This window comes from Actinoplanes sp. NPDC048796 (assembly GCF_040650035.1).
Taxonomy (GTDB): domain Bacteria; phylum Actinomycetota; class Actinomycetes; order Mycobacteriales; family Micromonosporaceae; genus Actinoplanes.
Genome location: NZ_JBEZGO010000004.1, coordinates 277,980 through 501,413 on the forward strand (window position 1 = coordinate 277,980; position 223,434 = coordinate 501,413).

Consider the following 223,434-nt stretch of genomic DNA (forward strand, 5'->3'; position numbering starts at 1 on the left):
TGATCTGCCAGCAGGCGATCACCCGCGACATGGAGCGGTCGTCGGTCTCGGTCATCCGGTAGGTGGCGACCGACGGGTTGGACACCCCGGAACCGAACAGCGCGAAAACCTCGAGAGCGATCATCAGTACGAGTCCCGGCACGCCCGCCGGGATGAGGGCCAGCGGGGCCAGCCACAGGGCACGGAACAGGCCTGACCAGACCAGTACGCGGTGGGCGCCGAAACGGTCGGTCAGCGGGCGCATCGCCAGCGCGCCCAGGATGCCGCCGACGCAGGACGCGCCCCAGCCGATCCCGTACTGCCAGGGCGGGAAGCCGAGGTCGCGCAGCATCAGGACGGCCAGCAGCGGCGAGGCGGCCATCATGGCGCCGGCGAAGATCTGCTGGTTCAGGAAGACGGCGCGCAGGCCGCGGTGCCCGGCGATGTAGCGCCAGCCCTCGGCGATCTCCCGCCACCGGCCGGTGCCGGCCACCCGCTCGGGCGGGTCGGGCTCGGCGCTGCGCAGGGCCCGTACGCCCAACGCCGAGAGCAGGAAGCTCACCGCGTCCACCGCGATGGTGACGGCGGCGCCCAGCCACGAGGTGAGCGCGCCGCCCAGGGCCGGGCCGGCGCTGTACGCCGTCCAGAAGGTGGCCTCGAAGCGGCCGTTGGCGGTGGCCCGCCCGGCCGGGCCGACCAGCGCCTTGAGGTGGGCGCCGCTGGCCGAGGCGAACGCGATCGCGGCCACCGACTGGACGATCGCCACCAGGCAGAGCTGTGCGTACGTGAGCGTGCCGGCGGCGATGGCGAGCGGGACGGTGATCAGCGCGGCGAACCGGGCCAGGTCGGCCCCGATCATCACGGGCCGCTTGCGGTGGAACTCGATCCACGGGCCGGCCGGCAGGGCCAGGGCCGCGGCGGCCACCCCGGCCAGTGCGGCCAGCAGCGACACCTGCCACTCGCTGACCTTCAGGATCAGCACCGCCACCAGGGGAATCGCGCCGAAGCCGAGGCCCGTGCCGAACTCGCTGATCCCGTACGCCGTCCAGAGCCTGCGAAAGTCCGAGCCGAGCGCCACCGGGGCACCCTAGCGGGCCGGCGGCGTCAGGCGGGGGCGGCGCGGTCGACGATGGCGGTGGTGTCGGCGCCGCGGGGGAGGGTGCCGAAGGTGTGCCCCCAGTCGCCGCCGAGGCGGGTGGCGCAGAAGGCGTCGGCGACCTCGGCCGGGGCGTGCCGCACGAGCAGGGACCCTTGCAGTACGAGGGCCAGGCGCTCCACCATCCGGCGGGCGTCCGCCTCGTCGGGCCGCTCGTTTTTCAGGGCGGTGATCGCGGCGTCGAGCCGCCGGTCGGCGCCCGCGGCGGCCTCGGCCTCGGCCAGGAAGGCGGCCAGCGCGTCGGGCTCGCGGCTCAGCGTGCGCAGCACGTCGAGGGCCTGGACGTTGCCGGAGCCCTCCCAGATCGAGTTGAGCGGGGCGTCGCGGTAGAGCCGGGGCATTCCGGAGTCCTCCACGTAGCCGTTACCGCCCAGGCATTCGAGGGCCTCGCCGACCAGGACGGGCTGGCGCTTGCACACCCAGAATTTGCCGACGGCGACGGCCAGCCGCTGGAAGGCGTGCTCGCCGCGGTCGACGGCGCCGGCCAGGCGCAGGGCGAGCAGGGTGGCGGCCTCGGATTCGACGGCCATGTCGGCCAGGACGGCGCGCATGACGGGCTTGTCGGCGAGCACGCCGCCGAACGCGCTGCGGTGCCGGGTGTGGTGGATCGCCTGGGTGAGGGCGGCCCGCATGCCCGAGGCGGAGCCGGTCACGCAGTCGAGCCGGGTCATGGCGACCATCTCGATGATCGTGCGGACGCCCTGGCCCTCGGGGCCGACCAGCCAGGCCGTGGTGACGTCGAACTCCGGCTCGGAGGAGGCGTTGCTGCGGTTGCCCAGCTTGTCCTTGAGCCGTTGAATGCGGAAGACGTTCCGCGTGCCGTCCGGGAGCACCCGCGGGACCATGAAACAGGACAAACCGGCCGGGGTTTGGGCGAGCACCAAGAACAGGTCGGACATGGGCGCGCTCGTGAACCATTTGTGGCCGGTCAAACGGTAAGTGCCGTCGGCCGATCTCGTGGCCTTTGTCGTATTCGCGCGGACGTCCGATCCGCCCTGCTTCTCCGTCATGCCCATGCCGGCGATCAGCCCGCGCTTGGTGGTGGGTGTCCGCAGGCCGAAGTCGTAGACGCGGGACGCGAGGAGCGGTTCGTAGACTCCGGACAGATCGGGATTGTGGCGCAGGGCGGGGACCACGGCGTACGTCATCGAGACCGGGCAGATGTGCCCGGCCTCGACCTGCGACCAGACGAAGACCCCGGCGGCGCGGGCGACGTGAGCACCGGGGCGAGGGTCGGCCCACGGCGAGCCGGCGAGGCCCTCGCCGACCGCGACCTCCATGAGCCGGTGCCACGACGGGTGGAACTCGGCCTCGTCGACCCGGTGCCCGTAGCGGTCGTGGGTGACCAGCCGCGGCTCGTACCGGTTGGCCTCGTCGGCCCAGCGCTGCGGCTCGGCCGTGCCGGCCAGCTTGCCCAGCCGGTGCAGGTCGCCCACCGCCCACGGCGCGCCCTCGCGGGCGACGGCGGCCAGCAGCGCCGCGTCGGCCGACACGTCGTAGTCCACGAGCGGGGGCGCCTGGTTGAAGACCTCGTGCGTCACCCCGGCAATGTAACTCGCAGGTAACTTGCGCCGCTATCGACCGGTGGTCCCGTCGATCAGCTCGCGGAGGATGTCGGCGTGACCCGCGTGCCGGGCCGTCTCGCTCGTCATGTGGGCCAGCACCCACCGCAGGCTGAGGAACCGGCCGTCGATCGGGTGGTGCACCGGCGCGGCGGTGTCGGCGGCGGCCCGGATGATCGCGTTGCTGTGCTCGATCGCGGCCCGGTAGGCGGCGACGACCTCGGCCGTGCTCACCTCGGCCGCCACCGCCATGTCGAAGTCGGGCTCGCCGGTCGTCTCGCCCGCCATCGTGTACGCGAACCAGTAGCGCTCACCGGCGGTGAGGTGCGCGATCAGCCCGAGCAGATTGGTGCCGGTGGGCACCAGCACGGAACGCAGCTGCTCGTCGCTCAGCCCTTCGGCCTTCTTCAGCACGGACTCCCGCGCGAAGTCCAGGAAGGCGATCGCGGTGTCGATCTCCCCGTCGTCGTTACGCGGTACCGGCTTGCGCTGGGTCTCGGCCATGAGCGCACACGATAGTGGCTCCGCACGCGCCGCGCGGGGTGCCGTTCCGGCCGCGCGTGCGGAGGGACCTGGGGGCGGTACGGCGCACAACATCGCACATCGGGATGTCCGCTCGCCTGTCGGAAATCCGTCCGAGAGGAGGGCTCGACCGAGGGCCACCACTGTGTAGGGTCGTGCGGTCGGTCGCTGTGAGTGAGGCGGAGGAGTGCCGTTGACCGTGCTCGGCGAGCTGGCCGGCGCGCGGGCGCTCGCGGCCGGCAGCGGGGAAGCCGACCTGGTCGACCGGATCGACCGGGCCACCGCACAACTGCGCGCGGCCGACGTCACCGTGGCCGTGGTCGGCGAGTTCAAACAGGGCAAGAGCACCCTGGTCAACGCCCTTCTGCGCACCGACGTGTGCCCGGTCGGCGCCGACATCGTCACCGCGGCGCCGATGACTCTGCGCTTCGGGCAGCCACCCGCGGCGTCCGCGAACGGCGCGCCGATCGACCTCACCGCCATCCCGGACCACCTCGACCAGCCCATCGAGGTGCGGCTCGACCGGCGGCTGCTCGCCGCGGGCCTGGCCCTCGTCGACACCCCGGGCGTCGGCGGTCTCGACTCGGCCCAGGGCAACGTCACGCTGGCGCTGCTGCCCTCGGCCGGCGCGGCCCTGTTCGTCACCGACGCCGCCCAGGAACTGACGGCTCCCGAGGTCGACTTCCTGCGGCGTACGGCCGAACGCTGCCCCCGCACCTACTGCGTGCTCACAAAGACCGACCTGCACGCGGAATGGCGGCGGATCGCCCGGATCAACGAGGGGCACCTGAAACGGGCCGGGCTCGACGTGCCGGTCGTGCCGGTGTCGTCGTTCCTGCGGGCCCGGGCCCAGGCCCGCGACGACCAGGCGCTCAACCAGGAGTCCGGCTACCCGCGCCTGGTCGACCTGCTGCGCCGCGACGTGCTCGAGGCGGCGATGGCCGACCGGGTCGCGGCGGCCCGGGCCGAACTGTCGTTCGTGGTCGAGCGGCTGCGCGAGCGCGTCGACGCCGAAGGGGCCGCGCTGCGCGGTGTTCCCCAGGCGGTCCAGCGGTACGAGGAACGGGCGCGCCGCAGCGCGACCCTGGCCCACGGCTCGTGGCAGACCCTGCTCGGCGACGGCATCCAGGACCTGGCGGCCGACGTCGACCACGACCTGCGCGAACGGCTCCGGCGGATCATCCGCGACGGCGCCGAGGTCCTTGACGCCTCCGACCCCCGCGACACCTGGCAGGACTTCCAGGCGTGGGCGGCCCGGGAGGCCGCGGCGGCCGCCGCCGACAACCTGATGCTGCTGGTCGCCCGGACCGAACAGCTGGCGGCCGAGGTGGCCCGGCGTTTCGGCCTCGAGTGCGACCAGCTGGAGATCGACCTGCCGGCGCCCGAACTGGCCCTGTCCAAGGCGGCCGAGCTCGACGTCAGCTTCCACCAGACCCGCACGCAGCAGTTCCTGGGGGCGTTCACGGCGGCCCGGGTCTCGTACGGCGGGTTCTACCTGCTGGGCGCGGTGGGCGCCCTGTTCAGCGTGGCCTGGGCGGCGCCGCTCGGCCTGATCGCCGGCCTGACGCTGGGCCGGCGGCTGATGAAGATGGAGAAGGAGCGCCAGGTGCGCCAGCGCCGCCAGCTGGCGCTGTCGGAGCTGCGCAAATACATCGACGACGTGGGCTTTCATCTGGGCCGCGACTGCCGCGAGGCGGTACGCCGCACCCAGCGCCTGTTGCGCGACGAGTTCGCCGACCGGGCCCGTTCCGTCGAACGCGCGGCCACGGCATCCCGGGCCGCCGCCCACCGCGCCGCGGAGATGCCGGACAGCGCCAAGAAGGCCCGCCTGGAGGCCCTGGCCGACCAGCGCCGCCAGCTCGACGGGCTCGCCGCGTGAGGGCGGCCCTGCTCGACCAGGTGCGGGGGCTGCTCGATCGGGCGCTGGCCGAAACCGGCAATCCGCGGCTGGTGGCGGCGCGGGCGCGGGTGGACGAGCCGCTGCGGGTGGCCATCGCCGGGCGGGTCAAGGCCGGCAAGTCGACGCTGCTGAACGCGCTCGTCGGCGAGGAACTGGCGCCGACCGACGCCGGGGAGTGCACGACGATCGTCACCTGGTACGCCGACGGGCCCCGGTACGCCGTGACCGCGTACGGCAGTGACGGATCTGTCGAATCCCTGCCCTTCACCCGGCGCGGCGGGTCCGTCGAGATCTCCCTGGGGCGCCCGGCCGAGCAGATCGAGAGGCTTGAGGTACGGCTGCCGAGCGGCCGCCTCCGTCAGCACACCCTGGTCGACACGCCCGGCATCGCGTCGCTGTCGGCCGACGTGTCGCTGCGGACCATGGCGTTCCTCGACGCCGAGGGCGAACGGGCCGCGCAGACCGACGCCGTGCTCTACCTGCTGCGCCACATGCACGGCAGCGACGTGCGGTTCCTCGAGTCGTTCCACGCCGACGGGGTCAGCGAGGGCACGCCCGTCAACGCGGTCGGTGTGCTGTCGCGGGCCGACGAGATCGGCGGCTGCCGGCTCGACGCGATGACGGCGGCGAACCAGATCGCCGGCCGGTACGCGGCCGACGAACGCCTGCGCCGGCTGTGCCCGGTGATCGTGCCGGTGGCCGGGCTGCTCGGCGTGGCCGGGGCGACGCTGCGCGAGGACGAGTTCCGCGAGCTGGCCGGTGTCGCCGCGCGGCCCATGGACGACGTCATCGAGCTGCTGCTCACGGCCGACCGGTTCGCCGACTCCGGCGAAGCGCGGCGGCGGCTCCTGGGCCGGTTGGGGCTCTTCGGGGTACGGGTGTCGGTGCGCCTGATCAAGGACGGGTCGGTCGGGGACGCGCCCGGGCTGGCCGCGGCCCTGACCGAACAGAGCGGCCTGGGCCGGCTGCGCGAGGTGCTGACCGCGCAGTTCGCGGGCCGGGCCGACGTGCTCAAGGCCCGCTCGGCGCTGGCCGTGCTCGGCGAATGTGTCACGCCGGGCTCGGCGGCCGCGGTCGAGGCGGAGCGGATCCGGGCCGGGGCGCACGAGCTGACGGAGCTGCGGCTGCTGCGCCTGGTGCGGGCGGGCCGCGTACCGGGAAAGGACGATCAGCTGGCCGAGCTGGACCGGCTGATCGGCGGGAACGGCATCGACCCGTACAGCCGCCTGGGCCTGGCCCCGGAGTCGAGCGACGAGGAAGTGGCCGACCGGGCGCGCGCGGCGCGGGCGAAGTGGCAGCGGATCGCCGAACATCCACTCTCCGCCCGCGACCTGAAAACGGCGGCGCGGGCGGCGACCCGTACCTGCGAAGGCCTGTTGGTCCTCAGAACCAGCAGGGATGAGCCTCGCGCTGACCCGGCTTGGTGACGACCGCCTCGCCGGTGCCGTCGGGCTTGAGCAGCACGATCCGCGGCTGCTCGTAGGGACCGCGGGCGAAGGCGAACCACGTGCCGTCCGGTGACCAGCTCGGATCCTGCTCCCGGGTCGGATCGTCGGTCAGCTGCCGCGGATTCGCGCCGTCGCGGTCGACGATCCAGATGTCGGAGTCGTCATCCTCGCCCTCCCGGGTGAACAGCAGCCGGGAACCGTCCGGCGACAGCGCGGGATCGTTGGCCTGCCCCATCGCGGCGGTGGTGATCGGCCGGCCGGGCTCCTTCGGAGCGGCCACGTCGAGCTCGTAGACCTGCTTGACGCCGCCGCGCTGAACCCAGTACACGATGGTCTTGCCGTCGGCCGCCCAGAACGGATCGTCCTTGGGATCCCGCGAGAAGGTGAGCTGCCGGTGCGGCCCACCGTCGACCGGCATGGTGAAGAGCTGGCCGACCCCGTCGACCTTCTTGACGAACGCGAGCTTGCTGTCATCGGCGGACCAGGCGACCCGCCCCGGCGCGTCCTCGATGACCCGGCGGCGCCCGGAGCCGTCGGCGTTCATCACGTAGATCTCGACGGCCTGACCGGCGGCATGCGAGAGAGCGATCCGCTGCCGGTCGTGCGACCACTTGGGCAGAGCGTCGCCGGGCTCGGTGCCCTTCAGCGGAGTACGCGGGGTGTCCGCCCCCGGCTGGAACGCGTAAATCTTGGACACCCGCTCCGGCCCGGTCCCGGCCCCGGTGTCGACCCGGACAAGAAGCTTCTTGTCGGTGGGATAGGCCACGGTGCTCTTCGGAAACGCGTCGTCGTTCCTCTCCGGCTGGTCGTCCCGGTTCAGGACGACGTACGTGCCGACCCCGGCCGCGACCAGCACCGCGACGAAGGCGCCGGTGACCGCGAGCAGCCGCTTACGCCCCCGGCCCGCAGGCCCGCCCGCCGCTCCCGCAACCGCCGCGGGCGCACCGGCCGCCCCCGCAACCGCCGCAGGCGCGCCGGCCGCCCACGTGCCGTCCCCGGGCGCGTGCTGGTTCGGCGGCGCGCCCATGGCCCATGTGCCGTCCCCAGGCGCGTGCTGATTTGGGGGCGCGCCCATGGCCCACCTGCCGTCGCTGGGCGCGTGCTGATTTGGAGGCGCGCCCATGGCCCATGTGCTGTCCCCGGGCGCGTGCTGATTCGGCGGCGCGCTCACGGCCCATGCGCCGTCCCCGGGCGCCTGCGAGCTCGGGGACGTGCCGAAGGGCCGTGTTCCGTCCGCGGGCGGGCTTGGCTGCGCGGCGAGAATTCGTGTGTGCGCTGTCGTCGCGGGCGGCGAGCCGAAAACTTGTGTGTCAGCCGTGTCAGCCGTGGCCGCGGGGGCGACAGCTGGCATCACCGGAGCATTCGGCACCCCGGCAGGCGACTTTCCCGACATTTCCGAAGTGTCCGGCAGCGAAGCGGTGACCGGTGTGGAGGCGGTGACCGGTGTGGAGGCGGCGCCGGGCACGGAGGCGGCGCCGGGCACGGAGGCGGTGCCCGGTACGGAGGCGGCTCCCCGCTTGTATTGCACACCCGCCGCGGACGATTGCCGAGGTGCTGAGGTCGGCGGTGCCGCGGAAGGGGGCCGTGCCGAGCTCTGCGCCGCGGCGAGCGAGGCCGACGCGTGCCCGTCAGCCGTCGCGAGCGGCGGTACCGGAGTGGGCGGCGGCGCTGAGACCACGCCTGCCGCCGCGGTGGACAGGGCGGCGCCGAGGGCGACGCTGTGTTCCGGGTGGGGGTCGGCGGCTACCGGGCGGGACAGGGCGCCGGTCAGGGTCTGGGCGACCAGGGGGATCCGGGAGGAGCCGCCGGCCAGCAGGATCGCTGTGAGCTGGTCGGGGGTGACGCCGGCGCCGCGCAGGGCTCGGCGGGTCGCGTCGATCGTGTCGGACAGGGCCGGGGCGATCATCGCCTCGAACTCGGAGCGGTTCAGGCGGATCCGGCGGTGCAGGCCGGGCAGCGCCACCGGGATCGACGTCTCGGTGTCGAAGGACAGGGACTCCTTCGCCTCCACGCAGTCGCGGCGCAGCCGGGCCAGGGCCGTCACCACCTCGGGGTCGTCGCCGTCGAGGTCGGTCGCCGCGTCGCCCAGCACGTCCAGGACGTGGGCGAACACCGCCTCGTCGAAGTCGGCGCCGCCGAGCTGTTCGATGCCCTCGGCCTCGCCCAGCAGCACGAAACCGGGGCCCTCGCGGCGCAGCACCGCCACGTCGAACGTGCCGCCGCCCAGGTCGTAGACCGCCACCGTCTCGCCCGGGCCGACCTGGCGGGCGGTCGCGTGCCGCAGGGCGGCCGCTTCCGGTTCCGTACGGAAGGAAACCGTTCCGGCGTCGGCCAGCCGCACCGCCTGGTCGAACTGCTCCCTCTTGTACGGTCCCCAGTTCGCCGGATGGGTGATGGTGATCGTGGCCGGCGGGCCGCCGCGCTCGCGGGCCACCGTGTCCAGCACGTGCCGCAGCAGTTTTCCGGTCAGCGCGTGGGCCGAGAACGGCACCCCGCCGGCCAGGATCGGCACCGGGTCGCCGAGGCGCCGCTTGAACTCGCGGGCCAGCCGGTCCGGTTCGGCCTGGCCCCGCCGCTCGGCCGCCTCACCGATCAGCAGCCCGCCCTCGGGTGTCACGAACACCAGGGACGGGATCTCGGCCCGGCGCGTGCCGAGACGGACGACGTCGACCCGCCCGTCGCTCTCGCGTACCGCCGCCGCGGTCTGCGTCGTGCCCAGGTCGACGCCGAGGGAGTAATTCACGCCCCGATGCTTCCAGAACCGTGCCATCGGCACCGCTGCCCGATCGGGTATCAGCCGGATTCGGCCAGCCGGATTTACGACAGAATGATCACGAGGCCGACAAGGCGCCTTGATCAACTTCTCGGGCGGAGTTCACCTGACGGAAACCTCCACCGAACCTCCAGATAGGTAGAGTCCCGCCATTCTTGACAACGTCGACCCTTTCATCGGCACCGCGGCGACCGACCTGGCGCCGCCTCTCGGCCTGGCCGCCACCTGGTGGTGGCCCAAACCCCAGGTGGGCAACACCCATCCGGGAGCGACCTCGCCGCTGGGCATGGTCTCCGCGTGCGCCTACTCCGGCGCGTACCCGACCGGGTACGGCCTCTACAGCAAGAACACCGAGGGGGTGCCGGAGGAGATGTTCGACCGCTTGCAGGCCTCCGGGTTCACCCACTTTCAGCAGTCCGGCACCGGCGCCATCCGCAAGTACTACAACTACGTCCGGGTCACCCCGATGGTGCAGCCGCTCGACGAGCTCGGGCAGTCGTGGGCGCTGACCGACGAGGAGGCCTCGCCCGGCTACTACGCGGCCACGCTGGACACCGGCATCCGCTGCGAGATCACCGTCGGGGCCAAGGTGGCCGTGCACCGGTACACGTTCCCGGAGAGCAGCAGCGGCCGCGTGGTCATCGACATGTCGATGGGCGGGCTCGCTGTCGAGCTCGGCCGCACGGTTCCGCTCCGGGCCCAGGTCGAGAGCATGGGGATGGGCCGGGCCCAGGGCACCGTGGTCATGGAGGGCGTTCCGCTCAGTGTCTACGCCGAGGTGGACTCGCCCGGCTGGCGGCAGATGCTCTGGTACGACCGGCGGCTCATCGACGGCGGCACCCGGCTCGACTTCGACAGCATCCGGCACACCAACCTGCGCCCGTTCGGCATGCTGTTCCGCGGCAACGCCCGCGCCGGTCAGACGGTCGAGGTCCGGCTCGGTTTCTCGCTGCGCGGCTGCGACCAGGCCCGCGACAACCTGCGCCGCGAGTGCGGCGAGGACGGCCCGTCGTTCGGCCGGGTCCGTTCGGCGACCAGGTCCCGCTGGCGCGAGCACCTGGACAAAGTTCGCGTCGACGGTGGTACGCCGTCGCGGCGCACCGTGTTCTCCACGGCGCTCTACCACTCGCTGATCAAGCCGTGTTTCGCCGACGACGAGAGCCCGTTCTGGCCCAATTCCGGTCCGTACGCCTTCGACGTCTGCACCATGTGGGACATCTACAAGACCCAGCTGCCGCTGCTGGCCGCGATCGCCCCCGAGCGCTCGGCCGACCTGCTGGAATCGCTCATCCGGGTCTGTGAGGAGGAGGGCAACTTCCCGATCGGCTACCGGATGGCCCGCGGCGCCGACCGGTTCTTCCGGCAGGCCAGCGCGCTCGCGCACACCGCCATCGCCGACGCCCAGGCGCTGGGCCGGGCCGAGATCGACTGGGCCTGGGCCCTGGTCCACATGGTCGACGACCTGCGGCGGATGTACGGCGAGGACTTCTTCGAGCACGGTGTCGTCCACCCGATCACGCACACCCTCGACCTGGCCTACGCCTATCAGTGCACGGCCCGCGTGGCCCGCGCGCTCGGCGACCGCCGGCTGGCCCGGGACCTCGAGGAGAAGGCCAAGGGCTGGGTGAACGCGTTCGACCCGGCCACCGGGCTGCTGCGCGACTCGGAGTTCTACGAGGGCGGCAAGTGGAACTACTCCTTCCGCCTGGTCCACGACATGGCCGCGCGCATCGCGCTGGCCGGCGGCGACGGCGCCTTCCTGGCCAAACTCGACCGGTTCTTCGGGTACGGCGCCGGCCCGGTCACCCAGCCCGGCCGGCGTCCCCAGCCGGGCGAGATGGCCGCGGGCTACGCGCTCAACCGCTTCGAGGGCCTGAACAACGAGCCCGACATGGAAGCGCCGTGGGCCTACCACTGGGCGGGGCGCCCCGACCGTACCGCCGAAGTCGTGCAGTCGGCCTTGACCTGGCAGTTCGGCACCGGGCCGGGTGGCCTGCCCGGCAACGACGACTCGGGCGGGCTGAGTTCCTGGTACGTGTGGGCGTCGCTCGGCCTGTTCCCGGTCGCCGGTCAACGGCTGTTCCTCGTCAACGCGCCGGCTTTCGAGCGCGCGGCGATCCAGATGCCGGGTGGCGAGTTCGTCGTCGAGACCAGCGGCCTGCGGGACAACCCGATCGGCAGCGACGGACTCGACCGCGAGCTTCCGGCCCAGTACGTCCAATCGGCCACCCTGAACGGCAAGCCGTTGCACGCCACGCATCTGAGCGCCGCCACCGTGCACCGCGGCGGCCGGTTGCACCTGCGGCTGGGCCCGGAGCCGACGAGCTGGGGAAGCGGGAACCGCCCGCCCTCCCTGTCCGACCCGTCACCACCGGAGGAACGTTGACCCACCCCGATCGCCGACTCGTCATCGTGGTCCGTGCCGACCCGGTGATCTGCGGCCATTCCGGCGAGGCCCGCAACCTGGCCGAGGTGGCGCTGACCCGGGGCTTCACCGACGTACGACTGCTGACCTGGCCCATCGGCGTGCTCCAGTCGGCCGGGCTGCCGCTCAAGCCACTGGACCGCCTCCTGCCGTACACCGAGGGCATCACCGTCGAACGCCCGGAGGCCGTCGGCGACTACCGGGTGCCGGACGGACGTCATCTGGCCGGGCTGACCGGGCGCCTGGTCGAGTTGCTGGCCGACCCGGTCCCGACCGTCTGCCTGTCGATGTACCTGGTGCCGCACACGCAGGTCGTGGTGGACGCCGTGACCTCGGCCCGGGCCGCCGGCTTCGACCCGGACGTGCGCACGGTGGCCAAGGCGGTCGGCTCGGACGTGACTAACGTGATCCGTTCCTGCCTGCGCGAGGGCCGCTTCGGCGCGGCGACCGTCCTGTTCACCACGTTCCTGGCCAACGACGAGGTGGTGGCGGTCTCCGAGTACACCCGCGACGAGATCATCGCCTCGGCGCGGGAAGTGGACGAGGCGTGCGGCACGTCGTTCGCCGACCAGTGCCGCGCTCGCGTCACCGTCAGCTATCCGCCGATCGACTCGTCCGCGTACCTCGACCTGGACGAGGACGCGGTGGACGCGGCCCTGGCCAAGCGGGGCCTGGAACGGGGTGGCTATGTGCTCTTCCTGTCCCGGGTGGCCCGAGCCAAGGGCATCTACGACCTGATCATCGCGTACGGGCAGATGCGCTCCCGCGACAAGGTGAAGCTGGTCGTGGCGGGCACCGGCCCGGCGCTGGAGCACGTGCGGGCGATGGCCAAGGAGGACGACCAGATCATCTTCCTGACCGACGTCGACGACGAGGAGAAGCCGCTGCTCATGCGCGGCTGCGCCGCGTACGCCCTGCCGACCAAGCCGGAACCGGACTTCGTCGAGACGTTCGGCATCGCCCTGGCCGAGAAGGCCCTGGCCGGCGGCGGCCCGATCATCACGACGCTGACCGGCGGCACGGGCGAGGCGGTCGGCGACACGGCGATCATCGTGGAGGCGGGCGACATCAACGCCCTGGCCGAGGCGATCGACACGGCCGTGCTCGACATGTCCGACTCCGACAAGGAGGACCTGGCCAAGCGCGCCCGCGAGCACGCGATGACGTTCGACCGGGGCGCCGTCTTCGACGACCTGTTCCCGCCCTCGCCGTGATCGATTTCGGGGATCCGGGGTTCATCCGCGATCCGTACCCGGCGCTGGCCCGGCTCCGCGCGGCCGGGCCGGTGCTGTGGCACGAGCCGACCGGGCGGTGGCTGGCCGCGAGCCACGCCACCGCCGGGGCGGTCCTGCGCGACCGCCGGCTGGGCCGCTTCTGGACGGACCGGGAGCCGGCTTCGACGTACGAGCCGTTCAATCTCCTGCACCGCAACCAGATGATGGAGAACGAGCCGCCCGTACACACCAGGCTCCGTTCGTCGGTCGCCGCGGCCTTCAACCGTGGTCACGTCGCCCGGCTGCAACCGGCGATCGCGGCCTCGGCGGCCTCTCTGCTCGCGGCCGCCGGACCGTCCTTCGACCTGCTGGCCGACGTGGCCGAGCCGCTGGCGGTCGAGGTGATCGCGGAACTGCTCGGCGTTCCCGTCGCCGATCGCCGCTGGTTGCGGCCGTGGTCCGCCGCCATCGTGCGGATGTACGAGGTCACGCGCACCCCGGCCGACGAGGCGGCGGCCCTGGACGCCTGCCGGGAGTTCGCGGACTACCTGCGCGCGCTGGCCGCCCGCCGCGCCGCCGACCCGCGCGACGACATGATCAGCCACCTGGCCGCCGGCGACCTCACGCCGGACGAGGTGGTGGCCTCGGCGATCCTGCTGCTCAACGCCGGCCACGAGGCCTCGGTGAACGCCCTCGGCGGGGGCGTGGTGGCCCTGCTGCGCCACCCGGCCGAACTGGCCCGGCTGCGCGCCGACCGCACGCTGATCGACAGCGCGGCCGAGGAGATGATCCGCTACGACTCCCCGCTGCACATGTTCATCCGTACGGCCGCCGCCGACGTCCACCTGGGCGCCGTCACGATCCCGGCCGGCGCCGAGGTGGCGGCCCTGCTCGGCGCGGCCAACCGCGACCCCGCGGTCTTCGCCGGCCCGGACCGGTTCGACATCGCCCGTACCCCCAATCCGCACCTGGGTTTCGGCGCGGGCCCGCACTTCTGCCTGGGCGCCCCGCTGGCCCGCCTGGAACTGCGGGCGGCCCTGACCGCCCTGCTCGACCACGCCCCGGAGCTGGCACTGGCCGCGGAGCCGGTCCAGCGCCCGACCTTCGTGCTGCGCGGGTATGAGGCCGTCTACGTGACCGCGGCGAGCCCGACGAGATTGCCCTCGGGGTCCCTGAAGTGAGCGACGGTCAGGGCTCCGTCCCGCACGCGCTCCGGCTCCGACACCCGGCTTCCGCCCAGCCGTTCAGCCTCCCGGAGCGCGGCCTCGACGTCGGGAACGCCTACATAGAACAAGGCCCGTGGCTCGTACCCGGCCCCACCGCCCACGCCGCCGGGAAGGCCGCCGTCGACGAAGCCGTATTCGCCCGTCGCGGACACCGACGCCGCGACGGGCCCGCTGGTGTCGAACGTCCACCCGAACAGGCGGCCGTAGTAGCCGCGCAGCTGCCGCGGATCCGATCCGATGATCTCGAAGTGCACCACTGGCTGTCCCATGCCGTTTGACGCTAGCCATCGTGGTTGTTAAAAACAACCACATGCCGACGAGTCGCAGCTACGGGGACGCGTGCGCCATCGCCCGCGCGCTCGACGTGGTGGGGGAGCGGTGGGCGCTGCTCGTCGTCCGCGAGTTGCTCCTGGGCCCGCAACGCTTCTCCGACCTGCGCCGGGCCCTGCCGGGGGCCAGCTCCAACATGCTCACCGACCGGCTGCGCGAGCTCCAAGCCCGCGGGGTCCTGGTGAAACGGCAGCTCTACGAGCTGACCGAGTCCGGCCGGGAACTCGAGCCGATCATCCTGGCCCTGGGAGGCTGGGGCCTGCGCTACGCGCCGCCCGAGCCGGCTCACTTGAGCGCGGCCTCCGTGCTGTTGTTCCTGCGGGGTTCGCGGACCCCGCAGGCGCCGGGCGTCTACCGCGTCGAACTCGGCGACCGGGCCTGGACCGTGACCGCGGCCGACGGCCGGCTGCACATCGAACCCGGCGAGCCGGCCGACCCCGCGGCGACCCTTCGCACCGACCCCGCCACCCTGAACGCCCTGCTCGGCGGGGAGACCTCGCTCGCCGCCGCCCGTGCGAGCGGCGCGGCGTCGGTCAGCGGCGACGAGGGCGCGCTGGATCGGCTTCTGTCCGGCTGACGCCGCGGGTGTGGCGCTCGTAGGAGCGCGTCGCGACGGCCAGGGCGACGATCCACACGGTGAAATGCAGGATGCCGTAGACGCCGGTCCACGGGCTGAAGATCGCCTCGGGCGCGTCCCATTGCACGAACGCCAGCACAGTCGCGAACGCCAGGTACGCGGAGAGGGCCACGACCAGCCCGTATCCCGGAACCAGGAGCAGCCCACGTGGCACCCGCCGGCCCGCGAGGCCCGGCACCCAGCCCGGAAAGACCAGCCCCCAGGGCCGGATCAGCGCGAGGGCCAGCACGGCCGGCAGCAGCGCGAGAGCGTTCAGCGTCCACAGGTACACGGCGCCACCGTCGGCGTGCCACTCGTCGAACCGTTCCTCGACCGCGAACAGCGGAACCCCCGCGGCCCACACGACGTGCAGCGGCATGAACCCGACCGTCGCCGCCAGTGCCGCGACCCATCCGGCCCGTACCGCCGGCCCTCGGTCCCTCTCCCGGACGCCTCCGTGCTCAGTCATCGACCCAGTCTGATCGCTCACGCCCCGACGCGCGGCCCCGCTTCCGCCGCGTCGCTCAGTCAACGCCTCCGAGGCTTCGCTCGGCGCGGTTCGGGCGGCGGCGCTCAGCCGGCGGCTCCGGAGGCCAGCAGGGCGGCTGTGGGCAGGGCGAGCCTTCCGTCATCGTCGAGGAAGGCGGCGGTGTGTTCGTCGTACGACTGGCGGATGTGGGCGAGGGTGGCCGTGTCCTGGCGCCGCATCACCTGGCCGGGGGCGCTCAGGCCGTTGGCCGGGCCGCTCCACCACGACTCGGGGTCGGTGCGGTGGGTCCAGGTGATGGTCTCGCTGGTGACGCCGGCGAGGCCGGAGCGGCGGAGCAAGGTGGCCAGGCCGTCCTCTGTACGCGGGAAGTCCTTGTCCGGGGCGAGGCGGGGCAGGCCGGCCGGGCGGTCGACGCCGGCCGCGTCGAAGACGGTCGACCAGAGTCGCTGTGCCGGCGGTGCGGGGTACGGCCAGATCGTCACGGCGACGCGGCCGCCGGGGCGGACGACGCGGCGGAGCTCGCGGATCGCGGCCGTGGGGTCGCCGACGTGGTTGACGACGAAGTTGGCCACGGCCGCGTCGAAGGAGCCGTCCGGGAACGGCAGCTCCGGCAGGACCGCCCGGTGGACCTCGGCCGCCGGGACGCGGCGGCTGGTCAGCTCCAGCATGCTCGGCTCGGCGTCGACGGCCACCACGTGTGCGCCGCGCGCCCAGGCCAGTGCCGCGACGGTGCCCGTGCCGGTGCCCGCGTCGAGCACGCGGACGCCGGCCTCGACGCCCGCGGCGTCCAGCAGCGCCCCGGCCGGATGGGCGCACAGGGCGGCGAAACTGCCCTGGTACGCGGTGGCCCGGCCGGCCCACTGCGCTCGTTCATGGAGATCGAAATCGGTCGTGGTCGTTGCTTCATGCGCTGCCATGATGATCGACAACCTAGCCCATGCCGGGTGCCCGCACCGCCGTACATCCGACCTCGCGATGACCTCGGGAGTTAGCCGGGTGTTGGCGTGGTGGTCGATTGCGGTGAGCAGGGTGGTCGTCGCTTCAAGATCATCGAGGGGGAAGTGGCATGGCGACCGATCAGACGCTGCCGGAGTGGGCCGATCCAGAAGTGCCCGAGTCGAAGCTGGACGCGCAAGCCGTGTCGCGGCGCGGGATTCTCAAGAGCGCGGGGCTCTTCGGGGTGGGGTTCGCGGCGGCCGGTGCCCTCGCTCCGTCACCGGCGTCCGCTCACGGATCGCACTCACACGCGGAAGACGGTGACTTCGCGTATCTGGCGGGCGACCACCACGTGCACACGGTGTACAGCCACGACGCCAAGTACACGTTCAGCCAGCAGGCCATGCGGGCGGCCCAGTTCGGGCTCGACTGGATGGTCATGACCGAGCACAGCAACATCGGGCACGCCAACGCCGGCGGCGCGCTGGCCGAGCACGCCGAAGTGGTCGCGGCCCGTGCCGAGAACCCCCGCATGCTGCTGTTCCAGGGTCTCGAGTGGTACATCCCGGGCGCCGAGCACGCGACGGTGTTCACCGCACCCGGAGCCAACGAGGCGACGATTCTGCGGGACTTCGAACTCGCGTACGACGGAAAGCTCCTCAATCGCACCACCTCCACGCCGGAGAACGAGGCCCTGGCGGTCGAGGCGATCAAGTGGCTGGCCGCCCGCAAGCGCGCCGGGGACGTGCCGGACGTGCTCGTGCTGGCCAACCACCCCTCGCGGCTGGGCATCGACTCGCCGTCCGAGCTGCGCGGATGGCGCGACGCCGACCCCCGCATCATGATCGGCATGGAGGGCGCGCCGGGCGCTCAGGGCGCGGCCCTGCCCGGCTGGCGCGGCGCCACCAGCGTCCGCGGCGAATACGAGAACAAGCCGTCGGCCCAGTCCTGGCCCGGCTACCCCGCCGAGGCGTACGTGACCTATGGCGGTTTCGACTGGATGACGGCGACCGTCGGTGGCATGTGGGACGCGCTGCTCGCGGAGGGCAAGCTCTTCTCCATCACGTCGAACTCGGACAACCACCGGACCGTTTACGACACGTGGCGCAACGGCGACTGGCCGGCCGGGCAGAACTTCGACAACACCGGCAAACTCCCCGACCCCGTGCCGACGACCACTCCCCAGGCCGGCAGCGACTTCTGGCCAGGGCAATTCAGCCGTACGCACGTGGGCGTGACCCGCTACGGCTACCGCGAGGTGATGGACGGGCTCCGGGCCGGCCGCGTCTGGGCCGACCACGGCCAGCTGCTGGACGCGATCGACGTCCGGCTGGTCGGCTCCGGATCGAAATCGGCCACGCTGGGCGGCCGGCTCCGCGCGCGCCGGGGCGAGAAGCTGACGCTGCTCGTCACGGTCACCACCGCCTCGAGGCCGAACCTGCACAACGTGGTGCCGTCCCTGGCCCACGTCGACATCATCCAGGGCGCCGTACGCGGACCCGCCGCCGACCGGAGCACGTGGCGCGCCCCGGCGACGCGGGTGACCCGCAGCATCGGGGTCACCGGCCGCAAGGGCACCTACACGCTGCGGATCCCGATCGACCCCGTATGCGAACCCGGCTACCTGCGCCTGCGCGGCAGCGACGGCCGCCGCAACGGCCCCGGCCTGCTCGGCAAGGCGATCGACCCGCGCGGCCCGGTCGCGCACACCCCCGGCGACGGCGACCCGTGGCTCGACACCTGGTTCTACACCAACCCGATCTTCATCGACCTGTGATGGAGGGCGGCCCGGGAAGACCCCCACACCGGGCCGCCGGCGAGCCTCGATGACCACCGGTCATCGAGGCTCGTCCCTTTTCGGTACGGTGTCGCGATGTTCGCCATCAAGCCCCTGCACCTGTTGGTCTGCCTGGTCGTCGTGATCGGCCTGGTCGTCGCCCTGATCCTGGCGTCGCGCCGCCGCTGACCGCCGCCCGTACTCCGCCGCGCCGCTCACCGCCGCCCGTACTCCGCCGCGCCGCTCACCGCCGCCCGTACTCCGCCGGGCCGCCGTTGACCGCTGGTGCTGATCCGTCTGCTCCGGCGCGGACCGTCCACGCTGACCGCCCGCGCTCACCCGTCGGCCCCGTCGTCGGCCGCCGGCGTTGGTCCGCCTCCTCGGTGCTGACCGCCGGCGTTGGTCCGCCTCCTCGGTGCTGACCGCCGGCGTTGGTCCGCCTCCTCGGTGCTGACCGCCGGCGTTGGTTCGCCCCCTCGGTGCTGATCGCCCGGGCTGACCCGCCGCCCGCGTCGTCGACCGTCCAAAAGTGTCATACCCCCGGTCTAGGGTCGCCTCATGACGCAGACCGGCATCGCGTCCCGTCCCGCGCGCCCGCCGCGGGCCGGGTCACTGCCGCGCCCACCACGGCGCGGTTCCCTTTCGTCCTCCTTCGGGGCGGGGCCGGCCTCGGCGTGTGCTTCCCGGCGGGAGGGCGGCCGATGACCTGGTCCGGCGGCGTTCTCGGTACGGCGGTCGACCACACCGAGGCGAAACGCCTTCTGGTCACCGCGGGGTGGACGCCGTGCGGCGCCGGCGACTGGGCGATCGCGCTGCGGTCACCCGACGGCGCCATGGCGGCCCGGATCAGCCCCTTCGACCCGGCCGGACCGTACACGGCGGCGCTCTACCGGGAAGCCGCCCACACCCGGCAGGTGCCGGTGCTCGTCGAGCATCGGCGGCTGACCGGTGGCGGCGACCTCCAGGTCATGGAGTGGCTCCAGCCGGTGCCGGCGGACGAGGCCGACGCGTTTCACCGGGCGATCGCGGCCGGGGCGCCGGAGGTCGCCGAGCTGGTCCGCGTCGTCCGTCGAGTCCACGAGCGGGCGCGGCGCGAGCTGCCGTGGTGCGGCCCGCTCGACACGAATCCGTCAAACGTCATGCGCGCCGCCGACGGACGTCCGGTGGTGGCCGACCTCTTCTACGCGGACGGTCCGGCCCTCTACGAGACCGCCGCCACGCGGCCCGACGTGCTGGTCGCCCGCATTCCCGAGCCGGAGCGCCGTTTCCTGACCGAGATCCCGTTGACCAGCTCCGGCCCCTGGAAACCCGGCGAGCAGGCGGCCCTGCGCGCCGCGATCGCCGCCGCCGACGCCCGCCGGGAGGTGACCACCACCTGATGCGGTCCGCACAGCACGACGACTTGTCCGCCCGCCAGCGCCACATCCTTTCCTTCCTCGCCGACTGGACCGGCCGTCGCGGCTACCCGCCCACGATCCGCGAGATCGGCGACGCGGTCGGCCTGACCTCGTCCTCGAGCGTCGCCTACCAGCTGACCCAGCTCGAACGCAAAGGCCACCTGCGCCGCCGCGCCGGCCGAGCCCTTCTCACCGACCGCCCACATCCGCCCAGCGAACCATCCCCCGCCCGGCATCCCGCCGAACGGCCGTCCCACGGTGGCCAGGCCGAGCGGCCGTCCGACGGTGACCAGCCGGAGCGGCCGTCCCATGGTGGCCGGGCCGGGCGGCCGTCCGACGGTGGCTGGGCGGAGCGGCCGTTCCATGGTGGCCTGGCTGGGCGGCCGTCCCATGGTGGCCAGGCGGAGCGGCCGTCCGACGGTGGCTGGGCGGAGCGGCCGTCCCATGGTGGCCTGGCTGGGCGGCCGTCCGACGGTGGCCCGGCCGAGCGGCCCGCCTCGGCCATCCGATCGGCACAGCCGGGTTCCGGCGGGACAGACGCGGCTCGACCGCCCGCCGGCCGGACGATTGCGGGCGGCAGCGAAGGGGGAGGAGCGCGCGCCGACCGGTCCAACGGGGGCGGCGGGAGTTCGGGGGAGGAACGCTTCGGCCGGTCCGACATGGGCGGCGGGGGTTCGGGTGGAGAGGGCTTCGGCCGGTCCGGCGGGAGTTCGCGAGAAAAGGGCTTCAGCCGGTCCGGCGAGGGCGGCGGGAGTTCGGGGGAGAAGGGCTTCAGCCGGTCCGGCGGGGGCGGCGCGCGCGTCGGCGAGTCGAGTGCGGGCGACAGCGGCGTGCGGGAAGCGACCGCTGGAAGATCCGGTGCGGGCGAGAGCAGCACCGGTGGAGCGGGCGCCGGCCGGGCGAGCGCGGGCGACGGCGTTGTCAAAAGGCGGGCGAGCGCGGGCGACGGCGTTGCCGGAAGGCGCGCGGGCCGGGCTGGCGGGGGTGCTGAAAGGCGGGCGAGCGCGGGCGACGGCGTTGCCGGAAGGCGCGCGGGCCGGGCTGGCGGGAGTGCGGAAAGGCGGACGGGCCGCGACCGCGGGGGTGCTGAAAGGCGCGCCGGCGGGGGTGGTGTGAGCGAGGCCGGGAACGCCGCGCGTCAGGGGAACGCGTGGGCCGGGGGAGCGGGAGCCGCCGGGCTTCTTGGCCAGGTTCCCGCGGTGGGGGTGATCGGGGCGGCGGCTCGGGATGGGCGGCTGGCCCTGCCGCGGGCCGTCGTCGGGGACGGGGAGCATTTCATGCTGCGGGTCCGCGACGATGTCATGGCCGGCGCGGAGATTCGGGCCGGTGACCTGGTGGTCGTGCGGCGGCAGGCCGGGGCCGAGGCCGGTGAGATCGTTGCCGCTCTCGTTGACGGTGAGGCTACGGTGCGCGTTGTCGATCAGGTCGCCGGCAGGGGGGACGTGGTTGTGCTGGGCCGTGTCGTCGCGGTTCTGAGGCAGCTGTGAGCGGGCTTCCGGGGGACTCCCACGTCCACAGCGAATGGTCGTGGGACGCGTCCGGCGGGGACATGGAGGCGACCTGTGCCCGGGCCGTCGAGGTCGGGCTGCCGGCCGTGGCCTTCACCGAGCATCTGGATCACACCGTGTGGCGGATCGAGGTTGAGGGACCGTACGCGCTGGACGTTCTGACCTCGCGGGCGGGGGCGGACCGGATGCTGACGCCGCCGCGGTTCGACGCCGTGGGGTATCTGGCGGCGGTCGAGCGGTGCCGGGAGCGGTTCCCGCGACTGCGGATCCTCAGTGGGCTGGAGATGGGGGAGCCGCACTGGCACGCCGAGGCCTGCCGGCGGGTTCTCGCGGCGGGGCCGTTCGATCGGCTGCTCGGGTCGCTGCACGCGCTCCCCGACGACGGGGTCTACGCCGAGCCGTGGGGGATCTATCCGCATCGGGATCCGGCCGAGGTGATGCGGGAGTACCTGGCGGCGGTCGCGGTCATGGTCGGCAGTGACTCGCCGTTCGCCGTGCTGGCGCACATCGACTATCCGGTTCGGTCGTGGCCGGGGCGTTTCGAGCCGGCCGACTTCGAGGAGGAGTTCCGGTACGCCCTGTGGGCCACCGCCGAGTCGGGGCGGGCGTTGGAGATCAATACCCGGATTCCGCTGCACGCCACGATTCTGCGCTGGTGGCACGACGTGGGCGGGGACGCGGTCAGCTTCGGCAGCGACGCCCACCTGCCCGAGCTTGTCGGGCACGGGTTCGCCGAGGCGGCCCGGATGGCCGAGGCCTACGGGTTCCGGCCGGGCCGGAGACCCTACGACCTGTGGGGCAGGGCCTAGCTAGCCCTGGTACGGCGGCGCCACGCCCCAGCCCCAGTGCGGGACCGGGGCCCGGCCGGGTGGGGTCGCGCCGGGCTGGGAGTTGGCCACGGCCAGGCGGGTGCCCCACTCGATGTAGGCCGTGAACGCCGACCGGAACTCGGGATCGCCGGGCAGGCCGACCTCGTCGGCGGCGTCCGCCAGCAGGCTCACCCAGCGGCGGCGCTGCGGCTCGGTGATGGCCTTGCCGACGTGGTGGGCCAGCATGTGGGGGTAGCCGCCGCGGTCGGCGGTGTAGCGGGCGGGGCCGCCGAAAACCTCGGACAGCCACATCGCCACGTACCGCGGATGGTCGGCGTCCATGTGGGCGAACAGCGGGCCGATCAGGTCGTCCTCGGCCACCAACTGGTAGAAGCGGATGGTCAGGCGCTCGAGCGCCCCGGTGCCGCCGGCCCAGTCGTACAGACTCGGGACGGCGCCGCCGGAACCGCGGACCGCCGTCGGCTCGTAGTGGCGCATCTCGTCGATGGCCTCGATGTACGGGCGGATCTCGGCCAGGAACCCGGGGAACAGGTCGCCGCCCCGGAAACCCTCGAGATGGTCGGTGGGCGACGTCCACGTGATCCGCAGAATGTAGACGGCGGGCTCGTCGGTGCAGCGGCTCAACTCGTAGTCGAGGCACTGCGGCGCGCTTGCCAGGAAGCGCGCCGCACGGGCGTACGCCTGCTCGAACTCGTCAGGGTCGCCGGGAACGCGGTACCGGATGTACTCGACGGTCATGCGTCCACCGTAGACTGGTGTTGCAAGGTAATTATGTAATCAGGCGGCGGTCCAGCCGATCGCCGGGGCGATGTGCTTGGTGATCGTCTCCAGGATGCGGGCGTTGTAGGCGACGCCCAGCTGGTTCGGCACCGTGAACAGGATCGTGTCGGCCGACTGCACGGCGGCGTCCGCGGCGAGCTCCTGGGCGATGCGGTCGGGCTCACCGGCGTACGTACGGCCGAAGCGCGACCGCACCCCCTCGAGAAGCCCCACCTGGTCGTCCTGGCCCTGGTTGCCGAAGTAGATCCGGTCGATCTCCTCGGTGATCGGCAGGACGCTGCGGGAGATCGACACGCGCGGGGTCCGGGAGTGGCCGGCTTGCTTCCACGCGTCGCGGTAAAGGGCGATCTGCTCCGCCTGCAGCTCGTCGAAGGGCACGCCGGTGTCCTCGGACAGCAGCGTCGAGCTCTGCAGGTTCACGCCGAGCTCGGCCGCCCACTGGGCCGTCGCCCTCGTGCCGGCGCCCCACCAGACGCGGTCGCGCAGGCCGGGGGCCTGGGGCTGGATGGCCAGGCCGGCGCTGACGCCGCCGGTGCGGGCCGGGTCCGTGCGGGCCACCGCCTCGCCCGAGATGGCGGACAGGAAGATCTCGGTCTTCGAGCGGGCCAGGTCGGCCGCGGTCGTGCCCTCGGGCGGGATGTAGCCGAACTGGTGGGCGCCGTTCAGCGCGGTCTCGGGGGATCCGCGCGAGACGCCCAGCTGCAGGCGCCCGCCGCTGATCAGGTCGGCCGCCGCCGCCTCCTCGGCCATGTAGAGCGGGTTCTCGTAGCGCATGTCGATGACGCCGGTGCCGATCTCGATGCGCTTCGTGCGGGCGCCGATCGCGGCCAGCAGCGGGAACGGCGAGGCGAGCTGACGCTCGAAGTGGTGCACCCGGACGAACGCGCCGTCGACGCCCAGTTCCTCGGCCGCCTCGGCCAGCTCGATGGTCTGCAGCAGGGCGTCGGCTCCGGTGCGGGTCTGCGACCCGGCGGCGTCACGCCAGTGCCCGAAGGACAGGAAACCGATCTTCTTCTTCACGTCGCTGACCAACCCGCGGCGGCGGCCCGCTATTTCCGGGCGAGCTATTTGCGGGCGAGCTGGAACTGGTCCACGATCTCCTGCAGCTCGCGGGACATCAGCTCGAGGTTCTCGGCCGTCTCCTGGGCCTCGGCCACGCCGTCTTTGGTCACCTGGGCCGAGGTGGCCACCCCGGAAACGCCCTCGGCGATCTCGCCCGAGCCGGTCGCGGCCTCGGTGATGTTGCGGCCCATCTCGGCGGTCGTCGCCGTCTGCTGCTCGACCGCGGCCGCGATCGTCGTCGAATGCTCGTTGACCTGGGCGATGATGCCGGTGATGCGGTCGATGGCGCCGATCGCGGCGGTGGTGTCGTGCTGGATGGCCGTCACCCGGGCCGCGATCGACTCGGTGGCCTTCGCGGTCTCCTGGGCCAGGTCCTTGACCTCGGAGGCGACCACGGCGAATCCCTTGCCGGACTCGCCGGCCCGGGCCGCCTCGATCGTCGCGTTGAGCGCGAGCAGGTTGGTCTGCTCGGCGATCGAGGTGATCAGCTTGACCACCTCGCCGATCTCGGCGCTGGAGCGGCCGAGCTGCCCGATGGTCTCGCCGGCCTCGCGGGCGCTGTCGACGCCGCTGGCCGCCACCCCAGCGGCCTGGCTGGCGCTGCCGGAGATCTCGCGGATGGCCGCGTTCATCTGCTCGGTGCCGGCGGCCACGGTCTGCACGCTCGTCGAGACCTCCTCGGCGGCCGTGGCGACCCGGCCCGACTGCTCGGACGCGCCGGCGGCGGCGTCGGCGATCCGGCCCGAGGCCGCGGTGAGCTCGTGCGAGGCGCCGGCCAGGGTACGGCTGTGGTCGCTGATCCGGTGGAACGCGGCCGCCAGCACCTCGAGGGTGCTGTTCACCGCCCGGCCCATGGTGGCCAGCTCGTCGCGGCCGCTCTCCGGCGCCCGTACCGTCAGGTCCTTGCCGGCGACCGAGCGCAGCGTGTCGACGGTGGCGCTGAGCGGGCGGGTGATGCTGCGGGTGACCAGCGCGGCGAGCAGCGCGGCCAGGGCCAGGGCCAGGATCCCGGCCACGATCATGAAGGTACGGGCGGTGGCGGCGGCGTCGCCGGCCTCGGTCTTCGCGGCCTCGGACCGGGCGGTGGTCGACGCGGTGACCTGGTCGATGGCGGCGATGATCGTGTCCATCAGTTCGAGCGCGGAACCGGCCACGAGGGCGTTGGCCTGTCTGGTCGCGGTCGCCGTCCCGGTCCGGTAGAGCGCGACGACCCGGTCGTCCACGGCGATGAACTCGGTGAACGCCTTGTCGGCGGCGGACACCGCCGACGCCTCGGCGGGCGGCAGGTCGTCCGCTCGCAATTTCTCCAGGTCCTGCTGGAAGGCCGCGGTCGAGGCCAGGAAGTTCTTGCGCTGACCGGCCGAGTCGGAGGTGGCGTTCGCGACCCCGCGCAGCGCGTCGAAGGCGTACCCGGTCTGCCAGCCGTTGAAGTCGGCGGTCCGGAACTTCGCGGTGAGCGCGTCCGCGCGCATGCCGGCCGCGGTGGCCAGCCTCTCGGTCGCGTTCTCGGCGGTGTTCTGGCCCCACAGGCCGATCCCGAGAGCGATGATCATGCAGACGCAGACGCCGGTGAACGCGCCGCCCAGCCGCATCCCGATCTTGATGTTGCCGAGCATGCGTATCGACTACCTCTCAGACGCGGAAGCGGGCGACCGCCGACCGGAGCTCGTCGGAGACCCGGGACAGCTCGTTCACCGAGGCGTCGGCCTCGGTCAGGGCGCTGGTCTGGGCCTGCACGGCCTCGGCGACCACATTGATGTTGCCGGCGATGTTCGAGCTGCCGCTCGCCGCGTCGCCGATGCTGCGGCTCATCTCGTTGGTGGTGGCCGTCTGCTCCTCGACGGCCGAGGCGATGGTCACCTGGTAGTCGTTGATCTCGGAGATGATCCGGGAGATCTCACCGATCGCGTCGACCGCGCGGGAGGTGTCGTCCTGGATGGCCTCGACCCGGCGCGAGATGTCCTCGGTGGCCTTCGCGGTCTCCTGGGCCAGATCCTTGACCTCGGTCGCCACCACCGCGAAGCCCTTGCCGGACTCGCCCGCGCGGGCCGCCTCGATCGTCGCGTTGAGGGCGAGCAGGTTGGTCTGCTCGGCGATCTGGGTGATCACCTTGACCACGTTGCCGATCTCCTCGGACGAGGTGCCGAGTTTGGCCACGGTGTCGTTCGTGCTCTGGGCGACGCCGACCGCCCGCGAGGCGACCTGGGCCGCGTTGTTGGCGTTCTCGGCGATCTCGCGGATCGAGACACCCATCTCGTCGCTGCCGGCGGCCACCGACTGCACGCTGGTGGACACGTCGCCGGCGCCGTTGGCCACGACGTTCGCCTGCTCGGCGGCCTCGCGCGCGCCCTCGGCGAGGCGGGTGCTGATGCTCGCGAGCCGCTGGGTGCCCTCACCCAGGGTGGTCGCGCCGTGGTTGAGGGCGTCGACGGTCTGGCGCAGGCCGTCGCGGGCGCGGTTCACCGCGTACGCCATGGCGCCGAGCTCGTCGCGCGAGCGCACCTCGGCCGGGACCGTCAGGTCACCCTCGGCCACCGCGTCCAGGGCCTTGGAGACCGTGGCCAGCTGCGGCCGGATCAGCCGGATGACGCCGACGCAGACCAGCAGGGCGAGCACCAGTCCGATGCCCAGGCCGGTCAGGGTCACCCCGCGCGCCTTCTTGTACGCGGCCTCACCGGCCGCGGCCATGGCGTCGGCCTCGGTGTCCTCGACCTCCTGGAGCTTCTTGATGTCCGCGGTCATCGTCTTCTCGGTGTCCGAGAACGCGGAGAGGATGTCGGCGGGGGCCGGAGTCTCGTACTTCGACGGGATCGCCTCGCCGAAGAAGGCGTAGTCACGCAGCGCCCGGTAGTTCCCGAGCGCGTCGGTGAACTCGGTCAGCACCTTCGTGCGGGTGGCCGAGCCGCTGGTGATCGACGTGTAGGCGGTCAGGGCGTCGTCGGTGTTGGCGTCCCCGGACCTGATCGTCTCCCGGCCCGCGGCCTTCGCGGCGTCGGTCTTGGCGCTGGAGACCTGGATCATGCCGCGGAACATCTCGGCCAGGCCGCCGCGCACGTTCGCGACCTGCTGGAGGCTGTCGACGTGCTGGGATTTCATCACCTTCAGGTCGTCACCGAGGGTGGCCATCCGGTTAATCGAGATGACGGTGACCGCGATCGCCACGACCGCCATGCAGACGGCGGCGGCGATGGTCTTGGCCAGCATGCTGCGGTCGGCGAAATACGCCGTGAGCGGCTTGCGGTCAATCGTGGTCGCGAATCCACCGCGATCGGGCATCGCACTTCCCCCTCGGAGCAGGACCGACGGAACAACCGTAGATCCACACTCACTAAGTGGGGCGAAATTCGCCAAAACCCCAGCAACCGGCACGTCGCCGCGATACGCACCGTTATTTCCGTGCTGTTAACGCGGACGGTGTTGATCCTCTCACCGTCGGGATGCACTCAAGGTGAGCACCGCTCGGTAGCATCGCCCGTCGTTCCCCTTCATGTTCCAAGGAGCGATTGCATGCCGTTCAAGGCTGAGTACATCTGGATCGACGGCACCGAGCCGACCGCCAAGCTCCGGTCGAAGACGAAGATCGTCGAGGACGGCGCCGAGCTGCCGATCTGGGGCTTCGACGGCTCCAGCACCAACCAGGCGCCCGGCGACAAGTCGGACTGCGTGCTCAAGCCGGTCTTCGTGTGTCCCGACCCGATCCGCGGCGGCGACAACAAGCTGGTCCTGTGCGAGGTCCTGCTGATCGACGGCAAGCCGCACCCGACGAACACCCGCGCCGAGTGCGCCGAGATCGCCGAGAAGTACGCCGGCCAGGAGCCGATCTTCGGTATCGAGCAGGAGTACACCTTCTTCCAGGACGGCCGCCCGCTCGGCTTCCCCCTCGGCGGCGGCTTCCCCGCCCCGCAGGGCGGCTACTACTGCGGCGTCGGCGCCGACGAGGTCTTCGGCCGCGACATCGTCGAGAAGCACATGGACCTGTGCCTGGAGGCCGGCCTGCACCTGTCCGGCATCAACGCCGAGGTCATGCCCGGGCAGTGGGAGTTCCAGATCGGCCCGGTGGCCGCGCCGCAGGTCGCCGACGAGCTGTGGGTGGCCCGCTGGCTGCTCTACCGCATCGCCGAGGACTTCAACGTCAGCGCCACCCTCGACCCGAAGCCGGTCAAGGGCGACTGGAACGGCGCCGGCGCGCACACCAACTTCTCGACCAAGGCCATGCGCGAGAACTACGACGCGATCATCACCGCGGCCGAGTCCCTGGGCAAGGACGGCAAGGTCGCCGAGCACATCGCCGGCTACGGCGCCGACATCCAGCACCGGCTGACCGGCATGCACGAGACCGCCCCGTGGAGCGAGTACAGCTACGGCGTCTCGGACCGGGCCGCCTCGGTGCGCATCCCGTGGCAGGTCGAGAAGGACGGCAAGGGCTACATCGAGGACCGCCGCCCGAACGCCAACTGCGACCCGTACGTCGTCACCCGCCTGCTGATCAACACGATCTGCTCGGCCCTGGCCTGACGTAGCGTTACGCCCGGGAGGTGGTCACGCCTTCCGGGCGTACGGGGGAGGCCGCCGGTGATCTTCGACATCCGGCCCGGTGATCCGGCCTCGCCGGTGATCCTGCACGTGCCGCACGCGTCGCGGGAGCTGACGGCGGAGGCCCGGGCCTCGATCATGCTCGGCGACGAGGAACTGGCCGAGGAGCTGGACAACCTCACCGACGCGCACACCGCGGAGATCGCGGCCCGGGTGCCGGGGGTGTGGGAGTTCCGGAACCGCTGGTCGCGGCTGGTGGTGGATCCGGAGCGGTTCCCCGACGAGCGCGAGGAGATGCTCGCGGCCGGGATGGGGGCGGTCTATACGCACGGGTACGCGGGACGGCGGCTCCGGAGCAGTGATCCGGATCGGGATCGCCGGCTCATCGAGGAGCATTTCCGGCCGTACGCCCGGGGAATGACCGATCTCGTCGGGGAGCGCCTGGCGGCGGCCGGCCGGGCGATCGTCGTCGACGTGCATTCCTATCCGCGGGAAGCACTCCCGTATGAGCTTCACGGCGACGGCCCGCGTCCGCCGATCTGCCTCGGCACCGACGACTTCCACACGCCGACCGCGATCGTCGCCGCCGCGCAGGCGGTGTTTCCGGGAATGCTGCTCAACACGCCTTTCGCGGGCTGTTACGTGCCGCTCGAGTACTACCGCCGGAACAACATGGTGCAAGCTGTCATGATCGAAATCCGGCGGGACTGTGATCCGGCGGTGGTGGGGGAGCAGCTGACCGCCTTCGTCAAGGCGATCAGCTGACGGTCACCGGGCCGACCCGCAGGATCCCGTCGTCCAAGGGCTCGCAGCGGATGCCGCCCTTGCCGCGCAGCGCCTTCCACGCGCCCGGCCCGACGGTCACGTCCATCCACGCGCACGGATGCGCCCTCCGGTTGACCTTCAGCCGCACCGGCCCGTCACCCGAGTCGAGCGTCAGCACCTGCCCGATCAAGTCGTCGACGATCAGGCCCGCGATGAGCACGTTACGCCGTACCTCAAGCAAGCCTTTGCCCGTCGGCAACCACTCCTGACTCATCACCGTGATGCTCGCGTCGCGGTGGGCCGGCTTGGCGTAGTACCGGTCGCCGACGATGCCCAGACCCTTGCGGACCTCGACGAACGGAACCAGCTCGCCCGGGGGTGCCGGCGCCGGACCGTCGCCCGGCCGCCCCTCGAAGCGGTGAACGGGCGACGCGAGCAGTTCGGCGATCTCCGGCACCCCGGAATCTTAGGCCTGGCAGGCGGACAGGCCCTTCAGCACTCCGGACCGGTAGGCGGCGATCCGGTCGAACGCCGTCGGCCCGCTGCCGTCCGAGGCCCGGCCGAACGCCAGCAGCGCCGACACCGCCTCGTCCAGGTCGCCCGGCGACAGCCGCAGCGAGTCCTGGTCCTGGCGGGTGAGCAGGTCGTTCGTCCACGAACCGGCCAGGCAGTCGACCGCCAGCTGGCCGGCCCGGTCGCGGGTCTCGGCGCCGCGCCGGTCCTGCGCGGCCCGCGCGAACAGGTCGCCCAGCAGCATGCCGACCGCGTAGTCACCGATCCGCTCGTGCAGCTGCGGCCCGAGCTCGGTCGTGTCGAACGCCGCGAAGTCGCCGTCCGGGCAGTAGAAAGCCGCCCCGCCGGCCGACGCGTCCGGCTTGTCGCAGGCCGGCGGCGAGCCCGCCTCGAACGCCCGCACCGGCAGCTGCGGCCACTGATTCCCGGCGAGCTGCGGATACGTACGCTGCCAATAGCCCTGGGCGTCGGCCGCCAGCGCCTGGACCGCGTCGTCGTACGGCAGATCGCCGCCGGTCGCCGCCTCCTGGCGGGTGCTGAACGGCACCTCGGTCACCGGCAGATTGTTCGCCCGGTACTTGGCGCATTGACCGGCGCCATCCTCCACGCCCTCCTGAAGGGCCCGGATCCGGTCGAACGCGTTCCCGTGCGCCCCCTCGGCCGCAGCCGGCGTGCCCGGCTGGTCGCGCAGCAGCAGAAGCCCGGCCACCGTCGTGTCCAACTGCTCCGGCGTCAATTTCTTGAACGCCTCCGAACGCCCGGCGAGCACATCGGCCAGCCACGCGCCGGCATAGCAGTCGGCCTGCTGCTCCAGCACGACCGTCGGCTGATCATCAGGCCCGATCCGCTGCTGAATGGCGTGCCCGTATTCGTGCGCCATCACCACACCGACCAGGGCCGGCCCGTAGTCCGCCTCCAGCGACGGAATCAGCGTCTGCGCGTCCCAGGCGATGAAATCCTGGTCCGGGCAGTAGAAGGCGTTCGGCGAATACCCGGCCTGCTGACCGCCGCAGGCCGGCGGCGGATCGCTCTCGGTGTACGGGAAATAGCCGCCCTGAATGGGCTGGAACTCCCGCCCGCCGGTCAGTTTCGGGAACTGCTCACCCCAGAATCGCTCGACATCCTTCAAGGCCCGCGTCACCGATTCGGACGCCTTCCGCGGGGACGGCTCGTCCTCCAGCGAAGGGAACGAACACGCCGCCACCATCACCACGACCACGACCGCGAACAGCCGCCACGCCTTCACCGACATCAATCCTCCCGGCACCCTTATACCCCGCTTCAGGCCACTTCAGAGGTACGGGATTGAGGCAAGCACCCGCCGTAGCGCCGGCCTGGGTGCACCGCGAGGCCGTACGCGAGCATCCGGCCATGTGGGGGGTCACCCGGCGAGCCGCGCCAGCAGCGGCCGCGGCGCCCCGGCCCGGGCCGCCGGCCACCCCCGCAACCCTCCAACGTGGGCAGGCTGTCCACGAGGGCGCGGGCCCGTCCGCGACGCGCGTCATGATCAGCGCGAACCCTCCGCCGGCCTCGGCGTCATCCCGCCGTGCCCATCGCGGCTGCTCACCACTCGTGCGCCCGTGATCGACGCCACCGTCCGCCGGAGCGACACGGGCGCTTCCGCCCAAGCCGGACGCTGCGTGAACACCGTCGTACTGTGCCACTAGATTGGTCGACATGGTGGTGAGCGAAACTCTCGGCGTCGTCGCCCACCCCGGCGGCCTGCTGGTCGATCGTCCCGAGTTGAGCGTCGGCGTGTCCCTGATCGTCTCCCGGCCGACCGGCCTGGAGGTCCGGCTGGCCGCCCGCCACCCGGCCGAACCCGGCGACGTGCCGCCCGGGCTGGACGAGTGGGGCGAGTTGCGGCCGGGGCCGGCCGGGGTCGAACCGGCGGCGCGGGTGCTGCTGCCCGAGTACGACGAAGGTATGCACCTGCGGGTGGGCAGCCTCGACCAGGCGGGCCGGGCCCACTGGGTCTACGGGTCGACCTCGGTCTACTCCGGGCGCTACGTCGAGGTGCGGACCACCGTCGTGCTGCCGCCCGTGTTCGACCACGTCGACCTGGTGCTGGCCTGGCCCGAGATCGGCTTCCCGGAAGCGGTGATCGGCCTGTCCCTGCCGGGCCGGGCCACCGTGCAGCGCGGCACGTTCTCGGTGTGGGAGGCGCCGCCGGTGGCCACGCTGGCCGCGGGCACGACCCCGCCCGGCGACACGTCGATGCTGCCCGAGCCGCCGCTGCTGGGCGATCCCGGCTCGCCGCGCATCGAGGCCGGCCGGCTCGTCGCCGACCCGTGCGTGCTGGTCCGCGACCGCGACGCGGTGATCGTGCTGTCCCGGGTGACCCGCTCCGGCCCGATCCTGGCCCTCGAGGTGGAGAGCCTGGCCCGCGGCGAGGCGGCCAGCCGCCTCGAACAGGTCGAACTGCCGCACCGCGACGACTTCGTGCGGGTCCGCCCCACGGTGGCCCTGCTGCACGGCGCCACGGCGTTCCCGCTGCGCGCCTACGAGGGCGGCTACAGCGGCGGCGCGGGCACGTTCCACGCCACCGAGGAGTTCGCGGTGGCCAGCGCCGAGGCGCTGCACCTGCTGGTGGCGTGGCCGGCCGCGGGCATCCCGGCCCACCGGGCGGTCGTCCCGCTGAACCGGCTCGACCCGTGATCGAGGTGGCCCCGGGCCGGGTGGTGCTCGCCGACCGGCGCACCCAGCGCCAGTGGCAGGTCGATCTGGGGCCGTTCGCGATCGCGGCGCTGCCGGTCACCGAGGGGGAGTACGGCTCGGTCCCCGACTCGCGGCTGCCGGCGGCGGAGGTGTCGTGGTTCGACGCGGCGCGTCACTGCAACGGCCGTTCCGAGCTCGAGGGGCTGGCCCCGGCGTACGACATCAGGGGTGACCAGGTGGAATGGGACCGGTCGGCCGACGGCTACCGGTTGCCGACCGAGGCGGAGTGGGAGTTCGCGTGCCGCGCCGGCACGGAGGGCCCGCGATACGGTGAACTCGACGACATCGCCTGGTACCGGGACAATTCGGGCGGGCGGCCGCGCGAGGTGGGCACGCGCGCCCCGAACGCCTGGGGCCTGCACGACATGATCGGAAATGTCTGGAACTGGTGCTGGGACCTGTACGACCCCTCGGTGTACGGCATCTACCGAGTGCTCCGCGGCGGCGGCTGGTTCGACGAACACTGGAGCTGCCGCGCCTCGGTACGCCGCCGCAGCCACCCCACCTTCCGCGTCGACGACGTGGGCTTCCGCCTGGCCCGCACGATCCCGGCCTGACCGCCTCTCCTTCGCGTCACCTCGCTTGACCACCTCATCCTCCTGGCATCCGCCCCCTCGCTCCCGCCTCTTCCGCGCGCCTCCCTCCTCGAGCCCGCTTCTTCCTCGGCGTCCTTGACTCTGAGAACCCCCGGCTTGACCGGCCGGGGTTCTCAAGTGGCCGGGACCTGGCGCCGACAGGGAGTGTCCGACCGGGGGAGGGCACATGGCAGCAGGGCGGGATCAGGTGCGTACGCCGGGCGCGCTCACGCGGGGCCCACGCCCGGCGTGGCAGCGAGCCGGACTGGCGGTGGCCGCGGTGGCCCTCGGCGTGTCCGGCGCCGGGGTGTTCCTGGCCGACACGTACGCCACTCAGTCGACCTGCGACGAGATCAGCGGAATCGGCCTGGCCGGCGAGGGCTACGACAGCGTCAAGGCGAACTTCGCCCGCCACGCGAGCCTGCTCCTGCTGCACAGCGACCTGCGCCACGCGGTCCGTGGACTCGCCGCCGACGAACGCCGCCGCCAGACCCTGGCCGCCCGGGAGGTCACGGCCGAGACCGTCCAGGCCGGCCTCACCGTCGACGACAACATCGAGAGCCGGGCGCGGACAGCGCAAGCGTCCTGCAACCTGCCCGTGGTCGGCGTGCTCTTCCCCGGCGAGGAGGCGTCCCTGGCCGCCTCGATCACGCCCATCGTCGCCATCCCGTCCGCCTCTGCCCCGGCCGGTGCGGCTCCGGCCACCCCGCCTCCAGCCGGTTCTTCCTCGACCGGCTCCTCTTCCACTGGCACCAATCCGGGCGGCCGCTCCGCAGCAGACTCCGCGGGCGGCTCCCTCTCGACCGGCTCTTCCCCGGGCAGCACACGGAACAACGCTCCGTCCTCGAATCCCGGCGCTGGACGCGCCACCAGTCCGTCCTCGAAGCCCGGCGCTGGGCACTCCACTGCGCCGACCGCGACTCCCTCCGCCGGGCGTTCCCCCGGGCCGTCCCCGGCTCCGGCCGACGGGCGAACCGGTGCTCCGTCCGCGGCCCAGACCCCCTACAAGGCCACCCCCACGGAGATCGCCCAGTCCCAGGCGCGGGTCGCCGAAGCCGCCGCTGTCTACCGGCGGCTGGTGGTCTCCCCGACGGCCACCCTCGCCCAGCGCGACGTCGCCCTCTACGAGCTGGCCGCCGCGCAGACCCACCTCGCCGACCTCAAGGCCGGCAACCCGAACGCCCGGCACCCGAAGCTCGAGCTCTGGGGCGCCGACGCCTACCTGTCGGCCGCCATCGCCGGCTACCGCGCCCTGCTGGCCGACCCGGCCGCGACCGTCGCCGACAAGACCCGGGCGGTGGCCGTCGTCGACTACTGGCAGGACCGTTTCGACACCCTCAAGGGCGCCCTGACCAGCTGAATCTAACACCGTTAGAGTGAGAGTCGAACGGTGTTAGAGAGGAGCTTGAGGGTTGGCGCTGGACAGGGAGAAGGTCATCGCCGCCGCGGTGGAACTGCTGGACGAGGGCGGCCTCGACGGCCTGACGCTGCGCCGGCTGGCCGACCGGCTGGGCGTACGCGCCCCCACCCTCTACTGGCATGTGAAGGACAAGGCGGCACTGATCACCGCGCTGGCCGAGGCGATCCTGAGCGACCTCCGCGACCTGCGCCGGCCGGCCGCGGGGGAGCAGTGGGACGACTGGCTGATCGGCGTGGCCGAGCGGCTGCGGACCGCGATGATCGCCCACCCGGACGGCGCCCGGGTCGTCTCGGCGGCGCCGCTGTCCGAGACGCTGGCGGGTGTGTCCGAGCTCGCCATCAGGTCGCTTTTCACGCATGGCCTGCCGCTGCGTCAAGCCCGCCTGACGGTGCTGGTGATGGTGCGGTTCACGATCGGCCACGTCCTGGACGAGCAGTCACCGCGCCCGGCCGACCCGTTCGACGTGGACGCCTTCACCGAACGCCATCCCACGCTGGTCGCCGCGATCGGCGACTACCTGCTCGACGGCCGTACGGCAGACGATCTGTTCCGCGACGCCGTCCGGGTGATCGTCAGCCGATGACCTTGCCGCCGGCGACCTCGAGGTGGCGGGTGGTGCTGACCGCCTCCAGCATCCGCCGGTCGTGGGTGACGAGAAGGAGCGTTCCCGTGTACGAGCCGAGCGCCGACTCCAGCTGCTCGATGGCGGCCAGGTCGAGGTGGTTGGTCGGCTCGTCCAGCACGAGCAGGTTGACCCCGCGCGCCTGGAGCAGCGCCAGGGCGGCCCGGGTGCGCTCACCCGGCGACAGCGTGGCCGCGGGCCGCAGCACGTGCGCGGCCTTGAGCCCGAATTTCGCCAGCAGCGTCCGCACGTCGGCGTCGGAGAGCTCGGGCACCGCCTCGCCGAACGCCCGGGCCAGGGCCTCGTCGCCCAGGAACAGCCCCCGCGCCTGATCGATCTCGCCGACCACCACGCCCGGCCCGAGCGCCGCGCTGCCCTCGTCGAGCGGAAGCCGCCCCAGCATCGCCGCGAGCAGCGTGGACTTGCCCGACCCGTTCGCTCCGGTGATCGCCACCCGGTCGGCCCAGTCGATCTGGAGCGTCACCGGCCCCAGCGTGAACCCGCCCCGCCGCACCACGGCGTCGCGCAGGGTCGCCACGACCGCGCCGGCCCGCGGCGCCACGGCGATCTCCATCCGCAGGTCCCACTCCTTGCGGGGCTCCTCGACCACCTCGAGCCGCTCGATGAGCTTCTCGGTCTGCCGCGCCTTGGCCGCCTGCTTCTCGCTCGACTCGGCCCGGTACTTCTTCCCGATCTTGTCGTTGTCGGGCGCCTTGCGGTGCGCGTTCTTGACGCCCTTCTCCATCCAGGCCCGCTGCATGCGCGCCCGCTCGAGCAGGTCGTCCTTCTTGTCGGCGTACTCCTCGTACTGCTCCCGGGCATGCGCCCGCGCCCGCTCCCGCTCCTCGAGGTAGGCGGTGTACCCACCCCCGAACAGGTTGACCTTCTGCTGGGCCAGGTCGAGTTCCAAGACCTTGGTCACCGTACGGGCCAGGAACTCCCGATCGTGACTGACGAGCAGCGTCCCGGCCCGAAGCCCGGTCACGAACTCCTCGAGCCGCCGCAGCCCGTCCAGGTCGAGGTCGTTGGTCGGCTCGTCCAGCAGGAAGATGTCGTACCGGCTCAAGAGCAGTGAAGCCATGCCCGCGCGAGCCGCCTGCCCACCGGAGAGCGCCGTCATGGGATGGTCGAGCGCCACGTCAAGCCCCAGATCGGCCGCCACCTGCACCGCCCGCTCGTCCAGGTCGGCACCCCCAAGATCGAGCCACCGCTCCAACGCCACCGAGTAGGCGTCGTCGGCACCGGCCCGCCCCTCGGTGAGCGCCTCGGTCGCCTCATCCAGGGCCACCTGGGCCGGCCCGACCCCCGTACGCCGGGCCAGAAAGTCCCGAACGTTCTCCCCGGAGCGCCGCTCCCTTTCCTGCGGCAGGTAACCGACGTTGGCGCTCGGCGGGCTCAGGGACACCGTTCCGCTTTCCACCGGCAGAATCCCCGCCAGCGTCCGCAGCAGCGTCGTCTTCCCCGCCCCGTTGACCCCCACCAGCCCGATCACATCGCCGGGCGCGACCACAAGGTCAAGCCCACTGAACAGGTTCCGGTCACCGTGCCCCGCGGCAAGCTCGCGGGCAATCATCGTGGCACTCATCTCGCCCCAGATCCTATGGCTCCCCACAACCGCTTATCCGCACCACCGCCCTTCCACCCTTCCCGCCACCGCACGCCCGCCCGCTTCCGCAGCCCGCACCCTGCGACCGCCCCCACCGTCCTCCGCCCGCGCTCACGCCGCGCCGCTCCGCTGCCCCGCGCTGACGCCGCGCCGCTCCGCTGCCCCGCGCTCGGACCGCTCCTCGCCGCGCCGCTCCGCCGCTCACGCTCGGACCGCTCCCCGCCGCGCCGCTCCGCCGCCCACGCTCCGACCGCTCCTCGCCGCGCCCGTTTCGCGTCCTCACAACAACGCCCGGCAGGGCAATCCCGACCATTCCCCGCGAAGTACCCGGGGGTCATCGGTGTGGGCACGGTCCTTCTACGGCTCAACCGTCTGACAGCTCGTCGACCGCGCCGCGCCCGCTTCGCCGCCGTGCTCGCTTCGCGCCCGCACTTGTTTGCGCTCACGCTCGGTTTGGCGCTCGCGCCCGCTTCCCGCTTGCGCCGTTTCACCGCCTCGCCGTTTGACGGCTTGTTGACCGCGCCGAGCCCGCTTCGCCGCCGTGCTCGTTTTGGGCCTGCGCCCGCTTCCCGCTTGCGGCGTTTCACCGCCTCGCCGTTTGACGGCTCGTTGACCGCGCCGAGCCCGCTTTCCGCTCGCGCCGTTCCCGTCCACGCCGTTCCGGCGCTCGACGAGGCGGCACGCACCCGCCCCGACGGCCTGCGCCGCTGGTGTGTGACCGCCCGTGGGGCCCCGTGCCCGGTATTGGCCCCCTGATGTCCGGCCGCCTAACCCAAGGCCGGGTTTCGGGCACGGCGTCGACGAGGGCCGCCGCGTCGGTACGAACCCCGGCCACTGGCTCGGGATCCGGCGCATGAGAAGTAGGCGCCGGGATCCCCGAGTCCCTCGGGTCCGCCCGGGTTGACAGCAAGCGAGGGAGCGCGGCCATCCATCCGCCGAGTGCGCGAACGCTGTGGGTCAGAAGCTGTCCGCCGTCGTCGGTGGGCGGGGCCGGGCCGTGCCGGCAGCACAGGGCGGCCGGGTGGTGGGGTCAGGGGGTCAGGGGGACTGCTGTTCCGCGGACGCGGACTCCGGGCTCGCCCGCGTGCAGTTCGACGGTGAGGCGGCTGGGGCGGCCCATGTCGTCGCCCTGGCTCAGGGCGATGGTGGCGCCGTCGTGGGCCAGGCCCTGGGCTCGCAGGTAGCCGCCCAAGGCTGCCGCGGCGGCGCCTGTGGCCGGGTCCTCGTAGACGCCGCCGATCGGGAACGGGTTGCGGACGTCGAAGGCGCCGGGGGCGGTGCGGTGGATCAGCTGGATGGTGGTCCAGCCCTTGGACTCCATCAGGGCCTTGAGGGTGGGCACGTCGTAGTCGAGCTCGGCCAGGCGGCGGCGGGTCGCGGCGGCCACGATCGGGTGATAGGCGCCGGCGTAGGCGAGCTTCGGCGGGAGCAGGGTGTCCAGCTCGTCGATCGACCAGCCCAGGGCGGCCAGCAGCGCCTCGACGTCCTCCGGCTCCAGCGGGGTCACCGACGTGGCCACGCTGGTCAGGGTGGCCACGCCGTCGGTGACCGTGACGGGGACCTCGCCGGCGTTGGTCACGAAGATGTGCTCGCCGGGGCCCAGGGCCACCGCTGTCGCGACCGTCGCGTGGCCGCAGAACGGGACCTCGGCCAAGGGGCTGAAGTAGCGCACGCGTTTTCGGCCGGCGCCCAGGTCGGACGTCACGAACGCCGTCTCCGAATAGCCGATCTCGGCCGCGATGCTCAGCATCGCGGCGTCGTCCAGGGCCGCGGCGTCGAGCACCACTCCCGCGGGGTTGCCGCCTTTCGGGTCGTCGCTGAAGGCCACCCACCGTTCGATTTCCGTCATGGGGGCAAGCTTCCCGGTGGGCCTGCGGGGGGCGCCAGAGCCAAAAGTATGGGTCCGGCTTTTTGGCCTGACCCACCGCCCCACGCGAGAGTCGCGCTATGGCCGTGACCCACCCGGCGGTCGCGCCCGGGCCGCGGGTGGGCCCGGATTCGGCGGTGCGGGGAGCCGGCGTACCTGATGACTGGATCTTCGTCACATGAACTTGTCACACCGTGGGAGTAGCGTCTTTCCGGTGACAGATGCACCAGTTGCGATCACGCCCGAGATTCCCTCCGACCTTCCGCGCACCCTGGGTGAGCTTCGGGCCATCGGCCATGCCTACCGCGGTGTGAAGCAGGAGCTGCGCGACAACCTGCTCGAGCGGCTGCGCACCGGCGCGCCGCGATTCCCGGGCATCGTGGGTTATGACGACACGGTGCTGCCCGAGGTCGAGCGTGCCCTGCTCGCCGGGCACGACATGGTGCTGCTCGGCGAGCGTGGCCAGGGCAAGACCCGGCTCATCCGTGGGCTGATCGGCCTGCTCGACGAGTGGACGCCGTTCATCGCCGGCTCCGAGCTGCACGAACATCCCTACCATCCACTGACCCCGGCCTCGCGGCGGCTGGCGGCCGAGACCGGCGACCTGCTGCCGATCTCCTGGCTGCATCGCTCCGAGCGGTACGGCGAGAAGCTCGCCACCCCGGACACCAGCGTCGGTGACCTGATCGGCGACGTCGACCCGATCAAGGTGGCCGAGGGGCGTGCCCTGGGCGACCCCGAGACCATTCACTTCGGCCTCGTGCCGCGCACCAACCGGGGCATCTTCGCGGTCAACGAGCTGCCCGACCTGGCCGAGCGGATCCAGGTGTCGCTGCTCAACGTGCTCGAGGAGCGTGACATCCAGGTTCGTGGCTACCAGCTGCGGCTGCCGCTCGACCTGCTGCTCGTGGCCTCGGCCAACCCGGAGGACTACACCAACCGGGGCCGGATCATCACGCCGCTCAAGGACCGGTTCGGCGCCGAGATCCGCACCCACTACCCGGTCGAGCTGTCGCTCGAGACCGCGCTGATCCGGCAGGAGGCCGACCTGGTCGCCGCCGTGCCCGATCACCTGATCGACGTGCTCGCGCGCTACACGCGGGCCGTGCGTGAGTCGCCGGCCGTGGACGCCCGCTCGGGCATCTCGGCCCGGTTCGCGATCGCGGCGGCCGAGACGGTGGCGGCGTCCGCGCTGCGCCGGTCCGGGCTGCGCAACGAGAAGGAGGCCGTCGCCCGCATCGGTGACACGCCGTCGGTGACGTCCACGCTGCGCGGCAAGGTCGAGTTCGAGAGCGGCGAGGAGGGGCGCGAGACCGAGGTCCTGGCCCACCTGCTGCGGGTGGCCACGGCCGAGACGTTCCGCGACCGGCTGGGCGGGCTCGACCTGTCCGGTTTCACGTCGCTGGTCGCCGAGGGCGCCATCATCGAGACCGGTGACCTGGTCAGCGCCGAGGAACTGCTCGGGCAGATCGGGCCGGTGCCGGGGCTGGCCAAGGTGCTCGACCGGCTCGGGCTGGGCGACGCCCCCTCGCCGGGGCAGGCCGCCTCGGGCATCGAGTTCGTGCTCGAGGGCCTTCATCTGACCCGGCGGCTGGCGAAAGAGCTCACCGACGACGGCCGCACCCTCTACGGGAGCTGACGATGGCGGGAAACAGGTTCCGGTACGGGGCGTGGCGCGACGGGCCCGATCCGCTCGCGCCGCCCTACGACGTGCGGGCCGCGGTCGACGAGGTGGGGGAGCGGGTGCTCGCCGGCGACAGCCTGCGCGACGTGCTCCGCGATCTCGTGCGGCGGGGGCCGCGGTCGGGGCGCGGGCTGGACGAGTTGCGTGACCGGGCTCGTCGCATGCGCCGTGACGCGCTCAGGCGGGGCAACCTCGACGGGGCGGTCACCCGGGCGCAGCAGCTGCTTGACCAAGCCGTGGCGACGGAGCGCGACGCGTTGCGGGCGCGGGATGACGTCGAGGCCCGCTTCGACGAGGCTGTTCTGGACAATCTGCCCAGGTCGACATCGCGGGCCGTCGAGGAATTGTCCGAATACAACTGGACATCATCGGAAGCCCGGGACTTGTACCAGCAGATCCTCGACGGGCTCCGGCGGGAGGTCGTCGAGCAGCGCTTCGCGGGCATGAAGCAAGCGCTGGAGAACGGCGACTTCGCCGGCGTCGAGGAGATGGTCGCCGACCTCAACCAGCTGCTCGAGAAACACGCACGGGGCGAGGACACGTCCGACGCGTTCCAGCAGTTCATGGACAAGCACGGCCAGTTCTTCCCGGAGAACCCGAAGGACATCGACGAGCTGATCGACTCGCTGGCCCGGCGGGCCGCGGCGGCCGAGCGGCTCATGCGGTCGCTCTCGCCGCAGCAGCAGGAGGAGCTGTCGCGCCTGATGGACCAGGCGCTCGGCGACGGCCCGCTGCGGGGCCGGATGGCCGAGCTGACCGACAACCTGCGGGCGCTGCGCCCCCAGCTCAACTGGGGTCGCGGCGAGCGGATGCGCGGGCCGAACGACCTGGGCTACGGCGACGCGGCGGCCGCCCTGGGCGAGATCGGTGAGCTGGACGAACTGCTCGACCAGCTCGGCCAGGAACATCCGGGTGCCACCCTCGACGACGTCGACGTGGAGATGGTGGAGCGCCAGCTCGGCCGCTCGGCCGCCGACGACGTGCGGCGGCTGCGCGAGCTGGAACGGGAGCTGAGCCGTCAGGGCTGGGTGACCCGCGACGCCGAGGGCCTGACGCTCTCACCGAAGGCGCTGCGCCGGCTCGGCCGTACGGCGCTGGCCACGGTCTTCGACGATCTGTCCGGCCGCAAGCAGGGTCAGCACGACCTGCGCGACGCGGGCGCGGCGGGCGACCTCATCGGCTCGTCGCGGCGCTGGGAGTTCGGCGACGAGCAGCCGCTCGACGTCGTCCGCACGATCGGCAACGCGGTGCGCCGGCAGGCCGCCTCGGGTGGCGTCGGCGTCCTGCCGGTGCGCCTGGAACCGGACGACTTCGAGGTGGCCGAGACCGAACGCCGGGCCTCGGCCGCGGTGGCCCTGCTGGTCGACCTGTCCTACTCGATGTACGCGGACGGCCGCTGGGGCCCGATGAAACAGACGGCGCTGGCGCTGTCCCACCTGGTCGCGACCCAGTTCCCGCAGGACTCCCTGCAGATCATCGGCTTCGGCCTGCACGCGGCGGCGCTGTCGCAGGGCGAGCTGGCGGCCATCGACCCGAGCATGGAGAAGGGCACGAACCTCCAGCACGCCCTCAAGCTCGCGGCCCGCCACCTGCGCCGCCATCCGGGCTCGGAGCCGGTCGTGCTGGTGGTCACCGACGGCGAGCCCACGGCCCACCTGGAGCCCGACGGCGAGGCCATGTTCTGGTGGCCGCCGCTGCCGGAAACGGTGCGGGCGACGATCCACGAGGTCGACCACCTGACCCGCTTCGGCGCCACGCTGAATTTCTTCATGCTCGGCGAGGACCCCGGCCTCCAGCGCTTCGTGGCGGCGGTCGCGGAACGCAACGGCGGCCGCGTCTTCAGCCCCGACGCCGAGGAGCTGGGCCGCTACGTAGTCGACGATTACGTGAGGGCCAGGCGGGGGCGCTAAACCTTTGCCGAGGTACGCGTGGTCGGCCGACCACGCGGAACATCCCGGAACCCACCACTCGGGCGCGACCCGAGCGGTGGGTTCCGCGCGTGCGGCGCGTTTCGCGCCTCTGCGTACTCGCGCTCAGAGCCCCCACTCACCGGGCATGCTGTCGATTGCGCTCAGGCCGCTGCCCGCTCCCGGTGCTCGCGCTCAAGGCCGCTGCCCGCTCCCCGCCGGCTCGCGGTGCGCGCGCTCAATGCCCGGCGCGCTCGTTGTCCGGCTGTTCGTGTTCGCGTTGAGCACCTATGCCGCGCTAGCCCCCCGCTGGCCGCCCTTTCCTCCCCGCTGGCCGCCCTTTCGTGCCCGGCGGTCGCGCTCGCGCTCGGCGCCTCGATGGCCTTGCCGGGCGCCCACTGTCGGAACCTCGCCGCCTCGCCGCCTCCTTGCCGCACCGGCTCCTAGAGTTCCAGCGCATTTGCGGGACTTACCTCGCCGCGCCCATTCCAGAGCCGCCGCTTCTCGACACCCGCTGAGGCTGCTTTCGGCGCGTCCGTCCGTCCGTCCGTCCGTCCGCCTGCCCGTCCGCCTGCCCGTCCGCCTGCCCGTCCGCCTGCCCGCCTGCCCGCCTGCCCGCCTGCCCGCCTGCCCGCCTGCCCGCCTGCCCGCCTGCCCGCCTGCCCGCCTGCCCGTTCCCTCCGCCCGTCCGCAGTCCCTTCGCGGGACCTCAGCCGAGCCGGATGTCGGCGTCTTTGACCCCGCTGAGAGGGAAGGAAAACTAGGTTCCTAGGATGGCGGACACGCTGTGCGACGCGCGACGGGTCCGTGAGCGGGGACGTGCGGCTGGTTATAGTTGCTCGGCGAGTGGCCGGGCAGGGGGTCCGGGCGTTCGCGGGACACAGCCACCCGGCTGGGTGCATGGTCGGCTCACTGGTGGGCTGGGCGTGGAGTGTGGCCGGGGGACCGGCCGTGCCCGCGCCGTAGGGGGAGAGGAAACCGCGATGTCGCAGCAGCCTGCGCCGTCCATCGCTGCCTCCGATCGGATCTGGACGATCCCCAACGTGATCAGCTTCATCCGGCTGCTCGGGGTGCCGCTCTTCCTGTATCTGCTGCTGGGGCCGCACCACGACGTCGCCGCGGTGATCGTGATCGCGGTCGGCGGGACGACCGACTGGGTCGACGGTTACGTGGCCCGGCGGATGAACTCGGTGAGCCGGCTGGGCACGCTGCTCGACCCGTTCGCCGACCGGCTCTACATCCTGGCGACGTTGATCGGCTTCACGATCCGCGGCGTCGTCCCGTACTGGCTGACCGGCGCCCTCCTGCTGCGCGAAGTCGTGCTGGGCATCGCCCTGCTCGTGCTGCGCCGGCACGGCTACGGTCCGCCGCCCGTGCACTACGTCGGCAAGACCGGCACGTTCGTGCTGCTCGCCGCGTTCCCGATCATCCTGCTGGGCAAGGCCGTGCCGTCCTGGGACGGCTGGGCCGGCGCCGTGGGCTGGGGCCTCGCCTGGTGGGCGCTCGCCCTGTACTGGGCGGCCGGCGCCCTCTACCTGATTCAGACCGTCCGCCTGCTGAGGGCCGACCGGCTGGCGCCCGGAGCGCGGACGGCATGACCGCGCCGCACTCCCCGGATCGCCGCCAACCCGACGACCCGCCCAACACCGTGCCCGCACCCGACAAATCTGAAATGTCGGACATGGCGGCGCCGGAGAGCGCTCAACAGCGGCACGCCCGGGAAGCGGGTGCGTCGTATACGAGCCACGACCACATCGCCGAACCGCAAACGGGCGCCGAGCTGACGGACGCACCCGCAAGTGGTGATCAGGTCAGCGCCAGGCAGGCGGGGGCCGCGCAGTGGAACGTGGGGCAGGCGGGCGCCGCGCACGTAAGCGGCAACCAGGTCAGCGACGTGCCGGACGCCGTGCACGCGAGCGGTGACCATGTCAGCGACAGGCGGGCGGGCGCCGCGCAGTGGCAGGCTGAGCAGACTGACGCAGTACACGCGAGCGGCGGCCAGGTCCGCGAGGCGCAGGTAGCCGGCGACCACAAGGACGCGGTAGACGCGGGCGGTGAGCATGCCGGCGCGGCGGGCACGGGCGCCTGGCAAACGGGCGGCGGACAAGCGAGTGCCCTGCCTGCGGGCGAGCAGTGGGCCGGTGGCGAGTGGTTCGGCGAGCAGCCTGCCGGCGAGCGACAGAGCGGCGAGCACGTCGACCGAGTCGAAGCGGGCCGCGGGCGTCGGGACGCTGAGCAAGCGGACGCTGACCAGGTCGGTGGAGCGGAAGCGGGCGCCGAACAGCTAGCTGGCGCGCCAGCGGCTGGGGTGCACGTGGACGCCGTCGGCGAGGCTCACGCGAGCACCGGCAAATTCAGTGGGCGGCATGCGGGCGCGGCAGCCAATAGCGGCGCAGCGGACGCCGAGCACGCGGGCGCGGCAGCCAGTAACGATGTGGCGGACGCCGAGTATGCGGGTGCGGCGGCCAGTAACAACGTGGCAGACGCTCATCTTGCGGGTGCGGGGGCCGGCGGCGACGCAGCGGGCGGCGAGCAGGCGGGTGAAGCGGGATCGGGTGCGGCGCCTAAGCGGGTGTACGCGCCTGACTTCCTCACCGAGCTCTTCCGGAACCCGCTTGATCCCGGCTATGCGGACGCGGCCGCACGTAAGGCTCGGGACGGTGAGCCCACCGGCGTGCGGAAGGCCTTCTCCAGTGGGCTTCTCGTGGTCACCCTGGTCGCGCTCGGTTTTCTGCTTGTGGTGGCCTACCAGCAGACCGTGGCCGATGAGCCCGCCCGGACCACCGCGCGGGCCGAGCTGGTCGAGCAGGTGCAGAAGCGGCGGGAAGAGACCTCTCATCTGCAGGACCGGGCCGAGGCGCTCAGCGACGAAGTCGCCGGGCTTCGGGAGCGGGAGCTGAGCAGCACCACCGTGCAGCGGCTGCGGAATCTTGAGGCGGCGACCGGGCTGGCCCAGGTCACCGGGTCGGGGGCGCGGATCACCGTGGCCGACGGGCCGACGCCGATCAACCCGGTGACGGGGGAGCGGAACACTGTCGCGCGGGTCAAGGACAGTGATCTGCAGCTGGCCACCAACGCGCTCTGGTCGCTCGGGGCCGAGGCCATCGCCATCAACGGGCAGCGGCTCACCGCGACGTCGACGATTCGGCAGGCAGGTGAGGCGATTCTGGTCGACTTTCGGCCGGTGACCAGCCCGTACGAGGTTGTGGCGATCGGGCCTGACGATCTTGCCAAGGATTTTCGGGAAGGGTATGCCGGCAAGTTCTTCGAGCAGCTGGGTGCCAAGTACGGGATGTCCTTCCAGTCCAAGGAGGTGGACGACGTGACGTTGCCGGCCGCTACCGAGCTCAAGCTGCGGGTGGCCCAGCCTTCGACGCCGCCGCCCGCGCCCTCCGGTTCTCTCCCACCCCTGCCCTCGTCCGCCACGCCGGACGTGAGCTCCTCGTCGGAAGGCGGGCGATGATCGCCGTACTCGCTCTGGTCGCCGGTGCCGTCCTGGGCATCGTGTTCCAACCCGCGGTTCCGATCGCGTTGCAGCCGTACCTGCCGATCGCGGTGGTCGCCGCGCTCGACGCCGTGTTCGGCGGGGTGCGGGCGAAACTGGACGGGATCTTCGACGACAAACAGTTCGTGATCTCGTTCATCGCGAACGTGCTCGTGGCCGCGCTCATCGTCTATCTGGGCGACCAGCTGGGCGTGGGCGGTCAGCTCTCCACCGGTGTGGTGGTCGTCCTCGGCGTACGGCTGTTCGGGAACGTCGCCGCCATCCGCCGCCACCTGTTCCGGGCGTGACGGGGATGAGTGGTGTGGGGGACGAGAAGCCGGCGCACACCGGCGATGAGGGCCCGACCGTGGAGACGGCACGGCCGGAACCGCCACCCGATCCCGACGGGCCGACCCGGCCGCTGAGCCGTTCCGAGGTCACCCCCGCGTCACCCGATCCGGTGACGGCCACCTCCGGATCGGTGCTCCGCCGGAAGATGTCCGGAGCCGGAGCACTGATCGCCGTACTCCTCGCGCTCTTCGGTTTCACGCTGGTCGTGCAGTTGCGCAGCAACAACGACGACGAGGGGCTGGCCACCGCGCGGCAGGAGGACTTGGTGCGGATCCTGTCGGACCTGGAGGCCCGCGACAGCCGCCTTCAGTCCGAGATCAACGCTCTGGAGACCAGCCAGCGGCAGCTCACCTCCGGTGTGGCGGGCCGGCAGGCCGCCCTGGACGAGGCGGACCGGCGTACCGACGAACTGGGTCTGCTCGCCGGAACCCTGCCGGGCCGGGGCACGGGCCTGGTCATCACCGTCGACAAGGTGAAGGCGTCGGCGATCCTCAACGCCGTGCAGGAGTTGCGCGGCGCCGGCGGTGAGGTGATGCAGATCGCCGGGTCCGGTGGCGGGGCCGTGAGAATCGTCGCGTCCAGCTATTTCGTGGACGCCGAGGGCGGCGGGATCATCGCCGACGGGCAGCGTCTCACCGGCCCCTACGTGCTCACCGTGATCGGTGTGCCGCAGACGATGCAAACCGCGTTGCAAATCCCCGGCGGGGTGGTCGCGTCGGTGAACAGCGGCGGCGGTAGCGTGACGTTGGAACAACGCACCTTGGTCGACGTGACCGCGGTGCGCGACGCCACCACATTGCGATACGCGCGGCCGGCTTCTTAGCCTCCGCGCTACTGACGGATATATGTGCACGGGAGAGATGGCGTGATTCCTGAGGACCTGCGGTACACGGCTGAACATGAGTGGGTGGCCGGAGACGGCAGCGGGCCCGTGCGGGTGGGCATCACCCACTTCGCGCAGGATGCGCTGGGCGACATCGTCTTCGTCGACCTGCCCGAGGAGGGCACGGAGCTGGCGGCCGGTGACTCGCTCGGTGAGATCGAGTCGACCAAGAGCGTGTCGGAGATCTACGCGCCCATCGCGGGCACCGTGGTCGCCAAGAACGCGTCTCTGACCGATGAGCCCGAGCTCATCAACGCCGAGCCGTACGCGGCGGGCTGGCTCGTCGAGATCGCGCCGTCCGACCCGAAGGAACTCGAGGGTCTGCTCGACGCGAGCGCTTATCAGGCGATCACCGAGAGCTGAGTCTCTCGTCTATGTAGTCCGGCTTTTCCGGTGCGTGAACGTTACGTCCGCGCGTCCGGTTGCCCCGCGATATTCGCCTTCACTAGGCTCGCGGGGCACAACAAATGTTATGCCTTTGAAACCGATAGTCGTGTGTCCGGGCCATATGGCCGCGGCGGGAGTGAATCCTTGCCGCATGGCGGCGACCAACTGATCCGTGAGGTGGTCCGATGACGCGCCCAGACGACGAGTTCCCCCCACTCGACGTCACGTCCACACTCAACCTCGGTGCGCTCGACGAGCTGCTCGAGGCGCCGGAGAACGACGTGGTGCCGAGCCGTATGTCCGGCTCGCTCCCGCCCGGAATGGCGCTGCTCGTGGTGCGCCGGGGCCCCAACGCGGGCGCGCGGTTCCTGCTCGATCACGACGTGACGACCAGTGGCCGGCACCCCGACAGTGACATCTTCCTCGACGATGTGACGGTGTCCCGCCGGCACGCCGAGTTCCACCGCGACGGCGGCACTTTCACGGTGCGCGACGTCGGCTCGCTCAACGGCACCTACGTGAACCGGGAGCGGGTCGAGGCGGCGACGCTGAGCAACGGCGACGAGGTCCAGATCGGCAAGTTCCGCCTGGTGTTCATCGCCGGCCCGCGGCCGGAGGGCGAGGGTAGCGGGGCGTGAACTCGTCGGGGGCGGCCGCGCGCGACCCGGGGGCCTCGCGTCCCCAGGGTGGGCGCGAGCCTGCGCTGATGAGCATCGGGGAGGTGCTGGCCCATCTGCGCACCGAATTCCCCGACACCACGATCTCCAAGTTGCGCTTCCTGGAGGCGGAGGGGCTGGTCGATCCCCAGCGCACCGCCTCCGGGTACCGCAAGTACTCGTGGAACGACGTGGCGCGGCTGCGGTTCGTGCTCACGGCGCAGCGCGATCAGTACCTGCCGTTGCGGGTGATCCGGGAGCAGCTGGACCGGATGGAGGCCGAGCCGGCGCCGCCGGCGCGGCCGAACCTGGTCGCGGTGGGCGCCGAGAAGGCGGCCGATCCGTCCGACACCCGGGTCCCCCGGGAGGATGTGATCGAACGCACGGGCGCTCCGGCCGAGCTGCTCGACGAGCTCGAGCGCATGGGCCTGGTCACGGCGCGGCCACCGGGGTGGTACGACGGCGACGCCGTGGTCATCGTGGAGGCCGTGGTCGGGTTGACGAAATACGGCCTGGAGGTTCGCCATCTGCGCGGGTTCCGGGCCGCCTCCGACCGTGAGGTCGGGCTGTTCACCCAGCTCCTGGCGCCCCTGGTGCGCCAGAGCGACCCGGCGGCGCGTGCCCGTGCGCAGGAGACGGCGCGGGACCTGCAGGCGCTCTCGCAGCGTCTGCACGCGGCTCTGGTGCGCGCGGGGCTGCGGGGAGAACTGGGTCGCTGACGCCGGTTCGGCGGCGGCGAGGTGGGTATGCCGCACTCGTGGGATCCGGACGGGGTGCGTGTACCGTGCAGGATAGGGGCGGCCGTTGCGGGGGCGGCGCAGTAACAAGACGACACGGAGGCGGGCGGTGCGCGAGCTGAGCGTGGTCGGAGTTCGAGTGGAGCTCCCCAGCAACCAGCCGATCGTCCTGCTGCGGGAGGTCGACGGCGATCGGTACCTGCCGATCTGGATCGGTGCCGTCGAGGCCACCGCGATCGCGTACGAGCAACAGGGTGTCAAGCCCGCTCGCCCGCTGACCCACGATCTCCTGCGGGACATCCTGGCCGCCGTCGAGGCGCCGTTGACCGCGGTCGAGATCACCGAGCTGAAAGACAACGTCTTCTACGCCGATCTGCTGATCGGTGACGGCCTGCGGGTGTCGGCCCGGCCGAGTGACTCGATCGCGCTGGCGCTGCGGGTGGGCGCGCCGATCCGCTGCGCCGACGAGGTGCTGACCGAGGCCGGCATCGTCATCCCGGACGAGCAGGAGGACGAGGTCGAGAAGTTCCGCGAGTTCCTCGACCAGGTGCGCCCCGAAGATTTTGCCGGATAAAACGCACTCGAAGCGGTTGAAGATCGATACTTACCTCGCTCGGACGCGGCGTGTCGTGGCGTTACCTACCTGTTTCCGCGACGCCTGAGATATACGCTCGTGAAGTCCAGGTGAAGCGGCGGCACCGCGCAGCGGGGAGGTGGTCGCGTGCACGAGCAGCCTCTTGAACATCAGGAGGGCCCCCTCGTCGGCGAGGACGGCTCAGTCGGGTATCGCGGGGTGACGGCGTGCCAGGCGGTCGGCATCAGTTACCGCCAGTTGGATTACTGGGCGCGGACGACGCTCGTGGTCCCGAGCATCCGCGACGCTGAGGGCTCCGGCACCCAGCGCCTCTACTCGTTCCGCGACCTGGTCGTTCTCAAGGTGGTGAAGCGCCTGCTTGACGCGGGCGTCTCGCTGCAGAACATTCGCCGGGCGATCGAGACGCTGCGCTCGCGCGGCGTGGCGGATCTGGCCGGCATCACGCTGATCTCCGACGGCACGACGGTGTACGAGTGCCGGTCGCCGGAGGAGGTCGTCGACCTGCTCCAGGGCGGGCAGGGCGTGTTCGGCATCGCGATCGGCGGTGCCTTCAAAGAGATCCAGGGCTCGCTGCTCAACCTGCCGGCCGAGCCGGCCGTGCCGTCGCCCGTCGGTCCCGCTCCGGAGCCGGCCGCCGGTGACGAGCTGGCCGCCCGCCGGGCCCGCCGCCGAGCCGGCTGAGGTTTGCCGTTCCGGCAAGGAACATTGCCGTCAGCGACGCGGCGCCGCACGCTCGTCCCATGAGCATCGAAGCTGAATGGGACGCCCGATACGCCGAGAGTGACCGCGTCTGGAGCGGCAACCCCAACGTGGTCCTCGTCCGCGAGGTCAGTGACCTGCCGCCCGGCCGCGCCCTCGATCTGGGGTGCGGCGAGGGCGCCGACGCGATCTGGCTGGCCCGCCGGGGCTGGCAGGTGACCGCGGTCGACGTCTCCGGTGTCGCCCTGGAACGGGCGAGGTCGCACGCGGGCGATCTGAGCATCGACTGGCAGCGCCGCGACCTGGTCCAGGACTTCCCACCCGGCGAGTACGACCTGGTCAGCTGCCAGTTCCTGTACCACTGGGGCGAGTTCGACCGGGCCGCCGTGCTGCGCCGCGCGACCGCCGCCGTCGCACCGGGCGGCATCCTCCTGATCGAGGGCCACATGGACGACCCGTCGAACCGGCACACCGGCCTGGTCCTGGAGACGCCCGCCGAGATCGTCGCGCTGCTCCGGTTGGGCGAGGGCTGGGAGACGCTGCGGGCCGAGGAGCATCCTCGTGAGCACAACGGCCTGATCCGTACGGACAGCACGGTCAAGCTCCGCCGCGGCGCTTGACCCTGACACAGTGTCAGGCGCTTCGATGGGCGCATGACCGAGAAAGAGGCCGTCGCCGAGATCACCCGCTTCCTTCAGGACCACTACATCCACGAGGCCTGGGCCGACGCGTACGGAGTGGACGTCGGCCCGGATCCGGACTCGATTCACGTACGCCGTCCCGGTGACCTCCTGGCCCTGGCGAGGCCGGGGGAGAAGGTGGCGACCATGTGCCAGGGATACTCCGAGATGCTGGCCCTGAGGCTGCGTGAGCGCGGCATCCCGGCCCAGGCCCGGTGCGGTTATGCCACGTACTTCCAGAAGGGCTGGTACGAGAGCCACTGGGTCGTCGAGTACGGGGACGGCCGGTGGGCCGACGCGCAGATCGACGACCTCCAGAGGGGCGCGCTCGGCATCGACTTCGACACCCTCGACCTGCCGCCGGGCGCGTTCCTCACCGCGCCCGAGGCCTGGCAACTCGTCCGCCGGGGCGACGCCGACCCGGACACCTTCGGTCACGACGCCGAGTGGAAAGGCGACTGGTTCATCGCCGGGGACGTCCCCAAGGATCTTGTGACCCGTCAGGGGGTGGCGACGTTGCCCTGGGACGAGTGGGATCCGATGCCGGGGCGAGACGAGGAGATCGACGTTGCCCTGTTCGACGCCCTTGCGGCCGGGACGCGCGTGGCCGCCGTGCCCACGAAGGTCTTCAACCAGCGGCGTGGCCGTTTCGAAGATCTGTAGCGGGTCGGCCGCGTACCGTCAGGTCATGATCCCGCAGCACTATCCGCTCTACCTTCGGGAGACCGGCGCGACCCCGGCCGACGACAAGATCTGGCTGGTGGTGGGCTGGCTGCCGGACAAGGTGTCGAACCTTCCCCGGCAGCCGGTGGCCCTGCTCTGCGACAACGACGTGGAGGAGCCACGGGTGCTGGAGCTGACGGGAACCTTCCGGGTGATCGGGACGAACCGGCACTGAGAGGTGCACGTGATGTGCCCGTGACATGACCTCGAGTGTCTTCTATGCTTCGTCTTGGCTTGGCATTCACTGCCGGTAGGGGGAGGCGTGGTGGAAAAGACACCCTTGGACGAGATCCGCCGGACGCCGATCGACCGCATCGACCATAAGCAGGCCGCCTCCGTGGTGCGCCGCATCCTGCGCCGCTCGGGCTTCTGACCTCCGGCGTGCTCAACGAACGCCCGGCCCCGGTCGCGGGTGATCTCGGCGCGCTGCCGGCCGACGTCTTCGACCGGGTGGCCGCCGGTTACGGCGACGCCGCGGCCGTGGGCCTGCTGGCCGACGCCGAGCTGGCCGTCAACCGGGCTCTGGTCAGCGAGATCCTGGGCGAGACGGCGGCCGGCGGCGAGCTGCTGGCCGAGCTCGAACGGGCCGCGCCGGCCGCCTTCGACGCCGTCCTGAGCCATCCGTTCGTCCGCTCGTGGGCGGTGGCCTGCCTGGAGGGCAAGGACGCCGAACCCGACCGGGCGGCGGCCATCGCGGCGGCCGTCGCCGTCCGGGCCGGCGCCGACGCCGACGTGCAGGTGCACGCCCACGACGGCCTGATCCACCTGCCCACGGTCGGGGTCTTCGCGGCGCCGGCCGAGCAGGTCCGGGTCACGGCGGGCCGGTCGTCGGTGGTCCTGCGCTGGCCGGGCGGCCGGGCCGAGCTGCCGGCTGGCGACCGGCAGATTCCGGGCTGGCACGCTTGCCGGTGGGTCTCGCTTGACGGGGTACGGGTTCTGCTCGACGACGCCGACCCGTACCGCGACCGCCTCGAGTTCGCCGACCCGGCCTGGCTGGACGCCGACGGCGAACGCGCCTGGGCGGCCCGGCTGGCGGCGACCTGGGAACGGCTCGCCGCCGACGCCCCGGCCCAGCTCGACGGCCTGCGCGGCGGGCTCCGCGCGATCGTCCCGCTGGCCGCGGCCCCCGACGGCACCCCGCGCGGCGCCACCTCCCGCCACGCGTTCGGCGCGGTCGGGCTCTCGCCCACGGCCGACCCCGGCGAGGCCGCGCTGCTGCTCGTCCGCGAGTTCCAGCTGACCAAGATCGGTGCCGTCCTCGACCTGATCGACCTGGTGCCCGAGGACGCCGTGTCCGAACGCCTGGCGGTGGGCTGGCACGACGACCCGCGCCCGGTCGAGGCGGCCCTGCGCGGCGCCTACGCCCACCTGGCCGTGGCCGACGTGTGGCGGCACCGGGCACTGTCCACCGGCGACCCGGCGAGCCGCGGCGTCTACCGCCGCTACCGCGACTGGACCGCGGAGGCCATCGACACCCTGCTCACCGGCGACCGGCTCACCGAGGCGGGCACCCGTTTCACCCGCCGCATGGCCGCCACCCTCGACGAGTGGTCCCATCAGGCTCGGGCCTCGTGATCGACGACTTCGCGAAGGACTGTCTGCACGAGGAGCTCAACGACTCCCGGGCGGCGCTCGTCTGGAAGCTCGACGGGCTTTGCGAGTACGACATCAGGCGGCCCCTGACCGTGACCGGCACCAACCTTCTCGGGCTGGTCAAACACCGGGCCACGGGGGAGGCGCGCTACCTCGGGGAGGTCTTCGGCCGGCCGTTCCCGGAGCCGCTGCCGCGGTGGCAGGACGCGGACGGCAGTGACCACTGGGTGACCGCCGCCGAGACCCGCGAGCAGATCGTCGACTTCTACCGGCGGGCCTGCGCACACGCCGACGCGACCATCAGGGAGCTGCCGCTCGACGCTCCCGGCCACGTGCCGTGGTGGCCGCGCCCGCACGTCAAGCTCTTCGGCGTCCTGGTGCACGTGCTGCAGGACACCACGCGGCACGCCGGGCACGCCGACATTCTGCGCGAGGGGCTTGACGGCCGGACCGGTGTGCTGGCCGAGCAGGAGCGGCCGGCCGACACCGCGGCGCGTGCGGCGCACCGGGCCGTGGTCGAGCGGGCGGCGCTAGCCGCGATCGGGGCCGTGCCAGAACGCCGGTGACGCCGCCATGATCAGACGGACGCCCCGGGCCACGTCCAGCGGGTCGGTGGGCAGCCAGGCCTCGACCGCTCCGGCGGTGCCGGACGCCGCGTAGGCGGCCAGGACCCGGATGTCGCCGGGGGCGCCGGTGCCGGGCGGCAGGATCTCCGGGTACGCGTGGGCGTGGGCCTCCAGCGACTGGCGTACGACGATCTCCAGGTTTTCGCGCAGGGGCGGCAGCAGGTGAGGGCGGGCCGCGTGGCGGTAGACCTCGGCGTGCTCGGCCACGTGGGCGCAGAGAGCGTGGACGCCGGCCCGCATGCCCGAGTCGGTGTGCGGGCCGCCGGCCAGGTCGGGGTGGCTCGCGGCGATCGTCTCCAGCTCTTCCCGCAGTACGGCGGCCAGCAGCTCCACCGGGGACGCCGCGTGCCGGTAGAAGGTGTCGCGGGTGACGCCGGCCTCGTGGCACAGCTCGGTGACGGTGACCTCGGTGATGGGCCGCCGGCCGGCCAGCCGGTAGACGGCGGCGCGCAGGGCCTCCCGCGAGCGTCGAAAGCGCGGGTCCATTCGCGGAACTATAGCGGCCGAGCCCTATCTGACACTTGTCAGATAGCGACGTATGCTCGAAGGGCGCCGGCCGCCGGGCCGGCAAGGGGAGGTACACCATGGCCAGGTTCGACGGAAGGACCGTCATCGTCACCGGCGGAGCCCGCGGGATGGGCGCCACGCACTCGCGCGGATTCGTGGCCGAGGGTGCGCGCGTCGTCATCGCCGACGTGCTCGACGCCGAAGGCGAGACGCTCGCGAAGGAGCTCGGCGACGCGGCGATCTACCGGCACCTCGACGTCACGCATGAGCGGGAGTGGGCGCGGCTGATCGAGGAGACCAACGCGGTCTTCGGCGCGCCGACCGTGCTCATCAACAACGCCGGGATCGGCGGCAAGGGCGCCCTCGTCGAGGACGAGACGCTCGAGGACTGGCGGCGCCTGCTCGCGGTCAACCTCGACGGCGTGTTCCTCGGCACCCGCGCTGTCATCCCCGGCATGAAGGCGGCCGGCGGTGGGGCCATCGTCAACATCTCGTCGTTCGCCGGGCTCATCGGCACGCCCCACGCGGCCGACTACACGACGAGCAAATTCGCGGTACGCGGCTTCACCAAGGCGGTGGCCATGGAGGTCGCGGCCCACGGCATCCGGGTCAACTCGGTGCACCCCGGCTACATCCGTACGCCGATCCTCGGCCCTCTCGGCGACGAGGTCGTGCACGGCAAGGTCGCCCTGGACCGCATGGCCGCGCCCGAGGAGGTCACCCGGATGGTGTTGTTCGTGGCGTCCGACGAGGCCGGATACTCGACCGGATCCGAGTTCGTCGTCGACGGCGGCTGGTCGGCCGGCTCGCCGGTCGGCATCGGGCAGGCCAACGCGGCGTTCTCCGAGGCACCCTAAGATCTCTGACCATGCTCCTCGGCCAGGCGGTCGTCCTGTTCGCCGTCACCAACATCGACGACATCCTGATCCTGGCGCTGTTCTTCGCCCAGGGCGCCGGCCGCCGGCACCTCACGCGGACCATCGCTATCGGGCAGTACCTCGGCTTCGCCGGGATCCTCGCGGTCGCGGTGGCCGCCGGGTTCGGCGCCACGTTCCTGCCCGAGCCGGTCCTGCCCTACCTCGGGCTGCTCCCGATCGCGCTCGGCGTCAAAGCCGGCGTGCAGGCGTGGCGCCACCGCGGCGACGGCGAGGAGTCCGGCGGCTCGCCTGGTGGCGGCCCGCAGAGCCTCGAGGTGGCCGCGGTGACGTTCGCCAACGGCGGCGACAACATCGGGGTGTACGTCCCGGTGTTCGCCACCGCCGGCGCGGCCGGCATGACCGTCTACGTGCTGGTGTTTCTCGTGCTGGTCGCCGTCTGGGTGGCGGCCGGCCGCTTCTTCGCCACCCGCCCGGTGATCGCCCGCGCGCTCAGCCGGTGGGGCCACGTCGTCCTGCCCCTGGTGTTGATCGGCCTGGGCCTGTGGATTCTCATCTCAGGCCGGTCAGGCGGCTGAGTGCGGCGAATCCGTCGTCGCTGCCCGGCCAGTGCCGCCGCACCGCGTCCAGCCCGGCCCGGCGGACGGCCGACCGCAGCACCAGGGTCACGATGATCGCGTCGTCGGCGTACCCCAGCACCGGGATGAAGTCGGGAACGACATCGAACGGCACCGCCAGATAGGCCAGCAGCAGCCCCAGCCGAATCCGCACCCCGCGCGGCAGCGTCCGGTCCCCAGCGAGCCGCTTGAGCAGCCGCAACAGATCGGGCAGCAGCCGCAGCGCCTCCTTGAGCTGCGCCGTGCCGGGTTTCGCCACCATCAGCGCGACGAGCAGCGCGGCCCAGATCACCAGCAGCCCCACGGCGAGTCCGATCAGCGCTTGCCACCACCAGGCCATGGCCACAGCCTAGGGTCACCGATTCGCGCGAGACGCGCCTGACGGCCCGGACCACCGCGCGGGCCGCGTCGAGCTTCCCGGTCGGTGGGGAGAAAGCGTACGTCTTCCTCTTGAACCTTCTATGTCACCCAGAGTGAGTAAGCCGAGGTTCTTCTCGCTTTTGAACCGTCGGGCCGCCACGCTGCGTATCACCGGGCAGCTATCTGCACTGGCAGTGCTTTTTGGCGGAAGGGGCAGCAGGATGCGCGGAAGCGGAAACAAGGCGAAGATCGCCACGATCGGGGCGGGCGCGGCGCTGGTCGCGGCCGGGCTCGTCGTCGCGCCACAGGCGTTCGGCGGGACGACGACGGCCGCGGCGAATTGCGCGGCCGTGCACATCATCGCGACGCGGGCGTCGACCGAGCGGCCCGGGGCGGGAATCATCGGATCGCTGGTCAGCAGCGTGCAGCGGGCGAGCCGGCAGACGGTGAGCACCGAGGCGACCGACTATCCGGCGGTGCTCAACCCGTACGGGCCGAGCGTGTCGGCCGGGGTGCGGGCGCTGACCGGGCAGATCACGGCCAAGGCGGCGGCCTGCCCGGACACCAAGCTCGTGCTGATGGGCTACTCGCAGGGCGCGCATGTGATCGGTGACGTGCTGGCCGGCAGTGGGCGCCAGGCGGTGTCGACGCCGAATCAGGCCCTCGACGCGCGGCTGGCGGCCAAGGTCACGGCGGTGATCCTGATGGGTGATCCGCGCTACGTGGCCGGCAAGTCGTTCAACGCGGGCACGAGCCGCACCAACGGGCTGTTCGCGCGGGGCAACGACGCGGCGCTGGACGGGTTCGCGGCGAAGATCCAGTCCTACTGCGACACGGGCGACAACTTCTGCGCGCGCGGGGCGAGCCTGGCCACGCACCTGGGTTACACGCGCAAGTACAACACCGTGGCCCAGCGGTTCGTGCTGCAGCGGATAGGCGGATAACCTACCCCGGTGGCGAGCGTCGACGACTTCTACCGTGATGTCGCGCGGATAGCGCTCGCGGTCGCCACCAAGCACGGCTTCGTTCTCGGGGGCGGTGTCGCCTGGCTGGTCAACGGCCTGGTGGCCCGCCCCACCGAGGACGTCGACCTGTTCACCGACGCCCCCGGCGGCGTGGCCGCGGCCGCCGGTGAGGTCACCGCCGCGCTGCGGAAGTCCGGCTTCCGGGTGGTGGCCGAGGAGGGCGACGAGCTCTTCGAGGGCATGTCCGCCGACATCCAGGAATTCCTGGTCGCGGACGCGCACAAGGCGCTTCGGCTGACGCTGTGCCGACTGGATCGGCAGAAGGCCCCCGTCGTGATGGACCTCGGCCCGGTCATGCATCTGGACGATCTCGTCGCCACGAAGGTCGCCGCCCTGGTCAACCGGCGCGAGGTCAGGGACTACATCGACGTGGCGGCGGCGCTCGAGCGCTATTCGCTGGCCGAGGTCATGGAGCTGGCCCGCAACGCCGACCCGGCCCTCGATCCCGATGACATCGCGGACGCGGGACGCTATCTGGACCGGCTGGACGACGCGCGGTTCGCCCTCTACGGGCTGGGCGCGGCGGAGATCGCGGCGCTGCGGCGGCGGCTGGCGTCCTGGCCCCGGCGCTGAGCCCCGCTCACTGAGGGCCGGCCGGCGGGCTGTCGCCGAGGGCCCGGCCGACCTCGGCGAAGACGACGCCGACCGCCTCGCCGAGTCCCGGGCTCCGGCCGGCCCGCCACTGCCGGAACGCCAGCCGGATGACCACCAGGATCAGCGCCGCGTCCGCCCGGGCGGCGAGGTCGGGCTCGTCGAGACCGCGGCGCCGGGCCAGATGCTGCGCCAGGTGTGTCTCCCAGTCGCGCTGCACGGCCAAGGTGTACGGCAGCAGCGCCGGGTTCGCGGCGACGATCTCGTCCCGCGCGGCCATGGCCTTGGCCTGCGCGGCCAGATGGGCGGCGAAGGCGGTGAGCACTTCGAGCAGTTGAGCGGGCCGGGCCTGAGTGACGTCCATGCGCTCGGCGGCCTCGCGGATCCCGTCCAGCAGGTACGGCTGATAGGCGAACAGGACCTCTCTCTTGCTCCCGAAGTACCGGTAGAAAGTGGCCGGTCCGATGCCGGCCGCGGCGCTGATGTCCTCGACGGTGACGGCGTCGTAGCCGCGGCTGCGAAACAGCGCGAGGGCGGTCCGCTCGACGCTGACCCGTGACCGCTCGCGCCGGCTGGCACTGTCGCTCGTGGCCGGTCGGCCGTCAGCGGTCCTGCCCATCGGTGGCTCGTCCTCTCTCCAGCCGAGGGTCCGTTCGGCGCGCCGCATCATGACACGGGGCGGAAGCGATTCACAAAACGGATTCATCGCCGGAGGGGGTAGCCTGCCGGGCGGTATTGATAGACACTATCAGTCGTTCGCGAGCGTCCTGCCAGGACAAACGCGGCGGCAAAGGTCAGATCGATAGGCCGGACACGGCACCGGGTAACGGCGCCGACGGAAAGACCCGCACACGCAGGGGGCGCGTAGACGTGGGTGCAGTCACCACCCGCCCGGCCGATCGGCCGGGCGGCCGCCTGATCGGCCGGGAGGCCGAATGCGCGGCGCTCGACGGCCTGCTCGCGGAGGTGACCGCGGGACGGTCCCAGGTGCTGGTTCTGCGGGGAGAGCCCGGCGTGGGCAAGAGCGCGCTGCTCGCCCACCTGGCGGACCGGGCCGCCGACTGGCAGGTGCTGTCCGCCGCCGGGACGGAGAGCGAGCGGGACATGGCCTACAGCGGACTCCACCAGCTGTACAAGCCGCTGCTGGCGCATCTGAGCCGGCTCCCGGCGCCGCAGGCCGACGCGCTCGGCACCGTCTTCGGCCTGCGGCGCGGGCCCGCGCCCGACCGGTTCCTGGTCGGCCTGGCCAGCCTGAGCCTGATCGCACGGGCGGCCGACGAAGGCCCGGTGCTCTGCCTCGTCGACGACCTCCAATGGCTGGACCCGGCGTCGGCGCAGATCCTCGCTTTTGTCGCCCGCCGGTGGTCCACCGAACGGGTGGCCCTGGTCGGCGCGGTGCGCGAGACCTCCGGCGAGCACCCCCTCGAAGGCCTGCCCGAGCAGACGGTTCCCGGGCTCACCGACCAGCACGCCCGCACGCTGCTGCTGGCCCAGATCCACGAGCCGTTCGACGAGGCGGTGGCCGGGCGCATCGTGGCCGAGAGCCGCGGCAACCCGCTCACGCTCGCGGAGTTGCCGCGCGGATGGCGCCCGGGAGCGCTCGCCGGCGGTTTCGGTCTGCCCGCCGCCTGGCCCTCGACCGGCCAGGCGGAGCCCACCCTCCTCCGCCGGCTGCGTTGCCTGCCGGCCGGCACCCGCCTGCTCGTGCTGGCCGCCGCGGCCGAGCCGACCGGTGACTCCGCCCTGCTGGAGAGGGCGGTCGAGCGGCTCGGCATCGGCATGCCGGCCATCGTCGCGGCGGTGGACGCGGGGGTCCTGAGACTGAACGGACGAGTGGAGTTCGCGCATCCCGCCGTTCGGTCGGCCGTCTACCGCGCGGCCAGGTCCGCCGACCGCGGTCGCGTCCATCGCGCGCTGGCCGAGTCCATCGAGGCCGGCCCGGACGGCGACCGCCGCGCCTGGCACCGCGCTCAGGCGGCGATCGGCCCGGACGAGGACGTGGCGGCGGAGCTCGAACGATCGGCCGGCCGGGCGCGGGCCCGCGGCGGGCTCGGCGCCGGCGCCGCGTTCCTCACCCGCGCCGCCGAGCTCACGGCCGATCCGTCGGCACGGGTCCGGCGCGCCCTGGCCGCCGCGGCCGCCGGCGTCGAGGCGGCCGCCTTCGGGGCCGCCCGCGCCATGCTCGCCGTCGCCGCCGACGGAGCGCCCGGCGAACCGGAGCGCGCCCGGATCGACCTGATCGCGGCCCAGCTCGCCTTCGCGTCGAGCCGGAGCAACCAGGCGCCCGCGATGCTGCTGGCGGCCGCGCGGCGCCTGCAGCCGTTCGATGAGATCCTGGCCCGCCGGGCGTACCTCGACGCGTTGTCGGCCGCCCACTTCGCGGCGCGGCTGCCCGCCGAGACCGGCGTCGTGCAGGTGACGCGAGCCGCCCGGGCCGCGCCGGCGCCGGAGGCGGACCGGGGGACGGCCGGAGACCACCTCCTCGGCGCGTTCACGGCCCGCACCGACGACTACTCCGCGGCCGTCCGGCTGGGCCGCCGGGCGCTGGCGGAGCTGCGCCGGGAACCGGAGCCGTCCGGCGACCGGCTGCGCTGGCTCTGGCAGGGTGCGGTGCTCGCCCTGGACCTGTGGGACGACGAGAGCGCGTATCTGCTGTCCGGGGAGCACCTGCGGGTGGCCCGCGAGACCGGCTCGCTGACCGAGCTGGCGCTCGGCCTGGACTGCCGTACCTGGATCCTGGTCCTGCGCGGGGACTGCGCCGGCGCCTCGGCCCGGGCCGAGGAGGCCGCGTCGGTGCACGCCGCCGCCGGGATCGACGCCGCTCCCGCCGGCGCCCTGGTCCTGGCCGCCTGGCGCGGCGACGCCCGGCCGGCCCGCGCCCTGGCCGAGGAGGCCCGGCGCGCGGCCCTCGCCCGGGGTGAGGGCCTTGGCGTCGCCGTCAGCGACTACTGCGAGTCGGTGCTGGGCAACAGCCTGGGCCGGTACGACCAGGCTCTGCCGGCCGCCCGCCGCGCCTGCCTCGACGACCGGGAGATGGTGGTGTGCCACCAGGCCCTGCCGGAGCTGATCGAGGCGGCGGTACGGTGCGGGCGTTCCGATCTGGCCGAGGAGGCCCTGCCCCGGCTGACGGCCCGGGCGACAGCGAGCGGCACGCCGTGGGCGCTCGGGATCGAAGCCCGGTGCCGGGCGTTGTCGAGCTCCGGTGAGACGGCCGAACACTGGTACCGCCAAGCCGTCAACCGGCTCAGTGCCGCCGGGGTGCGGGCCGAGCTGGCCCGGGCCCATCTGCTGTACGGCGAGTGGTTGCGGCGGACCAAACACGAACGCGCCGCCCAGCGGGAGCTGCGAGCGGCGTACGACATCTTCACCACCGCCGGGATGGCCGGTTTCGCGGCGCGGGCCGAACACGAGCTGGTCGCCGCCGGCGGCGCCGACCGCCGGGCCGCCGAGTCGCACCATGCCCTGACCGTCCAGGAAGCCCACATCGCCGGCCTGGTCCGCAAGGGCCTGTCCAACCCGGAGATCGGCGCGCAGCTGTTCCTCAGCGCCCGGACCGTGGAATGGCACCTGCGGAAGGTCTTCACGAAGCTGGGCGTGACCTCCCGGCGGGAGCTGCGTGACCTGCCCGACTCCTCCCCGCTGTTCGCGACGCCGTGATGGCCGCCCCGCCGCTGGTAGGGCGCCGGCGCGAATGCGCCCGGCTCGATGAGCTGCTGGCCGCCGCGCGGGCGGGCCACAGCCGGGTCCTGGTGGTGCGCGGCGGGCCCGGCACGGGCAAGACCGCGCTGCTGCGGTTCCTGACCGACCGGGCCGGGGCGTGCCGGATCGTGCGGGCCGGCGGTGCCCGGTCGGAGCGCAACCTCGGCTACGCCGCCCTGCACCAGCTCTGTCTTCCCCACCTCGAACGGCTGGCCGGGCTGCCGGCCCGGCAGCGGGAGACCCTCGAGGTGGCGTTCGGGTTGTCGGCCGGCCAGCCGCCGGATCCGTGGCTCGCCGGGCGAGCCGTGCAGACGCTGATGACCGAGGTGGCCCGGGAAGGCCCGCTGCTGCTGGTGGTGGACGACGCCCAGTGGCTCGACGACGCCTCGGCCGCGGCGCTCCGGAGCATGGCCCACCGGCTGGCCGCCGGGCCGGTGGGCCTGGTCGTGGCCGTCCGGGACCCCGCCGGGGCGTGGCCGCGGGGTCTGCCCGAACTGGCCGTTTCCCGGCTGGACAGTCACGACGCGGCGGTCCTGCTGGACCGGACGCTGGCCGGTGTGCCCGATCCCCGCGTCCTGGCCCGTCTGCTGGCCGAGAGCGACGGCAACCCGCTGGCGCTGCTGGCGGCGGCCCGCGCGGTCCCCATGCCGGAGCTGGCGTCCATGGGCGCCGGGCCACCGACCGGGCGGCTGGAGCGGGAATTCGAGCGGCGGGTCGGCGCGCTGCCCGGCCCGGCCCGGCGGTTGCTGCTGCTGGCGGCGGCGGAACCGGCCGGCGACGTGGCGGTGCTGCGCCGGGCGGCCCAGCGGATCGGCTCGGCCTGGCCGCCGGCGGTGGCGGCCGAGTGCGGCGGGCTGCTCAGCGTGGCCGGCCCGCGGGTGCTGTTCCAGCATCCGCTGGTGCGCTCGGCCGTCTACCGCTCGGCCGCGCCGGCCGAGCGCCGCGCCGCGCACCGGGCCCTCGCCGAAGTGACGGACCCGCACCGCGAGCCGGACCGGCGGGCCTGGCACCACGCCCGTGCCGCCGTGCGGCCGGACGAGGCGGTCGCGGCCGATCTCGAGCGGTCAGCGGGACGGGCACTCGCCCACGGCGGCCTCGGCGCCGCCGCGACCTTCCTGGAACGGGCCGCCGCGTTGACGCCCGAGCCGGCCCGGCGAGCCCGGCGCTGCCTCGCCGCCGCCCGGACCAAGCTGCGGGCCGGGGCGCTCGTCCAGGCCGCTCAGCTGGCGGCGTCGGCGCGCGCCGGTCCGCTCGACGAAACCGGGCGGCTGCTGATCGAACGGCTGGAGGCGGAGGTCGCGGTGGCCACCGGCCGCGACGGCGATGCGGTGGCCCGCCTGCTGGCCGTCGCCCGGCGGTGGGAGACGGTTGACGCGCGGACGGCCCGCGACATGTACCTGGAGGCCCTGGCCGCGGTGCTGCTCACCGGGCGCGCGGGGTCGGGCGCGCCGGCGTGCGACGTCGTCCGGGCGGCCCGCGCCGCACCGCCGGCCGGGACCCCCGCGGGTCACGCGCTGCTCGAGACCCTGGGCGCGCTGCTCACCGAGGGACCTCGGCACGCCGCGCTCCGGTGGCGCGAAGCGGTGGGAACGCTGGCCCGCCCCGAGCAAGACCTCGAGAGCGCGCTGCGCTGCACGGGCCTGGCCGCCGCGGCGGCGGCCGGCCTGTGGGACGACGCCGGCTGGGACCTGCTGAGCCGGCGCCACCTCGAGACGGCGCGCCGCGCGGGGGCGCTCGGCGTGCTCCCGCGCGCCCTGCACGCCCGCGCGGTGATGCGGGTCTTCGCCGGTGAGACGGCGCAGGCGGCCACGCTGATCCACGAGGCGGACCGGCTCGGCCCGGAATCCGGCGGGCTCGTGCCCTGCGGCGCGATGATCCTGGAAAGTGTGCGGGGTTCCGCCCACGGGCGCTCGTCGCCGGACACCGGCACCGACGCTCCGATGCGGGACCTCGCCCAAGCCCTGCTGTCCAACGCGCACGGCCGGTACCCCGAGGCGCTGCGAGCGGCCCGGCGGGCGGCCGAGGATCGCTCACCGGTGGGCCCGCCGCAGTGGGCCCTGGCCGAGGTCGTCGAGGCCGGCGCCCGGATCGGCGCCACGCGGGCCGCGCGCGAGGCGCTGGATCAGCTGTCCGACATGGCGCACGCCGCCGGCACCGACTGGGCGCTCGGGATCCTGGCCGGCCGGCGGGCACTGATCGCCGGAGACGCGGACGCCGAGGACGACTACCGGGAGGCGGTGGAGCGGCTGGGCCGGACCCGGCTGCGGCTCGACCTCGCCCGCGAGCAGTTGCGCTACGGCGAGTGGCTCCGGCGGCAGGCTCGGCGGCGGCACGCCCTCGATCAGCTCCGTACGGCGCACGCGGCGTTCGCCGCGATGGGCGCCGGCCCGTTCGCCGAACGCGCCCGGCACGAGCTCCTGGCGGCCGGCGGAGGCCCGCGCCGGGACGCCGGCCCGGCCTCGGCCGTGCTCACCGCCCAGGAGACCCACATCGCGCGGCTCGCCGCCCAGGGACTCACCAACGGCGAGATCGGCGCCGCCCTGTCGATCAGCGCGCGGACCGTGGAGTGGCATCTCGGGACGATCTACATCAAGCTCCGCGTTCCCGCCCGCGGCCGGCTGCGGCTGGCCCTGGCCGAGATGGACGCCGGCGAGCGCTAGGCCCCGGCGGCGGGCCCGGGGTCACCGGTGGGCGCCCCCGCCGACCCGGTATCCGGCCCGGGAGTTTCCCGGGGTGGTGATCCCCGCGGCCGGGCCACAGTGAGGGCACCGGCAGTGATCCGCGGACGAGGAGTTCACCATGGACCAGAAGCTCGAGGTCATCGTCATTCCCGTGTCCGACGTCGACCGTGCGAAGGACTTCTACAAGAGACTGGGATGGCGCGAGGACGCCGATTTCGTCACCGGGCCCGACTTCCGGGTCATCCAGGTGACGCCGCCCGGCTCGCCCTGCTCGGTCATCTTCGGCACCGGCGTCACGTCGGCCCGGCCCGGCTCCGCGCAGGACCTGGTGCTGGCGGTCGACGACATCGAAGCGGCGCAGTCCGGCCTGCTCGGGCTCGGTGTCGACATCAGCGACGTCTATCACGACGCCGGCGGGATCTTTTATCACGCGGGCACGGCCGCGCGGGTCCCCGGGCCGGACCCCGAGCGGCGGACGTACGCGTCGTACGCCGCCTTCGCCGACCCGGACGGCAACGGCTGGGTCCTGCAGGAGGTGACCACCCGGCTGCCCGGCCGGCTCTGGTCGGACTTCGGCACCGACGTCGCCGTTCTCGCCGACCTCCTGGGCGAGGCCGAGCAACGCCACGGCCGCCCCGACGAGGCCGGCAAATGGAACTGGTACGCGCCCTACATCGCCGCCCGCCGCCTGGGGCGCAGCCCGGAAGAGGCCGCCCGGGAGGCCTCGGCGGCCACACCCGCCTGACAAGCCGAGGAGCCACACGATGTCAGCCCACCCCGAACCGGACCCGTCCGACGCCCGGCCGCGCCTGTCACGGCGTGCGTTCACCGGCGGCGCGGCCGCCGCCACCGCCCTGTCGCTGACCGGCGCCTGGCCGTCACCGGCCGGCGCCCACACCGCCCTGGGCCCCCATTTGCCGGCCGAATTCGGCCGGACCTTCCGCAGCCGCCTCGTCCGGGCCGGCGGAATCCGCCAGCACGTCGTCATCGGCGGCGAGGGGCCGGCGCTGCTGCTGGTGCACGGCTGGCCGCAGAACTGGTACGCGTGGCGGCGGCTGATGCCGGCGCTGGCCCGCGACCACACCGTCATCGCGGTCGATCAAAGGGGCATCGGGCTCACGGACAAGCCGGCGGGCGGTTACGACAGCGCGACCCTCGCCGACGACCTGGCCGCGCTGATGACCGAGCTCGGCCACGACCGGTTCGCGGTCGCCGGCCACGACACCGGCTACATCATCGCGTACGCCCTCGCCGCCGATCACCGCGACCGCGTCGAGCGCCTGATCGTGGCCGAGATCCCCGGGCCTCCCGGCGTGGTCGAGGCGCCGTCGCTGTTCCCGGCTGACGTCGTCAACAACCGGGTCTGGCACATCCCCTTCAACCGGGTCGACGACGAGCTCATCGTCGACATGGTGCGCGGCAACGAGGCCGCGTTCTACGGGTACGAGTTCAAAATCCAAAGCGGTGGCGTACCCCTGCCCGGCTACGCCGTCGACTACTACACCCGGCTCTACGGACGCAGCCGGGACTCGCTGCGGGCCAGTTTCGGCCTCTACCGGGCGTGGTTCACCACGCTGACGCAGAACGTGGAGCGCAAGAAGAACCTCTTGACCATTCCGGTCCTGGGAATCGGCGGAGCGAACAGCTGGGCGCAGCGGCCCGGCGACGCGATGCGCGACGCCGCGACCGACGTCCGGACCGTCGTCCTCCCCGGCGCCGGCCACTGGGTGGCCGAGCAGGCGCCCCAGCCGATGCTGGCGGCGATGACGCAGTTCCTGGCCCCCTACCGGGCCGCCCGATCCTGACCGCAGCCGACCGAAGGAGCCCTGATGACCAGCAACGACAACGGCGAACCGACCGTACCGACGCGCTTCGAGGTGACCGCCCTGCCGGTGACCGACGTCGACCGCGCCAAGGCGTTCTACCAACAGCTGGGGTGGCGGCTCGACATCGACTTCGAGCCCAGCCCCGGCGTCCGCGGTGTCCAGTTCACCCCGCCCGGCTCGGCCGCCTCGATCCAGTTCGGCTCGGGAGCGGCGAAGCCCGCGCCCGGTCCACTGCGCGGCCTGCTGCTGATCGTGGACGACATCGAAGCCGCCCGCGCGGACCTGATCGGCCGCGGAGTCGACGTGGGGGAGATCTTCCACATGGAGCCGGGCCGGGGCCCGGCGCCGGGTCTCGACCCGAAGCGGCGCTCGTACGCCAGCCGGGCCGCCTTCGAGGACCCCGACGGCAACCAGTGGCAACTGCAGGAGATAACCGAACGGCTTCCCGGCCGGGTCTGAACGGCGCCGGAGAGGAGCCCGCTGTGCGTGCCGACATCATCCGGGGCGCGAAGTTCCCCGACTACCAGCTCACCGACCACACGAAGAAGCGCCGCCGGCTCAGCGACCTGCAGGGCGACGACCCGATGATCCTGGTGCTGGCCCGGGGCCACTACTGCCCGAAGGACCAGCAACAGCACCGGCAGCTGGCCGCGTTCCAGCCGGAGATCGGTGTCGGCTACACGCGCCTCGTGACGATCTCCACCGACAACATCGCCGTGACCCGCGAGTTCCGGGCCTCCGTGGGCGCGCACTGGACCTTCCTGTCCGACGCCGGACGCAAGATCCAGAAAGATCTCGACCTCCGGGAGTACACGGATCCGTACCACGATCCGATGATCCCGCACACCCTGGTGCTCAAGCCCGGCCTGATCATCCATCGGATCTACAACGGCTACTGGTACTGGGGACGGCCCTCGGTGGAGGACCTCCGTCACGACCTGCGCGAGGTCACCGAACAGATCCGCCCGGACTGGGACCTGGCCGCGCCCGGGTTGCGCGAGGACTGGGAGGCGGGCGACCACTCACGGTTCTTCCACGACGTGGACCTCGAGCCGGGCCTGCGGACCGCCGAGGAGGACCAGGCCCATGCCGACTGACCTGTGCGTTCCGCCGTTCACCAGAGGAGCGGGCCGATGACCGGCGAGAGCTACCCGGCCGATCTGCGCTACCACCGGCAGCACAACTGGGCCCGGATCGAGGATGACACCGCCACCTTCGGCATCACCTGGTTCGCTCAGGACAACCTGCAGGAGATCGTCTACTTCGACGCCCGGGCCGTCGGCGACGCGGTGGCCCGGGACGAGCCGTACGGCGAGATCGAATCGGTCAAGGCGGTCTCCGACGTCGACGCGCCGCTGTCCGGGGTGATCCTGGAGGTCAACACCGCCCTCGCCGACGGTGCCGCCGCCCTCAACCAGGACCCCTACGGCCGGGGCTGGACGGTCAAGGTGAGGCTGTCCGACCCGGACGAGGCCGGCCTGCTGCTCACCGCCGACGAGTACCAGACCACGATCAGCCGCTGAGGCCGCCGGAACGGCACGTGGTCCAGCCGCACCCCGATCTCGGCCGGGCCGGGCCGGCTGGTGGCGGTGGCGCGAGGGCCACGACGATGAACCTCCCCGGCTGGGTAACCACGAGCGGGCAGAACAGGCGCGGTCAGGGCCATCATATGATTGTCAGATCATGACATTGACCGATCGTCTTCCCGGCACCAGCGAGCCCGACGCCGTGTTCGACGCCTTCCAGAAGTGGGCGACCGAGCAGGGGCTGGCGCTCTACACCCACCAGGAAGAGGCGCTCATCGAGGTCGCCACGGGGGCGAACGTCATTCTGAACACCCCCACCGGCTCCGGTAAGAGCCTCGTCGCCACCGGCGCGCACTTCGTGGCGCTCGCCGACGGGCGCACCACCTTCTACACCGCGCCGATCAAGGCCCTGGTCAGCGAGAAGTTCTTCGCCCTGTGCGCGATCTTCGGGGCGCACAACGTCGGCATGCTCACCGGCGACGCCAGCGTCAACGCGGACGCCCCGATCATCTGCTGCACGGCCGAGGTGCTGGCCAATCTCGCGCTGCGCGAGGGCGCGGACGCCGACGTCGGCCAGGTCGTGATGGACGAGTTCCACTTCTACAGCGAGCCCGACCGGGGCTGGGCCTGGCAGGTGCCGCTGATCGAGCTGCCGCAGGCGCAGTTCATTCTCATGTCGGCCACGCTGGGCGACACCACCCGCTTCGTCGACGACCTGTCTCAGCGCACCGGGCGGCCCACCGCCGTGGTGAGCAGCGTCGAACGGCCGGTTCCCCTGCTTTTCTCGTACGCCATGACGCCGCTGCACGAGACGATCGAGGAGCTCCTGCAGACCAGGCAGGCGCCGGTCTACATCGTGCATTTCACCCAGGCGGCCGCCCTGGAGCGGGCGCAGTCGCTGATGAGCATCAACATGGCCACCCGCGAGGAGAAGGACAAGATCGCCGCCGCGATCGGGAACTTCCGGTTCGCCGCGGGCTTCGGCCGTACGCTCTCCCGGCTGGTCCGGCACGGCATCGGCGTGCACCACGCCGGCATGCTGCCCAAATATCGCCGTCTGGTGGAGACCCTGGCCCAGGCCGGTCTGCTCAAGGTGATCTGCGGGACGGACACGCTCGGCGTCGGCATCAACGTGCCGATCCGCACCGTGCTGTTCACCGGGCTGTCGAAATACGACGGGGTCAAGACCCGGCTGCTCAAGGCACGCGAGTTCCACCAGATCGCCGGGCGGGCCGGCCGGGCCGGGTTCGACACTCTGGGTACGGTCATCGTGCAGGCCCCCGAGCACGTCATCGACAACGAGCGCGCCCTCGCCAAGGCCGGCGACGACCCGAAGAAACGGCGCAAGGTCGTCCGCAAGAAACCGCCCGAGGGCACCATCGGCTGGGGCCAGCCCACGTTCGACCGCCTGGTCGCGGCCGAGCCGGAGCCGCTGAACAGCTCCTTCCAGGTGTCGCACGCGATGCTGCTCAACGTCATCTCGCGTGGTGGCGACCCGTTCGCGGCCATGCGGCACCTGCTGACCGAGAACCACGAGGAGCCGGCCGCCCAGCGCAAGCACATCCGGCGGGCCATCGCGATCGCCCGGGCGCTGCTGGCCGGCGGGGTCATCGAGCGGACGCCCGAGGGCACGTACCGGCTGACCGAGGATCTTCAACTGGACTTCGCGCTCAACCAGGCCCTGTCACCTTTCGCGCTGGCCAGCCTGGAACTGCTCGACCCGGAGGACCCGTCGTACGCGCTCGACGTCGTCTCGGTGATCGAGTCGACCCTCGAGGACCCGCGGCAGGTGTTGTCGGCGCAGCGGCAGAAGGCCCGCGGCGAGGCCGTCAACGCGATGAAGGCCGAGGGCATCGAGTACGAGGAACGGATGGCGCTCCTGGAGGACGTCACCCACCCGCGGCCGCTGCTGGAGCTGCTGGAGGCCGCGTACGAGACGTACCGCCGTGGCCACCCGTGGGTGGCCGACTACGAGCTCAAGCCCAAGAGCGTGGTGCGGGACATGTACGAGCGGGCGATGACCTTCACCGAGTACGTGTCGTTCTACGGCCTGTCGCGCTCCGAGGGGATCGTGCTGCGCTACCTGGCCGACGCGTTCCGGGCGCTGCGGCAGACCGTGCCCGAGGACCGGCGTACCGAAGAACTCACCGACCTCATCGAGTGGCTCGGCGAGCTCGTCCGGCAGGTCGACTCGAGCCTGCTCGACGAATGGGAACGCTTGCGCAACCCCAACTTCGACATCGAGGAGGTACGCCTCGACGACAAGCCGCCCGCGGTCACGCGCAACACCCGCGCGTTCCGGGTGCTGGTCCGCAACGCGATGTTCCGCCGGGTCGAGCTGGCCGCCCTGCGCCGCTGGGACCTGCTGGGCGAGATGGACGGCGAGCACGGCTGGACCGCGCAGCGCTGGCAGGACGCCATCGAGGACTACTTCGACGAGTACGACGAGATCGGCACCGGGCCGGCCGCGCGCGGCCCGGCGTTCCTGCACATCGACATCACCCCGACGGCGTGGAACGTCCGCCAGGTCTTCGAGGACCCGGAGGGCGACCACGACTGGGGCATCGACGCCACCATCGACCTGGCCGCCTCGGACGAGGCGGGCGCGGCGGCGATCGTGGTCACGGCCGTCGGCCCGCATTGATGCTGTCGCGGCCCCGGCGGATCGGGGGGTTCGCCGCCGCCGCGGCCGGGGTGCCACTGCTCACCCTCGTCTCGTACGGGATCGATCTCGCCCTGCCGGACGTGGTGCTGATCCTGGTCGCCGCGGTCGTGGCCGTGGCCCTGCTCGGCGGCCTGTGGCCGGCGCTGCTGGCCGCGGTCGGCGGTTTCCTGCTGCTGAACTTCTACTTCACCGCCCCGCTGTACTCGCTCGAGGTCAACACCGGTGAGGGCCTGCTGGCGCTGGTCGTCTTCTTCGGCGTCGCCTTCAGCGTCTCGTGGGTGGTCGACCTGGCCGCGCGCCGCACCCGGCAGGCCGACCGGGCCGCCGCCGACGCCCGCACCCTGGCCGCGGTGGCCGGCGGCGTGCTGACCGGCCCCGACCCGCTGAACGGGCTCCTCGGCCAGCTCCGCGACAGTTTCGGGCTGTCGTCGGTGACCCTGCTCGAGGACGGCGTGCCGGTGGCCGCCGCCGGTGAGGCCGCGATCCACGGGGACGCGACCGTCGCCGTGGACGGCTCGCTCTCCCTGGTCCTGCGCGGGCACGCACCGTCGCCGGACCAGTGGCAGGTGGTGCAGGCCTTCGCCGCCCAGGCCGCGGTCGCCCTGCGCCAGCAGCGACTGGCCATCGCGGCCGAGGGCGACCGGGTCCGCACCGCCCTGCTGGCCGCCGTCGGCCACGACCTGCGGACCCCGCTCGCGTCGGCCAAGGCGGCCGTGGCCGGCCTGCTCAGCGAGGAGGTCGAGTTCGACGCGGCCGACCGGCACGAGCTGCTGGAGACCGCCGACGAATCCCTCGACCGGCTGGCCGCCCTGGTCTCGAACCTGCTCGACATGAGCCGCCTGCAGGCGGGCACGCTCGGCATGGTCCCGGCCGACGTCGGTCTCGAGGACGTGGTGCCGCGCGCGCTGGACGAGCTCGGCCCGCCCGGGCGCCGGGTCGCCGTCCAGCTGCCCGACGACCTGGCCGCGGTCCGGGCCGACCCCGGCCTGCTGGACCGCGTGCTGGTGAACATCGTCGGCAACGCGTTGCGGTACTCGCCGGCCGAGCGGCCGCCCACGATCACCGGGCGGGTCGCGGACGGGCGGGTCGAGCTGCGCGTGGTCGACCACGGCCCGGGCATCCCGGCCGCCGACCGCGACCGGGTGTTCCTGCCGTTCCAGCGGCTCGGCGACCGTGACAACCACACCGGGGTCGGGCTCGGCCTGGCCCTGTCCCGCGGCCTGACCGAGGCGATGGGCGGGACCCTGACCCTCGAGGACACACCCGGAGGCGGCCTCACCATGGTCCTCAGCTTGCCGATGAGTGCGACGTGACGCGCATCCTGGTCGTCGACGACGACCCGCAGATCGTCCGGGCCCTGCGGATCAACCTCCGGGCCCGGCAGTACGACGTCGACGTCGCCCCCGACGGCGCCGGCGCGCTCAAGGCGGCCGCCGCCCACCCGCCCGACCTGGTCGTGCTCGACCTGGGCCTGCCCGACATGGACGGGGCCGAGGTGATCCGCGGGCTGCGCGGCTGGACCACCGTGCCGATCATCGTGCTGTCCGGCCGGGCCGAGGGCACCGACAAGGTGGCCGCCCTCGACGCCGGCGCCGACGACTACGTGACCAAGCCGTTCGGGGTGGACGAGCTGCTGGCTCGCATTCGTGCGGTGACCCGCCGCGCCCACACGGCGGAGGGCAGTGGACCGGCCACGGTCACCCTGGGCCAGTACACGATCGACCTGTCCGGCCACACGATCACCCCCGAGCAGCGGCTCACCCCGACCGAGTGGCAGCTGCTGGAACGCCTGCTGCGCAACCCGGGCAAGCTGATCACCCAGCGCAGCCTGCTGCACGACGTGTGGGGCCCGCAGTACGGCACGGAGACGAACTACCTGCGCCAGTACATGGCCCGCCTGCGCCGCAAACTCGAGGACGATCCGACCCGCCCCCGCCACCTCATCACCGAGCCCGGCATGGGCTACCGCTACCAGCCCTAGCTGCGGCCGAGCATGTCGGCGGTCAGGACGGTGCCGCCCAGACCCCAGCCGCCTTCGGTGACCTCCTCGACCAGGACGAGGGTGGTGGCGCGGGCCCGTTCGCCGTACACGTCGGCGTAGGCGTCGGTGACGGCGTCGATCAGCTTCTTCTTCGACTCCGGGGTCAGGGTGTCGGCGGGAACCTTCAGGTTGGCGAACGGCATGACAGGTCTTCCTTGTCCACTGCGTTAGTGGCGATATCTTTGATCCGTATCGCCGATACGACGAATGTAGCACGGCGCGCTCGGTCACCCCGCGTGGAAGAGCCGGTCGACCTGGTGGTCGATCAGGTCCACGGCGTACTGCGGTGTGTGTTGCCCCAGCAGGACGGGCGGCTGCAGTCCCTGTGCGCCGGCCACGAGGAAGGCCGCTTCGGCCCGCGGGTCCAGGTCCGGGCGCACGTGGCCCAACTCCTGGCCCTGGCGCAGCAGCGACGCGATGAGGTCTTCGAGTCCGTGCGGGCTGTCCCGCACGGAACGGGCCAGGGTGGCATCGGTCAAGAACCGCGTGAAGTACGCGGCGTGCACCACCTGCGTGCGGCGCCTCTCCTCGTCCAGGGGGAGCAGTTCCAGCAGGATCGCCCGGACCACGGCTCGCGGTGACGGGTCGGGACCGAGGTCGCTCATCCGCTCGGCCGCACGCCGTTCGGCGTCGGCGTTCAGGATCTCCAAGGCGCCCAGCAGCAGGTGCTCGCGGGTGCCGAAGTAGTACTGCAACTGCCGCGCCGGCACGCCCGCTTCGGCGGCGACGTGGCGCAACGTGACGTCCTCGAGGCCGCCGCGGGCGGCGAGCCGCCACACGGCCTCGGCGAGCCGATGCCGGCGTTCCTCGTGATCGACGTGTCGGGGCATGCGGCTGGTCCTCGGCGGCTCGCGGGTGGTGGTCCGATCGTACCAAAATCTGTTATGGTCCGATCGAACCATAACGCGAGCGACGAAGGAGGAGAGATCGCGATGAGGCGTGTCTTCGTGCTGGTCGTGGGCATGGTCCTGTTGGTGGTGGGAGCTCAGGGCGGTATCCGCCTGCTGGCCGACCACGACAACGCCGGCGTCCTGCGCTGGCTGCCGGGCGGATTCGCCGCTCAGCTGGCCGGCTTCGCCGCGATGACCCTGGTCGGCGCCGTCCTGGCCTCGGCGGGCGCGGCGAAGGCCCGCCGATCCGGCTCGGCCGACGGCGGGCAGCGATCGTGACGCGATGGGGGAGCAGCGATGTGCTCACCGCCGGCTGGCCCCGGATGGTCTGAAGGCCCTGGGGACCGGTCTCCCAGTCGACGACCAGGCGCAGCCGCGACGACACCGGATCCCACACGAACCAGCCGGCTGTCCGATGCCCTGTCGGCCCCCTGTCGGCCCCCTGCGGCCGGTTGCCCTCGCGCCGCGCGCGATCACCACTCGCCGTCGAGCGGAAGGAGACGAACGTGAGGCGGCGCCGGTCGAGACCGCGGCCCGAGCCTGACTCGGCCAGCGTCAGCTCAGGCGGTGAGTGAGCCGCTGCGACCGTTCGGGGTTGCGGCGGCCGAGGGCAGTGATGTCGGTTCACGCGCGGCAACCCGCTCGCGCTCGCGGAGTTGCCGCCGGAGAGCGCTCGCCGGCGGTTTCGGTCTGCCGGCCGCCTGGCCCTCGACCGGCCAGGTGGAGCCCACCCTCGTACGCGCGGCCTGTTCCGAGGTGCGGTGGCCGGAGTGCAGCGGCGTCGGTTCCGGCGCTGGCCGCGACCGTTCGGCGGTGCGGCGGCCGAGGTATCCCGTCGGTTCAGGCGGTGAGGGCGCCCGCGGCGAGCTGGTCGTCCGCGCGGCGGGCGGCGGTCGAGGTGCCGCGACGTCGGTTCAGGCGGTGAGGGCGCCGGCGGCGAGCTGGTCGGCGGCGCGGCGGGCGGCGGTCGAGGTGCCGCGACGTCGGTTCAGGCGGTGACGGCGCCCGCGGCGAGCTGGTCGGCGGCGCGGCGGGCGGCGGCCAGCCGCAGGCGGGGGTGCCGGGTCTCCCAGGCCGCGCGGACGGCGCGGGGGAGGTTCAGGTCGGGCCAGACGCGGACCAGGGTCGGGCCGTCGAGGTAGGCGCGGAGCTCGGTGACGCGGATGGCCTCGCGCAGGACGTTCTCGTACATCCAGGCAAGCATGGTCGGCTCGGCCAGGTCGAACGCCCGCTGGGGGCCCCACCACAGCCGCAGCGGCAACTCGACCAGGCCGGCGGTGGGCCCGCGCAACTCGCCGAGGGTGCCGGCCACGAGGACCGGCCGGTGGGGCCGGGCCAGATGGACGGGGGCAAGGGTGGCGCTCATGCGATCAGCGTAAACCGACCCCGCCTCCGAAACGTAATTCCTAGATTCCTAGGATGCTTTAGCGGCAGTGCGGCAAGCCGCACCTCGAACAAATACGACGGCTTCGCCGGCCACCGAACTCAAACGGTCGCGAGGCGTGCGTTCACCACGAGCTCGTGCAATGCGGAAACCGCCGAAGCCGGCGGGGTGGCCGGCAATGCGGAACTGTCCCGGGCCGCTTCCAGGGCGTCCCGCAGGGCGGCGGCGTCCTTCAGCAATCGCGACGTCAAAGCCGTGGGGAATGGTCCGTGCTCCGCGTCGCGCTTGAGGGCGATCAGATCCCGTACGTAATCCAGGCCGTTCCCGAGCACATTCAGGTCGGTTTCGAGTGTGCCCGTGCGCATCAGATGCTGTCCGGTGAGCAGGACCCGCAGCAGATACAGCGCCGGTTTCAGGTCGCCGGTCTTGGCGAAAAGCCGTTCCTGGGTGGCGGCGAAACCCAGATAGTGGTGGGCGTGGTTGCTTGTGACGAAGCTCGGGGCCAGTTCCGTCAGGGCCGCGTGCAACGGCGTCGTCGTGACGATCAGCGGGGAGAGCAGCTGTTCGAGGACGTAGCCGTTGCGGCTGTTGAGCAGGCGGGCGAACTTGAGCAGGTCGTGGCTGACCACGTCGAGTTCGACGCCGTCGCGGTAGCCGCCGCTCTGCAGGGTTTCGGGGCCGGTGCGCAGGCCCACCACCTCGGCCGCGGGGAGCAGGTGGGCGGCGCGCAGGTCGAGGTCGGAGTCGACGGAGGCGAAGCCGTAAAGGTGGGCGCCGCTGACCGTCGCGAAGATCACCTGGTGGGGGAGGGTGGCGACGATCTCGGCCGACCAGTCCGGTACCTCGATGGTCATCGGAGGCCTCTTTCCCGTACGCGGACGAGCAACTGGTCGATGGTGGTGCGATCCGGCTCGGAGGGCAACGTGGTTTCCGAGGCCGCGGCGGCGAGATCCTGCTGGAGTTCGGCGGCCCAGCCGGTCACCGACGGCCACGCGACGTCGCCCCGTTTGATCGCGAGCAGTTGATCGCGGAAGGGGCTGACGTCGAGCAGGATGTCGCCGGTGCGCAGGACGTGGGCGCCCGCCATGAGCAGGCGGATCATGTGCATGGCCTGTTTGTGGTTGGTCTGGCCGGTGCGGTCGCGGCGGGCGGCGACGCGGGTGAGCTGGTCGCGGGCGTACGACCCGTACGTGTCGGCGACCCGGCGTGACAGGAACGCCTGCCGTACCGACAGCAGGTCCTCGCCGTCGGGGGTGACGGTTTCGATCAGGGGTGACCAGAGCACTTCGAGCACCGTCGGGTTGGCCTGCAGGGCGAGCGTGCAGAAGCGCTCGATCTCCCAGGAGAACTCTTCCTCGCGGGGGCCGTCGCGGTGGGTGGGTGGCTTGTCGAGGTGCCAGAACAGGCGGGTGGGTGCGGCGTAGACGCCGCGGCGGTCGTGGTCGGACCGCGGGCCGGCGAGGCCGTACGCGCGGGAGCCGACCACGACTCCGAGGATGGTGGTCATTACAGGTCGAGGACCGTGCCGTCGATCTCGCCGATCTCCTCGTCGCTGAGCGGGAGGTTGGTGATGGCGGCGACGTTGTTCTCGAGCTGCTGGACGCTGCTGGCGCCGATGATGAGGCTGGTCATGCGCTCATCGCGCAGGGCCCAGGCCAGGGCCATCTGGGCCAGGGACTGGCCGCGCCGGCGGGCGATGTCGTTGAGGGCGTGGATGCGGGCGAGGGTGTCCTTGTCCAGGTCGCTCTCGTTGAGGAAGTTGCTGGTGCGCACGCGGCTGTCGTCGGGGATGCCGCCGAGGTAGCGGTCGGTGAGCAGGCCCTGCTGCAGGGGGCTGTAGGCGATGGCGCCGGCGCCGGCCGTCTCGAGGGTGTCGAGCAGGTTGTCCTTCTCGATCCAGCGGTTGAGGATCGAGTACGACGGCTGGTGGATCAGCAGCGGGGTGCCGAGTTCGCGCAGGATGCGGGCGGCTTCGGCGGTCTCGGCGGACTTGTAGTTGGAGAGGCCGACGTACTGGGCCTTGCCGGCGCGGACGATGGCGTCGAGGGCGCCCATCGTCTCCTCGAGCGGGGTGTCCGGGTCGGGCCGGTGGTGGTAGAAGATGTCGACGTAGTCGAGGCCGAGGCGCTGCAGGGACTGGTCGAGGCTGCTGACCAGGTATTTGCGGCTTCCCCACTCGCCGTAGGGGCCGGGCCACATGTAGTAGCCGGCTTTGGTGGAGACGACGATCTCGTCCCGGTGCGCCTTGAGGTCGGTGCCGAGGATGCGGCCGAAGTTCGATTCGGCGCTGCCGGCCGGCGGGCCGTAGTTGTTGGCCAGGTCGAAGTGGGTGACGCCGAGGTCGAAGGCGCGGCGGACGATGTCGCGCTGACGCTGCCAGGGGCGCTCGTCGCCGAAGTTGTGCCAGAGGCCGAGCGAGATCACGGGGAGCTTGAGTCCGCTGCGGCCCGTACGCCGGTAGGTCATGGTGTCGTAGCGGTCTTCCGCGGGGGTGTAGGTCACAGTCCTACCCTTCCGGTTTCCTGGCTGTGCTTTATCCACTGGTAGTTTGGTACCTAGCCATGCGGGAGAGATCACCAGGGTTAGTCGGTGGCGCCGAAGGGGCAAATCCTCCCCGGAACCTCTCAGGCAAAAGGACCGCATGGGCAGGCGACTCTGAAGCGTGCTGGTGGACGTGACAGAGGGGGAGGCCGCCTTGTCGACCTCTCTGTAGGAGCCGTCATGACGTTCGCATCCCGGCACATCGGCCCGGACCAGGACGAGCAGACCCATATGCTCAAGAACATCGGGTACGCGTCGTTGGACGCCCTGATGGACGCCGCGATCCCCGAGGTGATCCGCTGGCACGGCACGCTCGATCTGCCGGCCGCCGCCTCCGAGGAGGAGACGATCGCCGAGTTGCGGGCGATCGCGTCGCGGAACACGGTGACGACCTCGATGATCGGGTTGGGGTACTACGGCACGCACACCCCGGCGGTGATCAAGCGGAACGTGCTGGAGAACCCGGCCTGGTACACGGCGTACACGCCGTATCAACCGGAGATCAGTCAGGGCCGGCTCGAGGCTCTGCTGAACTTTCAGACGATGGTCACCGATCTGACCGGGCTGACCACCGCGAACGCGTCGATGCTGGACGAGGGCACCGCCGTGGCCGAGGCGATGACGTTGGCCCGGCGGGCTTCGAAGTCCAAGTCTCCGGTGTACGTCGTCGACGCCGACACCCTGCCGCAGACGCTGTCCGTTCTGCGGACCCGGGCGGAGCCGCTCGGCATCGTCATCGAGCTCGTTGATCTTGACGGTGGCGCGTCGTTGCCGGACGGGTATTTCGGGCTTCACCTGCAATACCCGGGTGCTTCGGGTGCGGTGCGGGATCACGCCGCCCTGATCGAGCAGGCGCACGCCGCGGGCGCGCTGGTCACGGTGGCGGCCGACCTTCTCGCGCTGACGCTGCTGCGGGCGCCGGGGGAGATCGGCGCCGACATCGCGGCCGGCACCACGCAGCGGTTCGGTGTTCCGCTGGGCTTCGGTGGCCCGCACGCCGGCTACCTCGCGGTGCGGGCCGGGCTCGAGCGGTCGCTGCCGGGCCGGCTGGTCGGTGTGTCGAAGGACGCGGACGGCGCCCCGGCTTACCGGCTGGCGTTGCAGACCCGTGAGCAGCACATCCGCCGGGAGAAGGCGACCAGCAACATTTGCACCGCGCAGGTGCTGCTGGCGGTCATGGCGAGCATGTACGCGGTGTACCACGGCCCGGCCGGTCTGAAGGCCATCGCCAAGCGGGTGCATGATCACGCGCTGACCGTGGCCGGCAGCCTGACCGCGGCCGGCATCTCGGTGACCAGCGACGCGTTCTTCGACACGGTGACCGCCGTGGTGCCGGGCCGGGCCGCCGCGATCGTCGAGGCCGCCGCGGCCGAGGGTGTCGACCTGCGGCTGGTCGACGCCGACCACGTGTCGGTGGCCTGCGACGAGACGACCACGGCGGCGCACGTCGCCACGGTGTTGACCGCCTTCGGCGTGCCGGCCTCCGCGCCGGCGTCGTGCGGCGCGAAGCCGCTCGGGCGTACCACCGAATTCCTGACCCACCCGGTCTTCGGATCGCACCACTCCGAGACGAGCATGCTGCGGTACCTGCGCAAGCTGTCGGACCGGGACTACGCGCTGGACCGGGGCATGATCCCGCTGGGGTCGTGCACGATGAAGCTCAACGCCACCACCGAGATGGAGCCGGTGACCTGGCCCGAGTTCGCCAACATCCACCCGTACGCCCCGGCGTCGCGGACGGCCGGCTACGAGCACCTGGTGTCGTCGCTGGAGGGCTGGCTGGCCGAGATCACCGGGTACGACGCGGTGAGCGTGCAGCCGAACGCGGGTTCGCAGGGTGAGCTGGCCGGTCTGCTGGCGATCCGCGGCTACCACCGTTCGCGGGGCGAGGAGCACCGCACCGTGTGCCTGATCCCGTCGAGCGCGCACGGCACGAACGCGGCCAGCGCGGTCATGGCCGGCATGAAGGTCGTGGTCGTCGCCTGCGACGAGAACGGCAACGTGGACATGTCCGACCTGCACGCCAAGATCGCGGCGCACGCCGCGAACCTGGCCGCGATCATGGTCACCTACCCCTCGACCCATGGTGTGTACGAGACGTCGATCGCCGACCTGTGCGCGGCGGTGCACGACGCCGGCGGTCAGGTGTACGTGGACGGGGCGAACCTGAACGCGCTGGTCGGCTACGCCCGGCCGGGCCGCTTCGGCGCCGACGTGTCGCATTTGAACCTGCACAAGACGTTCTGCATCCCGCACGGTGGCGGCGGCCCGGGCGTGGGCCCGGTGGCCGTGCGCGCCCACCTGTCGGAGTTCCTGCCGGGCGACCCGCTCGCCACCGGCGATCACCACGCCGTCTCCGCGGCCGCCCACGGCTCGGCCGGCATTCTGCCGATCTCGTGGGCGTACCTGCGGATGATGGGCCCCGACGGCCTGGTCGCGGCGACCGGCGCCGCCGTGCTGGCCGCCAACTACGTGGCCGCGCGGCTCAGCGAGCACTACCCGGTGCTCTACGCCGGCAACAACGGCCTGGTCGCGCACGAGTGCATCCTCGACCTGCGGCCGATCACGAAGGCGACCGGTGTGTCGGTCGACGACGTGGCCAAGCGGCTCATCGACTACGGCTTCCACGCGCCGACGATGTCGTTCCCGGTGGCCGGCACCCTGATGGTGGAGCCGACCGAGAGCGAGGACCTGGCCGAGCTGGACCGGTTCTGCGACGCGATGATCGCGATCAAGGGGGAGATCGACCGGGTGGCGGCGGGCGAGTGGCCGGCCGGCGACAACCCCCTCGCCAACGCGCCGCACACGGCGGCCGCGGTGACGGCGGACGTCTGGGAGCACCCGTACCCGCGCTCGGTGGCGGGTTTCCCGCCCGGCGTCGACAAGACGGCGAAGTACTGGCCGCCGGTGCGCCGGATCGACGGCGCCTACGGCGACCGCAACCTGGTGTGCTCCTGCCCGGACCCGTCGGCGTTCGAGGACTGATCCGGGATTGACCTGTCGCCCTTCGGTTACGCTCAGTAGCCGAAGGGCGGCTTGTTTCCGCTACGCCGCGAGGGCGTGCCGGGCGGGGCCCCGGTGCGGTTCGATCATGGTGCCGTCGGGGAGGATCTCACCGGTGTCCTCGAAGACGATGACGCCGTTGCAGAGCAGGCTCCAGCCTTGCTCGCGGAAGGTGGCGACAGTCCGGGCGGCCTCGCGGTCGACGGCCTCAGCGTTGGGACATTGGTTCGTGTGCTGGCACAACATTGCGATTCTCCGGTCGGGGGTTGTGTGAAGACTCACAACGACGGTGACGGACGTTACCTGAATCCGAACGACCTTGGATCGGGCGGGTGACGGCGTCCCATTGAAAGAATCCTCGGTTCCGATGGTCCACGGAACTCCTCCGATCGACCACTTCCCCCACCCTCTTTCGGTGCCGCCGCCGGGTGCTCCGGGGTCCTGCCAGGGCCGTCACCGTGCGTCAACAGTGTTCCAGTGGTACCGGTGTGACGGTGGTGACCCTGCCGAGCTTGTCGCCAGGTACTTGGAAGCCAACGGACTGCCGGTGCGAAACATTGGCCGAACGGCCACCCAGATTCGCCCGACTGGCGCTGGCTCGGTGTGCGGGGCCGCACTGTACGTGTCGGCGGATGCCGGTTGCGTGATGGCCGGCGGCGTGCCGGGCGCGCCCACCCCGGTACCGGGGATTCCCGACGTCTACGCGGTTGTCTACGTCCACACCTCCACTCACGAACAGCCGCCGTCACCGGTTCACTACGCCCTGGGAGCGTGGACGCCGAGCTGGTCCCCGCGGGCCCACGCTGAAGCGGTTCAGGCCGTCCGCGAGGCCATCGGCCGGGGCGACGTCTACCAGGCCAACGTGGTGGGCCACGCGAGCGCCCCGTACGAGGGCGATCCCACCGCGGCCCTGCGCCGGGTGGCCACGCTGCCCGGCGCCCGCTACGGCGGCGTCCTGTCCGGCGACGGCTGGTCCCTGGCCACGGCGTCGCCGGAGACCCTGGTCGAGGTCCGCCACGGCCGGGTCATCACCCGCCCGATCAAAGGCACCCGCCCGGCCACCCCCGAGGGCCGCCGCGAACTGCTGGCCTCGGCCAAGGAACGCGCCGAACACGTCATGATCGTCGACTTGGAGCGCAACGACCTGGCCCGCCTGCCCGGCCTGGGCCCGGTGACGGTCGACGAGCTTTTCGCCGTACGCCGATGGGTCGACCTCTGGCAGGCCGAATCAGTCGTCTCGGCGCCGATCGTGGGCCGCCTCGACCTGGCCGACCTGCTCCGCGCCGTCTGCCCCGGCGGCTCGGTGACGGGCGCGCCGAAACTGGCCGCCCTGGCCGAGATCGCCACCCTGGAGCCGGTGGGCCGCGGCGTCTCCATGGGCGCCGTCGGCTGGCTGGGCCACGATCACCTGGACCTGGGCCTGACCATCCGCACGGTCGCGGCCGACGGCCACCGCCTGCACGCCTGGGCCGGCGGCGGCATCACCTGGGACAGCGACCCCACCGCCGAGGTGGCCGAGGCCGCCGCCAAGGCCGCACCCCTCCGCGCCGCCCTGGCCCCCACCTGACCCCGACCGCCAAGCCGCGCTGATCGGCCAGTTCCGTAGCGCCGCGTCGGCCACGTGTCTCAGTTCATCGGACGTCGCACCGTCGGCGGCCTGAAAGGCGAGGCCGTCGGCGATCGTCATGACGTCGCGGCCGATCCTCTCCGGATCGGCGTCGTCCGGCAGGTCACCCTCCGCCTCGGCCCGCCGAAACCGGTCGCGCGGCGGCGCCTGATCGCCTGACCACCGCCGGGGGGCTCGGTCGAACCGCCGGCTCCCGGCTACGGTCGGGCCCTCGGCCCTCCGCGCCGCTTTGGCCGAGGCTGACCGCACCGTCGGCGAGGCGGCGAGAGGCGGCTGCTTCGGGTCGTCGTCCCTCGGCGCCGTGCGGGACAGCGTCAAGAGCGAAACCAGTCGAAGGCAGGCCATCTGCGACGTCCCGCTCCCTGGGCAAAGCTGTGCCGCAGGAGGAGTGGTGGACAGGTGGGCGGGGGAGGGTCAGCTGGTGGGCGGGCCGACGGCGTACGTCAAATAGGCGAACTGGCCCCGCTGGCTCAGGCCGGTCAAAGTCAGGCGTTTCGAGGTCAGGCGGCGGGGCAGCAGCGGGGCGCCGGCGCCCAGGGTCACCGGGGCCACGCCGAGGATGAGTTCGTCGAGGAGGCCGGCGTCGGCGAAGGCGCCGGCCAGGTCGCCGCCGCCGACCAGCCAGATGTTCTTGCCGGCGGCGGCGGTGGTCATGGCCTCGTGGACCGGGCGGACGTCGCCGCGCACGAAACTCAGGGCGGCGCCGGGGATCGGGGGCAGGTCGCGATGGGTGAAGACCCAGGCCGGGGTGTCGCCGTAGTAGTCCGCCCACTTGGCCGGGTTGTCGAGCAGGGCGTCGTGGCCGAGGATCCACTCGTAGGTCGTCGCGCCCATGGCGAAGGCGCCGACGCCGGTGAAGAAGGTCTCGAACGGGGCGGCGCCGGTCTCGTCGGCGCGGCTCTCGCCGACCTCGAAGAGCCAGTCGAGACGGTTGTGCTCGTCGGCGATGTACCCGTCGAGCGTGGTCGCGGTGAAGTACTGCGTCTTCGGCACGCCGATGACCCTGCCACGGGGGTACGACAAAATCGTCCGGCGTGCCAGTAGGCGGGCGTGGACGACGGGGTGAGGATCGTGACCCAGCGGCGGGTAACGACCGGATAGGCTTCAAGGCATGACAGTACGGCCTATTCGGATCTTCGGCGACGCGGTGCTGCGTACCGAGGCCGACCCGGTGACCTCGTTCGACGCCGAGCTGGGCGCCCTGATCGACGATCTCGAGGACACGGTGCGGGTTCCCGGCCGCGCCGGCGTCGCCGCACCGCAGATCGGCGTCAGCCTGCGCGCCTTCTCGTACAACGTGGGCGGCGTCGTGGGCCACATGATCAATCCGGTGCTCAGCGACTTCGCCGGCGAGCAGGACGACGAGGAGGCCTGCCTCTCCCTGCCCGGCCTGGGCTTCCCGACCAAGCGCGCCCTGTCGGTGACGGCCCGCGGCTTCGACCGCCACGGCGAGCCCATCGTCATTCCCGGCACGGGATTCCTGGCCCGCGCCCTGCAACACGAGACCGATCACCTGGCCGGCAAGCTCTACATCGACACCCTCACCGGCGACGTCCGCCGCCAGGCCCTGCGCGAACTGCGCCGCGTCCGGCCCACCCCACCCGGCCGCTGACCCGAGGTCTTGCGTCACGTACCTACCCTGCCGACAAGGGTGAGTTTCCCAGAGTCGGCGGTGCCCATGTCGCAAATGATCAATGTAATGGCCCTGCTGGTCGCGCTGGCCGCCGTCATCACGTCGTCGATCCTGACGTGGCGTGCGCTGCGGCTGAATCACAACGCCAACCACCTTCCCATCGTGCTCGACGCCCTGAAGGCCCAGAGGACCGCGGACTTCACCCGGAAGGAAGCGCAACTCTGGGAGGAACTGCCTCGGCAGGACCCCGCGCTCGGCTTCATGCGTCTGCCGGAGCCGCTGCGCGGTCACGCCTTCGACATCGCGTGTTACTACCAGCACCTGGGCTGCCTGGCCGAGTACGGCGTGGCCGACTGGGACTTCATCGCCGTTCAGGTCGAATATCGCATGCTGCGCACCTGGAGCTGCATCGAGCCGTACGTCCGCGCGGAGCGGGAGATCCGCGGGTCGGAGACCTCGTTTCTGAACTCCTACGAGAGATTCGCCGGAAGGGTGCGGCAGCTTGATGTCGCGGCCGCCACCGAACGCCTGTACCGGCGGGGGCGGCGCCGGGAGACGGTAGCGACGCCGGAATAGGGTTGGTCGATGGAGACGCTTCCGTCGGTGGTGTTCAACGGTGATCTCGGCAGTGGGAAGACGACCGTGTCGGTGATGCTGGCCCGGCGGCTGGGGGTGCGGCGGGTCAGCATCGGTGATCTCTACCGGCGGCTGGCGGCCGAGCGGGGCATGACGGCGCTGCAGCTCAACGTGCACGCCGAGCTCGACGACAAGGTCGACCACTACATCGATCAGCTGCAGCACGACATCGCGGCGTCCGGTGAGCGGCTCGTCGTGGACAGCCGGCTGGCGTGGCACTTCTTCGCCGGGGCGGTGAAGGTTCATCTGATCGCCGATCCGCTGGTGGCGGCGCGGCGGGCGTTCGGGCGACCGGGTGACGCGGTCGAGAGCTACCGCAGCCTGGACGAGGCCTGCCGCCATCTGGCCGAGCGCAGCGAAAGCGAACGGCAGAGGTTCCTTTCCCGGTACGGCGTCGACAAGACCCGCCTGACCAACTACGACCTGGTCTGCGACACCACCCGCGCGGAGCCGGAGCGGGTCGTCGCGCTCATCCAGTCCCGGGCCGAGGGCGCCGCCGGCCCCCGATGCTACCTCGACCCCGCCCGGGTACGCCGGGACGAGTCGACGGCCGAGGACGGCGACATCGTCGTACGCCATGAGGCCCCGCATTTCCTCGCTGTCCAGGGCGGGCGGCGGCTCAGCGAGGCGGTCGGCACCGGCCAGAGCCTCACCCCGGTGACCCTGGACGGCGACCGCTAGAGACGGGGCTTCGGGGCGGCGGGAGAGTCCAGGACGGCGCCGAAGTGGGTGGTGAAGGCGGTGTGGCCTCGCTCGGTCAGGCGCAGGGCGCGGCCGGTGCCTATGCGGATCAGCCAGGCGGCGGCCAGGGCGTGTCGCAGGAGGGCGGCGCCGGTGGTGCCGGCCAGGTGGGGGCGGCGTTCGGTCCAGTCGAGGCAGTCGCGGAGCAGGGGGCGGCGGCCCGGGGTGTCCAGGGTGACGCCGAGGGCGGTCAGGCGGGTGCGGCCGGCAGGGGTCAGGGACAGGCCGTTCTGCCTGGTCAGCATGCCGGTGGCGGTCATGCCGTCGGCCAGGGCCACGCCCACGGTGCCGGCCAGGTGGTCGTAGCAGGTGCGGGCGTACGCGAGGTTGCGCCCGCGGTGGGCGGCGCTCAACGAGCGTACGGGGGAAGGCCTTTGATCTGTCGCGGCCGTGACCGTCTCGATCAGCGTGGCCACCTCGGGGGTGGCCAGGGCCAGGTAGCGGTGGCGGCCCTGGCGATGTTCGGTCAGCAGGCCGCCGGTGACCAGGCGGCCGGCGTGTTCGCTGGCGGTGGACATCGCCACGCCGGCGTGGCGGGCCAGCTCGCCGACGGTCCAGGCCCGGCCGTCCATCAGGGCCAGGCAGAAGGCGGCCCGGGTGCGGTCGGCCAGCAGGGCCGCCCAGGCGGCCAGGGAAGAGGCGTCGTCCATTCGACGATGATGCCCGGGCGGTGCTTCGGTCACGGCCGAAGTGTCAGGTGATGACGAACGTGGGTGGGTCGTGGCGCAGGAAGTCGTGGTGCGAGATGTCCCAGCCGTAGGCGCCGGCGCGGCCGAAGACCAGGATGTCGCCGGCCCGCAGCCGGGTGACGTGCTGGCCGCGGGTGAGCACGTCGCGGGGGGTGCAGAGCTCGCCCACGGCGTCGACCTCGGTGTCGGTCACCGACGGGCGTGGGTACGGGTGCGGCCAGTCGTCGACGGGGACGACGGTGAACGGGTGGGAGTAGCCCCAGGCGGCCGGCAGGCGGAAGTGGTGGGTGCCGCCGCGCAGCACCGCGAACGTGCGCCCGTGGGTGGTCTTGACGTCGATCACCTCGGCGGCGTAGCGGCCGGCGTCGGCGGCCAGGAAACGGCCCGGTTCGAAGATCAGGTCGAGGCCGGGCGGGATCTCGATGGCGCGCAGCGGGGACAGGTCCATGGACGCGCCGGACAGGTAGTCGACGCCGAAGCCGCCGCCGACGTTGACGACGCGCAGGCCGGGCAGGTTCTGGGCCTGGGACCAGCGCAGGCAGTCGCGGACGAACGCGGCGTGGGCGTGGCCGTCCAGGTTGTTGGAGACGGCGTGCAGGTGGAAGCCGATGACGGTCACGCCGGGAACGGACAGGGCGGTCGCCACGTCGGAGGCCGGCACGCCGAACGGGGTCGGGGTGCCGGTCATGGTGTGGCTGCCCCGCAGCGGACTGCCGGGGCGGTTGACGCGCAGCACCACCTCGGGCGGGCTCGGCGCGAGGGCGGCGATGCGGTGCAGTTCGTGGACGCTCTCGGCGTTGATCAGGACGCCGGCGTCCAGGGCGGCGCGCAGCTCGGCGTCGGTCTTGGCCGGGCCGCCGAACACGATCCGGCGGGCGCCGGCCGCACGGGCCAGGGCCAGTTCGCCGCCGGAGGCGACCTCCAGGCCGTCGCACTCCCGGGCGAGCGTCTCCAGGACCGCCGGATGGCCGTTGGCTTTCACGGCGTACATCAGGGAAGCCCCAGCCGGAAGCGACCGCCGGACCAGGGCTGCCCGGGCGCGCAGCGTGGCGGTGTCGTAGAGGTAGGCGCAGACGGGCCGGGGCAGGTCAGGCGGCAGCATGCAGCGGGTTCCTCACCGGGACGTAGATGTCGCCCTCGCCGGCCAGGCGCATCCGCACGAGGGCCTTGTGCGGCACGGTGGGCGCGGTGAACGCGGCGTGGTCGTCGCCGGTGGCGTGCTCGTCGACGACGCCGCGGACGATCCGCCAGGCGCGGTCCTCGTCCAGATCCAGGCGCATGATCAACTCGCCCAGGTGGGCCTGGAACATGGTGTAGCCGATCTTCGCGCGGAGCACGTCGAGGTCGCCGGTGCCGACCACCGAGCCGGGCCACAGGACGATGTCGTGCCCGGCGGCGCGCAGCCGGCCCGGGTGCAGGCGCAGGCCGGCGAAATCGCGCAGAGCCAGGCGGTGCGGGCGGCCGTCGACGAAGGTGGGCAGGCAGTTCTGCAGGTGGGCTTCGAGGGCGACGCCCCGGGCGGTGAAGCGCAGCAGCGGGGGCAGCAGCAGTTCGGCGTACTCGCGCAGCCAGGTGGCGGGGTCGCCGGTGACGAGCTCGTCGAGCAGGAACGGCAGGGCGCCGCCGGGGATGGCCCGCTCGCCCGGCGCCAGGCGGCCGGTGAGGCCGTCGCGGCGGATCGCCGACAGGTCGCGGCCGGAGCCGACGGGAACGGCGGCGCCGGCGGTCTCAGCCATCAGCAGCAGGCGGTCGCCGGCCGGGTCGTCGGCGACCAGGCGGTGCAGCAGGGTGGACACGGCCGGGCCGTTGCGGGTGCTGGCGACGCTGATGCTGCGCCGGGTCGAGGTGACCTGGATGTCCAGGGAGACCTTCAGGTAGTGGCCGGTGCCGGGCAGCAGCAGCGTGCGCAGGGCCGCCGTGGGGATCGCGTCGATCTCGTGGTCGAGGATCTTGAGGGCGCCGTCGCGGATCAGGTCGGCGTAGCGCGAGACGATGACGTTGTCGCGCTGCCACACATGGACGGGCACCACGTTGCCCGGCATGTCGGGGAAGAGATCGTCTCCCAGGTGCAGGTCCTCGCGTACGGCGACGAATCCGATCCTGGTCCTGGCCGCCTCCAGATCGTGGGCGAGGACGTCACCGGTGTCCCAGCCGAGCCGGGTCCGCCCGCAGGGATGCAGGTTGTGCCCGGCCACGGCCAGGCGCTCGAGGCCGATCGCCTGAGCGTCCGGGTCGTCATCGACGGGTGCGGCCGGGCGGGCCATGGCCACCGCCAGATTGAGTACGGCGTTGCGCAGCTCCGCCGCGAACCCAGGCGCCTCGATGTCGCCGAGCAGGTCGACCGGATCGGCCACCCCGCTCGTGGCGTACTCGACCCGGCCGAACCCGTGCCGCAGGCCCGGGCCCATGTCGCGCAGGCCCTCGCGGACCAGGGCGCCGCGCAGCCGCCGGCCCACGGTGTCGGCCGCCTCGGGCAGGCTGGCCAGGAAACCGGGCACCAGCTCGGGCGCGTGCACCGCGAGAGCGGCCTCGGTGTGCGCGATCCGTTCGGTGCGCATAACGCTGCGATTCATGCGTGTTCCGCCATCGGGTTGTCGAGGTGGGCCCAAAGGTCGTCGAGCGGGTCGGCGGCCAGCCGCATCGCGGTGGTGGCCTTGACCGGCAGCGGGTCGCGCAGCAGGTGCGGCGCGTCGACGGTGCCGGTGTCCCGCACCGCGGCGGCGACGATGCCCCACAGCCGCCCGCGGTCCGCGCCGTGCCACCGGTGGAACGCGGTGACCAGCTCCTGCGCGACAGTCCCGAAGGCGGCCGCGGACAGCTTCGTGCGCAGGACCCGCGGGTCGTCGCTGGGCAGGTCGCCCTTCAGCGGCGGCGCCTCGACCCCGGCCGCGCGCAGCCGGGCCGGGCTGACCCGCACCCCGCCGAGGTCGCGGTACAGGATGCGCGCCGGCCGTCCGTCCTTGAGCACCAGCAGCGTGTTCTGCCCGTGCGCCTCCAGCGCGACCCCGCGCGCGAGCAGCCGTACGACGGGCCCGAAAAGGACCTTCGAGATCAACCCCATAATTTGGTACGGGTCGTCGCCGCGTCCCAGGGGCAGGGGCGCCGCCCCGGGCCACGCGAGCGGGACGGCGACCTCGCCGCGGGCCAGGCGGGGCGCGGCGCGGAACAGGTGGGCCAGATGCCGTTGGGGTTGCCCGTCGGCGATGACCGCCCCGGCGCCGGTCTCGGCCAGGATCTCGATCGGCAGGTCGGCGGTGAGCTCCCGCAGCAGCCGCGACAGCAGGGGGCCGTTGTGCACGGCGGCCGGGGACACCGTGCGTACGGCCGAGGTCATCTGAATGTCGACGGCGGTCTTGACGTGCGGCCCGCCGTCGAGGGGGGCGACGGTTCGCAGCGACATCAGCGGCCGTACGGGACCGGTCTCGCCGTCGTCGCGCAGCCACGGATAGCGGTCGCGCAGGTGATCGGCCTGCCAGGGGTGGGCGTAGAGCACGGGCGGCCCGTCCCCGAACCACCGGTCGGCCGGCACGGCGAGCCGGCGCAGGCGGATGACGGGGGAGTGCTCGGGCGCGTAGGCGAGCACGTCGGCGACGCTCATCCCGCCCCGCGTGCGGCACCCGGGGTGCAGCGGATGCCCGTCGACGATCTGCTGCTCGACCAGCCCGAGCGCGTCGGGCCCGGCGGGCGGCAGGTGCGGCTCGCGTGTCTGGGCGGCCCGGGCGAGGGCGAGGTTGGCGACGCTGTTGTCCACTTCGGCGGCGAACGGGACGTCCCCCCAGAGCAGCCGGACGAGCGCACCCGGGTCGGTGTTGCGCGTGACCTGCCCGGAACCAGCCAGTTCAACGTCGACGGCGAGCCCCGCCACCCCCCGGAAGAACGGCGCCGCGGCCTCCGGCGAGTACCGCAGCACAACCTCGCCCATTACCGCCATGTCGGGAATCGTCCCAGCCGATCGCTCCGGATAGCCGGCGCCCGTGCTCCCCTCCGTTGTACCGGCGCGCCCGTCTCCCGCGCCGGCCCACCGTCCTGCCATGTCTGCTCGCCAGCCGGCGCTGCCTGCTTCCCAGCCCGCCGCGTCGGCTGCCCGTCCCGCAGCCCGTCCCGCCGCGTCGGCTGCCCGGTCCGCCGTATCGGCTGGACGCCCTGCCGCGCCGGCCCACAGGCCGGCCGCGTCGCCTGGCTCTCCTGCCGCGCTGGGCGGCGTGCCGGCGCCGGCACGAATGCCGGCCGCGCCGGGCCGCTGTTCAGGGCCGCCGAGCCACAGCGTGCCGATCCGCCCGTCGGGGGTGCGGGCGAAGCTCGCCTCGCCGCGACGGCGGCCGGTCAGACCCGGCAGCGCTTCCCGGTCGACGGCGCCCAGCAGCCGGCCGAGGATGGCCGCGCGGGCGCCCGGCAGTTCGGCGTCGTAGCGTTCCAGCAGGTCAGGGCGAAGGTCTCGAAGCTCCTCACGAGTCCGAAGGGGACCGGCGGTGTGCCGGCCGGACGGGTCGCTGGGGATAGGTCGCGGCACGAGGCCCATTCTCCGTCAACCGCACACCCCACCCGTCCCGGGCAAGCCCCGCCGTGATCGACAACGCAGGAAACCCCACCATCATCCTAGGATGCCTTACCGGGTGTGCGCCCGCGCACACAGAACCCAAAACAAAAAGGAATCAACGGCATCCCCGCCTTTGGTTCGAGCTCGGGTAAAACGGTTGCGAGAGCCGGAGGCGCGGGGCAGGGTGGTGGCGTTCCTGTCGACGGCTCGAGGAGTGCTCTTCTTCATGTGATGCGACCCGGCTTGCGCGTACCCCTGTCGGTGTCTGCTCCTTGGAGGGCCCCTTGTTGAAAGCTGTCTCGCTCAGTTGCGCCCACGACGGCGATGCTCTGTTCTCCGGTTTCGATCTGGTGCTCGGTGAGGGTGACCGGATCGGGGTGGTCGGGCCGAACGGGGCCGGCAAGACGACCCTGCTGCGGGTGCTGGCCGGTGAGCTCAAGCCGGTGAGCGGCAGCGTCACGTACGGGCCGGGTACCCGGGTGGGTTATGTCGCTCAGCAGATGCCGGATCCGCGGGGGACCGTCGGTGCTTTCCTGACCGGCGGTCTGGGGGAGCTGGCCGAGGTGACCGCGCGGATGCGGGTGCTGGAGGCGCGGCTGGCCGCCGGTGAGGACGTGCTCGGTGAGTACGGGGCCGTGCAGGAGCGGTGGACCGCGTTGGAGGGGTGGACGGCGCAGGCGCGGGTCGGTGAGGTTCGGCAGCGCCTGGACATCGCTGATCTGTCCGATGAGTTGCCGTTGCGTTCGGTCAGTGGTGGTGAGCAGGCGCGGTTGTTGCTGGCGCGGGCGTTGCTGGCCGAGCCGGATGTGTTGTTGCTGGATGAGCCGACCAACCATCTGGACGCGGAGGGGGTGGCGTGGTTGCAGGGGTGGCTCACGGCGTACCCGGGCGGGGTTTTGACCGTGAGTCATGACCGGGCTTTTCTGGATGCCGTGGTGTCGCGGATCGTCGAGTTGGACGGGATCGACGAGCAGCCGCAGGACTATCCGGGTGGTGGTTATTCGGCGTTTCGGGTGGAGAAGCAGCGGCGGTGGGAGCGGCTTCTGCTGGATTTCGAGGCGCAGGAGAAGGATCGCCGGCGGTGGGAGTCGGATATCGAGCGGACGAAGGAGTTCTCGCGGGGTGTGGAGAACTCGGTTCGGTCGGGGGCGGAGGCGCCTCATCTGCGGCGGGTGGCTCGTCTGGTGGCGCGGAAGGCGAAGGTTCGTGAGCGGCGGTTGCGGCGGCAGATGGAGTCGGTGCGGTGGATCGCGAAACCGCGTACGCGGCCGCCGTTGACGTTGGCTTTTCCGCAGGATGCCGGTGATCCGGGTGAGGTGGTTCTGCGGGCTGAGGGTCTGGTCGTGACGGCGGGGGATCGGGTGTTGTTGGACGGTGTCGATCTGTCGGTTCGCCGGGGGGACCGGGTTTTGATCACGGGGCGGAACGGTGCGGGGAAGACGACGTTGCTGAACGCGCTGGGTGAGGGGATCGAGGCGGCGGTGTTGCCGCAGACCTCGGATGGGCTGCGCACGGATCAGACGGTGATGGGGTTCTTCCGGGAGCGGGTTCCGGTGTATCTGGATGATGCCGAGGCGTTGTTGTTGGGGCATCAGTTCGGGGCTGATCAGTGGGATGCGCGGTTGCGGAGTTTGTCGGCCGGTGAGTTGCGGCGGTTGCTGTTGGCGGTGTTGGTGAACAGTCCGGCGCGGGTGTTGTTGCTGGACGAGCCGACGAACTTTTTGGACTTCGACGCGCTGGATGTGGTGGAGGAGGCGTTGCGGCGGTACCGGGGGACTTTGGTGGTGGTGACGCATGACCGGTATTTCGCGGATGCGGTGGGGTTCGGGCGGCGCTGGCATGTCGCGGCGGGCCGGGTGGTCGAGAGCTGACCCGATCGCAGCGGGGCGTGACAGTTGCCCCTATGCTGTGCCGCGGCGTCAAAGCGGATCAAGGGTGGGCATAGGTCTTGAACATCATCGAAGCGGTGTTACTAGGGGCGGTTGAGGGTTTCACCGAGTTCCTGCCCGTGTCGAGTACCGGCCATCTGACGATCCTGGAGAAGTTGCTCGGTTATCAGCTGGATGATCCGGACATCACCGCGTTCACGGTGATCATTCAGTCGGGTGCGGTGCTGGCGACGATCCTGTATCTGCGTAAGGACATCGCGCGGATCGTTCCGGCGTTCCTGGGTGGTCTGTTCAGCAAGGCGAAGCGTGACAATCAGGATTACCGGTTCGGGTGGGCGGTGATTCTGGGTGCGATTCCGATCGTGATCGCGGCGTTGTTGTTCAAGGATCAGGTGGAGACGACGCTGCGGAGCCTGTGGTTCGTGGCGGGTGCGTTGATCCTGTGGAGCGGGGTGATGGCGTTCGCTGATCACGCGGCCACGCAGGTGCGTCATGAGGACGATGTGACGTGGAAGGATTCGCTGATCATCGGTGTGGTGCAGTGTCTGGCGCTGATTCCGGGTGTGTCGCGGTCGGGGGCGACGATGTCGGCGGGTCTGTTGCGGGATTTCGATCGGGTGACGGTGACGAAGTTGTCGTTCTTCCTGTCGATTCCGGCTCTGCTGGGTGCGTCGTTGTTGCAGGGCTATGAGGAGGCCGGCAACATCGCGAATGGTGTGGGCTGGGTGAATACGCTGGTGGCGACCGCGGTGAGTTTCGTGGTGGCGTATTTCTCGGTGAACTGGTTGTTGAAGTTCATTTCGCGGCATTCGTACAGCATTTTCATTTTCTATCGGGTGGTGCTGGGTCTGCTGCTGATGGTGCTGCTGGTCACGGGCACGATCGAGGCGCAGTGACGTCGGCGGGGTTGCGGGCGCTGGCGCATGTGCGGGGGTTGTTCCCGGAGGCGTCGCCGGTGCCGGCGGCCCCGATCACGGTCAGTTTCCACCCGGATCGGCTGCTGGCCGGCGGCGCGACGGTGGCGGAGTGTTTGGCGGCCGAGGGTGTGTATCGCAGTCAGTTCGAGACGGGTATCTCCAACGGTGGGTTGACGGCGTATCCGGGTGGTGACCGGGAGCGGTGGGAGCATCGCATGTTCGGCGGCGCGTACACGGGTACGGCCGGGCGGCCGATTTATGGCGGGCTGAATCTGGCGGGTTATCCGGATGGGGCGTCGCCGAGGTTCGGCAGCTGTCATCTGGTGTTGGCGGAGGAGGTGTCGTCGCGCGCGACGTTCAGTCACGGTGACAGTGCCTCGGAGCCGGCGGTGGTGGGTACGGCGACGACGTTCCGTGGGGTGTGGGAGTCGTTGTTGTCGGAGGTGGCGCGGACGGGCCAGGCGTTGAATGTGCCGGCGTCGTCTCCGGCGGAGTGGGTGCGGGCGTTGGGGGTGCCGCGTACGGCGGCGGGCCGGGCGATGAACGACTACGTCGAGGCGCAGATCCATGGGGGTGTGACGGTCGCCGCGGACGTCACGGCCGTTGTGGTCGACCCTTCGTTCCGGGGTACGCCGGTTCAGGCGCAGCTGGGCGCGTTGGGTCCGCCGCTGCGCTGGTCGCCGGGTTTCCGTCTGGCGGCGGCCGATTTCCCGGCCGGTTTGCGGGGTTCTGAGGTGCCGGCGCTGGCGGCGGCCGTGGCCGCGTATTTCGGCCGGGACGTGCTCGACGCGGAGGTGGTGGGCCGTGCTGCCCGCGAGCCGTCGGTGTGGTCGTCGTTCGGTGACCGCGCCGAGGTGTTGCAGTTGCTGAAGTATGTGTGGCACATCCTGGTCCTGCGCGGCGAGCCGGCGGTTTAGGTGCGCGAGATCGTGGCCGGGGCGCTGGTGCGGGCGGGGCGGGTCCTGCTCGTGCACCGCAGTCCGAGCCGTCACGCCTACCCGGATGTGTGGGATCTGGCCGGCGGGCACGTCGAGCCGGGTGAGGCGGAGCTGGCCGCCCTGGCCCGGGAGATGCGTGAGGAGTTGGGTGTCCGGATAGCGGCGGCCTCGGCCGTGCGTCTGTGCCGGTTGGAGGCGGACGGCGGGTGGGGCGCCATCCGGCTCAGCGCGTGGATGGTCGGTGAGTGGTCGGGGACGCCGGCGAACGCCGCCCCCGAGGAGCATGACGAGATCGGCTGGTTCCGGCCGGAGGAGCTGCCGCCCCTCGCGCACGACCTCGTCCGCCAGGCGTTGCTCCAGGCAATGCGGGACGCTCCAGCCTGAACGGAACCCGACTTCGGGAACCCGATTGGCCCGTCCCGCCGGTCCCGCCGGTCCCGCTTGGGGCTCCTCCTTGAGCGGCACGGGAACACACCGGTCGGCTTGGCTCGCCGTATCGCGAACTATCCTGTCGCGGCCTTCTTCGCCGACGTGGGACGGGGGGAGCCGTCAGACGCGGGCTGCTCCTAGGACCCAGTCGGAGGTCTGGGCTATGAAGTCCTGGGGGAAGCCGGCCTCGAAAGCGGTGGGCGCCTCCAGGCGTGTCAGCTCCTCGGGGGTCAGCTGCAGGCGTACGGCACCCAGGTTGTCCTGTAGTTGGTCTGCTCGGCGGGCGCCGATGATGGGGAAGATGTCGCGGTGGCGGGCTCGGGTCCAGGCGATGGCGATCTGGGCCGCTGGGACGCCGCGGGCGGCCGCTACCTCGCTGACTGTGCGGGCCACCGTGTGGGCGCGGTCGCCGAGACCGTCGGGGTCGAAGCGGGACTGCTCCGGGCGTACGCCCGTGCTGTATTTGCCGGTCAGTACGCCGCCCGCCAGGGGGCTCCATGCGGTCACGCCCAGGTTCAGGGCGGCGGCCATCGGCAGCAGTTCGCGTTCCACGTCACGTTGCAGCAGGCTGTAGGGGACCTGCAAGCCCACGAACGGGCTCCAGCCGCGCCACTCGGCCAGGGTGTTCGCGCGGGCCACCACCCAGGCGGGGGCGTCGGAGATGCCCACGTACAGGATCTTCCCGGCCCGTACCGCGTCGTCCAGGGCGCGCATCGTCTCCTCGATCGGGGTGGCCTGGTCCCACATGTGCACCCAGTACAGGTCGAGGTAGTCGGTGCCGAGGCGGCGCAGGCTGGTCTCGAGCGAGGCTCGCAGGTTTTTGCGGGCGTTGCCGGCGGCGTTCGGGTCGCGCCGGTCGCGCGACACCGTGTATTTGCTTCCTAGCACGAACTGTTCGCGGCGCCCGGTCAGGAGTTTGCCGAGGATCTCCTCGCTGGCTCCGTCGCGGTAGTTGACTGCCGTGTCGATCGTGTTGCCGCCCGCTTCGGCGTACGCGTCGAGGACGCGGGCGCATTCGTCGTACGGTTCCTGGAAGGTCATCGTGCCCAGGATCAGCTCCGAGACGCGCAGCCCGCTCGCGCCCAAGGTCCGGTAATTCATGCGCGCGAATCTACGCCGGGGCGCGGGTGGCGTACGACACCGCACGCGTTGTTGATGTTTCAACATTCGGCGGCGATGCTTGAGCGCATGACGGTCCGTACCAGCGTCGTGGTTCCGCTGCGCTTCCCCGACGGCTACACCACCACGGCCGACGTGTTCACCTTCACCGGGCTGGCCGACGGCCGTGAACACCTCGCCCTCGGCCTCGGCCCGTGGCGCGACACCGAGGTCCCCCTCGTCCGCCCGCACAGCGAATGCCTGACCGGTGACGTGTTCGGCAGCCGCCGCTGCGACTGCGGCCCCCAACTGCGGGAGGCCGCCGAGCGGATCACCACCGCCGGCGGGTTCCTGCTCTACCTGCGCCAGGAAGGCCGCGGGATCGGCCTGTACGCGAAACTGGACGCCTACGCGCTGCAGGACACCGGCCTGGACACGTACGAGGCGAACCTGGCCCTGGGCCACGGCGAGGACGAACGCGACTACACGGCCGCCGCGCAGATGCTGCACACCCTCGGCGCCGACACGATCCGGCTGCTGAGCAATAACCCCGACAAGGCCACCCAGCTCGGCCGGCTCGGCATCACCATCGCCGAGCAGATCCCCACCGGCGTGCACCTGTCCGACGCCAACGCCCGCTACCTGGCCACCAAACGCGACCACACCGCGCACACCCTGAACCTGCCGAGCCAGCGCACCGCGTGAGGACCGCCGTGGACACCCTGATACCCGCCGCCCACCCGTTCCGCCGTCACCTCGACCGGGTCGCCACCCTCGGCGCGCACCGGCGGTGGACCCCGGCCGACGGCCCGCTGCCGTCGCTGTACCTGAGCCACGGGGCCCCGCCCACCTTCGAGGACGAAGCCTGGATGCGGCAGCTGCACGACTGGGCCCGCGACCTGCCCCGCCCCACCGCGGTCCTGATCGTCAGCGCCCACTGGGAGTCCGCGCCGCTGGCCATCTCCAGTTCCCGGGCCAACACCGATCTGGTGTACGACTTCGGCGGCTTCAGCCCCGTCTACTACCGCATGCGCTACGACACCCCGGACGCCGGTGACCTGGCGCGGCAGGTGACCGCCCTGATGCCGCGGGCCGTGCACGAGCACGGCGGGCGCGGCCTCGACCACGGCGCCTGGGTGCCCCTGAAAATCATGTACCCGGAAGCGGACGTCCCGGTCCTGCAACTGAGCATCCCCACCCACGACGCCGGGACCCTGATGTCCCTCGGCGAGCGCCTGCGCCCGCTGCGCGAGCAGGGCGTGCTGGTCGTCGGGTCCGGCTTCATGACACACGGTCTGCAGTTCATGACCCGGGCCATGCTGGCCGGGCACGTACCCGGCTGGTCGTCCGACTTCGACCACTGGGCGGCCGACGCCCTCGCCCGCGGCGACGTCGACGAACTGGCCGCCTTCCGCGACCGCGCCCCCGGCATGCCGTACGCGCACCCCACCGTCGAACACTTCACCCCGCTGTTCGTCACCCTCGGCGCCGCCACCGACCCCACCGGGCCCATCCGCACGGCGATCGACGGCTACTCGATGGGCTTCGCCAAGCGCTCCTTCCAAACCACATGAGCACCCCGCGCTGGCTCGACGACGACGAGATGGGCGCCTGGCTCGACATCGCCCAGATCCTCATGCTCATGCCGGCCGCGCTCGACCGGCAGCTACGCGAGGACACCGGCATCCCGCACGCCTACTACCAGATCCTGGCCACCCTCAGCGCCGCACCGGACCGGTGCATGCGCATGACCGACCTGGCCAAAGCCGTCGGCACCACCCTGAGCCGGCTGTCGCACGCGGTCACCAGCCTCGAACAGCGCGGCTGGCTGCAACGCCGCGCCTGCCCCACCGACAAACGCGGCCAGATGGCCCACCTCACCGACGCCGGCCTGGCCACCCTCGAAGCCGCCGCCCCCGGCCACGTCGCCGAGGTCCGCCGCCTCATCTTCGACCATCTCACCGCCGACGACATCGCCCAGCTGCGCGCCGTCACCGCCAAACTGCTGCCCGCCCTGCACCAGTAAGGTGCCCGCGTGCCTTCCCACCCGCACGACGCCTACGGGCCGGCCACCTTCCTGCCCGACCTCCCGGCGTCCCTGCGCGCCCCGGACGAGCAGCGCCGCACCGCCGCCATGGAGCAGTTCCGAGCCCGGGCCCTGCACCAGGACTCCCTCTACCCGGCCGCCGTCGCCGCCGTGCCGCACCTGATCGACCTGCTCGCCGACGACACCGCGCCCGACCGCACCCTCGGACACGAACTGCTGACCGAGATCCTGCCCGAGGAAAAGTCCGAACCGATACACCGGCAGGCACACCAGGCCGTACGGGCCGGAGTGCCCACCTACCTGCGCCTGCTCGACGACCCCGACCGTAACGCCCGCGGATTGAGCGCCCACCTGCTCAGCTTCTTCCCCGAAGCGGCGCCGCAGGTCACCCCGGCCCTCACCGCCCGGCTCGCCGCCGAAACGGACCGGGTGGTCGCCTCGTTCCTCTGCCTGACCGCGGGAACCATCGGCGGCCCGCACGACACCGGCCTGGCCGCCGCGGTGGCCCGCTGGCGCGACCAGCCGCACCGGATCAACCGCTGGACGGTCCTGATGGGCCTGGTCCGCCTCGTCGAGACCCCGGACCCGGACATGCTCGAGCAACTGTGCGACTGCCTGTTCCACGGCCCCGGCAACGTCTACGGATGGACCTTGCACCACGAAAGCCCGGTCCTGGGCGCCGCGCTCGCCCTCGGCGACCTACCGGCCGCCTCCGTGCCCGGCCTGGCCGCCATGCTGACCGACCGGCTGGCCGCCGGCTGCGACGACGGCAACCGCTTCTATTACGCCGTACGCCTGCTGCTCGGCCTCACGTTCCCGGACGGCCCGTCACCACAGCGGCAGGCCGCCACCCAGGCGATCCTGAGCAGCGAACTCGCCGGCCATCCGGCGATCACCCGCCTGCTCCAGGAACACGACCTCCCACAGAGGCCACAATGTTGATCATGAAGCGGAGCGATGCTGACGACCGCGCCGGCCTGGTCAAAGTGTTCTTTCACATACGGGTGGAAGATGGCTGGCCACCCGTCGGCACCGAATCCATGTGGGCGGGGCCGGTATCCGACGACGTTGTCGAGCTCGACAACGTTCCGTTCTTCGCCCGCGGGGTTTCGTGCGGTGACCACGTCAGGGTCGTCCGCGACGACGACGGCACGCTGACCGCCGTCGAGGTTGTCGAGTGGTCCCAACGGTGCACCGTGCGGGTGGTGCCATTCCGCGCCGGCCCACTACAGGGCGATCGCCAAAGAGTGCTCGACGAGTTCGCCGGCGTCGGCGTAACCGGCGAAGGCATCGAGCAGTACAACATCGTCGCGCTCGATGTCCCACCGACCGTCGACCTGTCCGCCGTCAAGCGGCTGCTCCGCGACGGCGCCGAACTTGGCTGGTGGGACTACGAAGAGAGCAACATCGGCGACGCCTGGGCCGACGCCGTCTGAACCAGAACGGGGGCGGGAGTGGCTCACCGGATACCGTGCGCGCTATGGCGGTTTCGGAGTATGTGAGCAAGCTGCGGGCGCACGTGGGGCATGAGCTGCTGTTGCTTCCCGGTGCCAGCGGTGTCGTGCGGGACGAGCAGGGGCGGGTTCTGCTGTTGCGGCGCTCCGACAACGGGCAGTGGGCGCTGCCGGCCGGGATGGTCGAGCCGGGGGAGCAGCCGGCTGAGGCGGTGCTGCGGGAGATCTACGAGGAGACGGGTGTGCGGGCCGTGGTCGAGCGGCTGGCCGGTGTGGCCGTGCACGAGACCGTGTATCCGAACGGGGACCACTGCTCGTATCTGAGCGTGTGGTTCCGGTGCCGGGCCGCCGGCGGGCGGGCCCGGCCCGACGGGGACGAGTCGCTTGAGGTCGGCTGGTTCGAGGTGGGTCAGTTGCCGCCGGTCAGTGATCTGACGACGCTGCGGATCGAGACCACCACGGCGCCGGACGGGCCGCCCTGGTTCGCCCCGCCCGGCGCCTGACGGGTCACAGGCCCAGGGCCGCCCGTACCAGGCTCAGCGCGGTCTGCGGGTCGACGCCCAGGGCGCGGGTCTTCTCGGCGTACAGCGAAGCGGCTTTTTGCGCCTGAACCGACGTGCCGGCGGCGCGGGACGTGATCACGGTGCCGGCCCGGCCGCGGGTTTCGACGAGACCGGCCGTCTCCAGCTCGCGGTAGGCGCGGGCCACCGTGTTCGCGGCCAGGCCGAGCTCGGTGGCCAGGGCGCGTACCGGCGGCAGTTTCTCACCGGCGGTCAGGGTGCCGGCAGCGGCGAGTTCGGCGATGCGCAGCCGGACCTGCTCGTACGGCGGGACGGGGGAGCCGGGGTCGACGGTGATGTCCATCAGATCAGTTTCGGGGGTGTGTTGCCGGCTTCGGCGATGGCCCGGCGCATCGGGACCAGGGCGAGCAGGATTCCCCCGACGAGGAAGAACACGACCAGGGAGACGATGCCGACGCGGTAGCTGTTGGTCAGCTGGAAGATCAGGCCGAACGCGAGCGGGCCGAGCCAGCTGGTGCCCTTGTCGCTGATCTCGTAGAAGCCGTAGTACTCGCCTTCCTTACCGGCCGGGATCAGCTGGGAGAACAGGCTGCGGGACAGGGCCTGGCTGCCGCCGAGGACCAGGCCGATACCGGCGCCCAGCAGCATGAACGGCAGTGGCTGGCCGGCCGGCAGCCAGTACGCGGCGATGATCACGGCGAGCCACAGGGCCAGGCTGAACAGCACGGTGCGTTTCGCGCCGATGCGGGCGGCGAGGGCGCCGAGCAGCAGCGCGCCGCCGAAGGCCAGGAACTGCACGATCAGGATCGTGATGATCAGGGTGGACTGTTCGAGGTCGAGTTCCTCGGTGCCGTACTGGCTGGCCAAGGTGATCACGGTCTGGATGCCGTCGTTGTAGATCAGGTAGGAGAGCAGGAAGAACAGGGTCAGTGGGTACGCGCGGATCCCGCGGATCGTACGGCCCAGTTGCCGGAACCCGTCGGTGAGCACGTTGCCGTTGCCGGCGAGGGCGGCCCGGCCGGGGTGCTCTTTGAGCCACAGCAGCGGTACGACGGTGAACAGCGCCCACCACAGGCCGGCCGACACGATGCACCAGCGGGCGATGTCCAGGGTCCGCTGGTCGTCGCCGTCGACCGACAGGACGGTGACGGCGACCAGGTTGAACGCGAGCAGCAGCCCGCCGCCCAGGTAGCCGATGGCCCAGCCGCGGCTGGACAGCTTGTCACGATCGTCGGGGCCGGCCAGTTGCGGCAGGAACGAGTTGTAGACGACGATCGCCGCGCCGAACGAGATGTTGGCGATCAGGAACAGGAACCCGCCGAGCAGGTAGCGGTCGCCGGTCACGAACGCCATGGCGATGGTCGCCCCGGACCCGGTGAACGCGGCCGCGGCCAGCAGCGGTTTCTTGCGGGGCGCCCGGTCGGCGACGGCGCCCGTCACCGGCAGCACGAACACGGTCAGCAGGACCGACAGGGACACCACGTACGGGTAGAAGGACCCGGCCGCGACCTTGACGCCGAACGGGTGCACCCAGCCCAGGCAGTTGGTCGCGCCGACCTCGCAGCCGGCGGCGGTCTTGGTCACCGTCGTCAAAAACGGTCCCAGGAACACGGTGATGACGGTGGTCTGAAACGCCGAGTTGGCCCAGTCGTACATGTACCAGCCGCGGCGCTCCCGCCGGCCGGCTCCGTTGCCACCGCGATCCACCTGCGAAGACTCAGCGACATCCATGCGGGTTGGCTCCCTTGCGTACCGGTAAGTACCGGGCGTTTCCAGCCCGCACGCGCAGGAGACTAGCGGACCGTCTCCGCGCGGCCAACGGCCCGGGCGCGCCGCCGCCCTGGGCACCGGGCCAAGGGCCGTCGTCGATGGCGGCCCCTCAGTTGTCCGGCGCCCACCAGCGGGCCAGGGTGGAGGTGGCCGGGTCCTCCGAGTCGGCCAGGGCCGCCCACGGGTCCACCCCGGGCGGCAGCTGCTCACCGGCGTAGTCGGCGAGTTCTTGCGGCTGTACGGGGTCGACGGGTGTGTCCGGCGCGCCGGCCGGCACCACGCCGAGGCTGCCGGTGTCGATCCACGGGAAGCCGTCCACCGGCTCCGGCAGTTCACCCACGTCCACCTGGGGCGGGAACACGTCGACCGGGTCCTCGGCGGGCAGCTCGGCCACCTCGTGCACCGGCTCGTCGACGGTGTCCACGTGCTCGAGGTGGCCGTCGAAGACCGGCGGCTCGTACGGGTCGTGCTCGTCGTACGAGAAGAGGTGATCGTCGTACGGCAGCGGCTCGGCGTGCTCCGGCAGCTGATGGTCGTCGAAGACCGGGAGGTCGTCTTCGTGGTCGCCGAAGTCGTGGTGATCCGTCATCGGTTCTCCTCGTCGTGTGGGACGGGCGTCAAGGCCCGGGCCCGTGCGAGTACGGCGTCGGCGGCGCGCAGTCGCGCCCGGACGGTGTCGAGCTCCTGCTGGGCGGCGGCGCGCCGCTTGGCGCGCCCGGCCGCGTCCTCGGCGGCCGCCGCGTCGATCTCGGCGATGTGCGCGTCCAGGTCGCGCAGCCTCTTCTCCACGGCGTCGTCGACGGCCACCGACAGCGCGTACTGCAGGTCGGTGAACCGGTTGGCGATCTCGTCGGCGAGCGCGGCCCGGGCCTCGCCGAGCACGTCACGCAGCCAGATCCGCGCCTGCTGCCGGTCCTGCTGCACCCGCCGCCGGTACAGCACGTAACCACCGGCGGCCAGGCCCAGCCCGATCCCGGCGACCGGCACGAGCAGCCCCCCGGCGGCGAACACCGACACGCCGAGGATGGCGCCGCGGCCGGCCATGAACGCGATCCCGCCGGCCGACAACGCGATGAGCAGATTGTCGGCCGAGCCGTCGCGCGGCGGGGCCGCGTCCATCGCGTGCCGCAGCGACGCGTTGAGCTGCCCCAGCATGGCGCCGCGTTCGGCCTCGTCGAACACCGACGCCAGCACCCGGTCACCGACCTGCGCGAACGTCTCCTCCAGCCGCTGCGACAGTTGCACCGCGACGGCCTGAAGTTCCGCGTCGAGCGCCTGCGGCAGCTGGGCCAGCACCTCCCCGCGGCCGGAGTCGATGCGGGTGGAGAACTCCTGCTGCACCGCCGCGATCCGGGTGCGCAGATGCCCGACGGTCTCCACCCGCGCCCGCTGCGTCTCGGTGGACAGCAGCAGCGTCCACTGCCGCGACTCGGTACGTTTCCGGGCGGCCAGCGCCGCCCGTTCCGCGCGGACCTGCGCCAGGCGCACCGGGTCGGCGTCGGCGGCCCGCACCCGGTCGTCGGCGGCCTCCCGCAGCCGCAGCAGGTCGGCCCGGGAGGCGCGCAGCACGTTGGCCAGTTGCAGCTGATGCCCGCGCCCGGCCAGCTCGACCAGGGCGTGCTGCAGCTCGGCGATCCGCGACGCCTCCACCAGCGCGGCCTGCTCGGCCGGGCCGGACTGCACGGCCAGCTCGGCCAGCAGCGACGACACCGGGAACCAGGGCGCCCCGGCGAAACGCGGCGCGTGCGCGCGCAGCAGCTCCTGGTTGTCCTCGGCGATGCGCCGCCACCCCGGAAAAGCGTCGATCTTGGTGAGGGCGAAGACCACCGCGTCGACCCGCTCGCTGGCCGCCACCAGGAAATCCAGCTCCGGCTGCGACAGCGGCGCCGACGCGTCGGCCACGAACATCAGCGCGGTGGCCCGCTCCACAGCGGCCAGCGCGACAGTGGCGTGCGCCGGGTCGAGACCACCGACCCCGGGCGTGTCGAGCAGGCTGACGTAGCGCAGCAGCGGCGCCGGATGCGCCACCTCGATCCGCCGGGCCCGCCGCTGCCCGGTGGCCCACTCGGCCAGGTCGTCGACGGCGACCGGCTCGCCCGCGCCGGGCGGCCAGGCCCGCACCGCGTACTCGCCGGGCACGAACTGCAGATACGTGGCGGTCGCCACCGCCGCGTCCACCGGCGACAGGCCGGGCACGCCGAGCAGCGCGTTGATCAGGGAACTCTTGCCGCGTTTGGTCTCACCGACGATCACCACCTGCGGCCGGGTCACCCGCACCCGCAGCAGCTGCGCCAGTTCGGCGCCGGCGTCGGGATCCTGGCTTTTGACGTACGCGAGAGTGTCGCGCACACACGCGTCGAGAACGCTCGCGAGATCACCGCCGGGCCGGCTCACGAGCGCACCCGCTGGGCCAGCAGGTGGAAACCGCGGTGCGCGACCTGGGCGACGCGGGACTGGGCCGGGCCGGCGCCGGCGACCGCGTACACCCGCCACCGGTTGGCGGCGGCGACCGCCGCCGCGGCCAGCTCGTCCGGGCCCGCCTCGGGCAGCCGCAGAATCCAGCGGGGGTCCTCCGAGGTGGCCAACCGGGTCAACTCCTGCTCCCATTCGACGGGCAGCGCCACCGCGCCGGTGGCGACACGCTGGGCGGCGTCGAGCAGCCGCAGCCGGTGGTACGCCGGATCGCGCAGCAGCCCCTCGACGGCGTCGCGCAGCGTCTCCCGGTCGCGGGGGTCACGGCTGTGCCCGGCCAGCCGCTCGAGCCGGCCCAGCGCCCACCCGGCCTTGATCGCGTCGGACCGCCACCGGAACGTCTGCTCCACGGTGTGCCGCAGCCGCGGGAACCCCGACACGGTGACCAGCCGCCGCACCAGCTCACCGGTCGGCAAGCCGGGTTCGGCGGCCAGCTGGGCCAGGGCGAACCCGATCCCGTACAGATCCAGCAGGCTCAGCAGCCGCTCCCGCTGATCGGCCGGAACCGGCGCCGGCCGCGTACGGAAAAGATCGGCCGAAGCCAGCAGCAAGCGCGACTCGCCCGCCGGCAGCGTGCTCAGACGCCGCAAGGCGTCACGGTCGGCGCCGGTGAGCCGGCCCGCCTCACCGGTCTCGGCCAGCAACCCGACCACCGGAACCACATCGGAGACGGTACGGGCCAGCAGCCGCGCCTGGCTCTCGGCGAGCGGCTCGGCCACCGGCCACGGGTCACCGGCCCCGCCGACCAGCGTGTCGGCCTTGCCGAACACGCCCAGCGCGTTGATCGGGCTCGACGCGAGCCGCGCCGACGCGTCCCGGAACGCCTCCAGCGCCCGCACGTCGTCGGCCCGCACGGCCTGGGTGAACACGTAGACCACGGCCTCGGCGGCGGCCACCTCGGACGCGGAGTCGGCGTCGATGTCCGCGTCGAACGGGGCCGTGCCGACCGCCTCGGCGGCCCGGTCACTGACCACGGTGTCGGTCGAGGCCAGCCCCGGCGTGTCCACCACGGTCAGGTCACGCAGCTTCTCACTGGTCAAGGTCACATCGACGTACGCGACCCGGGCCAGCGGCACCCCGAGCCGCTGCGGGATCATGCCGTCGTCGTCCAGCGGCAGGCTGCGCCGCTGCCCGTCGCGGCACACCACGTCGACCCGGTCGGCCGTCCCGTACCGGAACCGGGTCACCACCCGGGTGCACTCGCCGACCGCCGTCGGAGCGACCCGGCGCCCGATCAGCGCGTTGACGAGTGTCGACTTTCCGGCTTTCAGACGGCCGGCGATGGCCACCCGCAACGGCTCACCGAGACGATCGTGGATCTGTCTGAGCTGGTAACCGGCCTCCGGGCCGACACGACCACCCAGTTGATCACACAGCGTCGCTAGGCTGACGCTCAACGGGCCGCTCACCGCGACTCGTCAGCCGGGCACACTGTCGGTGAGAATGTGCAGACCACGGCCGTCCTCTCCATCTCGTGCGGGGGCGGGCTCCCGCCGCGGGCACCAGCCTACGGAAGGCGGGAGGACACGGGATCCCGTGTTCGTGCCAGGCACACGCCGACCAAGGGGAGGGGATCAGGTGGCGGAAGCGCTGCACCCGGCCGCCGCCATGCTGCAACGCCCCGGTCTCGTCGTGCTGACCGGCCCGCCCGGCTGCGGCCGCACCACCCTGCTGCGCCGGCTCAGCGCGACGGTCAGCGGCCCGGTCCACGCCGGCGGCGGGCTGGCCATGCTGCAGACGGTGCCCGCGCTGGCCCTGTCCAGGGCGGTCAAGGCCAAGCTTCCCGCGTACGACGTCCACCTGCTCGCCGAGGCGGTCCGCTCCCGCGTCCGCGGCGGCCTGCTGGTCATCGACGACCTGCACTACACCGACCCGGCCACCCTGGCCGCGCTGCCGCTGCTGGCGGCCCACTGCCGGGTCCTGACCGCCGTGCGCACCCCGCACCGGCTGCCCCCGGCCACCGAGGCCGCGCTGCGCGCCGCGGCCACCGCCTGGATCCCGGTGCCGCCCCTGACCCCGGCCGAGGCCGCCGACCTGGCCCGGCGCACCACCCCCCACCTCGACCAGGCCACCCTGACCGCCGTCGTCGACCGGGCCGGCGGCAACCCCCTGGCCGTGACCGCCCTGGCCCGCAACGCGGCCGCCGGCGCCCGCTCCGCCGCCGGCGGCGCTACCTCTCCTTCCGGCGCGGCCGGGTCCTGGCCGGCCGACCCCGACAGCTTCCGCCCGGCCGGCCCCGGCGACTTCCGCCCGGCCGGCGGCGCCGGCTCCCGACCGGCGTCCAGTGCCGGCTCCCGGCCGGCGTCCGGTGGCGGCGACATCGACCAGGTGGCGTATGCGATCGCGACCGCCCTGGCCGACCTGCCCCGACCCGCCCGCACGGCCCTGGCCGCGCTGGGCCTGCTCGGCCGCCCCGCCCCCGCCGCCCTGCTCGGCCCCGGCGCCACCGACCTGCAGGCCGCCGGCCTGATCACCGCCGCCCCGGACGGCACCCTGCTACCGGTCTCGACCTACGTGGCCGAAACCGCCGCCGGCCTGCTCGACGCCGCCGCCCGCACCGACCTGCACACCCGCCTGGCCGAACTGACCCCACCGGCCGAGGCCGCCCGCCACCTGGCCGCCGCCGGCGACCCGCGAGGCGCCCACCGCCAGGCCCTGCTGGCCGCCGACCACACCACCGGCGGCGACCGGGCCGCCCTGCTGCTGTTCGCCTGCGAACTCGACACCCCCATCGACCCCCGCGTCCGCCTGGCCGCCGCCGACGCCCTGCTGTCCGTGGGCCGCCCCGCCGCCGCCGCCCGCGTCCTGACCTTCGACGACCAGCTCGCCTACGCCACTGGCCACCGAGCCTCCGACGCCGCCGGCCAGTTCGACAGCGTCGGAACGGACCCGTTCAGCGCCGAACTCGGCTTCCCCCACCCGCCGGGCGAGCGTTCCGGCACCGACCTGGACTTCACCGACTCACCCGCCGGCCGGCCGGGACCGAACCCGCCGCAGCCGGCCGGCGAGCCGGATTCATCCCCGGGGCTGGATTCCCGGTCCCGCGCGGCGTCGGGGGCCGCCCGATCCGTGGACGTCGACGCGCTGCGCTCACTGCGGCTGGAAGCCGACGTGCTGCGAGGCGAAGCCCTCCTGCAAGCCGGGAACCCGGAAGCCGCCCGGGCCGCTGTGCGGGCCGTGCCCGACGCCGCGTCGCCTCTCGTGATGGCCGGGCGCGACCGGGTGCTGCTGCTGGCCGAACTGGCCACCGACCCGGCCGCGGCCCGCGACCTCGCCGACAAGATCGCCGCCCGGCATCCGCGGCCGTCCGCCGGGGTGGCGGCCGCCCTCGCCGCGGTACAGGCCCACTTCCGTACCCCCGGCTGGGACACGGCGCTGGCCGCGGCCGCCACCGCCGGGGGAGACCCGCTGATCACCCGCTGGTCGGCGTGGCTGCTCGTCGAGGAACTGGCCGCCGACGGCCGCCTGACCGAATCGGCGTCGGTGGCCCTGCGCGCGGCCCGTGACAGCGCCGCCGACCTCGCGTACGGCTGGCAGACCCGCTTCGCCGCGGCCGCCGACTGGGCCCTGGCCCTGCACGGCTCGACCACAGACGTGGCCCCCACCAACACTCCCGCCGATCCCACGACGGCCCCCGGTTCCGGGCTCGCCGAACCTCCTGGGCCGACCAACCCTCCCGCCGACCCGGCCAAGGCGGGCTCCGCCCCTGCGCACGCGGTCCCCCCGGAGCCAATTCCCGCCGACCCGGCTTCGGCCCCCGCCACGACAATTCGCCCCTACTCGCCCGCGGCCGCGCCGGGCCCTGCCACCACAACTCCCGCCTTCTCGGCCACCGCCGGGCCGGCCCTCGCGCCGACGCCCCCGGCCCGCGGTGTCGGCGGTCAAGACGGCAGCCGCGCTGCAGACGTCGTGCCGCCTCATGAACGAGTTACCGCTACCGCTGACCCGGGCGGTGCCCAGGCTGCCGGTCGCCACCGCGGCGAGTCGGCCACCACCAGCGGTTCCCCGGCGCCGACCGACCATCCGCGGGGTTTGGGTCACATGCGGCCGGGTGGCATCTACGGCGCGGCCACCGCGCCTGCGTCGACTCATCCCGGGGACGTCGTCGCCGAGCTGTGGGACGGCACGGACGGGGTGTTGCGCCGGGCCGCCAACCTCACCGACCGGGCGCTGCCCGATGAGGCTCGGGGCTACGCGACCGCGGCCACCGCGCTGATCGAGGCCGACACCGGGCTGCTCGCCGCCGCCCGGGCCCATCTCGACGGCGGGCCCGCGCATCCGGCTGTGTCGTGGGTGGCCCAGGAGACCGCGTGGCTCGACGGGCAACAGGACCGGGCCGTCGCCTCCGGCGGGGACGACGACGGTGGGCTGCTGGCCGGGCTGCGGGCGATCACGGCTCAGTGGGCCGCGCACGATCTGGGGTCGGAGGCGGCGCCGGTGATCGCGGGCGGGCTGCCGTCGGCCGCTCGGCGTACGCTGACCGCCTGGGCGACCGGGACCGGGTTCACGGCCGCGGCCGATGGGTGGCGGCCCATCGCGTTGCGGGAGCGGATCCGGTGTCTGCTGGCGGCGGGACTGACCGACACCGACCCGGCGCGGGCGGTCGAGGCTCTGCTGAGCGCGGAGCGGCTGGCCGACGCGGCCGGGTTGACCGTGCTGGCCGGGCGGGCCCGCCGGGGGCTGCGCCGGCACCGGGTGCACCGCGACACGCGGGGCAAGCGTTCCGGTGATCAGCTGACCCGCCGGGAGACCGATGTTCTGCGGCTGGTCGCGGCGGGGGAGCCGACCCGCCGGATCGCCGGGCAGCTGGGTATTTCCGCCGAGACTGTCGACACCCATATCCGCGCCGGTATGCGCAAGCTCGGCGCCCGAACCCGTACGGAAGCCGCCGCCCTCGCTTTTGCCCGTCCCGACACGTCTGACAAGGATGGCCGGTGACCAGACAGACCGACGCCCCTCGCCACGTCGTCGCCACCCCCGGCGACGCCGACACCGTGCTGCGCCGGCTCACCCGTGACGGCTGGGTGGCGCGCGACGGCTTCGCCCTCACCGACCCGGGCTGGGATGTGACCAGCACCCGCCTGGTCCTGCACGGCCGTATCGGTGACGCCGACACCCTGCAGCTGGCGTTGCTGGCCGCCGCCCGCGGCGCCGGCATTGTGGCCGTCTGCGACGCCGAGTCGCCGCTGGGCCGCGCCCTGGTCGACGACCTGTCCCGGCTGGGTCCCGTGCAGCACGGCGTCGCCGACCCGGTGCCCGCCGGCGGTGGTGGTTCCGTGACCGAGCTGGTTCCCGAGCAGCGGGCCCTGCTCGACCGGCTGGCCGCCGGTGACACCATCGCCGCGGCGGCCGCGGCCGAGTTCCTGTCGCTGCGCACCGCGAACCGCCGGATCGCCGAGGCCCGCGCCCTGTTCGGGGTGCGCACCACCCGCGAGGCCGTCCTGGCCTACCTGCGCCAGCGCGGCAGCGCCCCACCGCCACGCTGATGCGGGCGATCGTCTTCGACTTCTTCGGCACCCTGACCGATCCCGCCGCCGAGTCCGGCCGCCGGGCGTCGTTCGCCGCCACCGCCGCCGCGCTGGGTGTGCCCGCCGCCGCGTTCTGGGCGGCGATGTCCACCTCGTTCGCCGAACGCGCCACCGGCGTGCACGGCGACACCCGCGCGACCCTGCTCGCGATGGCCCGCCGCTGCGGCGCCGACCCCACCGACGATCAACTGCGGTCGGCCGTACGGGTTCAGCACGCCGGCGCCGCGTCGGCCCGCCGCCCCCGCCCGGGCGCCCTGGACCTGCTCGACGGCCTGCGCCGCGCCGGTTGGCGCCTGGCCGTGCTCAGCGACTGCGCCAGCGAACTCGTCGAAGCCTGGCCCACCACCCCGTTCGCCGCCCGCGTGGACGCCACCGTGTTCTCCTGGCAGGAGGGTCACCGCAAACCCGACCCGCGCCTGTACGCCACCGCGGCCGCCCGCCTGGGCGTACCCGCCGCATCGTGCTGGTTCGTCGGCGACGGCGGCAGCCGCGAACACCGGGGCGCCCACCTCGCCGGCATGCGCCCGGTCCTGGTCACCAACGCCGCCCACCCGCACGCCGCCGCCCTGCGCGACGACCCCGACACCTGGCGGCCGCCGTGGTCGGTCGACGACCTCACCGCCCTGCCGGCCGTGCTCACCCCCTCATGATCTTCGTCCGGCACGCCATGCCCACCCTGGACCCCGCCACGCCGCCGACCGCGTGGCCGCTGAGCGCCCAGGGCCGCACCGCCGCCCGCGCCCTGCGCCTGCCGGAGCGGGCCTACCTCGTCGCCAGCGACGAACCCAAAGCCGCCGAGACTTTGCGGTACGCCGTCCCCGGCGCCCCCGTGCACCAGGACCCCGGCTTCGGTGAGGTCCGCCGGCCACCCGCATGGCAGCCGGACCACCGGGCCCTCGCCCGCGCCTACGTCGCCGGCACCCACGTCCCCGACGGCTGGGAGCCGCCGGCCGCGGTGACCGCCCGCTTCAGCGCCGCCGTCGAACGCCACCTGACCCGAGCCGGGAACCGCACCCTGGTCGTGGCCACCCACGGCATGGCCCTGACCTGCTGGCTCAGCACCCACGCGCTGATCACCGGCGAGCCCGCCGAGTTCTGGGCCGCCCTGCGCTTCCCCGACCTCGTCGCGGCACCGCGGGCACAGGTCACCCGGGCGCTCGGGAAGCGATGATCACCCGGTTGCCGTCCGGGTCGGCGACCATGGCCATGCGCTCACCCCACGGCTGATCGGCCGGCTCCTGCACCACCTCGACCCCGCCGTCGCGGAGCCGGGCCAGACCGGCGTCGCACTCACGCGCGTACACCCACAAGGTGACCCGCTCGTTGGCCCGGGTGCCCGGCTCGTCCTGCCGGCCGATGCCCAGGTGTGAACCCCCGATTTTGACGCTGACGTAGGCCGGCTCGCCGTCGGCCGGGAACCGGTAGGTCACCTCGCCGCCCAGCAGATCACGGTAGAAGCGCAGGCTGCGGGCCAGATCGGGCGTCGTCAGAATGGGGAACAGCTCGTCGAACACGGGTGCCTCCTCGTCGTTGAGGTGATGCCCGCATCCTGCCCCGGGGGTACGACAATTTCCGGATGTCCCTGCCGCACGTGTACTGGATCGGCGGCGCCAGCGGCGCCGGCAAGAGCACCATCGCCCGTACCCTCGCCGCCCGGCACGGCCTGCGCCTCTACGACACCGACGCGGTGATGCGCGAGCACGCCGCCCGCAGCACCGAACCGCAGCTGAGCGCGTTCCTGGCGATGAGCATGGACGAACGCTGGGTCGACCGCAGCCCCCAGGTCATGCTGGACACCTTCCACTGGTACCGCGGCGAAGCCTTCGACCTGATCATCGAGGATCTGCGCCGCCTGCCCACCGAACCCGGGATCATCGCCGAGGGCTTCCGGTTGCTGCCCCACCTCGTACGGCCGCACCTGCCCTCCTCGACGCCAGCGGTGTGGCTCCTGCCGACCCCGGCGTTCCGCCGCGCCGCCTTCGACAGCCGCGGCTCGACCTGGCAGATCGCCGGGCGCACCAGCGACCCCGAACGGGCCCTGGCCAACCTGCTCGAACGCGACCGCCTGTTCACCGAACGGCTGCGCGACGAACTCACCCGCGAGGACCTGCCCGCGATCACCGTGGAACCCGGCCTGACCGAAGAGGAACTGACCGACCAGGTCAGCCACTGTTTGAAGATCCACAGAGTCCGGTAGGCGACAAAAACGGCTTGACCGCGGCGCTACGGTCATGGGTCGGGAGAGCGTTTACCGTCATGGGGGCTGGTGTGCGACGTGCCGACCGTGTGGCCACGCAGGAGTGGCCGCGCACCTCACGCATCGACGCCACCCACGTCCTCGAGCGCATCGCCGACATCACCGGCGTACGCCTCGAACTCGAAGGCGCCGCCCCCGGCGGGGAAGTCGGCGCCGCCTACGTGCGCTGGCCCGACGGGCGCCGCTCCGTCCTGACCGAGGGCCGATCCCGCACCGGCCCCCTGGTCGACAAGGCCCGCGCCGCCGGCGTACCCACCGCCCGCCAAGAGCTCGCCGCGCACGTCGACGGCGCCCGCGTCATCGTCCAGCAACGCCTGCCCGGCCACCCACCCCAGGTCGTCGACGCCGCCCTGGTCGGGCAGATGATCGCCGTCAACGACCGGCTCGCCGGGCTGCTCGCCACCGAACCGAACCCGAGACCCGCCGACCTGCACCTCACCGCCGACGGCCCCGGCTTCTGCCTGCACGAACCCCTGCGCCAGCACAGCGACCGCACCGCCCGCCTGCTCGACCGCGTCCACGCCATCGGCGAGACCCACCCGGCCATGCTCGGCGACGACCTCGTGCACCTCGACTTCCACCCCGGCAACGTCCTGGTCGTCGGCGGCCGCCTCACCGGCGTCATCGACTGGGACGGCGCCACCCGCGGCGACCGCCACTTCGACCTGGTCACCCTGCGTTTCATGCTGACCGGTCAAGACCCTTGCGCCGTACGCCTGCTCGACGAGCGCCTGGAAGCCATCTCCGAACGCCGCCGGCGCGCCTACTGGGCCCACATGAGCCTGCGCCTGGTCGACTGGTCCATCCGCCACCACGACGACGCCACCGTCGACCACTGGCTCGACGTCGCCGAATCAGGCCTGAGCTGAATCGAACACGTCACCGAACCCCCGCGAGCGCGCCTCCACCTCCAACGCCCCGGCAAGCATCGACGGCCGCTCCACCACCCGCGAGATCACAAAATCCGCCGTCCACGGATCCGGCAACGGATGATGGTCCAGCTCCCACCGCAGATACCGGTGGTACGGCCGCACCCGCCCGAACAACGCGAACAACGCGCCCAGACACCAGCCGGCCGCCTCCATCTCCTCCAGCCGCGCCACCTCGGCCCGCCCGTCCCGCCGGCTGCGCACCGCCCGCGACACCGCGCTCACATACCCGTCGAGCTGCTCCCGGGCCATCACCTCGGCCTCCTCCGACGACAAAGACCCTTGCCGCCGTACGAGCTCAGCGATCCGCCCGTCGAGCCGGTCCAGCAAAACCCGCGCCCCACGGTACGAGTACCGCCGCCACCGATCCGACACGTCGGCCAACTCCTCAACCGACAACACCGCCAGATCCAGCCGCGGCACCCTCGACACCGGCCGCCACCGCCCCGGCGACCCCGTGATCACATACGCGTCCACATCCGAACCCGCCGTCGCCACACCCCGCGCGTGGGAGCCGGCCAACACCAGCCCCGCCACCCCAGGATCGTCACGCACCTCATCCATCAACCCGGCAAGCACCTGACTCATGGCCGCAGTATCACCGCCCCAGCAGCCTCACGGCTCCCCGGCAATCCCGCCACCTGATTATCGAAAAGGCTGTCCTCCCAGGCCAGCCCACCCGCCACGTCCCCCGATCGCGGGAGCGGAGTGAATCGGAATTGAACGCCCCCAAGCCCAGTGGGAGATTCGCCCGGGCGGGGCGGGAGACGATCCGGTGATCCCGGCCCCCGGTGGACGTGGCCCACACCGACGCGCCGCGCACCGACGATCAGGCCGGCTCCGAACAGCTCAAGGCCCGCCCGGCGAAGCGCCCCTGACGGCGAGTTGCCCGGCGGCCACACCTCGTGCCCTTCGAGGTGACCGCCTCGCGGACCGCCGTCACCTGAACCGGGCCCGCCTCACCCGCCTGACCTCATCCTGTTCCCGGGCCTGACCGCGGCCGAGGGATCCCACCGTGGCGACCCGTAAGCCGTCCACCGGCCGACCCCCGGGCAGGGGTCGGGATTCCGCTACTCGCCGCGCGGAAGGTCCCGAGGCGGCGACGCGGTGCTCCCGGCCCATTCGATGTGATCAACAGCCCACCCCCGCCGCGCGGGGAGCCATGCGAGTATTACCGGCCTGATGGACAGCACACCCCCTCCGCGGACGCCGCTCATGTGGCGGTTCATGCTTCTGCTCGCCCGCCTGGTCGTCCTGCCCCTGTGCCGGCTGCGGGTCAGCGGCACCGTGCCCGCCGACCTGCGCGGCCGGCCGCTGATCCTGGCCGCCAACCACGTCAGCCCGTTCGACCCGATCGTCATGACCGCCGCCTGTCACAAAGCCGGCATCGCCCCACGCATCATGGCCACCGGCGGCCTGTTCGACGCGCCGATCGCCGGCCCCGCCATGCGCGCCGCCGGGCACATCCGCGTCGACCGCAACACCACCCGCGTCGCCGACGCCCTGCCCGCCGCCACCCAGGCCCTGCGCGACGGCGCCATGGTGCTGCTCTACCCGGAGGGCCGCATCGGCCTCGACCCCTGGATGTGGCCCGAACGCGGCAAAACCGGCGTCGCCCGCATGGCCGCCGCAGCCGGCGCCCCCGTCCTGCCCGTCGCCCAGTGGGGCGCACACGCCGTCCTGCCCTACACCACCCCCGAACACCTCCTGCGCTCCCTGCTGCACGCCATCCGCCGCCGCCCCGTCGTCCACGTCCGCTTCGGCGACACCCCGATCGACCTGTCCGGCGTCACCGGCACCCCCGGCGCCCAAGCCATGCAGGCCACCCGGCTCATCATGGACGGCATCCACGACACCCTCGCCGCCCTACGCCCCACCGAAATGCAGACCCCACACCACGTCGACACCACCCGCCCCCCGGACCCGTCCCGCGTCCGCCCCCGCCGCCCCGCCCACCCCGACAAGGCCCCACCCGAGCAGGCCAACGCCGGCCCAGCCCATCCCGGCCAAGCCCACTCGGAGGAGACCCATCCCGGCCCAGCAGCCCATCCCGGCCCAGTCCATCCCGGCCCAGCCGACATCGGCCCAGCCGACATCGGCCCAGCCGACATCGGCCCAGCCGACACCGGGCAAGCCCATCCCGAGCGGGCCAACACCGACAACGCCGACACGGAGAAGGCCCAGCCGTGAAGGCAACGCCCAAACAAGCCGGCGCGGAAAGCCAGCGTCGAACAGCCGTCCCGAACCGCTGGCTCCGCACAAACGGGCGCCAGACAAGCCGTCCCGGGAAGGCTCGCGTCGACAACCGAAACTCGGGACCGGCCGGCCCTGGCTGCCCCGAGGTAACGGGCAGCCGACACGACCGCTCGCAGAGAGCAAGCTCGGCGCTGGGAAGGGTGGCCCTGAGAGGCCAGCCCTATGCGAGCCAGCTCGACGCCGAAAAGGGGCGCCGAGAGGTCAGCGCCAGCTCGGCGCCGCTCGCCCTGGCGCCGCTCGCCCTGGCGCCGCTCGCCCTGGCGCCGCTCGCCCTGGCGCCGCTCGCCCTGGCGCCGGGAGGTCAGCCGGGAGGTCAGCCGGGAGGTCAGCCGGGAGGTCAGCCGGCCTCGCCTAACTCGGCCAGACGGGCCTCGACCTCGGCCAGCTCGGCTCGCAGGCGCTGCGCCTGGGCCTCCGCCTCGGCCCGCTCCGCGGCCAGAATCTGCTCCACGGCCTCCTGCACCCCGGGCACGTCCACCAGCGACACCATGCGCAGCGCCTCGGCCGGGCGGATCACGTACGGCTTGGCCAGAGCCTTTACGCCCTGGTTGGCCGCGACCGTCCACTCACCCTCGGCGTACGCCAACGTCACCGTCAGGCCCGGAGCCGGTTTCGCCTTCGCCGGGCGCGCCGCCGCCTTCTTCGGCGCGGGAGCCGGAACCGCGGCCGCCGAAGGCGGCTCCTCGGCCCTGCGCGGAGCGGGCGGCGCCTTCACCGGCTGGTCCAGCACGAACGGCGGACCGGCCGGCTTCGCCGGCTCCGGCTCGGGGGCCGGCGCCGCCTTCTTCGCCGCGGCGCCGCGCGGCGCCACCCGAAGGTCGGCGGGGGAGAAGGGCAACTCGTCCTTACCGAAACGCACCACCACGAACTCGTCGGACTCCGCCGGATCGCCCAGGCCCACCACCTGGCCGATCTGACCGGCGATCTGCCCGGCCGCCTCGGTGAACTGCACCCGCGGCTTACGCCCGGCCGCCAGCTGATCCCGAAACGCCTGCAGCTCCTCGCCGCTCAACCCCGCCTGCGCCGTCGCCACCATCTCGACCCCACCTCTTCGAACGTTTGTTTGAACAGTTCTATCAGGCCCCTCCGACACTTTCCGGCAGCGGGGCGCGGCCCGTCACGCAATACTCACGCCCCACCGGATCACGCAACGTCGTCCACTCACCCGGCACCCGCCGCACCACCGACGCACCCCACCCGACATGCCGCGCCACCTCGGCGTCCACGTCCGTACAGGCCAAATCCACATGCATCCCCGCCACCGCCGAACCGACCCGCTGCACCAGCAACTTCAACGGCATCCCGGGCCCGCGCTCCAAATGCTCGAACTCCGGCCGATCCGACGGCCGCCGCTCCCAGCCCGTCAGCCCCCGCCAAAACTCGATCTCCGGCTCGAACAACCCCGACGGCACATCCACACACAACTGATCCACCCCACCGCCACGCCCACCCGGCCGCCGCGCCTCGCCCCGCCACGACACCAGGCAGAACACCACCCCGGCGGGGGAGCGCACCACCACCAGATCCCCCTCGTCGAACACCACGACCGCGCCCCGCCCGACCGCCTCGACCACAGCCTCCGCCACGTCGTCGACATGCAAATCCAGGTGTGTACGCGGGGGAGAACCCGCCAGCACCTGCACCCGCAGATACGCGTCACCCGCCGGCGGCACCAACGTCGCGAACTCACCCGCCGCACCCCGCCGCGCCGACAACCGCGACCCCGTCACCGCCTCCCAGAACGGCTCCGCCACCCGCGACGGCGAATCCAGAAACCCCGTCACCCACCGCACCCGCACCACAGCCACCCCCACACCCGGCACCGAACCCGGAACAATACGGCCCATGCGCATCCGGCCACCCCCGACGACATCCCCGCCATCGCCGAGATCGGCGCGAAGACCCGGCCTGCGACGTACGCCTTCGCCGGCACCGACTACATCGCACACGGCCTCACCGAACCGCACCGCCGACCGGGGGAGCACCCCGGATGGCCCGACACCGTCCGGCTCACCACCAGGGAGCAACCATGACCGACGCCGACGAATTCGACGCCCTCTACAACGCCCCCGGCCACCCACCCTGGGAGATCGGCCGCATCCAGCCCGCGCTCACCGCCGTACTCCAATCAGATCTGCCCGGCCCCAAGATCCTCGACCTCGGCTGCGGCACCGGCGACCTCGCCATCACCCTCGCCCGCCGCGGCTACGACGTCACCGCCGTCGACGTCTCCACCGTCGCCATCGACACCGCCCGCGCCAAAGCCGGGGGACTACCCCTCCACTTCGAAGTCCAGGACGCCACCGCCCTGACCCTGCCCACCACCTACAACACGCTCATCGACTGCGGCCTGCTGCACAACCTGCACCGCCGCGGCCACGCCGACGCCTACATCGCACGGCTACCCGAACTCGCCGCACCCGGCGCCGCCCTCATCGTCCTGGCCATCTCCCGCGAAGGCAGCCAGGACTGGGGACTCACCGAACACGACCTGAACACCGCCTTCCCCGAACCCACCTGGACAGCCACCACCATCGAACACACCCAGATCACCGCCGACGACGCCGGCCGGCAGCTGCTCCTGCCCGCACTCCTGCTGCGTACGACGAAAGCCTCTTGATGCCCCCAACCCGATTCCGTGACACCGGCGCCCGCCTCAGCCACGTCGGCGACGACATCCTCGTCCACTGCCCGGCCTGCGACGGCCCCGCCACCGTGCGCCCCCACAACACCCGACTACACCGACGACTGACCTGCACCAACTGCGCACACACCGCCACCTGGACGGCACCACGCCACGGCGCCGGCCACCTCCTGCCACACCTGAGCGGCCCGAACGACCCGTACTTCAACCGCCCACTCTGGCTGCGCACCGACTTCCGCGGCCACACCCTGTGGGCCTACAACGCCGCACACCTCACCCTGCTCCAGCAATACCTGACCGCCCACCTGCGCGAACGGGCCCACCTCCGAAGCTGCTGCGACATGAGCATGCTCGAACAGCTCCCCGCATGGCTCAAAGCGGCCAGACACCGGACAGCCCTCCTCCAAGCCACCCACACGCTGCAGTCCCAACTCCCATGACCAGCACGGCAGGGGAGTAGCACCGCTACTTCCCGCCCCCGGCCGTGGCTCTTCGCCGGGCCTGCGGGAGCAGCCGGTCCACCTCCGGCCAAGGCATTTGCTCCCACATCACCTGGCAGAGGCGGTCGACCGCGGCCGCGCCGTCCGGCGACAAACGCCCAACGGGCAGCCCGTCGACGAGCTCGTTGAGAAAGGCAGCGAACGTGACCACCCGCCACCGGTCGACCGAGTCCAAACCGGGGTACTTCTCCGAAAGCACGACCGGCACCGCCGACAGGAACACCCAGGCCACGTCGTCCGCCGGGCTGTCGCGGATCCACGAGGGCAGCCAGTTGTTGAAATAGCAGTAATAGTCCAGCTGCGGGATCCCACAGGCCCAACCGCCGCCGTACGCCTTGCCGTGATAGCCGTCCGCCCACGTGCAGCCACAGTCGGACAGGTCATGCGGCCGCGTCCCGTACGGCATCTGCAACGGGTCGGCGACGGCCCGGGCAAGACGGTCCGCGTACCGCCGAGCGGCCGGATCGTCACGCACCGCCTCAGGCCGCGCGAACGACGCGAGTGACCACTGAGCCGGACCATGGGCGAGTTTGACCTCGACGACGGCACCCAGACGCGAACCGGACCCGGCGATGGCCAGATCGCCACCGCGCCGGCGAGGCGGGCACATCCACATCCACAGCTCGTCCGACCGCGCCAGCGTCCGGCGGGGGCCCGGTGACTGCTGCGTCAGCGCCGCAGTCACCGGCGCGATCAGCTCGGGGAAGCCGAAGGTCTCATAGATCGCCGCGGTGACAGCCTGCTCGCCCATAGAACCATCATGACGGCGCTGATCCATCGAAGACATGCCAGGTCGATAGTTCACATTATGTTAAGTAACGGCTTTTTGAAGGTAGGTGATATGCAGCCCTGGCGATACCGATGATCCTGTTGCACCGCCCACAGAGCAGCCCGCGAACCGCACCCGAGGCATGGCAGTGATCCACCTGCAGTGGCACCGCAGGCGTTCTGTGGCCATCTGCACGGGGCCGTCCAAGCATTGGTGTGTCAATTTCGGTCTCGTGGGTTCCGCAGGCCGCACATCTGAAGTCCTGCTCGGCGCGCATCCTGTCGTACTCGTCCGCGCGGATGCGATACAACCTCCACAGGTTCATGCGCCGCACCGCATCCGGGTTCGCGCGGCGCCACGCGGAGGTCTCTCGCCGCCGACATTCCTTACACACGGAATCCAGTCCGCTCGCGCGCCGGCCGAACTCCCCGCGCTGCTTGGCGGCGCCGCATCCGCCCTTCCCCGAACAGATTCTGGTCCCGGTGTCTAGCGACGAGTCGTCGTCGGAGTGCACTGACATGCGCTGAGTATTCGCCGGGCAGGCCGGTTTGGGTGTCCTGCGGTGTTGCCAGCCATGTCGACGAACTTGGCAACGCTCGCGCCTCGCGACGTCCGTACAATTGGTGGATAATATCTCATATGCAGCAAAGTGGTGATTTACCAGTCAGAGAGCTCATCGACGACTTTTTGGCGGCCCGGGCTACGCGGAAGCCGTCGGTGCACACGTTGAAGGCGTACGAGCGGGACCTGGGTCTGATCGTCGGACTGATCGGCGAGGAAGGGGTAACTCTGCGTGACCTCTCCCCCAGGGCGCTGCGGGGGGCTTTTGCGAAGTTCGCCGGTGAGCGGGCCCCCGCCTCGGTGGCCCGCGCCTGGTCGTCGTGGAACGCGTTCTTCACGTTTCTGGTGACGGAGCAGGTGGTGGCCGGGAATCCGATGTCGGCGGTGGACAAGCCGCGGCCGGCGGCCCACTCCCCTAAGCCGTTGCGGGGTTCCGACACTCCGGAGCAGCTGCTTGATGCGGTGAGCCGAGCCGATGAGCGGCAGCGTGATCCGTGGCCGGAGCGGGATCTGGCCGTGCTGGCTCTGGCCTTGTGTGCTGGTTTGCGGCTTTCCGAGTTGCTGGCGTTGCGGATCGGGTCGGTGATGGGGCGGCCCGGTGAGCGCTGGGTGGAGGTGGCCGGTAAGGGTGGGCGGCCGCGCAGTGTGCCGATCGAGCCGGAGTTGGACGCGGTGGTGGATCGGTATGTGGCGAGCCGGCGTGTGCGGTTCGGGCGGGCCGACGCGGATGAGCCGATGCTGGTGGATCGGCGTGGGGCGCCGTTGCAGCGGGGTGGGCTGCAGTATCTGGTGCAGTCCTGCTATCGGCGGGCGGGGATCAATGATCGGGTGCCGCGGGGTGCTCAGTTGCATGCTTTGCGGCATACGTTCGCGACGCGGCTGGCTGAGGATGGGGCGAACGCGTCGGAGATCATGCGGTTGTTGGGGCATGCGTCTTTGGCGACGTCGCAGAACTACATCGAGGTGACGGCGGCGCAGCAGCGCGCGGCGGTGCGGGCGAATCGCACCAACCGCGCGCTGCGGGGTCTTGCTTGAAGGGTGATCAGGCGACGGTGAGGGTGACCTCGACGTTGCCGCGGGTGGCGTTGGAGTACGGGCAGACCTGGTGGGCGGCTTCGAGCAGGGCGCGGGCCTGGTCTTCGTCGAGGCCGGGGATTTCGGCTTCGATGCCGACCGTCAGGACGAAGCCGGGGCCGTCGGTGTGGGGGGCGACGCCGACGTCGATGGTGATGGCGGTGTCGGTGAGGGTGATTTTCTGGGAGCGGGCGACGAGTTTGATGGCGCTGTGGAAGCAGGCGGCGTAGCCGGCGGCGAAGAGTTGTTCGGGGTTGGTGAGGGCGCCGCCGGGGCCGCCCATCTCCTTGGGGACGGCGAGGTCGAAGTCGAGGACGCCGTCGCTGGAGCGGACGTGTCCGTTGCGGCCGTCGCCGGTGGCGGTGGCGGAGGCGGTGTAGATCGCCGGCATGTGGTGTTCCTTTCAGAGGGGTGCGGATGCTCGGACTTTGCCGAGCAGGTGGTGCAGTTGGGCGAATTCGTCTTCGGTGAGGTCGACGGCGCAGGCCACTTGGGCGGGTAGGTCGGCGGTGGCGGTGCGCAGGGCGTTTCCTTGGTCGGTGAGGTGGATGACGACGGTGCGTTCGTCGTGGATGCCGCGCGTACGGCGGACGTGTCCTTGATTCTCGAGTCTTTTGAGCAGTGGGGAGAGGGTTCCGCTGTCGAGGTCGAGGATGGTGCCGAGTTCGCGGACGGTGGTGGGTCCGCGGTGCCAGAGGACGCGCAGGGCGAGGTATTGGGGGTAGGTCAGGCCGAGGGTGTCGAGCGTGGGCCGGTAGATGGCGGTCATGGCGCGGCTGGCGGCGTAGAGCTGGAAGCACACCATTTGCTCGAGTCCGGTGGGTTCGACCATGCGGAAACGGTAGTGCGCAATTGAGTTGTGCGCAACTAGAAAGGATGGCCACGCTGTGTGATCATCGGCGCGTGCCGGATATCCGTTTTGTAGAGCTCTCCCCCGCCGTGCTGACCGCTCTGGTCGACGGGGACCTGGAAACCGCCAGTGCCGTCGCCGGGCAGCCGCTGAGTCAGTACCTCGTGCAGGAGTCCTGGCTGTGGCGGGTGCGCTTGGCGGACATCGCGAAGAATCCCGAGGCCGCGCGCTGGATCGCGCGGGCCGCGGTGGCCGACGGCGTGGTGGTCGGGCACGGTGGTTTCCACGGGCCGCCGGACGAGAACGGGGTCATCGAGGTGGCGTACTCGGTCGATCCCGCGTACCGCCGCCGGGGTTATGCCAAGGCGATGCTGCGGGCGCTGCTGGAGCGGGCGGCGGCCGAGCCGGGGGTGACGGCGGTGCGGGCGAGCATCCGGCCCGACAATGTGGGGTCGAAGGCGACGATCGCCGGGTTCGGGTTCAAGAAGATCGGTGAGCAGTGGGATCCGGAGGACGGTCTGGAGGACGTCTACCTACGGCCGGTCGAGGTGCACGAGCAGGGGTAGATGGTCGGAGATCGCGGCGCGCGGCGTGGCGACCTGGACGACGCGGCCCAGGGTGGGAAGGTCGCGCGGGTCGGCGAGGATGTGGTCGAGCTGGGCGCGCGGGGAGAACGAGGGGAACGTCGCGGCCCGGGCCAGCGGGCGCCAGCCGGTGACGGCCCGGACGGGCCGCGCCGGCATGTTCAGGTCGCCCAGCAGGACGCGGGGTCCGGGCAGCCCGCGGAGCGCACGGACGGCATGTCGTAATTGGCGCAGATTCCACCCTGGGACGAATGAGAGGTGGGTCGTCGCGACGGTCAACGGTCCTCGCGGGGTGGACAGCACGGCGGCGAGCAGCACCCGGGGTTCGTCCTTGAGCAGCCGCAGGCCGTTCTCGGGGTCGTAGAGCGGGGACCGGATGGGTGCGGCCGGCAGCGCGGTGATCTGCCAGCGGGTCACCGGGTAGCGGCTGACCAGGGCGATGCCGTACAGCGGGTGGGTGTTGTCGTCGTCGCTGCGCCAGGGTTGCCACTGCTCCCCCGGTGTGCCGACGACGGCGGCCGCGAAGCGGTGCACGGTGGCGCCCATGGCCTCGGCGGCGACGGCGGTGAGGTCGAGCAGGCCGCTGCGGGGCTGGGCCTTGTCGACCTCTTGCAGGCCGAGGACGTCGGCGTCGAGTTGCGCGACCGCGGTGGCGACGCGGTCGGCGTGTACCGTCCCGTCGGACAGTGATCGGCCGTGCAGAAGGTTGAAGGTGGCCAGGCGCACGATTACGAACCCTAGCCAACGAGGAGGCCGCCGTGTTCATCAAGATGCTCTGCTGCTCGATGATGATCTTTATCGCAGTGGGGTCGCTGGGGATCTGGCTGCGGCGGCGGCGCGACCGATAATGCTGGCCATGAGTGACGATCTGATCGCCGGGCTGGAGCAGCAGGAGCGCGAGCTGGTGTTCGCGCGGTTCGACAACGACGACGCGTGGCGCCTGGGCAGTCTGCTGGTGGCTACGGCGAAGCGGCGGGGGCTGCCGGTGGTGGTGGACATCCGCCGGGGTACGCAGCAGCTGTTCCACGCGGCGTTGCCGGGCAGTGTGGCCGACAACGACACGTGGATCGACCGGAAGGTGCGGGTGGTGGAGCGCTACGGCGCGTCGTCGTACCTGGTGGGCCGGCGGCTGGCCGCGAAGGGTCAGCAGCTGGACGCGGGTATGGGTGTCGAGCCGGCCCTGTACGCGGCGCACGGCGGGGCGTTCCCGATTCGGATCACCGATGTGGGTGTGGTGGGTGTGGTGACCGTTTCCGGTCTGCCGCAGGCCGACGATCACGCCCTGGTGGTGGAGGTCGTGCGGGAGTTCCTTTCGCTCTGAGCGATGAAACCTTCCCTCGCGGGGCCCGGGTGAGCAGAGTCGCGGGGCATGAGGGTCTTGGTTCTCGGTGGTACGGGGTTCGCGGGGCGAGCGGTCGCTGAGCAGGCCGCCCGCCGTGGCGACGAGGTGACGTTGTTCAACCGGGGCCGCCGCGGTGGTGCCTCACTGGTCGGTGACCGGCTGGCCCCGGATGGTCTGAAGGCCCTGGAGACCGGCGAGTGGGACGCGGTGGTCGACACGTGGTCGGCCGACGGGCAGGCGGTGCGGCGCACGGCCGAGCTGCTGCGCGGGCGGGCCGGGCATTACACGTACATCTCGAGCCGGTCGGTCTACCGGTGGCTGACGCCGGGGCCGCTGAGCGAGGCGGCGGCGCTGGTCGAGGAGACCGAGCCGGGGTACGCCGGTGACAAGCTGCGCGGTGAGCGGGGTGCGGCCGCGTTCGGCGGGCCGGTGCTGCTGGCCCGGGCCGGGCTGATTCTGGGTCCGTACGAGGATGTCGGGCGGCTGCCGTGGTGGCTGAACCGGATCGCGCGGGGCGGGCCGACGCTGGCGCCGGGGCCGCGGGAGCTGCCGTTGCAGTACATCGACGTGCGGGATCTGGCCGCGTTCGTGCTCGACGCCGCCGCCGCGCGGCTGGACGGGCCGTACAACCTGGTCAGCGAGCCCGGGCACACCACCATGGGTGAGCTGCTGGAGACGGCGAACGAGGTCACCGGCGGGCACGCGGAGCTGCGGTGGACCGGCCCCGAGGTGATCGTGGCCAAGGGGGTCGAGCCGTGGACGCAGCTGCCGATCTGGTTCCCGCCGGGCCCGGAGCACGAGTTCATGAACACCGCCGAGGTCGGCCCGGCGGTACGGGCCGGGATGCGCTGCCGGCCCGTACGGGAAACCGTTGTTGACACCTGGTCGTGGCTGCGCTCGCTGGGGCAGCCGGCGCCGCAGCGCGACGACCGCCCCCGCGTGGGTCTCGATCCGGCGGTGGAACGGGAGTTACTCGGCGAGTAGGGCGGCCAGGCGGGCGGCGCCGACGTTGCCGCCGGAGACGATGACGCCGATGCGGGCCGGCGGCGGGTCGAGGCGCCCGGCGAGCAGGGCGGCCAGGCCGCTGGCCCCGCTGGGCTCCATGACCTGCTTGAGGCGGTCGACCGCGAAGCGCAGGGCGTCGCGCAGCTCGTCGTCGGTGACCAGCACGATCCGGTCGACGAGGTCTTTGTTTATCGAGAAGGTGAGTTCGCCCGGGGTGGGGGCGGCCTGACCGTCGGCGATGGTGCGCGGCACGGCGATGGTGACCCGCTCCCCCGCTTCCAGGGAGCGTTTGGTGTCGTCGCCCTCGGCCGGTTCGACGCCGATGACCTCGATGCCGGGGTGCAGGCCCTTGGCGGCGACGGCGCTGCCGGCGATGAGCCCGCCCCCGCCGACCGGCACGACGATCGCGTCGAGCTCGCCGACCTCCTCCAGCAGCTCGAGCGCGGCGGTGCCCTGCCCGGCGATGACGTCGGGGTGCTCGTAGGGCGGGATCAGGGCGAGCCCGCGGTCGGCGGCGAGCTGGTTGCCGATGGCGACCCGGTCCTCGGTGTACCGGTCGTAGGTGATGATCTCGGCGCCGTATTCGCGGACGGCGTCGAGTTTGGAGGCCGGGGTGTCGGCCGGCATGATGATCACGGCGGTGGAGCCGAGCTGGCGGGCGGACAGGGCGACGGCCTGCGCGTGGTTGCCCGACGAGTAGGCGGCGATCCCCCGGGCCAGCTGCTCGGGTGAGAGCCGGGCGATGGCGTTGTAGGCGCCGCGGAATTTGAACGCCCCGATCCGCTGGAGGTTCTCCGCCTTCAGGTACACCGTCGCCCCGACCCGCGCGTCCAGCGTCCGCGAGTGGATGACCGGGGTGCGGTGGGCGACCCCGTCGATGCGCTTGGCGGCTTCCCTGACGTCCTGCAATGTCACCATGGCGCCGATCCTAGTGACGGCGCGGTGAGCCGGGCGTGCAGGTCGTCGACCCACTGCTCGGGGGTACGGCCGCCGGGCAGCGTCACCTGGGCCTCGGCTCGCCACCGGGCGTCGCCCAGCACGGTGCGCACGTGCCAGGCCAGGATCCGGTCGACGTCGAGGGCGGTGCCGGCGATCCGCTGGTAGGCGGCGACGGTCGCGGTGAACAGGTCCACGCCGGCGTCGCCGGGCAGGCAGCGCAGGTCGAACTCGGGTTCGCCGAGGCCGGCGGTCTCCCAGTCGACGACCAGGCGCAGCCGCGACGACACCGGATCCCACAGGTGGTTGTCGCCGTGCAGGTCGCCGTGCACGACGACCTGGCGGCCCGGGGTGGCCAGGATCCGGTCGGCCCGGTCGCACCACGCCCGCACGAGGTCGCGCTGGTCGGCCCGGATCCAGGAGTCGAGACCGGCGCGCAGGGTGTCCGTGGTGGTGGGCGGGGTGGAGGGTGGCAGTGGGCGCAACGCGGCGAGGACCCGCGGATGGTGCAGGGCGGCCAGCGCGGCGGCGAGCTCGGCCGCCGCGGCCGGTGACCGGAACTGGAAGAACGGGACCGCGTCGGCCCGGTGCGTGATCAGCAGGACGGGGTCCTGGGACGTCGCCGCCACGGCGGGCAGCGGCACCTCGGGCGCGGCCGCGCGCAGCGCCGCGATCACCCGGATCTCGTGCCGGAGGCGCCGGGCGGGTGGCTCGGCCCAGGCGAACTTCACCACGTACCGGCCGTCGACGACAGCGGTCGCCGCACGCCACTGCGGGCCGGCGTCCGGCTCGACCCCGCGCAGCACTAGGGGGCCGTCGGCGAGTTCCGGCGCCACCCGGCGCAGAGCGGCCCGCAGGGCCGGCTCGGTCGGTGCGCTGAGCCAGGTCACAGGGCGGCGGTCAGGTCGACCTCGACGAGCTGCCCCTGATAGCCCAGCGACGCCACCCCGAGCAGGGTGCTGGCGGTGGTGAACGCGTCGCCCAGCGGTGACGCGGTGAGCTGTTGCCACACGGCGGCCAGCACGGCGCTGTCGGGGCTGACGACGTAGACGACCGAGCGGACCACGTCGGCCGGTGCCGCGCCGGCCGCTTCGAGGACCCGCAGGCAGTTGGTGATCACCTGGGCGGTCTGGGCCGTGTAGTCGCCGGGCGCGCCGGCGACGGCGCCGGACACGTCGAGCGGGCACTGCCCGGCCAGGTGGGCCAGCCGGCCCGCCTCGGAGATGGTCACGTGGCTGTAGCCGGCCGGCTCGTGGACGGTGGACGGATTGATCCTCTCCAGCATCGGCCCATCATCGCCGCATGCGGTCAGGCCGCGGCGAGCAGCCCCTGGGCGGTGGTGGCGCGCAGGCGGGTGGTCATGGTGGAGCGGGCGCCGATCTGGGCCGCGTAGACGGCGCGGCGGCGGGCCACGGCGCCGTTACGGGCGGCGCCGTTGTCCTTCTGCTCCATGTGGGTGCTCAGGCCGTCCTTGAGCAGGGCCAGGGCCTCGGTACGCAGCTGCGAGACCCGCGACTCGGTGACGCCCAGCTCGGCGGCGACCTCCGAGAGCGGGCGCTCGCGCAGGAAGGAGGCCTCCACGACGAAGCGCAGCCGCTCGGGCAGCACGGCGACCGCGTCGTGCAGGTAGCCGATGCGCTCGCGGTGCAGCAGCATCTCCTCGGGGTTCAGGGCGGTCTCGGTGACCATGTCCTCGGCCGTGCCGGCGGCGAAGCCCTGCAGCGACAGGACGGCGGCGCGCTGCACGTCGTCGTCGATGGTGGCCAGCTCGGCCACGGCGACGCCGAGCAGCTCGGCCAGCTCGGTGTCGCTGGGGGTGCGGCCCAGCTGGGCGGTCAGCTCCTGGCGGGCCTGCTCGGCGCGGCGGGCCCGGGCCCGCACCGAGCGGCTGGCCCAGTCCATGCCGCGCAGCTCGTCGAGCAGGGCGCCGCGGACGCGGGCGGCGGCGAAGCGGCCGAACGGGATCCCCCGCCGCGGGTCGTACGCCTTGACCGCGGTGACCAGGGCGGCGTAGCCGGCCGAGGCGAGGTCGTCGCGGTGCACGTGGGCCGGAACCTTGAACAGCATCTCGCGGACCATGTGGCCGACCAGGGCCATGTTCTCGCGGATCAGGGTCTCCTGGGCGCGGGTGACGGTCGTGATGGTCGAGCTGTTCATGGTGGTTCCCCCCTGTCGTTGCTGACGGGGAGAACTTTTTCGGCCTACGGGTGCAGCCGGAGACTACTTACGGTTGCCGCTCGGTTGCACTCGGAATTTCTTCTCAAGTGAGCAGCCAGCCGTTCTCCACGGCCAGCCGCACCGCCTCGGCCCGCGTACGGGCGCCGGTCTTACCGATCGCCGAGGACAGGTGGTTCCGCACCGTTCCCTCGGAAAGGTGCAGCTCACGAGCGATGTCGGCGACGGTGCCGCCGTCGCGGGCGGCGCGCAGCACCCCGGTCTCGCGGTCGGTCAGCGGCGAGTCGCCCTGCGCGAGCGACTGGGCGGCCAGGGCCGGGTCGACCACCCGCAGCCCGTCGTGCACGCGGCGGACCGCGTCGGCCAGCTGCCGGGCCGGGGTGTCCTTGACGATGAACCCGCCGGCGCCGGCCGCCATGGCCTGGCGCAGGTAGCCGGCCCGGCCGAACGTGGTCACCATCAGCACCCGGCAGCCGGGGCGGGCCACGCGCAGGGCCCGGCAGGCGGCGATACCGTCCAGGCCCGGCATCTCCACGTCCAGCAGCGCCACGTCCGGCTCGTGGGCGAGCGCGGCCGCCACGACCTCGTCGCCCCGGCCGACCTCGGCCACCACCTTCAGGTCGTTCTCCATGTCGAGCAGGGCCGCCATCGCCCCGCGGACCAGAGCCTGATCGTCGGCGAGCAACAACTTGATCATGTCGGTACCTCCACGCGTACCCGGAAGCCGGGATGATCTTCACGACGTCCGGCGGTGAACGTCGCACCGGCCGCCTCGGCACGACGGCGCAGCCCGGCCAGCCCCTGCCCGGCGCCCGGCGGACGGTCGGGACAGGGGCCGTCGTCGAGGATCTCGACGCTGCCGGGACCGACGCGCACCTGGGCGTGGGTGGCGTGGCTGTGCCGCACGATGTTGGTGACCGCCTCCCGGATCGTCCAGGCGAACAGCTCCCGGTTGCGGCTGGGCACCTCGTCGGCCACCCCGGGCAGCTCCGCCTCCACGTTCGCCGCGGTCAGGGCCTCCCGGGCGGCGGCGATCTCCCCGGGCAGCGAGATGCCGCGCATCCCCATGGCCGTGGCCCGCACGTCGGCCAGCGCGTCACGCGACAGGGCCTCCAGGTCGCGCAGCTCGGTGCGGGCCCGCTCGACGTCGACGTCGAGCAGCCGCTGGGCCAGCTCGGCCTTGACCGCGACCACGGTCAGCGAATGCCCGAGGATGTCGTGCAGGTCGGCCGCGATACGGGCCCGCTCGTTCTGCACCGCCAGCTCGGCCAGCTCCCGCTGGGCGGCCAGCAGGCTGCGCTGACGCTCCACGGCCAGCCGCAGCCCGTACGTGGCGGCCGAGCCGAGCAGCACGGCCAGGCCGTAGCCGTTGTCGTTCCAGCCCGGCACCAGCAGCGGCAGCGCCTCGGCCAGCACGAACAGGGCCACCGCGAACGGCAGCGCCTGCCGGATCGGCAGACAGATCATGGCCAGCGCCGCCATGTAGACCAGGCAGGGCAGGGCGTGGTTGCCGGCGCCGGGGATCTGCAGGGCGAACAGGGCCATCATCAGCGCGATGCCGAGCCACATCCGCGGCACGAACCGCGGCGGTGGCGGCTGCTGGCGCGAGAGCCGGGCCCGGTTCGCCAGCACCGCGTAGCAGAGCGCGAACGCCACCACGGCGACCAGGCCCGCGTACCGCCACCAAAGATCCTCGGTCGTGAGCAGCGCCTTGACGTTCTCACTGAGGTAGAACAGCCAGACAGCGGCGAACAGCGGACCGAAACGTGCGGCTGTCATGGCTGTGAACCTACCGCTGCTCAGACCCGGGCCGTGTCGCGGCGGAACCGCCACATCGCCCCGGCCGCGAACAACCCCGTCCAGACGAGCACATTCAGCGTGGCCAGCCACAGGTTCCCGTCGTGGGTCAGCGGATAGCGGGCCAGCTCACCGACCCCGTACACCGGGGTGAACTTCGCGATCGTGGCGAACGTGCTGCCGAGCTCGTCGACCGGCACGAACAGCCCACCGGCGAACGAGAGCACCGCCAGCACCGGGCCGAGGATCTGCATGACGTTCTCACTGGGCAGCAGGTAGCCCATGAACAGGCCGAACGCGGCGAACACGAGCGCGCACGCCCAGGCCAGCAGCCCGCACAGGATCCACGCGGAAGCCGGCAGCTTCGCCCCCGAGACGGCGCCGACCGCGAAGGCCACGACCACCGACACCGCCCCGATGATCATCGCGATGACGATCTTGGTGGCGATGTAGGCGTACGGGCGCAACGGGGTCAGCCGCAGCTGCCGGCTCCACCCGGCGGCCCGCTCGATCGAAACCATCGCGCCGCCGCTGGTGGTGGCCAGCATCGCCCCGTACACGGCCATGCTGACCAGGACGTAGCCGGTGAGGTTGCCCCCACCGACCCGTTCGGTCTTGTAATCGGCGCTGGTGCCGAAGAGCAGGAAGAACACCGCCGGGAAGACCAGCGTGAAGATCACCGTGCGTTTGTTGCGGAGCACCCGCCGCAACTCCAGCTTGATCATCCCGAGGGAGAAACCGCCGAACCGGGGCAGCGTGCGCGTCATCACGGTCATTTCGACACCTCATCAGCGGTCAGGGCCAGGAAAGCGTCTTCGAGGTTGCGGCTGGTGATCTCCAGGTCCCGGGCCGCGGTACGGGTGAGCAGGTACCGGGCGATCTCGTCGCTGTCCCGGCCGTGCAGGAAGATCGTCTCGCCGCGGACCTCGGCCTTGTCCACGCCGGCGATCGCCAGCAGGTCACCCTCGACCGCCCCCGGCAGCGTCGCCCGCACCGTACGGCCGGAAGCCAGGGCCTTGACCTCCGAAGCCGTGCCGTCGGCGACCACCCGGCCCCGGCGCACGAACACCACCCGGTCCGCGTACGCGTCGGCCTCCTCCAGATAGTGCGTGGCGAAGATGACCGTCCGGCCGCGGCTGGTGTCCTCCCGGATCGCCGACCAGAACTCGTGCCGCCCGCCCACGTCCATACCGGTCGTCGGCTCGTCCAGGATCAGCAACTCCGGATCCGGCAGCAGAGCCATCGCGAACCGCAGCCGCTGCTGCTGCCCGCCCGAACACTTACCGACCAGCCGCTTACCGACCTCGGTCAGCCCGGCCCGCTCCAGCGCCGCCTCCGCGTCGGCGCGGGAACGGCCGAACAACACCGCCGTCAAGCGCACCGTCTCCTCGACGGTGTAGTCCTTGAGCAGCGCCCCGGTCTGCATGACGGCCGAGACCAGGCCGAGCTCGACCGCCTCGTGCGGCGCCCGCCCGTACACCCGGACCGTGCCGCCGGTGGGCCGCTGCAAACCGAGCAGCATGTCAACTGTCGTGGTCTTACCGGCCCCGTTCGGGCCCAGCAGCGCGACCACCTCGCCCGGCCGGATGGTCAGGCTGATGCCGTCGACGGCGGTGACCGCACCGAAGCGCTTGATGACACCGTCGAGCTCGACCGCAGCCGCGGTCGTCAGATCAGGTGAAGCCGTAAGGGTCATGCGAACAATGCTCGGACCCACCCGGCGCGCGCGGCTGGGCCGCCCGTCACGACCCGCCCATGACATCCGTCATCCACAATGGCGTGGTGCACCCGACTCACAGCGCCCTCATCCTCGCGGTCGGCGAGGCCGAACCCGTCGTCGCCGCGCACCGCGAACGCCTCGACGCCGCCGCCGGCTGGGGCGTGCCCGCCCACATCACCGTGCTGTACCCGTTCCTGCCGCCCGCCGACATCGACGAGCACGTCCTGGCCGTGCTGACCGGCACCGCCGCGTCGGTGCCGGCCTTCTTCTGCGCCCTGGAGCGGGTCGACTGGTTCGGTGACAGCGTCCTGTGGCTCGCCCCGGCGCCGGCCACGCCGATCGTCACCCTCACCGCCGCCGTCGCGGCCCACTTCCCCGGCTGCCAGCCGTACGGCGGACAGTTCACCGAGATCGTGCCCCACCTGACGATCGGCCACGACCACCCCCGGGCCGACCTCGAAGCGGCCGCCGCCGACATCACCGCGCACCTGCCGATCCACGCCAGGATCTCGTCCCTGCGGCTGATCACCGGGCGACCCGAACCGGGCGGCACGTGGGCGACCCGCGCCGAGTTCCCGCTCGGCTGATATTGCGTTGCCGCCGGCCACCGGCCGCAGAAGGATCGACGGCATGCGACCCGAAATCCTCGACTACTACGAACTCGGCGGCGAGACCAACCGCCTGGCCGCCGGCACCGGCCGGCTCGAGTTCCTGCGCACCTTCGACGTGCTCAACCGCGAACTGCCCGCCCCGTCGGCGTCCGTACTCGACGTCGGCGGCGCCACCGGCGTCTACGCCGAACCCCTGGCCGCCGCCGGCTACCACGTCCACGTCATCGACCCGGTGCCCGCCCACGTGCGCGACGCCGCCGCCCGCCCCGGCGTCACCGCCACCGTCGGCGACGCCCGCGACCTGCCCGCCGACGACTCCAGCGTGGACGCCGTCCTGCTCCTCGGCCCGCTGTACCACCTGCTCGACTACGACGAACGCCTCACCGCCTGGCGCGAAGCCGCCCGCGTCGTACGCCCCGGCGGCGTCGTCATCGCCGCCACCATCAGCCGCTACGCGTCACTGTTCGACGGCTTCGTCAAGAACTACGCCCTCGACCCGCGCTTCCGGCCCCGCGTCGACCGGGTCCTCGACGACGGCCGGCAGGAAGCCGTCGGCGAGCTCGGCAACGGCTGGTTCACCAGCTCCTACCTGCACCACCCGACCGAACCCCCGGCCGAGGCCGTCGCCGCCGGCCTGAGCGTGCGCCGCCGCGTCGGCGTCGAAGGACCCCTGGGCCTGCTCGGCCCGCGCCTCACGGAAATCCTCGCCGACCCGGCCGAAACCGCGCTGATGCTCGAGATGCTGCGCACCGTCGAGGAGGAGCCGACCCTGCTCGGCGCCAGCAACCACCAGCTCACCATCGCCACCCGCCCCTGACCGATCGGGGCACACCCGCGTTGTGGCAGACTCCCGCCGTGGGTGACGAAACGGGCGGGCGGCTGACCCGCGAACTGATCGCCGTCGATGGCGGCGAATGCTCCGGGCTGCTGTTCGACAACCCGGTCGTCGGCCTGGAACCGGCCCTGACCTGGACGCTGCGGATCCCGTTCGCGCCGGTCGGCGGCGACCCGGTGCTGCTCGAGATCGAATGGCTGCCCGACACCACCACCGGCTGGCGCCACCTCGACGGGCTCGACGTGACCAGCAAGGCGTTCGCCGACCCGGCCGAAGCCGTCATCCACCACCACGGCCACCACCGCTACGACCGCGCCGACGTGACGATCACCGCCCAGGACGGCCCGTCCGTCACCGCCGCGGTGACCCTCGCCGGCGACCTGGACGGCCTCGGACCCGACGAGATCACCTGCACCGCGGCCCTGCGGTTCACCGGCATCACCGTGCAACTGCGCGGCGTCGCCGGCCCCGCCGACGCCCTCAGGCGCCTCGCCGGGCACACCGACACCACCGGCTTGATCGAAATCGACGACCCGAGAGGCATCGCGTTCCGCTTCGGCCCCGGTTAGCGTGAATCATGGCAGACGCAGTGGTCATCCCCGGAGCACGCTACGGCCCCGTCGCCGGCCTGCTCGCCTACGCCGGCACCGTCCCCGAGAAACGCGGCGCCACCGCCCACGCCCACGAGTGGACCACCACCCCGCCCCCCTTCGACGATCAAGAGATCGAGACCTGGGTACGCGACCAGGTCAGCCCCGTCCTCGACAGCCTCGCCGGCCCGGCCCTGCTGATCGGCAAGTCCCTGGGCAGCAACGCCGCCCGCGTCGCGGCCGACCGCGGCCTGCCCGCCGTCTGGCTCACCCCGCTGCTGCACTGCCCTTGGATCGTCGAAGCCCTGCACCACGCCACCGCCCCCTGCCTGCTGGTCGGCGGCACCGCCGACAAACACTGGCACAGCGCCACGGCCCGCCGGCTCAGCCCGTACGTGGTCGAGGTACCCACCGCCGACCACGGCATGTTCGTACCCGGGCCGCTGACCGACTCGATCGCCGTGCTCGCCCGCATCGTGGTGGCCGTGGAGGAGTTCCTGGACGAAATCCAGTGGCCCTAGATCTCCCGCGCCGGGATACTTCACCGTCATGAGCCGCACCATCAGGGTCACCGTGCGTGGCAGTTTCGACAACCTGACCGACACCCAGCTCGCCGAGCTGGTGGCGGCCCAGGGCGCCCACGACTTCCTGCACACCCAGTACACCCCCGAGGGCCACCTGACGTACGACCTGCCGGCCCGGCCGTTCTTCACGTTCCGCTTCGCTGAGCAGGCCACCGACGAGGCCGACATCCCGCAGGCGGCCGCCCGAGCCGAAGCCAAGGCCACCGCCTGGATGGCCGAGCGCGGCTACCCCGTCAAGAAGCTCACCTCCCAGACCGTCGACGTCGCCGAGATCCCCCTGGGCAAACGAGGCAAGCGCGAAGCCGCCCGCAAGGACTGACCCGGCCGTTCGGTCCTCCGTCGCCTTCTCCACGGTGCCCGGTTTCCACACCACGTACAAGCAGCGCAACCCCACCCGGCCGTGGGGCTGCGACGTGAAGATCTGAATCTGCAGTTCTTCGAGATCGCCGGGTTCGATCCGGCGCAGTCCTACGGTTCCCGCATCGTGCTGACCTCGGACACGGGACAGCCGCACCTGGCCGTTCGCGGCGGGAATGCGCGCCGCGAACGGCCAGGTGCGCCCCGGCTCTTGACGTCCTCAAGCTCGTAGACGTACCGCCCGAAGATGTATTCCGTGCCGTACAGCATCTGGTGGCGGGTGGAGCCGTTCGAGTCGGTGCCGATATGGTTCGCGAGCTCTCTCTGCCCGGGCATCTCGTCCTCGTCGAACCAAGCGGAGGACGCGATGCGCAGGGACGCCGGCCCGCACCAGTAGTCCTCCAGCTGCGTCTGCCAGATCAGCGGGATCTTCACCGGTGCGGCGAGAGCCGCGCCGGGAAGACTCAGCGCACCCGTCCCGGCGGCGGCCGCCCCCAGCAGAGGAAGGGTCAGCAATTCGCGTCGGTTCATCGACGGCATCCTCTCGGCGATCGTCATCGGCGGTCCTGCGGCCGCCGATGTCCATCGTGGACATCCATCTGTCCCCGGCCCAGCGTCATCCGTCGGTGAGATCAGCGGCGGGACAGATGAGCCGCTCGGCCAGAGCGGCACTTGGAACGCCGGGAAGAAACCTCACCAGCACCAAACGTTGCGAGCCTCCGACACCGGCGTCCGGGCGACAGCGCCGGTAGGCGGCAAGGCGGTCCACCCGCGATCGCTATCACCATCGTTTGCCTGGCTGCCGCGCGGAGCCGGACCACGATGAGGCTGTGCTCCAGGTCGAGTGGGGGCGTTGCTGGGCCGAGGTCGGCGATAGTTCGCCGTTCTGCCACCAGCCCATCGGCCGCCGCGGAGGCGCCGGTTGATGCCCGCCCTCACCAACACCCCTGGGTTCGGCCAAGCCGTCATCGCCCGACCTGCTCTGGATTACTGGATTACTAATATCAGCAATCCAATAATCCAGAGTGGCCCCATCGGGGGCGTAAAATAATGACCGTTATCCTTCATGTAGGATCTTGGTGTGACGGACGAACCTCTGGACGGCGAACTCGTCGTGAGCGACCCGGCCGCGCTGCCCGCGATCGCGACGGCCGCGCCGGCCCGGATTTCCGAACTGACCACGATGTGGCTGAGCCGGCAACGATCCGTGCACACCCGCACCGCCTACCGGCGGGACCTGTGGCAGTGGGTCGACTGGTGCGCGTCCACCGGCCGGGACCCGCTGACCGCCCGGGCCGCCGATCTCGACGCGTGGATCGTCGAGCAGCGCGCGACCGGCGCCCGCGGCAAACCCGCCGCCGAGTCCACGATCGCCCGCCGGCTGTCCGCGGTCGCCTCCTGGTACGACTACCTGGTGGTCAACACCGCCGCCGACCCGGAACCTCTGATCCGGTACAACCCGGCCCAGGCCGCCGCCCGCCCCCGCATCGACCCGGACGACAGCAGCACCGTCGGCCTCGAACGCCCCGAAGCCGACCGGCTGCTCGCCGAGGCCCGCGCCGACTCCCGGACCAGCCACGCCCTGCTCCTGCTGCTTCTGGTCGCCGGCCTGCGAGTCGGCTCCGCGATCAGCGCCCGCGTCGAAGACCTCGGCTACGACAGGGGCCACCGGGTACTCGACCTGACCGTCAAGGGCGGCCGCCGCCGCCGGATCCCCTTGCCGCCGGTGCTGTCGCACGCGATCGACGAAATGCTCGCCGAACGCGGCACCCCGGCCGAGGGCCCGCTGTTTCTGACCCAGTCCGGACTGCGCATCTACGAGCTGTACGTGCACCGCCTGATCCGCCGCCTGGCCGGCCGCGCCGGCCTCGCCGCGGCCGGCGCGCTGAGCCCACACTCGCTGCGCCACACCGCGATCACCGAAATCCTCGACGCCACCAACGGCGACCTGCGCCGCGCCCAGGACTTCGCCGGCCACGCCGACCCGCGAACCACCCGCCGCTACGACCGCCGCCGCGACCAGCTCGACAACCACGGCGCCTACCTGCTCGCCGGCCGCTTCAGCGACACCGAATGCACCTGATCCCGCACACCCGGCCGGTTCTGTCAGAACGATCCTCCTGAGGTTTCGCCGCGGCACCTTTCACCGATCAGCTCGTTCACCACCGACCGCACGCCGGTGTCTACCGCGTCCAGGCGCCGCGGCGCCCGGCCCGGCCGGCAGGGCGCACGGATATCCGGTAGCCGTGCGGGCCGGTGGCGTGGTTGTCTTCCGGCGGGAGGGCTGATGCGAACCTCGTTGAGTACGCCGCGGCTGCGCCTGCGCCACTTCGTCGCGGGGGACGCCCCGGAGTTGCACGGGTTGTTCTCCGATCCGTTGACGCACACGATCGGCGGCGGCCCGTTCACCGAGTTGGCGCGCACCGAACAGTGGATCCGCAACCGGGGCCGCGCCTTCGAGGAGCATGGCTTGTGCTGGTACGCCGTCCGGGACGCCGAATCCGGTGTGCTGGTCGGCAACTGCGGAATGTTGACGGGGCGGACCGGGCCGGCCGAACCGGAGATCGGCTATCTGATCGGGCGGTCGTTCCGGGGGCGGGGTTTCGCCTCGGAGGCGGCGCGGGCCGTGCTGCACGAGTGCCGGGCGGCCGGGTTCGGCCGGGTCTGGTCGAGCGTCCGGCCGGGTAACGCCGCGTCGCGGCGGATCGTGGAAGCGCTGGCTCTGCGCGTCGAGCGGACCGAACACGACGAGCGGGGCGCCCTGCTGTTCTCCGTGATCGACCTGCCGGCGTGAGGACCGCGTGGGCCGACACGCCGGAACCTTTGCGGGCGGCCGTGGCCGAGGCGCTGGGGGCGGCGGTGTCCGATCATCGGGATCTGCGCGGTGGCATGTCGCCGGGCCCGGCCGTCGGGTTGCGGCTCGCCGACGGCCGGCGGGTCTTCGTCAAGGCCGAGTCGGCTCAGGTGCGGTCGCACAACCACGCGATGGTCCTGCGGGAGGCCGCCATCCTGGACGTGCTGCCGCCGTCCGTGCCGGCGCCGCGGCGACTGGCCACCGTCGCATGGGGGCACTGGGCCGCGCTGGTGACGACCTGGGCGCCCGGCACCACCGGCGGGCTGTGGTCCGACACGTCGATCGCGGCCGTGGTGCGGGCCTGCCGGGCCGCGAGCGCGCATCGGGCTCCGCCGGCGCTGGTGCCGGTGGCCGAGCGCCTGGCCGGTTTCGACGGCTGGGAGCGCCTGCTGGAGCTCGGGGTCGAGCAGGCGCATGCGGGCCGGGCGGCCGCCATGGTGGCCGGGTGGGAACGCTGGACGGCCGGCAACGCGCTGGTGCACCGCGACATCCGACTGGACAACACGGCGCGGGCCGGGAAGGCGGTGCTGCTCGATTGGGCGTACGCGGCGTCCGGCGCCCCCTGGATCGACCAAGCGCAGCTGGCGGCCGACGTGGTAGCCACCGGCCACGAGCGCGGCCCGGAGGTGGCCACCGACCGGGCGCACCAGCTGCTCCGCTCGTTGCCGCCGGACGCGTCCCGGTTCGTGGTCGGCCTGGCCGGCATGTGGCGCTGGCGCGCCGCCACGGTCCCCGACGCGGTCCGGCCCATCGCCGCTTGGCGCCGCGCCCGCGCGGACGCGTTACGCCCCTTGCTGACCCGGCTGCTCTGACGCCTGTTCCGCACAAGCGGTGTTGTAGCCGGCCTTTCGCGGGACGCCGCAGCCGACCGGCACTCGGCAACGGCGCGCGTTCCCCGGTGAGGAATCGCTGGGCAATGTGGTGCGGTCACGCTCGAGCAGAATCGTGCCCGTACCGCCGCCTGACGGAGCCGGCAGTGCAGGGACGCCGAGCACAGCGAACAGGGATGTGCGCATCCGAAGTGAACGGCAGGCCGTCTTCCTCGCCTCGGACGCGTCCGGCTCCGTCAACGGCTCCGAACTCGCCGGCGACGGTGGTGCCGCCGCAGATCTAACGGCAGCGCCGTCACGACCGGCGCAGGGTCGTCCTCACGTCCCAGAGCGACCAGGCCAGCACGACCGCGCCGGCTCCGGCCAGCACCCACTGCGCGTTCACGGCCGCGCCCACCACCGCGGTCCCGATCATCACCGAGAGCAGGTAGCGGCCGCTGCGGCGGCGGGCCGGTTCCACGGCGGCGGCCTCCCGGGCGTAGCGGGCCACCGGTGTCGGGCCGCTCGGGGCGCCCTCGGCGCGGGCCCGCGCGACCAGTTCGGCGGACCGGCTGCGGGGCACGTCGTAGCGGCCCACCAGCAGCCCGTCGAGCCGGGTCAGCCAGGCCTCCTCCGGGCTCTGCCGGCGGGGTGGGCGCGTGAGCAGCCAGCTCAGCCCGGCCGCCACCGCGAGCAGGACCAGCGCCGGTACCGATCCGAACCGGGTGCCGGGCAGCTGGGTGAACGCCACGGCGGTCACCACGGCCAGCGCCGCGGTCGTGCCGAACGCCCACGCCACCCGGGGCAGCACCTGCGCCGCCATCAGGGTCACGATGAGCAGCACCGCTCCGGTCACGCCGGTCGGCGTCAGCGGGATCGTGAGGCTGCCGCCCAACCACGCGCTGATCAGAATCAGCGGTATGAACAACAGAGCGACCTTACCCGCGGCATCCTTCACCGGGTCATTCTGCAAGATCAGCTTCGGTTAGGCTTCGGCCGTGAGACCAGCTCTGATCACCCGAATCGCTGATCTTGTACCGGCCGGCCCCGACAGCGTGCGGGTCGCTGTCGACGGCGTCGACGGGGTGGGCAAATCGACGTTCGCCCGCCATCTGGCCGGCGAGTTGAGCGGCCGGGGACGCCCGGTCGTGCACGTCTCGGCCGACGATTTCCACCATTGCCGCGACGTGCGGTACCGCCGCGGCCGTGATTCGCCGGAGGGTTTCTTCCTCGACAGCTACGACTATCCGGCGCTCGTGCGCGACGTGCTCGAACCGTTCGCGCCGGGCGGGTCACGCCGATTCCGGCGGGCCGCCCACGACGTGCGTACCGACCAAGCCCTGGCCCCTGCCTTTGAAGTGGCGCCGCCCGGTTCGGTGCTGATTGTCGACGGGCTTTTCCTGCACCGCGACGAACTCGCCGGCCGGTGGGAGTTCTCCGTTTTCCTGCACGCGCCGTTCGATGTCACCGTGCCGCGAATGGCGGCGCGTGACGGCTCGCACCCCGATCCGGACCATCCGAGTCAAGCCCGCTATGTCGGCGGTCAGCGACGGTATTTCGCCGCCTGCGATCCGCGGGCGCGCGCCGGCGTGGTCATCGACAACTCTGATTGGCGGAATCCGGCTATCCTGCCTCGATGATCACTGACGGGGAGCTGGCCATCGCCGCCGCGCAAGCGGGGGCCCACGTCGTGCGCGACACCGACATCGGCGGGCACAAGCGCGTGGACAAAGGCGGCGGTGATTTCGCCACCGTCGCTGATCTGGAAGCGGAACGGGTCATCGTCGAACTGCTGCGCGAGCACCGCCCCAAGGACGCCGTGCTCGGCGAGGAAAGCGGCCACACCGGCACCCCGGCGCCGCGGACCTGGCTGGTCGACCCGCTCTGCGGAACGCTCAATTACGCCGTACGCAATCTGCTGGTTTCCGTCAATGTCGCCTTGCGTTGCCGTGACGAGGTGACGGCCGCCGCGCAGGCCGACCCGTACACCGGTGAGGTTTTCTGGACCGACGGCAATTCCGCTTGGGTACGCCGTGACGGCACCGACGAGCCCTTGACCCCGTCCGCTTCCTCGCGGCTGGTCGACGTCAATCTCGATCCGCCGTTTCCCAACGACCCCCGTTTCCGGGCGGCCGATCTGCTCGCCCACCGCGGATTCGCCGCCCTTTTCCGGCCCCGCGTCGTCTCCACCACCCTGGCCGTGGCGTGGGTCGCCGCCGGCCGCCGCGCCGCCTACGTGACCGACGGCCACCTGCGCGACAGCGTCCATTTCGCCGCCGGCATCGCCCTGTGCCGCGCGGCCGGCTGCGTCGTCACCGGCCTCGACGGCAACCCGGTGCACACCGGCGCCGGCGGCCTGCTGGTCGCCGCCGACGCGCGGACCCACGGCGACCTGCTCACCCTGATCGGATGGTGACCATGCAACGACTTGCCGCGTACGCACTCTGCCTGCGCCCCGACAGCATCCTGCTGGCCCACTGGGTCTCCCCCGACGGCGCCCGCGCGCACTGGACCCTGCCCGGCGGCGGGGTCGACGAGCGCGAGGACCCGTACGACGCCGTGGTCCGCGAGGTCGAGGAGGAGACGGGCTACACCGCCGAGGTCAGCGCCCTGCTCGGTGTCGACTCCCGCGTGATCGTCATGGACTACAGCGACCCGCCGGGCCGGTTGCTGCACGCGGTCTGCGTCTTGTACGAGGTCACGCTGACCGGCGGCGTCCTGCGCGACGAGACCGGCGGCTCGACCGACCAGGCCCGCTGGATCCCCCTGTCCGAGGTGCCCTCCCTGGACCGTTCCGTGATCGTCGACACCGGTCTGGCCCTGGTCCGCGAGCGACCGGCGACCGGGCACGTGCCGCCCGTCGCCGTCGGTGGCCGGCTGCATCAGTGACGAAGGTCTTGACCTTCACCTTCGGGTAAGGCCGAGCCTGGGTGGCACCGGCCGCCGTGGCCGGTGCGAGGAGGAAAAGCCGGTGGCTCTGGTGACGATCGGCGCGTTCGCGCGGCAGGCTCGGCTCACCCCGAAAGCGCTGCGCCTCTACGACGAGATGGGCCTGCTGCGCCCGGCCGCCGTGGACGCGGAGACCGGGTACCGGTTCTACGAGCCGAGCCAGCTGCGCCGGGCCCACCTGATCGCCGAGCTGCGCCGCATCGGCATGCCGCTGGCCGAGATCGCCGGCGTGTGCGCACTCGAGCCGGCGGCCGCCGCCGAGGCGGTCACCGCGTTCTGGCGCCGGGTCACCGCCGACACGGCGGCGCGGGCCCGGCTGACCTCCCTCCTCGTGGCTGACCTGACCGGAGGGACCACCACCATGCCTGACAGCGACTTCCGTTTCGCCGCCGCGACGGATCCCGGCCGGGGCCGCGACACCAACGAGGACGCGGCGTACGCCGGCCCGCACCTGCTCGCGGTGGCCGACGGAACCCGCGGTCCGGGCGGCGCCCAGGCCGCGGCCACCGCTCTGCAAGCCGTCCGCGCCCTCGACCCGGCCACCGCGTCCGGCCCCGACCTGCTGACCCTGTTGGCCGGCGCCGTCACGGAGGCCGACCGGGCCATCCGCGCCCTCGCCACCGGCGCGCAGGGTCAGCCGGTGACCACGCTGACCGCGCTGCTGCGGCAGGGCATGCGGATGGCGCTGGTGCATGTCGGCGACAGCCGCGCCTACCTGCTGCGCAACGGCGAGCTGACCCAGCTGACCCAGGACCACACGTGGGTACGCACGCAGGTCGACCAGGGGAAACTCACCCCGGCCGAGGCCGTCGGCCATCCCGAGCGGGCGCTGCTGGCCCGGGCCCTGGGCTGGGGCCCGGAAGGAGAGGCAGACCTGGGATTGCGTACGGCCGTACCCGGCGACCGCTACCTGCTTTGCTCCGACGGCCTGTCCGCGGTGGTGGCGGCCGAGGCCCTGCACCGCACCCTGGCCGGCGCCGCCGGCCCCGAGCAGGCGGTGGCCGATCTGATCGCCCTGGCCCACAGCGCGGGCGCCCCGGACAACATCGCCGTCGCGGTCGCCGACGTGTAGGCCACCGGATCAGGAAGAGGTCAGTTCGAAGCGGACTATGACGATCTCGTCGCCGGGGCGCAGCTGGGGGTAGTAGTCGCGCAGCCCGGGCAGGACGTCGGCGGCGCCGGCGAAGCCGTCCTCGCGGGCCTCGGCGTCGGTGACGGCGCTGACCGGCTTCGTGACCGTGGACGTGATGCGGCCCGGCAGGATGGCTTCGCCGCCGAAGACGAGCAGTGCCGGGCCGGCCTCCACAGGGTCGTTGAAGCGCATCGTCACCCTCTTGCGCCCGTCGCGGACGGCCGTGAGGTGGGCGGCGCGGAACTCCAGCCGCTGGACCGGCCCGGCGGCCAGAGCCGCGCTGACCGCGGCGGCCGAGGCCGGCAGCAACGGCAACCGCACGTCCGGGGTGGGGATCCGGCCCCGCGCGTGCAGCACCGCCTTGATGACGGCCGGGTTCGGCTCGGCGAACAGGGCCGCCGACAGCCGCGCCAGCCGGTGGCCGAGCGGCCGGGCGCGGCCGGCGTCACCGGCACGCCAGGCCGTGATCAGGCCCGCGTAGGCCGCGGTGTCGACCTGGGCCGAGGCGAGGATGCCCCCGTGCGCGCCCAGAGCCAGCAGCGGCGAGATGTAGAGGTCGTCACCGCCGAGGACGGCGAAATCCGGGGGTGGGTCCGCCAGCAGGTCCATGGTGTCGGCGTCGATGCCGCCGGCCGCGAGTTTCAGCCCGGCCACGTTCGGCAGAGCGGCGATGCGGCGCAGCGCTCCGGCGGACAAGGTCTGAGCCGTCCGGTACGGCACGTGGTAGACGACCAGGGGCACCGGGCTGGTCTTCGCCAGGGCGCCCAGGTGGGCGATCACCCCGTCCTCGCCGGCCCGCACGAACGGCGGCACCAGCGTCAGGGCCGCCGTCGCGGTGGCGCCCAGGCCGGCCAGGGCTGTCGCGTCGTTCGCGCCGACGATGAGCGGCGCGCCGGTGGCGGCGAGCGTACGCAGAACGGTGCCGCGTTCGGCCCCGGTCAGCGTGGACGGTTCGCCGGTGGTGCCCAAGGCGACCAGCCCGGCCGCGCCGCCGTCCAGCACATCGTGGGCGAGCCTGCTCAGGGCCTCGACGGCGACCTCGCCGGCGGCGTCGAACGGGGTGATCAACGGGACGTACAGACCGGTCAGCATCCGGCCACCGTGCCAAACCCGTACCGCTAAGGTCTATTAAATTGTCCTCCCGCGACGATGTAGCGGCGCTGAACTATCCAGCGGGATGCCACCCGCGCCGGCGGCCCTGCCGGACGACGATCGCGGTCAGAGCCAGCAGCACGACGATGCCGGCGCCGATCCCGGCGAACACCAGGGCCCGGTCACGGGAGGCGGCGCGGCGGGCGGCCAGCGCCGCCACGGCCGGATCCTGCATGGTCATCGACTCCGGGGCCGGCTGCGCCTGCTGCCTCGGGCCCAGCGTCTCGGTCAGCGCCCGGTACGGGTTGAGCAGCCCGAACCCGTACTCGGCGCTCACGCTGCCGCCCGGGGCGGGATCGGCGGTGGCGATCAGCCGCTGCCGAACCCCGGCCGGGCTCAACCGCGGGAAACGCTGCTTGATCAGGGCAGCCGTGGCCGACACGAACGGCGCCGCGAAACTGGTACCGGACTGCGAGGTGTGCCCGGTGCCGCCGGCGTCGGCGCCGGTCACCCCGTTGCCGATCGCGACCAGGTCGACATACTCGCCGTGCTGCGAATAGTCGGCCACGGTACCGTCCGCCCCGACCGCGCCCACACCGATGACCCCCGGATACTTCGCCGGGAACGGGTCGGGATTGCCCTGCCGGGCGTTGTTGCCGGCGGCGGCCACCACCACCACACCGGCCCGGACGGCGCGCGCGACCGCCGCCCGTACGGCCGCGTTGTCCGAAGTCATCACCAGCGAAATGTTGATCACGTCGGCGCCCTGCTCGACGGCCAGATCGATCGCCTGGGCGAACTGCGCCGGGGAACCCTTGTCACCGACCGCCTCGCCGTCGATGACCTCCTGCTCGGTGATCCGGAACGGCAGGATCGCCGCCTCCGGCGCGAGCCCCTGAAAACCCGTGTTACGGGCCGGCGCCGCCGCGATGATGCTCGCCACCAACGTGCCGTGGCCCTGGCAGTCCTGCCGGCCGCTGTCGTCGCCGTGCAGGAAATCAGCGCCCGGCGTCACGCGCCCGCGCAACTGGGGATGATCGCCGTCCACACCGGAATCGATCACCGCCACCCGCACACCCTTACCGGTCGCGAAACCGGCCAGCCGCTTCGGCGCGTACACCTGATCCTCGACCGGCACACCCGCGGCGACCTTACCGGGAGCCGTCGTCCGCTGGCACACCACAGCCGCCCCCGCCGGCGCCGGCACGCTCAGCGTCGCGGCGGCCACCGCCACCGCGGCCAGAACCTCCCGCCACCGCATCGCGCACCCTCCTTCAACGACTCGGCTGGATGGTATCGGGACGGTGCGACAAGGTTGTGCGTTCAGGTCGCTCACAGCTAGGTTGTGGAAACCATCTGCGGCGTCGTGAGGGAAACCGGTGCAACTCCGGTGCGGTCGCGCCACTGTGAACGGAACCCGGCGACGGGAACCGTGAGTCAGGACGCTCACGCGTCGCAGTCCGTTCGAACGGGACGCGTCATCCCGGCAGGAGGTTCCCCCACCATGCCCAAGGCACAGCCGATCCGTCCGCTGAGCACCCCCGCCGTCTCCGCGCGGCTGCTCTGGACCGCTCTCGCCGTCGTCGCCCTCATGCTGCTCGTCGCCTACCTGGTCGCCTTCGACCAGGGCGCGGTCTCCCGCAGCGGCATGTACCTGCACGAGCTCATGCACGACGGCCGCCACCTGCTCGGCGTCCCGTGCCACTGACCGCCGCGAAACCCGCGCCCGGCTACGGCGCACTCCTGCTGCGAGGCCTGCTCGCCGGCCTCGTCGCCGGCCTGCTGGCCGGCTGCTTCGCGTACGCGGTGGGCGAACCGAAGGTCGACGCGGCCATCGCCATCGAAGAGGCGAACGCCCACGCCACCCCCGGCAGCGACCACCACGACGAGGAACTGGTCAGCCGCGACGGGCAGAAAGGCGGCCTGTTCCTGGCCACCGGCCTGTACGGCGCGGCCATGGGCGGGCTGCTCGCCACCGCGTACACCCTGCTGCGCCGCCGCCTGCGCACCCCGAGCGACACCCGCGCCGCGCTCAGCCTGGCCGGCGCCGCCCTGCTCGGCATCGTGCTGATCCCGTACGTCAAATACCCGCCCAACCCACCGGCGGTCGGCAACCCCGCCACCATCGACCAGCGCACCATCAGCTACCTGGCCATCCTCGTGCTGGGCCTGGTCGCCGTCTGGGCGTCCGTGGTCGCGGCCCGCACCCAGCGCGCCGAGTGGCGCCAGGCCCTCGCCGCCGCCACCGCGTTCCTCATCGTGGTCACCGTCGGCTACACCCTGCTGCCCACCGTCGACGAAGTGCCGGACACCTTCCCAGCCGACCTGCTGTGGGACTTCCGCCTCGCCTCACTGGGCACCCAGGTCCTGCTCTGGACGGCCCTCGGCCTCGCCTTCGCCGCCCTGCTCAACGCCCGCCGCACCCCGGCCACCCAGCCGGACCACGAGAAAGTCACCTCCGGCTAGCCCTCACAGCACCTCGTCCGCCCACCGGGCGACCACCGCCAGCACCGGACCCCGGCCGGCCACCATCGCCTCGATCCCGCGGCTGTCGTACCCCGGCCTCCGGGCCCAGCCCGCCGCGGCGGCCGACACCATCCGCGGCGCCAGCCAGAAATACTTCGCCGCCCCACACGCCATGACAGCCCGCCGCACCGTGGCCTCGTCGACCGCACCGTCGAGGCCACGGCAATACTGCCGCGCCACAACGGCCAGCACCTCGTCCAGCATCGCGATGTCGACCAGCCCGTCGAAAAACGCGTCCAAGGCCAGATTCGCCGCGTCCTCCCCGACCGCCCCCGGCCCCACGAACGCCCAGTCCAGCAACACCGGCCCCGGCGCCGCGAAAACCAGATTCATCGGCCACACATCGTGGTGACACAACGTCCGGGGCAACCCGTCGGTCACCGCCAGGATCTCGTGCCGCCGCTGCCACAACCGCCGCAACCCGTCGCGCACCGGCTTCGGCCAGCCCGCCACGATCGCCGGATGCCCCCAGTCGAGCTCACCACCCACCGGCTGCGCCAGCGTGTAATCCCGCAACCAATCCCGGGCCAGCCAACCGTCCTGCGGCCGCCCACCCAGCCACTGCTTCTGCGCGGCGCCGAGCCGAAACGCCACCTCCCCCAGATCACCCGGGCCGCCGCTCGTGCCCGGCCGGCCCCGGACATCCTCGAGCCACAGCGCCACCGACCCGTCCGACCGCGACACCACCTCCACCAACTCCGGCCCCCGCAAACCCGGGAAAGCCCGACCCGCCAGCCCCGACGCGTACGCCTCGACCTCACGCCGCCAATAGTTGAAGTGACCAGGATCGTCACTGGCCGCCAGATGAGCCGCCGCGCCCGCCCGCCGCGGCGCGGCCACCTTCACCACCACCGACGAACCCTCCCGGCGCAACCGCCACACCCCGCCGGTGACCTCGTTCGCGGTGCTGTGCACCAGCTCCTCGACAGTCCACCCCGGTCGCATCAGATCCTCGGGAATCGGCACTACCACAACACTAGTAGGCCCAAGGTGACCGCTGTGGACAACCACGTTCCTGTGGACAACCCCGGATCATGCCAGCGACCGCCGCTACCTTGCGAGGCATGCCTGAATTCCTGCCCGGCCTCACCCTCGCCCGCCACTTCTACTTCGAAGCCGTACGCCCCCTGCTCGGCGACCTGCCCCACGCGGCCGCCCGGCTCGGCCCCGGCTCCGACGTCCTCGGCTACGACACCGAACGCTCCACCGACCACGACTGGGGACCCCGCCTCGAACTGTTCGTTGACAACCCCGGCGACCTGCACCAACTTCTCGCCCGCCGCCTGCCCAAACACGTCCGCGGCTGGCCCACCCACTTCGAACCACCCGGCGCCCGCGTCCGCAGCATGGCCCACACCGACGGCGACGTCGACCACTACGTCCGCATCCAGCCCTTCCCCACCTGGTGCCGCGACCTCCTCGGCTTCGACCCCGCCGACGGCATCGGCCTGCTCGACTGGCTCGCCACCCCCTGGCAACGCCTCGCCGAATTCACCCGCGGCGACGTCTTCCACGACCCCGGCAACGTCCTCACCGCCGCCCGCGAAGGCCTGGGCTGGTACCCACCCGACGTCTGGCGCTACATCCTCGCCTGCCAATGGGCCCGCATCAGCCAGGAAGAAGCGTTCCCCGCCCGCGCCGCCGAAAACGGCGACGACCTCGGCACCCGCATGCTCACCGCCCGCCTCTGCCGCGAAGTGGCCCGCCTGCACCTGCTCCAGGAACGCACCTGGCCCCCGTACGCCAAATGGCTCACCCACGCCCTGCCCGCCGACCTCACCGCCGCCGCCCTGCGCGCCGCCCTCTACACCACCGACGAACACGACCGGGAGAACGCGCTCTGCGCCGCCCTCGAAATCGCCGCCCTCCGCCAGAACGACCTCGGCCTCAGCGCCGAACAACCACCGGCCCGCCGCCCCTTCTTCGACCGCGGCTACGCCGTCATCGGCGCCGCCCGCTTCACCGACGCCCTCCGCGACGCCATCACCGACCCCACCCTGCGCGCCCTGCCCACCACCGGCTGCGCCGACCAGATCATCGACAGCACCGACGTCCTGACCGACCCCCGCCTCACCCGCGCCCTCACCGCCGCCACCCTGCCATGACCAGACGCCCACCACGCCGATTCCCCGCCGACCAGCCCGCCTCCGTCGGCATACACCCCCGCCCACCTGGACAAGAATTCTTTTCGGTGCCAAGGTCGACCACATGCACGACATCGCCGTCATCGAGGACCCCGCCACCGCCGAGATCTCCCTCGACCCCATCCGCAGCCGCCTCCTCGCCGAACTCGCCCAACCCGGCTCCGCCACCACCCTCGCCGGCAAAATCGGCCTGCCCCGGCAAAAAATCAACTACCACCTGCGGACCCTCGAACAACACGGCCTCGTCCACCTCGTCGAAGAACGCCGCAAAGGCAACGTCACCGAACGCCTGATGCAAGCCACCGCCGCCTCCTACGTCATCTCCCCCAACGCCCTGCCCGCCGTCGCCCCCGACCCCACCCGCGCCCCCGACCGCCTCTCCGCCCGCTGGCTACTCGCCCTCGCTGCCCGCCTCGTCCGCGACGTCGGCGCCCTCATCACCGGCGCCGCCACCAGCAGACAACGCCTCGCCACCTACGCCCTCGACGGCGAAATCCGCTTCGCCACCCCCGCCGACCGCGCCGCCTTCGCCGAAGAACTCACCGCCACCGTCACCGGCCTGCTCGCCCGCTACCACAGCGACACCGGCCGCAAACACCGCCTCGTCCTCGCCGTCCACCCCGCGCTCGACTCCGCCGCCGAGAAGAAATGACCATGGGCAAGGAATACGAGATCGAACTCGACACCACCGTCGACACCGACCCCGAACACGTCTGGAACGCCATCGCCACCGGACCCGGCATCTCCTCCTGGTACATCGGCCACACCGAAACCGACCACGACACCGTCCGGACGGCCTTCGGCACCACCACCTTCCCCACCGCCACCATCACCGCCAACGACCCACCCCACCACTTCGCCTACCGCACCGACACCACACCCGACGGCCGCTTCCAAGCCTTCGAATTCCTCATCGAAGGCCACCACCAATCCGCCACCACCCTGCGCGCCATCACCAGCGGCTTCCTGCCCGGCGACGACTGGGCCGACGAATACGAGGCCATGAGCCACGGCGTCGCCCTGTTCAACGCCACCCTCACCACCTACCTCAACCACTTCCCCGGCCGCACCGCCACACCCGTCACCGCCTTCGGCCCGCCCATCACCGACTGGCCCACCGCCTGGACCACCCTGCACAAAACCCTCGGCCTCACCCACCAACCCCGCCCCGGCGACCACACCGGCAACGGCGGCGAGGTCTACCACGCCAGTCACCACACCCTCGGCATCCGAACACCCACAGCCCTGCACCGCTACATCCGCGGCTACCGCGGCCCCATGATCGCCGCCCACGAAACCTTCGAACCCGACCCCACCAACTGGACCGACTTCCTCACCACCCTCCACACCCCCTGAAACCCGCCGGCACACCGAGGGAGACACGGCTTGGCGAACCGCGCGACCACCCCACCACGACGAACACCACTCGCGGTCCTCCCCGCCACCGGCACGGCAACAGCGCTGGCCCTCCTGGCATTCACCGCCGACCACGTCGACGGCATCGGCGGGCACGTCATGGTCGCGCTCACCAGCAGCGGCTTCGCCTGGGGCCTGGCCGCCCTGCTCACCGGCCACCACGCCCGCAACCCCCGGCACGCCGCCGCCACCGCCACCACAGTCCTGGTGACCGCCACCCTCGGCTACTACCTGCTGATCGTGCTCGTCAGCCGGCGCTGGAGCGGCGGCAGCTCAGGCGACCTGCACGGCCTGCTCAACGTCGCCATCATGACCACCATCTGGCTCACCGGCTCGCTGGTCGCCGGCCCACTGCTCGGCCTCCTCGGCCACGCGATCCGTCCCTCGCCGAACGACTCCACGCCCGACACGCCACGGACCACGACCCCTACGACCACGCCGGCGCACCTTCAGCGGTGTTTCGGCTCTGAGGTGGAGCCGCCGCGGGGAACGGAGGCGAGCGGGCCACCGCGACGGATCATGGGGACGCGCCGGGCCGCGGTCGCCGCCGGTGTCGCGTACGGGCTGCTGTCCGGCGAAGGCTGGTACCGGATGCCGACCGTGTCGCCGTGGGATCTGCCGTCGGGCGCCGGAGACGAAGCCGAGTTCTTTCGCGGGTCGCGATCGCCGCCTTCGTGCGGGTGGTGCTGCCCCTCGCCGTACTCGTCGGGCTGGTCTTCGCCCGTCGCCTCTGGCGGCACTGGCCGCTTTTGCTGATCACCGCGATTCCCACCGCGATCCTCACGGCATCTCTCTGGCGGCTGATGTACGCGGTCGTCCACGCCCATCTCTGACCCGAGCAGAAGCCGAAAGGCAATTGGTGGGATGTCGTTGATTCCTTTTTGGTTTTCTTGTGGCCGTGACCGGTGACGGGGCGCACATCGCGTAGAGCGTCCTAGGATGTTTGTGGGGATCGGTGTGGTGGCGCGATCTTCCGGGGTGCGGGGCCTAGGGTGGGGTCGCGATGAACGAGAACGACACCGCCTCCGAGACCCGTCCCTGCGCTCACTGTGGACGGCCGGTTCCGCAGCGCTCGTCCGCCGGGCGGCCGTTCCGCTACTGCCGGGACAACGACGGGGAGTGCCAGCGCGCCTCCCGCAACGTGCGCATGCGGCACCGGGCCTCGCCGGGGCTGGCCGGGCAGGTGGCCCGTACGTGGGAGGTGGTCGACCGGCTCGACCAGCTCGTCACCGGGCTGTCCGAGGCCCTGCACTCCGAGCTCTCCCCCGCCGGCGTGGAACGCCAGGTGGCCGAGATCCGGGCTGAGACGTCGGGGCAGATCGCGGCCGCGCACACCGAACGCGACGACGCGCGCCGCGACGCCGAACGGGCCGCCACCGAGGCGTCGGCCGCGCAGCAGGTGGCCGCGGCCGCCACCGCCGAACGCGACGAGGCCCAGCACCGGGCCGAGGAGTCCGCGCGCGCCGCCGAGCAGGCCGGCCGCGACGCCGAGCAGGCCCGCGCCGAACGCGACGAGGCGCGCCGGGAAGCCACCGCGGCCGGGGCGCTCAAGGAACGGGCCGAAGCCGACCGGGACGCGGCCCGCGACGAGCTGTCGGTCACCCGGACGGAGCTTCAGGACGTACGCCGCGACCGCGAGGCCGCCGAACGTGACCTGGCCACCGCCCTGCGAGACGCCGAAGCCGCCGCCCAGCGCGGCGAGGAGCTGCGCCGGGAGCGCGACACCGCCCGCGACGAGGCCCGCCGCCTCGACACGGAGCTGGCCACCGCCCGCCGCGAAGCCGCCGAGCAGCTCGCGGCCGCCGACAAGACCCTTGCCGAGGTACGGCGAAACGCCGCCACCGACCGCGAAGCCCACCAAGCCGAGCTGGCCCAAGCCCACCGCGACACCGCCGACGCCCGCGCCGAGCTCACCCAAGCCCAGCGTGATGCCGCCGAGGCCCGCGCCGAACGCGACACCCTCCGAGGCCTGCGCGACGAACTGGACCGGGCCGCCCGCGACCGCGCCGACCTCGAACGCCGCCTCGCCACCGCCCAGTCCGACGCCGAAGCCGCCCAGACCCGGGCCGCGCAGCTGTCCACACAGGTCAGCGACCTGGCCTCCGCCCTGGCGTCCCTCGGCGGCACCCGCCCCGCCCCGGCTCAGGCCACCCACAACTGATCTGCTGGTCCCGCCGCCCGAAGCGGGACCCGGACAAACTCCGGATCCGCTGCGAGCAACCACACGATTCAAGGCGGCACTCGCCGTCGCCGCACAGGCTTCAGCCGAGCCCCTCCCGATCGCACGGCAACCGTGGACTTCACCAAGACCGAAACGGCCGACTTCGACGCGGCACCGCCGGCGCGACGTTCGTGTATGGAGCGGTCGCCCTGGCCGGCGGGGTGGTCTTGAATCGGCCGTCATCCAGGCGAACCGCGTCAAGTGCCTGAAGACGAAGATCCTCCGGTGCCCGCGGCCGGCTCCTGGCCGGACATCCACGTCGGTGGTCACTGATCGAGGCCGCACGGGGCACGGGCCCGCATCGACGTCCTGGTCGCCGACGCCGGGATTCGGTCAGTGGAGTTCCTCGCCGCCGATGGACCCGCGCGCCTGTGGCCTGAGGGACAGGGGTGACCAAATCCACACGGCGGCCTGAGCAGCCGGGTGAAGAGTGCTCATCTTGAGCGACCGGCGGACGAATATTGACCGGCGAGGAGCGGAACGGGAGTGCCGATTTGCGGAATTACTCGACCGGGTGACCGAAGTCGCATCACCTGTAGAACACCCATAGACCGTAAAGTGGACCAAGGTCCACTTCGGCGGGGGTGCGGTATGCCGGGTAAGGGCCTCGGGCGGCTACGCTCGTAGCGTTAACACTGGCGTCACAACGGCGGTGTTGTCATACCGGCAGTGCTGTCATATCGAACGCTGTAGTCTCGGCGACCGCAGGAATCCCGCGGCCGCCCCTTTCGTTACACCAACGAGAGCAGCACCACGAGCGAGGGGAAGCCAATCATGGGCGAACGCATGCTGCGCGGCAGCCGTCTTGGCGCGGTCAGCTACGAGTCCGACCGCAACACGGAGCTGGCGCCCCGGCAGACCCGAGAGTACCTGTGCGTCAAGGGTCACCAGTTCGAGGTGCCGTTCGCCGTCGACGCCGAGGTGCCCACCACCTGGGAGTGCAAGTTCGACGGCAGCGTCGCCCGCCTGGTCGACGGCAGCGAGCCGGAGCAGAAGAAGGCGAAGCCGCCGCGTACCCACTGGGACATGCTCCTGGAGCGGCGTTCGATCTCGGAGCTCGAGGACATCCTCAACGAGCGCCTTCAGGAGGTCCGGACCCGTCGGGGCCGGTAACACCACAACGCGAAAGGGCCGTTCCGGAAATTTCCGGAACGGCCCTTTCGCGTTGGTTGGGAAGCGGTAGCGCGCGCGACGCGCATGTGCGGGCGTGGGAACCGCGCCAGGGTCAGCGCAGGACTTCGCCCTCGACGATTTCGCCCTCGATGGCGGCGGCGGGGGTCCGGGTGGCCGGGCGGTCGTCGTCGATCACGACGATGGGGTCGCCGGGACGGACGCGGACCTTGCGGGGACCGAACGCGTCGAAGCCGACGAAGCGGCTGGCGTAGCGTTCCACGCCGCGGCGGGCCAGCTGGCGGCCCGGCGGGAGCAGGAGCAGCAGGCCGGCCACCGCCGTGATGAAGCCGGGGATGGCCAGCAGCAGGGCGCCGCCCAGGCCGACCAGCGAGCGGATCACCTCGTCGCCCGGCGGGCGGCCCTCGACCGAGGCGGCCTGGAAGCGGCGCCAGCCTTTCATGCCCTCGCGGCGCAGCAGCGCCATGCCGGCCAGGCTCGCGGCCGCGGCCAGCAGGATGGCCCAGCCGCCGCCGATCGCGTGGGCGACCAGGATGAACACGACGATCTCGGCGATCGCCAGCAGTGACAGGCCCGCGGGAAGCAGAGCCAGGCCTCGACGGCGCATAGGGACCTCCGGTGTCAGAATCCAAGCATGACACGCCCGTGCCCGGTCACGGCCAGGTGGAACCTTCGCGGCGGCTCTTGCCGAACCGGGCCCGCAGCGCCTCACGGCGGGTCTGCACGCCCCACAGGGTCACCCTGAGCAGCTGTTCCTTGAAGATGTTGCCGCTCATCTTGCTGACGCCGTGTTCGCGCTCGGTGAACGTGATCGGCACCTCGGCCATCCGGAAGCCCGCCTTGTACGAGCGCCAGGCCAGCTCGACCTGGAACGAGTAGCCGGTGGAGGCGACCGTGTCGACGTTGATCGCGTCGAGCACCGGCATCCGGTAGGCGCGGTAGCCGCCGGTGGCGTCCTTGAACGGCATGCCCAGCGCCATCTTGATGTAGATGTTGCCGCCGCGGGAGAGCAGCAGCCGGTGCAGCGGCCAGTTGTGCACGCTGCCGCCGGGGATGTAGCGGGTGCCCAGGACCGCGTCGGTGTCGCGCAGCGCGTCGAGCAGCTTGGGCAGCTCCTCGGGCGCGTGGGAGCCGTCCGCGTCCATCTCGACGACCGCGTCGTACCCCTTGTTCTTGGCCCAGGCGAAACCGGCCTTGTAGGCGGCGCCCAGACCCTCCTTGCCGGCCCGGTGCAGGACGAAGACGTGGTCGTCGGCGGCCGAGATCTCGTCGGCGATCGCGCCGGTGCCGTCCGGCGAGTTGTCGTCGGCGACGAGGATGTCGACCGACGGGACCGCACGGCGGGTCCGCTCGGTGATCAGGCGGATGTTGTCCGCCTCGTTGTAGGTCGGGATCACCACGAGGACCCGCCCCACCCCCGGGTAGCCTTCCGCCTCGCTCACCGTGCCTCCGCATCGTCGCTGGTCGTACGCCGCCGGCGTCGCATCACGAACGCACCGGCCACGGCCACGATCGCCAAAGCGACCATGACCATCTCGGGCCAATGGCCCAAACGAGTCGCCAGCGTAGTCGTATCGCCCACGTGCATGTCACGCACCATCACCGAGCCGACGTTGAAGCCGCTGGAGTCGTACACCTGACCGGCCGTGCCGGCGAACGCCGACACCCCGACGGTGGACACCATCAGCGCCTCGCGGCCGTGCTCGACGGCCCGCAACCGGACCATGGCCAGCTGCTGGCGGGCCTCGGCCTCGTTGAAGGTCGCGTTGTTGGTCTGCACGGCCAGCACCTGGGCGCCGCCCACCACAGTGTCGCGGACGATGTCGTCGTACGCCACCTCGAAGCAGATGACGTCGCCGATGGTGAGCGCACCCGATCGGATGACGCCGGGGTGGTCACCGGCGAGCATGTTCCTCACCAGGTCGACCTTGTCGGTGACCAGGCGGGCGATCGAGCGCAGCGGCACGTACTCGGCGAACGGCACCGGGTGGCGTTTGACGTACTGCTGGGCCAGGTCGGGGCCGGTGCCCGGGTTCCACAGGATGCCGGCGTTCTTGATGTCGGCCGGCTTGTCCGTACGCAGGACCGTGCCGACCAGGATCGGCGTGTCGATCGCGTTCGCGGCGTCGGAGATCTGCTGGGCGGCGTCGGCGTTGCGCAGCGGGTCGATGTCGCTGGAGTTCTCCGGCCAGACGACCAGGTCGGGCTTGGGCGCCTTGCCGGCGGCGACGTCGAGGGCGAGCTGCTTGGTGGCCCGGACATGGTTGTCGAGCACCGCGCGGCGCTGGGCGTTGAAGTCGAGGCCGAGGCGGGGCACGTTGCCCTGCACGACGGCGACGGTCTGGGTGGGGCCGCTCGCCTCGGCCACCGGCACCAGCAGCGGGCCGGCGATCAGAGCGGCCAGGGCCGCGAGATAGCCGAGGGCGGCGTACGACCATCGGCGGCGCCACAGCAGGGCCACAAGCGCCCCTCCGGCGGCCGCCACGGCGAACGTGACCAACGGGGCGCCACCTGAGGCGGCGAGCCGCAGCGCGGGGGCCTCGTCCTGGCTGAAGGCGAGCCGCCCCCACGGGAAGCCGCCGAACGGCGCCCGGTCGCGGGCCGCTTCCTGGGCCACCCAGAGCAGGCCCAGCACCGGCGGCCACAGGGCCCGCCAGCGGTCCAGCAGCGGCGCCAGCCAGGCGATGGCCACCCCGGTCAGGCCGACGAAGCAGGCCTCGGCCAGCGCCAGCAGCATCCAGGGCAGCCAGCCGGCGGCGATCCGGGTCCAGTCGAGCAGGGGGACGAACAGCACCGCCCCGGCCAGGAAACCCATGCCGAAGGCGCCGCCGAGACGGCGGTGGCCGGTGGCGGCGGCGAGCAGGGCCACGCCGGCCGGGGCGAGCCACCACAGGCCGTACGGCGGCAGGGCGAGGAGAAGCGCGAGACCCGCGAGCACGGTGAGCGCGTACGCGTACCGCCGCCGCACGGGGCGTGGCGGGTCGGTGTGCGCCGTGACCAGCGGCGCAGCGGGGGGCTGCAACGTCATCTCCACCCGCGAGAGGCTACCCGCACCGGATAACGGCACGGCCTCCACCGGGAAACAGGCGCGGCCCCGCGGGACCGCGCCTGTTTCATCGATTCCGTCTCCTGGACACGGCCGGTGGAACAGCCGGAGGTCGCGGTCACCTTCGGACCGGCCCGCACCGGGCTGGCTGCCCGCTGACGTGCCGTTGTCTACTGGCGCCGTTCACTCCCCTGCTCCACCGCGGTCGCGACCGGTCCGCCGCCGCCCCGCCGACCCCCACCCCCTGGACCTGGCTGAACGCGCGACCCCTGCGAGGACTGCGGCCAGTGGGCGGAGGAACGGAGCGAACAGAGTCGCTGCCGTGCTCAGGATTCGACGACGGTACGTCGCTCCCCCGCCCCTCTGTCAACCGCCGCCCCCTGCCCCGGGCGTGTCGCGTTCCCCGGCGTGTCATGTCCTGTACCCGATCGGGCTACAGGCTGTTCACGAGGGTGGCCGCGACGTGAGGGTGATCATTCGCGAGCAGCCCGGCCGCGGCCAGAACGTACTGCTCGTCGACGACGGTGCGGGCCTCGGACGGGGCGGCCCAGCCGCCGGCGGTGTCGGACAGGACCGCGTCCAGCACATATGCGCCGCCGCCGTGCCGCAGCACCCCGCCCGAGCCGACCACCAGGCGCACGTCGCGCAGGTCCCGGCCGCCGGTGCGGGGCTGACCGGGACCGGACGAGTGGCCACGCGCGTGCCGCCGCAGGGCGATCGTGGCGGCGGCCGCGGCTAACCCACGGTCACCGGAAGGCGTCAGTGCCAATTTCTCGGCCGCCGCCGCGGCCAGTGTGCCGGGGGCGCCGACGGCGACCCCCAGATCGCCCTCCACGGTCCGGGAGCGCCAGAGGGTACCCGCCACGTCCCGGCGCGGGCCGGACTCGCTCTCCGCGTCCGGCAGCAGGGCCGAATACACGTCGGTGGTGGCGCCGCCGACGTCGACGACGAGCACACCGGCCCCGGTGACGTCGGCCAGCAGTTCGACGCCGGCGAGCACGGCGTCGGGTGTGGCCGCCCGGACGAGGGACGTGAAGCGCTTGCCCCGGGACAGACGTTTGCCGCCGATCACGTGCTGGAGGAAGACGTCGCGGATGGCCGCGCGGGCCGGCCCGGGCTCGAGCACCCCGATCCGGGGCAGGACGTTGCCGGCGAGCGTCACCGGGCCGTGCAGCAGGGAAGCGGCCTCGTCGCGCACCTCGGCGTTGCCCGCCACCACCACCGGCACCCTGATCCGGGCGTTGCCGAGCCGCCGGGCGTTGTGCAGCAGCACGTCACCGTCGCCGCCGTCGGTACCGCCGACGAGCAGGATCACATCCGGCCGCGACTCCCTCAGTTCCGACATTCCCGATTTATCGAGAGGACCGGCGGCCACGTGCACGACCTGCGCGCCGGCCGACAAGCCGACCCGGTGCCCGGCCTCGGCGGTCACCAGCGACTCGTACCCGACGACGGCGAGCCGCAGGCCTCCGCCGGCGGACGAACAGACGTACAACGGGGAACCGAGCCCGCCGACCGCCGCGACCGCCTCGTCCAGCCCGGCCAGAACGTCGCCGGCGGACGTGGTCGGCACTTCGGCCCGGCGCACCAGGGCCGCCGGCGACAGAGAGATCAGAGCGGCTTTGGTGTACGTGGACCCGACGTCCACACACACCACGGTGTCGCTCAATTCTTCGGCGGCACGACGACCGTCCCCGTGGCGGACACGGCGACGATCGGCGTCTCGAGAACCATCGCCGACGACCCGCCGGTCCCCCGGCACACCACCCGCGACTCGAACGCGATCTTCCGCGACCGGGTGCCCATGTGCACGACCGTCGCCGTGACCTCCAGGACGTCGCCGGCCTGCACGGGCGCCTTGAACTGCACGTCGTCGTACGAGGCGAACAGTCCCTCGTCCCCGTCGAGCTGAATGCACACCTCGGTCGCCACATCGCCGAACAACCCCAGCGAGTACGCGCCGTCGACCAGGTTCCCGGCGTAGTGGGCGTGCGAGTACGGCACGTACCGGCGATGCGTGACAGTGATCAATTCTGGCTCCCGACTAGCGCGTGAACGAGATACGAGGCAACCTCGCGCGGGGTCGTACCCCGCCCGAAGATCCGGTCGACGCCGAGCTCGGCCGCCATCAGCTCGTCGAAGCGCGGGCCGCCCACGATCAGCAGCGGCCGCTTCCCGGCCGGCAGCGCCTCACGGAACGCCGCCGACATGGCCCGGGTGTTCTGCAGGTGCGCGTCGCGCTGGGTGACGACCTGCGACACCAGCACCGCGTCGGCCTTCTGCGCGCGGGCCGTCTCGACCAGGTCGGGCACCGACACCTGAGCGCCCATGTTGGTCACCGACAGCTCCCGGTAGTACTCCAGGCCCTTCTCCCCCGCGATCCCCTTGACGTTGAGGATCGCGTCGATGCCCACGGTGTGCGCGTCGGTGCCGATGCAGGCGCCCACCACGTTGAGCCGCCGCCGCATCCGCCGCTTGATGACGGCGTTGACCTCCTTGGCGCTCAGCAGCGGGAAGTCCCGCTCGACGACCTGCACCTGATCGGTGTCGACCAGATGATTGACCCGCCCGTAGACCACGAAGAACGTGAACCCGTCGCCCATCGGCTTGGCGTGCACCAGCAGCGCCGGATCCATCCCCATCTTGTTGGCCAACTGCACGGCGGCCCCTTCGGCCCGCTTGTCATGCGGCACGGGCAGCGTGAACGACAGCTGCACCATCCCGTCCCCGGTGGTGTCCCCATAGGGCCGAACGATGCTCATGCCTCCAACGCCTCCGTCACCGGGTTGTAGTAGTCCTCGGCGTGCTGGGCGACGCCGTCGAGGCCCTTGCCGCGGTCGGCGGGGCGCTTCATGATGCCGAAGGTGCCGTCGGCGATAGCCGTGAGCAGGGTGTCGTTCTCGATGCGGCGCAGCAGGTCGATGGCCTCGCCGAGGACGGCGTGGGCGCGCTGCTGGATGAAGCCGCCCGGGGCGGGGAGGAAGTCCTCGTGCAGGTTCCCGGCGCCGGTCAGGACGTAGCGCACGTTCTGCAGGGCGATGTCGCGGTCGGACAGCCACGGGGTGACCACCGCCTCGGTCATCATGCCGACCAGCAGGATGCCCTGTCCGGTCAGGGCGCCGACCAGGTTGAAGAAACCGTCCAGCAGGTTGCCGCGGAACACGTCGCCGGTCATGTGCTTGGTCGGCGGCATCCACTTCAGCGGGGCGTCCGGGAACAGCTCGCGGGCCAGCAGCGCGTGCGCCAGCTCCAGGCGGAACGACTCCGGCAGCTCCGGATTGATCTCGAACGCGTGCCCGAGGCCGAGCTGCCAGTTCTGCAGGCCGGCCTCGTGCGCGAAGAACTCGTTGAGCAGCTGCGACACCGTCACCGTGTGGGCCGCCTCGACCGCGTCGGCCGTGGTCAGGTAGTTGTCCTCGCCGGTGTTGATGATGATGCCGGCGCGGGCGTGGACCTGGCGGCTGAACCGCTGGTCGACGAAGGTGCGGATCGGGTTGATGTCGCGGAACAGGATCCCGTACATCGAGTCGTTGAGCATCATGTCGAGCCGTTCCAGGCCGGCCAGCGCGGCGATCTCCGGCATGCACAGCCCGGACGCGTAGTTGGTCAGCCGCACGTACCGGCCCAGCTCCCTGGACGTCTCGTCCAGGGCCGCCCGCATCAGCCGGAAGTTCTCCTGCGTCGCGTACGTGCCGGCGAAGCCCTCCCGGGTGGCGCCCTCCGGCACGTAGTCCAGCAGCGACTGCCCGGTCGAGCGGATCACCGCGATCACGTCGGCGCCGGCCCGCGCGGCCGCCTGGGCCTGCGGAATGTCCTCCAGGATGTCCCCGGTGGCGACGATCAGATAGATCCACGGGCGCTGCTCGGGGTCCCCGTACCGCTTGATCAGGCGGTCGCGTTCGGCCCGGCGCCGGTCGATGGTCTTCAGGCCGTCGTTGGTCGCCCTTCTGGCGGCCCGGCGGGCCGCGGTGGCTTCCGCTTTCCTGGTGGGTACGCCGAAGCGTACGGCCCCCGCGGCGGCCTTCTGCGCGAGCACCGTGATGTCGTCGACGCCGGTGGCGCGCATCGCGTGGAACACCGGCACGGCCACCCCGTGCTCGAGCCCCACGTCCGCGCGCACCGCGTCGACCAGCCGGTTCACCCAGGGGATGCCGTCCGAGTCGGCCCCGCGCACCCCGGCCAGGCGCAGCACCGCCCGCTCCACCGACACCGTCGTGTGCGAGCGCGCGAGGTCGACCACGGGCTGACCCGCCCGCGCCGCGAGCGCGCGCGCCTCACGCACCACCCGCGGATCCAGATCCAGCTTCCCCGCCATCCTCTTATCCCTTTTCGTAGATCGTCTCGCCGTGCAGAACAGTGCGCCGGCACACGGGCGAGCTGGTCAGAACCGGCAGCCCTTCCCGTACGCCGTCCGGGGTGTCCCAGACCGCGAACGTGGCCGACGCGCCCGGCGCCAGCACACCCACCCCGTCCACCCCGGCCGCCCGCCAGCCGCCGCGCGACGACGCCGCGAACGCCGCCCGCACACTCATCCGGTAGACCGGGTTGTGCGGGGCGACCGCCGCCCGCACCATCGCCCACGGGTCCAGCGCGGTCACCGGCGAGTCGGAGCCGAACGCCAGCAGCACCCCGGTCGCGTGCATCGCGCCGATCGGGTTCGACGCCATCGCCCGCTCCACGCCCAGACGCTGCGCGTACATCTTGTCGGGGCCGCCCCACAGCGCGTCGAAGACCGGCTGCACCGAGGCGATCACCCCGAACTCGACCATCCGCGCGATCATCGCCTTGTCGATCAGCTCGACGTGCTCGATCCGGTGCCGGCCCTCGCGCAGCGCGTCCACGCCGACCCGCTTGGCGGCCATCGCGAAGCCCTCCAGCACGGTCTCGATGGCGGCGTCGCCGATCGCGTGGAAGCCGCCCTGCACCCCGGCCCGCACACAGTCGATCAGATGCTCGGCCGCCTGCTCGGCGGTCAGGAACGCCTCACCGTGCCCGTGGTCGCCGTCCAGGAAGGGCTCACGGACCGAGGCCGTACGCGAGCCGAGCGCCCCGTCCGCGTACAGGTCACCGGCCGCGCCGACCGCGCCCAGGTCCCGGGCCTTCTCGGCGGCGCCGAGCTCGCCCCAGTAGCCGAACACCTTCGGCAGGCCGGCCGACGACAGCGCCAGGACCGACTGGAAGTCCTGTTCGCTGGACGTGCCGGGGCCGCCGCACTCGTGCACCGCGGCGATACCCTTCGAGGCCGCCAGCTCCAGGGCGGCCCGCTGCGCCCGCGTGCGCTGGGCCGGGGTCAGCGAGCCGAGCGCCACCGCCCGTACGGCGTGGTGGGCCTGCTCCCGCACCCAGCCGGAAGCGTCGAACCCGGGCCCTTTCTCGGCCGCCGCGAGAAGCGACGTGCTCGCCAGGGCGGAATGCACCGACGCCTGCGACAGGTAGACGCGGCGGCCGCCGGCCGCCCGCTCGAGCTCGTCCGCGGTCGGCGGCGTCTGCTCGGCGCCCCAGGTCGACTCGTCCCAGCCGTGCCCGTGCACGACCGCGTCGGCGGCCCGGGTCTTGGCGAACGCGGCCACCGCGTCCACCAGCTCGCCCGCCGAACGGACCGGCGACAGGTCGAGGCCTTCGGCGGCCAGGCCCGTGTCCGTGGCGTGCAGGTGAGAGTCCACGAACGCGGGCGTGACCAGGGCGTTGCCGAGATCCACGGTCTGGTCGGCGCGGGGGGCGTCGTCCTTCGCGCCGAGCCAGGCGATCTTGCCGTCGCGGACCAGCAAGGCGGTGGCCTTCGGGTCAGCCGGTGAGTAGAGGCGGCCGTTGGTGTAGAGGACCTCAGTCATGGGGGCTAGTCTCCCGCGACGCGGGCCTCGAAGAGGGACCGGACCGCCGGAACGCGGCGCAGCAGATCGACCGCGAACGCGGCGTGCCCGGGCACGTAGCCGTTGCCGATCAGCATCGTCACGTCCGCGGCCAGGCCTTCCGCGCCCAGCGCGGCCGCCGGGAAGCTCGTCGCCATCGAGAAGAAGATCACCGTGCCGCCCTCGGCCGTGGCGAGGATCGCACCGTGCTCGCATCCCGGCACGTCGACGCAGACCACCGTGACCGTGGCCTCCTCGCCCAGCGCTTCCCTGACCTTCCGCGCGACCTCGACCGGATTCCGGGCGTCGGCGATCATGGCGACGTCCGCGATGTCCTCGAGGCTCGCCCGCTCTTCATCGTTACGGACAATTCCGACAGTACGGGCCCCGGCGAGCCGGGCCGCGGTCAGCGCCAGGGAACCGCTCTTACCGGCGCCGCCGAGCACGGCCACCGTCGGGTTGTCCGGATATCGACGAACAACGCGGTCGGTCAGCGCCGGGGCACCGCACACGTCGTACACCGCCAAAGCCAACTCGGGCGCGAGATCATCCGGCAGCACACCGACGATCGAGCGGCCGAAAAGGATCGCCGTGCCCTCGGCCGGCACCTGCTCACTGAGCCCGTCCCAGTTCGTGAGGCCATCGGTGATCGTCAGCGGGGTCAGCGTCAGGGACACCAGCGTCGCGACCCGGTCCCCCGGCTTCACGCCCAGCGGCGACTCGGGGCCGACCGCGTCGACCACGCCGATCAGCATGCCGCCCGAACCGGTCACCGGGTTGTGCATCTTCCCGCGCGTCCCGACGATCTCCAGCACCTCGGCCCGCACCTTCGCGCCGTCACCGCCGTGCTTCTCCGACAACTGCCGGAAACTCGCCGCGTCCAGATTCAGCCGCTCCACCCGCACCCGAACCTCGTCCGCACCGACCTCCGGACGGGCGTCCAAGCGCCACGCCGCCTGCGGCAGAACACCCTCGGGAGCCAGCACCCGATCGAGCCCCACAGACCCCATCACACCCACCCAACGTAAAAATCAAGGAACCCGGCACGTATCCATACCGTAAATCCTCCGGCCATGCCTTCACTAGACCGAAAATCATCCGGTACGTTGAGGCGGTCCGAACGATCGATCAGGAGGCACCGTTGGACGTCCAGCCTTATCTCTATGAGCGCCGCCCCCTGATCGAACCGGACTGGACCCGGTTCCCCGGCTGGCGCGACGTCACCGCCGCCCAATGGGAATCCGCCCAATGGCAGCGGGTCAACTGCGTCAAGAACATCAAGCAGCTCCGCGCCGTCATGGGCGACAAGCTCGACGAACGCTTCTACACCGACCTCGAAACCGACCAGCAGCGCCTGGCCACCATGTCCATGCTGGTGCCGCCCCAGATGCTCAACACCATGGTGCCCACCGGCGAGGTCACCACCGACGCGTTCTACGCCGACCCGATCCGCCGCTACATGATCCCGGTCGCCACCGACCGCCACCTCGACTGGCCGTCACACCCGCACGCCACCCGCGACAGCCTCCACGAGCACGACATGTGGGTCGCCGAGGGCCTCACCCACCGCTACCCCACCAAGGTCCTGGCCGAACTCCTGTCGACCTGCCCGCAGTACTGCGGCCACTGCACCCGCATGGACCTCGTCGGCAACAGCACCCCGACGGTCGACAAACTCAAGCTCACCCTCAAGCCGGTCGACCGCTACCAGGCCCACCTCGACTACCTCAAAGCCCACCCGGGCGTACGCGACGTGGTCGTCAGCGGCGGCGACGTCGCCAACGTCCCCTGGAAGCAGCTCGAGACGTACCTCATGGGCCTGCTCTCGGTCCCCACCGTCCGCGACATCCGCCTCGCCACCAAAGCGCTGATGGGCCTGCCCCAGCACTGGCTGCAGGACGACGTCGTCGAAGGCCTGCACCGCGTCGCCATCACCGCCCAGCGCCGCGGCGTCAACCTGGCCGTGCACACCCACGTCAACCACGTGAACTCGCTGACCCCGCTCGTCGCCCGCGCCGCCCAGACACTCCTGGAAGTCGGCGTCCGCGACGTCCGCAACCAAGGCGTCCTCATGCGCGGCGTCAACGCCACCACGGCCGACCTGCTCGACCTCTGCTTCGCCCTGCAAGGCGAGGCCGGCATCCTGCCGTACTACTTCTACATGTGCGACATGATCCCGCACGCCGAACACTGGCGCGTCCCCGTCTGGCACGCCCAGCAACTCCAGCACGACATGATGGGCTACCTGCCCGGCTACGCCACCCCGCGCATCGTCTGCGACGTGCCGTTCGTCGGCAAACGCTGGGTGCACATGGTGTCCGAGTACGACCGCGACCACGGCATCTCGTACTGGACGAAGAACTACCGCACCTCCATCGAACAGGACGACAGCGAAGCCCTGTCGAAGCTCTACGCCTACTACGACCCGATCGACACGCTCCCCGAGTCCGGCCAGGACTGGTGGCGCAAACAGCAGGCCAACGAAACAGCGTGAAAAGGCAACGGCCCCCGGGGATCTCCCCGGGGGCCGTCCTCCTTCGGAACCCACAGCAAGCTGCGGTCCCGCGTCTCCATCAGCTCACTTGAAGGCGTCGCGGACATCCTTGCCGGCGTCCTTCACGTGCTCGCCCGCCTGCTTGGCGTGCGCCGCCGTCTCTTGAGCCTCGCCCTCGGCGGTGAGCCGCTCGTTGTCGGTGGCCCGCCCCACGGCCTGCTTGGCCTTGCCGGTCAGCTCCTCGGCCTCATTCTTGACCTTATCGGTGAAGCTCATCGTTCAACCTCCGTGGTAGTGCGGTTCTGCCCCAAACGTGCCCACCCCGCGCATTTTCGAAACAGCGGCCCCACCACCCGCGTCGCCGTCGGCGTCGGGTTCGGCCGCTCCGCCGTCGGTCCCACACCCCAGCCGGCATAGCTGTCCCACGGGCTGGCTCCCCCGACTCGGACGGCTTCGCAACCGGCTCTGTCGGCGCATCCACAGCGAGCAGCGCCGAAGCCGCCCGGCCGGCTTCGCAACCCGGTCTTTCCAGCGCATCCCCCGCGGTCCCCGCCCCGTCCGAGCTGAGCAATCCGCGCACGCCACCCATGCCATCCGTGACCGAATCAAGGACGTCGTTGATTCCTTTTTGGGTTGGCCGTGACTCGCGGGCTTGCCGTGTCGCGACGCACAGCGCGTAAGGCATCCTAGGATACTGTGATAGATAAGATCCCTTTGTGACTGATCGCGCCGCGCACGCCCAATCGTTCGGTCCCGTCGCTGACATCTATGAGCGGGGCCGGCCCTCGTACCCGCAAGCCGCTCTTGACTGGCTCCTGCCCGCCGGGCAGCCGCGCGTGATCGACCTCGGGGCCGGCACGGGGAAACTGACCCGTCAGGTGCTCGAACGCGGGCTGCCGGTCTCGGCGGTCGACCCGTCCGAGGGAATGCTCGAGCAGCTGCGCAAGTCGGTTCCGGGGGTTCCGGCGTTGCTGGGCAGCGCCGAGCGGATCCCGCTGCCGGACGGCTCGGCCGACGTCGTGCTGGTCGCCCAGGCCTGGCACTGGGTGGACCCTGCCAAGGCCGCGCCCGAGGTGGCCCGCGTCCTCTCCCCCGGCGGCCGTCTCGGCCTGCTGTGGAACCTGCGCGACGAGCGCACCGACTGGGTCCGCCGCCTCGGCGAGATCATCAACAGCCCGGAGAGCGACCGCGACACCACGATCGGCGCCCCCTTCGGCCCGGTCGAGATCGAACGGTTCGAATGGACCGAGCTGATCGGCCCCGAACGTCTCATCGACATGGTCGCCTCGCGCAGCTACGTGATCCTGCTCGCCCCGGACGAGCGCGCCGCCCTGCTCAGCGAGGTCCGCAAGCTGATCGCGACCCACCCCGAGCTGGTCGGCCGGACCGAGTTCCAGCTGCCGTACATCACCGAATGCGCCCGCGCCTGCCTGACGCCGGCATGAGGCTGCGCCCGGCGGTCCGCGCCCTCCTGCTGACCGGCGACGAGCAGATCCTGCTCTGCCGCCACGCCATGCCCGGCCGGGCGGTGTGGGCCATGCCCGGCGGAAAGGTCGAGCCTGGCGAGACCCTGCTCGAGGCGCTGCGCCGCGAGCTGCGGGAAGAGGTCGGCTACACCCTCGACACGACGCCGCCGCACGTGTGGCACCGCGAGGTCGTCGACCCGGCCTACATCGCCGGTTACGACGGCGCGATCCAGGACTATTTCCTCGTACGCACGCCGAGGTTCACACCGCGCGGCACCTTCTCCGACGCCCAACTGGCCGCCGAGAACATCACCGAACTGCGCTGGTGGACCCTTCCCGAGATCACCTCCTACCGCGGCCCCGACCTGTTCGGCCCCGGCGGACTCGTCACGCCGTTGGCCGCCCTGCTCACCAACGGCGTACCCGACCAGCCGATCATCCTCGACCTGTGATCCCCCGGCCGAGCGCCGTCGTGCCGGACAGGATTAGGGGTCATTCCTGATCCGCGAGCCCGTGGGGATCGAGAAGCATCGAGGCATGCATACGCTTCTCGCTCTCGTCATGGTGGCCGCCGGGCCGGTTCCGGTGGCCACCACTGGATTGGACTGGCAACCGTGCGGTACGGAGAAGGGCGTCTCCTGCGCCACGCTGACCGTTCCCGTCGACTGGGCGCGGCCGCGCGGGGCGACCATCGGAATAGCAATCGCGAAACGGGAGGCGACCGACCAGGCGCACAAAGTGGGCACCCTCGTTTTCGGGCCGGGCGGGCCCGGTGACTCCGGCGTCGACCGGGTGGTCGACAACGCGGGCCGGTTCCGGGATCTGCGGGCGCGGTTCGACATCGTCAGTTTCGACCCCCGCGGGGTGGGCGGCAGTTCGGCGATGACCTGTGACCCCGTACTGATGCAAGCCGCCCCTGACCCTGTCCTGACCTCGGCGAAGCAGTTCCAGGAAACGCTGCGCCACAACCGGGAATTGTGGGCGGACTGCGAACGGCGGACCGGGCCGGTGTGGCGGCACGCGGACACGCTGAGCACGGTGCGGGATGTGGAGGCGCTGCGCAAGGCGCTCGGGGAGCGGCAATTGACGTTCCACGGCAGCTCGTACGGGACCCTGCTGGGCCAGGAATACGCGTCCCGTTATCCGGGCCGGGTGCGGGCGATGGTGCTGGAAAGCGTCACCGACCACAGCAGCCGTGACACGGCGTCGTTCCTGAGCGCGCAGGCCTGGGCCTTCGAGGACGCGTTCGACGACTTCATCGCCACCTGCCCGGAGTGCGCCGAACCGTGGCAGCGGCTGTACGCCGATCCGGGACGAGGCGGAATGACGCGGTTCGATCTGATCGCGATAACGCACAAGCTTCTCAAGGACGGGGAGTACGAGAGACTGGCCGCCCTCATCAAGTCAGGGCAGGGTCAGCACGTACGCCTGGACGTTGTCATTCCGGCGTTCTGTGCCGACTGGTCGCTGCCGGTGCATTCGTACGCCGACTATCGGCGCATTCTGCGGCAGGCCGAACGGGTCGCGCCGGACACCCATTTCCCGGCGCAAGCGTTCGCGCTGACCATGTGCCTCGGGTGGCCGCACGTCACGAATCCGCAGCACGATCTCGACGTACGGACCCGGGTGCCGCTTCTGCTGCTCAATTCGCGGCACGATCCGGCCACCGGGATCAACTGGGCGCGGAATGTGGAAAGGCAACTCGGTTCGCGCGGCGTGCTGGTCACGTACGAGGGAACCGGGCACGGGTCGTACTCGCTCAGCGCCTGCATGCGCGAGATCGCCGACGACTACCTCGTCGACGTGACGGTGCCGGCCCGCGGCATCAGCTGTCCGCGGTGACGTCGGGCACCGACGGGGCGATGCGGGGCGGGCGATTCTCGTACGGCGTGGAAAGCACCACCGTGGTCCGGGTGGTGACGTTCGCGGCGGTGCGGATCTCCTGGAGCAGGCGTTCCAGATCGGCGGGGCTGCCCACCCGTACCAGAAGCATGTAGAAGTCCTCCCCCGCCACCGAGTAGCAGGAGTCGATCTCGGGCAGGTGCGCCAGCCGCTCGGGCGCGTCGTCGGGCTGCGACGGGTCGAACGGCCGGATGGCCACGAACGCGGTCAGCGGCAGTTCCAGGGCCTCGTACGAGACCTTGGCCGTGTAGCCCGAGATCACGCCCCGCTGCTCGAGGCGCCGCACCCGCTGGTGCACCGCCGACACGCTCAGCCCCACCCGCTCGGCCAGATCGGTGTACGACAGGCGGCCGTCGGCGGTCAGGGCGCTCACGATCGCCCGGTCGATCTCTTCCACGGCCGCCACCCTACCGAACGGCCGGTTCCAGCAGCGACAACGTCCGCTCCCCGGCGTCGAGGGCGGCGCGGACGCCGATCGGCACCGGAAGATTCGGCCCGGCGTGGCCGATGTCGACGTTGCCCAGCACCGGGATGTCGCGATCGCCGAGCACGTCCCGAACGATCTCGGCCAGACCCGGCTCGCCGGGTGTGCCGAGCCCGCCGATCTCCCGCGGCACGCCCACGACCATCCCGGCGATCCGGTCGAGGACGCCGCTGTGCCGCAGCACGTGCAGATAGGTCCAGACGTAGGCGGCCAGGCCGCCCATCTCCTCCCAGAACAGGATGGCGCCGTCGAACCGCTCGAGCGGCACGGCGAAGGGCGTGGCCTGCACCAGCGCGACGCGATTGATCACGCCACCGATCAGCGGGCCCTCGGCTCGCCCGGGCCGCCAGCACTCCCACGACGGGCTCGCGGGCAGGAGGCCGGCCGCCTCGGTGGAGGTCAGCAACCTCGAGTACAGCGCCTCGAGTTCCGCCCGGCGCGGCGCCGGGGCGGCCGGCCAGCACCCGCCGAAGCCGGGCACCGCCATGTCGGCGTGAAATCCGGCCAGGCCGGTACGCGCGTACAGGGCGAGATGCAGCAGGGAGATGTCGCTGTAGCCGAGAACCGGTTTCGGGTCGGCCCGGACCGCGTCGAAGTCGATCAGGTCGAGGTAGCCGAAGACGGTCTGGCCGCCGTCACTCGCCACGATCGCCCGAACCTCGGGATCACGCAGGAGCCGGTTGAACTCGGCGGCGATCTCCGCCGGGGTCGCGGCACTCCACCAGCGGTGCCGGCCGGCTTCGAGCAGAGGCGCCCGGCGTACGCGGAAGCCCATCCGTTCGAACAGCGCCACCGTCCGCTCGACGTTGACCTCGTAGGCGGCGGGCAGCGGCCCGGACAGCGCCGCGACGACGACGAGGTCACCCGCCCGCAGCGCGCGGGGCCGGAGCGGCTTCAAAGTCATCGGCGCAGTATCGAACCCGCTGACGCCGAGGGCTACTCATTTCCATCGGGCCGGCCGGCCATGGTCGCGGCCCAGCGGCGGAGCCCGGAGTCCGGCGCGGTGGCGGCGTACCGGCGAAACTGCTCCCGGGCCTCGATCCGGCGGATCCCGGCGGTGATCGCCGGCGGCCGGTACCAGGGCAGGTCCGGGCTGACCGGCCAGTCGCCGGCGACGGCGCCGCCGTCCGCCGGTGACTCGAGGGCGGCCTTCACGAGATCGTCCGGCGTCATGGGCCGGACACTATTGCATCCGGTACCCCGGTACAGGCTTACGGTCGTGCCATGTCCTTCGTCGTTCCGGATGCCTGCACACTGCCGACGGCCGAGCAGCCCCCGCGACTGGCCGAGTTCGACAGGTTGTTCACGACCGCGCTCCGCGAGGTGACCCGATCGGACGCCACCCACGCGCGGCTGCGCCTGGCCGGGCCGGCGGCGCCGGTTCGCGACCTGGCCGCCCGCGAGACCGCGTGCTGTTCCTTCTTCACCTTCACCGTCACCACCGGCCCGGGCGACGACGTGTTCCTGGACGTGGAAGTCCCGGAGCTCCACGCCGGGGTGCTGACCGCGCTGATCGGGGCCGTTCGGTGACGGGCGCTCTGCGGAGCGGGGAGGTGGCCGAGCGGGCCGGCCTCAACGTTCAGACGCTGCGGTACTACGAGCGGCGGGGGCTGCTGGCGGAGCCGGCACGGTCGAACGGTGGGCACCGGCTCTATCCGGACGGGACGGTGGCGCTGCTCCGGGTGATCAAGGCGGCGCAGCGGCTCGGGTTCAGCCTGGATGAGGTGGCCGGGCTTCTCGACGGCGGGCACCGGCGCCCGGCGCCGGATCTGCGGCAGCGGGCGGCCGGCAAGATGGCGGAGATCGACCGGAGGATCGCCGAACTCGCGGCGGTTCGAGCGACTCTGGCCGAGGTCATCGAGGCCCGCTGCGACAGCCTGACCGACTGCACGGGCGCCGGCTGCCCGCTGCCGGATCTCACCGGCGAACCGTCCGCGACGACAGAGGCGACGAGGTAGGCCGGTACCCTGCCGCCGTGCGGTTCGAATCGGGGCAGACCATCGTCAGGAGCTATCTGCGCGGGTCGTGGCGTACGTGGGCTCAGGCCATGCGGGTCGTCGCGGACGACGATGACGGGCTGGTGCTGTGGCAGCCGGTGGGCGCGGACTTCGCGACCATTGTGGACGCCGACGGGAAGACCGGGCACGACCTCAGCCCGGCCCGGATGCGGGAGCCCCGGCTGGTTTCCCGGCGGTGGGAACACGTCGACCTGCTGATGCTGATGCGTCCGGGGGCGGCGCACTCGGTGTGGTGGATGTTCGCCGACGGGGTCTTCGACGGGTGGTACGTCAATCTGGAGGCGCCCTACGCCCGGGTGGACGGTGGCGTGGTCACCACCGACTCCGTGCTCGACATCGTCGTCACGGCGGGTCGTGACTGGCGGTGGAAGGACGCCGCGGAGTTCGACGGGCACATCGGGGATCCGCTCTACTACGACCGGGCGGGGGCCGCCGCGATCCGGGCCGAGGGTGACCGGGTGGTCAAGCTGATCGAGGCCGGGGACTTCCCGTTCGACGGCACGCACACGGGCTTTCGGGCCGGATCCGGCTGGGACACGCCGCGGTTTCCGGAGGGGGTCCGGTGACGGGCTTCGCCGAGGGCAACCGGGCCGGCTGGAATCTCATCGCGCCCCGGCGGGACGGGATCGCCGTCGAGCGGTTTCGGGCCGGTGAGGTCACTCTCGCCGATTTCGAGCGGGAGCTGGCCGGGGACGTCACGGGGCGGCGGGTGGTTCAGCTTGCTTGCTCGTACGGGGACCTCACCGCCTTCGCCCGCATGGTCGCGGCGCGGCTGCGGCCGGGTGGGGCCGTGCTGCTGTGCGACCACCATCCGGCGTGGGAGGTTCTGGCCGTCCGGGAGCCGGGGCGGCTGGCGGTGGCCGGTGACTACTTCGGGCGCGGGCGCCCCAACCGGCAGCAGGACGACGCGAAACGGCCCGAGGGGGCACGTGGGCAGGCCGGCGCGCCCGAGTTGTCGATGTTCGTGTGGCCGGTCAGTGACGTCGTGATGGCGCTGACCGGGGCCGGGTTGCGGCTGGACGCTTTCCGGGAGGCCCCCGAGCCGGCGCTGTACGCGGGACTCGGGGACACGGCCGGGGCGCTGCCCGCCTACTACGTGATCAAGGCGAGTAAGCACTGATTGGACAGTGAGACGCGGCAGCAGGCCGTACCCCGCTCGCGGCTCGCGTCCGTGGACCGGGGAGCGGACCGCTAATTCCGTACCCCATGGGTCAAGGAGCGACTGATGACCAGGCGCTGGATCTGATTGGTGCCCTCGACGATCTGCAGCACCTTCGCCTCGCGGAACCAGCGCTCGGCCGGGTGGTCGGCGACGTAGCCGGCGCCGCCGAGGACCTGCACGGCGTCGGTGGTGACGCGCATGGCGGTGTCGGTGGCGAACAGCTTGGCCTTGGCCGCCTCGATGGAGAACGGGCGCCCGGCGTCCTTGAGGCGGGCCGCGTTCAGCAGCAGGGCGCGGGCGGCCGAGATCTGGGTGGCCATGTCGGCCAGCATGAAGCCGACGCCCTGGAAGTCGCCGATGGGCCGGCCGAACTGGACGCGCTCGCGGGCGTAGGACGAGGCGTAGTCGAGGGCGGCCTGGGCGAGCCCGACGGCGCAGGCGGCGATGCCGAGCCGGCCGGCGTCGAGGGCCTCCATGGCGATGGTGAATCCGGTGCCCTCGGCGCCGATGAGGCGGTCGGCGTCGGCGTGGCAGCCGTCGAGGACGATCTGGGCCGGGGCGGAGGAGCGCAGGCCCATGGTGCGCTCGGGCTTCTGCGGGTGCAGGCCGGGGGCGCCGGCGTCGACCAGCACGCAGGAGATGCCCTTGGCGCCGGGGCCGCCGGTGCGGCAGAAGACGTTGTAGAAGTCGGCCTGGCCGGCGTGGGTGATCCAGGCCTTGGTGCCGTCGAGACGCCAGCCGTCGCCGTCGCGGGTCGCCTTCGTGGTCAGGTTGGCCGCGTCGGAGCCGCCCTGGGGCTCGGACAGGCAGTACGCGCCGAGCAGCTCGCCGCCGAGCAGGTCGGGCAGCATCTTGCGCTGGCGTTCGCTGCCGTGCGCGTACACCGGGTAGGAGGCGAGGGTGTGCACGCTGACCGACTCGGCGATGGCCAGCCAGGAGCCGGCCAGGATCTCCAGGACCTGAAGATAGACCTCGTACGGCTGACCGGCGCCACCCACGTCCTCGGGGTAGGGCAGGCCGAGCAGGCCGGAGCGGCCGAGCGTGCGCAGCACGTCGCGGGGGAACTCGCCGCGGGCCTCGAAGCCGGCCGCCTTTCCGGCCAGCTCGCGGGTGGCGAGCTCGCGGGTCAGGTCGAGCAGGTCGTGGGCCTCGGGCGTGGGCAGGAGCCGGTCTACCGTCACATCCGCCAGCTTAACTAACGTTAACTAAGGTTCGCGATACCCTATTGTGGCCTCGTGAAGCCTCTGCTCGCGGTCGACGCTCCCAGCCTCTACTTTCGCGCCTTCCACGGCATCCCGGAGAAAGCCGCGCGGACCGGCGCCGGCGAGCCGGTGAACGCGATCCGCGGCTTCCTCGACATGCTGGCCCAGCTGATCCGCACGCGGCACCCCGATCGGGTGGTGTGCGCGCTCGACGCGAGCTGGCGGCCGGCCTGGCGGGTGGCGCTCGTGCCGTCCTACAAGAAGCACCGGGTCGCGCACGGCGACGTCGAGGAGGTCCCGGCCTCGCTCGAGCGGCAGATCCCGATCCTGCTGGAGACCTTGGCCGCGGTGGGCATTCCCGCTTTCGGCGTCGAGGGGTACGAGGCGGACGACGTGCTGGGCACCCTCGCGGCCACCCAGCCGGCCCCGGTGGAGGTCGTGTCGGGCGACCGTGACCTCTTCCAGCTCGTTGACGATTCACGTGAAACGCGGCTTTTGTACTGCGGGCGCGGCGTGGCCAAGCTCGAGGACGCCGACAACGCCCTGGTGGAGCGCAAGTACGGCGTGCCCGCCCGCTGGTACGCCGACTTCGCGGCCATGCGCGGCGACCCGAGCGACGGCCTGCCCGGCGTGCCCGGCGTCGGCGAGAAGACAGCGGCCCGCCTGATCAACCGCTACGGCGGCGTGACCGAAATCCTGGCCGCCCTCGAGGACCCCGGCGCGGGATTCGCGCCGGGCCTCAAGACCAAGCTGGCCGCCGCCCGCGACTACCTCGACAAGGCGCTGCCGGTCTGCAAGGTCGCCCTCGATGTGAAACTGCCCGACTTCGACCCGGCCATGCCCCGCGCCCCGAAGGACCCGGACGCGCTGCTGGCCCTGGCCGAACGCTGGAACCTCGCGGGCTCGGCCCGCCGCCTGGTCGACGCCCTGGCCGCGGGCTGAGGCTCGCCGCGGGGCCGGCGAGTCTCAGTCGTGGGCGGCCGCCGCGTGGCGGCCGGGCTCGTGACGGCCGTGCTCGGACTGCTTGCGGCGCGAGGACAGCACGTCGGTGAGCGCGGCGGCCAGCGCGACCACCACGAAGGCGACGGTGAGCCACAGGGCGCCGCGGAAGGCCGAGCCCCAGTCGCCGCGACTGTCCGCGAGCCGGGCGAAGAACAGGCTGCCGACGGCCGCGATGCCCATGGCCGTGCCGATCCGCTGGCCGGTCTGCAGCACCGCGCCGGCGCTGCCCGCGCGGGCCACCGGGACCTCGGACAGCGACAGGTTCTGGTTGGGGCTGATCACCAGGCCGCTGCCCAGGCCGGCGATCAGCAGCGGCACGGCGGCCGCCGCTCCCCCGCCGCCGCCCTCGACCAGAGTCAGCGCCAGGTCGGTGGCGGCCAGCCCGGCCACCACCATGACCAGCCCCAGCACCACCAGCTGCCGGCCGTAGCGGTTGACGAAGCGGCCGGAGACCGCCGCGCCCACGGCCGAGCCGAGCGCGAACGGGGTCACGGCCAGACCGGCCAGCAGCGCGCTGTAGCCGAGGCCGCTCTGCAGGTACAGCGTGTAGATGAAGAAGATGGTGGTGAAGCCCGCGAAGTACAGCAGGCCGATAAGCGCGCCCAGCCCGTACGACCGGACCTTGAACAGCCCCAGCTCGACCAGCGCCGTGCTCCGCCGGCCGAACCGGCGCTCCCAGGCCACGAACACGGTCAGCACGAGCACGCCGGCCACCGCGAGCAGCCACTTGGCGCTGCCGTGCCACTCGCGCTCCTGCACCAGGGGCAACAGCAGCAACAGCACGCCCACGCCGAGCAGGACGACACCGACCGGGTCGAGGCTTTCGTGGCGCTTGCCGGATGTGCGGGCGGGGATCCAGAGGCGGCCCAGGATCACCGCGACGACGCCGATCGGGATGTTCAGGTAGAAGATCCAGCGCCAGCCCTCGGACTCGCCGATGCCGGCGATGAGCAGGCCGCCCAGCAGCGGGCCGACCGCCGTGGAGATGCCGACCGTCGCCCCGAACAGGCCGAACGGGCGGGCCCGCTCCTTCGGCTCGAACATCTCCTGGATCAGGCCGGTGATCTGCGGGGTCATCACGCCGGCGGCGGCGCCCTGCACGAGCCGGGCGACGATCAGCCACAGCGCGCTGGTGGCCAGGCCGGCGGCCGCGCTGGCCAGCGTGAAGCCGACCAGGCCGGCGATGAAGACGTTACGGCGGCCGCGGGCGTCGCCGAACCGGCCGGCCGGCACCAGCAGCAGGCCGAAGGTGAGGGCGTAACCGGACAGGACCCACTGCAGCTCACCGGAGCTCAGGTGCAGCTCGTCGCGGATCGAGGGCAGGGCGACGTTGACGATGCTGACGTCGAGCAGGGTCATGAAGCCGGCGACGAGGGCTACGGCTAACGCGCGCCAGCGCTGGGGATCCGATGTCACCGGTTCACCTTTCCCTTCTGGAAAGGGCCATAACCGTGGATCTAGTGTGTCTCCCATGACGTCGTTCGCAGTGGTCGGGTCCGGGTGGCGGGCCGAGATGTTCTGGCGGCTGGCGGCCGCGCTGCCCGGCGTCGAGTGCGTCGGCGCGGTCGTGCGCACCCCTCGCGACCTGCCCGTTCCCACCTTCGGGACGCTGGACGAGATCCGGCCCGACTTCGTGGTCACGGCCGTGCCGTGGGCGGCCAACCCGGACGTGATCCTGCAGGCCGTCCAGCGCGGCCTGCCGGTGCTGGCCGAGACGCCGCCGGCGCCGGACGCGGCCAAGCTGCACGCGCTGTGGCAGCTCACCGGCGACACCGGCCTCGTGCAGGTGGCCGAACAGTACCTGCTCGTGCCGGCCCACGCGGCCCGGCTGGCGGCGGTCCAGGCGGGGCTGATCGGCGAGCCGACCCAGGTGCAGGTCTCCTCGACGCACATGTACCACGCGGTGTCGCTGATCCGCGGCTACCTCGGCCAGGGCCGGGGTCCGGTGACCGTGCGGGCCTCGCGGACCCGGGCGCCGCTGGTCGACCCGCTCACCCGCGACGGCTGGACCGACGACGAGATTGCGAAAGAGGCCACCACGACCATCGCCACCCTCGACTTCGGGGACGGGCGGTCCGGGCTGTACGACTTCACCGGCAACCAGTGGCACAACCAGCTCCGGTTCCGCCGGATCCTGGTCCGCGGCACCCACGGCGAACTGCGCGACGACGAGATCGTCCGGCTCGCCGGGCCGCGCACCATCGTGCGTACGCCCCTGGTCCGCCGCCAGACCGGCTACGACCTGGACCTCGACGACTTCGACACCGACACGATCACGTTCGGCGAACGGGTGCTGTTCCGCAATCCGTTCCCCGGCCGGCGCTTCAACGACGAGGAGATCGCCATCGCCACCCTGCTCCAGCGGATGGCCGCCTGGGTGCGCGGGGAGGGCCGGCCGCCGTACCCGCTGGCCGACGGGGCCTACGACCACCTGGTCGCGCTGGCGATCGAGGAGGCGGCGGACAGTGGTGAGACGGTGACCGTTGACGCCCCGCCGTGGAATTAAGCTAAATCATCGCCCAAGGTTCCCGATGGGAACCGGGACGGCACAAGACAGCCGTCCCACGGAGCCGATCGGAGGGCGGATGACGACGCGAGCCGCTCGCGTGGGCTTCTGTGCGTGGATCGTCGCGCTGACCGCCCTCTATTACGCCTTCCCCGGCGGTCACCTCTACACCTGGGCCCTGATCGGTTACTCGAGCGCCGCCATGGTCCTGCTCGGCGCCTGGCTCAACCGCCCCCAGCACCGCCTGCCGTGGTATCTGATCGCGGCCGCTCTCGCCTTCTTCACCACCGGCGACACCTGGTACAACCTGATCGTCGCGGTCGGGCGCACCCCGCGCTTCCCGGGCCTGGCCGACCTGTTCTACCTGCTGGTCTACCCCCTGCTGACGGCCGGTTTCCTGCTGTTCGTCCGCTATCGCGGCACCGGCAGCAACCGCGCCGCCCTGCTCGACTCGCTGGTGCCCACCGTCGGCCTCGGCCTGCTGTCCTGGGTCTACTGGATCGCGCCGTTCACCCGCTCGCACGACCTGTCGCTGATGGAAAAGCTGGTCTCGATCGGCTACCCACTGGGCGACGTGCTGGCGCTGGCCATGACGCTGCGCATGCTGACCGGCCCGGGCCGGCGGCCGCGGGCGCTGACCGCGATCGGCGTCGCCATCGTGGGCCTGCTGGTCTCCGACATCTTCTACGGCCAGTCCCAGCTCAACAGCGCCTGGACGCTCGGCGGGCCGGTCGACTTCGGCTGGATCGTCTTCTACGCCGTGATGGGCCTGACCGCGCTGATGCCGTCGATGCGTGAGCTCTCCCAGGAGCAGCCGCCGCAGGCCAGCAGCGACATGGGCACCCGGCGCATCGTCTGGATGGCCGCGGCCGCGCTGATCGCCCCGGTGGTGCTCTGCATCGAGTGGCTGCACGGCCGCGAGATCGAGGCGGCCCGCCAGGGCGTCGTCGACGCCCCGGTGATCGCCGCCGCCGCGGCGCTGATGTTCCTGCTCGTGCTGGCCCGGGTCAACGGGCTGGCCGGCGCGCAGCGGCAGGCCCGGGCCCGGGAGCGGGCGCTGCGCCAGGCCGGGGCCATGCTGTTCTCGGCCGCCACCGAGCAGGACGCGGCCCGGGCCGTGCGCGACGCGGTGGCCACCCTGATGCCGGAGGGCAAGCCCTACCGGCTGAGCCTGACCGGGGACGCGGGCGACGTCGAGCACGTGCCGGGTCTGCGGCTCATCACGGCCGACTCGCTGCCGGCCGGGGTGCCTTCGCACGGTTTCGACCATTTCCTGTACGCGACGATGCCGCTCCCGGGCACCGGGCGCCTCGGCGCCGGGCTGCTCGGCGGCGACGGCACAGTGCTGCGCGAAGTGCTGCCGTCCTTCGAGGCGTACCTCACCCAGATCGAAGTCGTCATGCAGCGCATCGGCCTGACCGGCGAGGTCAACCGGCGCGAGAGCGAGGCGTACTTCCGCACCCTCATCCAGAACGCCACCGACGTCATCCTCATCGTCGGCGAGGACGACCTGATCCGCTACGCGAGCCCGTCCGCGGCCGCCGTGCTCGGGCACCCCGACCTCGAGGGCACCCCACTGTCGGCGTTGATAGCGGTCAGCCACCACGAGGCGATGCGGGAGATCCTCGGCGGCCTGCGCGACGGGCAGAGCGAGCTCGACGCCCCCGACCTCGCGGTGCTGCGCGCCGACGGCTCGCTGATCCAGGTCGAGTGCACCGGGCGCGACCTGCGCGACGACCCGACCGTGCGGGGCGTGGTGCTGACCGTCCGCGACGTCACCGAGCGCCGCCGCCTCGAGAAGGAACTGTCCCACCTGGCCTTCCACGACGGCCTGACCGGGCTGGCCAACCGGGTGCTGTTCCGCAACCGGCTCGACGAGGCCTTCGCCGCCGCCGCCGAGTCCGGGCTGACCGTCGGGGTCCTGTTCGTCGACCTCGACGACTTCAAGGAGGTCAACGACACCCTGGGGCACGCCGTCGGCGACGAGCTGCTGGTCGCCGTCGGCCGGCGGATCGACGAGATCGTCGGCACCTCGGGCACGGCGGCCCGGATGGGCGGCGACGAGTTCGCCGTCCTGGTCGCCGACGACGCCGAGGCCGTGGCCGCCCGGCTCGTCGAGGCCCTGGCCGTCCCGGTGGAGGTCGGCGACGGTCTCGGCGGCACCCACATCGTCAGCGGCGCGGCCAGCGTCGGCGTGGCCGTCAACGACGCCGCCGAGTCGCCGACCGAGCTGCTGCGCCACGCCGACCTGGCGCTCTACCAGGCCAAGGGCTCGGACAAGGGCACCTGGCAGCGGTACCAGCCGGAACTGCACACCGAGATGGTGCAGCGGCTGGAGACCCGCGCCGCGCTGCACGAGGCGATCGACGACAACCAGCTGCGGGTCATGTACCAGCCCATCGTCGACCTGCGCACCGGCGAGATGGTCGCGGTGGAGTCGCTGGTCCGGTGGCAGCACCCGGCCCGGGGGCTGCTCGGGCCGTACCACTTCATCGAGATCGCCGAGGAGAGCGGCGCCATCGTGCCGATCGGCGGCTGGGTGCTGCGCGAGGCCCTGGCCCAGTTCGCGGCCTGGAAGACGGCCGACCCGCGGACCACCCTGCGCTACGTCAGCGTGAACGTGTCGGCCCGCCAGTTCCGCACGCCCGGCTTCGTCGACCAGGTCCGCCAGGCCATCGCCCAGGCCGGGGCCCGCCCCGAGTGGCTCCTGCTGGAGATCACCGAGTCCCTGCTGCTGCGCGACGCCGACCAGGTCGCGGCCGACCTGCGCACGCTGCGGGCCCTGGGCGTGCGGATCGCGATCGACGACTTCGGCACGGGCTACTCGTCGCTGAGCTACCTGCGGCAGATGCCGGTCGACGTGCTCAAGGTCGACAAGTCGTTCATCGACGACATCCTCGGCAGCGAGCAGCAACGGGCCCTGGTCGACGCGATCGTCACCCTGGCCCGCAACCTCGACCTGGCGGTCGTGGCCGAGGGCATCGAGGACGCCGGTCAGCGGGCCGCGCTGGCCGGCATGGACTGCCCGTACGGCCAGGGTTATCTGTTCTCCAAGCCGGTGTGGCCGGACGAGATCCCGGCTCTGGCCCACGACGCCGCGAGGCTGGTGTCATCCCCGGCGCGAGGGTAATTCGGGTTAATCGCTGGCGGTCATGGGCGGTCACGGTGCAGGGTCGAGGCGTGCTGGAGAATCCCGTATGGGCCGCCCTGACCGGGCCGCAGGCCTGCTTCGCCGAGGCGTCCGGTGACGCCGCCCGCTATCAGCCCGACGTCTCGCCGTTCTGCGCGGTGGCCGACCCGGCCGACCCGGCCGCCTGGGCCGACCTGGCGAAACTCACCGACAAGGCGTTCCTCACCGGCCCGCGGATCACGCCGCCGGCCGGCTGGGAACCACACCGGGTGACGGCCGGCGCCCAGATGGTCGGGCACGGCATGACCGGCGTGCCCGACGACGAGGCGGTGCCGCTCGGCGAGACCGACGTGCCGGAGATCCTCGACCTGGTCGAACGGGCCCAGCCCGGCCCGTTCGGCAAGCGCACCATCGAGCTCGGCCGCTACCTGGGCATCCGGCACGAGGGCCGGCTCGTGGCCATGGCCGGCGAGCGCTTCCAGCTGCCCGGCTGGACCGAGGTCAGCGCCGTCTGCACCGACCCGGCCTTCCGCGGCCGCGGCCTGGGCGCCCGGCTGACCATGGCCGTGGCGGCCGCCATCCTGGAACGCGGCGACCTGCCGTTCCTGCACGTCACCGCCGAGAACGCGGGCGCGATCAGGCTCTACGAGCGGCTGGGCTTCCAGGTCAGCCACCAGGTCGAGTTCGCGTCGTTCACCAGGTCACTCGCCTAGCGCGCCGTCCGGGTCGGGCGTGGCCCCGCCGTTGTCGGCGAAGCGGTCCCGCAGGTCGCCGATCTGCTGGAGCACATCGGCGAGCTCGCCCCGGACCCGCTCGAGCCGGTTCTGCTGGTCGTGCGGCAGCCCACCGCCGTGATCGTGGCTCACCAGCGTCGACTCGGCCTCCTCGAGCTCCTCGCGGCGCGTGTGCAGGCGGTTGAGCTCGGCGGCGTACTCGGTCTGGGTGATCTTCTCTGGTTGCATGGCCGTCGTTTCCCCAGAAACGACGGCCCCGACACGCGACCCGCGACACACCTCACGCTTTGCGGTCGGCCCGCTTGTTGGCCTTCTCGATGGCCTCGACGAGTTCGGGCTTGGTCATCCGCGAGCGGCCCGTGATGTCGAGTTTCCTGGCCACCTGCAGCAGGTGGGCCTTGCTGGCGTTGGCGTCGACGCCGCCGGCCGTCTCGGCCTTCGTGCCCCGTCCGCCGGCCGCCTTGGCGTCGCTCGGGCCCTTCTTGTCCTTCGGCTCCCAGTGGTCACCGACCTTCTCGAACGAATGCTTGACGGCGGAGAAGGCCGTACGGTGGGCGCGCTCGCCCTCGCCGTACTGCTCGACCGCCGAGTCGTGCGTCTTGGCGAACGTGTCCTGTGCTTTCTTCGGCGAACGCTTCAACGTCGCCGGCATCTCCTCGCGTGCTGGCATGTCTGAGCTGTTCCCGGCACACAAGGTCGCAAACCGTCCTACGCTGAAGCGTGTCGGACGGTGAGTTCTGGACGTACACCGGGCTGCTGGGGTTCAGCGGCCTGGTGCTGCTCGCCCTGTGCGTGGCGGGTCTCGGTCAGTCCGGCTTCCTGCGCGGGGTGGACGCGCTGCTCGGGCTCGGCTTCCTCGGCTACGCCGGCTATCTCGGCATCGCCCGGCCGGACGACCCGTTCACCTTCTACTACCTGTTCGCCCTGCCCGTCCTCGCCGTGATCTACGCCCTGGTGTGCCTGCGCCGGGTGGTCCGGCTGCGGCGGCTCGCCGCCCGGTTCGTTCCCGATCCGTACGCGGGTGAGACCGGTGACGCCCACACCGAGAGGTCGCCCTTCCCCACCCCGCCGAGCCCTCTGCCGGACGCGCCCGACGCCGCCCCCGAGCCGGCTCCGGCGCCGGTGACCCGGGGGCCGATGCCGTCGGGCCTGCCGTCCCGGCCGCCGGCGCCGGGCTCCCGGCCGCCGGCGGCGGCCGAACCTCCGGGCCGCCCGTCCGGGCTGCCGGTGGCCGAGCCGCCGGCCTACACGGGACGGCACTCGGCCGACACCCAGGACGCCACCGAGCGGTTCCCGCGGACGCCCGGGTACGCCGCCCGGCCGTACGACGACAATTCCTCCCCCGACCGCGGGCGGCACCGGGCGAGCGAGCCGGACGACTCGAATTTCGCCTGAACCGCGACCGGTGGCAGATTGGTCACCATGGACTACCGCCGTACCTACCGCGCCGCCGCCGTCACCTTCGTCGACCTCGTCTCCCGCGTGCCGGCCGACCGGTGGGACGCGCCCGGCCTCGGCGAGTGGACGCTGCGGGAACTGGTCGCGCACACGGCCGGCTCGGCGCTGCGCCAGGTGCCGGGCGTGCTGCGCGCCCGCGCCGAGACCGCCGCGGTGACCTCCCCCGAGGCGTACTGGACGTTCGCCCGGTCGGTGCCGCCCGAGGTGTACGCCGAGGCGGTCGCCGCCTCGACCACGCTCGCCCGGCAGGCGGCGGCCGAGTTGGCGTCCGCCCCGGCCGGCCTGATCGGCGACCTGGCCGGCCGGGCCACCCAGGCGCTGGCCGCGGCCGGTGACGACGACGTGGTGTCGACCCCGGTCGGCGGCATGCGCGTGCGGGACTGGATGCCCACCCGGACGTTCGAACTGGTCGTCCACGGCCTCGACGTGGCGGCGGCGGCCGGCCTGGAGGCGGACTTCCCGCCGGACGCGGTCAGCGAGGCCACGCTGCTGGCGGCCCGGGTCGCGGCCGCACTGGGCGACGGCCCCGCGGTACTGTTCGCCCTCACCGGCCGCGCGCCCCTGCCGAAGGGTTTCACCGTCCTCTGATGAACACTTTCGCGCTCGCCGGCCGCCGCGTCGTCCTGTTCGCGGCCGTCTACGCGGGCCTCGCGGTGATCGTGCGGGCCGTCACCCTGGCCGTCGTCACCGGCGGCGCCACCGACCCGACGTCCGTCACGGCGCAGGCGTCGGTGCTGCTCGTGGGCGGCCTGGCCGGCCTGATCGGCCTGCTGTGCGCGCTGGTCCTGCTGATCTCGGTCACGGTCTGGGCCGTGGCGGCACACCGGCTGACGCCGTCGGGTCCGGGCGTGCCGGGGTACGGGGCCGTGGCGCTCGCGGCGGTGCTGATCGCCCTCGCGTACGTGCTGCCCGCGCGCGTGCCGACCGTGGTCGCGATGACGCTCACCGACTCGGCCCTGCGCGTGGGCGCCGCGGCCGTGCTGATCGCGGGCGTGCTCGCGGTGCGGTCCCGGATGCGCCGCCTGACCGGCGAGGCCACCCTGGGCGCCCGGCGGCCCCTGGTCACGGCCGACGACTGGGACGCCTCGAGGTGGGACCCGACGGTGCTGCGCGACATCGAACGCCGCCGCCGCTCCTAGCGCTTCCGTCCCGCGCTGTGGCGGCGGTTGGCTAGCATTCGGTGTCGACCGACGCGGGGGTTCGCATGCTCGAGGGCTGGCACGGATGGTTCGCGACGATCACCGGGGTGGTCGTCCTTACCGTGGTGGCGTTTCCGGCGGCCGCGCTCGTGACGTGGGCGCTCGCCAGGACGCGGGGCGGGGCCTGGCGCCGGTCGCTGGCCGAGGTCGGCGTCGTCTACGGGACGGTCCCGTGGGTGTGGATGATCCTGCTGCCGAACGACGGTGACGGCGTCGACCGGGCCCGGACGAACCTGGTGCCGTTCCGCGACCTGATCCACGTGGTGGCCGGCGGCCCGGTGACCGCGACCGTGCAGATCGTCGGCAACCTGCTGGTGTTCGCGGCGCTCGGCTTCTTCGGCCCGCTGCGGTTCGCGGCGCTCAGGTCGGTGCCGCGCGTGCTGGCGCTCGGTGCCGCGTGCTCGCTGCTGGTCGAGACGCTTCAGTACGTCCTGCGCCTGGACCGGGTGTCCTCGGTGGACGACATCCTGCTCAACGCCGCCGGGGCCGGGCTGGCCGCGCTGGCGTCGCGCCCCTGGTGGCGCCGCCTACCAGGTGATCCAGAAGTGCCGCCCCGGCCGGTGACCGGTGTCCCGGACGCCGTCCCCCAGCGCCCGTCCTAGGCATGGCCGTCCGCGCGCCGGCCGCCCGTGTTCGCGGGTGGGTAAGTGTGACGTGCGGCACCTGATTCAGCGAGCGCCCAACGGGGAAGCTAGGCGGCATGAAAATCTGGCCCGGGAACCCCTACCCGCTGGGCGCGACGTACGACGGCGGGGGCACCAATTTCGCGCTGTTCTCGGAGGTGGCCGAGCGGGTCGAGCTCTGTCTCTTCGACGACGACGGCGTCGAGACGCGGATCGACCTGCCGGAGCGGGAAGCGCTGGTCTGGCACGGCTACCTGCCCCGGGTCGTTCCGGGGCAGCGGTACGGATATCGCGTGCACGGGCCGTACGATCCGGCGAACGGGCTGCGGTGCAACCCGAACAAGTTGCTGCTCGACCCTTATGCGAAGGCGATCGACGGGCGTAACGACTGGAATCAGGCTCTTTTCTCGTACAACTTCGGCGAACCGGACTCGGTGAACGACGAGGACTCGGCGCCGTACGCGCAGAAGTCGGTCGTCATCAACCCGTTCTTCGACTGGGGCAACGACCGGCCGCTGAAGATTCCGTTCCACCAGACGGTCATCTACGAGGCCCACGTGAAGGGCATGACGCAGCGGCACCCGGACATTCCCGAGGATGTCCGCGGCACCTATTCCGGGCTCGCGCACCCCGCGATGATCAAGTACTTGCAGAAGCTGGGCGTCACGGCGGTCGAGCTCATGCCGGTGCACCAGTTCGTGCACGACAGCACCCTCATCGACCGGGGCCTCACCAATTACTGGGGCTACAACACGATCGGCTTCTTCGCGCCGCACAACGGCTACGCCTCGTTCGACGGGCACGGCGGTCAGGTGCAGGAGTTCAAGTCGATGGTGAAGGCGCTGCACCAGGCCGGCATCGAGGTCATCCTCGACGTGGTCTACAACCACACCGCCGAGGGCAACCACCTGGGGCCGACGCTGTCGTTCCGGGGCATCGACAATCCCGCGTACTACCGGCTGGTCGACGACCAGAAGCAGTACTACTACGACACGACCGGCACCGGCAACAGCCTCAACGTGCGCCACCACGAATCGCTGCGGCTCATCATGGACTCGCTGCGGTACTGGGTGACCGAGATGCACGTCGACGGCTTCCGGTTCGACCTCGCCGCCGCCCTGGCCCGCGAATTCCACGCCGTGGACCGGCTGGCCGCGTTCTTCGACCTGGTCAACCAGGACCCGGTGGTGTCGCAGGTCAAACTCATCGCCGAGCCGTGGGACGTCGGCGACGGCGGCTACCAGGTCGGCGGGTTCCCGCCGCTGTGGACCGAGTGGAACGGCCGCTACCGCGATTCGGTGCGCGATTTCTGGCGGGGCGAACCGTCGAGCCTGGGCGAGTTCGCGTCCCGGTTCACCGGCAGCTCCGACCTGTACGAGATCGACGGCCGCCGCCCGATCGCGTCCATCAACTTCGTCACCGCCCACGACGGCTTCACCCTCAACGACCTGGTGTCGTACAACGAGAAGCACAACGACGCCAACGGCGAGGAGAACCGCGACGGCGAAAGCCACAACCGCTCCTGGAACTGCGGTGTCGAAGGGCCCACCGACGACGCCGAGATCGTCGCTCTGCGGGAACGCCAGAAACGCAATTTCCTGGCCACCCTGCTGCTGAGCCAGGGCGTCCCGATGATCGCCCACGGCGACGAGCTGGGCCGCACCCAGATGGGCAACAACAACGTCTACTGCCAGGACAACGAGATCGCCTGGGTCGACTGGGTCGACGCCCGCAACCAGGACATCCTGACCGGTTTCACCAGCCGGCTGCTGGAACTGCGGGCCAAGCATCCCATCTTCCGCCGCCGCCGCTTCTTCACCGGCGACCCGGTGACCGACGACAAGATCCCCGACATCGCCTGGCTGCGCCGCGACGGCCAGCCGATGACCGAGGCCGACTGGAACACCCGCAGCGGCATGACCATGACGGTCTTCCTCAACGGCCACGGCATTCCGGAACGGGACGCCCTGGGCGAGGCGATCATCGACGACTCGTTCCTGATCCTGTTCAACCCGTTGGGCGAGCACGTCGCCTTTACCCTCCCCGACCGCCAATTCGGCCGCACCTGGGAGGTCGTCGTCAACACCGCCGACCCCCTGCTGGCGGCCCGCCGCAAGACCACGAAAGCCGGCGGCCAGTACGAGGTGTCCGGCCACACCATGGTGGTTCTCCGCTGCCGCTACTAAGGCAGCCGTCCGGCAGCACGTCGCCGTGGCGGGACCGGCCGGTGGCCGGTCCCGCCACGGATCGAACCACCCGCGTTCAGTAGCCGACGTCCCGGCGGCGCAGGCCGGCGTATCCGGCCGCCACGAGCGCCGCGGCGATCACAGCGAGCACGAGCAACGGTGTGACGGTCACGTCGTCCCGGGGCGCCTGCGGGACGTGCGCGAGCGGTGAGGCCTGCCGCGACCAGGCGGGCAGGTCGAACGAGTCGGCGAACAGCGTGATGACGGCGCAGTAGGCGACCATCACCCAGGCGATGATCGCGGCCGGCCGGGGCAGCCAGCCGAAGGCCAGCACCGTGACCCCGGCGACCAGCCAGACCGCGGGCAGGTAGGTGAGCGCCACTCCGGTCAGCCTCGGCACCTGACCCAGGTCGGACACCGTCAACCCGTACGACAGGCCCTCACCGAGGCCGAAGGCGGCCAGGGCCAGCGCGGTGCCGGCCAGGCTGACGCTCAGCTGACCGGCCAGCCAGCTCCCCCGGCTGGTCGGGCCGGCCAGCACGACCTCGGCCCGGCCGGAGGTCTCCTCGCTCCGCGCCCGCAGGACACTCGTGACCCCGTACGCGGCGACCAGGAGAGCGGCCATCCCGGCGGTCACCGCCAGGTAGGCGTTCAGGACGTCGCCGGCGCCGCCGGTCAAGAACTGTGCGACCTCCGGGTTGTCGCGCACGTACTGCTCGATGCTGTCGCCGATCGAGCCGTAGGCGACCCCGAGCAGGAACAGCCCGGCCGCCCAGCCCGCGACGGCACCGCGCTGCAGACGCCACGCGAGCGCGGACGTGTCGCGCAGCAGCGGGGAGGCGTGCGCCCGGCCCGGCCGGGTCGCGACGAGGCCGGCTCCGAAGTCGCGCCGAGCCGACAGCGCCACCGCCGCGACGCCCAGCAGGCCGGCCACGGCCAGCGACAACAGCACCGGCCACCAGCGGTCCCCGGCGTACGGAAGGGTCCGCTGGCCCCAGCCGATGGGCGAGGCCCACGACAGCGCGCCGTCACCCACGTCCCCGGCGGCCCGCACCGCGAACGCGGCGCCGAGCAGGGCGGCCACCGTCCCGTACACCGCCCGGACACTCTCGAACACCTGCGCCGCGACCGCGGCCGACCCCGCGAAGACCACACCGACGGCGGTGATCGCGGCGCCGAACAGGACCGATCCGGCGACCGGCAGACCGGTGCCGACGGCCACGGCGACCACCAGCACGCCGGCGGCGGCATCGGCCAGACCCGCGAGCAGCAGGGCGGCGGCGAGCGGGGCGTGCCGGCCCACCCGCGCCGAGCGGACCAGCTCGGCGCGACCGGCCTCCTCATCGGCGCGGGTGTGCCGGCCGACCAGGAACATGCTCATCAACGCGACCACGATCGCGGCGAACGCGAAGATCTCGAAGACGACCTCGCCGCCGATCACGCGAGCAGGTCGGTCGGCCCGCTCATCGCGATCACGGCGTTGTTGGCGCCGATCGTCTGCCGCAGCCGCTGCAAAGCCTCGGGCGTGCCGTACAGACTCTGGCTCTGCGCCGACTGCACGAGCACGAGCAGCGTGACCCCGAGCAGCCACCAGGGCAGGCTCCGGCGCTCGCGGCGAAGCAGGAACAGCAGCAACGACGCCGTCCCGGTCATGAGGCTGCCTCCTGGTCGCCGTAGTGGCGCAGGAACAGCTCCTCGAGCGTGGGTGGTGAGCTGGTCATGCTGCGCACCCCGAGCGGCGCCAGCTCCCGGACGACGGTGTCGAGCTGCGCGGTGTCGACGTCGAAGCGGGCGTGGTGGTCGGCGACGACCACGTCATGGACACCGGGCAGACGGTCGAGGCCGGTGACCGGCCGCGCGGTTTCCACGGCGATCGACGTACGGGTCAGGTGGCGCAGCTCGCTCAAGGTGCCGGTCTCGACCGTACGGCCGAGCCGGACGATGCTCACCCGATCGCACAGCGCCTCCACCTCGGCCAGGATGTGGCTGGACAGCAGAACCGTGCGGCCCTGGCGCTTGAGCTCGTGGACGCACCGCTGGAACACCGACTCCATGAGCGGGTCCAGTCCCGAGGTGGGCTCGTCGAGCAGGAACAGTTCGGCGTTCGACGCCAGCGCGGCCACCAGCGCGACCTTCTGCCGGTTGCCCTTCGAATAGGTGCGCGCCTTCTTGCGCGGGTCCAGGTCGAACTGCTCGAGCAGCTCATCGCGCCGCCGGCGGTCGACGCCGCCACGCAGCCGGCCGAGCAGGTCGATGACCTCCCCACCGCTGATACCCGGCCACAGCGTGACATCACCGGGCACGTAGGCCAGCCGGCGGTGCAGGCTGTCCGCGTCGCGCCACGGATCACCACCCAGCAGCCGCGCCTCGCCCGCGTCGGCGCGCAACAACCCGAGCAGCACCCGGATGGCGGTGGTCTTTCCACTGCCGTTGGGCCCGAGGAAGCCGTGCACCTGTCCCCCGGCCACCGTCAGATCGAGCCCGTCGAGGGCCTTGGTGGCTCCGAACGACTTGCGCAGCGCGGTGACGGCGATCGCCGCCCCGGTGGACACGGTCATGGCAGCTCCTCTGAGGAGGGAACGAGCGATGAAGTCCGATGCCGGCGGAGGTGGGATCGATGCGCGGGCGGGACGACCATGACGCCTCCACGGGTCAGCGACTCGCCGACCAGACTTCCCGGCACACCTACCCGCAGCGTACGCCCGGCCGCCAAGCCGAGCCGGCCCCGGAAAGGCCCTCGGCCCGGTGCTTGATGCCGCGCAGCATCCGGCGTTCCATGATCAGGCTGCCGGGTGCCATGACCGTGTCGTACAGGGCCCGGACCATCCGGTTGGGTCCCGGCGGGATGATGCGGTTGCGGCTGATCAGCCGGGTTCCCGCTCCCCGCACGCGCAGGTGGAAGATCCACACCCAGGCGCCGTCCTCCGAACGGAACGCCAGTGTCCGTTCGGGATCGCAGGCCGAAGAGATTTTCGATCCAGTCGTACGTTTAGGCGCCGCCGCGGCCACTGCCCATCTGCACCAGCCAGGGCCAGACCGCCGACGGCGGCGCGCCGATCGTGACGGCGCGGGTCGACACCAGGCCGACGTCCGGCAGCAGATCGTCGCCCGACAGCGTTCCGGCGGCCTCCCCGGCCGTGGCGCCCCAGGTGACGAAGCGCCGGCGCGCCCAGGGGGGACGCGGCCACGACCAGCCCCGCGCCGCCCAGCACCAGCACGGTCCGCACAAGCCCTTTCATGATCGGCTCCTTTCCGGGTTCCCGGTTCCACCCTCGGCCGCCGCGGGCCCCCTCCGGTAGGGACATCCGGCCCTGCGGACGCCGCGCGACCGGCCTGTGCTGCTCGACGTCAAGCTCGGGACTTTCGTCCCGTCCCGTTCGGGCCCATGGCCTCAGGATTCGAAGCCGCCCGGAGCGCACGCTCAATGCATAGACATCGATGAAGGAGGAGCCATGACAACCATCGGCCGGGACACCGCCGCCCACCTGGAGCAGGTCGAGGCGCCCGGCGCCATGCTCACCAAGGCCGCCGCGAGGGCACTGGCCGTGCTGCGTATCTCCACCGGCTTCGTCTTCCTCTGGGCATTCCTCGACAAGACCTTCGGCTGGGGTTTCGCCACCCCGTCGGCCCGGGCCTGGATCAACGGCGGCTCACCCACCAAGGGCTTCCTGTCCGGCGTCGAGGTCGGCCCCGGCTGGCTGCAAACCCTCTTCCACAACATCGCCGGCGACCCCTGGGCCGACTGGCTGTTCATGCTCGGCCTGCTCGCCATCGGCCTCGCCTTCATGCTCGGCATCGGCATGCGTCTCGCCGCCGGCGCCGGCGCGCTCATGATGCTCTTCATGTGGGCCGCCGAATGGCCACTCGACAAGACCACCGCCGCCGGCGAACCCAGCATGTCGACCAACCCGCTCGTCGACTACCACATCATCTACGCCCTCGCCGGCATCGTCCTCGCCCTCACCTACGCCGGCCACACCTGGGGCCTGGGCAAGTGGTGGGCCTCCCTGCCCATCGTCCAGAAGAACCGCTGGCTCATCTGACACCACGCCCCCGCACCGACCAGACACCATCGCCCGGCCGCAGCGAAGCGGCCGGGCGATCAGCGTTGACGGAGCGAGAGGGGTACGGCCATGACCACCAAGCCCATCGTCGTCGGCAACCGGGGCCACGGCCTGCTGGCCGGCGCGTTCCTCGGCTCGACGACCCTGCAGTTGCTGCACCACGCGGCCTGCCCGGTCCTCGTCACCCGGCGGTGACCGGCCTCTGGGCAGAGAGCCAGATGGCCACCGGCGCGGTGACGGACAAGGAGCGGCGGCCGTTCGACGAGCTCGTCGCCGGTTGGCGGAACGGGCACCCCCAGTTGACCATCTCCGCCGAAGCCGTGGTGGCCCATCCCGCGGCGGCCCTGGTCGAAGCCAGCAGGAACGCGCAGCTCCTGGTGGTCGGCACTCACGGACGCGGCGCCGTGCGCGGGCTGATCCCGGGCTCGGTCAGCCGGCATCTGCCGCGCCACTCCGTTTGCACGGTCGCCGTCGCCAACGGCGAGTGGCGGAGCCGACCGGCTACACCGTGCGGCGTTTGAGGGCGTCGGGCCAGCCGGGGAGGTCGGTGGCGGCGCGTTCGGGTGGGCCCACGTAGTCGGCGGACGGGCGGATGATTTTGTTCAGGCGTTTCTGTTCGAGGATGTGGGCGCTCCAGCCGGCCGTACGGGCGCAGGTGAAGATCGCGGCCAGCAGGCCGGCCGGCACCTCGGCGAAGTCGAGGACGATCGCCGCCCAGAACTCGACGTTGGTGGCCAGGACACGGTCCGGTTTGCGCTCGCGGAGTTCGGCCAGGGCCGCGCGTTCCAGCTCGAGCGCCACCTCGTAGCGGGGTGCCCCGAGTTCCCGGGCGGTGTCACGCAGGATGGTGGCGCGCGGGTCCTCGGCGCGGTAGATGGCGTGCCCGAACCCCATCAGACGGTTGCCACTGTCAAGCACCCGTTTGACGTAGCGCCGGGCGTCCTCGCCCCGCTCGACGGCCTCGACCATGCCCAGCGCCCGCGCCGGGGCGCCGCCGTGCAGCGGGCCGGACAGTGCGGCCACCGCGGCCGAGAGGCAGGCCCCGACGTCGGCGCCGGTGCTGGCCACGACCCGGGCCGTGAAGGTGGACGCGTTCATGCCGTGCTCGGCGGCGCAGACCCAGTACCTGTCGATCGCGGCCACGTGCCTCGGGTCGGGCTCACCCCGCCACCGGATCATGAACTGTTCGGTGACGTCCCGCCCGGCGTCGACCAGCCTCCGCGGCACGGCCGGCCGGTCACCGCGGGCGGAGACCGCCACCTGATCCAGCATCGCCGCCGTGGCGTACGCGAGGTCGGCGCGTGCCTGAGCGTGGTCGACGTCGATGAGCGGCCGCAGTCCCAGAGCCGCTGCCGCCGCCTGCACATCGACCCGCGCGTCCCCCGTGCGCACCGGCGTCACCGATCCCGGCACCGCCGGGGCGGACGTCAGCGGGTGGGCGAAGTCGCCGTCGGTGAGCAGGCCCCAGACGTCGCCGAAGCCGACGGCGCCGGCCAGCGAGCGCAGGTCGACGCCGCGGTAGCGCAGCGCTCCGCCGTCCCGGTCGGGTTCGGCGATCTCGGTGTCGAAGGCGACGACACCGGCCAGTCCTGGATTGACAGTCAGCATGTTCTCACCATGCTGCCACGTCATGTTGACGTCAATGTTGATGCAGTCAACATGAGAGGATGTGCACATGGACACGCTGACCACCGGCCAGGTCGCCCAGCGACTGGGTGTCAAACCCGCGACCATCTACGCGTATGTCAGCCGTGGCCTGCTGCGCAGCGTCCGCAACGGCGACGGCAAGGTCAGCTTGTTCACGCGGGCCGACGTGGAGGCCTTCGAGGCCAAGCGCAAGGGCCGCGGCACCCCGAACATCCAGACCGGCATCACGTTGATCAGCGGGGGCCGGCTCTTCTACCGCGGACGGGACGCCGTCGATCTGGCCGCCACGGCCACGTTCGAGTCGGTCGCCACCCTGCTCTGGACCGGAACCCTGGAGCACCACGACCTCGTACCACCGGAAGGTCTGCTCGGCCTGGCCACCGCCGTCACCGCTCCCCTGCCCGCCGCCGCCCGCCACACCGACCGTCTGCGGGTGATCGTCGCGGCGGCCGCGGCGGCCGACCCGTTGCGCTTCGACATCACGCCGGCCTCGGTGGTGAGCACCGGCCGCGCGCTGCTGGCCACGATGGTCGCCGCCCTGCCCGGCCCGGCCCGAACAGGACCCGGAACAACACTCGCGGCCGAGTTGTGGACGCGGCTCACCGGTGAGCGCGGCTCGGCGGCCGACCATGACCTGCTCAACGCCGCCCTGGTGCTGCTGGCCGACCATGACATCGCCGCCTCGACCCTGGCGGCGCGGGTCGCGGCGTCCACCCGGGCGCATCCCTACGCGGTGGTGAGCGCCGGGCTGGCCGCCCTCGACGGGCCGCTGCACGGCGCCGCCAGCGGGCTGGCCCACGAACTGCTGGCCGACGCCCTGTCGCGGCGCGATCCGGTCGAGGCCGTGGCGAGCCGCCTGCGCGCGGGCGAGCCGATCCCCGGCTTCGGGCATCACCTCTATCCGGACGGCGACCCGCGCGCGAAGGTCCTGCTGGACCGCGACGGCCCGGCCGCGGCCCGCGCCCGGAGGATCGCCGCCGCGATGCGCGACCGGTCCGGCGTACACCCCAATGTCGACCTGGCCCTGGCCGCGCTCACCCTCGATCGGGGCATGACGCCGGACGCCGGCGAGACGATCTTCGCGGTGGCCCGGACGGCCGGGTGGCTGGCTCACGCTCTTGAGGAGTACGGGGACCGTCCGTCCCGCTTCCGGCCCGCCGGCCGCTACGCCGGCCGCGACCCGGCGTAGGGAGATGACCCGCTGCCATCGCCCTGTCCCCGGTGGCTGATTCGCCCGCCTCCGCGTTCGAGCCCGGGCAATCCAGCGATTAGATGTCGTACGCCGTTGTCCAGGCAAGCCTTCCTCTCAGGCGCGCCTTCCCCAAGGCACGGTGCCGCTGGGCACGGTGCCGCTGGGCACGGTGCCGCTGGGCACGGTGCCGCTGGGCACGGTGCCGCTGGGCACGGTGCCGCTGGGCACGATGAAGCCCTTGGCGCGGGGTGGTCATCAGCATCATTTGCGATCCGGGGCGGAACGCTTGGGGCCCGGGGCGCTCGCGTGCCGCTGTGAGGAGCGCTCGCGCGCTTCGCCGTTACGGGCGGCGCTCCGGCGGCACTGAGGTGACGATGGCACGGGGGTGACCTGTTGTGCGGTCGGTGCATTGCTGCGGCTACGGGCGCGCGCTGGGTGGCGGGACCATCTGGCCGATCATGCGGACGGAGCTGTCGATGGTGTCGAAGCCACGCGGAAGCATGACTGACTCATACGCGGCCACGGCTTCGAGAAGGGGCTTGCCGGAGAGCAGTTCGGCCGCGAGCAGGGCGGCGTCCTGCAGGGCGGTGTTGGCTCCGACGCCGCCGGCCGGCGGCATGGTGTGGATGGCGTCGCCGAGCAGAGTCACCGGGCCGGGTGACCACGGGGTGAGGCGCGTGCCGGCGCGCAGGACGATCGGGAAGAACGACGTGGGGTCGGCGGCGGCGAACAGGTGCCGGACGGCCGGATGCCAGGTCGCGCTCGCGTCGAGACAGATCTGCCGCAGCGCCTCGGAGGGACGATCGAGCTCACCCAGTACGGCGGTGGGGGCGACCAGGGTGGTCATCAGGTAGTCGGGGACGCCGGTCGGGGTGCGAAAGCGCACGGGGGCGAACCCGGCACCGTAGCCGTTCGCTCCGGACACCCAGGCGAAGCCTCGGTCGAAGTCCGGCGGAAGGTCGGCGGCGGCCAGCGGCATCCGGCCGTAGATACATCGCAGGCCCAGATCGCGCAGGGTGGCTGACGGAGCCAACTGCCGGCGCACGGCCGAGCCGACGCCATCCGCGCCGACCAACAGGTCACCTTCGTCAAAGAACGATCCGTCGCCGGAGAGCGAGCCGCCCGCCGAAAGGGAACTGGCTGAAGCAGCGATATCGGCCGCGCCAGCGGTGTGGTCAGCGGCGGTGTCGGCGACGCCAGCGTTGTTGTCAGCGGCGGTGTTGGCGACGCCAGCGGTGGCGGCCGCGCTGACGCTTGCGGTGGCGGCTGCGCTGGAGGTGGCTGTGGCGGTGGCAGCCGCGTTGGAGACGGCTGTGGCGGTGGCGGCCGGGCTGGAGGTGGCGGCCGGGCTGGAGGTGGCGGCCGCGGCAGCAGCCGTGGGGGTGTCACCGGCGGCGCCGGCCGCGGTGGCGCTCAGGGCTACGCGGACGCGGCCGGATGGGGTGATGTCGTAGCCGGTCACGGTGTGGCCGAACGTCACGTTCAGGTCGGTGAGCAGGGCTCGGCGGAACGTGGCGCGGTCCACGTTGGTGATTTCGGCCGGGGGGATGCTCGGGAAGACCTGGGCCGACAGCTCGATCAGGTCCTGCGTGTAGAACGCCACCCGGTCTCCGGAGGCGCCGCTGGTTCGGTGAGCCAGGTCGAGGATCGCTGTCGGTAGGCAGGCGCGCAGGGCGGCGTTGCCGTTCGGGTCGATGTGGAGCCGGTAACCCTGGTCGCGCGTTCGCGGTGAGGGGTCGCGTTCGTAGATGGCGACGTCGGCGCCGCCCCGGCGCAAGGCGTGGGCCAGGGCGAGACCGCCTATGCCGGCGCCTGCGATGAGTATTCGCATGGCCGCACCGTATCATACGCGTTCCTGAGTTAATCAATCATTTGGTTGACTGGCTCATGCGTAGAATGAGCGACTGTGCCAGGTCCCCGCAGGTCACCGAAGCCGCAGGAGCGTCAGCGCGACGCCGAGCGCACGCGTCAGAAGATTTTGGACGCGGCCGCCAAGGAGTTCGCGGCGCACGGCTATGCCGGCGCGCGCGTTCGGGCCATCGCCGAACGTGCCGGCGTCAACCAGCAGCTGCTCTCCTACTACTTCGACGGCAAGGAGGGTCTGTTCCGCGCGATGAACGAGCAGTGGGCGCAGCGGCAAGCCGTGATCTCCGAACCGGGCACACCGCTACCCGAGCAGCTGCGGCGGTACGCGATGGAGAACCTGCACAACCCGGACGGCATACGGATGCTCGCCTGGGCCGGCCTCCAATACGACGGCGACGGCGACGGCGACGGCAGCGGCGATGGCAGCGGCGATGCCGATGGCAGCAGCGGCGATGCCGATGGCAGCGGCAGCAGCAGGAGCGGCAGGAGCGGCAGGAGCGGCAGCGGCAGCAGCGTTGGCGTCGATCCCGGGCGGGAGCAGCGGACCGCCATGCTTGCTCGTGGGGTCGAGCAGATCGCGGCCCGGACGGCTGACGATCCGGACGTCGACCCGGCCTGCCTGCTCGTCATGTTGATGGCCGCCGCCATGGCGCCGACCACGATCCCTCAGGTCATCGCGGGGCTCTGCCAGACCGACCCGAAGAACCCCGAATTCATCCAGCACTATGCCGAGCAGATGGCCCTCGTGGCCAGGAAGATGGAATTGTAGGCGCCATGCCGAACGATGATCTTCCGTTGCTCGAGGCGCTGCACACCACGCCCGCCCGCCGTTACCTGTCCGCCGAGCCGATCAGCGATGAGATCGTGCGGGCGATCCTCGACGCCGCGATCCGGGGGCCCAGCGGCGGCAACCGGCAGGGCTGGGCCTGGATCGTCGTGCGGGACGCCGAGGTCAAGAAGCGGATCGCCGGCTGGTACCGGGAGGGCTGGGAGGCCAGCTACGGCCGCCGGCGGGAGGAGATCCTGAACAACGACGACCCGAACGGGATGAGCGCCGCCAGTTTCCGGGCCGCCGACCACCTCGCCAACCACCTCGAGGAGGCGCCGGTCTGGATCTTCCCGGTGCTGCTGGGCGCGGCCGCCAGCAAGAACCCGCGGCTGGGCTCGTCCATCTACGGCGCCGTGCAGCAGCTGATGCTGGCCGCCCGCGCGTACGGCATCGGCTCCACGCTGACCACTCTCTACATGGGACACGAGGACGGCGTACGGGACCTGCTCGGCCTTCCCGCCGACGCGCTCACCATGGCGCTCATCCCGCTCGGCTACCCGGCTCGGGGCAAGTGGTCGCAGCCCAAGCGGCGGCCTCTGGAGGAGGTCGTGTTCTCCGAGCGCTACCGTACGGAGCCATGACGTACGTCAAGAGCATCACCTTCGATTGCCAGGACGCGCTGGTGGTGGCCCGCTTCTGGGCCGGGGTCCTCGGCGGCGAGCTCGACGAGGATTCGACGAGCGACAAGGCGTACGTCGAGGCGCCCGGCTGGGGTGGGCCCAACCTGTGGTTCCAGCGCGTCCCCGAGCCCAAGACGGGCAAGCTTCGGATGCACTTCGACCTGCGGGCGGCCGACATCCCGGCCGAGCGCGAGCGGCTCGAAGGGCTCGGCGCCACCTTCGCCTGGGAGGCGCACGGCCTGATCGTCATGCGGGACCCGGAAGGCAACGAATTCTGCGTGGAGAACTGACTAAGGTCGGCGCCGCCGTACCCGATATCCGTGGTCACAAGGACCGCTGATGGAGGGGGACCCACGGATGGGTCAGACCACGACGCTGCGCGCGATGCCGGTGCGCGAGGACCACTGGAAACCCCAGGACCGCATCTACGAGGGCATCCTGGAACGCTGCGTCGCGAACGCCGAGGACGACGAGGCCCGCGACGGCACCCCGGAGATGATGGCGGGCGCGCTCATCATCGTCGTGCTGTTCCTGATCATCATGGCCGGGGCCAACAACGCGACGGCCGCCCTGATCGTCTGCGGGATCCTGGGCGGCGCCGGCTTCCTCTACATCGTGAGCGCCGGCAAGCCCGGCAAGGGCAACCGGGCTCTCGCGCTGGCCGGCATCGGCGGCCCGGGCCGGCTGCCCGCCGGGTACCTGGTGCACCCGACGGCGTGGCAGGCCGGCATGGCCGAGCACGTCGCCGGCGTACCGGAATCGCAGCTGCTCGCCGCCGCCCAGCTCTGCCACATCTTCCCCGGCACCGTCGACGACCTGGTCAACTTCGTCGGCCACGTCGCCATTCACGTGCCGGTGACGCAGGCCCAGACGGCCGAGGACGTGCAGCGGCGGGCCAAGGAACTGGTCCGGATCGGCATGCCGATCGTCGTGGACTACGCCAAGAGCGCGCCGCCGCTGCCGGTGCCGGGCGAGCCCGGCGGCAAGAAGGGCAAGAAATCTAAGAAGAAGTGAGTACGGCGTACCGGCCGCCCTCGCCGAGCAGGCTGTCGTGGGTGCCGGACTCGAGGATCCGCCCGTGGTCGACCACGGCGATCTGGTCGGCGTCGCGGATCGTCGAGAGGCGGTGCGCGATGGTCACCGTGGTCCGGCCCCGCGAGAGCTCGTCGAAGGCTTTCTGCACGGCGCGCTCGGTCTCGTTGTCGAGCGCGCTCGTGGCCTCGTCGAGCACGAGGATCCGCGGGTCGCGCAGCAGGGTCCGGGCGATGGCGATGCGCTGTTTCTCGCCGCCGGAGAACCGGTGGCCGCGGGAGCCGACCATGGTGTCGTAGCCATCGGGCAGGGCCGCGATGACGTCGTGGATCTGTGCGGCCTTCGCGGCCGTCTCGATCTCGGCGTCGGTGGCGTCCGGCTTGGCGTAGCGCAGGTTCTCCCGCACGGTCGTGTGCAGCAGGTACGTCTCCTGGCTGACCACGCCGACGGTGGCGGCCAGGTCGGCGAAGGACAGGTCGCGCAGGTCGACGCCGTCGATCGTGACCCGGCCCGAGGTCGGGTCGTAGAGGCGGGCGATGAGCGCCGCGAGGGTGCTCTTGCCGCTGCCGGTCTCCCCCACCAGGGCCAGTGAGCTGCCGGCCGGGACGTCGAGGTTGACGCCGGCGATGGCGGCGGCGCCGCTGTTGGCGTACGAGAAAGTCACGTCCTCGAAGCGCAGGTGGCCCCGCGCCGCCGTCAGCCGCACGGGCGCCGCCGGCTCCTCGACCTCGACCGGAAGGTCGAGATATTCGAAGATGCGCGCGAACAGGGCGAGCGAGCTGGTGACCGTCACCTGCACGTTGAGCAGGCCCATGAGCGGGCGGAAGATGCTCGACTGCAGGGCGGTGAACGCGACCAGGGTGCCGATGCTCATCGAGCCGGCGCTGAACGGCAGGCCCGCGGCGAGGTAGATGACCGCCGGGATGGCGGCGAAGACGATGCTCATCGAGGCCATCCGCCAGCGGCCGGCCAGCTCGGAGCGCAGCTCGAGGTCGATGAGCCGGTTCGACGAGGCGGTGAAGCGCTCGACCTGGGCCGGGCCGGTGCCCATCGTCTTCGACAGCTGTACGCCGCCGATGGACAGGCCCTCCTCGATGATGACGTTCAGGTCGGCCAGTTCCCGCTGGCGCTGGGCGGTGATGGAGCGGCGCATGGTCGCGACGCGGCGCGTCAGCCAGATGGCCGGCGGCAGCACGACGAGCGTGACCAGCGAGAGTTGCCAGCTGAGGGCGGCCATGGCGACCGCTGTGGCGACGACCGTGGTGAGGTTCGAGGCGATCGAGGTGGCGGTGGAGGTGACCACCGACTCCATGCCGCCGATGTCGTTGGTGATGCGCGACTGGACCTCGCCGGTGCGGGTGCGGGTGAAGAACCCGATCGACTGGCGCTGCAGGTGCGCGAAGACGTCGACGCGCAGCCGGTGCATCACCTTCTGGCCGATCGCGGTGGAGATCCACGTCTGCACGACGCCGAGGGCGGCGGTGACGGCGGCGACCACGACCATGCCGATGACGAGCCAGACCAGCAGGCGGACGTCGTTGTGCGGGAGCGCGACGTCGATGACCTCGCGCAGCAGGAACGGGGAGGCCAGGCCCACGAGGGACGAGGCGATGATGGTGAACACGACGACCCCGAGGGGCCAGCGGTGTCCGGTGAACAGGGCGCCGATGCGGCGCAGGGAGACACTCTTCGCCTGCGCGATCTCGGCCTGGGTGGGTTTCTTGCGGCTGGCCAAGTGCGACCTTCTCTCATGCCGTACGGATTACTGAGGTTACCTCAACGTGAGGCTACAACGGTAATCGCTGGTACGGTATTCCCCGTGCACGAGGAGGAGAGTCTGTCCGAGGCCTTCTGGGCGGTGGCCCGGCGGCTACGGCACCGGACGCGGGTCGCGCTCGAGCCGTGGGACCTGTCGCCGTCGCAGGGCCGCGCCATGAACGTGCTGGCCCGCCACGGCGACCTGCGCCTGAGCAGCCTGGCCGAGCACCTGCGGATCGCACCCCGCTCGGCCACCGAGGTGGCCGACGACCTTCAGCAGCGGGGACTGGTCGAGCGGCGGCCCGACCCGGCCGACCGCCGGGCCGTGCTGGTCACGCTGACCGAGCACGGCACGGCGGTGAACACCGAGATCCAGGCCGCCCGGCAGGCGGCGAGCGAGCGGCTGTTCGCCGCCCTGGACCCGGCCGACCGTCAGGACTTGTCGCGCGTCCTGGAGAAGCTGCGCGAGGACGGCTGAGCCGTCAGGACTTGTCGCGGGCCCGGGAGAAGCTGCGCGACGAGGGCTGACGGCGGCGGGTCACGGCCGTCAGGCAGGCCGCCGAGCCGGCGAGGGCGAAGACGGCGATCAGCAACGGCATCGGCACCTCGGCCCCGGCCAGCCGGATCAGGACGGCCAGCACCACCATGGTGGCCAGGCTGACCCCGAAGGTCACCGCGGCCACGTGGGACAGCACGTCCCGCGCCGGCCGCGGCCGGTGACCGCCGGCCGGGACGCGCAGCGCCTCGGCGAACTCGTCGCACACCCGGACCAGCGAGCCGGCGTCGGTGATCCGCCGCTCGGCCGCGGTCAGCCGGCGCAGTTCGGCCAGGGCCACCGCGTTGCCGGGATCGAGATTCAGGGCTTTCCCGTACGCCTCGCGGGCGCTCAGCGGACGGCCGGCGGCGAACAGAGCCATTCCGTACGCGACCCGCAGCTCCGCGTCGTAGTGGGCGAACTCGGCGTGGGCGGCCAGCACCAGCTCGGCCTCGGCGACCCGGCCGGCGGCCAGCAGGGCCCGCCCGTGCCGCTCGGCCAGCCGGGGGTTGCCCGGGTCCTCGTCGCAGGCGGCGACGGCCGCGGTGACGGCCAGCTCGTGCCGGCCCAGGGCGGTGTAGGACGCGCTCACCCAGTAGAGGGCCTCGATCCCGCCCGGGCGCAGGCCGAGCGCGGCCCGGGCCGCCTCGAGCGCGTCGGCCGGCCGGCCGAGCGCCAGGTGGGCCCGGGCCAGCAGCAGCCAGGCGCCGGCGTTGCCCGGCTCGCGGCCCACTACGGGCGCCAGCAGGGACGCGGCCTGGCCGGCGCGGCCGCTGCCGAGCAGGTCACCGGCACGATCGAGAACGAGTTCGCTAAGCACACCCTCCGAGATCGGTGGCGTACGGGTCCCGGTGGAGTCGCGGCCGGGTGCGGTCGGGGAGCCGCCGCCAGCCGGCCACCAGGGCGGCGGCCAGCAGCAGCTCGGCGAGGTCGCCGCCGTAGTACATGAGCTCGGCCCCGCCCCGGCGCTCATCCGCACCGACGGGCAGGTCGACGAGGACGCCCGCGTACATCAGCTGGGACAGGATCGAGTGGAAGGCGATGGCGACGCCGAGGATGACGAGGCGGGTGGGCACCGAGGGGCGCTTCGGCGCGGGGTCGGGGCCGGCGATCACCCACGCGAACAGGTAACCGGCGAGCAGGAAGTGGAGGTGGACGAGGAGATGCAGCCGAGGCTCATCCCTGGTCGCGGCGTACAACGGGGTGAGGAAGAGGAGGGCCAGGCCGCCGAGGTTGAGGGTCAGGGCGACGACCGGGTGGGCCACGGCGTGCACGAAGCGGTGGCGCATCAGGCGGCCGACCGCGCGGGCGGCCGGGCGGGGCAGCGTACGCAGAAGGAGAGTGACCGGCGCGCCGAGGACGAGCAAGAGCGGGGCCAGCATGCCGATGAGCAGGTGTTGCAGCATGTGGGCGCGGAAATCGGGTGGCCACGGGGCGAACCCGGCGGCCAGCGCGGCGCAGCCGGTGAGGAAGAAGGCGGTCCGCCACCACGGCCAGGGCCGCCGGTCGAGAGTGGCCAGGATTTCGTACCCGACGGCGACGGCCAGCAGGATCAGGCCGCCGTTCGCCTGATGGTCGTGGGTCACGCGCGGTCGAGGACGGGCGCGCGCCGCTGCACCAGCCAGCCGATCGCGACCAGCGCGGCGCCGAAGGCGAGGAAGCCGAGGTCCCAGGCGAGCTGGTGGGGGCCGGTGCGGACGTGGTGGATGCCGAGGATCTGATGGTCGACGAGGCCTTCGACGAGGTTGAACACGCCCCAGCCGACCAGGATCCAGCCCCACAGCGCCCCCGACGCCCAGGCGCGGCCCCGGTTCGAGGTCACCCGGGAGTAGAGCAGGCCGATGCCGATCAGGACGGCCAGCCAGGTGAGGGTGTGGAAGAGCCCGTCGGCGAGGGTGTTCATCTTCAGGCCCTCGACCGTGTCGGCCGGGTAGCGGCCGGTGCTGGTGAGCAGGTGATGCCATTGCAGCAGCTGGTGCAGCAGGATGCCGTCGACGAAACCGCCGAGGCCGGCGCCCAGCACGACGCCGGGCAGGGCAAGGGGGGTCACTGGTACTCCTTCGCAACTCCGGTGGAGCCGGGGTCATACCCCGGCTCCCCGCGGCTATTCGTTGCGAACGGTGTCGGGGCCGGTGACGCGCCGCAGCAGGGGCATGGTGGAGGTGATCAGCCCGAGGGAGAGGGCCAGGCCGAGACTCACCAGGGCGTAGTAGGAGGCGGGCGGTGCGACCAGGTTGTCCTGCAACTGCGAGCGCAGGAACAGGTGGGCCGACAGGAAGCCGGCCCCGATGGCCACGACGGAGACGGCCAGCAGCGGGACGGCGCTCTCCAGGGCCACGACGCGGCGGAGCTCGGCCAGCCGGACGTCGGCCAGGCGCAGCAGGCTGAACGGGCGCCTGCGTTCGTTGAGCCCGCCGGTGACCGCCACGGCCAGGGCGCAGCCGGCGATGACCAGGCTGGTGACGACGACGATGTCGGCCAGGCGCTGGAACTGGACCAGGGTGCGGGCGAAGTCGGTGTTCCACTCCCGGTCGGTCAGCGGCGGGCGCGACGCCGGGAAGGCCGATTCCAGGATGGTGCGCGAGCGCTCGACCGCCGCCGGCGATCCGTCGGTGAGGACCACCAGCGACAATGCCGGGCGGGCGGCCAGGGACGCCGCGCTCACCGGGGCTGTCTCCCAATGCGGGGGTACGCCGTCGGGAGCGCTCAGGTCGGAGAAGACCCGGGCCACCTCGGCCCCGGGCGCGCAGCGGCCGTAGTCGCGCAGGGCGGCCAGGTCGGCGCACGAGATCAGGCCGGGCAGGCCGTTCTCGCCGCGGTTCTCGTCGTAGCGCACGATCTGGACGTGGTCCACACCGTCGACCGCGGCGAGGGCGGCCAGGTCCTTCTCCCCCGGCGCCTGATCGTGCGGAAGGGACGTCATGGACAGTTTGCGGGCCGAGTCCGAGCGGTCGCCCTGCCCCGCCACCATCGTGCCGATGACGCCGGTGGCCACGCTGGTGACGAACAGAGCCAGCATCAGCCCGCTGACCGCCCGGAAGCCGGTGCGCGGATCGTCGGCCAGGCGCCGCCCGGCGATCAGCCCGGCCGGGTGTCGTGACCAGCGGGCCATAGCCTTCGAGCCGAGCAGGGTCAGATAGGGCCCGGCGACGACCAGGCCGGTCATCACCACGAAGATTCCGGAGAGGTACGCGAGGAGTTGCCCGTCCGAGGTGGACGGCCGCCGCCCCACGAACCAGGCCAGTTCGGCCAGCCCGGCCGCCAAGGGCACCAGGCGCCACGCGCGAGGCGGGCGCGGGGTGGCCCGGCGGGTCACGCCGAGCGGGGAGATCCGGACCCGGCGCAGGGCGAGCCGGGCCGCCACGGCGGCGCCGAGCGGCACCCCGATCGCCACGGCCACGATCTGGGCCCAGGTGAGCGTCAGGTGGGACGCGAAGAAGCGCTCGCCCGTGAACGGAATGTGCGACAGGCCCGTCCGTACGGGCGCATAGAGCCCGAACCCGGCCACCGTGCCCAGCCCGGCCGCCACGGCCGACTCCACGGTGGCCAATGTGGACACCTGACGCGGTGTCGCGCCGAGCAGCCGCATCGCGGCGAAGCGCTGCTCGCGCCGGGCCGCCGCGAGCCGGGTGGCCGTGCCGACGAACATGAGCAGCGGGAAGAGCAGCGCCACCCCGACGACGCCCAGGGTCAGGGTGAGCGCCTCACCGCCGATGCCGATGTAGCAGCCGTCGCACGACGACGGGGAGGCCGAGACGATCCGGTCGATCCGGACCGCGCCGTCCCTCGCGCGGACCTCGGCCTCCGTCAGGCCGACCACGATGATCAGGGCATCCGGCCCCGGCAGGGCGGACGTGCCGATCACGCCGGCCTGCCTCCCGGGGAACCGGTCGCCGAGCCGGTCCGCCGGCGTTGTCGCGATCAGTTTCGTCAGCGCCGGCGACGCGTAGTAGGAGCCGGCCGACGGCAGCGCGGGCATCCCTGGCGGCACCGGGCCCGACGGACCGGTCGGCGCCACGTCGATCCGGATGACGGAGCGTCCCTGGAAGTAGTCCTGCCGAGGCGCCCACCAAGCCGGGTCTTTCGCCGCGGGGCCGGTGGCGGCGCTGGTCACGCCGCTGTTGAGCCACGAGTAGCGCAGGTTCTGGGCCTGCACGGCGTTGACCCCCGCGAGCACGCCGAGCAGCATGGCGACGCCGGTCGCGACGGCCCCGCCGATCAGTCCGAGACGCCCCAGGCCGTCGCGACCGAGCGCCATCCGCAGGCCGAGCCGGATCACGACAACCCCACCGGTGAGGTCACGCGCCCGTCGCGGACCATCACCTCGCGGTCCGCGTAGGCCGCCACCCGGGCGTCGTGGGTGACGATGACGACGGTGGTGCCCTGCTCGCGGGCCGTGCCGACCAGCAGGTCCATCACCTGCTCGCCGGTGAGCGAGTCCAGCGATCCGGTCGGCTCGTCCGCGAAGATCACCCGGGGCGATCCGGCGAGCGCTCGCGCCAGGGCCACCCGCTGGGCCTGCCCGCCGGACAGCTCGCCCGAGCGGCGCCCGCCCAGCCCGTCCAGACCGAGCCGGGACAGCTCCTTCTCCGCGCGCTTCACCGCCTCACCGCGCCGCGTCCCGGACAGCAGCAGCGGAAGCGCGACGTTCTCGGCGGCGGTCAGCTCGGGCACGAGCTGGCCGAACTGGAAGACGAAGCCGAACCGGTCGCGGCGCAAGGCGCTGCGGTCCGCCTCGCTCATGGTGTCGAGGCGCTGCCCGTCCACCCGGATCTCGCCCTCGTCGGGCACCAGGATGCCGGCCAGGCAGTGCAGCAGCGTCGACTTGCCGGAGCCGCTCGGCCCTATGATGGCGACGATCTCTCCCGGGTCGGCCGCGAACTCGGCCCCGCGCAGGGCCGGGGTGTCGCCGAAGGAGAGCGACACGCGTTCCGCGCGCAGTGCCGCCGTCACGACCTCACCTGCTCGCGCAGCGCGTCCAGGCGGGCCGCGGTCGTGTCGATCCAGCGCAGGTCGGCCTCGAGGTGGAACAGGCCGTGGTCGGCCAGCAGGCCGTCGACGAGGCCGCCGGACCGCTTGATCTCGGTGAGCTCGCGCATCCGGGCCAGGTGGGCCCGGCGCTGGGTGTCGAGGTACTCCTGCGCCGGGCGGTCTAGCATGAGGGCCAGCACCACCTTGGCGAACAGCACGCTCTGCAGGTGGGGTTCGGCCGCGACCGGCTCGGTGAGCCAGGCGTTCACCTCGGTGGCGCCGGACTCGGTGATGACGTAGCGCTTGCGGTCGGGGCCGCCGCCGGCCGCGATCTCGTCCATCACCACCTTGCCGTCGCGGGCGAGCCGGGACAGCGTCGAGTAGACCTGGCCGAACGGCAGGGACTTGCCGCGGCCGAAATACGTGTCGTAGTCGCGCTTGAGGTCGTATCCGTGGCTCGGCTCGCGTTCGAGCAGACCCAGCAACGTCAATGGAACGCTCATACCCACGAAATCTACACCGAGGGTATACACCCGGTATATAGCGAGCCGGAAAGTGGCACAGACCACGAGCACGGGGGTTCAACCGGGGCGGACGGCGTCCGATCTAGGCGGTTGCAAATGTGGAGCGAAAGGAATCGCCATGAGCATGAGCATCGGCCCCTCCCCCTGGGCCACCCACGCGACGCTGGTTCACCTGCGCAAGGACTGCCTGCAACTGACCACCGACGTGGTCGCCCGGGCCGACAAGAAGGTCATCGCGGCCGACCGGGCGGCCGTCATGGACAGCCGCCGCACGCTACAGAATCACCTCGACGTGACCGTGTGACTGATCGGCCGCGGGCCGGGTGCAGGTCAGGCGTCGCCGGTAGGAGTTAGGGAGCGATGATGCTCCGAGACCGCCTCCAGCATCCCGGCCAGGAACCGCCTGACCATCGCCAGCTCGTCCACGCTGAACTGGTCCATCACGGCGTGGCTGCGGGCGCCGAGCGGCTCGAAGAACTGCCGGGCCAGGGCCATCGCCGGCGCGGAGTAGCGCAGATGAACGACCCGGCGGTCGGCGCTCTCCCTCGTACGCCGCAGATGACCGACCTTCTCCAGGCGGTCGATGACCGCCGTGGTGGCCCCCGACGAGAGCCCGAGCTGCTGACCGAGGCGGCCCGGGGTCAGTGGGTCGTCACGGCGCTCCGCGTGCATGACCGCGGCCAGGGCCTGCAGGTCCGTGTGATGCAGGCCCTGGAGGTGGGCGAAGGCGTTCGCCACGTGCTGCGCCTCGATGCTGTAGAGGCGCAGCAGATCCACCAGTTCGGCCTGCAGCTGTTTCCGATCTTCCACCGTGTCAGTGTTGCAGATTTCCCTCGGGTGGGTAAGACTCTCGATTGTCGAGATACTTAACCATGGAGGATTCATGCGACGCGCCTGGCTGACGCTCGTGGTCGCGGTCTTGCTGGGGGGTGCCGTCCTCGGGTTCGCCGGCCCCCTCGAGACGGCCAACGACCCCACCGCCACCCTGCCCTCCTCCGCCGAGTCGACGAAGGTCGCCGAGCTGGAGAAACAACTCCCGTCCGGCCAGGTCAACCCGGCCCTGATCGTGTTCGCCAAGGACTCCGGGGCGTTCACCGAGCAAGAGCTCAAGACCATCGAGAGCTTCGGTACGCCGATCCTGGCCCCCGCGAAGGACGCGGCGCTGGTCTCGAAGCCGCTGCCCGCCTCCTACTCGGCCGAGCAGACGGTCGACGCCGTCACCCAGTTGCGCGACAAGCTCAAGGCCGAGACCCCGCCCGGCGTGACCGCGCAGGTCACCGGCGGCGCCGGCTTCACGGCCGACCTGGCCGACAGCTTCTCCGGCGCCAACACCCGGCTCCTGATCGTCACCGTCGTCGTGGTGGCTCTGCTGCTGCTCGTGACGTACCGAAGCCCGATCCTGTGGCTGGTGCCGCTGGCCGTCGTCGGCCTGGCCGACCGGCTCAGCAGCTCGGTCGTGGCGCTGCTGTCGCAGCACACGAGCCTGGCCATCGACGCGTCGACCAACGGCATCATCACGGTCCTGGTGTTCGGCGCCGGCACCGACTACGCGCTGCTGATCATCTCGCGCTACCGGGAGGAGCTGCACCGGTACGAGGACCGGTTCGAGGCCATGCGCCAGGCGCTCAAGGGCGCCGGCCCGGCGGTGCTGGCCAGCTCCGGCACGGTCGTGCTGTCGCTGCTCACCCTGCTGCTGGCCAGTCTCGGCAACAACGTGGCGCTGGGCGTCGCGGGCGCGGCCGGCATCGCCATCGCGGCGATCTTCGCTCTGCTCGTGCTCCCGCCGGCCCTGCTGGTCTGCGGGCGCGGCCTGTTCTGGCCGTTCATCCCGCGCGTCGGCCAGCTCGGGGTCGAGGCCGAGCGCGGTGTCTGGGCCCGGGTGGGCCGCGGGGTCGCCAAGCGGCCGGTCGCGGTGCTGATGGTCTCGGTGGTCATCCTGGGCGCGCTGGCCTCGGGCCTGTTCGGTACCCGGCTGGGACTCTCGCAGACCGAGCAGTTCCGGGTCGAGGCGGAGTCGGTCGACGGCCTGGAGACGGTCGGCAAGTTCTTCCCGGCCGGCGCCACCGACCCGGCCACCATCATCACCACCCCGGCCCGGGCCGAGGAGGTCCTGGCGCTGGTCACCAAGACGCCCGGCGTCGCGTCGGCCCGCGTCGGCGAGCAGACGTCCTCACTGACCAGCATCTCGGCCGTGCTGGAGGCGGCGCCCGACACCGGCGCCGCGTACGACACGATCACCGCCCTGCGTGACCGCGTCGGCCCCGAGGACGCCCTGGTCGGCGGCAGCGTGGCGGCCAACCTGGACGACCGCGACGCGGCCCGCCGCGACTTCAAGGTGATCGTCCCGGTGGTCCTGGCCGTGGTGCTGCTGGTGCTGATCGGCCTGCTGCGGGCGCTGGTGGCCCCGGTGCTGCTGCTCGTCACGGTGATCGCGAGCTTCGCGGCCGCCCTCGGCGCGGGCTCGTGGCTGTTCCGGCACGTGCTCGACTACGGGGCGCTGGACACCGGCGTACCGCTGCTGTCGTTCCTGTTCCTGGTGGCCCTGGGTGTCGACTACAACATCTTCCTGGTCACCCGGGCCCGCGAGGAGACGCCGGCCCGCGGCACGAAGGACGGCATGGTCCACGCGCTGGCCGTCACCGGCGGCGTGATCACCAGCGCGGGCATCCTGCTGGCCGCGGTCTTCGCGGTCCTCGGCGTCCTCCCGGTCATCACCCTGACCCAGATCGGCATCATCGTCGGCATCGGCGTCCTCCTGGACACCCTGCTGGTCCGCACGGTGCTGGTCCCGGCCCTGGCCACCATCTGCGGCGACCGCTTCTGGTGGCCCGGCCGCCCGGCGGCGATCGCCCCGAAGGAGAAGGTGTCCCGCTAAGCCCGGACCGCCGGGGTGGCGGTGGGCACGCCGGCGAACGGGATCGCCGTCGTCGCGCTGACGTCGCGTCCGCCGGGGTGGTGCCACACGCCCCGGCGGGCCAGCTCGGGCAGGACGCCCTCGCCGAACCAGTACGCCTCCTCCAGATGCGGGTAGCCGGACAGGACGAACTCGCTGATGCCCAGCTCCGCGTACTCCTGAATGCGGTCGGCGACCTCGGTGTGACTGCCGACCAGGGCGGTGCCGGCGCCGCCGCGGACCAGGCCGACGCCCGCCCACAGGTTGGGCGCCACGACCAGGCCGTCGCGGTTGCCGCCGTGCAGCTCGAGCATCCGGCGCTGGCCCTCGGACTCGCTCTGGCGCAGGCCCGCCTGCACGGCCGCGATCGCCGACTCGTCGACGTTCTTCAGCAACCGGTCCGCCTCGAGCCACGCCGCCCCCGACGTGTCCCGGCTGATCACGTGCAGCCGGATACCGAAGCGCATGTCCGGCTTGAGCTGCCTGATCCAGTCGAGCTTCTGTTCGACCGAGGCGGGCGGCTCACCCCAGGTCAGGTAGACGTCGGCGTGCGCGGCCGCGACCGGGCCGGCCGCCGGCGAGGAACCGCCGAAGTAGATGTCCGGGGTGGTGCCGGGCAGCTTGGTCAGCTTCGCCCCCTCGACCCGCACGTGGTCGCCGGCGAAGTCGACGGTCTCGCCGCGGAACAACGCCCGCACGACCTGAAGGAATTCGGCCGTACGGGCGTACCGGGAATCCTTGTCGAGGAAGTCGCCGAACTGGCGCTGCTCCTTCGACTCCCCACCGGTGACCACGTTGAGCAGCAGGCGGCCACCGGAGAGCCGCTGGAAGCTCGACGACATCTGCGCGGCCAGGGTGGGCGAGATGAGGCCGGGCCGGAACGCGACGAGGAACTTGAGCCGTTCGGTGACCTCGCTGAGCATGGCTGTGGTGATCCAGGCGTCCTCGCACCAGGCACCGGTCGGGGTGAGCGCGCCGACGAAGCCGAGCTGTTCGGCGCTGCGCGCGATCTGCCCCAGGTAGCCGATGGTCAGGGGCCGCACGCCACCGGCGGCGCCGACGGGCACGCCGTGGCCGCCGCCGACGATGTCGCGGCTGTCGCCGTTGGTCGGCAGAAACCAGTGAAAGTCCATGGGCGCCACCCTATCCCCATCTCCTATCAAGCCGATAGGGTACGCGTCATGGATGAGCTTGAATACGACTCGACGCGGCTGCGCCAGTGGCGCTCCGGGCAGGCCCGGGGCTTCTCCCGCCGCACGTTTCTCGCCCTGACCGGCGCCGCCTCGGCCGCCCTGGCCGGAGCGCCCTCCCCCGCCCGGGCCGCCGCCGAGCCCGGGCCCATCGTGAAGGCGCTGCCGCCCGAGCTGTTCAAGGTCTTCGGCACCAACGCGGAGACCCGCTGGCCGGCGCTGAAGGACGTCGGCTACCACGTGCCGGTGGATCGCTTCTTCGTCCGCAACCACACGAGTACACCGCTGATCGACAGTGCCACCTGGGCGCTTGAAGTCTTCGGCGCCGGCCTGCGCGGCGGCCCGCGCACGTTCTCCCTGGCCGACCTGCGCCGCCTCCCGCCGGTCACCCGGTCGGTCACCGTCGAGTGCGCCGGCAACGGCCGCGGCTACTTCACCTCCCAACAAGGCCAGACCGTCTCCGGCACGGCCTGGGGCCTGGGCGCGGTGGGCGTCGGCCGGTGGCGCGGCGTACGGCTGTCGACGGTCCTGCGCCACGCCGGCATCGGCCGCCACGCGGTCGACGTGCAGGCCTCCGGCCTGGACGCCACCTTCGTGACCGGCGGGGTCGACCTCGGCCCGGTGCGCCGCCCGCTGCCGGTCGGCAAGGCGCTGGACGACGTCATCCTGGCGTACGAGATGAACGGCGCGCCGCTGCCGCCGGATCACGGGTATCCCGTACGCCTGATCGTCCCGTCCTGGATCGGCATCGCCTCGATCAAGTGGGTGGGCCGGATCGAAGTCTCCGACGTGCCGCTGTTCTCGCCCTGGAACACCCAGTTCTACCGGCTGTTCGGCCCCGAGTTCCCGGCCGAGGGCCTGCCGTTCGACCGGCAGTCCATCAAGAGCGCGTTCGAACTCGACCCGGGCGCGGCCTTCCCGGCCGGAAAACCGGTCCGTCTCACCGGCCGCTCGTGGTCCGCGGCGGGCCGGATCCGGCGCGTCGAGGTGTCCACGGACGGCGGCACGACGTGGCGGCGGGCCCGCTTCACCGGCCCCTCGCTCGACGCGGCCTGGCAGCGCTGGGAACTCGACTGGCGTCCCGCCGCCGGCGACCACGTCCTGCTGGCCCGGGCCACCGACGTGCGCGGCAACACCCAGCCGGACGTGGCCCGCTTCAACACCCTGGGCTATCTCTTCGACGCGGCCGTCCGGGTCCCGGTCACCGCGACCGGGCCGGCGTAGGCCCGGTTTCCACGGGCACGGGGGTGCCGGTCTCGACGTCCAGCACGGCCCGTCCGCCCAGCGGCCCGGCGAGTTCCACGGCGGCGGTACGGGTCCAGCCGACGTCATCGCAGCCAGGGCTTCGGCCGCCCCGGGGAGCGGCACGGTGATCTTTCCACCGGATCGCCAGACCACCGAGCCCGTTCGCGCGGGCGGCAGGCTGGACACGGCCTCGAGCCGTCCGGCGTCGATGCCGTTCTGGTACTGCTCGTGGCGCTCCTCCAGCCGGCCGGCATAGCCGGTCAGCGGCTCGGCCGGAACTAGACGGGGCCGGCCACCGCTCACCCGGACCGCCTCGTCGTACCGCGCCAGGATCTCCCGGGCCCGCTCGTCCGGTGGCGTCGGAGGCCCGTACCCCGCGCCCGGGCTCCCCGGACCGGCGCAGCCCCCGATCGTCGCCACCGCCACCCCGGCGATCCAGCGCCTCATCCGCCGTTCCTCCCCCGCATCACGGACCCGCGAGGCTCGAACGCTAGATCAACAAAGCCGGCTCCGGATGTGGCGCAGGTGAACAGCGACAGGCGGAAAGCTACCGCCGTACCACCAAGGGCAAGCCGAGAAAGCGGAAGGCAAAAAATGCCGACGGTGGGCCGGGACACGGGGAGGCGGAGCGAGAATGCGACCGCCGCCGGGCCGGGAACCGGACCGGCGGCGGGTGGGCCGCATCAGCCACCTGGAGAGGATATCGGAGATCAGGCCATGGGTCCTAGCGGGACGTCACCCCCCAGCGTGATCCGGTACATGACGCGGCGAGCGGTGCCTGCTTGACCAGAGTGTTCCCGCCGAGCATGTGGCAGAGTTGCCCGATGGAACCGGTGGACGTCGCGCGCGAGCTCGTGCGGCAACGCTTTCCCGGCGCCTCGTGGGCCATGCTCACCGGCAGTGTTCTGAGCGCCGCGCGGACCGCCGGGTCCGATCTCGACATCGTCGTGATGCGGCCGGGCGGGCCGGCGTTTCGCGAGAGCCTGCGCTACCGGGGCTGGCCGGTGGAGCTGTTCGTGCAGAACCCGGAGCGGCTGGCCGGGTTTCTCGAGCGGGAGCTGGCCGCCCGCAAACCCAGCACCCATCGCATGCTGGCCCGGGGCGCCGTCCTGTTCGGCGACCCGGGTGACCTGCCCGCGCGCTGCGCCCGCGTTCTCGCCGACGGGCCCGGGCCGCTGCCTCAGGAGGAGAAGGACCGGCTTCGGTACGGCCTGACCGACCTGCTCGACGACCTCGAGCACGTAACCGATCCCGGCGAGCGGCTCGTCATCGCCGCGGCGGTCTGGACCGACGCCGGGCGGGCCGCGCTGGCCTTCGCCGGGCGCTGGGTCAGCGGCGGCAAGTGGTTGCTGCGGGAGCTCCGCGAGTACGACCCGGCGCTGGCCGGCGACTGGCTGGCGGCCCGGGACGAGCCCGCCGCGTTCGCGGACGGCGTTCTCGACCGTTACGGCGGGCGGCTCTTCGAGGGCTTCAGCTCCAGTCCTTCGCCGGCTCGACCGAGCGGACCCGGTCCGCGTCGTCGTACGTGGTCGTGACCAGCAGCTCGTCGACGACCCGCTCCGGCTCGTTTTCCTTCGGCGCTGAGATCTCGGAGACCGCCCCCTCGCGCTGCCGCCCCGACAAGTCTCAGCTTCCGTTACCTCCGGCCGAACAGGCGGGGAGTGAGGCGGGAACGGGTGTGGTGCTGGTGGCTCGCGGCCGGAGCGCTCGCGATCATCGGGCAGTACGTGCTGCCCGCCGACGGGGTCGCCGCGTCGCTGGCCTACGACGCGATCGGGCTGGTCTCGGCCCTGGTGGTGCTTCTGGCCGTACGCCTGCATCGCCCGGCCCGGCCGGCCATGTGGTACTGGTTCGCGGCGGGGCAGCTCACGTTCGTGTTCGGCGACATCACGTACGGCTTCTATCAGCTCGTCCTGCACCAGCAGCCGTATCCGTCCCTGGCCGACGTGTTCTACCTGGCCTCGTACCCCATGCTCGCCGTCGGTCTTCTCCTGCTCGTGCGGGGCAGCCGCGGAAACCTGATCGACGCCGCGATCGTGGCCATCGGCCTCGGCCTGGTCTACTGGATCTTTATCATCTACCCGGTCGTCGTCGGCGACGCCGACTCGGCCCTGGAACGCTTCACCAGCACCGCCTACCCGGCCGCCGACGTGCTGCTGCTGACCCTGCTCGCGCGCCTGCTGACCGGGGCCCGCATCGCCAGCCCGAGCGTGTGGATGCTGGCCGTGGCGGTCACCCTGATGTTCGCCGCCGACACCGGCTTCGCCCTGCTCAGCGACACGCACCCGGCCGATCCGGCTTTCCTCGGGTCGTACGTCGTGTGGGCCGCCGCCGCGCTGCACCCGTCCATGCGGCGCGGGTACGACGGCAGCGAGACCCCCGGGGTGGGCCGCGGCCGCCTGCTGTTGTTCGGCGCCTGTTCGCTGCTCTCCCCCGCCCTGCTGTTCGTGCCCACGGTCCGCGACGACGGTGCCGACCTGCTCGCGGTCGCGGTCGCCAACGCGGTGCTGTTCCTGCTGGTCATCGCCAGGATGGCCGGTTTCGTGAAGCAGCTCGACCGGGCCGCCCGGACCGACGAGCTGACCGGCCTGGCCAGCCGGCGCCGCCTCACCGAGGCGCTGCGCGACGCGGCCCACCCGCAGCTGGCCCTGCTCGGCCTCAACGGCTTCAAGAACGTCAACGACGAGCTGGGCCGCCCGGTCGGCGATCGGGTGCTGGCCGGCCTGGCCGCCCGGCTGCGCACCGGCGCCCCGGCCGGCGCGGTGGTGGCCCGCGTCGGCGGCGACGAGTTCGGCGTCCTGCTGCCGCACGCCACGGCCGACGAGGCCCGCGCCCTGGCCGCCGAGCTGTCGGGCCGGCTGCGCCACCCGCTCACCGCGGGCGGCCACGAGCTGTACGTGGGTGTGGCCCTGGGCCTGGCCGGCGGCACCGGCGTCGACGCCGAGGAACTGCTGCGCCAGGCCGAGGCCGCGATGTACGCGGCCAAGCAGACCGGCGATCCGGTACGCCGGTGGACGCCCGCCCTGGACGAGCGGGCCGGCGAGAACGCCCGCCTCGGCGGCGAGATCCGGGTGGCCCTGGACAGCGCCCAGTTCCGGGTCGTCTACCAGCCCATCGTCGAACTGCCCTCGGGCCGCGTGGCGGCGGTCGAGGCCCTGGTCCGCTGGGAGCACCCGCAGCGCGGCATGGTCAGCCCGGCCGACTTCATCCCGGTCGCCGAACGCAACGGCCTCATCGTCGAACTGGGCGAATGGATCCTGCGCACCGCCTGCCACCGCATGGCGGCCTGGCGCGCGGCACTGGGCCCGCAGGCCCCCGACCGGGTCAGCGTCAACGTGTCGGCCCGCCAGCTGGCCCGCCACGGCTTCGCCGACACGGTGGCCCGGATCCTGACCGAGACAGGCCTGCCCGCCCCGTGCCTGGCCGTCGAGATGACCGAGACGGCGGTCTTCGAGGGCGGCCAGGCAGTCGTGACCCTGAACGAGTTGCGCGCGCTCGGCGTCCGGATCGCCCTGGACGACTTCGGCACCGGCCACAGCTCCCTGAACCTGCTCCAGACGGTCCCGGTGGACATCCTGAAGGTCGACAAGTCCTTCGTCGACAACATCACCGAGGCCGGCCGCCACACGGTCATCGCCGAGGCCCTGATCCAGGTGAGCCAGGGCCTCGGCCTGGCCGCCGTGGCCGAGGGCGTCGAAACCGCGGCCCAGGCCGAAGCCCTCCACCGCCTCGGCTACCGCCTGCTCCAGGGCTACTACTTCGGCCGCCCGGTGGCCGACCCCAATTTCGCCCTCTCCACAGCGGTGGCCACCACCACCCCGGCGAAGCGCTAGGCAGCAACGGCCGCCGCCAGACCCGGCAGCCCGACCAGGACCCCGAGGGTCAGCCGCTTCACCTGCCGCCTTTGCCGGGGCCGTGGCGGCGGCCGCTGCGGGCGGGCCGGGAACCGCGGGGCCGGCCCGGCTGGTCGGCCGGCGCGTCGACGGCACCCGGGCTGGAGAACGACACCGACGGCACCGCGGGCCGGGACGACTGGGGCGGCGGCCACTGCGACGCCACCATCTGCGCCCCGGTCACCGGGACCTTGGGCGAGATCTGGTCGAGCAGGCGCTGCGCCACCGTGGCGTCGATCTCGAGGTCGGCGCTGATGCGCACCTCCGCCGCGGTCGCCAGATCCACGATGTCGTCGCTGGTGAACGCATGAGCTCCGAGAGTGCTCAACCGTCGTGCGAACTCTTGCGCATTGATCATCTGCAGCCTCATCCTCGGATCGCCAACAACCCACCGTAACCGGTGGGGGATCAGTCAATGACCGCGGCTTCGCGCAGTACCGAAGATCCAGCCGGCCCGCTCCGGCATGACGACCGGGCTCAGCACCGACTGGGCTCAGCACCGACCAGGCAGCTTCGGCATCCCGGAGCCGGCGAGTCGATTGCGGGACTTCGCCGGCGGGTATGTCCATGGCTCGCGATTCGAGGAGGCACCACGATGGCGACTCTCGCCCAGCGCGTCCGTTCGTTCCTGCGAAGCCCGCAGGGCCAACGGCTGGTAGACCAGGGCCGCCGCCAGCTGGCCAAGCCCGAGAACCAGCGCCGCCTGCGCGGCCTGTTCGACCGCCTGCAGAACCGGCGCCGCTACTGACCCGATCGGCCAGGACAGCCCACCCAACCCGCGCGACCGGCCTGGAATTGCCGCTCAAGCCACCACCCAGCCCGGCCCGCCCGGCTGAATCTCTCGCCGGACCACAACGCGGCAGCGAACCCCAAGCACCCAGCAGGGCGAGGTGATTCCCCCACCTCGCCCTGCGCTCAGCGACCGGTGACCACTCCCCTGGCCGCCACGTGACACCCGGCAAGGCCGCAACCAAGTCCACCCCACGAAAGAGGGCCGGCAACAATCGCCGGCCCTCCCCCTCGAGGTCAGGACCGAGTGGCCCAATCCCCCAGCGTCCAATCCCGAACCTCGGGCATGTCCTCCAGATGCTCCACCACGTACTCCGCATGCCGCGAAAGCTGGGCCTCGCACCACTTCTTCAGATCCTCGGCCCCCCGCGGCAGCCGCTTGGCGTTGTTGATGGCATCCATCACCAGGTGGTACCGGGACGCCTTGTTCCGCACCGTCATGTCGAACGGCGTAGTGGTGGTCCCCTGCTCGATGAACCCGCGCACCCGGAACCGGTCGGCGTCCGGCCGCCCGTGCACCAGCTGGTGGATCGCCCCCGGGTAGCCGTGGAAGGCGAACACCACGTCCACCGTGTCCGTGAACAACTCGGTGAACAGGGTTTCGCTCATGCCGTGCGGGTGGTCCTTCGGGCGGGGCAGCGCCATCAGGTCGACCACGTTCACCACCCGCACGCGCAGCCCCGGCAGCTTGTCGCGCAGGATCTGGGCCGCCGCCACCGTCTCCATCGTGACCACGTCGCCCGCGCAGGCCAGCACGATGTCCGGGTCGGAGTGGCCGTCGTCGGTGCCCGCCCAGTCCCACACGCCGGCGCCGCGCGCGCAGTGGTCGATCGCCTCGTCCATGGTCAGCCACTGCAGCTGCGGCTGCTTGTCGATGACGATCAGGTTGACGTAGTTGCGGCTGCGGAAGCAGTGGTCGGCCACCGACAGCAGGCAGTTCGCGTCCGGCGGCAGGTAGATGCGGCTGACGTCGCCGCGGGCGGTGAGCACCACCTGGATGAGGCCGGGCCCCTGGTGGCTGAAGCCGTTGTGGTCGTTGCGCCACGCCGTCGAGGTCAGCAGCACGTTCAGGCTGGGCACCTTGGCCCGCCACGGCAGGTGGTTGGCCTCCTCCAGCCATTTGCTGTGCTGCACCGTCTGGGACGCGCTGACCATGGCGAACGCCTCGTACGTGGCGAACATGCCGTGCCGGCCGGTCAGGTTGTAACCCTCGAGCCAGCCGTGGCAGTTGTGTTCCGAGAGCACCTCCATGACCCGGCCGTCCGGCCCGATCGCCACGTCGTCCGGGGTGACGTGTTCCATGAAGGCCCGGTCGGAGACCTCGAAGACCGCGCCGAGCCGGTTGCTGTTGGTCTCGTCGGGGCTGAACAGCCGGAACCGGTCGGGGTTGCGGCTGTAGATGTCGCGCATCATCTCGCCGAGCCGCCGGGTCGACTCGACCCGCTCGGTGGCCGGCTGGCCCACCTTGACCGCGTAGTCGCGGAAGTCGGGCAGGTCGAGGTCGCGGGTGATCAGGCCGCCGTTGGCGTGCGGGGTGGCGCTCATCCGCTTGTCGCCGGCCGGCGCGGCGTCGCGCACCACCGGCACCGGCGCGCCCGAGGAGTCGAACAGCTCCTCCGGTTTGTACGACTTGAGCCATTGCTCGAGCAGCGCGAGGTGTTCCGGGTTCTCCCGCACCCCGGCCAGCGGCACCTGGTGGGCCCGGAACGTGCCGGCCACATGGACGCCGTCGACCTCTTCGGGCCCGGTCCAGCCTTTCGGGGTCCGCAGCACGATCAGCGGCCACCGCGGCCGGGTGCCGTCGCCGTCGCCGCCGGACCGCGCGGCCTGCTGGATGGAGCGGATGCGCGAGTACGCGCCGGCGAGGGCGGCGGCGAAGCGGGTGTGCATGCCGGGCAGGTCGGAGCCCTCGACCTCGATGACCTCGTAGCCGTGGCCGCTCAGCAGCTCGCGTACCTCGGCCGGGTCCTTGCGGGCCAGCACGGTCGGCCCCGAGATCTTGGCCCCGTTGAGGTGCAGGATCGGCAGCACCGCCCCGTCGTGCTTCGGGTTGATGAACGAGATGCCCTTCCACGAGCCTTCGAGCGGGCCGGTCTCGGCCTCGCCGTCGCCGACCACGGCGATCGCCAGCAGGTCGGGGTTGTCCATCACCGCGCCGAACGCGTGGACCAGCACGTAGCCGAGCTCGCCGCCCTCGTGGATGGAGCCGGGTGTGGTCACCGACACGTGGCTCGGGATGCCGCCGGGACTGGAGAACTGGCGGAACAGCTTCAGCATCCCCGCCTCGTCCTGGCTGACCTGCGGGTAGATCTCGCTGTACGTGCCCTCGAGGTACCCGGCGGCGACCAGGGCGGGCCCGCCGTGGCCGGGACCGGTCAGGTAGAGCGCGTCCTGCCCGGTGTGCCGGATCAGCCGGGACACGTGCGCGTACACGAACGACAGGCCGGGGCTGGTGCCCCAGTGACCGAGCAGCCGGGGTTTGATGTGCTCGGGCTTGAGGGGTTCGGTCAGCAGAGGGTTGGCCTGCAGGTAGATCTGGCCGATGGTCAGGTAGTTGGCGGCACGCCACCACGCGTCCAGCTGGGCGATTTCCGCCTCAGTGGGCACGGCTGGCAGGTCCGAGGTCGCCGTCGGCACGGGGCATGTCCTCTCACTTCGCGGTCGTTGACTTGAACCTAGGCCTACCCACTGGGCGGCCATAGAGTCTTTGGTACCTCTCCGAAGTGACTTTGGAATGTCGGTGAACCGTCCGGCACTGTGAATCCGTTCCCTCTCACGTGCCGCAACGCGTTCGTGCCTTCCTCCGCCGCCCCCGGGTCCAGCTGTCGTTCACGGTCCTGGCCGGAGTGATTCTTTTCGCCGCTCTGATCTTCCCCAACGTGCTGTCCCGGCTGACGCCGCTGGGCTTTGCCCGGATCCCGATCGAGGCCGCCGTCGTCCTCGCCCTCCTCGCCGTTCTGCCGCCGAGGGCCCGTCGCGTCGCCGGCGTGGTCATCGGGGTGCTGGTCGGGCTCATCGTCATCGAGAAGTGCCTGGACATGGGGTTCTTCGAGGAGCTCAACCGCCCGTTCAACCCGGTGCTGGACTGGGTGCTGCTCGACGACGCGTACGGCTTCGCCGCCGAGGCGTAAGGCCGGGTCGCCGCGATCGCCGCCGTCGCCGCGGTCCTGCTGCTGGTCGCCGCGGTCCTCGCGCTCACCTGCTGGTCGGTGCTGCGGGTGGGCGCGCTCGCCGCCCGTCATCGCCGCCGTTCGGCGGTCGCCGCCGGTGGGGTCGCGGTGGCCTGGGCTCTGACTTTCACTCTCGGTGTCTCGGTGTACGGCGCGGTGCCCGTCGCCGCGCGCAGCAGCGCCACGTACGCGTGGGACCGCACCCACCAGGCCCGCGCCGGCCTGCGGGACGAGGCCGCCTTCGCCAAGGAGGTCGAGAACGACGCGTTCAAGGGCGTCGCGCCGGATCAGATGCTGTCCGCGCTCAAGGGCAAGGACGTCATGTTCACCTTCATCGAGAGCTACGGGCGCAGCGCCGTCGAGACGCCGGCCCTGGCCGCCCTGGTCGACCCGGTCCTCGACGACGGCACCGCCCAGCTGAAGAGGGCCGGCTACGGCGCGCGCAGCGGCTGGCTCACCTCGCCCACCTTCGGCGGCGGCAGCTGGCTGGCCCACTCGACCTTCCTGTCCGGGCTGTGGATCAACAACGAGCAGCGGTACCGCAACCTCGTCTCGACCGACCGGCTCACCCTGACCCGCGCCTTCCGCGACGCCGGGCACCGCACGGTCAGCGTCATGCCCGGCGCCACCCGGGCCTGGCCGGAGGGCAACTTCTACGGCTACGAGCAGGTGTGGGACTCGCGCAACCTGGGCTACAACGGGCCGAAGTTCAGCTGGGCGCCGATGCCCGACCAGTTCACGCTCAAGCAGTTCAGCGCGCTGGAGTACGACAAGGCGGGCCGGGAGCCGCTGATGGTGGAGATGCCGCTGGTCTCCAGCCACACGCCGTGGGCGCCGATCCCCGGCTATCTGCCCGACTGGGAGGTCGGCGACGGCTCGGTCTACGGGCCGATGGTCGAGAACGGCACGAAACCGAAGGCGCTGTGGGCCGAGCCGAAGAAGGTCCGGGCCGAGTACGGCAAGTCCATTCAGTACTCGCTGACCAGCGTGATCAACTGGATCGAGCGGTACGGCGACGAGAACCTGGTGATGGTGTTCCTCGGCGACCACCAGCCCTCGCCGATCGCGGCGGGCGCGAACGCCAGCCACGACGTGCCGATCACCATCGTGGCCAAGGACCCCAGGGTGCTCGACCGGATCACCGACTGGAACTGGGCCGACGGGCTGAGGCCGCGGGCCACGACGCCGGTGTGGCCGATGAACGCGTTCCGGGACCGGTTCTTCACCGCGTTCGGGTCGCCGGCTGCCGCATCATGAACCGATGATCCTCCATCTCGACTGTGACACCGGCATCGACGACGCGATCGCGGTGGCCTACCTGCTGGCCCATCCCGGGGTGCGGCTGGCCGGCATCGGCACGGTCAACGGCAACACCGCGGCCGCTCAGGCCGCGCGGAACACCCTGGGGCTGCTCGCTCTGGCCGGCCGCGACGACATCCCGGTCGCGGTCGGCGAGGGCGAGATCAAGCGCGGGGCCAAGGCGGTGCACGGCGACAACGGCGTCGGCGGGGCGGTGCTGCCCCTGGGTGAGCCGCCCGACCCCCGTACCAGCGTCGAACTTCTCTTGGACCTTTCCTTTGAGTACGCCCGTGAGCTGCACCTTCTGGCGACGGGACCGTGCACGAACCTCGCGCTGGCGTTGCGGCAGGACCCCACTCTGCCCGGCCGGATCCGGAGCGTCACGGTCATGGGCGGCGCCGTGCGGGTGCCGGGCAACGTGACACCGCGGGCCGAGGCCAACATCGCCGACAACCCGGCCGCGGCCGACGAGGTGTTGCGGGCCGCGTGGCCGGTCACCCTGGTGCCGCTCGACGTGACGTTGCGGCACCGCTGGACCGAACAGGACCGGGCCCGGCTCGGCGGCACCCCGCTGACCCGGGCGCTGGCCGGCATGCTGCCGGCCTATCTCGATTTCTACGAGGGCCGTACGGGTATCCGCGCGGTCCCGCTGCACGATCCGCTCGCCGCCGCGATCGCCGTCGGCGAGATCTCCGCGGTGGGGTCGCCCGAGCTTCCGCTCCGGGTGGGCCCGGACGGCCATATTTCCGAAACCGGCGACAAACCGGTCAGGACGGTCTTCTCAGTGGACGAGCCGGCCGAGAAGATCATCCTGGACCGGATCAACGGAATCAGCGGCAGAGGTATCGCTTAAAGAGCAGATCATTAGTAGCATCGCGCCATGTCGACGGAATCCGGAGTTGATCGCGGTCGTCTCGCCGAGCTGGCCACCCGTGAGCGGGCCGCCTTCGCCGAGCGCAACCCCCGCTCGGCCGCGGCCTACCAGCGGTCCGGCCACCTGTTCGGCCGCGTGCCGATGACCTGGATGAACAAGACCGCGGCCGGCTTCCCGCTGTACGTCGCGACGGCCCGCGGCAACCGGATCACCGACGTCGACGGCCACGACTACCTCGACTTCGCCCTCGGCGACACCGGGGCCATGGCCGGGCACTCCCCCGCGCCGGTGGTCGAGGCGGTCACCCGCCGCCTGGCCACCCTCGGCGGCGCCACCACGATGATGCCGACCGAGGACGCGGCGATCGTGGCGGCCGAGCTGGCCCGGCGCTTCACCGTGCCGTACTGGAGCTTCGCGCTGACCGCGACCGACGCCAACCGCTGGGCCATCCGCCTGCTGCGGGCCGTGACCGGCCGGCCGAAGATCCTGTTCCACAGCTACTGCTACCACGGCTCGGTCGACGAGTCGCTGATCGTCGTCGGCCCGGACGGCCACGGCCGCAGCCGCGAGGGCAACGTGGGCGCGCCGACCGACGTCACGAACACCAGCCGGGTCGCCGAGTTCAACGACCTGGCCGGCCTCGAGCGCGAACTGGCCCACGGCGACGTGGCGGCGGTCCTGATGGAGCCGGCGCTGACCAACATCGGCATCGTGCTGCCCGAGCCCGGTTACCTGGCCGGGGTCCGCGAGCTGACCCGCAAGTACGGCACGTACCTGATCAACGACGAGACCCACACCTTCTCGGCCGGGCCGGGCGGCGCCACCGCGTTCTGGGGGTTGTCGCCGGATGTCGTGACCATCGGCAAGGCCATCGGCGGCGGGATACCCGTGGGGGCGTACGGCCTGTCCGAAGATCTCGCGACGGCCTTGACCGGCCGCACGGACCTGGATCTGGTCGACATGGGCGGCGTCGGCGGCACCCTGGCCGGAAATCCGGTCTCGATGGCCGCGACCCGCGCCTGCCTGCGGGAGGTCCTGACCGACGGCGCCTTCGCCGGCATGATCGACACCGCGACGGCCTTCGCCACCGGCATCCGCAAGATCATCGAGACGTCCGGGCTGCCGTGGTCGGTCAGCCAGCTCGGCGCCCGGGTCGAGTACCGCTTCGCCGATCCCGCGCCGCGCAACGGCACCGAGTCGGCCGCCGTCGCCGACGGCGAGCTGGAGGACTTCCTGCACGTCTACCTGGCCAACCGCGGCGTCCTGCTGACGCCGTTCCACAACATGGCCCTGATGTCGCCGGCGACGACGATCGAGGACGTCGAGCGCCACCACGGGATTTTCGCGGAGGCATTGCACGAACTTGCGTCCTAAACACCCGGAAAACCGGCATTTCACTCCGTAGCCTGAGGCCATGGGCCTGTTCGGCAATCGGCAACAGCAGTCCGCTCCAGTGGTGCGCAGGGAACCCCCGCGCGACATCGAGGCTCTCGAGGAGCTGGCCACCAACCTGGAAAGCGCCACTGGCGAGGCCAGCACCTGGCGCATCTACGTCTCCACCTATGTCGAGTACTACGACATGGAGTACGGGGCGGTCTGGTGCGTCGAGAACGGCGGGCTCAGACTCGAGTTCGAGCTCGGGCGCATCAAGGACCAGCTGGGCGGCCCCTCCGCGCTCGCCCAGCAGGCGATGCGGACCGTGAAGCCGGTGTACATCAACGCGGACCAGGCGAGCCCCGACCCTCGTTTCCAGAGCGCGATCCGGGCCGGCGCCAGGGCCGGGATCGCGGTACCGGCGGTCCGGGGTAACAAGGTCATCGCCGTCATGGAGTACTACGGCGGCAACCCGCTCGCCATGGACGCCGCCCTGATCAGCAAGTGGGGCGCGATCGGCCGGCTCGCCGAGCAGATCCGGGTCGCCGCCCTCGCCGCGTACAACACCCGGCAGGTCGCCGACGACCGCCTCGCGGTCACCAGCGTGGTCACCGCGCTCGGCCACACCGCCAGCTCGTCGCTGGCCCTCAAGGCGGCGCTCGACGCGGTCCGCACCGCCTTCCACTGGGCCTACGGTTCCTATTGGGAGGTCGACCCCGAGGAGAACGTGCTCAAGTTCCAGGTCGAGTCGGGCAACGCCGGCGAGGAATTCCGCAAGGTGACCCTGGCCGCCACCTTCGCCGAGGGCGTCGGCCTGTCCGGCCGCGCCTGGCGCCAGCGCGACCTCGTCTTCGTCCGCGACATCGGCGAGCTCACCGACTGCGTCCGCGCGCCCGCCGCCCAGCGCGCCGGCGTCCGCTCCGGCGTCTGCTTCCCCATCGTCAGCGGCGACCGCATCATCGGCACGATGGACTTCTTCACCACCGAGTACGTGGACCTCTCCGACTCCCGGGCCGACGCCCTGCGCAACGTTCAGCAGCTCGTCTCCCAGCGCCTCGAAGTCGTCCGCGCGGCCGAGACCGCCGCCGCCAACGCGCGCGCCCTGCTGGACACGGTCGACCGTCTGCGCGCCGCCACGGCCGACGCCACCCGGGTGGCCGACGAGGCGGTGAGCCGCGCGTCGGCCATGACCGGCGACGTCAACTCCCTGGGCAACGCCTCGGCCGCCATCGGCGACGTCATCCAGATCATCTCCTCGATCGCCGACCAGACCAACCTGCTGGCGCTGAACGCCACCATCGAGGCGGCCCGGGCCGGCGAGATCGGCAAGGGGTTCGCGGTCGTGGCCGGCGAGGTCAAGGAGCTGGCCCGCGAGACCGCCGAGGCGACGAAGAAGGTCTCGGAACAAATCGCCGCCCTGCAGGAGAGCGCCGAATCGGTGGCCGGCGGCATCCGCGACACCAGCGAAACCATTCACCAGCTCGACGCGGTGCAGACCCGCATCGGCGAAGTACTGGAGGAACAGGCCACGATGGCCCACGCGCTGGAAGCCTCCTGACGCTATCCCGCGAGATTTTCTCGCTCCCCGTTCGCCAGGCAGACTGCAAGAGGCGATCTCGGCATTTATACCGCACCTAGGGTTGTTGCTTGCCATCCGGCAAGGTGTCATGCTCACCGGCACCGACACCTTTAGCGAAAGACGGAAATGGCGGACAAACAATTCACGGTGGAGGCCGTCTCGAACGGCTGGGACCCCGCCGACGAGCGGTGGCAGGCCGAGGCCGGGGAGCTGTACGACGAGCTGGCGAGGAACCGTCTCGTGGTGCCGGGCGCCCCGGCACCCGGCGAGCGCGGGCTGGCCGAGACGCTGATCGTCGCGCTCGGCTCGGCCGGGGCGTTCACGGCCTTCCGCGACATCGTCACCACCTGGCTGAAAGCGCGCGGTGAGAGTCCCACCCAGGGCACTTCCGTCGTCATCAAGCGCACCGGTCAAGATCTGCAGGTCGAGATTCCCGCCGACAAAGTCGACGACCCCGGAACCTGGGACCTGGTGAAGCGAATCATCGACGGGTGAGGCATGCACCGCGCCGTCATCATCGCCAATTCGATCTTCGACGTTCACGATCCCGCGGGAGAAATCCCCGATCTGAGCTCACCGCCATTCGACGCCGCATTGATCAAATGGGCGCTGACCAATCCGCGCAGCGGAATCTGCGCCGGCGACCCCGCCGCCGTCGAGATGGTGCTCAATGAAGATCATTCCGCCATCGTCCGGGTGATCGAGGCCGTATGCGATGTCACCGAAAGGGATGACACGCTTCTGCTGTATTACAGCGGCCACGGCTTCCGGGAACGCGGCGGCGGTCTCTACCTGGCCGGACGCGACACCGACCGGCGCCGGCTGGCCGGCACCGCCGTGTCGGCCGGCACGCTCAACGCGGTGCTCCGCCGCTGCCCGGCCCGGCGGATCCTGGTCGTGCTGGACGCGTGCTACTCCGGCGCGTACGAGATGGACCAGCTGGTCGTCGACAACTCCTACCTCATCACCAGTGCGATCGGTTCGCGCACCGCCCGGGACGGCGGCCCGGGCGAACCGAGCCCCTTCACCGCCGCACTGGCGCGGGGGCTGCTCGGCGCGGCCGGCACCCGCCCGGCGATCACCGCCGACGGCCTGTGGGCCTTCCTCAGCGGCGTCCGGCCCGAGATCAAGAGGAGAACGGGCAGCAGCGCGGAGATCGTCGTCGCCCGTTTCCGCGACGACGACCCGGCGCCGTGGCAGGAGCGATGGTGGTCCGACGCGCTGGCCCAGGCGGCCGGGGCCGTCGGACCCCGGCCCGGCGGCGCCGGCCTGAGCCGGCTGGACGCCGCCGACCGGGACCGGCTGCGCGACCTGTCCATCTTCCCCGGCCCGGTGTCCCTCGACGTCCTCGGCCGGTGGTGGGACACCACCGAGGTCCGCGAGGCGCTGAGCGAGCTCGCCGACCGCTGGAGCTTCGTGGCCGTGACCGGCGGCGCCGCCCGGCTCACCGACGGCACCCGGGAGCTGATCGCCGCCGACGGTGACCTGCGGGCGTCGGCACCCGGCGCCCACCGGTCGTTCGTCGAAAGCCTCCGGCGAACAGTCCCGGGCGGCGAGTGGTGGCGGCTCCCGGCGGAGCTGTCCGCCGTCGGGGTGGACCTGCCCGGGCATCTGCGCGCGGCCGGACTGGACGGCGAACGGCACGACCTCGTCCTCGACCTGCGCTGGATCCAGGCCACCATCCGGTGGACCGGTTCGACGGCGGCGGCCGAGGCCGGCCTGCTGGCCGACGGCTCACCCGTGGCGGTCCTGCTGCGTGAGGCCCTCGCCCGTTGCGCCCACTTGCTGGACCCGCGATCGGACGCGTTCACCGACACGTTGCTGAGCCGCATCGATCACGAACCGACGCTGCGGCCGCTGGTGGAACGATTCCGGGCGACGCCGGCCGGGCCCTTCCTCGAACGGGTCTGGCCGCTGGCCGACATGCCGCACCCCAACTTCGTCCGGGTGCTCGGCGCGCACGGCGCAGCGGTCCGCGACTGCGCCGCCGGCGGCGATCCGCTCGCCGTGTGGACGGTCGGGCACGACGACACGGTCAAGCGCTGGAGCGTCGCGCCCACCACGGCCGGCGCGGGTCACGACATGACTGACGCCCTGCTGACCCCGGACGGCACCGCCGCCGGGCTGGAGTCCATCGCCCACAGCGCGGCCGGGCGGCTGGTGCTGGGCTCGAGACGCCGCGCCCACGTCCGCGCCGAGACGGGCGGCGGCCCGCGGCTCGACCTGGAGCACGGCCGGCCGGTGACCCGCTGCGCGATCTCCGCCGA

The 223,434-nt window shown here is 72.0% G+C and carries 226 protein-coding genes, 4 pseudogenes and 2 riboswitches (2 of these 232 running past the window's edge); of the genes and pseudogenes, 136 read left to right on the forward strand and 94 right to left on the reverse strand.

Annotated elements, in window-relative coordinates; all coding sequences use genetic code 11:
- The 3 genes in view from AB0C26_RS19885 to AB0C26_RS19895 are tightly spaced (at most 33 nt apart) and all read right to left on the reverse strand, a layout consistent with a single transcriptional unit that may run on beyond the window.
- Positions 1-1,057, reverse strand: the 5' portion of a protein-coding gene (locus AB0C26_RS19885; RefSeq protein WP_360249002.1) for an MFS transporter. The gene continues 155 nt to the left of window position 1, outside the view; 1,057 of the gene's 1,212 nt are visible here — the first part of the coding sequence; it begins with the start codon at positions 1,055-1,057; its stop codon lies off the left edge, out of view.
- A gap of 26 nt (positions 1,058-1,083) precedes the next feature.
- Complete coding sequence (locus AB0C26_RS19890; protein WP_360249005.1) at positions 1,084-2,676, reverse strand: acyl-CoA dehydrogenase family protein; 1,593 nt, start codon at positions 2,674-2,676, stop codon at positions 1,084-1,086.
- A 33-nt stretch (positions 2,677-2,709) separates the two neighbouring features.
- A complete protein-coding gene (locus AB0C26_RS19895; protein ID WP_360249008.1) occupies positions 2,710-3,201 on the reverse strand; it encodes a DinB family protein in 492 nt (163 codons plus the stop codon).
- 217 nt (positions 3,202-3,418) lie between these two features.
- Between AB0C26_RS19895 and AB0C26_RS19900 the strand changes: the two genes are divergently transcribed.
- Positions 3,419-5,098, forward strand: a complete 1,680-nt coding sequence (locus tag AB0C26_RS19900; RefSeq protein WP_360249998.1) for a dynamin family protein — start codon at positions 3,419-3,421, stop codon at positions 5,096-5,098.
- A complete protein-coding gene (locus AB0C26_RS19905; protein WP_360249011.1) occupies positions 5,095-6,546 on the forward strand; it encodes a dynamin family protein in 1,452 nt (483 codons plus the stop codon). Before AB0C26_RS19900 ends, AB0C26_RS19905 begins: the two co-directional genes overlap by 4 nt.
- Here the strand turns inward: AB0C26_RS19905 and AB0C26_RS19910 are convergent.
- Positions 6,503-9,310, reverse strand: coding sequence for an Hsp70 family protein (locus AB0C26_RS19910; protein WP_360249014.1), 2,808 nt, complete (start codon positions 9,308-9,310; stop codon positions 6,503-6,505). The two genes, AB0C26_RS19905 and AB0C26_RS19910, sit on opposite strands and share 44 nt — an antisense overlap.
- A gap of 181 nt (positions 9,311-9,491) precedes the next feature.
- On the opposite strand from AB0C26_RS19910, the gene AB0C26_RS19915 reads away from it, so the two are divergent.
- From AB0C26_RS19915 to AB0C26_RS19925, 3 genes are read left to right on the forward strand one after another with little or no spacing between them, the layout of a single operon-like run.
- Positions 9,492-11,726 carry a glycoside hydrolase domain-containing protein gene (locus AB0C26_RS19915; protein ID WP_360250001.1) on the forward strand — a complete coding sequence of 745 codons (2,235 nt, stop codon included), beginning with the start codon at positions 9,492-9,494 and terminating at the stop codon, positions 11,724-11,726.
- Positions 11,723-12,979 carry a glycosyltransferase gene (locus AB0C26_RS19920; RefSeq protein ID WP_360249017.1) on the forward strand — a complete coding sequence of 419 codons (1,257 nt, stop codon included), beginning with the start codon at positions 11,723-11,725 and terminating at the stop codon, positions 12,977-12,979. Before AB0C26_RS19915 ends, AB0C26_RS19920 begins: the two co-directional genes overlap by 4 nt.
- Positions 12,976-14,160, forward strand: a complete 1,185-nt coding sequence (locus AB0C26_RS19925) for a cytochrome P450 (RefSeq protein WP_360249020.1) — start codon at positions 12,976-12,978, stop codon at positions 14,158-14,160. Before AB0C26_RS19920 ends, AB0C26_RS19925 begins: the two co-directional genes overlap by 4 nt.
- Here AB0C26_RS19925 and AB0C26_RS19930 read toward each other — a convergent pair.
- Complete coding sequence (locus AB0C26_RS19930) at positions 14,109-14,474, reverse strand: VOC family protein (protein WP_360249023.1); 366 nt, start codon at positions 14,472-14,474, stop codon at positions 14,109-14,111. The two genes, AB0C26_RS19925 and AB0C26_RS19930, sit on opposite strands and share 52 nt — an antisense overlap.
- A 41-nt stretch (positions 14,475-14,515) precedes the next feature.
- Between AB0C26_RS19930 and AB0C26_RS19935 the strand changes: the two genes are divergently transcribed.
- Positions 14,516-15,112: a winged helix-turn-helix transcriptional regulator gene (locus AB0C26_RS19935; protein ID WP_360249026.1), complete on the forward strand. Its 597-nt coding sequence runs from the start codon at positions 14,516-14,518 to the stop codon at positions 15,110-15,112.
- Here the strand turns inward: AB0C26_RS19935 and AB0C26_RS19940 are convergent.
- Both AB0C26_RS19940 and AB0C26_RS19945 read right to left on the reverse strand, forming a co-directional pair.
- Positions 15,069-15,620: a hypothetical protein gene (locus tag AB0C26_RS19940; RefSeq protein WP_360249029.1), complete on the reverse strand. Its 552-nt coding sequence runs from the start codon at positions 15,618-15,620 to the stop codon at positions 15,069-15,071. The two genes, AB0C26_RS19935 and AB0C26_RS19940, sit on opposite strands and share 44 nt — an antisense overlap.
- 104 nt (positions 15,621-15,724) lie before the next feature.
- On the reverse strand, positions 15,725-16,558 hold the full coding sequence (locus AB0C26_RS19945) for a class I SAM-dependent methyltransferase (protein ID WP_360249032.1): 834 nt from the start codon (positions 16,556-16,558) through the stop codon (positions 15,725-15,727).
- Positions 16,559-16,707: 149 nt separating this feature from the next.
- Between AB0C26_RS19945 and AB0C26_RS19950 the strand changes: the two genes are divergently transcribed.
- The 5 genes and pseudogenes from AB0C26_RS19950 to AB0C26_RS19970 all read left to right on the forward strand — a co-directional run bounded on the left by AB0C26_RS19950 (position 16,708) and on the right by AB0C26_RS19970 (position 22,068).
- Positions 16,708-18,354 (forward strand): histidinol-phosphatase, encoded by a 1,647-nt coding sequence (locus AB0C26_RS19950; protein ID WP_360249035.1) that lies wholly within the window; start codon positions 16,708-16,710, stop codon positions 18,352-18,354.
- 701 nt (positions 18,355-19,055) lie between these two features.
- Positions 19,056-19,733 carry a hypothetical protein gene (locus AB0C26_RS19955; RefSeq protein ID WP_360249038.1) on the forward strand — a complete coding sequence of 226 codons (678 nt, stop codon included), beginning with the start codon at positions 19,056-19,058 and terminating at the stop codon, positions 19,731-19,733.
- Positions 19,733-19,927, forward strand: a pseudogene (locus AB0C26_RS19960) (repressor LexA); the annotation flags it as partial. The gene AB0C26_RS19955 and the pseudogene AB0C26_RS19960, both read left to right, overlap by 1 nt.
- A 1,023-nt stretch (positions 19,928-20,950) precedes the next feature.
- On the forward strand, positions 20,951-21,238 hold the full coding sequence (locus tag AB0C26_RS19965) for a S24 family peptidase (RefSeq protein WP_360250004.1): 288 nt from the start codon (positions 20,951-20,953) through the stop codon (positions 21,236-21,238).
- Positions 21,235-22,068, forward strand: a complete 834-nt coding sequence (locus tag AB0C26_RS19970) for a PHP domain-containing protein (RefSeq protein WP_360249041.1) — start codon at positions 21,235-21,237, stop codon at positions 22,066-22,068. Before AB0C26_RS19965 ends, AB0C26_RS19970 begins: the two co-directional genes overlap by 4 nt.
- Here AB0C26_RS19970 and AB0C26_RS19975 read toward each other — a convergent pair whose 3' ends face one another.
- From AB0C26_RS19975 to AB0C26_RS19990, 4 genes are read right to left on the reverse strand one after another with little or no spacing between them, the layout of a single operon-like run.
- On the reverse strand, positions 22,069-22,827 hold the full coding sequence (locus AB0C26_RS19975; RefSeq protein WP_360249044.1) for an antibiotic biosynthesis monooxygenase: 759 nt from the start codon (positions 22,825-22,827) through the stop codon (positions 22,069-22,071).
- 39 nt (positions 22,828-22,866) lie between these two features.
- Positions 22,867-23,889: an LLM class flavin-dependent oxidoreductase gene (locus AB0C26_RS19980; RefSeq protein ID WP_360249047.1), complete on the reverse strand. Its 1,023-nt coding sequence runs from the start codon at positions 23,887-23,889 to the stop codon at positions 22,867-22,869.
- Positions 23,890-23,933: 44 nt separating this feature from the next.
- Positions 23,934-25,547, reverse strand: coding sequence for a methyl-accepting chemotaxis protein (locus AB0C26_RS19985; RefSeq protein WP_360249050.1), 1,614 nt, complete (start codon positions 25,545-25,547; stop codon positions 23,934-23,936).
- 16 nt (positions 25,548-25,563) lie between these two features.
- Positions 25,564-27,207 (reverse strand): methyl-accepting chemotaxis protein, encoded by a 1,644-nt coding sequence (locus tag AB0C26_RS19990; protein WP_360249053.1) that lies wholly within the window; start codon positions 27,205-27,207, stop codon positions 25,564-25,566.
- A gap of 231 nt (positions 27,208-27,438) precedes the next feature.
- Here AB0C26_RS19990 and glnII point away from each other — a divergent pair, with 231 nt between their 5' ends.
- Both glnII and AB0C26_RS20000 read left to right on the forward strand, forming a co-directional pair.
- Complete coding sequence (gene glnII / locus AB0C26_RS19995; RefSeq protein ID WP_360249056.1) at positions 27,439-28,446, forward strand: glutamine synthetase; 1,008 nt, start codon at positions 27,439-27,441, stop codon at positions 28,444-28,446.
- 57 nt (positions 28,447-28,503) lie between these two features.
- Entirely contained in the window at positions 28,504-29,229 is a 726-nt protein-coding gene (locus AB0C26_RS20000) for an N-formylglutamate amidohydrolase (protein ID WP_360249059.1), read from the forward strand.
- On the opposite strand, the gene AB0C26_RS20005 is transcribed toward AB0C26_RS20000, so the two are convergent.
- The gene (locus AB0C26_RS20005; protein ID WP_360249062.1) at positions 29,222-29,686 is read right to left on the reverse strand and encodes a molybdenum cofactor biosysynthesis protein; all 465 of its coding nucleotides are present in this window, start codon (positions 29,684-29,686) and stop codon (positions 29,222-29,224) included. The genes AB0C26_RS20000 and AB0C26_RS20005 overlap by 8 nt on opposite strands.
- Before the next feature lie 9 nt (positions 29,687-29,695).
- Positions 29,696-30,994: a neutral zinc metallopeptidase gene (locus tag AB0C26_RS20010; protein WP_360249065.1), complete on the reverse strand. Its 1,299-nt coding sequence runs from the start codon at positions 30,992-30,994 to the stop codon at positions 29,696-29,698.
- A gap of 425 nt (positions 30,995-31,419) precedes the next feature.
- On the opposite strand from AB0C26_RS20010, the gene AB0C26_RS20015 reads away from it, so the two are divergent.
- The 4 genes from AB0C26_RS20015 (at position 31,420) to AB0C26_RS20030 (ending at position 35,038) form a co-directional block, all read left to right on the forward strand.
- Positions 31,420-32,400 carry a hypothetical protein gene (locus tag AB0C26_RS20015; protein WP_360249068.1) on the forward strand — a complete coding sequence of 327 codons (981 nt, stop codon included), beginning with the start codon at positions 31,420-31,422 and terminating at the stop codon, positions 32,398-32,400.
- Entirely contained in the window at positions 32,397-33,017 is a 621-nt protein-coding gene (locus tag AB0C26_RS20020) for an SUMF1/EgtB/PvdO family nonheme iron enzyme (protein ID WP_360249071.1), read from the forward strand. The genes AB0C26_RS20015 and AB0C26_RS20020 overlap by 4 nt, the downstream gene beginning before the upstream one ends.
- 205 nt (positions 33,018-33,222) lie before the next feature.
- The gene (locus AB0C26_RS20025; RefSeq protein ID WP_360249074.1) at positions 33,223-34,395 is read left to right on the forward strand and encodes a hypothetical protein; all 1,173 of its coding nucleotides are present in this window, start codon (positions 33,223-33,225) and stop codon (positions 34,393-34,395) included.
- Positions 34,396-34,447: 52 nt separating this feature from the next.
- Positions 34,448-35,038 (forward strand): TetR/AcrR family transcriptional regulator C-terminal domain-containing protein, encoded by a 591-nt coding sequence (locus AB0C26_RS20030; protein ID WP_360249077.1) that lies wholly within the window; start codon positions 34,448-34,450, stop codon positions 35,036-35,038.
- Here AB0C26_RS20030 and AB0C26_RS20035 read toward each other — a convergent pair.
- The gene (locus tag AB0C26_RS20035; RefSeq protein ID WP_360249080.1) at positions 35,028-36,662 is read right to left on the reverse strand and encodes an ABC-F family ATP-binding cassette domain-containing protein; all 1,635 of its coding nucleotides are present in this window, start codon (positions 36,660-36,662) and stop codon (positions 35,028-35,030) included. The two genes, AB0C26_RS20030 and AB0C26_RS20035, sit on opposite strands and share 11 nt — an antisense overlap.
- Before the next feature lie 1,051 nt (positions 36,663-37,713).
- Complete coding sequence (locus tag AB0C26_RS20040) at positions 37,714-38,532, reverse strand: PhzF family phenazine biosynthesis isomerase (protein WP_360249083.1); 819 nt, start codon at positions 38,530-38,532, stop codon at positions 37,714-37,716.
- A gap of 232 nt (positions 38,533-38,764) precedes the next feature.
- On the opposite strand from AB0C26_RS20040, the gene AB0C26_RS20045 reads away from it, so the two are divergent.
- The 16 genes from AB0C26_RS20045 to AB0C26_RS20120 all read left to right on the forward strand — a co-directional run bounded on the left by AB0C26_RS20045 (position 38,765) and on the right by AB0C26_RS20120 (position 53,495).
- Positions 38,765-40,189 (forward strand): sigma 54-interacting transcriptional regulator, encoded by a 1,425-nt coding sequence (locus AB0C26_RS20045; protein ID WP_360249086.1) that lies wholly within the window; start codon positions 38,765-38,767, stop codon positions 40,187-40,189.
- Between the two features lie 2 nt (positions 40,190-40,191).
- Positions 40,192-42,144, forward strand: a complete 1,953-nt coding sequence (locus AB0C26_RS20050; protein ID WP_360249089.1) for a VWA domain-containing protein — start codon at positions 40,192-40,194, stop codon at positions 42,142-42,144.
- Positions 42,145-43,124: 980 nt separating this feature from the next.
- Entirely contained in the window at positions 43,125-43,739 is a 615-nt protein-coding gene (locus AB0C26_RS20055; RefSeq protein ID WP_360249092.1) for a CDP-alcohol phosphatidyltransferase family protein, read from the forward strand.
- The gene (locus AB0C26_RS20060; RefSeq protein WP_360249095.1) at positions 43,736-45,604 is read left to right on the forward strand and encodes a DUF881 domain-containing protein; all 1,869 of its coding nucleotides are present in this window, start codon (positions 43,736-43,738) and stop codon (positions 45,602-45,604) included. Before AB0C26_RS20055 ends, AB0C26_RS20060 begins: the two co-directional genes overlap by 4 nt.
- A complete protein-coding gene (locus tag AB0C26_RS20065; protein WP_360249098.1) occupies positions 45,601-45,933 on the forward strand; it encodes a small basic family protein in 333 nt (110 codons plus the stop codon). The genes AB0C26_RS20060 and AB0C26_RS20065 overlap by 4 nt, the downstream gene beginning before the upstream one ends.
- Before the next feature lie 5 nt (positions 45,934-45,938).
- On the forward strand, positions 45,939-46,799 hold the full coding sequence (locus AB0C26_RS20070) for a DUF881 domain-containing protein (protein WP_360249101.1): 861 nt from the start codon (positions 45,939-45,941) through the stop codon (positions 46,797-46,799).
- 42 nt (positions 46,800-46,841) lie between these two features.
- A complete protein-coding gene (gene gcvH / locus AB0C26_RS20075; RefSeq protein ID WP_360249104.1) occupies positions 46,842-47,222 on the forward strand; it encodes a glycine cleavage system protein GcvH in 381 nt (126 codons plus the stop codon).
- 209 nt (positions 47,223-47,431) lie between these two features.
- On the forward strand, positions 47,432-47,884 hold the full coding sequence (locus AB0C26_RS20080; protein ID WP_360249107.1) for an FHA domain-containing protein: 453 nt from the start codon (positions 47,432-47,434) through the stop codon (positions 47,882-47,884).
- Between the two features lie 68 nt (positions 47,885-47,952).
- Entirely contained in the window at positions 47,953-48,621 is a 669-nt protein-coding gene (locus AB0C26_RS20085) for a MerR family transcriptional regulator (RefSeq protein ID WP_360249110.1), read from the forward strand.
- A gap of 127 nt (positions 48,622-48,748) precedes the next feature.
- Positions 48,749-49,213 carry a bifunctional nuclease family protein gene (locus AB0C26_RS20090; RefSeq protein ID WP_097321283.1) on the forward strand — a complete coding sequence of 155 codons (465 nt, stop codon included), beginning with the start codon at positions 48,749-48,751 and terminating at the stop codon, positions 49,211-49,213.
- 147 nt (positions 49,214-49,360) lie between these two features.
- Entirely contained in the window at positions 49,361-49,915 is a 555-nt protein-coding gene (locus AB0C26_RS20095) for a MerR family transcriptional regulator (RefSeq protein ID WP_360249114.1), read from the forward strand.
- A 59-nt stretch (positions 49,916-49,974) separates the two neighbouring features.
- Entirely contained in the window at positions 49,975-50,553 is a 579-nt protein-coding gene (locus tag AB0C26_RS20100) for a class I SAM-dependent methyltransferase (RefSeq protein ID WP_360249117.1), read from the forward strand.
- Between the two features lie 33 nt (positions 50,554-50,586).
- A complete protein-coding gene (locus AB0C26_RS20105) occupies positions 50,587-51,276 on the forward strand; it encodes a hypothetical protein (protein WP_360249120.1) in 690 nt (229 codons plus the stop codon).
- 25 nt (positions 51,277-51,301) lie between these two features.
- Positions 51,302-51,511, forward strand: coding sequence for a hypothetical protein (locus AB0C26_RS20110; protein ID WP_360249123.1), 210 nt, complete (start codon positions 51,302-51,304; stop codon positions 51,509-51,511).
- Positions 51,512-51,717: 206 nt separating this feature from the next.
- Positions 51,718-52,911, forward strand: a complete 1,194-nt coding sequence (locus tag AB0C26_RS20115) for an aKG-HExxH-type peptide beta-hydroxylase (RefSeq protein WP_360249126.1) — start codon at positions 51,718-51,720, stop codon at positions 52,909-52,911.
- Entirely contained in the window at positions 52,908-53,495 is a 588-nt protein-coding gene (locus tag AB0C26_RS20120) for a DinB family protein (protein ID WP_360249129.1), read from the forward strand. Before AB0C26_RS20115 ends, AB0C26_RS20120 begins: the two co-directional genes overlap by 4 nt.
- Here AB0C26_RS20120 and AB0C26_RS20125 read toward each other — a convergent pair.
- Positions 53,460-54,041 (reverse strand): TetR/AcrR family transcriptional regulator, encoded by a 582-nt coding sequence (locus AB0C26_RS20125; protein ID WP_360249132.1) that lies wholly within the window; start codon positions 54,039-54,041, stop codon positions 53,460-53,462. The genes AB0C26_RS20120 and AB0C26_RS20125 overlap by 36 nt on opposite strands.
- A gap of 98 nt (positions 54,042-54,139) precedes the next feature.
- Here AB0C26_RS20125 and AB0C26_RS20130 point away from each other — a divergent pair, with 98 nt between their 5' ends.
- Together AB0C26_RS20130 and AB0C26_RS20135 are read left to right on the forward strand one after the other, a co-directional pair.
- Entirely contained in the window at positions 54,140-54,919 is a 780-nt protein-coding gene (locus AB0C26_RS20130; protein WP_360249135.1) for an SDR family oxidoreductase, read from the forward strand.
- A gap of 11 nt (positions 54,920-54,930) precedes the next feature.
- Positions 54,931-55,515, forward strand: a complete 585-nt coding sequence (locus AB0C26_RS20135; RefSeq protein ID WP_360249138.1) for a cadmium resistance transporter — start codon at positions 54,931-54,933, stop codon at positions 55,513-55,515.
- On the opposite strand, the gene AB0C26_RS20140 is transcribed toward AB0C26_RS20135, so the two are convergent.
- On the reverse strand, positions 55,490-55,894 hold the full coding sequence (locus AB0C26_RS20140) for a YkvA family protein (protein ID WP_360249141.1): 405 nt from the start codon (positions 55,892-55,894) through the stop codon (positions 55,490-55,492). The genes AB0C26_RS20135 and AB0C26_RS20140 overlap by 26 nt on opposite strands.
- A 241-nt stretch (positions 55,895-56,135) precedes the next feature.
- Between AB0C26_RS20140 and AB0C26_RS20145 the strand changes: the two genes are divergently transcribed.
- Positions 56,136-56,858, forward strand: coding sequence for a cutinase family protein (locus AB0C26_RS20145; protein ID WP_360249144.1), 723 nt, complete (start codon positions 56,136-56,138; stop codon positions 56,856-56,858).
- Positions 56,859-56,867: 9 nt separating this feature from the next.
- Positions 56,868-57,512 (forward strand): nucleotidyl transferase AbiEii/AbiGii toxin family protein, encoded by a 645-nt coding sequence (locus tag AB0C26_RS20150; protein WP_360249147.1) that lies wholly within the window; start codon positions 56,868-56,870, stop codon positions 57,510-57,512.
- Between the two features lie 7 nt (positions 57,513-57,519).
- Here the strand turns inward: AB0C26_RS20150 and AB0C26_RS20155 are convergent, their stop codons facing one another.
- Complete coding sequence (locus AB0C26_RS20155; RefSeq protein ID WP_360249150.1) at positions 57,520-58,149, reverse strand: TetR family transcriptional regulator; 630 nt, start codon at positions 58,147-58,149, stop codon at positions 57,520-57,522.
- Between the two features lie 251 nt (positions 58,150-58,400).
- Between AB0C26_RS20155 and AB0C26_RS20160 the strand changes: the two genes are divergently transcribed.
- The 10 genes from AB0C26_RS20160 (at position 58,401) to AB0C26_RS20205 (ending at position 71,908) form a co-directional block, all read left to right on the forward strand.
- Positions 58,401-61,187 carry a BREX system ATP-binding domain-containing protein gene (locus AB0C26_RS20160; RefSeq protein WP_360249153.1) on the forward strand — a complete coding sequence of 929 codons (2,787 nt, stop codon included), beginning with the start codon at positions 58,401-58,403 and terminating at the stop codon, positions 61,185-61,187.
- Positions 61,187-63,889 carry a LuxR family transcriptional regulator gene (locus AB0C26_RS20165; RefSeq protein WP_360249156.1) on the forward strand — a complete coding sequence of 901 codons (2,703 nt, stop codon included), beginning with the start codon at positions 61,187-61,189 and terminating at the stop codon, positions 63,887-63,889. Before AB0C26_RS20160 ends, AB0C26_RS20165 begins: the two co-directional genes overlap by 1 nt.
- A gap of 139 nt (positions 63,890-64,028) precedes the next feature.
- Positions 64,029-64,655, forward strand: a complete 627-nt coding sequence (locus AB0C26_RS20170; protein WP_360249159.1) for a VOC family protein — start codon at positions 64,029-64,031, stop codon at positions 64,653-64,655.
- Between the two features lie 19 nt (positions 64,656-64,674).
- A complete protein-coding gene (locus AB0C26_RS20175; protein ID WP_360249162.1) occupies positions 64,675-65,715 on the forward strand; it encodes an alpha/beta hydrolase in 1,041 nt (346 codons plus the stop codon).
- 24 nt (positions 65,716-65,739) lie between these two features.
- The gene (locus AB0C26_RS20180; RefSeq protein WP_360249165.1) at positions 65,740-66,195 is read left to right on the forward strand and encodes a VOC family protein; all 456 of its coding nucleotides are present in this window, start codon (positions 65,740-65,742) and stop codon (positions 66,193-66,195) included.
- A gap of 23 nt (positions 66,196-66,218) precedes the next feature.
- Entirely contained in the window at positions 66,219-66,833 is a 615-nt protein-coding gene (locus AB0C26_RS20185) for a redoxin domain-containing protein (protein WP_360249168.1), read from the forward strand.
- Between the two features lie 36 nt (positions 66,834-66,869).
- Complete coding sequence (gene gcvH / locus AB0C26_RS20190; protein ID WP_360249171.1) at positions 66,870-67,259, forward strand: glycine cleavage system protein GcvH; 390 nt, start codon at positions 66,870-66,872, stop codon at positions 67,257-67,259.
- A 160-nt stretch (positions 67,260-67,419) separates the two neighbouring features.
- Positions 67,420-69,906, forward strand: coding sequence for a DUF3516 domain-containing protein (locus AB0C26_RS20195; RefSeq protein WP_360249174.1), 2,487 nt, complete (start codon positions 67,420-67,422; stop codon positions 69,904-69,906).
- A complete protein-coding gene (locus tag AB0C26_RS20200) occupies positions 69,906-71,240 on the forward strand; it encodes an ATP-binding protein (protein ID WP_360249177.1) in 1,335 nt (444 codons plus the stop codon). Before AB0C26_RS20195 ends, AB0C26_RS20200 begins: the two co-directional genes overlap by 1 nt.
- Positions 71,237-71,908 carry a response regulator gene (locus tag AB0C26_RS20205; RefSeq protein WP_360249180.1) on the forward strand — a complete coding sequence of 224 codons (672 nt, stop codon included), beginning with the start codon at positions 71,237-71,239 and terminating at the stop codon, positions 71,906-71,908. The genes AB0C26_RS20200 and AB0C26_RS20205 overlap by 4 nt, the downstream gene beginning before the upstream one ends.
- On the opposite strand, the gene AB0C26_RS20210 is transcribed toward AB0C26_RS20205, so the two are convergent.
- Both AB0C26_RS20210 and AB0C26_RS20215 read right to left on the reverse strand, forming a co-directional pair.
- On the reverse strand, positions 71,905-72,111 hold the full coding sequence (locus tag AB0C26_RS20210; RefSeq protein WP_360249183.1) for a 4-oxalocrotonate tautomerase family protein: 207 nt from the start codon (positions 72,109-72,111) through the stop codon (positions 71,905-71,907). The genes AB0C26_RS20205 and AB0C26_RS20210 overlap by 4 nt on opposite strands.
- 84 nt (positions 72,112-72,195) lie before the next feature.
- A complete protein-coding gene (locus AB0C26_RS20215) occupies positions 72,196-72,798 on the reverse strand; it encodes a TetR family transcriptional regulator C-terminal domain-containing protein (RefSeq protein WP_360249186.1) in 603 nt (200 codons plus the stop codon).
- A 102-nt stretch (positions 72,799-72,900) separates the two neighbouring features.
- On the opposite strand from AB0C26_RS20215, the gene AB0C26_RS20220 reads away from it, so the two are divergent.
- Positions 72,901-73,137 (forward strand): hypothetical protein, encoded by a 237-nt coding sequence (locus AB0C26_RS20220; RefSeq protein ID WP_360249189.1) that lies wholly within the window; start codon positions 72,901-72,903, stop codon positions 73,135-73,137.
- A gap of 709 nt (positions 73,138-73,846) precedes the next feature.
- Here AB0C26_RS20220 and AB0C26_RS20225 read toward each other — a convergent pair.
- From AB0C26_RS20225 to mgrA, 4 genes are all read right to left on the reverse strand, one after another.
- On the reverse strand, positions 73,847-74,224 hold the full coding sequence (locus AB0C26_RS20225; protein ID WP_360249192.1) for a hypothetical protein: 378 nt from the start codon (positions 74,222-74,224) through the stop codon (positions 73,847-73,849).
- Positions 74,225-74,343: 119 nt separating this feature from the next.
- Positions 74,344-75,096 carry a DNA polymerase beta superfamily protein gene (locus tag AB0C26_RS20230; protein ID WP_360249195.1) on the reverse strand — a complete coding sequence of 251 codons (753 nt, stop codon included), beginning with the start codon at positions 75,094-75,096 and terminating at the stop codon, positions 74,344-74,346.
- The gene (locus AB0C26_RS20235) at positions 75,093-75,749 is read right to left on the reverse strand and encodes a DNA polymerase beta superfamily protein (RefSeq protein WP_360249198.1); all 657 of its coding nucleotides are present in this window, start codon (positions 75,747-75,749) and stop codon (positions 75,093-75,095) included. The genes AB0C26_RS20230 and AB0C26_RS20235 overlap by 4 nt, the downstream gene beginning before the upstream one ends.
- Positions 75,749-76,744 carry an L-glyceraldehyde 3-phosphate reductase gene (mgrA, locus tag AB0C26_RS20240; protein ID WP_360249201.1) on the reverse strand — a complete coding sequence of 332 codons (996 nt, stop codon included), beginning with the start codon at positions 76,742-76,744 and terminating at the stop codon, positions 75,749-75,751. The genes AB0C26_RS20235 and mgrA overlap by 1 nt, the downstream gene beginning before the upstream one ends.
- Before the next feature lie 52 nt (positions 76,745-76,796).
- Positions 76,797-76,892, forward strand: a riboswitch (glycine riboswitch).
- A gap of 71 nt (positions 76,893-76,963) precedes the next feature.
- Here mgrA and gcvP point away from each other — a divergent pair.
- A complete protein-coding gene (gcvP, locus tag AB0C26_RS20245) occupies positions 76,964-79,768 on the forward strand; it encodes an aminomethyl-transferring glycine dehydrogenase (protein ID WP_360249204.1) in 2,805 nt (934 codons plus the stop codon).
- A gap of 60 nt (positions 79,769-79,828) precedes the next feature.
- On the opposite strand, the gene AB0C26_RS20250 is transcribed toward gcvP, so the two are convergent.
- A complete protein-coding gene (locus tag AB0C26_RS20250) occupies positions 79,829-80,029 on the reverse strand; it encodes a DUF5999 family protein (protein ID WP_097321528.1) in 201 nt (66 codons plus the stop codon).
- Between the two features lie 226 nt (positions 80,030-80,255).
- On the opposite strand from AB0C26_RS20250, the gene AB0C26_RS20255 reads away from it, so the two are divergent.
- Both AB0C26_RS20255 and AB0C26_RS20260 read left to right on the forward strand, forming a co-directional pair.
- Positions 80,256-81,353 (forward strand): chorismate-binding protein, encoded by a 1,098-nt coding sequence (locus tag AB0C26_RS20255; protein ID WP_360249207.1) that lies wholly within the window; start codon positions 80,256-80,258, stop codon positions 81,351-81,353.
- A gap of 54 nt (positions 81,354-81,407) precedes the next feature.
- Positions 81,408-81,572, forward strand: coding sequence for a hypothetical protein (locus AB0C26_RS20260; protein WP_360249210.1), 165 nt, complete (start codon positions 81,408-81,410; stop codon positions 81,570-81,572).
- Between the two features lie 255 nt (positions 81,573-81,827).
- On the opposite strand, the gene AB0C26_RS20265 is transcribed toward AB0C26_RS20260, so the two are convergent.
- Positions 81,828-82,406, reverse strand: a complete 579-nt coding sequence (locus AB0C26_RS20265; RefSeq protein ID WP_360249213.1) for a dihydrofolate reductase family protein — start codon at positions 82,404-82,406, stop codon at positions 81,828-81,830.
- 118 nt (positions 82,407-82,524) lie between these two features.
- On the opposite strand from AB0C26_RS20265, the gene AB0C26_RS20270 reads away from it, so the two are divergent.
- From AB0C26_RS20270 to AB0C26_RS20280, 3 genes and pseudogenes are all read left to right on the forward strand, one after another.
- The gene (locus AB0C26_RS20270; protein ID WP_360249216.1) at positions 82,525-83,025 is read left to right on the forward strand and encodes a peptide deformylase; all 501 of its coding nucleotides are present in this window, start codon (positions 82,525-82,527) and stop codon (positions 83,023-83,025) included.
- A gap of 87 nt (positions 83,026-83,112) precedes the next feature.
- Entirely contained in the window at positions 83,113-83,622 is a 510-nt protein-coding gene (locus tag AB0C26_RS20275; protein WP_360249219.1) for a hypothetical protein, read from the forward strand.
- Between the two features lie 9 nt (positions 83,623-83,631).
- Positions 83,632-84,315 (forward strand): annotated as a pseudogene (locus AB0C26_RS20280) (AAA family ATPase); the annotation flags it as partial.
- Between the two features lie 44 nt (positions 84,316-84,359).
- On the opposite strand, the gene AB0C26_RS20285 reads toward AB0C26_RS20280, so the two are convergent.
- The 4 genes from AB0C26_RS20285 to AB0C26_RS20300 are packed head-to-tail and all read right to left on the reverse strand — an operon-like array spanning position 84,360 to position 89,622.
- Positions 84,360-85,073, reverse strand: coding sequence for a winged helix-turn-helix domain-containing protein (locus AB0C26_RS20285; RefSeq protein WP_360249222.1), 714 nt, complete (start codon positions 85,071-85,073; stop codon positions 84,360-84,362).
- Between the two features lie 43 nt (positions 85,074-85,116).
- Positions 85,117-86,214: an alanine racemase gene (locus AB0C26_RS20290; protein ID WP_360249225.1), complete on the reverse strand. Its 1,098-nt coding sequence runs from the start codon at positions 86,212-86,214 to the stop codon at positions 85,117-85,119.
- Positions 86,201-87,685 (reverse strand): IucA/IucC family protein, encoded by a 1,485-nt coding sequence (locus tag AB0C26_RS20295; RefSeq protein WP_360249228.1) that lies wholly within the window; start codon positions 87,683-87,685, stop codon positions 86,201-86,203. Before AB0C26_RS20295 ends, AB0C26_RS20290 begins: the two co-directional genes overlap by 14 nt.
- The gene (locus AB0C26_RS20300) at positions 87,682-89,622 is read right to left on the reverse strand and encodes an IucA/IucC family protein (RefSeq protein ID WP_360249231.1); all 1,941 of its coding nucleotides are present in this window, start codon (positions 89,620-89,622) and stop codon (positions 87,682-87,684) included. Before AB0C26_RS20300 ends, AB0C26_RS20295 begins: the two co-directional genes overlap by 4 nt.
- Before the next feature lie 311 nt (positions 89,623-89,933).
- On the opposite strand from AB0C26_RS20300, the gene AB0C26_RS20305 reads away from it, so the two are divergent.
- The 4 genes from AB0C26_RS20305 (at position 89,934) to AB0C26_RS20320 (ending at position 93,777) form a co-directional block, all read left to right on the forward strand.
- Positions 89,934-91,520: an ABC-F family ATP-binding cassette domain-containing protein gene (locus AB0C26_RS20305; RefSeq protein ID WP_360249234.1), complete on the forward strand. Its 1,587-nt coding sequence runs from the start codon at positions 89,934-89,936 to the stop codon at positions 91,518-91,520.
- 77 nt (positions 91,521-91,597) lie between these two features.
- A complete protein-coding gene (locus tag AB0C26_RS20310; protein ID WP_360249237.1) occupies positions 91,598-92,434 on the forward strand; it encodes an undecaprenyl-diphosphate phosphatase in 837 nt (278 codons plus the stop codon).
- Positions 92,431-93,372 (forward strand): DUF3626 domain-containing protein, encoded by a 942-nt coding sequence (locus AB0C26_RS20315; protein ID WP_360249240.1) that lies wholly within the window; start codon positions 92,431-92,433, stop codon positions 93,370-93,372. Before AB0C26_RS20310 ends, AB0C26_RS20315 begins: the two co-directional genes overlap by 4 nt.
- Positions 93,373-93,777: an NUDIX domain-containing protein gene (locus tag AB0C26_RS20320; protein ID WP_360249243.1), complete on the forward strand. Its 405-nt coding sequence runs from the start codon at positions 93,373-93,375 to the stop codon at positions 93,775-93,777.
- 165 nt (positions 93,778-93,942) lie between these two features.
- Here the strand turns inward: AB0C26_RS20320 and AB0C26_RS20325 are convergent, their stop codons facing one another.
- Positions 93,943-94,923 (reverse strand): aldo/keto reductase, encoded by a 981-nt coding sequence (locus tag AB0C26_RS20325; protein ID WP_360249246.1) that lies wholly within the window; start codon positions 94,921-94,923, stop codon positions 93,943-93,945.
- Between the two features lie 87 nt (positions 94,924-95,010).
- On the opposite strand from AB0C26_RS20325, the gene ribA reads away from it, so the two are divergent.
- Genes ribA through AB0C26_RS20355 form a run of 6 tightly spaced genes read left to right on the forward strand, consistent with a single transcriptional unit; the run spans position 95,011 to position 98,924 of the window.
- On the forward strand, positions 95,011-95,625 hold the full coding sequence (gene ribA / locus AB0C26_RS20330) for a GTP cyclohydrolase II (RefSeq protein ID WP_360249249.1): 615 nt from the start codon (positions 95,011-95,013) through the stop codon (positions 95,623-95,625).
- Positions 95,626-95,633: 8 nt separating this feature from the next.
- Entirely contained in the window at positions 95,634-96,494 is an 861-nt protein-coding gene (locus tag AB0C26_RS20335; protein WP_360249253.1) for a class III extradiol ring-cleavage dioxygenase, read from the forward strand.
- Positions 96,491-96,946, forward strand: coding sequence for a MarR family transcriptional regulator (locus AB0C26_RS20340; RefSeq protein ID WP_360249256.1), 456 nt, complete (start codon positions 96,491-96,493; stop codon positions 96,944-96,946). The genes AB0C26_RS20335 and AB0C26_RS20340 overlap by 4 nt, the downstream gene beginning before the upstream one ends.
- Before the next feature lie 9 nt (positions 96,947-96,955).
- Entirely contained in the window at positions 96,956-97,909 is a 954-nt protein-coding gene (locus AB0C26_RS20345) for a hypothetical protein (protein ID WP_360249259.1), read from the forward strand.
- Between the two features lie 2 nt (positions 97,910-97,911).
- Positions 97,912-98,403 carry a DUF4265 domain-containing protein gene (locus tag AB0C26_RS20350; protein WP_360249262.1) on the forward strand — a complete coding sequence of 164 codons (492 nt, stop codon included), beginning with the start codon at positions 97,912-97,914 and terminating at the stop codon, positions 98,401-98,403.
- 44 nt (positions 98,404-98,447) lie between these two features.
- Positions 98,448-98,924, forward strand: a complete 477-nt coding sequence (locus tag AB0C26_RS20355; RefSeq protein WP_360249265.1) for an NUDIX domain-containing protein — start codon at positions 98,448-98,450, stop codon at positions 98,922-98,924.
- Between the two features lie 4 nt (positions 98,925-98,928).
- Here the strand turns inward: AB0C26_RS20355 and AB0C26_RS20360 are convergent, their stop codons facing one another.
- The 5 genes from AB0C26_RS20360 to AB0C26_RS20380 all read right to left on the reverse strand — a co-directional run bounded on the left by AB0C26_RS20360 (position 98,929) and on the right by AB0C26_RS20380 (position 104,581).
- Complete coding sequence (locus AB0C26_RS20360; RefSeq protein ID WP_360249268.1) at positions 98,929-99,285, reverse strand: GntR family transcriptional regulator; 357 nt, start codon at positions 99,283-99,285, stop codon at positions 98,929-98,931.
- Positions 99,285-100,673: an MFS transporter gene (locus AB0C26_RS20365; protein ID WP_360249271.1), complete on the reverse strand. Its 1,389-nt coding sequence runs from the start codon at positions 100,671-100,673 to the stop codon at positions 99,285-99,287. The genes AB0C26_RS20360 and AB0C26_RS20365 overlap by 1 nt, the downstream gene beginning before the upstream one ends.
- Positions 100,674-100,821: 148 nt before the next feature.
- The gene (locus tag AB0C26_RS20370) at positions 100,822-101,301 is read right to left on the reverse strand and encodes a hypothetical protein (RefSeq protein ID WP_360249274.1); all 480 of its coding nucleotides are present in this window, start codon (positions 101,299-101,301) and stop codon (positions 100,822-100,824) included.
- Entirely contained in the window at positions 101,298-103,106 is a 1,809-nt protein-coding gene (locus AB0C26_RS20375; RefSeq protein ID WP_360249277.1) for a dynamin family protein, read from the reverse strand. Before AB0C26_RS20375 ends, AB0C26_RS20370 begins: the two co-directional genes overlap by 4 nt.
- Positions 103,103-104,581, reverse strand: a complete 1,479-nt coding sequence (locus tag AB0C26_RS20380; RefSeq protein ID WP_360249280.1) for a dynamin family protein — start codon at positions 104,579-104,581, stop codon at positions 103,103-103,105. Before AB0C26_RS20380 ends, AB0C26_RS20375 begins: the two co-directional genes overlap by 4 nt.
- Positions 104,582-104,762: 181 nt before the next feature.
- Between AB0C26_RS20380 and AB0C26_RS20385 the strand changes: the two genes are divergently transcribed.
- Genes AB0C26_RS20385 through AB0C26_RS20400 form a run of 4 tightly spaced genes read left to right on the forward strand, consistent with a single transcriptional unit; the run spans position 104,763 to position 109,883 of the window.
- Positions 104,763-108,122: a LuxR C-terminal-related transcriptional regulator gene (locus AB0C26_RS20385; RefSeq protein WP_360249283.1), complete on the forward strand. Its 3,360-nt coding sequence runs from the start codon at positions 104,763-104,765 to the stop codon at positions 108,120-108,122.
- On the forward strand, positions 108,119-108,670 hold the full coding sequence (locus AB0C26_RS20390) for a LuxR family transcriptional regulator (RefSeq protein WP_360249290.1): 552 nt from the start codon (positions 108,119-108,121) through the stop codon (positions 108,668-108,670). The genes AB0C26_RS20385 and AB0C26_RS20390 overlap by 4 nt, the downstream gene beginning before the upstream one ends.
- Positions 108,670-109,362 (forward strand): HAD family hydrolase, encoded by a 693-nt coding sequence (locus AB0C26_RS20395; RefSeq protein WP_360249293.1) that lies wholly within the window; start codon positions 108,670-108,672, stop codon positions 109,360-109,362. The genes AB0C26_RS20390 and AB0C26_RS20395 overlap by 1 nt, the downstream gene beginning before the upstream one ends.
- Complete coding sequence (locus AB0C26_RS20400) at positions 109,359-109,883, forward strand: histidine phosphatase family protein (protein ID WP_360249296.1); 525 nt, start codon at positions 109,359-109,361, stop codon at positions 109,881-109,883. The genes AB0C26_RS20395 and AB0C26_RS20400 overlap by 4 nt, the downstream gene beginning before the upstream one ends.
- Here AB0C26_RS20400 and AB0C26_RS20405 read toward each other — a convergent pair.
- Complete coding sequence (locus AB0C26_RS20405; RefSeq protein ID WP_360249299.1) at positions 109,858-110,226, reverse strand: glyoxalase superfamily protein; 369 nt, start codon at positions 110,224-110,226, stop codon at positions 109,858-109,860. The genes AB0C26_RS20400 and AB0C26_RS20405 overlap by 26 nt on opposite strands.
- Before the next feature lie 62 nt (positions 110,227-110,288).
- Between AB0C26_RS20405 and AB0C26_RS20410 the strand changes: the two genes are divergently transcribed.
- Positions 110,289-110,909: a shikimate kinase gene (locus AB0C26_RS20410; RefSeq protein WP_360249302.1), complete on the forward strand. Its 621-nt coding sequence runs from the start codon at positions 110,289-110,291 to the stop codon at positions 110,907-110,909.
- 71 nt (positions 110,910-110,980) lie between these two features.
- Complete coding sequence (locus AB0C26_RS20415; RefSeq protein ID WP_360249305.1) at positions 110,981-111,838, forward strand: phosphotransferase; 858 nt, start codon at positions 110,981-110,983, stop codon at positions 111,836-111,838.
- On the opposite strand, the gene AB0C26_RS20420 is transcribed toward AB0C26_RS20415, so the two are convergent.
- On the reverse strand, positions 111,824-112,486 hold the full coding sequence (locus AB0C26_RS20420) for a nucleotidyltransferase domain-containing protein (protein WP_360249308.1): 663 nt from the start codon (positions 112,484-112,486) through the stop codon (positions 111,824-111,826). The two genes, AB0C26_RS20415 and AB0C26_RS20420, sit on opposite strands and share 15 nt — an antisense overlap.
- Before the next feature lie 594 nt (positions 112,487-113,080).
- Here AB0C26_RS20420 and AB0C26_RS20425 point away from each other — a divergent pair.
- On the forward strand, positions 113,081-114,088 hold the full coding sequence (locus tag AB0C26_RS20425) for a 1-acyl-sn-glycerol-3-phosphate acyltransferase (protein WP_360249311.1): 1,008 nt from the start codon (positions 113,081-113,083) through the stop codon (positions 114,086-114,088).
- Positions 114,089-114,491: 403 nt separating this feature from the next.
- Here the strand turns inward: AB0C26_RS20425 and AB0C26_RS20430 are convergent, their stop codons facing one another.
- The gene (locus tag AB0C26_RS20430) at positions 114,492-115,190 is read right to left on the reverse strand and encodes a hypothetical protein (protein WP_360249314.1); all 699 of its coding nucleotides are present in this window, start codon (positions 115,188-115,190) and stop codon (positions 114,492-114,494) included.
- Between the two features lie 40 nt (positions 115,191-115,230).
- Entirely contained in the window at positions 115,231-116,007 is a 777-nt protein-coding gene (locus tag AB0C26_RS20435; RefSeq protein WP_360249317.1) for a VOC family protein, read from the reverse strand.
- 176 nt (positions 116,008-116,183) lie between these two features.
- On the opposite strand from AB0C26_RS20435, the gene AB0C26_RS20440 reads away from it, so the two are divergent.
- Positions 116,184-116,774 (forward strand): class I SAM-dependent methyltransferase, encoded by a 591-nt coding sequence (locus tag AB0C26_RS20440; protein WP_360249320.1) that lies wholly within the window; start codon positions 116,184-116,186, stop codon positions 116,772-116,774.
- A complete protein-coding gene (locus AB0C26_RS20445) occupies positions 116,774-117,238 on the forward strand; it encodes a hypothetical protein (RefSeq protein WP_360249323.1) in 465 nt (154 codons plus the stop codon). The genes AB0C26_RS20440 and AB0C26_RS20445 overlap by 1 nt, the downstream gene beginning before the upstream one ends.
- 25 nt (positions 117,239-117,263) lie before the next feature.
- Here AB0C26_RS20445 and AB0C26_RS20450 read toward each other — a convergent pair whose 3' ends face one another.
- On the reverse strand, positions 117,264-118,049 hold the full coding sequence (locus AB0C26_RS20450) for a hypothetical protein (RefSeq protein ID WP_360249326.1): 786 nt from the start codon (positions 118,047-118,049) through the stop codon (positions 117,264-117,266).
- Positions 118,050-118,104: 55 nt separating this feature from the next.
- Entirely contained in the window at positions 118,105-118,587 is a 483-nt protein-coding gene (locus tag AB0C26_RS20455; RefSeq protein ID WP_360249329.1) for an endonuclease domain-containing protein, read from the reverse strand.
- A 119-nt stretch (positions 118,588-118,706) separates the two neighbouring features.
- Here AB0C26_RS20455 and AB0C26_RS20460 point away from each other — a divergent pair, with 119 nt between their 5' ends.
- Positions 118,707-119,663: a tyrosine-type recombinase/integrase gene (locus tag AB0C26_RS20460; protein ID WP_360249332.1), complete on the forward strand. Its 957-nt coding sequence runs from the start codon at positions 118,707-118,709 to the stop codon at positions 119,661-119,663.
- 7 nt (positions 119,664-119,670) lie between these two features.
- Here AB0C26_RS20460 and AB0C26_RS20465 read toward each other — a convergent pair whose 3' ends face one another.
- Together AB0C26_RS20465 and AB0C26_RS20470 are read right to left on the reverse strand one after the other, a co-directional pair.
- Positions 119,671-120,093 (reverse strand): organic hydroperoxide resistance protein, encoded by a 423-nt coding sequence (locus AB0C26_RS20465; RefSeq protein WP_360249335.1) that lies wholly within the window; start codon positions 120,091-120,093, stop codon positions 119,671-119,673.
- A gap of 12 nt (positions 120,094-120,105) precedes the next feature.
- Complete coding sequence (locus AB0C26_RS20470) at positions 120,106-120,534, reverse strand: MarR family transcriptional regulator (RefSeq protein ID WP_360249338.1); 429 nt, start codon at positions 120,532-120,534, stop codon at positions 120,106-120,108.
- A gap of 71 nt (positions 120,535-120,605) precedes the next feature.
- Between AB0C26_RS20470 and AB0C26_RS20475 the strand changes: the two genes are divergently transcribed.
- Positions 120,606-121,118: a GNAT family N-acetyltransferase gene (locus tag AB0C26_RS20475; RefSeq protein ID WP_360249341.1), complete on the forward strand. Its 513-nt coding sequence runs from the start codon at positions 120,606-120,608 to the stop codon at positions 121,116-121,118.
- Here the strand turns inward: AB0C26_RS20475 and AB0C26_RS20480 are convergent.
- Positions 121,086-121,862, reverse strand: coding sequence for an endonuclease/exonuclease/phosphatase family protein (locus tag AB0C26_RS20480; protein WP_360249344.1), 777 nt, complete (start codon positions 121,860-121,862; stop codon positions 121,086-121,088). The two genes, AB0C26_RS20475 and AB0C26_RS20480, sit on opposite strands and share 33 nt — an antisense overlap.
- Positions 121,863-121,992: 130 nt before the next feature.
- On the opposite strand from AB0C26_RS20480, the gene AB0C26_RS20485 reads away from it, so the two are divergent.
- Both AB0C26_RS20485 and AB0C26_RS20490 read left to right on the forward strand, forming a co-directional pair.
- Complete coding sequence (locus tag AB0C26_RS20485; protein WP_360249347.1) at positions 121,993-122,457, forward strand: heme-degrading domain-containing protein; 465 nt, start codon at positions 121,993-121,995, stop codon at positions 122,455-122,457.
- Between the two features lie 48 nt (positions 122,458-122,505).
- Positions 122,506-123,462 carry an NAD-dependent epimerase/dehydratase family protein gene (locus AB0C26_RS20490; protein ID WP_360249350.1) on the forward strand — a complete coding sequence of 319 codons (957 nt, stop codon included), beginning with the start codon at positions 122,506-122,508 and terminating at the stop codon, positions 123,460-123,462.
- Here the strand turns inward: AB0C26_RS20490 and AB0C26_RS20495 are convergent.
- The 8 genes from AB0C26_RS20495 to AB0C26_RS20530 form a co-directional block, all read right to left on the reverse strand.
- Positions 123,448-124,401 (reverse strand): pyridoxal-phosphate dependent enzyme, encoded by a 954-nt coding sequence (locus AB0C26_RS20495; protein ID WP_360249353.1) that lies wholly within the window; start codon positions 124,399-124,401, stop codon positions 123,448-123,450. The genes AB0C26_RS20490 and AB0C26_RS20495 overlap by 15 nt on opposite strands.
- Positions 124,395-125,309, reverse strand: a complete 915-nt coding sequence (locus AB0C26_RS20500; protein WP_360249356.1) for a phosphotransferase — start codon at positions 125,307-125,309, stop codon at positions 124,395-124,397. The genes AB0C26_RS20495 and AB0C26_RS20500 overlap by 7 nt, the downstream gene beginning before the upstream one ends.
- Positions 125,306-125,704, reverse strand: coding sequence for a RidA family protein (locus tag AB0C26_RS20505; RefSeq protein WP_360249359.1), 399 nt, complete (start codon positions 125,702-125,704; stop codon positions 125,306-125,308). Before AB0C26_RS20505 ends, AB0C26_RS20500 begins: the two co-directional genes overlap by 4 nt.
- A 23-nt stretch (positions 125,705-125,727) precedes the next feature.
- Positions 125,728-126,576, reverse strand: coding sequence for a sigma-70 family RNA polymerase sigma factor (locus AB0C26_RS20510; protein ID WP_360249362.1), 849 nt, complete (start codon positions 126,574-126,576; stop codon positions 125,728-125,730).
- A 103-nt stretch (positions 126,577-126,679) separates the two neighbouring features.
- Entirely contained in the window at positions 126,680-127,291 is a 612-nt protein-coding gene (locus tag AB0C26_RS20515) for a response regulator transcription factor (RefSeq protein WP_360249365.1), read from the reverse strand.
- Entirely contained in the window at positions 127,288-128,373 is a 1,086-nt protein-coding gene (locus AB0C26_RS20520) for a sensor histidine kinase (RefSeq protein ID WP_360249368.1), read from the reverse strand. Before AB0C26_RS20520 ends, AB0C26_RS20515 begins: the two co-directional genes overlap by 4 nt.
- 20 nt (positions 128,374-128,393) lie before the next feature.
- On the reverse strand, positions 128,394-129,167 hold the full coding sequence (locus AB0C26_RS20525) for an ABC transporter permease (RefSeq protein ID WP_360249371.1): 774 nt from the start codon (positions 129,165-129,167) through the stop codon (positions 128,394-128,396).
- Positions 129,164-130,087, reverse strand: a complete 924-nt coding sequence (locus AB0C26_RS20530; RefSeq protein WP_360249374.1) for an ABC transporter ATP-binding protein — start codon at positions 130,085-130,087, stop codon at positions 129,164-129,166. Before AB0C26_RS20530 ends, AB0C26_RS20525 begins: the two co-directional genes overlap by 4 nt.
- A gap of 59 nt (positions 130,088-130,146) precedes the next feature.
- Here AB0C26_RS20530 and AB0C26_RS20535 point away from each other — a divergent pair, with 59 nt between their 5' ends.
- The 5 genes from AB0C26_RS20535 to AB0C26_RS20555 are packed head-to-tail and all read left to right on the forward strand — an operon-like array spanning position 130,147 to position 133,050.
- Complete coding sequence (locus AB0C26_RS20535) at positions 130,147-130,698, forward strand: 2'-5' RNA ligase family protein (RefSeq protein WP_360249377.1); 552 nt, start codon at positions 130,147-130,149, stop codon at positions 130,696-130,698.
- A 43-nt stretch (positions 130,699-130,741) separates the two neighbouring features.
- Positions 130,742-131,539: a class I SAM-dependent methyltransferase gene (locus tag AB0C26_RS20540; protein WP_360249380.1), complete on the forward strand. Its 798-nt coding sequence runs from the start codon at positions 130,742-130,744 to the stop codon at positions 131,537-131,539.
- Positions 131,540-131,577: 38 nt separating this feature from the next.
- The gene (locus AB0C26_RS20545; RefSeq protein WP_360249383.1) at positions 131,578-132,126 is read left to right on the forward strand and encodes a hypothetical protein; all 549 of its coding nucleotides are present in this window, start codon (positions 131,578-131,580) and stop codon (positions 132,124-132,126) included.
- A gap of 8 nt (positions 132,127-132,134) precedes the next feature.
- Positions 132,135-132,668 carry an alpha/beta hydrolase gene (locus AB0C26_RS20550; RefSeq protein WP_360249386.1) on the forward strand — a complete coding sequence of 178 codons (534 nt, stop codon included), beginning with the start codon at positions 132,135-132,137 and terminating at the stop codon, positions 132,666-132,668.
- Positions 132,669-132,696: 28 nt separating this feature from the next.
- Positions 132,697-133,050 (forward strand): DUF6204 family protein, encoded by a 354-nt coding sequence (locus AB0C26_RS20555; protein ID WP_360249389.1) that lies wholly within the window; start codon positions 132,697-132,699, stop codon positions 133,048-133,050.
- Between the two features lie 149 nt (positions 133,051-133,199).
- On the opposite strand, the gene AB0C26_RS20560 is transcribed toward AB0C26_RS20555, so the two are convergent.
- Positions 133,200-133,646, reverse strand: a complete 447-nt coding sequence (locus AB0C26_RS20560; protein ID WP_360249392.1) for a C39 family peptidase — start codon at positions 133,644-133,646, stop codon at positions 133,200-133,202.
- A 523-nt stretch (positions 133,647-134,169) separates the two neighbouring features.
- Between AB0C26_RS20560 and AB0C26_RS20565 the strand changes: the two genes are divergently transcribed.
- The 3 genes from AB0C26_RS20565 to AB0C26_RS20575 all read left to right on the forward strand — a co-directional run bounded on the left by AB0C26_RS20565 (position 134,170) and on the right by AB0C26_RS20575 (position 136,754).
- Positions 134,170-135,171, forward strand: a complete 1,002-nt coding sequence (locus AB0C26_RS20565; RefSeq protein ID WP_360249395.1) for a tyrosine-type recombinase/integrase — start codon at positions 134,170-134,172, stop codon at positions 135,169-135,171.
- Positions 135,172-135,375: 204 nt separating this feature from the next.
- A complete protein-coding gene (locus AB0C26_RS20570; protein WP_360249398.1) occupies positions 135,376-135,882 on the forward strand; it encodes a GNAT family N-acetyltransferase in 507 nt (168 codons plus the stop codon).
- On the forward strand, positions 135,879-136,754 hold the full coding sequence (locus AB0C26_RS20575) for a hypothetical protein (RefSeq protein WP_360249401.1): 876 nt from the start codon (positions 135,879-135,881) through the stop codon (positions 136,752-136,754). Before AB0C26_RS20570 ends, AB0C26_RS20575 begins: the two co-directional genes overlap by 4 nt.
- Positions 136,755-137,067: 313 nt before the next feature.
- Here the strand turns inward: AB0C26_RS20575 and AB0C26_RS20580 are convergent, their stop codons facing one another.
- Positions 137,068-137,679: a hypothetical protein gene (locus AB0C26_RS20580; RefSeq protein WP_360249404.1), complete on the reverse strand. Its 612-nt coding sequence runs from the start codon at positions 137,677-137,679 to the stop codon at positions 137,068-137,070.
- A gap of 127 nt (positions 137,680-137,806) precedes the next feature.
- On the opposite strand from AB0C26_RS20580, the gene AB0C26_RS20585 reads away from it, so the two are divergent.
- From AB0C26_RS20585 to AB0C26_RS20600, 4 genes are all read left to right on the forward strand, one after another.
- Entirely contained in the window at positions 137,807-138,391 is a 585-nt protein-coding gene (locus AB0C26_RS20585; RefSeq protein ID WP_360249407.1) for a uridine kinase, read from the forward strand.
- Positions 138,388-139,167, forward strand: a complete 780-nt coding sequence (locus AB0C26_RS20590; protein WP_360249411.1) for an inositol monophosphatase family protein — start codon at positions 138,388-138,390, stop codon at positions 139,165-139,167. The genes AB0C26_RS20585 and AB0C26_RS20590 overlap by 4 nt, the downstream gene beginning before the upstream one ends.
- Positions 139,168-139,169: 2 nt before the next feature.
- Positions 139,170-139,640, forward strand: coding sequence for an NUDIX hydrolase (locus AB0C26_RS20595; RefSeq protein ID WP_360249414.1), 471 nt, complete (start codon positions 139,170-139,172; stop codon positions 139,638-139,640).
- A gap of 82 nt (positions 139,641-139,722) precedes the next feature.
- A complete protein-coding gene (locus AB0C26_RS20600; protein ID WP_360249417.1) occupies positions 139,723-140,772 on the forward strand; it encodes a MerR family transcriptional regulator in 1,050 nt (349 codons plus the stop codon).
- 9 nt (positions 140,773-140,781) lie between these two features.
- Here the strand turns inward: AB0C26_RS20600 and AB0C26_RS20605 are convergent, their stop codons facing one another.
- The 3 genes and pseudogenes from AB0C26_RS20605 to mycP form a co-directional block, all read right to left on the reverse strand.
- On the reverse strand, positions 140,782-141,024 hold the full coding sequence (locus tag AB0C26_RS20605; RefSeq protein ID WP_360250008.1) for a hypothetical protein: 243 nt from the start codon (positions 141,022-141,024) through the stop codon (positions 140,782-140,784).
- Between the two features lie 87 nt (positions 141,025-141,111).
- Positions 141,112-141,924: pseudogene (locus AB0C26_RS20610) on the reverse strand (dihydrodipicolinate synthase family protein); the annotation flags it as partial.
- 73 nt (positions 141,925-141,997) lie between these two features.
- Positions 141,998-143,185, reverse strand: coding sequence for a type VII secretion-associated serine protease mycosin (gene mycP / locus AB0C26_RS20615; protein WP_360249420.1), 1,188 nt, complete (start codon positions 143,183-143,185; stop codon positions 141,998-142,000).
- A 110-nt stretch (positions 143,186-143,295) separates the two neighbouring features.
- Positions 143,296-143,370: riboswitch (cobalamin riboswitch) on the forward strand.
- 58 nt (positions 143,371-143,428) lie between these two features.
- On the opposite strand from mycP, the gene AB0C26_RS20620 reads away from it, so the two are divergent.
- Both AB0C26_RS20620 and AB0C26_RS20625 read left to right on the forward strand, forming a co-directional pair.
- Positions 143,429-143,632 (forward strand): CbtB domain-containing protein, encoded by a 204-nt coding sequence (locus AB0C26_RS20620; RefSeq protein ID WP_360249423.1) that lies wholly within the window; start codon positions 143,429-143,431, stop codon positions 143,630-143,632.
- A complete protein-coding gene (locus tag AB0C26_RS20625) occupies positions 143,623-144,390 on the forward strand; it encodes a CbtA family protein (protein ID WP_360249426.1) in 768 nt (255 codons plus the stop codon). The genes AB0C26_RS20620 and AB0C26_RS20625 overlap by 10 nt, the downstream gene beginning before the upstream one ends.
- Positions 144,391-144,393: 3 nt before the next feature.
- Here AB0C26_RS20625 and AB0C26_RS20630 read toward each other — a convergent pair whose 3' ends face one another.
- The gene (locus tag AB0C26_RS20630) at positions 144,394-145,416 is read right to left on the reverse strand and encodes a phosphotransferase (RefSeq protein WP_360249429.1); all 1,023 of its coding nucleotides are present in this window, start codon (positions 145,414-145,416) and stop codon (positions 144,394-144,396) included.
- Between the two features lie 98 nt (positions 145,417-145,514).
- Between AB0C26_RS20630 and AB0C26_RS20635 the strand changes: the two genes are divergently transcribed.
- From AB0C26_RS20635 to AB0C26_RS20660, 6 genes are all read left to right on the forward strand, one after another.
- Positions 145,515-146,555 (forward strand): DUF4037 domain-containing protein, encoded by a 1,041-nt coding sequence (locus tag AB0C26_RS20635; protein WP_360249432.1) that lies wholly within the window; start codon positions 145,515-145,517, stop codon positions 146,553-146,555.
- A 103-nt stretch (positions 146,556-146,658) separates the two neighbouring features.
- Complete coding sequence (locus tag AB0C26_RS20640) at positions 146,659-147,246, forward strand: helix-turn-helix domain-containing protein (protein ID WP_360249435.1); 588 nt, start codon at positions 146,659-146,661, stop codon at positions 147,244-147,246.
- A gap of 2 nt (positions 147,247-147,248) precedes the next feature.
- Positions 147,249-147,950 (forward strand): SRPBCC domain-containing protein, encoded by a 702-nt coding sequence (locus tag AB0C26_RS20645; RefSeq protein WP_360249438.1) that lies wholly within the window; start codon positions 147,249-147,251, stop codon positions 147,948-147,950.
- 30 nt (positions 147,951-147,980) lie between these two features.
- A complete protein-coding gene (locus tag AB0C26_RS20650; RefSeq protein WP_360249441.1) occupies positions 147,981-148,766 on the forward strand; it encodes a hypothetical protein in 786 nt (261 codons plus the stop codon).
- A 247-nt stretch (positions 148,767-149,013) separates the two neighbouring features.
- The gene (locus tag AB0C26_RS20655; RefSeq protein WP_360249444.1) at positions 149,014-150,171 is read left to right on the forward strand and encodes a serine/threonine protein kinase; all 1,158 of its coding nucleotides are present in this window, start codon (positions 149,014-149,016) and stop codon (positions 150,169-150,171) included.
- An 834-nt stretch (positions 150,172-151,005) separates the two neighbouring features.
- Positions 151,006-151,344, forward strand: a complete 339-nt coding sequence (locus AB0C26_RS20660) for an RNA polymerase-binding protein RbpA (RefSeq protein WP_020517072.1) — start codon at positions 151,006-151,008, stop codon at positions 151,342-151,344.
- 112 nt (positions 151,345-151,456) lie between these two features.
- On the opposite strand, the gene AB0C26_RS20665 is transcribed toward AB0C26_RS20660, so the two are convergent.
- The 9 genes from AB0C26_RS20665 to AB0C26_RS20705 all read right to left on the reverse strand — a co-directional run bounded on the left by AB0C26_RS20665 (position 151,457) and on the right by AB0C26_RS20705 (position 161,267).
- A complete protein-coding gene (locus AB0C26_RS20665) occupies positions 151,457-151,969 on the reverse strand; it encodes an FxsA family protein (protein WP_360249448.1) in 513 nt (170 codons plus the stop codon).
- Between the two features lie 46 nt (positions 151,970-152,015).
- Entirely contained in the window at positions 152,016-152,804 is a 789-nt protein-coding gene (locus AB0C26_RS20670; RefSeq protein WP_360249451.1) for a polyprenol monophosphomannose synthase, read from the reverse strand.
- Positions 152,801-154,390, reverse strand: a complete 1,590-nt coding sequence (gene lnt, locus AB0C26_RS20675; RefSeq protein ID WP_360249454.1) for an apolipoprotein N-acyltransferase — start codon at positions 154,388-154,390, stop codon at positions 152,801-152,803. The genes AB0C26_RS20670 and lnt overlap by 4 nt, the downstream gene beginning before the upstream one ends.
- A 451-nt stretch (positions 154,391-154,841) precedes the next feature.
- Positions 154,842-156,065, reverse strand: a complete 1,224-nt coding sequence (locus AB0C26_RS20680) for a glutamate mutase L (protein ID WP_360250012.1) — start codon at positions 156,063-156,065, stop codon at positions 154,842-154,844.
- An 8-nt stretch (positions 156,066-156,073) separates the two neighbouring features.
- Entirely contained in the window at positions 156,074-156,439 is a 366-nt protein-coding gene (locus AB0C26_RS20685) for a hotdog domain-containing protein (RefSeq protein ID WP_360249457.1), read from the reverse strand.
- A complete protein-coding gene (locus tag AB0C26_RS20690) occupies positions 156,436-157,170 on the reverse strand; it encodes an OAM dimerization domain-containing protein (RefSeq protein WP_360249460.1) in 735 nt (244 codons plus the stop codon). Before AB0C26_RS20690 ends, AB0C26_RS20685 begins: the two co-directional genes overlap by 4 nt.
- Entirely contained in the window at positions 157,167-158,723 is a 1,557-nt protein-coding gene (locus AB0C26_RS20695; RefSeq protein ID WP_360249463.1) for a lysine 5,6-aminomutase subunit alpha, read from the reverse strand. Before AB0C26_RS20695 ends, AB0C26_RS20690 begins: the two co-directional genes overlap by 4 nt.
- Before the next feature lie 4 nt (positions 158,724-158,727).
- Positions 158,728-160,239, reverse strand: a complete 1,512-nt coding sequence (locus AB0C26_RS20700; protein WP_360249466.1) for an amidohydrolase — start codon at positions 160,237-160,239, stop codon at positions 158,728-158,730.
- A gap of 5 nt (positions 160,240-160,244) precedes the next feature.
- On the reverse strand, positions 160,245-161,267 hold the full coding sequence (locus tag AB0C26_RS20705; RefSeq protein WP_360249469.1) for an L-erythro-3,5-diaminohexanoate dehydrogenase: 1,023 nt from the start codon (positions 161,265-161,267) through the stop codon (positions 160,245-160,247).
- Positions 161,268-161,398: 131 nt separating this feature from the next.
- On the opposite strand from AB0C26_RS20705, the gene AB0C26_RS20710 reads away from it, so the two are divergent.
- Positions 161,399-162,751: a lysine 2,3-aminomutase gene (locus AB0C26_RS20710; RefSeq protein WP_360249472.1), complete on the forward strand. Its 1,353-nt coding sequence runs from the start codon at positions 161,399-161,401 to the stop codon at positions 162,749-162,751.
- Positions 162,752-162,835: 84 nt separating this feature from the next.
- Here the strand turns inward: AB0C26_RS20710 and AB0C26_RS20715 are convergent, their stop codons facing one another.
- The gene (locus tag AB0C26_RS20715) at positions 162,836-163,027 is read right to left on the reverse strand and encodes a CsbD family protein (protein ID WP_360249475.1); all 192 of its coding nucleotides are present in this window, start codon (positions 163,025-163,027) and stop codon (positions 162,836-162,838) included.
- A gap of 440 nt (positions 163,028-163,467) precedes the next feature.
- On the opposite strand from AB0C26_RS20715, the gene AB0C26_RS20720 reads away from it, so the two are divergent.
- From AB0C26_RS20720 to AB0C26_RS20730, 3 genes are all read left to right on the forward strand, one after another.
- Positions 163,468-164,196: a class I SAM-dependent methyltransferase gene (locus AB0C26_RS20720; RefSeq protein WP_360249478.1), complete on the forward strand. Its 729-nt coding sequence runs from the start codon at positions 163,468-163,470 to the stop codon at positions 164,194-164,196.
- Positions 164,193-164,669 (forward strand): NUDIX domain-containing protein, encoded by a 477-nt coding sequence (locus AB0C26_RS20725; protein ID WP_360249481.1) that lies wholly within the window; start codon positions 164,193-164,195, stop codon positions 164,667-164,669. Before AB0C26_RS20720 ends, AB0C26_RS20725 begins: the two co-directional genes overlap by 4 nt.
- An 85-nt stretch (positions 164,670-164,754) precedes the next feature.
- Positions 164,755-166,059 (forward strand): alpha/beta hydrolase, encoded by a 1,305-nt coding sequence (locus AB0C26_RS20730; RefSeq protein WP_360249484.1) that lies wholly within the window; start codon positions 164,755-164,757, stop codon positions 166,057-166,059.
- Here AB0C26_RS20730 and AB0C26_RS20735 read toward each other — a convergent pair.
- From AB0C26_RS20735 to AB0C26_RS20745, 3 genes are read right to left on the reverse strand one after another with little or no spacing between them, the layout of a single operon-like run.
- Positions 166,043-166,516 (reverse strand): Lrp/AsnC family transcriptional regulator, encoded by a 474-nt coding sequence (locus AB0C26_RS20735; protein WP_360249487.1) that lies wholly within the window; start codon positions 166,514-166,516, stop codon positions 166,043-166,045. The two genes, AB0C26_RS20730 and AB0C26_RS20735, sit on opposite strands and share 17 nt — an antisense overlap.
- Positions 166,517-166,526: 10 nt before the next feature.
- On the reverse strand, positions 166,527-167,507 hold the full coding sequence (locus AB0C26_RS20740; protein ID WP_360249490.1) for a S66 peptidase family protein: 981 nt from the start codon (positions 167,505-167,507) through the stop codon (positions 166,527-166,529).
- A gap of 32 nt (positions 167,508-167,539) precedes the next feature.
- Positions 167,540-167,776 (reverse strand): hypothetical protein, encoded by a 237-nt coding sequence (locus tag AB0C26_RS20745; RefSeq protein WP_360249493.1) that lies wholly within the window; start codon positions 167,774-167,776, stop codon positions 167,540-167,542.
- A gap of 51 nt (positions 167,777-167,827) precedes the next feature.
- Here AB0C26_RS20745 and AB0C26_RS20750 point away from each other — a divergent pair, with 51 nt between their 5' ends.
- From AB0C26_RS20750 to AB0C26_RS20765, 4 genes are read left to right on the forward strand one after another with little or no spacing between them, the layout of a single operon-like run.
- The gene (locus tag AB0C26_RS20750) at positions 167,828-168,133 is read left to right on the forward strand and encodes a hypothetical protein (protein ID WP_360249496.1); all 306 of its coding nucleotides are present in this window, start codon (positions 167,828-167,830) and stop codon (positions 168,131-168,133) included.
- Positions 168,130-168,561 carry a MerR family transcriptional regulator gene (locus tag AB0C26_RS20755; RefSeq protein ID WP_360249499.1) on the forward strand — a complete coding sequence of 144 codons (432 nt, stop codon included), beginning with the start codon at positions 168,130-168,132 and terminating at the stop codon, positions 168,559-168,561. Before AB0C26_RS20750 ends, AB0C26_RS20755 begins: the two co-directional genes overlap by 4 nt.
- Before the next feature lie 17 nt (positions 168,562-168,578).
- Positions 168,579-169,187, forward strand: coding sequence for a DUF402 domain-containing protein (locus AB0C26_RS20760; RefSeq protein WP_360249502.1), 609 nt, complete (start codon positions 168,579-168,581; stop codon positions 169,185-169,187).
- A complete protein-coding gene (locus AB0C26_RS20765; RefSeq protein ID WP_360249505.1) occupies positions 169,184-169,741 on the forward strand; it encodes a hypothetical protein in 558 nt (185 codons plus the stop codon). The genes AB0C26_RS20760 and AB0C26_RS20765 overlap by 4 nt, the downstream gene beginning before the upstream one ends.
- 71 nt (positions 169,742-169,812) lie before the next feature.
- Here AB0C26_RS20765 and AB0C26_RS20770 read toward each other — a convergent pair whose 3' ends face one another.
- A complete protein-coding gene (locus AB0C26_RS20770) occupies positions 169,813-170,964 on the reverse strand; it encodes an acyl-CoA dehydrogenase family protein (protein WP_360249508.1) in 1,152 nt (383 codons plus the stop codon).
- 54 nt (positions 170,965-171,018) lie between these two features.
- On the opposite strand from AB0C26_RS20770, the gene AB0C26_RS20775 reads away from it, so the two are divergent.
- Entirely contained in the window at positions 171,019-171,927 is a 909-nt protein-coding gene (locus AB0C26_RS20775; RefSeq protein WP_360249511.1) for a 5'-3' exonuclease, read from the forward strand.
- A 24-nt stretch (positions 171,928-171,951) separates the two neighbouring features.
- Here the strand turns inward: AB0C26_RS20775 and AB0C26_RS20780 are convergent, their stop codons facing one another.
- Positions 171,952-173,403 carry an MFS transporter gene (locus tag AB0C26_RS20780; RefSeq protein WP_360249514.1) on the reverse strand — a complete coding sequence of 484 codons (1,452 nt, stop codon included), beginning with the start codon at positions 173,401-173,403 and terminating at the stop codon, positions 171,952-171,954.
- A 55-nt stretch (positions 173,404-173,458) separates the two neighbouring features.
- Between AB0C26_RS20780 and AB0C26_RS20785 the strand changes: the two genes are divergently transcribed.
- The 3 genes from AB0C26_RS20785 (at position 173,459) to AB0C26_RS20795 (ending at position 178,336) form a co-directional block, all read left to right on the forward strand.
- A complete protein-coding gene (locus AB0C26_RS20785; RefSeq protein ID WP_360249517.1) occupies positions 173,459-174,493 on the forward strand; it encodes a gfo/Idh/MocA family oxidoreductase in 1,035 nt (344 codons plus the stop codon).
- Between the two features lie 79 nt (positions 174,494-174,572).
- Complete coding sequence (locus tag AB0C26_RS20790; RefSeq protein WP_360249520.1) at positions 174,573-177,623, forward strand: EAL domain-containing protein; 3,051 nt, start codon at positions 174,573-174,575, stop codon at positions 177,621-177,623.
- Between the two features lie 50 nt (positions 177,624-177,673).
- The gene (locus tag AB0C26_RS20795; RefSeq protein WP_360249523.1) at positions 177,674-178,336 is read left to right on the forward strand and encodes a GNAT family N-acetyltransferase; all 663 of its coding nucleotides are present in this window, start codon (positions 177,674-177,676) and stop codon (positions 178,334-178,336) included.
- Here the strand turns inward: AB0C26_RS20795 and AB0C26_RS20800 are convergent.
- Both AB0C26_RS20800 and AB0C26_RS20805 read right to left on the reverse strand, forming a co-directional pair.
- Entirely contained in the window at positions 178,325-178,585 is a 261-nt protein-coding gene (locus AB0C26_RS20800) for a hypothetical protein (protein ID WP_360249526.1), read from the reverse strand. The genes AB0C26_RS20795 and AB0C26_RS20800 overlap by 12 nt on opposite strands.
- Before the next feature lie 52 nt (positions 178,586-178,637).
- Complete coding sequence (locus AB0C26_RS20805; RefSeq protein ID WP_360249529.1) at positions 178,638-179,027, reverse strand: ChaB family protein; 390 nt, start codon at positions 179,025-179,027, stop codon at positions 178,638-178,640.
- Positions 179,028-179,077: 50 nt separating this feature from the next.
- On the opposite strand from AB0C26_RS20805, the gene AB0C26_RS20810 reads away from it, so the two are divergent.
- The 5 genes from AB0C26_RS20810 to glgX all read left to right on the forward strand — a co-directional run bounded on the left by AB0C26_RS20810 (position 179,078) and on the right by glgX (position 183,823).
- Entirely contained in the window at positions 179,078-179,752 is a 675-nt protein-coding gene (locus AB0C26_RS20810; protein ID WP_360249532.1) for a hypothetical protein, read from the forward strand.
- A 27-nt stretch (positions 179,753-179,779) separates the two neighbouring features.
- Complete coding sequence (locus AB0C26_RS20815; RefSeq protein WP_360249535.1) at positions 179,780-180,403, forward strand: maleylpyruvate isomerase N-terminal domain-containing protein; 624 nt, start codon at positions 179,780-179,782, stop codon at positions 180,401-180,403.
- Positions 180,403-180,954, forward strand: coding sequence for a hypothetical protein (locus tag AB0C26_RS20820; RefSeq protein WP_360249538.1), 552 nt, complete (start codon positions 180,403-180,405; stop codon positions 180,952-180,954). The genes AB0C26_RS20815 and AB0C26_RS20820 overlap by 1 nt, the downstream gene beginning before the upstream one ends.
- A 41-nt stretch (positions 180,955-180,995) precedes the next feature.
- Positions 180,996-181,616, forward strand: a complete 621-nt coding sequence (locus AB0C26_RS20825) for a VanZ family protein (RefSeq protein ID WP_360249541.1) — start codon at positions 180,996-180,998, stop codon at positions 181,614-181,616.
- A 98-nt stretch (positions 181,617-181,714) separates the two neighbouring features.
- Positions 181,715-183,823: a glycogen debranching protein GlgX gene (gene glgX / locus AB0C26_RS20830; RefSeq protein ID WP_360249544.1), complete on the forward strand. Its 2,109-nt coding sequence runs from the start codon at positions 181,715-181,717 to the stop codon at positions 183,821-183,823.
- Positions 183,824-183,899: 76 nt separating this feature from the next.
- Here glgX and AB0C26_RS20835 read toward each other — a convergent pair whose 3' ends face one another.
- The 5 genes from AB0C26_RS20835 to AB0C26_RS20855 all read right to left on the reverse strand — a co-directional run bounded on the left by AB0C26_RS20835 (position 183,900) and on the right by AB0C26_RS20855 (position 187,052).
- Positions 183,900-185,264, reverse strand: a complete 1,365-nt coding sequence (locus tag AB0C26_RS20835) for an ABC transporter permease (protein WP_360249547.1) — start codon at positions 185,262-185,264, stop codon at positions 183,900-183,902.
- Positions 185,261-185,476, reverse strand: coding sequence for a hypothetical protein (locus AB0C26_RS20840; RefSeq protein WP_360249550.1), 216 nt, complete (start codon positions 185,474-185,476; stop codon positions 185,261-185,263). Before AB0C26_RS20840 ends, AB0C26_RS20835 begins: the two co-directional genes overlap by 4 nt.
- Positions 185,473-186,381, reverse strand: a complete 909-nt coding sequence (locus AB0C26_RS20845; protein WP_360249553.1) for an ABC transporter ATP-binding protein — start codon at positions 186,379-186,381, stop codon at positions 185,473-185,475. Before AB0C26_RS20845 ends, AB0C26_RS20840 begins: the two co-directional genes overlap by 4 nt.
- Positions 186,382-186,508: 127 nt before the next feature.
- Positions 186,509-186,733 (reverse strand): hypothetical protein, encoded by a 225-nt coding sequence (locus AB0C26_RS20850; protein WP_360249556.1) that lies wholly within the window; start codon positions 186,731-186,733, stop codon positions 186,509-186,511.
- A 79-nt stretch (positions 186,734-186,812) separates the two neighbouring features.
- Entirely contained in the window at positions 186,813-187,052 is a 240-nt protein-coding gene (locus AB0C26_RS20855; protein ID WP_360249559.1) for a hypothetical protein, read from the reverse strand.
- Positions 187,053-187,275: 223 nt separating this feature from the next.
- On the opposite strand from AB0C26_RS20855, the gene AB0C26_RS20860 reads away from it, so the two are divergent.
- The 3 genes and pseudogenes from AB0C26_RS20860 (at position 187,276) to AB0C26_RS20870 (ending at position 188,408) form a co-directional block, all read left to right on the forward strand.
- Entirely contained in the window at positions 187,276-187,866 is a 591-nt protein-coding gene (locus AB0C26_RS20860; protein WP_360249562.1) for a hypothetical protein, read from the forward strand.
- Between the two features lie 105 nt (positions 187,867-187,971).
- Positions 187,972-188,082, forward strand: a pseudogene (locus tag AB0C26_RS20865) (universal stress protein); the annotation flags it as partial.
- Between the two features lie 23 nt (positions 188,083-188,105).
- On the forward strand, positions 188,106-188,408 hold the full coding sequence (locus AB0C26_RS20870; RefSeq protein ID WP_360249565.1) for a universal stress protein: 303 nt from the start codon (positions 188,106-188,108) through the stop codon (positions 188,406-188,408).
- Here AB0C26_RS20870 and AB0C26_RS20875 read toward each other — a convergent pair.
- Positions 188,389-189,495: a citrate synthase 2 gene (locus AB0C26_RS20875; RefSeq protein ID WP_360249568.1), complete on the reverse strand. Its 1,107-nt coding sequence runs from the start codon at positions 189,493-189,495 to the stop codon at positions 188,389-188,391. The genes AB0C26_RS20870 and AB0C26_RS20875 overlap by 20 nt on opposite strands.
- Before the next feature lie 67 nt (positions 189,496-189,562).
- On the opposite strand from AB0C26_RS20875, the gene AB0C26_RS20880 reads away from it, so the two are divergent.
- Entirely contained in the window at positions 189,563-190,723 is a 1,161-nt protein-coding gene (locus tag AB0C26_RS20880; protein ID WP_360249571.1) for a citrate synthase family protein, read from the forward strand.
- A gap of 421 nt (positions 190,724-191,144) precedes the next feature.
- Here AB0C26_RS20880 and AB0C26_RS20885 read toward each other — a convergent pair whose 3' ends face one another.
- On the reverse strand, positions 191,145-192,557 hold the full coding sequence (locus tag AB0C26_RS20885) for an FAD-dependent monooxygenase (RefSeq protein WP_360249574.1): 1,413 nt from the start codon (positions 192,555-192,557) through the stop codon (positions 191,145-191,147).
- 75 nt (positions 192,558-192,632) lie between these two features.
- Between AB0C26_RS20885 and AB0C26_RS20890 the strand changes: the two genes are divergently transcribed.
- The 4 genes from AB0C26_RS20890 to AB0C26_RS20905 are packed head-to-tail and all read left to right on the forward strand — an operon-like array spanning position 192,633 to position 195,055.
- The gene (locus tag AB0C26_RS20890; protein ID WP_360249577.1) at positions 192,633-193,361 is read left to right on the forward strand and encodes a helix-turn-helix domain-containing protein; all 729 of its coding nucleotides are present in this window, start codon (positions 192,633-192,635) and stop codon (positions 193,359-193,361) included.
- A gap of 5 nt (positions 193,362-193,366) precedes the next feature.
- Positions 193,367-194,002: a nitroreductase family protein gene (locus AB0C26_RS20895; protein WP_360249580.1), complete on the forward strand. Its 636-nt coding sequence runs from the start codon at positions 193,367-193,369 to the stop codon at positions 194,000-194,002.
- The gene (locus tag AB0C26_RS20900) at positions 193,999-194,331 is read left to right on the forward strand and encodes a VOC family protein (protein WP_360249584.1); all 333 of its coding nucleotides are present in this window, start codon (positions 193,999-194,001) and stop codon (positions 194,329-194,331) included. Before AB0C26_RS20895 ends, AB0C26_RS20900 begins: the two co-directional genes overlap by 4 nt.
- A gap of 49 nt (positions 194,332-194,380) precedes the next feature.
- Positions 194,381-195,055: a hypothetical protein gene (locus AB0C26_RS20905; RefSeq protein ID WP_360249587.1), complete on the forward strand. Its 675-nt coding sequence runs from the start codon at positions 194,381-194,383 to the stop codon at positions 195,053-195,055.
- Here AB0C26_RS20905 and AB0C26_RS20910 read toward each other — a convergent pair.
- Positions 195,042-196,808, reverse strand: coding sequence for an ABC transporter ATP-binding protein (locus AB0C26_RS20910; protein WP_360249590.1), 1,767 nt, complete (start codon positions 196,806-196,808; stop codon positions 195,042-195,044). The two genes, AB0C26_RS20905 and AB0C26_RS20910, sit on opposite strands and share 14 nt — an antisense overlap.
- A gap of 84 nt (positions 196,809-196,892) precedes the next feature.
- On the opposite strand from AB0C26_RS20910, the gene AB0C26_RS20915 reads away from it, so the two are divergent.
- Entirely contained in the window at positions 196,893-197,309 is a 417-nt protein-coding gene (locus AB0C26_RS20915) for a MarR family transcriptional regulator (protein WP_360249593.1), read from the forward strand.
- A gap of 4 nt (positions 197,310-197,313) precedes the next feature.
- Here the strand turns inward: AB0C26_RS20915 and AB0C26_RS20920 are convergent, their stop codons facing one another.
- From AB0C26_RS20920 to AB0C26_RS20945, 6 genes are read right to left on the reverse strand one after another with little or no spacing between them, the layout of a single operon-like run.
- Positions 197,314-198,186 (reverse strand): tetratricopeptide repeat protein, encoded by an 873-nt coding sequence (locus tag AB0C26_RS20920; RefSeq protein ID WP_360249596.1) that lies wholly within the window; start codon positions 198,184-198,186, stop codon positions 197,314-197,316.
- The gene (locus AB0C26_RS20925; RefSeq protein ID WP_360249599.1) at positions 198,179-198,952 is read right to left on the reverse strand and encodes a cytochrome c oxidase assembly protein; all 774 of its coding nucleotides are present in this window, start codon (positions 198,950-198,952) and stop codon (positions 198,179-198,181) included. Before AB0C26_RS20925 ends, AB0C26_RS20920 begins: the two co-directional genes overlap by 8 nt.
- Entirely contained in the window at positions 198,949-199,416 is a 468-nt protein-coding gene (locus AB0C26_RS20930; RefSeq protein ID WP_360249602.1) for a DUF2243 domain-containing protein, read from the reverse strand. Before AB0C26_RS20930 ends, AB0C26_RS20925 begins: the two co-directional genes overlap by 4 nt.
- Positions 199,417-199,470: 54 nt before the next feature.
- Positions 199,471-201,645: an FtsX-like permease family protein gene (locus AB0C26_RS20935; protein WP_360249605.1), complete on the reverse strand. Its 2,175-nt coding sequence runs from the start codon at positions 201,643-201,645 to the stop codon at positions 199,471-199,473.
- Positions 201,642-202,319, reverse strand: a complete 678-nt coding sequence (locus AB0C26_RS20940; protein ID WP_360249608.1) for an ABC transporter ATP-binding protein — start codon at positions 202,317-202,319, stop codon at positions 201,642-201,644. Before AB0C26_RS20940 ends, AB0C26_RS20935 begins: the two co-directional genes overlap by 4 nt.
- A complete protein-coding gene (locus AB0C26_RS20945) occupies positions 202,316-202,840 on the reverse strand; it encodes a PadR family transcriptional regulator (protein WP_360249611.1) in 525 nt (174 codons plus the stop codon). Before AB0C26_RS20945 ends, AB0C26_RS20940 begins: the two co-directional genes overlap by 4 nt.
- 139 nt (positions 202,841-202,979) lie before the next feature.
- On the opposite strand from AB0C26_RS20945, the gene AB0C26_RS20950 reads away from it, so the two are divergent.
- Positions 202,980-203,165 (forward strand): hypothetical protein, encoded by a 186-nt coding sequence (locus AB0C26_RS20950; protein ID WP_097321446.1) that lies wholly within the window; start codon positions 202,980-202,982, stop codon positions 203,163-203,165.
- A 26-nt stretch (positions 203,166-203,191) separates the two neighbouring features.
- Here AB0C26_RS20950 and AB0C26_RS20955 read toward each other — a convergent pair whose 3' ends face one another.
- Entirely contained in the window at positions 203,192-203,671 is a 480-nt protein-coding gene (locus AB0C26_RS20955; protein ID WP_360249615.1) for a MarR family transcriptional regulator, read from the reverse strand.
- Between the two features lie 73 nt (positions 203,672-203,744).
- On the opposite strand from AB0C26_RS20955, the gene AB0C26_RS20960 reads away from it, so the two are divergent.
- Positions 203,745-205,736: an MMPL family transporter gene (locus tag AB0C26_RS20960; RefSeq protein ID WP_360249618.1), complete on the forward strand. Its 1,992-nt coding sequence runs from the start codon at positions 203,745-203,747 to the stop codon at positions 205,734-205,736.
- On the opposite strand, the gene AB0C26_RS20965 is transcribed toward AB0C26_RS20960, so the two are convergent.
- Entirely contained in the window at positions 205,733-206,887 is a 1,155-nt protein-coding gene (locus AB0C26_RS20965; RefSeq protein WP_360249621.1) for an LLM class flavin-dependent oxidoreductase, read from the reverse strand. The genes AB0C26_RS20960 and AB0C26_RS20965 overlap by 4 nt on opposite strands.
- A 48-nt stretch (positions 206,888-206,935) precedes the next feature.
- On the opposite strand from AB0C26_RS20965, the gene AB0C26_RS20970 reads away from it, so the two are divergent.
- The 3 genes from AB0C26_RS20970 (at position 206,936) to AB0C26_RS20980 (ending at position 212,022) form a co-directional block, all read left to right on the forward strand.
- On the forward strand, positions 206,936-208,168 hold the full coding sequence (locus tag AB0C26_RS20970) for a sulfite oxidase (RefSeq protein ID WP_360249624.1): 1,233 nt from the start codon (positions 206,936-206,938) through the stop codon (positions 208,166-208,168).
- An 845-nt stretch (positions 208,169-209,013) separates the two neighbouring features.
- A complete protein-coding gene (locus tag AB0C26_RS20975; RefSeq protein ID WP_360249627.1) occupies positions 209,014-209,724 on the forward strand; it encodes a nucleotidyltransferase domain-containing protein in 711 nt (236 codons plus the stop codon).
- A 126-nt stretch (positions 209,725-209,850) separates the two neighbouring features.
- Positions 209,851-212,022 (forward strand): bifunctional diguanylate cyclase/phosphodiesterase, encoded by a 2,172-nt coding sequence (locus tag AB0C26_RS20980; RefSeq protein ID WP_360249630.1) that lies wholly within the window; start codon positions 209,851-209,853, stop codon positions 212,020-212,022.
- A 58-nt stretch (positions 212,023-212,080) separates the two neighbouring features.
- On the opposite strand, the gene AB0C26_RS20985 is transcribed toward AB0C26_RS20980, so the two are convergent.
- Entirely contained in the window at positions 212,081-212,410 is a 330-nt protein-coding gene (locus tag AB0C26_RS20985; protein WP_360249633.1) for a hypothetical protein, read from the reverse strand.
- A gap of 267 nt (positions 212,411-212,677) precedes the next feature.
- On the opposite strand from AB0C26_RS20985, the gene AB0C26_RS20990 reads away from it, so the two are divergent.
- On the forward strand, positions 212,678-212,830 hold the full coding sequence (locus AB0C26_RS20990) for a hypothetical protein (RefSeq protein ID WP_360249636.1): 153 nt from the start codon (positions 212,678-212,680) through the stop codon (positions 212,828-212,830).
- 278 nt (positions 212,831-213,108) lie between these two features.
- Here AB0C26_RS20990 and AB0C26_RS20995 read toward each other — a convergent pair whose 3' ends face one another.
- Entirely contained in the window at positions 213,109-215,508 is a 2,400-nt protein-coding gene (locus AB0C26_RS20995; protein ID WP_360249639.1) for a phosphoketolase family protein, read from the reverse strand.
- A 140-nt stretch (positions 215,509-215,648) separates the two neighbouring features.
- Between AB0C26_RS20995 and AB0C26_RS21000 the strand changes: the two genes are divergently transcribed.
- The 7 genes from AB0C26_RS21000 to AB0C26_RS21030 all read left to right on the forward strand — a co-directional run.
- Positions 215,649-216,002 (forward strand): hypothetical protein, encoded by a 354-nt coding sequence (locus AB0C26_RS21000; RefSeq protein ID WP_360249642.1) that lies wholly within the window; start codon positions 215,649-215,651, stop codon positions 216,000-216,002.
- A gap of 87 nt (positions 216,003-216,089) precedes the next feature.
- Positions 216,090-217,298 carry a sulfatase-like hydrolase/transferase gene (locus tag AB0C26_RS21005; protein ID WP_360249645.1) on the forward strand — a complete coding sequence of 403 codons (1,209 nt, stop codon included), beginning with the start codon at positions 216,090-216,092 and terminating at the stop codon, positions 217,296-217,298.
- A gap of 4 nt (positions 217,299-217,302) precedes the next feature.
- Entirely contained in the window at positions 217,303-218,193 is an 891-nt protein-coding gene (locus tag AB0C26_RS21010; RefSeq protein WP_360249648.1) for a nucleoside hydrolase, read from the forward strand.
- A 27-nt stretch (positions 218,194-218,220) separates the two neighbouring features.
- Positions 218,221-219,588, forward strand: coding sequence for a transaminase (locus AB0C26_RS21015; protein WP_360249651.1), 1,368 nt, complete (start codon positions 218,221-218,223; stop codon positions 219,586-219,588).
- A gap of 40 nt (positions 219,589-219,628) precedes the next feature.
- Positions 219,629-221,146 (forward strand): methyl-accepting chemotaxis protein, encoded by a 1,518-nt coding sequence (locus AB0C26_RS21020; protein ID WP_360249654.1) that lies wholly within the window; start codon positions 219,629-219,631, stop codon positions 221,144-221,146.
- 147 nt (positions 221,147-221,293) lie between these two features.
- Positions 221,294-221,662, forward strand: coding sequence for a hypothetical protein (locus tag AB0C26_RS21025; RefSeq protein ID WP_360249657.1), 369 nt, complete (start codon positions 221,294-221,296; stop codon positions 221,660-221,662).
- 3 nt (positions 221,663-221,665) lie between these two features.
- Positions 221,666-223,434, forward strand: the 5' portion of a protein-coding gene (locus AB0C26_RS21030) for a caspase family protein (RefSeq protein ID WP_360249660.1). Its footprint extends 1,528 nt past the window's final position; only the first 1,769 of its 3,297 coding nucleotides appear in the window; its start codon is at positions 221,666-221,668; its stop codon lies beyond the right edge, outside the window.

Bases quoted from the DNA above. Each gene is read 5' to 3' on its own strand.
- AB0C26_RS19895 (WP_360249008.1), bottom strand. From the start codon at position 3,201: ATGGCCGAGACCCAGCGCAAGCCGGTACCGCGTAACGACGACGGGGAG.
- AB0C26_RS19930 (WP_360249023.1), bottom strand. From the start codon at position 14,474: ATGGGACAGCCAGTGGTGCACTTCGAGATCATCGGATCGGATCCGCGG.
- AB0C26_RS19935 (WP_360249026.1), top strand. From the start codon at position 14,516: ATGCCGACGAGTCGCAGCTACGGGGACGCGTGCGCCATCGCCCGCGCG.
- AB0C26_RS19940 (WP_360249029.1), bottom strand. From the start codon at position 15,620: ATGACTGAGCACGGAGGCGTCCGGGAGAGGGACCGAGGGCCGGCGGTA.
- AB0C26_RS19945 (WP_360249032.1), bottom strand. From the start codon at position 16,558: ATGGCAGCGCATGAAGCAACGACCACGACCGATTTCGATCTCCATGAA.
- AB0C26_RS19950 (WP_360249035.1), top strand. From the start codon at position 16,708: ATGGCGACCGATCAGACGCTGCCGGAGTGGGCCGATCCAGAAGTGCCC.
- AB0C26_RS19955 (WP_360249038.1), top strand. From the start codon at position 19,056: ATGACCTGGTCCGGCGGCGTTCTCGGTACGGCGGTCGACCACACCGAG.
- AB0C26_RS19975 (WP_360249044.1), bottom strand. From the start codon at position 22,827: ATGACCGTCGAGTACATCCGGTACCGCGTTCCCGGCGACCCTGACGAG.
- AB0C26_RS19985 (WP_360249050.1), bottom strand. From the start codon at position 25,547: ATGCTCGGCAACATCAAGATCGGGATGCGGCTGGGCGGCGCGTTCACC.
- AB0C26_RS19990 (WP_360249053.1), bottom strand. From the start codon at position 27,207: ATGCCCGATCGCGGTGGATTCGCGACCACGATTGACCGCAAGCCGCTC.
- glnII (WP_360249056.1), top strand. From the start codon at position 27,439: ATGCCGTTCAAGGCTGAGTACATCTGGATCGACGGCACCGAGCCGACC.
- AB0C26_RS20010 (WP_360249065.1), bottom strand. From the start codon at position 30,994: ATGTCGGTGAAGGCGTGGCGGCTGTTCGCGGTCGTGGTCGTGGTGATG.
- AB0C26_RS20015 (WP_360249068.1), top strand. From the start codon at position 31,420: ATGGTGGTGAGCGAAACTCTCGGCGTCGTCGCCCACCCCGGCGGCCTG.
- AB0C26_RS20025 (WP_360249074.1), top strand. From the start codon at position 33,223: ATGGCAGCAGGGCGGGATCAGGTGCGTACGCCGGGCGCGCTCACGCGG.
- AB0C26_RS20035 (WP_360249080.1), bottom strand. From the start codon at position 36,662: ATGAGTGCCACGATGATTGCCCGCGAGCTTGCCGCGGGGCACGGTGAC.
- AB0C26_RS20040 (WP_360249083.1), bottom strand. From the start codon at position 38,532: ATGACGGAAATCGAACGGTGGGTGGCCTTCAGCGACGACCCGAAAGGC.
- AB0C26_RS20050 (WP_360249089.1), top strand. From the start codon at position 40,192: ATGGCGGGAAACAGGTTCCGGTACGGGGCGTGGCGCGACGGGCCCGAT.
- AB0C26_RS20055 (WP_360249092.1), top strand. From the start codon at position 43,125: ATGTCGCAGCAGCCTGCGCCGTCCATCGCTGCCTCCGATCGGATCTGG.
- AB0C26_RS20060 (WP_360249095.1), top strand. From the start codon at position 43,736: ATGACCGCGCCGCACTCCCCGGATCGCCGCCAACCCGACGACCCGCCC.
- AB0C26_RS20065 (WP_360249098.1), top strand. From the start codon at position 45,601: ATGATCGCCGTACTCGCTCTGGTCGCCGGTGCCGTCCTGGGCATCGTG.
- AB0C26_RS20070 (WP_360249101.1), top strand. From the start codon at position 45,939: ATGAGTGGTGTGGGGGACGAGAAGCCGGCGCACACCGGCGATGAGGGC.
- AB0C26_RS20080 (WP_360249107.1), top strand. From the start codon at position 47,432: ATGACGCGCCCAGACGACGAGTTCCCCCCACTCGACGTCACGTCCACA.
- AB0C26_RS20085 (WP_360249110.1), top strand. From the start codon at position 47,953: ATGAGCATCGGGGAGGTGCTGGCCCATCTGCGCACCGAATTCCCCGAC.
- AB0C26_RS20100 (WP_360249117.1), top strand. From the start codon at position 49,975: ATGAGCATCGAAGCTGAATGGGACGCCCGATACGCCGAGAGTGACCGC.
- AB0C26_RS20105 (WP_360249120.1), top strand. From the start codon at position 50,587: ATGACCGAGAAAGAGGCCGTCGCCGAGATCACCCGCTTCCTTCAGGAC.
- AB0C26_RS20110 (WP_360249123.1), top strand. From the start codon at position 51,302: ATGATCCCGCAGCACTATCCGCTCTACCTTCGGGAGACCGGCGCGACC.
- AB0C26_RS20125 (WP_360249132.1), bottom strand. From the start codon at position 54,041: ATGGACCCGCGCTTTCGACGCTCGCGGGAGGCCCTGCGCGCCGCCGTC.
- AB0C26_RS20130 (WP_360249135.1), top strand. From the start codon at position 54,140: ATGGCCAGGTTCGACGGAAGGACCGTCATCGTCACCGGCGGAGCCCGC.
- AB0C26_RS20135 (WP_360249138.1), top strand. From the start codon at position 54,931: ATGCTCCTCGGCCAGGCGGTCGTCCTGTTCGCCGTCACCAACATCGAC.
- AB0C26_RS20140 (WP_360249141.1), bottom strand. From the start codon at position 55,894: ATGGCCTGGTGGTGGCAAGCGCTGATCGGACTCGCCGTGGGGCTGCTG.
- AB0C26_RS20145 (WP_360249144.1), top strand. From the start codon at position 56,136: ATGCGCGGAAGCGGAAACAAGGCGAAGATCGCCACGATCGGGGCGGGC.
- AB0C26_RS20155 (WP_360249150.1), bottom strand. From the start codon at position 58,149: ATGGGCAGGACCGCTGACGGCCGACCGGCCACGAGCGACAGTGCCAGC.
- AB0C26_RS20165 (WP_360249156.1), top strand. From the start codon at position 61,187: ATGGCCGCCCCGCCGCTGGTAGGGCGCCGGCGCGAATGCGCCCGGCTC.
- AB0C26_RS20170 (WP_360249159.1), top strand. From the start codon at position 64,029: ATGGACCAGAAGCTCGAGGTCATCGTCATTCCCGTGTCCGACGTCGAC.
- AB0C26_RS20175 (WP_360249162.1), top strand. From the start codon at position 64,675: ATGTCAGCCCACCCCGAACCGGACCCGTCCGACGCCCGGCCGCGCCTG.
- AB0C26_RS20180 (WP_360249165.1), top strand. From the start codon at position 65,740: ATGACCAGCAACGACAACGGCGAACCGACCGTACCGACGCGCTTCGAG.
- gcvH (WP_360249171.1), top strand. From the start codon at position 66,870: ATGACCGGCGAGAGCTACCCGGCCGATCTGCGCTACCACCGGCAGCAC.
- AB0C26_RS20195 (WP_360249174.1), top strand. From the start codon at position 67,420: ATGACATTGACCGATCGTCTTCCCGGCACCAGCGAGCCCGACGCCGTG.
- AB0C26_RS20200 (WP_360249177.1), top strand. From the start codon at position 69,906: ATGCTGTCGCGGCCCCGGCGGATCGGGGGGTTCGCCGCCGCCGCGGCC.
- AB0C26_RS20210 (WP_360249183.1), bottom strand. From the start codon at position 72,111: ATGCCGTTCGCCAACCTGAAGGTTCCCGCCGACACCCTGACCCCGGAG.
- AB0C26_RS20215 (WP_360249186.1), bottom strand. From the start codon at position 72,798: ATGCCCCGACACGTCGATCACGAGGAACGCCGGCATCGGCTCGCCGAG.
- AB0C26_RS20220 (WP_360249189.1), top strand. From the start codon at position 72,901: ATGAGGCGTGTCTTCGTGCTGGTCGTGGGCATGGTCCTGTTGGTGGTG.
- AB0C26_RS20225 (WP_360249192.1), bottom strand. From the start codon at position 74,224: ATGAGCGCCACCCTTGCCCCCGTCCATCTGGCCCGGCCCCACCGGCCG.
- AB0C26_RS20230 (WP_360249195.1), bottom strand. From the start codon at position 75,096: ATGACCATCGAGGTACCGGACTGGTCGGCCGAGATCGTCGCCACCCTC.
- AB0C26_RS20235 (WP_360249198.1), bottom strand. From the start codon at position 75,749: ATGACCACCATCCTCGGAGTCGTGGTCGGCTCCCGCGCGTACGGCCTC.
- gcvP (WP_360249204.1), top strand. From the start codon at position 76,964: ATGACGTTCGCATCCCGGCACATCGGCCCGGACCAGGACGAGCAGACC.
- AB0C26_RS20270 (WP_360249216.1), top strand. From the start codon at position 82,525: ATGACAGTACGGCCTATTCGGATCTTCGGCGACGCGGTGCTGCGTACC.
- AB0C26_RS20275 (WP_360249219.1), top strand. From the start codon at position 83,113: ATGGCCCTGCTGGTCGCGCTGGCCGCCGTCATCACGTCGTCGATCCTG.
- AB0C26_RS20285 (WP_360249222.1), bottom strand. From the start codon at position 85,073: ATGGACGACGCCTCTTCCCTGGCCGCCTGGGCGGCCCTGCTGGCCGAC.
- AB0C26_RS20290 (WP_360249225.1), bottom strand. From the start codon at position 86,214: ATGCTGCCGCCTGACCTGCCCCGGCCCGTCTGCGCCTACCTCTACGAC.
- AB0C26_RS20295 (WP_360249228.1), bottom strand. From the start codon at position 87,685: ATGAATCGCAGCGTTATGCGCACCGAACGGATCGCGCACACCGAGGCC.
- AB0C26_RS20325 (WP_360249246.1), bottom strand. From the start codon at position 94,923: ATGAATTACCGGACCTTGGGCGCGAGCGGGCTGCGCGTCTCGGAGCTG.
- ribA (WP_360249249.1), top strand. From the start codon at position 95,011: ATGACGGTCCGTACCAGCGTCGTGGTTCCGCTGCGCTTCCCCGACGGC.
- AB0C26_RS20340 (WP_360249256.1), top strand. From the start codon at position 96,491: ATGAGCACCCCGCGCTGGCTCGACGACGACGAGATGGGCGCCTGGCTC.
- AB0C26_RS20350 (WP_360249262.1), top strand. From the start codon at position 97,912: ATGAAGCGGAGCGATGCTGACGACCGCGCCGGCCTGGTCAAAGTGTTC.
- AB0C26_RS20355 (WP_360249265.1), top strand. From the start codon at position 98,448: ATGGCGGTTTCGGAGTATGTGAGCAAGCTGCGGGCGCACGTGGGGCAT.
- AB0C26_RS20360 (WP_360249268.1), bottom strand. From the start codon at position 99,285: ATGGACATCACCGTCGACCCCGGCTCCCCCGTCCCGCCGTACGAGCAG.
- AB0C26_RS20365 (WP_360249271.1), bottom strand. From the start codon at position 100,673: ATGGATGTCGCTGAGTCTTCGCAGGTGGATCGCGGTGGCAACGGAGCC.
- AB0C26_RS20370 (WP_360249274.1), bottom strand. From the start codon at position 101,301: ATGACGGATCACCACGACTTCGGCGACCACGAAGACGACCTCCCGGTC.
- AB0C26_RS20395 (WP_360249293.1), top strand. From the start codon at position 108,670: ATGCGGGCGATCGTCTTCGACTTCTTCGGCACCCTGACCGATCCCGCC.
- AB0C26_RS20400 (WP_360249296.1), top strand. From the start codon at position 109,359: ATGATCTTCGTCCGGCACGCCATGCCCACCCTGGACCCCGCCACGCCG.
- AB0C26_RS20410 (WP_360249302.1), top strand. From the start codon at position 110,289: ATGTCCCTGCCGCACGTGTACTGGATCGGCGGCGCCAGCGGCGCCGGC.
- AB0C26_RS20420 (WP_360249308.1), bottom strand. From the start codon at position 112,486: ATGAGTCAGGTGCTTGCCGGGTTGATGGATGAGGTGCGTGACGATCCT.
- AB0C26_RS20425 (WP_360249311.1), top strand. From the start codon at position 113,081: ATGGACAGCACACCCCCTCCGCGGACGCCGCTCATGTGGCGGTTCATG.
- AB0C26_RS20430 (WP_360249314.1), bottom strand. From the start codon at position 115,190: ATGGTGGCGACGGCGCAGGCGGGGTTGAGCGGCGAGGAGCTGCAGGCG.
- AB0C26_RS20435 (WP_360249317.1), bottom strand. From the start codon at position 116,007: ATGCGCATGGGCCGTATTGTTCCGGGTTCGGTGCCGGGTGTGGGGGTG.
- AB0C26_RS20440 (WP_360249320.1), top strand. From the start codon at position 116,184: ATGACCGACGCCGACGAATTCGACGCCCTCTACAACGCCCCCGGCCAC.
- AB0C26_RS20445 (WP_360249323.1), top strand. From the start codon at position 116,774: ATGCCCCCAACCCGATTCCGTGACACCGGCGCCCGCCTCAGCCACGTC.
- AB0C26_RS20450 (WP_360249326.1), bottom strand. From the start codon at position 118,049: ATGGGCGAGCAGGCTGTCACCGCGGCGATCTATGAGACCTTCGGCTTC.
- AB0C26_RS20455 (WP_360249329.1), bottom strand. From the start codon at position 118,587: ATGTCAGTGCACTCCGACGACGACTCGTCGCTAGACACCGGGACCAGA.
- AB0C26_RS20460 (WP_360249332.1), top strand. From the start codon at position 118,707: ATGCAGCAAAGTGGTGATTTACCAGTCAGAGAGCTCATCGACGACTTT.
- AB0C26_RS20465 (WP_360249335.1), bottom strand. From the start codon at position 120,093: ATGCCGGCGATCTACACCGCCTCCGCCACCGCCACCGGCGACGGCCGC.
- AB0C26_RS20470 (WP_360249338.1), bottom strand. From the start codon at position 120,534: ATGGTCGAACCCACCGGACTCGAGCAAATGGTGTGCTTCCAGCTCTAC.
- AB0C26_RS20485 (WP_360249347.1), top strand. From the start codon at position 121,993: ATGAGTGACGATCTGATCGCCGGGCTGGAGCAGCAGGAGCGCGAGCTG.
- AB0C26_RS20490 (WP_360249350.1), top strand. From the start codon at position 122,506: ATGAGGGTCTTGGTTCTCGGTGGTACGGGGTTCGCGGGGCGAGCGGTC.
- AB0C26_RS20495 (WP_360249353.1), bottom strand. From the start codon at position 124,401: ATGGTGACATTGCAGGACGTCAGGGAAGCCGCCAAGCGCATCGACGGG.
- AB0C26_RS20505 (WP_360249359.1), bottom strand. From the start codon at position 125,704: ATGCTGGAGAGGATCAATCCGTCCACCGTCCACGAGCCGGCCGGCTAC.
- AB0C26_RS20510 (WP_360249362.1), bottom strand. From the start codon at position 126,576: ATGAACAGCTCGACCATCACGACCGTCACCCGCGCCCAGGAGACCCTG.
- AB0C26_RS20515 (WP_360249365.1), bottom strand. From the start codon at position 127,291: ATGATCAAGTTGTTGCTCGCCGACGATCAGGCTCTGGTCCGCGGGGCG.
- AB0C26_RS20520 (WP_360249368.1), bottom strand. From the start codon at position 128,373: ATGACAGCCGCACGTTTCGGTCCGCTGTTCGCCGCTGTCTGGCTGTTC.
- AB0C26_RS20525 (WP_360249371.1), bottom strand. From the start codon at position 129,167: ATGACCGTGATGACGCGCACGCTGCCCCGGTTCGGCGGTTTCTCCCTC.
- AB0C26_RS20530 (WP_360249374.1), bottom strand. From the start codon at position 130,087: ATGACCCTTACGGCTTCACCTGATCTGACGACCGCGGCTGCGGTCGAG.
- AB0C26_RS20535 (WP_360249377.1), top strand. From the start codon at position 130,147: ATGACATCCGTCATCCACAATGGCGTGGTGCACCCGACTCACAGCGCC.
- AB0C26_RS20540 (WP_360249380.1), top strand. From the start codon at position 130,742: ATGCGACCCGAAATCCTCGACTACTACGAACTCGGCGGCGAGACCAAC.
- AB0C26_RS20550 (WP_360249386.1), top strand. From the start codon at position 132,135: ATGGCAGACGCAGTGGTCATCCCCGGAGCACGCTACGGCCCCGTCGCC.
- AB0C26_RS20555 (WP_360249389.1), top strand. From the start codon at position 132,697: ATGAGCCGCACCATCAGGGTCACCGTGCGTGGCAGTTTCGACAACCTG.
- AB0C26_RS20560 (WP_360249392.1), bottom strand. From the start codon at position 133,646: ATGACGATCGCCGAGAGGATGCCGTCGATGAACCGACGCGAATTGCTG.
- AB0C26_RS20570 (WP_360249398.1), top strand. From the start codon at position 135,376: ATGCGAACCTCGTTGAGTACGCCGCGGCTGCGCCTGCGCCACTTCGTC.
- AB0C26_RS20590 (WP_360249411.1), top strand. From the start codon at position 138,388: ATGATCACTGACGGGGAGCTGGCCATCGCCGCCGCGCAAGCGGGGGCC.
- AB0C26_RS20595 (WP_360249414.1), top strand. From the start codon at position 139,170: ATGCAACGACTTGCCGCGTACGCACTCTGCCTGCGCCCCGACAGCATC.
- AB0C26_RS20605 (WP_360250008.1), bottom strand. From the start codon at position 141,024: ATGCGCTTCAACGACCCTGTGGAGGCCGGCCCGGCACTGCTCGTCTTC.
- mycP (WP_360249420.1), bottom strand. From the start codon at position 143,185: ATGCGGTGGCGGGAGGTTCTGGCCGCGGTGGCGGTGGCCGCCGCGACG.
- AB0C26_RS20620 (WP_360249423.1), top strand. From the start codon at position 143,429: ATGCCCAAGGCACAGCCGATCCGTCCGCTGAGCACCCCCGCCGTCTCC.
- AB0C26_RS20635 (WP_360249432.1), top strand. From the start codon at position 145,515: ATGCCTGAATTCCTGCCCGGCCTCACCCTCGCCCGCCACTTCTACTTC.
- AB0C26_RS20640 (WP_360249435.1), top strand. From the start codon at position 146,659: ATGCACGACATCGCCGTCATCGAGGACCCCGCCACCGCCGAGATCTCC.
- AB0C26_RS20645 (WP_360249438.1), top strand. From the start codon at position 147,249: ATGGGCAAGGAATACGAGATCGAACTCGACACCACCGTCGACACCGAC.
- AB0C26_RS20655 (WP_360249444.1), top strand. From the start codon at position 149,014: ATGAACGAGAACGACACCGCCTCCGAGACCCGTCCCTGCGCTCACTGT.
- AB0C26_RS20660 (WP_020517072.1), top strand. From the start codon at position 151,006: ATGGGCGAACGCATGCTGCGCGGCAGCCGTCTTGGCGCGGTCAGCTAC.
- AB0C26_RS20665 (WP_360249448.1), bottom strand. From the start codon at position 151,969: ATGCGCCGTCGAGGCCTGGCTCTGCTTCCCGCGGGCCTGTCACTGCTG.
- lnt (WP_360249454.1), bottom strand. From the start codon at position 154,390: ATGACGTTGCAGCCCCCCGCTGCGCCGCTGGTCACGGCGCACACCGAC.
- AB0C26_RS20690 (WP_360249460.1), bottom strand. From the start codon at position 157,170: ATGAGCATCGTTCGGCCCTATGGGGACACCACCGGGGACGGGATGGTG.
- AB0C26_RS20695 (WP_360249463.1), bottom strand. From the start codon at position 158,723: ATGGCGGGGAAGCTGGATCTGGATCCGCGGGTGGTGCGTGAGGCGCGC.
- AB0C26_RS20700 (WP_360249466.1), bottom strand. From the start codon at position 160,239: ATGACTGAGGTCCTCTACACCAACGGCCGCCTCTACTCACCGGCTGAC.
- AB0C26_RS20705 (WP_360249469.1), bottom strand. From the start codon at position 161,267: ATGGGGTCTGTGGGGCTCGATCGGGTGCTGGCTCCCGAGGGTGTTCTG.
- AB0C26_RS20715 (WP_360249475.1), bottom strand. From the start codon at position 163,027: ATGAGCTTCACCGATAAGGTCAAGAATGAGGCCGAGGAGCTGACCGGC.
- AB0C26_RS20725 (WP_360249481.1), top strand. From the start codon at position 164,193: ATGAGGCTGCGCCCGGCGGTCCGCGCCCTCCTGCTGACCGGCGACGAG.
- AB0C26_RS20730 (WP_360249484.1), top strand. From the start codon at position 164,755: ATGCATACGCTTCTCGCTCTCGTCATGGTGGCCGCCGGGCCGGTTCCG.
- AB0C26_RS20740 (WP_360249490.1), bottom strand. From the start codon at position 167,507: ATGACTTTGAAGCCGCTCCGGCCCCGCGCGCTGCGGGCGGGTGACCTC.
- AB0C26_RS20745 (WP_360249493.1), bottom strand. From the start codon at position 167,776: ATGACGCCGGACGATCTCGTGAAGGCCGCCCTCGAGTCACCGGCGGAC.
- AB0C26_RS20750 (WP_360249496.1), top strand. From the start codon at position 167,828: ATGTCCTTCGTCGTTCCGGATGCCTGCACACTGCCGACGGCCGAGCAG.
- AB0C26_RS20785 (WP_360249517.1), top strand. From the start codon at position 173,459: ATGACGTCGTTCGCAGTGGTCGGGTCCGGGTGGCGGGCCGAGATGTTC.
- AB0C26_RS20790 (WP_360249520.1), top strand. From the start codon at position 174,573: ATGACGACGCGAGCCGCTCGCGTGGGCTTCTGTGCGTGGATCGTCGCG.
- AB0C26_RS20800 (WP_360249526.1), bottom strand. From the start codon at position 178,585: ATGCAACCAGAGAAGATCACCCAGACCGAGTACGCCGCCGAGCTCAAC.
- AB0C26_RS20805 (WP_360249529.1), bottom strand. From the start codon at position 179,027: ATGCCAGCACGCGAGGAGATGCCGGCGACGTTGAAGCGTTCGCCGAAG.
- AB0C26_RS20815 (WP_360249535.1), top strand. From the start codon at position 179,780: ATGGACTACCGCCGTACCTACCGCGCCGCCGCCGTCACCTTCGTCGAC.
- AB0C26_RS20820 (WP_360249538.1), top strand. From the start codon at position 180,403: ATGAACACTTTCGCGCTCGCCGGCCGCCGCGTCGTCCTGTTCGCGGCC.
- glgX (WP_360249544.1), top strand. From the start codon at position 181,715: ATGAAAATCTGGCCCGGGAACCCCTACCCGCTGGGCGCGACGTACGAC.
- AB0C26_RS20840 (WP_360249550.1), bottom strand. From the start codon at position 185,476: ATGACCGGGACGGCGTCGTTGCTGCTGTTCCTGCTTCGCCGCGAGCGC.
- AB0C26_RS20845 (WP_360249553.1), bottom strand. From the start codon at position 186,381: ATGACCGTGTCCACCGGGGCGGCGATCGCCGTCACCGCGCTGCGCAAG.
- AB0C26_RS20860 (WP_360249562.1), top strand. From the start codon at position 187,276: ATGACAACCATCGGCCGGGACACCGCCGCCCACCTGGAGCAGGTCGAG.
- AB0C26_RS20870 (WP_360249565.1), top strand. From the start codon at position 188,106: ATGGCCACCGGCGCGGTGACGGACAAGGAGCGGCGGCCGTTCGACGAG.
- AB0C26_RS20875 (WP_360249568.1), bottom strand. From the start codon at position 189,495: ATGCTGACTGTCAATCCAGGACTGGCCGGTGTCGTCGCCTTCGACACC.
- AB0C26_RS20880 (WP_360249571.1), top strand. From the start codon at position 189,563: ATGGACACGCTGACCACCGGCCAGGTCGCCCAGCGACTGGGTGTCAAA.
- AB0C26_RS20885 (WP_360249574.1), bottom strand. From the start codon at position 192,557: ATGCGAATACTCATCGCAGGCGCCGGCATAGGCGGTCTCGCCCTGGCC.
- AB0C26_RS20895 (WP_360249580.1), top strand. From the start codon at position 193,367: ATGCCGAACGATGATCTTCCGTTGCTCGAGGCGCTGCACACCACGCCC.
- AB0C26_RS20900 (WP_360249584.1), top strand. From the start codon at position 193,999: ATGACGTACGTCAAGAGCATCACCTTCGATTGCCAGGACGCGCTGGTG.
- AB0C26_RS20905 (WP_360249587.1), top strand. From the start codon at position 194,381: ATGGAGGGGGACCCACGGATGGGTCAGACCACGACGCTGCGCGCGATG.
- AB0C26_RS20945 (WP_360249611.1), bottom strand. From the start codon at position 202,840: ATGAGCGTTCCATTGACGTTGCTGGGTCTGCTCGAACGCGAGCCGAGC.
- AB0C26_RS20950 (WP_097321446.1), top strand. From the start codon at position 202,980: ATGAGCATGAGCATCGGCCCCTCCCCCTGGGCCACCCACGCGACGCTG.
- AB0C26_RS20960 (WP_360249618.1), top strand. From the start codon at position 203,745: ATGCGACGCGCCTGGCTGACGCTCGTGGTCGCGGTCTTGCTGGGGGGT.
- AB0C26_RS20965 (WP_360249621.1), bottom strand. From the start codon at position 206,887: ATGGACTTTCACTGGTTTCTGCCGACCAACGGCGACAGCCGCGACATC.
- AB0C26_RS20970 (WP_360249624.1), top strand. From the start codon at position 206,936: ATGGATGAGCTTGAATACGACTCGACGCGGCTGCGCCAGTGGCGCTCC.
- AB0C26_RS20975 (WP_360249627.1), top strand. From the start codon at position 209,014: ATGGAACCGGTGGACGTCGCGCGCGAGCTCGTGCGGCAACGCTTTCCC.
- AB0C26_RS20990 (WP_360249636.1), top strand. From the start codon at position 212,678: ATGGCGACTCTCGCCCAGCGCGTCCGTTCGTTCCTGCGAAGCCCGCAG.
- AB0C26_RS21010 (WP_360249648.1), top strand. From the start codon at position 217,303: ATGATCCTCCATCTCGACTGTGACACCGGCATCGACGACGCGATCGCG.
- AB0C26_RS21015 (WP_360249651.1), top strand. From the start codon at position 218,221: ATGTCGACGGAATCCGGAGTTGATCGCGGTCGTCTCGCCGAGCTGGCC.
- AB0C26_RS21020 (WP_360249654.1), top strand. From the start codon at position 219,629: ATGGGCCTGTTCGGCAATCGGCAACAGCAGTCCGCTCCAGTGGTGCGC.
- AB0C26_RS21025 (WP_360249657.1), top strand. From the start codon at position 221,294: ATGGCGGACAAACAATTCACGGTGGAGGCCGTCTCGAACGGCTGGGAC.